General features: G+C 48.8%; 138 protein-coding genes and 1 tRNA gene. 62 read left to right on the top strand and 77 right to left on the bottom strand.

Features of this window, described 5'->3' with window-relative positions; all coding sequences use genetic code 11:
- Window positions 1–541: 541 nt before the first annotated feature.
- Window positions 542–3,739 carry a WD40/YVTN/BNR-like repeat-containing protein gene (locus tag DXT99_RS13735; protein ID WP_115566133.1) on the top strand — a complete coding sequence of 1,066 codons (3,198 nt, stop codon included), beginning with the start codon at window positions 542–544 and terminating at the stop codon, window positions 3,737–3,739.
- Between the two features lie 114 nt (window positions 3,740–3,853).
- On the opposite strand, the gene DXT99_RS13730 is transcribed toward DXT99_RS13735, so the two are convergent.
- The gene (locus DXT99_RS13730; protein ID WP_115566132.1) at window positions 3,854–4,348 is read right to left on the bottom strand and encodes a hypothetical protein; all 495 of its coding nucleotides are present in this window, start codon (window positions 4,346–4,348) and stop codon (window positions 3,854–3,856) included.
- 199 nt (window positions 4,349–4,547) lie between these two features.
- Between DXT99_RS13730 and DXT99_RS13725 the strand changes: the two genes are divergently transcribed.
- The 4 genes from DXT99_RS13725 to DXT99_RS13710 all read left to right on the top strand — a co-directional run bounded on the left by DXT99_RS13725 (window position 4,548) and on the right by DXT99_RS13710 (window position 10,336).
- Complete coding sequence (locus DXT99_RS13725) at window positions 4,548–5,105, top strand: PepSY domain-containing protein (RefSeq protein WP_115566131.1); 558 nt, start codon at window positions 4,548–4,550, stop codon at window positions 5,103–5,105.
- Between the two features lie 158 nt (window positions 5,106–5,263).
- Window positions 5,264–8,194, top strand: a complete 2,931-nt coding sequence (locus DXT99_RS13720; protein ID WP_115566130.1) for a WD40/YVTN/BNR-like repeat-containing protein — start codon at window positions 5,264–5,266, stop codon at window positions 8,192–8,194.
- A gap of 243 nt (window positions 8,195–8,437) precedes the next feature.
- The gene (locus tag DXT99_RS13715) at window positions 8,438–9,742 is read left to right on the top strand and encodes an LVIVD repeat-containing protein (RefSeq protein WP_115566129.1); all 1,305 of its coding nucleotides are present in this window, start codon (window positions 8,438–8,440) and stop codon (window positions 9,740–9,742) included.
- Window positions 9,743–10,336 carry a hypothetical protein gene (locus DXT99_RS13710; protein WP_115566128.1) on the top strand — a complete coding sequence of 198 codons (594 nt, stop codon included), beginning with the start codon at window positions 9,743–9,745 and terminating at the stop codon, window positions 10,334–10,336.
- Window positions 10,337–10,456: 120 nt separating this feature from the next.
- Here the strand turns inward: DXT99_RS13710 and DXT99_RS13705 are convergent, their stop codons facing one another.
- From DXT99_RS13705 to DXT99_RS13690, 4 genes are all read right to left on the bottom strand, one after another.
- A complete protein-coding gene (locus DXT99_RS13705) occupies window positions 10,457–11,230 on the bottom strand; it encodes a ThuA domain-containing protein (RefSeq protein ID WP_115566127.1) in 774 nt (257 codons plus the stop codon).
- A gap of 219 nt (window positions 11,231–11,449) precedes the next feature.
- Window positions 11,450–12,892: a D-xylose transporter XylE gene (xylE, locus tag DXT99_RS13700; protein WP_115566126.1), complete on the bottom strand. Its 1,443-nt coding sequence runs from the start codon at window positions 12,890–12,892 to the stop codon at window positions 11,450–11,452.
- Between the two features lie 38 nt (window positions 12,893–12,930).
- Window positions 12,931–14,262 (bottom strand): xylose isomerase, encoded by a 1,332-nt coding sequence (xylA, locus tag DXT99_RS13695; protein ID WP_115566125.1) that lies wholly within the window; start codon window positions 14,260–14,262, stop codon window positions 12,931–12,933.
- Window positions 14,263–14,306: 44 nt separating this feature from the next.
- The gene (locus DXT99_RS13690; RefSeq protein ID WP_115566124.1) at window positions 14,307–15,791 is read right to left on the bottom strand and encodes a xylulokinase; all 1,485 of its coding nucleotides are present in this window, start codon (window positions 15,789–15,791) and stop codon (window positions 14,307–14,309) included.
- Window positions 15,792–16,019: 228 nt separating this feature from the next.
- On the opposite strand from DXT99_RS13690, the gene DXT99_RS13685 reads away from it, so the two are divergent.
- Window positions 16,020–17,048 (top strand): LacI family DNA-binding transcriptional regulator, encoded by a 1,029-nt coding sequence (locus DXT99_RS13685; RefSeq protein ID WP_115566123.1) that lies wholly within the window; start codon window positions 16,020–16,022, stop codon window positions 17,046–17,048.
- 107 nt (window positions 17,049–17,155) lie between these two features.
- Here DXT99_RS13685 and DXT99_RS13680 read toward each other — a convergent pair whose 3' ends face one another.
- The 4 genes from DXT99_RS13680 to DXT99_RS13665 form a co-directional block, all read right to left on the bottom strand.
- A complete protein-coding gene (locus DXT99_RS13680; RefSeq protein WP_115566122.1) occupies window positions 17,156–18,334 on the bottom strand; it encodes an endo-1,4-beta-xylanase in 1,179 nt (392 codons plus the stop codon).
- Window positions 18,335–18,383: 49 nt separating this feature from the next.
- On the bottom strand, window positions 18,384–19,142 hold the full coding sequence (locus tag DXT99_RS13675; protein WP_115566121.1) for an SDR family NAD(P)-dependent oxidoreductase: 759 nt from the start codon (window positions 19,140–19,142) through the stop codon (window positions 18,384–18,386).
- Window positions 19,143–19,162: 20 nt separating this feature from the next.
- Complete coding sequence (locus DXT99_RS13670; RefSeq protein WP_115566120.1) at window positions 19,163–21,325, bottom strand: alpha-glucuronidase family glycosyl hydrolase; 2,163 nt, start codon at window positions 21,323–21,325, stop codon at window positions 19,163–19,165.
- Window positions 21,326–21,398: 73 nt separating this feature from the next.
- Window positions 21,399–22,430 (bottom strand): LacI family DNA-binding transcriptional regulator, encoded by a 1,032-nt coding sequence (locus DXT99_RS13665; RefSeq protein WP_115566119.1) that lies wholly within the window; start codon window positions 22,428–22,430, stop codon window positions 21,399–21,401.
- 788 nt (window positions 22,431–23,218) lie between these two features.
- On the opposite strand from DXT99_RS13665, the gene DXT99_RS13655 reads away from it, so the two are divergent.
- From DXT99_RS13655 to dnaK, 15 genes are all read left to right on the top strand, one after another.
- Entirely contained in the window at window positions 23,219–24,616 is a 1,398-nt protein-coding gene (locus tag DXT99_RS13655) for a Gfo/Idh/MocA family protein (RefSeq protein WP_115566117.1), read from the top strand.
- 36 nt (window positions 24,617–24,652) lie between these two features.
- Window positions 24,653–25,492 carry a ThuA domain-containing protein gene (locus DXT99_RS13650; protein WP_115566116.1) on the top strand — a complete coding sequence of 280 codons (840 nt, stop codon included), beginning with the start codon at window positions 24,653–24,655 and terminating at the stop codon, window positions 25,490–25,492.
- Window positions 25,493–25,564: 72 nt separating this feature from the next.
- Window positions 25,565–26,962: a putative oxidoreductase C-terminal domain-containing protein gene (locus DXT99_RS13645; protein ID WP_220273391.1), complete on the top strand. Its 1,398-nt coding sequence runs from the start codon at window positions 25,565–25,567 to the stop codon at window positions 26,960–26,962.
- A gap of 53 nt (window positions 26,963–27,015) precedes the next feature.
- The gene (locus tag DXT99_RS13640) at window positions 27,016–28,200 is read left to right on the top strand and encodes a Gfo/Idh/MocA family protein (protein WP_115566114.1); all 1,185 of its coding nucleotides are present in this window, start codon (window positions 27,016–27,018) and stop codon (window positions 28,198–28,200) included.
- A gap of 807 nt (window positions 28,201–29,007) precedes the next feature.
- Window positions 29,008–32,067, top strand: coding sequence for a SusC/RagA family TonB-linked outer membrane protein (locus DXT99_RS13635; RefSeq protein WP_115566113.1), 3,060 nt, complete (start codon window positions 29,008–29,010; stop codon window positions 32,065–32,067).
- Window positions 32,068–32,089: 22 nt separating this feature from the next.
- Entirely contained in the window at window positions 32,090–33,754 is a 1,665-nt protein-coding gene (locus DXT99_RS13630) for a RagB/SusD family nutrient uptake outer membrane protein (RefSeq protein WP_115566112.1), read from the top strand.
- Window positions 33,755–35,208: 1,454 nt separating this feature from the next.
- Window positions 35,209–38,340 (top strand): SusC/RagA family TonB-linked outer membrane protein, encoded by a 3,132-nt coding sequence (locus DXT99_RS13625; RefSeq protein WP_115566111.1) that lies wholly within the window; start codon window positions 35,209–35,211, stop codon window positions 38,338–38,340.
- A gap of 11 nt (window positions 38,341–38,351) precedes the next feature.
- Window positions 38,352–40,298: a RagB/SusD family nutrient uptake outer membrane protein gene (locus tag DXT99_RS13620; protein ID WP_115566110.1), complete on the top strand. Its 1,947-nt coding sequence runs from the start codon at window positions 38,352–38,354 to the stop codon at window positions 40,296–40,298.
- Between the two features lie 227 nt (window positions 40,299–40,525).
- Window positions 40,526–43,558 (top strand): endo-1,4-beta-xylanase, encoded by a 3,033-nt coding sequence (locus tag DXT99_RS13615; RefSeq protein WP_115566109.1) that lies wholly within the window; start codon window positions 40,526–40,528, stop codon window positions 43,556–43,558.
- Window positions 43,559–43,704: 146 nt separating this feature from the next.
- On the top strand, window positions 43,705–44,874 hold the full coding sequence (gene uxuA, locus DXT99_RS13610) for a mannonate dehydratase (protein ID WP_115566108.1): 1,170 nt from the start codon (window positions 43,705–43,707) through the stop codon (window positions 44,872–44,874).
- A gap of 7 nt (window positions 44,875–44,881) precedes the next feature.
- Window positions 44,882–46,342, top strand: a complete 1,461-nt coding sequence (uxaC, locus tag DXT99_RS13605) for a glucuronate isomerase (RefSeq protein WP_115566107.1) — start codon at window positions 44,882–44,884, stop codon at window positions 46,340–46,342.
- A gap of 16 nt (window positions 46,343–46,358) precedes the next feature.
- Window positions 46,359–47,678: an MFS transporter gene (locus DXT99_RS13600; RefSeq protein ID WP_115566106.1), complete on the top strand. Its 1,320-nt coding sequence runs from the start codon at window positions 46,359–46,361 to the stop codon at window positions 47,676–47,678.
- Window positions 47,679–47,723: 45 nt separating this feature from the next.
- Complete coding sequence (locus tag DXT99_RS13595) at window positions 47,724–50,687, top strand: glycosyl hydrolase 115 family protein (RefSeq protein WP_115566105.1); 2,964 nt, start codon at window positions 47,724–47,726, stop codon at window positions 50,685–50,687.
- A 69-nt stretch (window positions 50,688–50,756) separates the two neighbouring features.
- Window positions 50,757–52,508, top strand: coding sequence for a glycoside hydrolase family 43 protein (locus tag DXT99_RS13590; RefSeq protein WP_246000724.1), 1,752 nt, complete (start codon window positions 50,757–50,759; stop codon window positions 52,506–52,508).
- Window positions 52,509–52,789: 281 nt separating this feature from the next.
- Entirely contained in the window at window positions 52,790–54,730 is a 1,941-nt protein-coding gene (gene dnaK, locus DXT99_RS13585) for a molecular chaperone DnaK (RefSeq protein ID WP_115566103.1), read from the top strand.
- A gap of 78 nt (window positions 54,731–54,808) precedes the next feature.
- Here dnaK and DXT99_RS13580 read toward each other — a convergent pair whose 3' ends face one another.
- The 3 genes from DXT99_RS13580 to DXT99_RS13570 all read right to left on the bottom strand — a co-directional run bounded on the left by DXT99_RS13580 (window position 54,809) and on the right by DXT99_RS13570 (window position 61,178).
- On the bottom strand, window positions 54,809–55,582 hold the full coding sequence (locus DXT99_RS13580) for a hypothetical protein (protein WP_220273390.1): 774 nt from the start codon (window positions 55,580–55,582) through the stop codon (window positions 54,809–54,811).
- A 660-nt stretch (window positions 55,583–56,242) separates the two neighbouring features.
- Complete coding sequence (locus DXT99_RS13575) at window positions 56,243–57,661, bottom strand: vanadium-dependent haloperoxidase (RefSeq protein ID WP_181885126.1); 1,419 nt, start codon at window positions 57,659–57,661, stop codon at window positions 56,243–56,245.
- 79 nt (window positions 57,662–57,740) lie between these two features.
- Window positions 57,741–61,178, bottom strand: a complete 3,438-nt coding sequence (locus tag DXT99_RS13570) for a VCBS repeat-containing protein (protein WP_115566102.1) — start codon at window positions 61,176–61,178, stop codon at window positions 57,741–57,743.
- A 434-nt stretch (window positions 61,179–61,612) separates the two neighbouring features.
- Between DXT99_RS13570 and DXT99_RS13565 the strand changes: the two genes are divergently transcribed.
- Window positions 61,613–63,550, top strand: coding sequence for a DUF5060 domain-containing protein (locus DXT99_RS13565; RefSeq protein ID WP_115566101.1), 1,938 nt, complete (start codon window positions 61,613–61,615; stop codon window positions 63,548–63,550).
- A gap of 224 nt (window positions 63,551–63,774) precedes the next feature.
- Here DXT99_RS13565 and DXT99_RS13560 read toward each other — a convergent pair whose 3' ends face one another.
- The 3 genes from DXT99_RS13560 to DXT99_RS13550 form a co-directional block, all read right to left on the bottom strand.
- Window positions 63,775–64,254, bottom strand: coding sequence for a VOC family protein (locus DXT99_RS13560; protein ID WP_394851329.1), 480 nt, complete (start codon window positions 64,252–64,254; stop codon window positions 63,775–63,777).
- Window positions 64,255–64,650: 396 nt separating this feature from the next.
- Window positions 64,651–65,178 (bottom strand): 5-(carboxyamino)imidazole ribonucleotide mutase, encoded by a 528-nt coding sequence (purE, locus tag DXT99_RS13555; RefSeq protein WP_115566099.1) that lies wholly within the window; start codon window positions 65,176–65,178, stop codon window positions 64,651–64,653.
- Window positions 65,179–65,180: 2 nt separating this feature from the next.
- The gene (locus DXT99_RS13550; protein WP_115566098.1) at window positions 65,181–66,311 is read right to left on the bottom strand and encodes a 5-(carboxyamino)imidazole ribonucleotide synthase; all 1,131 of its coding nucleotides are present in this window, start codon (window positions 66,309–66,311) and stop codon (window positions 65,181–65,183) included.
- Window positions 66,312–66,462: 151 nt separating this feature from the next.
- Between DXT99_RS13550 and DXT99_RS13545 the strand changes: the two genes are divergently transcribed.
- Both DXT99_RS13545 and DXT99_RS13540 read left to right on the top strand, forming a co-directional pair.
- Window positions 66,463–66,711 carry a hypothetical protein gene (locus DXT99_RS13545; protein WP_115566097.1) on the top strand — a complete coding sequence of 83 codons (249 nt, stop codon included), beginning with the start codon at window positions 66,463–66,465 and terminating at the stop codon, window positions 66,709–66,711.
- Window positions 66,712–66,750: 39 nt separating this feature from the next.
- Window positions 66,751–67,374, top strand: coding sequence for a MarC family protein (locus DXT99_RS13540; protein WP_115566096.1), 624 nt, complete (start codon window positions 66,751–66,753; stop codon window positions 67,372–67,374).
- Window positions 67,375–67,461: 87 nt separating this feature from the next.
- Here the strand turns inward: DXT99_RS13540 and DXT99_RS13535 are convergent, their stop codons facing one another.
- Entirely contained in the window at window positions 67,462–68,778 is a 1,317-nt protein-coding gene (locus DXT99_RS13535; RefSeq protein ID WP_115566143.1) for a cation:proton antiporter, read from the bottom strand.
- A gap of 332 nt (window positions 68,779–69,110) precedes the next feature.
- On the opposite strand from DXT99_RS13535, the gene hemE reads away from it, so the two are divergent.
- On the top strand, window positions 69,111–70,160 hold the full coding sequence (gene hemE / locus DXT99_RS13530; protein WP_115566095.1) for a uroporphyrinogen decarboxylase: 1,050 nt from the start codon (window positions 69,111–69,113) through the stop codon (window positions 70,158–70,160).
- Window positions 70,161–70,466: 306 nt separating this feature from the next.
- On the opposite strand, the gene DXT99_RS13525 is transcribed toward hemE, so the two are convergent.
- The 7 genes from DXT99_RS13525 to DXT99_RS13495 form a co-directional block, all read right to left on the bottom strand.
- Window positions 70,467–72,266, bottom strand: a complete 1,800-nt coding sequence (locus DXT99_RS13525) for a TrkH family potassium uptake protein (RefSeq protein ID WP_115566094.1) — start codon at window positions 72,264–72,266, stop codon at window positions 70,467–70,469.
- Window positions 72,244–73,266: a bifunctional heptose 7-phosphate kinase/heptose 1-phosphate adenyltransferase gene (locus tag DXT99_RS13520; protein ID WP_115566093.1), complete on the bottom strand. Its 1,023-nt coding sequence runs from the start codon at window positions 73,264–73,266 to the stop codon at window positions 72,244–72,246. Before DXT99_RS13520 ends, DXT99_RS13525 begins: the two co-directional genes overlap by 23 nt.
- Window positions 73,266–74,480 carry a pyridoxal phosphate-dependent aminotransferase gene (locus tag DXT99_RS13515; RefSeq protein WP_115566092.1) on the bottom strand — a complete coding sequence of 405 codons (1,215 nt, stop codon included), beginning with the start codon at window positions 74,478–74,480 and terminating at the stop codon, window positions 73,266–73,268. Before DXT99_RS13515 ends, DXT99_RS13520 begins: the two co-directional genes overlap by 1 nt.
- Window positions 74,481–74,672: 192 nt before the next feature.
- Window positions 74,673–75,665: a PorP/SprF family type IX secretion system membrane protein gene (locus DXT99_RS13510; RefSeq protein WP_115566091.1), complete on the bottom strand. Its 993-nt coding sequence runs from the start codon at window positions 75,663–75,665 to the stop codon at window positions 74,673–74,675.
- Window positions 75,666–75,674: 9 nt separating this feature from the next.
- The gene (locus DXT99_RS13505) at window positions 75,675–77,678 is read right to left on the bottom strand and encodes a lectin-like domain-containing protein (protein WP_181885125.1); all 2,004 of its coding nucleotides are present in this window, start codon (window positions 77,676–77,678) and stop codon (window positions 75,675–75,677) included.
- 491 nt (window positions 77,679–78,169) lie between these two features.
- Window positions 78,170–78,778, bottom strand: coding sequence for a recombination mediator RecR (gene recR, locus DXT99_RS13500; RefSeq protein WP_115566089.1), 609 nt, complete (start codon window positions 78,776–78,778; stop codon window positions 78,170–78,172).
- A gap of 13 nt (window positions 78,779–78,791) precedes the next feature.
- Window positions 78,792–79,079 (bottom strand): ATP-dependent Clp protease adaptor ClpS, encoded by a 288-nt coding sequence (locus DXT99_RS13495; RefSeq protein ID WP_115566088.1) that lies wholly within the window; start codon window positions 79,077–79,079, stop codon window positions 78,792–78,794.
- Window positions 79,080–79,492: 413 nt separating this feature from the next.
- Between DXT99_RS13495 and DXT99_RS13485 the strand changes: the two genes are divergently transcribed.
- Both DXT99_RS13485 and DXT99_RS13480 read left to right on the top strand, forming a co-directional pair.
- Entirely contained in the window at window positions 79,493–80,041 is a 549-nt protein-coding gene (locus tag DXT99_RS13485; RefSeq protein WP_220273389.1) for a nucleotidyltransferase family protein, read from the top strand.
- 163 nt (window positions 80,042–80,204) lie between these two features.
- Window positions 80,205–80,756, top strand: coding sequence for a hypothetical protein (locus DXT99_RS13480; RefSeq protein ID WP_115566086.1), 552 nt, complete (start codon window positions 80,205–80,207; stop codon window positions 80,754–80,756).
- Window positions 80,757–80,827: 71 nt separating this feature from the next.
- Here the strand turns inward: DXT99_RS13480 and DXT99_RS13475 are convergent, their stop codons facing one another.
- The 4 genes from DXT99_RS13475 to DXT99_RS13460 all read right to left on the bottom strand — a co-directional run bounded on the left by DXT99_RS13475 (window position 80,828) and on the right by DXT99_RS13460 (window position 84,502).
- The gene (locus tag DXT99_RS13475) at window positions 80,828–81,592 is read right to left on the bottom strand and encodes a DUF6503 family protein (RefSeq protein WP_115566085.1); all 765 of its coding nucleotides are present in this window, start codon (window positions 81,590–81,592) and stop codon (window positions 80,828–80,830) included.
- A gap of 128 nt (window positions 81,593–81,720) precedes the next feature.
- Entirely contained in the window at window positions 81,721–82,419 is a 699-nt protein-coding gene (locus DXT99_RS13470; protein WP_115566084.1) for a YceI family protein, read from the bottom strand.
- A 466-nt stretch (window positions 82,420–82,885) separates the two neighbouring features.
- Complete coding sequence (locus DXT99_RS13465) at window positions 82,886–83,335, bottom strand: MarR family winged helix-turn-helix transcriptional regulator (RefSeq protein ID WP_115566083.1); 450 nt, start codon at window positions 83,333–83,335, stop codon at window positions 82,886–82,888.
- A gap of 177 nt (window positions 83,336–83,512) precedes the next feature.
- Window positions 83,513–84,502: a dipeptide epimerase gene (locus tag DXT99_RS13460; RefSeq protein ID WP_115566082.1), complete on the bottom strand. Its 990-nt coding sequence runs from the start codon at window positions 84,500–84,502 to the stop codon at window positions 83,513–83,515.
- A 313-nt stretch (window positions 84,503–84,815) separates the two neighbouring features.
- Between DXT99_RS13460 and DXT99_RS13455 the strand changes: the two genes are divergently transcribed.
- The 5 genes from DXT99_RS13455 to DXT99_RS13435 all read left to right on the top strand — a co-directional run bounded on the left by DXT99_RS13455 (window position 84,816) and on the right by DXT99_RS13435 (window position 88,702).
- Window positions 84,816–86,255 (top strand): dicarboxylate/amino acid:cation symporter, encoded by a 1,440-nt coding sequence (locus DXT99_RS13455; protein WP_115566141.1) that lies wholly within the window; start codon window positions 84,816–84,818, stop codon window positions 86,253–86,255.
- Between the two features lie 268 nt (window positions 86,256–86,523).
- Window positions 86,524–87,249 (top strand): hypothetical protein, encoded by a 726-nt coding sequence (locus DXT99_RS13450; RefSeq protein WP_115566081.1) that lies wholly within the window; start codon window positions 86,524–86,526, stop codon window positions 87,247–87,249.
- A 90-nt stretch (window positions 87,250–87,339) separates the two neighbouring features.
- Window positions 87,340–87,915 (top strand): hypothetical protein, encoded by a 576-nt coding sequence (locus DXT99_RS13445; protein ID WP_147294222.1) that lies wholly within the window; start codon window positions 87,340–87,342, stop codon window positions 87,913–87,915.
- 137 nt (window positions 87,916–88,052) lie between these two features.
- Window positions 88,053–88,388, top strand: a complete 336-nt coding sequence (locus DXT99_RS13440; protein WP_115566079.1) for a type II toxin-antitoxin system RelE/ParE family toxin — start codon at window positions 88,053–88,055, stop codon at window positions 88,386–88,388.
- 2 nt (window positions 88,389–88,390) lie between these two features.
- Window positions 88,391–88,702, top strand: coding sequence for a helix-turn-helix domain-containing protein (locus DXT99_RS13435; RefSeq protein ID WP_115566078.1), 312 nt, complete (start codon window positions 88,391–88,393; stop codon window positions 88,700–88,702).
- Between the two features lie 252 nt (window positions 88,703–88,954).
- Here DXT99_RS13435 and DXT99_RS13430 read toward each other — a convergent pair whose 3' ends face one another.
- Window positions 88,955–89,188 carry a hypothetical protein gene (locus DXT99_RS13430; RefSeq protein ID WP_147294221.1) on the bottom strand — a complete coding sequence of 78 codons (234 nt, stop codon included), beginning with the start codon at window positions 89,186–89,188 and terminating at the stop codon, window positions 88,955–88,957.
- A gap of 475 nt (window positions 89,189–89,663) precedes the next feature.
- Here DXT99_RS13430 and DXT99_RS13425 point away from each other — a divergent pair, with 475 nt between their 5' ends.
- The 7 genes from DXT99_RS13425 (at window position 89,664) to DXT99_RS13395 (ending at window position 97,057) form a co-directional block, all read left to right on the top strand.
- Entirely contained in the window at window positions 89,664–91,019 is a 1,356-nt protein-coding gene (locus DXT99_RS13425; protein ID WP_115566076.1) for a M16 family metallopeptidase, read from the top strand.
- Window positions 91,020–91,062: 43 nt separating this feature from the next.
- A complete protein-coding gene (locus DXT99_RS13420) occupies window positions 91,063–92,709 on the top strand; it encodes a M16 family metallopeptidase (protein WP_181885124.1) in 1,647 nt (548 codons plus the stop codon).
- Window positions 92,710–92,922: 213 nt separating this feature from the next.
- Window positions 92,923–93,900 (top strand): c-type cytochrome, encoded by a 978-nt coding sequence (locus DXT99_RS13415; RefSeq protein ID WP_115566074.1) that lies wholly within the window; start codon window positions 92,923–92,925, stop codon window positions 93,898–93,900.
- A gap of 113 nt (window positions 93,901–94,013) precedes the next feature.
- On the top strand, window positions 94,014–94,487 hold the full coding sequence (locus DXT99_RS13410; RefSeq protein ID WP_115566073.1) for an RDD family protein: 474 nt from the start codon (window positions 94,014–94,016) through the stop codon (window positions 94,485–94,487).
- A gap of 302 nt (window positions 94,488–94,789) precedes the next feature.
- A complete protein-coding gene (locus DXT99_RS13405) occupies window positions 94,790–95,221 on the top strand; it encodes an RDD family protein (RefSeq protein ID WP_115566072.1) in 432 nt (143 codons plus the stop codon).
- A gap of 290 nt (window positions 95,222–95,511) precedes the next feature.
- Window positions 95,512–96,525, top strand: a complete 1,014-nt coding sequence (locus DXT99_RS13400) for a potassium channel family protein (protein WP_115566071.1) — start codon at window positions 95,512–95,514, stop codon at window positions 96,523–96,525.
- Window positions 96,518–97,057: a DUF421 domain-containing protein gene (locus tag DXT99_RS13395; protein WP_115566070.1), complete on the top strand. Its 540-nt coding sequence runs from the start codon at window positions 96,518–96,520 to the stop codon at window positions 97,055–97,057. Before DXT99_RS13400 ends, DXT99_RS13395 begins: the two co-directional genes overlap by 8 nt.
- A gap of 142 nt (window positions 97,058–97,199) precedes the next feature.
- On the opposite strand, the gene DXT99_RS13390 is transcribed toward DXT99_RS13395, so the two are convergent.
- The 5 genes from DXT99_RS13390 to DXT99_RS13370 all read right to left on the bottom strand — a co-directional run bounded on the left by DXT99_RS13390 (window position 97,200) and on the right by DXT99_RS13370 (window position 102,525).
- Window positions 97,200–97,754, bottom strand: a complete 555-nt coding sequence (locus DXT99_RS13390) for a SixA phosphatase family protein (RefSeq protein WP_115566069.1) — start codon at window positions 97,752–97,754, stop codon at window positions 97,200–97,202.
- Between the two features lie 42 nt (window positions 97,755–97,796).
- Window positions 97,797–100,661, bottom strand: a complete 2,865-nt coding sequence (locus DXT99_RS13385) for a tetratricopeptide repeat protein (RefSeq protein ID WP_115566068.1) — start codon at window positions 100,659–100,661, stop codon at window positions 97,797–97,799.
- 144 nt (window positions 100,662–100,805) lie between these two features.
- The gene (locus DXT99_RS13380) at window positions 100,806–101,501 is read right to left on the bottom strand and encodes a phosphatase PAP2 family protein (protein ID WP_115566067.1); all 696 of its coding nucleotides are present in this window, start codon (window positions 101,499–101,501) and stop codon (window positions 100,806–100,808) included.
- A gap of 113 nt (window positions 101,502–101,614) precedes the next feature.
- A tRNA-Leu gene (locus tag DXT99_RS13375) sits at window positions 101,615–101,696 on the bottom strand.
- Window positions 101,697–101,811: 115 nt separating this feature from the next.
- Complete coding sequence (locus DXT99_RS13370; RefSeq protein ID WP_115566066.1) at window positions 101,812–102,525, bottom strand: phosphatase PAP2 family protein; 714 nt, start codon at window positions 102,523–102,525, stop codon at window positions 101,812–101,814.
- Window positions 102,526–102,632: 107 nt separating this feature from the next.
- Between DXT99_RS13370 and thpR the strand changes: the two genes are divergently transcribed.
- The 7 genes from thpR to DXT99_RS13335 all read left to right on the top strand — a co-directional run bounded on the left by thpR (window position 102,633) and on the right by DXT99_RS13335 (window position 110,042).
- A complete protein-coding gene (thpR, locus tag DXT99_RS13365) occupies window positions 102,633–103,178 on the top strand; it encodes an RNA 2',3'-cyclic phosphodiesterase (protein ID WP_115566065.1) in 546 nt (181 codons plus the stop codon).
- 56 nt (window positions 103,179–103,234) lie between these two features.
- The gene (locus tag DXT99_RS13360) at window positions 103,235–103,726 is read left to right on the top strand and encodes a CinA family protein (RefSeq protein ID WP_115566064.1); all 492 of its coding nucleotides are present in this window, start codon (window positions 103,235–103,237) and stop codon (window positions 103,724–103,726) included.
- 36 nt (window positions 103,727–103,762) lie between these two features.
- On the top strand, window positions 103,763–104,470 hold the full coding sequence (locus DXT99_RS13355; RefSeq protein WP_115566063.1) for a class I SAM-dependent methyltransferase: 708 nt from the start codon (window positions 103,763–103,765) through the stop codon (window positions 104,468–104,470).
- The gene (locus DXT99_RS13350; RefSeq protein ID WP_115566062.1) at window positions 104,467–106,317 is read left to right on the top strand and encodes a M61 family metallopeptidase; all 1,851 of its coding nucleotides are present in this window, start codon (window positions 104,467–104,469) and stop codon (window positions 106,315–106,317) included. The genes DXT99_RS13355 and DXT99_RS13350 overlap by 4 nt, the downstream gene beginning before the upstream one ends.
- A 93-nt stretch (window positions 106,318–106,410) precedes the next feature.
- The gene (locus DXT99_RS13345) at window positions 106,411–107,088 is read left to right on the top strand and encodes a hypothetical protein (protein ID WP_246000719.1); all 678 of its coding nucleotides are present in this window, start codon (window positions 106,411–106,413) and stop codon (window positions 107,086–107,088) included.
- A gap of 147 nt (window positions 107,089–107,235) precedes the next feature.
- On the top strand, window positions 107,236–108,255 hold the full coding sequence (locus DXT99_RS13340; RefSeq protein ID WP_115566061.1) for an MBL fold metallo-hydrolase: 1,020 nt from the start codon (window positions 107,236–107,238) through the stop codon (window positions 108,253–108,255).
- A gap of 179 nt (window positions 108,256–108,434) precedes the next feature.
- Window positions 108,435–110,042 (top strand): S8 family serine peptidase, encoded by a 1,608-nt coding sequence (locus tag DXT99_RS13335; protein ID WP_115566060.1) that lies wholly within the window; start codon window positions 108,435–108,437, stop codon window positions 110,040–110,042.
- 149 nt (window positions 110,043–110,191) lie between these two features.
- Here the strand turns inward: DXT99_RS13335 and DXT99_RS13330 are convergent, their stop codons facing one another.
- On the bottom strand, window positions 110,192–110,854 hold the full coding sequence (locus DXT99_RS13330) for a fasciclin domain-containing protein (protein ID WP_115566059.1): 663 nt from the start codon (window positions 110,852–110,854) through the stop codon (window positions 110,192–110,194).
- Between the two features lie 153 nt (window positions 110,855–111,007).
- Between DXT99_RS13330 and DXT99_RS13325 the strand changes: the two genes are divergently transcribed.
- Window positions 111,008–111,466: a peptidylprolyl isomerase gene (locus DXT99_RS13325; protein WP_115566058.1), complete on the top strand. Its 459-nt coding sequence runs from the start codon at window positions 111,008–111,010 to the stop codon at window positions 111,464–111,466.
- A gap of 286 nt (window positions 111,467–111,752) precedes the next feature.
- Window positions 111,753–113,057: a dicarboxylate/amino acid:cation symporter gene (locus DXT99_RS13320; protein WP_115566057.1), complete on the top strand. Its 1,305-nt coding sequence runs from the start codon at window positions 111,753–111,755 to the stop codon at window positions 113,055–113,057.
- Here DXT99_RS13320 and DXT99_RS13315 read toward each other — a convergent pair.
- Window positions 113,035–113,769: a hypothetical protein gene (locus tag DXT99_RS13315; RefSeq protein WP_115566056.1), complete on the bottom strand. Its 735-nt coding sequence runs from the start codon at window positions 113,767–113,769 to the stop codon at window positions 113,035–113,037. The two genes, DXT99_RS13320 and DXT99_RS13315, sit on opposite strands and share 23 nt — an antisense overlap.
- Before the next feature lie 268 nt (window positions 113,770–114,037).
- Here DXT99_RS13315 and DXT99_RS13310 point away from each other — a divergent pair, with 268 nt between their 5' ends.
- Together DXT99_RS13310 and DXT99_RS13305 are read left to right on the top strand one after the other, a co-directional pair.
- Window positions 114,038–114,811, top strand: coding sequence for a hypothetical protein (locus DXT99_RS13310; RefSeq protein ID WP_115566055.1), 774 nt, complete (start codon window positions 114,038–114,040; stop codon window positions 114,809–114,811).
- 115 nt (window positions 114,812–114,926) lie between these two features.
- Window positions 114,927–115,217: a hypothetical protein gene (locus DXT99_RS13305; protein ID WP_115566054.1), complete on the top strand. Its 291-nt coding sequence runs from the start codon at window positions 114,927–114,929 to the stop codon at window positions 115,215–115,217.
- A gap of 66 nt (window positions 115,218–115,283) precedes the next feature.
- Here the strand turns inward: DXT99_RS13305 and DXT99_RS13300 are convergent, their stop codons facing one another.
- From DXT99_RS13300 to DXT99_RS13290, 3 genes are all read right to left on the bottom strand, one after another.
- Window positions 115,284–116,810 carry a sigma 54-interacting transcriptional regulator gene (locus DXT99_RS13300; protein WP_115566139.1) on the bottom strand — a complete coding sequence of 509 codons (1,527 nt, stop codon included), beginning with the start codon at window positions 116,808–116,810 and terminating at the stop codon, window positions 115,284–115,286.
- 81 nt (window positions 116,811–116,891) lie between these two features.
- Entirely contained in the window at window positions 116,892–117,407 is a 516-nt protein-coding gene (locus DXT99_RS13295) for a hypothetical protein (protein WP_115566053.1), read from the bottom strand.
- Window positions 117,408–117,413: 6 nt separating this feature from the next.
- Entirely contained in the window at window positions 117,414–118,514 is a 1,101-nt protein-coding gene (locus tag DXT99_RS13290) for a vWA domain-containing protein (protein ID WP_115566138.1), read from the bottom strand.
- Between the two features lie 181 nt (window positions 118,515–118,695).
- Here DXT99_RS13290 and DXT99_RS13285 point away from each other — a divergent pair, with 181 nt between their 5' ends.
- The gene (locus DXT99_RS13285; RefSeq protein ID WP_115566052.1) at window positions 118,696–118,977 is read left to right on the top strand and encodes a DUF427 domain-containing protein; all 282 of its coding nucleotides are present in this window, start codon (window positions 118,696–118,698) and stop codon (window positions 118,975–118,977) included.
- A gap of 120 nt (window positions 118,978–119,097) precedes the next feature.
- Here the strand turns inward: DXT99_RS13285 and DXT99_RS13280 are convergent, their stop codons facing one another.
- From DXT99_RS13280 to DXT99_RS13265, 4 genes are all read right to left on the bottom strand, one after another.
- The gene (locus DXT99_RS13280; protein ID WP_115566051.1) at window positions 119,098–120,075 is read right to left on the bottom strand and encodes an acyl-ACP desaturase; all 978 of its coding nucleotides are present in this window, start codon (window positions 120,073–120,075) and stop codon (window positions 119,098–119,100) included.
- 189 nt (window positions 120,076–120,264) lie between these two features.
- Complete coding sequence (locus DXT99_RS13275) at window positions 120,265–121,227, bottom strand: glycosyltransferase family 2 protein (protein ID WP_115566050.1); 963 nt, start codon at window positions 121,225–121,227, stop codon at window positions 120,265–120,267.
- A gap of 37 nt (window positions 121,228–121,264) precedes the next feature.
- Window positions 121,265–122,371: a DegT/DnrJ/EryC1/StrS family aminotransferase gene (locus tag DXT99_RS13270; RefSeq protein ID WP_115566049.1), complete on the bottom strand. Its 1,107-nt coding sequence runs from the start codon at window positions 122,369–122,371 to the stop codon at window positions 121,265–121,267.
- 18 nt (window positions 122,372–122,389) lie between these two features.
- The gene (locus DXT99_RS13265; protein WP_115566048.1) at window positions 122,390–122,803 is read right to left on the bottom strand and encodes a sugar 3,4-ketoisomerase; all 414 of its coding nucleotides are present in this window, start codon (window positions 122,801–122,803) and stop codon (window positions 122,390–122,392) included.
- 231 nt (window positions 122,804–123,034) lie between these two features.
- On the opposite strand from DXT99_RS13265, the gene DXT99_RS13260 reads away from it, so the two are divergent.
- Both DXT99_RS13260 and corA read left to right on the top strand, forming a co-directional pair.
- Window positions 123,035–123,652 carry an IMPACT family protein gene (locus DXT99_RS13260; protein WP_115566047.1) on the top strand — a complete coding sequence of 206 codons (618 nt, stop codon included), beginning with the start codon at window positions 123,035–123,037 and terminating at the stop codon, window positions 123,650–123,652.
- Between the two features lie 48 nt (window positions 123,653–123,700).
- Window positions 123,701–124,831, top strand: coding sequence for a magnesium/cobalt transporter CorA (gene corA, locus DXT99_RS13255; protein ID WP_115566046.1), 1,131 nt, complete (start codon window positions 123,701–123,703; stop codon window positions 124,829–124,831).
- Window positions 124,832–125,057: 226 nt separating this feature from the next.
- Here corA and DXT99_RS13250 read toward each other — a convergent pair whose 3' ends face one another.
- On the bottom strand, window positions 125,058–127,784 hold the full coding sequence (locus DXT99_RS13250) for a hypothetical protein (RefSeq protein WP_115566045.1): 2,727 nt from the start codon (window positions 127,782–127,784) through the stop codon (window positions 125,058–125,060).
- A 96-nt stretch (window positions 127,785–127,880) separates the two neighbouring features.
- Between DXT99_RS13250 and DXT99_RS13245 the strand changes: the two genes are divergently transcribed.
- Complete coding sequence (locus DXT99_RS13245) at window positions 127,881–128,834, top strand: universal stress protein (protein WP_115566044.1); 954 nt, start codon at window positions 127,881–127,883, stop codon at window positions 128,832–128,834.
- A 12-nt stretch (window positions 128,835–128,846) separates the two neighbouring features.
- Here the strand turns inward: DXT99_RS13245 and DXT99_RS13240 are convergent, their stop codons facing one another.
- The gene (locus DXT99_RS13240) at window positions 128,847–129,749 is read right to left on the bottom strand and encodes an ATP-grasp domain-containing protein (protein ID WP_115566043.1); all 903 of its coding nucleotides are present in this window, start codon (window positions 129,747–129,749) and stop codon (window positions 128,847–128,849) included.
- Window positions 129,750–129,891: 142 nt separating this feature from the next.
- Between DXT99_RS13240 and DXT99_RS13235 the strand changes: the two genes are divergently transcribed.
- The 4 genes from DXT99_RS13235 to DXT99_RS13220 all read left to right on the top strand — a co-directional run bounded on the left by DXT99_RS13235 (window position 129,892) and on the right by DXT99_RS13220 (window position 132,495).
- A complete protein-coding gene (locus DXT99_RS13235; RefSeq protein WP_115566042.1) occupies window positions 129,892–130,542 on the top strand; it encodes a hypothetical protein in 651 nt (216 codons plus the stop codon).
- Window positions 130,543–130,686: 144 nt separating this feature from the next.
- Window positions 130,687–131,139: a D-aminoacyl-tRNA deacylase gene (gene dtd / locus DXT99_RS13230; protein WP_115566041.1), complete on the top strand. Its 453-nt coding sequence runs from the start codon at window positions 130,687–130,689 to the stop codon at window positions 131,137–131,139.
- Window positions 131,140–131,234: 95 nt separating this feature from the next.
- Window positions 131,235–132,149, top strand: coding sequence for a hypothetical protein (locus DXT99_RS13225; protein WP_147294220.1), 915 nt, complete (start codon window positions 131,235–131,237; stop codon window positions 132,147–132,149).
- Between the two features lie 16 nt (window positions 132,150–132,165).
- Window positions 132,166–132,495 (top strand): nucleotide pyrophosphohydrolase, encoded by a 330-nt coding sequence (locus DXT99_RS13220; RefSeq protein ID WP_115566039.1) that lies wholly within the window; start codon window positions 132,166–132,168, stop codon window positions 132,493–132,495.
- 182 nt (window positions 132,496–132,677) lie between these two features.
- Here DXT99_RS13220 and DXT99_RS13215 read toward each other — a convergent pair whose 3' ends face one another.
- Together DXT99_RS13215 and gcvT are read right to left on the bottom strand one after the other, a co-directional pair.
- On the bottom strand, window positions 132,678–133,397 hold the full coding sequence (locus DXT99_RS13215) for a 2-phosphosulfolactate phosphatase (RefSeq protein ID WP_115566038.1): 720 nt from the start codon (window positions 133,395–133,397) through the stop codon (window positions 132,678–132,680).
- Between the two features lie 79 nt (window positions 133,398–133,476).
- Window positions 133,477–134,565 (bottom strand): glycine cleavage system aminomethyltransferase GcvT, encoded by a 1,089-nt coding sequence (gene gcvT, locus DXT99_RS13210; RefSeq protein ID WP_115566037.1) that lies wholly within the window; start codon window positions 134,563–134,565, stop codon window positions 133,477–133,479.
- A gap of 354 nt (window positions 134,566–134,919) precedes the next feature.
- Between gcvT and DXT99_RS13205 the strand changes: the two genes are divergently transcribed.
- On the top strand, window positions 134,920–136,383 hold the full coding sequence (locus tag DXT99_RS13205) for a sensor histidine kinase (RefSeq protein ID WP_115566036.1): 1,464 nt from the start codon (window positions 134,920–134,922) through the stop codon (window positions 136,381–136,383).
- Between the two features lie 47 nt (window positions 136,384–136,430).
- Window positions 136,431–136,871, top strand: a complete 441-nt coding sequence (locus tag DXT99_RS13200) for a response regulator (RefSeq protein WP_115566035.1) — start codon at window positions 136,431–136,433, stop codon at window positions 136,869–136,871.
- A 49-nt stretch (window positions 136,872–136,920) separates the two neighbouring features.
- Here the strand turns inward: DXT99_RS13200 and DXT99_RS13195 are convergent, their stop codons facing one another.
- The 13 genes from DXT99_RS13195 to DXT99_RS13130 all read right to left on the bottom strand — a co-directional run bounded on the left by DXT99_RS13195 (window position 136,921) and on the right by DXT99_RS13130 (window position 155,487).
- Window positions 136,921–137,517 (bottom strand): ribonuclease HII, encoded by a 597-nt coding sequence (locus tag DXT99_RS13195; RefSeq protein ID WP_115566034.1) that lies wholly within the window; start codon window positions 137,515–137,517, stop codon window positions 136,921–136,923.
- 155 nt (window positions 137,518–137,672) lie between these two features.
- Complete coding sequence (locus DXT99_RS13190) at window positions 137,673–139,253, bottom strand: RagB/SusD family nutrient uptake outer membrane protein (RefSeq protein ID WP_246000717.1); 1,581 nt, start codon at window positions 139,251–139,253, stop codon at window positions 137,673–137,675.
- Window positions 139,254–139,271: 18 nt separating this feature from the next.
- On the bottom strand, window positions 139,272–142,430 hold the full coding sequence (locus tag DXT99_RS13185; RefSeq protein ID WP_246000714.1) for a SusC/RagA family TonB-linked outer membrane protein: 3,159 nt from the start codon (window positions 142,428–142,430) through the stop codon (window positions 139,272–139,274).
- 750 nt (window positions 142,431–143,180) lie between these two features.
- A protein-coding gene (gene prfB, locus DXT99_RS13180; protein WP_115566032.1) for a peptide chain release factor 2 occupies window positions 143,181–144,258 on the bottom strand; the annotation gives its coding sequence in 2 pieces (ribosomal slippage) (window positions 143,181–144,197 and window positions 144,199–144,258; 1,077 coding nt in all).
- A 102-nt stretch (window positions 144,259–144,360) separates the two neighbouring features.
- Entirely contained in the window at window positions 144,361–145,434 is a 1,074-nt protein-coding gene (locus DXT99_RS13175) for a branched-chain amino acid aminotransferase (protein WP_115566031.1), read from the bottom strand.
- 40 nt (window positions 145,435–145,474) lie between these two features.
- Window positions 145,475–146,023: a cob(I)yrinic acid a,c-diamide adenosyltransferase gene (locus DXT99_RS13170; protein WP_115566030.1), complete on the bottom strand. Its 549-nt coding sequence runs from the start codon at window positions 146,021–146,023 to the stop codon at window positions 145,475–145,477.
- A 92-nt stretch (window positions 146,024–146,115) separates the two neighbouring features.
- Entirely contained in the window at window positions 146,116–146,841 is a 726-nt protein-coding gene (locus DXT99_RS13165; protein WP_115566136.1) for an ABC transporter ATP-binding protein, read from the bottom strand.
- A 10-nt stretch (window positions 146,842–146,851) separates the two neighbouring features.
- Complete coding sequence (locus tag DXT99_RS13160) at window positions 146,852–149,890, bottom strand: tetratricopeptide repeat protein (RefSeq protein WP_115566029.1); 3,039 nt, start codon at window positions 149,888–149,890, stop codon at window positions 146,852–146,854.
- Between the two features lie 15 nt (window positions 149,891–149,905).
- A complete protein-coding gene (gatC, locus tag DXT99_RS13155) occupies window positions 149,906–150,193 on the bottom strand; it encodes an Asp-tRNA(Asn)/Glu-tRNA(Gln) amidotransferase subunit GatC (protein WP_115566028.1) in 288 nt (95 codons plus the stop codon).
- A complete protein-coding gene (locus DXT99_RS13150; protein ID WP_246000713.1) occupies window positions 150,141–150,941 on the bottom strand; it encodes a lysophospholipid acyltransferase family protein in 801 nt (266 codons plus the stop codon). The genes gatC and DXT99_RS13150 overlap by 53 nt, the downstream gene beginning before the upstream one ends.
- Window positions 150,942–151,042: 101 nt before the next feature.
- Window positions 151,043–151,600 carry an NUDIX domain-containing protein gene (locus DXT99_RS13145; RefSeq protein ID WP_115566027.1) on the bottom strand — a complete coding sequence of 186 codons (558 nt, stop codon included), beginning with the start codon at window positions 151,598–151,600 and terminating at the stop codon, window positions 151,043–151,045.
- A gap of 642 nt (window positions 151,601–152,242) precedes the next feature.
- Window positions 152,243–154,174, bottom strand: coding sequence for a M13 family metallopeptidase (locus DXT99_RS13135; RefSeq protein ID WP_246000726.1), 1,932 nt, complete (start codon window positions 154,172–154,174; stop codon window positions 152,243–152,245).
- A gap of 590 nt (window positions 154,175–154,764) precedes the next feature.
- A complete protein-coding gene (locus tag DXT99_RS13130; protein ID WP_115566025.1) occupies window positions 154,765–155,487 on the bottom strand; it encodes a class I SAM-dependent methyltransferase in 723 nt (240 codons plus the stop codon).
- Between the two features lie 479 nt (window positions 155,488–155,966).
- Between DXT99_RS13130 and DXT99_RS13125 the strand changes: the two genes are divergently transcribed.
- Entirely contained in the window at window positions 155,967–156,362 is a 396-nt protein-coding gene (locus DXT99_RS13125; protein WP_115566024.1) for a hypothetical protein, read from the top strand.
- On the opposite strand, the gene DXT99_RS13120 is transcribed toward DXT99_RS13125, so the two are convergent.
- The 18 genes from DXT99_RS13120 to lon form a co-directional block, all read right to left on the bottom strand.
- Window positions 156,340–156,603 carry a hypothetical protein gene (locus DXT99_RS13120; protein ID WP_115566023.1) on the bottom strand — a complete coding sequence of 88 codons (264 nt, stop codon included), beginning with the start codon at window positions 156,601–156,603 and terminating at the stop codon, window positions 156,340–156,342. The genes DXT99_RS13125 and DXT99_RS13120 overlap by 23 nt on opposite strands.
- Window positions 156,604–156,748: 145 nt before the next feature.
- Window positions 156,749–157,120 carry a nuclear transport factor 2 family protein gene (locus tag DXT99_RS13115; protein ID WP_115566022.1) on the bottom strand — a complete coding sequence of 124 codons (372 nt, stop codon included), beginning with the start codon at window positions 157,118–157,120 and terminating at the stop codon, window positions 156,749–156,751.
- A gap of 174 nt (window positions 157,121–157,294) precedes the next feature.
- Window positions 157,295–157,600 (bottom strand): type II toxin-antitoxin system RelE/ParE family toxin, encoded by a 306-nt coding sequence (locus DXT99_RS13110; RefSeq protein ID WP_115566021.1) that lies wholly within the window; start codon window positions 157,598–157,600, stop codon window positions 157,295–157,297.
- Complete coding sequence (locus tag DXT99_RS13105; RefSeq protein ID WP_115566020.1) at window positions 157,582–157,818, bottom strand: hypothetical protein; 237 nt, start codon at window positions 157,816–157,818, stop codon at window positions 157,582–157,584. Before DXT99_RS13105 ends, DXT99_RS13110 begins: the two co-directional genes overlap by 19 nt.
- 127 nt (window positions 157,819–157,945) lie before the next feature.
- Window positions 157,946–158,533, bottom strand: coding sequence for a hypothetical protein (locus DXT99_RS13100; protein WP_115566019.1), 588 nt, complete (start codon window positions 158,531–158,533; stop codon window positions 157,946–157,948).
- 305 nt (window positions 158,534–158,838) lie between these two features.
- Window positions 158,839–160,737, bottom strand: coding sequence for an acetate--CoA ligase (acs, locus tag DXT99_RS13095; RefSeq protein ID WP_115566018.1), 1,899 nt, complete (start codon window positions 160,735–160,737; stop codon window positions 158,839–158,841).
- Window positions 160,738–160,848: 111 nt separating this feature from the next.
- A complete protein-coding gene (locus DXT99_RS13090; protein ID WP_115566017.1) occupies window positions 160,849–162,777 on the bottom strand; it encodes a propionyl-CoA synthetase in 1,929 nt (642 codons plus the stop codon).
- Between the two features lie 11 nt (window positions 162,778–162,788).
- Complete coding sequence (locus DXT99_RS13085; protein WP_115566016.1) at window positions 162,789–163,181, bottom strand: response regulator transcription factor; 393 nt, start codon at window positions 163,179–163,181, stop codon at window positions 162,789–162,791.
- A gap of 4 nt (window positions 163,182–163,185) precedes the next feature.
- Window positions 163,186–165,909, bottom strand: a complete 2,724-nt coding sequence (locus tag DXT99_RS13080; protein ID WP_115566015.1) for a sensor histidine kinase — start codon at window positions 165,907–165,909, stop codon at window positions 163,186–163,188.
- Window positions 165,910–165,912: 3 nt separating this feature from the next.
- Complete coding sequence (locus tag DXT99_RS13075) at window positions 165,913–166,128, bottom strand: hypothetical protein (RefSeq protein ID WP_115566014.1); 216 nt, start codon at window positions 166,126–166,128, stop codon at window positions 165,913–165,915.
- 170 nt (window positions 166,129–166,298) lie between these two features.
- The gene (locus DXT99_RS13070; RefSeq protein WP_115566013.1) at window positions 166,299–167,987 is read right to left on the bottom strand and encodes a sodium:solute symporter family protein; all 1,689 of its coding nucleotides are present in this window, start codon (window positions 167,985–167,987) and stop codon (window positions 166,299–166,301) included.
- A 45-nt stretch (window positions 167,988–168,032) separates the two neighbouring features.
- Window positions 168,033–168,296 (bottom strand): DUF4212 domain-containing protein, encoded by a 264-nt coding sequence (locus DXT99_RS13065; RefSeq protein WP_115566012.1) that lies wholly within the window; start codon window positions 168,294–168,296, stop codon window positions 168,033–168,035.
- Between the two features lie 45 nt (window positions 168,297–168,341).
- Window positions 168,342–169,679 carry a hypothetical protein gene (locus tag DXT99_RS13060; protein WP_115566011.1) on the bottom strand — a complete coding sequence of 446 codons (1,338 nt, stop codon included), beginning with the start codon at window positions 169,677–169,679 and terminating at the stop codon, window positions 168,342–168,344.
- 239 nt (window positions 169,680–169,918) lie between these two features.
- Complete coding sequence (locus DXT99_RS13055) at window positions 169,919–170,338, bottom strand: IS1/IS1595 family N-terminal zinc-binding domain-containing protein (RefSeq protein ID WP_115566010.1); 420 nt, start codon at window positions 170,336–170,338, stop codon at window positions 169,919–169,921.
- A gap of 427 nt (window positions 170,339–170,765) precedes the next feature.
- The gene (locus DXT99_RS13050) at window positions 170,766–171,494 is read right to left on the bottom strand and encodes an SDR family NAD(P)-dependent oxidoreductase (protein WP_115566009.1); all 729 of its coding nucleotides are present in this window, start codon (window positions 171,492–171,494) and stop codon (window positions 170,766–170,768) included.
- A gap of 292 nt (window positions 171,495–171,786) precedes the next feature.
- On the bottom strand, window positions 171,787–173,187 hold the full coding sequence (gene hslU, locus DXT99_RS13045) for an ATP-dependent protease ATPase subunit HslU (protein ID WP_115566008.1): 1,401 nt from the start codon (window positions 173,185–173,187) through the stop codon (window positions 171,787–171,789).
- Window positions 173,188–173,254: 67 nt separating this feature from the next.
- Window positions 173,255–174,301 (bottom strand): type IX secretion system protein PorQ, encoded by a 1,047-nt coding sequence (gene porQ, locus DXT99_RS13040; protein ID WP_115566007.1) that lies wholly within the window; start codon window positions 174,299–174,301, stop codon window positions 173,255–173,257.
- A 100-nt stretch (window positions 174,302–174,401) separates the two neighbouring features.
- Complete coding sequence (lon, locus tag DXT99_RS13035; RefSeq protein WP_115566006.1) at window positions 174,402–176,891, bottom strand: endopeptidase La; 2,490 nt, start codon at window positions 176,889–176,891, stop codon at window positions 174,402–174,404.
- A 223-nt stretch (window positions 176,892–177,114) separates the two neighbouring features.
- Between lon and DXT99_RS13030 the strand changes: the two genes are divergently transcribed.
- On the top strand, window positions 177,115–179,100 hold the full coding sequence (locus tag DXT99_RS13030; RefSeq protein ID WP_246000711.1) for an OmpA family protein: 1,986 nt from the start codon (window positions 177,115–177,117) through the stop codon (window positions 179,098–179,100).
- Window positions 179,101–179,400 lie beyond the last annotated feature (300 nt).

Raw genomic sequence — 179,400 nt, 5'->3', positions numbered from 1 at the left:
TGCTCTCCCGGGCAAGCTTCTCCAGCTCCTCTTCCTTGAAAAAGGATTGCAGCTGCTCGAGCAGACCTTCCTTGCCTTCTAATAATCCTTCTACACTTACCTCCATCCTGCAAAGCTACAGCTACTTATAGTTTCGCACAACTCCTTAGCCTGACGGCTATGGTGTTTTCACCAACAACTTGCTTGCTGGTCAAAAGACCATAGCAAGGGCGTAGGGAAATGTTAGCAGCAAATATTCTCTTAAGTTATTAGTTCCTGATTAACCGTATCAGCTCATACACTTTTACAATCCTGCTAATCTTTCTTAATCCTAAAAAATCCTGATTCTGACAAATACGACTTAGGAACGATAAAGCTAACCTCGCTTTGTGATTACGAAAGTTATAAAGCTTAAATCATAACTCCTGTTCGCACAGCGAACCATCCAACTCCTATTCCTGTTCTTGCATTTCATGCTAAAAATTCCTAAATCTGAAGATTGAAACAAAATCAGCAGAGACTAAACAACAAACACTAACCTCTTTTACCTTAAAATCTCATCATGCGAACAGCAATACGCGCTGCCCTTTCACCAAGGCTGCTGCTGGCAGGCTCGTTAGCCTTGCTTCTGGCAGGCCAGCCGGCAGAGGCCCAGCGGCAAAAGTCCAAATCAAAAAAAACAACCACTGCTACTGTTGAACCGGAGCTTTATAATGGCCTTACCTGGCGCTCCATTGGTCCTTACAAAGGCGGCCGCTCGGCTACGGCAACGGGCGTGCCGGGCAAACCAAATCTTTACTACTTCGGCTCAGTAGGCGGCGGCGTATGGCGCACAACAGACGGCGGCGCTACCTGGGATAATATCTCTGATGGCTTCTTCGGAGGCTCTATTGGTGCCGTGGCCGTGAGTGAGGCCGACCCGAATGTAATCTATGTCGGCGAAGGCGAGAAAACAGTGCGCGGTAACGTGTCGTCAGGCTTTGGCGTGTGGAAATCGGTGGATGCCGGTAAAACATGGCAGCACACAGGGCTAAGAGATACTAAACACATCGGCCGCATCCGCATTCATCCGGACAACCCGGATATAGTATATGTGGCTGCCATGGGCAATTTGTATAAATCGAATGAGGAGCGTGGCGTGTTTAAGAGCACCAATGGCGGAAAGACATGGAAAAAGACACTCTTTGCTAACAAAGATGCCGGTGCCGTTGACCTGATCATCGACCCGTCGAACCCGCGTAACCTTTATGCCACCACCTGGAATATCCGTCGCACGCCGCACAGCCTCCTGTCGGGCGGCCCCGGTTCAGGTATCTGGAAAAGCACGGACGAAGGAGAAACCTGGAAGGAAATTTCCGGTAACGAAGGTCTTCCAAAGGGAACTCTCGGCATCATAGGGGTAGCGGTGTCGCCGGCAAACCCGGAGCGCGTGTATGCCATGGTAGAAGCAGAAGAGGGTGGCCTTTTCCGCTCCGACGACAGTGGCCTGACCTGGAAAAAAGTAAACGACGACCGCAACCTGCGCCAGCGGGCCTGGTACTACACCCGCGTATATGCCGACCCAAAGGATGAGGACGTGGTATATGTGCTGAATGTAGCCTACCACAGAAGCAAAGACGGCGGCAAATCGTTTGAAAGCGCCTACGCCCAGCACAGCGACAACCACGACCTGTGGATAGACCCGGCAAACCCGTCACGGATGATCATCGCCAACGACGGCGGTGCGCAGGTGTCTGCGGACGGCGGCATGAACTGGAGCACCATGGATAACCAGCCGACCGGCCAGTTCTATCGTGTGGTAACAGACAATCATTTCCCATACCGCATTTATGGAGCGCAGCAGGATAACTCTGCCATCCGCATCGATCACCGTTCTTCCGGGTACGCTATCACGGAAGACAACTGGGAGACAACAGCAGGATCTGAGAGCGCGCATATTGCCGTGAATCCTGCAAATCCGGAAGTAGTGTATGGCGGTAACTATGGTGGCTTTTTAGAGCGCCTGGATCACAGCAACGGCCAGAGCCGCGTGGTAAACGTATGGCCCGACAACCCGATGGGCCACGGTGCAGAGGGCATGAAGTACAGGTTCCAGTGGAACTTCCCGATCCTGTTCTCTCCGAACGATGCCAACAAATTATACACCGCCTCCAACCACGTGCACGTCACTTATAACGAGGGGCAAACCTGGGAGACCATCAGCCCGGACCTGACACGCAACGACTCTACAAAGCTTGGTCCTTCTGGTGGTCCGATAACAAAAGATAATACTAGTGTGGAGTACTATGGTACCATCTTCGCCATTAATGAATCTACACTGGAGCCGGGTGTCATCTGGACAGGGTCGGATGACGGACTAATTTACATCACCCGCGACGAGGGCAAGAACTGGACAAATGTAACGCCGAAGAGTATGCCGGAGTGGATCATGGTGAACAGCATTGATCCGCACCCGACGCAGAAAGGAGCTGCCTACATCGCCGCTACCATGTACAAGTCCGGAGACTTTAGACCTTACCTGTACAAGGTAACCGACTACGGCAAAAATTGGACAAAGATCACGAACGGCATCCCGGAAAACCACTTTACCCGCGTGGTACGCGCCGACCAGAAACGCCCGGGACTGCTGTATGCAGGCACGGAATACGGCATGTATGTTTCCTTTGACGATGGACAGAACTGGCAACCGTTCCAGCAAAACCTGCCGCTTGTGTCTATCACCGACCTCACCATTAAGAACGACAACCTGATTGCCGCCACACAAGGCCGCGGTTTCTGGCTAATCGATGATATAACGCCGCTGCATCAGTTAGAGGCCAGCGCTGCGAATGCAAGGTTCCAGCTTTATAAGCCACTCGATACCTATAAGGTAGACGGCGGCAGCAGAGGTTCCTCTAAAACAGCCGGCCAAAATCACCCAGGCGGTGTAATGGTGCATTACTACCTGCCGCATACACCTGATACCGCCTCTGTGGTGACGGTGGAGATTATGGACCAGGATGGCAAGCTTATCCGCAGCTACGCCAGCAATGCCAAAGAGAAAGATGACAAGCTTGAAGTGAAAGAGGGCCTGAATCGCTTTGTGTGGGACATGCGCTACCCGGAAGCCAGCAAGTTTGATAACCTGATTCTCTGGGGCGGCGGTACACAAGGTCCAAAGGCTACACCCGGAAATTACAAGGCTAAGCTAACGGTGAACAAAGAGAGCCAGGAAAAGGACTTCACAATACTGCAGGACCCACGCACAAAAGCAACACCAGAAGACCTGCAGGCACAGTTTGCCTTCCTGATGGACGTGCGCAACAAACTGACAGAAACGCATGATGCTATCAAAGATATCCGCACCATGCGCGGCCAGATCAAAACGCTCACCGGCAACCTGAAAGGCAATGATGCTTACAAAGGCATCATAGAATCAGCGGATGCCGTGGAGAAGAAGATGACAAAGATTGAGGAGGCCCTGTACCAGACAAAGAACCGCAGCGGGCAGGATCCACTCAACTTCCCCATCCGGCTAAACAATAAACTGGCGAACCTCGTTGGCCAGGTGAGTTCCGGCGACTTCCGGCCAACAGATCAGGCCTATGCTTTCAAGAAAGAGATAACTGCCCAGATAGACGAGCAGCTAAACCAGCTGAAGCAGGTAAAAGAGCAGGAAATACCGGCACTGAACAGGATGATTCAGGAGAAAGGCGTAGAATACATTAGTGTACAGAAGAAAGAGGAAAAGACGACAGCCCCTACTTCTTCTGTAAATTAACCCTGACAGTTTAATAAAAGAGCCCCCGCAACAGTTGTTGCGGGGGCTTTATGCTTTCTAGGACGTTATAAAATGGTTCTGTTTATCGTATCGAAGGTGACGGTAATGAATTATCTATTTAGCGGCAGGTTTTACTTTCTCCACAACTAATCTGGCCTTCTGCACCTCTCCTTCTTTTTCTAAACCCGGGAAAGGCTGTACCTCCCTCAATGTAAAGCTGTAGATTGATTCACCAACGGTAGCTTGTACGATATGAGCGCTTCGGTTAGCACCTTCACCACAATCTCCAAGGCAGAGCTCAATACTGTCATTCTCTCCCTGGCTATTCGAGGCTGATAACACCACCGTAGCTTTGCCGTACTGCACGCACATTACATCAGCAGGGCAACGGGAATCTGCTAATTGCCGGGCACTGACATGCAGGCGGCGGGGTGTCTCTCCTCCGTAGACAATTACATGCTCCAGCCGCTCTACAGTAAATTCCTGCCCAAATTGCACACCATCACTTACAGCGTATGCCGCTGTGTGTTGGTTTGGTTGGTTACCTGGTTCCTTCTGGCACTGTAACACCAGAAACGTCAGCAGTGCCGGATAAATGTAGTTCATCATCGTTTATTCGATAAGTTTATTACCTACAAGATCACAAAGCCGACCGGAAGATTGCAAGCAGTGCACCTAAACGTTCATAGTTAGAGTTCCAACTACAATCATCTGCACAGCACCGCTTACAATTGGAATTGTGAGGCTATTGTGGGATATTGAATGCCAGAATCACAAAAGGGCATCATAGCATCAGGAAAGGAACTGCGTGAGTATCACTAAATCAGCAAAAGACAAAATCAGCCACCTAACAGGATCACTGCGCAATTACCGCGTATATCACCGCTATCTCGGGCTGGTGCTGGCAGTGCTTGTCCTGATCAGCAGCGTAACCGGCATCCTGCTTGGCTGGAAAAAAGATGTGGACCTGCTGCAGCCGCCTACGCAAAAAGGCGCTATACCCAACCTCGAACAGTGGATTCCTTTATCAAACATGGCCACCATTGCCACCGCTGCCCTCGATTCTGCCCAGAGCATCAGCACCAACCCCATCGATCGGATAGAGGCGCGGCCGGAGAAGGGCATGGTAAAAGTGCTTTTTCTGGAAGGCTCCTGGGAGGTACAGCTGGATGGCAGTAACGGCAAGGTGCTGTCAGTGGCGCGGCGGCATTCCGACTGGATAGAGAAAATCCACGATGGCTCCATTATCAGCGACCTTTTTAAGCTGATAAGTATGAACGTGCTGGGCCTCGGTTTGCTGGTGCTTACCTTTACCGGCTTCACACTATGGTTTTACCCTAAAAAGATTCGAAAGTTGAAGAGGTAGAAGTAAAATAACTTAGCTGCAGCAGAAAGATGTGATTGCCCTCCTCAGCACTTGTTTAGAAAATACTTGCTAACTGCCCTCCCCTTCCATTATCCCCTGCAAATCCTTAGCTTTAGAAACTAAAACAATTCTTACTTTACCTACTCTAATTTTATACAATGCAAAAGCGTATACTCTCGGTGGCGCTGCTGATAGCCCTTGGTGGTACTGTGCAGGCCCAGAAGAAAACGAAGCAGCCAACAGCCACACCCGCGAAGGAAAGGCTGCAGGCTTATGAGAAAAGACAGCAACTGGAGCAGGCCTCGCCTGTAAGCAACCTTGAGCTCCGAAACGCAGGCCCCTCCATTATGAGCGGCCGCATTACAGATATCGAAGTATCACCCGCCGACCCGACTACCTTTTATGCTGCGTTTGCCTCGGGAGGCCTCTGGAAAACCACTAACAACGGCCTCTCTTTTGAACCGCTTTTTGATGAGCAGGCGGTGATGACTATCGGAGACATTGCCATCGACTGGGACAACAACGAGACCATCTGGATAGGTACTGGCGAGAGTAACTCCAGCCGCTCCTCTTACTCCGGTGTGGGCGTATATAAGAGCACCGACGGCGGAAAGTCCTGGCAGCACATGGGCCTCGACGACACGCACCACATCGGTAAAGTCATCGTGCACCCGAACGACCCGAACACAGTCTGGGTAGCGGCCGTCGGGCACCTCTATTCTCCAAACAAAGAGCGCGGCATCTTCAAAACCACCGATGGCGGCAAAACCTGGACGAAGACCCTGTACCTCGACGATAACACCGGCGCCATAGACCTGCAGGTAGACCCGCAGAACCCCAACAACGTGTACGCTGCCATGTGGCACCGCGAGCGCCGCGCCTGGAACTTTGTGGAAGGCGGCAAAACATCCGGCGTTTTCAAATCTACGGACGGAGGCAATACCTGGGCGGACATCAGCACGGCGCAAAGCGGCTTTCCGGACTCTGACAACGTGGGCCGTATAGGCTTGAGTTTGTTTCCTGGCAATCCCAACATCATGTATGCACTGGTGGATAATTACGACCGCCGCCCGCTAGCGCAAGATGCTGATGAGCCCGAGATGCTGGACAATAATCTGTTTGAGGGCATGTCTGCGGAAGCGTTTCTGAAGCTGGACGACAAAAGCCTGAATGAGTTTCTGGACAATAACCGCTTCCCGCGTGAATACACTGCCAAAAGTTTGAAGGCACAGGTAGCGCGTGGTGAGTTGAAACCTGCCGATCTTTCACAATACCTCACTGATCCGACAGCAGAAACTTATGCTTCTGAAGTGAAGGGTGCCGAAGTATACCGCACCGACGATGGCGGCAAAACCTGGAGGAAGACCCACGACGACTACATCAACGACATGTACTCCAGTTACGGCTACTATTTTGGCGTTGTGCGCGTGGCTCCAACCGACCCGAACAAGATTTACATTCTGGGGGTACCACTGCTTTTGTCTGAAGATGGCGGCAAAACCTTCCGTAACATAGAAGGCGACAATGTGCACTCAGATCATCAGGCGCTGTGGGTGAGCCCTGATAAGTCCGGTTACCTTATAAACGGAAACGACGGAGGTATCAACATCACGTATGACGACGGCAAAACCTGGTACTACGCCAATGCGCCAGCTGTTGGTCAATTTTACTCCGTGGCCGTGGACATGGCCAAGCCTTACAACGTGTATGGCGGCTTGCAGGACAACGGCACCTGGTACGGCCCAAGCAACTACGAATACAGCACTGGCTGGACGAGCAGGGGCCGCTATCCATATGAGCGTATTGGCGGCGGCGATGGCATGATGGTGCAGGTGGATTGGCGCGATAACAATACCGTATACCTGGGCTCCCAGTATGGCAACTACACCCGCCTGAACAAACAAACAGGAGAGCGGGTCTTTATCAAGCCAAGCCACAAACTGGGCGAAACACCGCTACGCTTTAATTGGGAGGCACCTATTCACCTGAGCCGCCACAACCAGGACATCCTGTACTTTGGCTCCAATAAATTCCACCGCTCGTTAAAGCGTGGCGAAGAGATGGAAACACTCTCCGGCGACCTGACCAACGGCGGCAAAAGAGGAGATGTTGGCTACGGCACTTTAACAACCATAGATGAATCTCCGAAACGCTTCGGCCTGCTTTACACCGGCTCTGATGATGGCGTAGTTCAGGTTTCGAAAGATGGTGGTTATACCTGGGCCCGCATTTCTGATAAGCTGCCCCAGAACCTGTGGGTCTCTACGGTTGTGGCATCCAACCACGAGCAGGACCGTGTATACACATCCCTCAATGGCTACCGTTGGGATGATTTCACTCCTTATCTATATGTGTCTGAAGACAATGGAAGGAAGTGGGAGCGCATTGGCACCAACCTGCCGCAGGAGGCAATTAATGTGGTGAAAGAAGACCCAAAGAATCCGAACCTGCTGTACGTAGGCACCGACCACGGGCTGTATATATCTCTGGACAGAGGCAAAACTTTTACCGCCATGAGCAACGGCATGCCTGCAGTAGCAGTGCACGACGTGGTCGTACACCCGCGGGAGAATGACCTCGTAGTCGGCACCCACGGGCGTTCTGTTTACCTGACAAACGTGGAACATGTGCAACAGCTTACCCCAGAGCTCATGAACCAGCCACTCCACCTTTTCTCCCTGAAAACAATGCTTTATAGCGACCGCTGGGGCCAGAAGTGGGGCGCCTGGAGTGAACCGACAGAGCCGGAACTCACGATTCCGTTCTACACCAATACTACTGGCAACACTACTATCCGCATTAAGACAGACAAGGGGCAGGTAGTGCAGGAAATGCAGGACCAGAGCGAACGCGGCCTGAACTATGTGACCTATGATTTATCTGTAGCAGAAGCCAACGCCCAGGCGTATGAAACTGCTTTGAACAACGCTAAGAAGGAGAATGAGGATGCTGTAAAGATAGAACCCTCAGAAAACAAGGTAATTTACCTGCAGCCAGGCACTTATACGGTGGAGGTAGTCACATCCAATGGCACCACCAAAACACAGGAGTTCACCATTAAAGCACCAGAAAGACGAAGCAGAAGCTAAGGCTATAATACATCCATTCTTTTTTTCAAGGGCAGCTCTTAACGGCTGCCCTTGTTTTTTGCCCGCTGTATTTTTTTATCATAAGCCTTTTATACAAATCCAGCATGCATTCTCTACATTTTTATAACACCTTACAACCTTTTGCCCATAACCTGGGTCCCCAAAATAGAAGGGCAACAAAAGACAAGTATACCTTTGCCAGCCTTGCTCCAATATATGGTTTCATAACAAAAGCTAATCTGTATGAAAAAGAATGCTCTACCCATTTTACAGCAAGTGTTCGCTTTGCTCCTTTTCTTCCCGGCCCTGCTGCTGAGTTCCTGCTCCGACGATTGCGAAACCACCATTACCTATACTGTACAGGAGCCTGTATACATGATGCGGGCAGAATTACGAAGTGCCTTCAAAATCAATGGTCCGCGTGTGCTGGAGGCACCCGGCAAAATTTACGTGAAAGGAAATTACCTGTTCATCAACGAAATGAACGAAGGCATCCACATCATAGACAATTCAGATCCGGCCGCGCCACAAACCATCAATTTTGTGGAGATACCAGGCAATATCGATATGGCCGTAAAGGGCAACACCCTCTATGCCGACAGTTACATAGACCTGGTAGCAATGGATATCAGCAATCCCCTGGATGTAAAGCTGGTGAACCGCGTCGAAAATATTTTTCCGACGCATGGCATGCTGGTAAATGATACCGCCAGCGTATTTATCTCAGAATTTGTGGAGAAAAAGGTGACACAAGCCTACGACTCAGACTGCAACGGCAACAGCGCTATCTGGCGGGGCGGGTGGTTAGAGTTTAATGACGGCAGCGGCTCTTTTTCTTCAGGAAATGCTTCCCCCACAGCCATGCCGGGGAGTACTGCCGGTAAAGGTGGTTCTATGGCAAGGTTCACCATATCAGGCAACCATCTATACACGGTGAGCCTAACCGACATGCAGTTGTTTGACATCAGTGATGAAACTGATCCACAGGCAGGCCAGAAAATTAATATGGGTTGGGGTATTGAAACTATCTTCCCCTACGACGATAAGCTTTTTATAGGGTCTACCAATGGTATGCACATTTATGATAACAGCAACCCAACCAGCCCGGTACACCTTTCCACCTACGCCCACGTCAACAGCTGTGACCCGGTAGTGGTAGACGGCGACCTGGCCTGGGTGACCTTGCGCTCGGGCAATGCCTGCGCCGGCTTCACTAACCAATTGGAGGTAATCGACATCAGCAATGCCCGCAGCCCAAAACATTTAAAAACATACCCGATGCAGAACCCGCATGGGCTGGGGATTGACCAGTCTACCCTTTTCCTCTGTGAAGGGGAGTACGGCTTAAAAGTATTCGATATAAAAGACCACCTGAAAGTAGACCAGAACCTGAGGGAGCATTTTAAAGGGCAGGATGCTTTTGATGTAATCCCACTGGGCACTTCGCTGCTGATGATTGGCAAAGATGGTTTATACCAGTACGACTATAGCGACATCAGCCAGATAAAGCTGCTCAGCAAAATACCAGTTATGCGCAAAGACATTTAAATGAAAAACCAGTTACCACTACTCACCCTCCTATTTTACCTGGCGATAGCAGGCCTTTCTACAGCACAGGCACAGGATAAAGGTCTTGCTATGGCTACGTCACCCGATGCCCCCAAACGCTATATGGGCATGGTGGAGTTTGGCTTTCTCTACGGAAAAACAGGCGACACGAACTTCAGTTCTTCCGTTGCCTCTCCCACCGTGCAGCTATTTAACGGCTACCGCTTTCACAGATTACTGGTAGTAGGCGGCACTGTAGGCTTTGACTTCTATAATAATGTACTGGTCACACCCATAGCCCTGGGTATTCGCGGAGAGCTTTTAAAAGGCAGAGTAAGTCCTGTGTACGGGGTAGATGCAGGCTACGGGACCACTTTCCTGAGTGATGAGAGTAACGAGCAGAAAATTGAGGGCGGCTGGATGTTCAGCCCTTCCGCAGGTATACGGGTGAACACCGGTAACAGCACAGCCTACACCTTTGGCGTTGGCTATAAAACACAAAGAGTCAAAACAGATACCAACTGGTGGGGCAACAGAACAGAGCAAAAGATAAATTATAAACGCCTGTCACTGCGCATGGGCTTCATATTTTAACCTCCGGGCTACAGAAGCAAAACAGCTTATACAAACAAAAAAGGAGCACTGCGAAAGCGGCGCTCCTTTTTTGTTTGTATAAGCTGTTTTGTGATGATGTACAGGGGATTAATTTCTGTCTTATTCCTGCCCCATGGCATAGTTTATTCCGCCCCATATGTGCTGCAGGAAAACAGGATTGCTGTAGCTTTCCTTTGTGTGGCCCAGGCCGGTATAGAAAGCACGGCCGCCATCAAACTCGTGGTACCATACAATTGGATGGTTGTCAGCATTCTCGCCGCCTTCATAGGTACTTTCATCTAAGGTTGCTAAAACAGTTATATCCGGGTTGATGTCCTTATAGTTGTAGAGTTCATCAAAAATCTCCCACTCATCAGGCAGATGGCTTGTAGATGGATGGTTTTTATTGCTTACCCTGACTGTAGCGTTCTGCTGCTTCGGGTGGCTCAGAAAATAAGCACCTACCAGCCTGTTATACCACGGCCAGTCATACTCTGTGTCGGCTGCTGCATGTATGCCTGCATAGCCGCCGCCACCCTGAATGTATTTTGTGAAAGCCTCCTGCTGCTGGTCATTTAACACATCCTGCGTGGTACTTAGAAACACCACGGCATCATAATTACTGAGCGAATCGGGATTAAAGTAGGCTGCATTCTTTGTTGTGTCTACTTGTACGTTGTGCTCATTTCCTAGCTTCTGGATAGCACTAATACCATCCGGTATTGATTCGTGGTAGAAGCCACTAGTTTTAGAAAACACAAGAATTCGGGAGGAGTCGGCATTTTCTGTTTCTGCTGCCACGGGTGTTTGCGGATTGGTGGCAGATGAAGAACAGGACTGGATACCGCAGGCAAGCAACAGCGTGCATCCGTAAAGAAGCAGTTCTTTTTTCATGTTGAGGGAGTATAGCGTTTATAAACAGAATCTGTATAAACTTACCTTTTTACTTTCTTAAATGAAAGCCCCCGGCTATATAGTTTACAGCACGTAATTTCCTGCTCAGATAACCTGCTGTCCCCTCTTTTCAGAACCCTTCATATATAAACAGGAAAGGCCCTCCATTACAGAGAGCCTTTCCTGTTTGACTTTAAATGTAGCTTAAAGCTGTTACTTTTATCTACCTGCTGCTACATTCGATTCAGGCACACTCCCCGACTTCTTTCTCCACAGTTCTTCCATCTCCTCAAGGGATTTCCCTTTCGTTTCAGGAATCATTTTCCACACGAACAGGAAGGACAAGAGACTCATCAGACCATAGAAGCCGTACGTAAAAGCGCCGCTGAATTCCATCATCGACGGATAAGTTGCGGAGATGAAGAAATTGGCTGCCCACTGTGCTGCAACGGCAACAGCCACCGCTTTCCCCCTGATTTTATTAGGAAAAATCTCCGAAATCAGAACCCAGGTAATCGGACCCCACGACATCATAAATGACGCGGTGTAAATGATAATGAATACCAATGTGCTGATGCCGATGACCTCATAATAGGCAAGACCGGCAATCGCAAACATACCCACTGCCATACCAATGGAACCTACCATCAACAGCGGTTTTCTACCCCATCTGTCTACAGTAAGAATAGCTACAACAGTAAAGATTACGTTTATCACACCCATTACCACAGTTTGTAGCATAGAGGCATCTTTACCGGCACCCATACTCTCGAAAATCCGCGGCGCGTAGTACAGGGCAACGTTGATACCCACAAACTGCTGGAAGATAGAAAGCAAAACTCCAATCACAATGACTGTCTTTCCGTAAGAAAGCAGCTTACCGGAGTGATGCTCCACGGTATTCTTTATTTCAGCAAAGATCTCCTTCGCACGTTGCCCCCCGTTTACTTTTGTCAGGATTTTCAGCGCTTCGTCATCTCTGCCCGCCATGCTTAGGTATCGCGGCGTTTCAGGAACAAAAAACAACAGTACCCCAAACAGACCTGCCGGAATAGCTTCCGACAGGAACATCCGTCTCCAGCCCACTTCATTGATCCATTCCACAGACTGCCCGCTGGCAATACCCCAGTTAACGAAATAAACAACCAGCATTCCGAAAATGATAGCAAACTGGTTCAGTGAAACCAATCGGCCACGGATGTTGGCTGGCGCTATCTCGCCAATGTATACCGGTACTACGGCGGAGGCCAGACCTACCCCTATTCCTCCTATTATCCTGTAAAAATTGAACATATAGAGCAAGCCCATGGTAGGCTCGCCATCCTCAAAGAACAAAAATTCAGGGTAGCCTGAGCCCAGGGCAGACATAAAAAACAGAACTGCCGCCAGAATCAAGGTTTTTTTCCGGCCTATCCCGGATGCAAAAACGCCTGAAATGGCACCGCCTATGATACATCCAATCAGAGCACTGGAAATAGTAGCGCCATGCACCCAGGTGCTAAGGCCCAGTCTGTCTACCAGAAAGATCTGTACCGATCGCTCCGCGCCTGAAATAACAGCGGTATCGTACCCAAAGAGTAAACCACCTAGCGTGGCAATTAAAGTGATTCCAGCGATGTAGGGAATATTCTGCCCCGCCGTTTCTTTTTCGTTCCTTGACATATTGAACTGGAAAAGGGTTGTTTAATGATATTAGCCTCTTAGATGTAGCGGTTAATTACGTTCTCCAGGTACTCCTGTCTTCCGCTCTTCACCTCAGGCTCACCGTTCTCAACTGCGTACTGGCGCAGATCTTCCAGCGTCAGTACGCCTTCTTCAAAATCTTTACCTTTACCGCTATCGAAAGAAGCATAACGGTCCTGACGCACCTTCTTGTAATCAGACTTCTGAAGGATATTGTCTGCCGAGATGAGTGCTCTGGCGAATGTGTCGGCACCGCCTATGTGTGCGTAGAACAGGTCAGCCTGGTCAGTAGAGTTTCTTCTGATTTTAGCGTCGAAGTTAATACCGCCACCCTGTACGCCACCGGCTTCCAAGAACACCAGCATTGCCTCTGTCAATTCGTTCAGGTTGTTCGGGAACTGGTCAGTATCCCAGCCGTTCTGGTAGTCACCGCGGTTCGCATCGATAGAACCTAACAAGCCAGCATCAGCCGCAACCTGCAGTTCGTGCTGGAAGGTGTGGCCAGCCAGCGTTGCGTGGTTTACCTCAACGTTGATTTTGAAATCGTTCAGCAGGTCGTACTTGCGCAGGAATCCAATAACGGTAGCAGAGTCATAGTCATACTGGTGCTTGGTTGGCTCCATTGGCTTCGGCTCTATGAAGAAGGTGCCTTTAAAGCCTTGCTTGCGGGCGTAGTCTTTTGCCGTATGCAGGAAACGGGCCAGGTGGTCCTGCTCACGCTTCATGTCGGTGTTCAGCAGGCTCATATAGCCTTCACGACCACCCCAGAACACATAATTCTCGCCATCTAGCGCAATAGTAGCATCCAGCGCAGCTTTTACCTGTGCAGCGGCATGAGACAATACATGGAAATCAGGATTGGTAGAAGCACCGTTCATATAACGCTGGTGCGAGAACACGTTGGCTGTTCCCCAAAGCAGTTTCACGCCGCTTTCCTGCTGCTTCTGCTTCGCATATTCTACCAGCGTCTGCAGGCGTCTTTCGTTTTCAGCGATGTCGTTGCCATAGTCTACCACGTCCACATCATGGAAGCAATAGTAGGGCATGTTCATCTTCGTGATGAATTCGAAAGCGGCATCCATTTTATCTTTCGCTCTTTCAACAGGATCAGACTTCTCATCCCAGGGGAATTGTAAAGTCGGGCCGCCAAATGGGTCTGCACCGTTGGCATTGAACGAGTGCCAGTAAGCCACTGCAAAGCGCAGGTGGTCTTTCAGTGTTTTCCCTGCTACTACTCTGTTTTCATCGTACCAGCGGTATGCGAATGGGTTATCAGATTCCGGACCTTCAAATTTTATCTGTCCTATTCCTTTAAAATATTCTTTTTCTCCTATTAATGGATTTGCCATGGTTAATGTATTAAAGTTTGTGTATTGAATATTATATATTTAATTTATTTCCTGTCAAGCTGAGCGTTCAGAAGCGCTTTCCACTCCTGGTAAATTGGCTCATATTCTGCGGTAGCCTGCGGCTCTATCAGTCTAACCGGTTTAAAGTTGCTGAATGCTTCTTCCGGCGAGCTGAACACTGTGGAGCCTATACCGGCACCTAAAGCAGCACCTACACTACCATCGTTCTGATAAAGCTCTACCGGCACGTTGGTGGCATCTACAAAAGCCTGCGCAAACAGCGGGCTCAGGAACAGATTCGCCTGCCCCGCCCGGATTACCTGCGGATTCATACCGTTCTCCCGCATAATGTCCAGGCCATAGCGGAAAGCGAAGACGATGCCCTCCTGCACTGCCCTGAAAATGTGGGCCTGTGTGTGCAGGTTCAGGTCGATGTTGTGGAAGTGCACCCCCACCATCTTGTTGTTGAGCATACGCTCTGCACCATTGCCAAAAGGCAGGATGCGCAGCCCGTTGCTACCGACAGCAATCTTCTGCGCTGCCTCATTCATGGCGACATAGCCCTGGCCAGCACTGATGTTGTTCTTCACCCAACTGTTCAGAATGCCCGTGCCGTTGATGCAAAGCAGCACGCCCACCCGCTTCTCGTTGGTGGCATGGTTCACGTGCGCAAAGGTGTTCACTCTTGACTGCTGGTCGTACACCAGCTGGTCGCTTACGCCATAGATCACTCCGGAGGTACCCGCCGTGGCAGCTACCTCGCCCGGCTTCAGCACGTTCAACGACAACGCATTGTTCGGCTGGTCACCGGATTTATAGGTAACCGGAATGCCGGCTTTTAAGCCTAACTCGCTGGCAACATCCTGCTTTACCTGGCCGTGTTCTGAGAACACAGGCTTTATTTCCGGAATGAGCGACTTCTCGAATTTAAAGTGCTGGATGACATCCTCCGACAGTGCGTCTTTCTTAAAATCCCAGAACACGCCTTCTGACAGGGCAGATGGGCTTGTGGTAATGTCACCGGTCAGCTTCATCGCAATGAAGTCGCCTGGCAGCATCACTTTGTGAATCTTACTATAAGTCTCCGGCTCATTCTCCTTTACCCACGCCAGCTTGGAGGCGGTGAAGTTGCCCGGAGAGTTAAGCAGGTGCGACAAACTTTTCTCGTGCCCAATGGCATCAAATGCTTTGTTACCAATTTCAACCGCACGGCTATCACACCAGATAATGGAATCGCGCAGTACGTTCTGCTCCTTGTCTACCACCACCAGGCCGTGCATCTGGTAGGCTATGCCAATGGCGCTGATGTCCTCTGGATTGTAATTACCAGTGGCGTTTGCTTTGCGGATGGCCTGCCGGGCATGCTCCCACCACATCTCCGGCGATTGCTCCGCCCAGCCTGGCTGTATGGAGGTGATGGCAGATTCTGTGTCAGGATATTGCGCCGCAGCAAGCGTTTTCTGCGATTGCGCATCTACTACCGATACTTTAATAGAGGAGGTACCTATGTCTATTCCTAGTAACAACATATTAGCTTTGTTTTTTAGCAGCTTATGGGTTTGTTTTCGCTTCTTTTCAAGAAGATGCCAGCTTTTATGCCAACGTTGGCATAAATTTGTAAACTTTTATTTATATTCACAAGTGTTTACTTACTTAATCTTAAAATAAGTGTAGTAGATACACCTTTTTTTGGCTATGAAAGATAAAAGAAGTTTTACATTTGTTAACTCCCAGTTTCTAATTTTTAGTACAAGCCGTTGAAGAAAGTTACCATACAGGACATTGCAAAAGAGCTAAATATTTCTTTTTCAACTGTAGCCCGTGCATTGAATGATCATCCGGCCATTAGTGAGGCTACTAAAAAGCTTGTGCGGGAAGCAGCTCAAAAGCTTAATTACCGCCAAAACAAACTCGCCTCCTCTCTCCGCTCCGGCCACAGCTACACTATCGGCATTATGGTTCCCAGCCTGGGTGTCAGCTTCTTTAGCTCTGTAGTGCATGGTATCGAAAAAATTATGAATGAAAACGGCTACAGCATCCTGCTTTACCAGTCGAATGAGTCCTATGAAAGCGAGAAGAAAGGAATAGAGACATTCCTGAACTCCAGGGTGGCGGGCATCATTGCCTCTGTTGCAAAGGAGACGACACAGTATGAGCACTTTTTTGAAATTCAGAAGCGAAATATTCCGCTTCTGTTTTTTGACCGGGTGGCAGAAGGGCTTCAGGTACCTGCTGTAACGATAGATGATTACAAAGGCGGTTTTCTGGCGACAGAGCATTTAATAAGACAAGGCTACAAACGCATTGTGCATATTACAGCCGGGCAAACCATTGGTATTTTCAAAGAACGATTGAGAGGTTATGTAGATGCCCTCCAGTTATATGGCTTGCCTGTAGACAAAAGCCTCATCCTGTACGGGGACTTCTCGCTTGACTTTGGCCGCCAGTGCGTGCAGGAGCTATACCAGAAGAAAGTAGCCTTTGATGCTGTTTTCGCCCTCGAGGATTTTACAGCAATGGGTGTGCTGCAGCAATTACTTGATTATAAGGTGCGGGTGCCAGAGGAAGTGGGAGTAATCGGCTTTGCCAATGAATCGTTTGGTGCACTGGTTACTCCCGGTTTATCCTCTATTGATCAGCAAACGGTTCCTATGGGAGAAGCCGCCGCTGAGCTTTTTTTAAAGATGCTGCGATCAGAGGATTTGTACAACAATCTGCCAAAACACATTGTGCTTGACCCTCACCTGATTGTCAGAGGTTCTACAGAACGCCTGGCTTCTTCTTAATGGCGCTTCGGCAATAGCAGGAAAGCGGCACAAGCTATCTCTTAAAAAAAACCTCTGGAGCCTTTTCTCTTAATGATATAAAACCCCAGAGGCTTCTCTTATATATCTTATCTCGCTGCAGCTTCCAGCACAGCATTATAAGCTGGCTTCGGCTGGTACTGGCGGTCGAACAGCATCGGGTAGCTTGTGCGGCCACGAATCGGCCAGTTGTTCAGCCAGGAGTCGTTGTCTGTTACGCCCCAGAAGGTAACGCGGCTGATTTTATCGTTGTGCTTTCTGAACAGGTTAAATATATCCGTATAACGTTTTGTCAGTTGCTGCTCCACAGAGTCAGGCAAGCCAGTGGTATACACGTTATACTTTTCATCAAACTCAAACGTCGCGTCTATATCTGCCCCCTGCCTGTTGCTCGGGTTTGGCAACACATCAATGTCCAGCTCCGTGATCATCACCTTCACACCCAATTCTGAGTATGCGACAATAGCTTCCTCTATCTGCTCAAGGGTAGGGCTGTTATCCTGTACTCCCCAGTGCCCCTGCATGCCAATGCCATCTACTTTAATGCCCTTCGCCTGCAGGTTGCGCACCAACAGGATCGCTCCGTCGCGCTTTGCGGGCTTCCACATGTTGTAATCGTTGTAGTACAGCTCGGCATTAGGAGCGGCCTTGCGGGCAAACTCATAGGCTTTCTCCAGGTACTCTTCCCCTATTATCTCGTGCCATTTGCTCTTGCGCAGTGTACCATCGTCGTTCAGGGCCTCATTCACCACATCCCAACCGTCTATTTTGCCACTGTAGCGCCCGGCCACCGCATTAATGTGGTCCTCCATACGCTTCAGCAGCACTTCTTTGCTCACTGGGTTTCCCTGCTCATCCTCGAAGACCCAATCTGGCGTCTGGTTATGCCACACCAGTGTGTGCCCCACCACAAACATATCGTGCTGCTCGCCTAAGGCCACAAAGTTGTCTGCAGGCTCGAAGTTATAAGTATCAGGTTTAGGATGTACTGATTCCCACTTCAGCAGATTCTCCGGGCTGATGGTATTAAACTGCTCCTGTATCAGAGAGATCGCCTGCGCATCGTTGTTACTTACCTGCCTGTGGTTTAAAGCAGCCCCAATGTAAAAGTCGTCTTTAAAAGCCTCTTTTAAAGACGTAGGAGTCGTTTCAGCTGTTTGTACCGCAGTTTCCCGGTCCTCTGTAATAACCTGATTAGAGTCTGCGCAGGAAGTTGCCAGACAGGCAGCTAAAAGGGAGGGAGCAATAAGGACTTTATATAATTTCATTGTTCAAGATTTGTATGATGCTCTGATTGGAAGAGTTATGTCCTGTTCATTAAAAGCCAATGGAGTTACCGCCATCCACAGGTAGCACGGTTCCGGTTACATAGTTCGCTCCTTCGGTAGCGTAGAAGTACACGGCATCCGCCACGTCTGCCGGCACGCCAAGTTTGCCCATTGGTGTTCTGGACAGCACCTTGTTCTTACGTTCCGGGTCGTTGTTAAGGGCTTTGGCCGACATGTCGGTGGCAATAAAGCCCGGCGCTACGCAGTTCACCCGGATGCCTTCCGGAGAGAGTTCTACCGCCATGGCTCTTGTCATACCTTCGATAGCAGATTTAGAGGCGGTATAGGCGATTACTTTCGGAATACCATACTGTGAGGCCATGGAACTGATGTTGACAATTGTCCCTTGTTTCTGCGGCAGCATCACCTTTACCACTTCCCTACTCAGCGAAAATATAGCGGTCACGTTTGTGAGGATGATCTTCTGGAAATCTTCATCGGTTACCTCCGTGAAAGGCTTCTTCATGTTAATGCCGGCGTTGTTCACCAGGATGTCGATCCTGCCGTACTCCTTTGCAATATTTTCCACCAGTTCAGGGATACCCTGCAGGTTACTTAAGTCAAAGGAAATGGTGGAGCACAGTTCACCGAAGGCCTCTTTCGCAGCGTCCAGTTTCTCCTGATTCCGGCCAATCACAATGGTGCGGATGCCGCTTTGTACAAATTTCTCAGCAATAGCATAACCTAACCCGGATGCTCCTCCGGTTACAATGGCTATCTTTTGTTCTGATGTGGGATTTTCGTTCATGTCTGATGTTAATGTCTTGATTAAATACCGGGAACAAACTTAGGGTCCAGTTGCATGTAGTACTCCAGTGTATGCTCCGGTTCTTCCAGGCCTTGTGGTATAGGTCTCTTTGAGAAAGTCTGGAAATAAAGCAGGCAGGCGTCGCGCCACCACTTGGCTTCCTGTTCCTGAACGGCAAGGAGCATTTTCACATGATTGAATCTTTCTTCGTCTATCATTCCCTCCACCGTATTCCAGGTTTGCTGCATCTGCCGCACCGTGTCTACGCCAGCAGTATAGCGGTACGCCAGCTCATCCCAGAGTATTCTGCCTGAATTCGTTTTATAATCCCAGGGCACGTGATGGAACCACAGCAGGTATTTCTCCGGGCACTTCTTAATATTGCCGAACTGCTTTTGTACCGGGGGGAAATACTGGGCAACAGCGTTACTGCCTGTTTTGGTGCGGTCGAATCCTATCCCGTTTTCATCTGCCTGGTGGTAGTACACGGAGGTCCAGTCGGCGCGCGGCTTATCCTTTATCCATGGCCCCGGCCCGTAGTGGTGTGACCAGCCCATGAGGTGGTGCAGGCCAAGCGGCGTCATGTAATTTACAATGGCTTCATGCGAGTTCAGCATCATCGTTTTTACAGGATCCACAAACTTATCTTTATTCGTGAAGGTCATCTTGATCCACTCATCGGCTATTTCTTCGGAGGAAATGGAGTGGTCCCAGGCGAGGCGGCCGAAGGTATACCAGTTAGACTGCGCAAACTGGTGCCCTGTCCAGTTGCGGTCGGTGCCAATGTTGCTGACACCTGCTATGGCTGACAGTTTGTTGTTGTCCAGCGTTCCGTCTACTACCTTGGCTACGGTTGAGCCCTTGCCTTTGGCATAGGTATCTGACTCCAGCACTTCTTTGTATAGAGGCGCCAGGTAAGCCAGGTTTGTTCCCTGCCCCAGGTATTCCTGCGTAATCTGGAACTCCATCATCAACTTCGTATTGGGCATAGCGCCAAACAGTGGGTGGAAAGGCTCACGCGGCTGAAAGTCGATGGCACCGTTCTTTACCTGCACCAGTACATTGTCGCGGAACTTGCCATCTAATGGCTTGAATTCATTGAAAGCCTGCTTGTGGCGGTCATCAGGCGTATGCTCACTGTACACAAATGCCCGCCACATCACAATACCGTTATGGGGTGCCACCGCATCGGCCAGCATGTTCGCGCCGTCTGCCTGCGTTCTCTTATAGTTGTGGGGGCCTGGCTGTCCTTCCGAATCAGCTTTCACCAGGAAACCGCCGAAATCAGGAATGTAGCTGTATATTTCATTTGTCTTCTCTTTCCACCAGGCCTGTACCTGCGGGTCCAGCGGGTCAGCGGTTTTCATCCCGCCAATTTCCATTGGGGCACTGAACCGGGCCGTGAGGTATACTTTAATGCCATAGGGCCGGAAAGCATCCGCAAGGGCTTTTACTTTTACCAGGTACTCTTTTGTAAGGACAAGTGCGTTTGCATTTACATTCGTCAGCACAGTGCCGTTGATACCGATAGACGCATTCGCACGGGCATAATCCAGGTAGCGCTGGTCGATATAGCCCGGTAGCCTGTGCCAGTCCCAGAGCGAGAAGCCGGCATAGCCCCTTTCCACGGTTCTGTCCAAGTTGTCCCAGTGGTTCAGCACGCGGTGCTTTATTTTGGGGGCACTTGCAACAGAAAGACTGTTGATGTCCTGGTGGGTCTGGAGGAGCCTTAAAAAATGGAATGTGCCGTACAACACGCCTACATCTGTATTGGCGGCAATGACGGTGCTTTTTCTACCGTTGATGTCTGTCGTGAGCAGCAGGTATCCTTCGTCCCCCACTGGCTTCAGCCTGTTTTCTAACCCAAGTGATTTTATAAGTGCTGAACTAGCTGGGGTACCCGCTACAACAGCTCCAGCCTGCGTTATCCTTTGGGACACAGGAACGGCTTTACCCAATAGGCCACTAAGCCCGTCTTTAAGTTCTTTTTGAGCTACCAGCAGCGTGGGCGAGTTACCTTCAAAAACCACTTCCGCCAGCGCCTGCTGATAGCCGTTTAGTTTAGCGGCATCCTCTATCTTATCATACCGCTGCCACAGCCTGTATCCGTCATCAGCATGTAAGTAATCAGTTACAAAAAAAAGCAGCAGGAGCGGAAGAATAAAAAAAAGTCTATGTCTCATAAGGTAAAGGGGTGATGCTAGTATGTAAAGCTTTTGCTATTTGTATTTGATGAAAGAAGAAAGTGCAAAGGCGCTATTTCTTCAACTTCTTTTTTAAGGATGATTCCCTGACAATCAAATCTGACCTTAGAGTGACTGTGTTTGTTATGTTAACATCTGATAAAGCGTCCAGGTAGTTAGTCAGATTTCTGGCAGCCACCTCCCCCATTTCATAGCCGGGGTAATCTATGGTTGTCAGGTTCGGCTCCACTACTCTCGTAATAGGGTCGTTGTTGAAACCGACAACGGCAATATCATCCGGTATGGCAATGCCTGCCTGCTTCAGGGCTTTCATGCAGTTTACAGCGCAAAAATCATTTGCTACAAAAATGCCATCAGGCCGCGGGTCCATCTTCAGAATTTGCTCTGCCGCTTTAATACCCGCTTCCTCCGTCAGGTCCGTTGCAATAACGGAAGCTTTCTTGTAAGGAAGGTCATTATCTACCAGCGCGTACTTAAAGCCTTTTAGCCTGTCGGTGTACACATTGATTTTCAGGTTACCTGTTATGTGCACAATGTTGCGGCAACCCTGCTCTATCAGGTGGGTGGTCGCCTTGTAAGCCGCCTGCACATTGTCTATCACGATGCTGGTGCTTTGCTTATGCTCCGCTACGCGATCATAGAATATAACAGGAATGCCTTTTTTGAAAAAAGGCTCAAAGTGCTCTATACTTTCAGAATCATGCGACAAAGACACCAGTAAACCATCGACCCTGCTGTTATACATGGTCTTGGCGTTTGCAATCTCTTTCTCCATCGTTCCCAGCGACTGGCTTATAATAAGGTTATAACCGGCCTCATTCGCCACTTTCTCCATTCCTGCCATCACAGACGACTGAAAGTTACTGTTCAGAATCGGCACGATAACGCCGATGGTGTTGGTGTGTTGCCTGCGAAGATTGCTGGCAAACAGGTTAGAGCGGTAGCCCATCTGGGCGGCTATATCATAAATCCGCTGCTTTGTCTTTTTGTTCACGGCCGGGTGGTCGTTCAGCGCACGGCTGACAGTGGTAGGTGAAAACCCGACCCCTTTCGCTATATCGTAAATGGTTATTTCCTTATCCATTATTAATTCATTATCAATCCAAGGCTAGAAATTGATTGCGTCCCTAACTTATCAGGAATTAAAAGCAGAGCTAAACATCCTTCTCACTTAGTACTCTTCCTTGGGCAACAAGTAAGGGATATTTTCTTCACCCTTGAATTTACACTCTTCAGCTTAAACATCATATCATACAGCAACTATCAACCAGTAGCTATCAACGAAGCATTCATCCCTCCTACTGCAGGATTTCCTACCTACCAACCTTATCGAAACAAATTTATGAAATCGGTTGCAATTACCAAAGAATATATTCACATTTACATTAGTGAGTAGTTACTTACATTATGCTCCCGTATATTGCGCTTGCTAGAACAATTATGTATATATTGTAAAAAGTACAAGTTGTGAATGAGCACTAACAGAACTTCTGACAAAAAACTGCTGCTGCTATGGTTCTAAAAGCTGCCGAAGCGCCAATTAACTTTACATTGGCTAAACGTAGCCGGGGATTACCTGTAGAAGCTATAGGGAAGCCTGACATAGCTGTTGCTGGAAAAAAACAGCATTATCATTTACAAATTCAGAGCAAGAGACACTACCTTATCATACTAAGGCCAATCACATTTATACAATAAGATCTGGCAACTGATATTTTATCCAAAAGCCTGATTGCCAGCATCTGCCAGCACTAAGCTTTTCTATAAATTACTCCTCTTTACCCTCTTTTGGTACCAGTAACAGCATGGCATTATAGATAATAGCAATTTTTTCCCAGCAATCATAAGTCTAACCTCTTAAACTAGAAGGCAATGCAGCACATTGAAAACGCCATTAACAGGAGAAATTTCATCAAAGCTACAGCAACAGGAGCTTTAACCACTTCCCTGGGGATAAGTGGCTTTCCGACCATTTTGCCGGCATCTGTATTTGGCAAGAATGCACCCAGCAATCGCATCAACGTTGGCGCCATTGGCACGGGGCGTATTTCCCTTGGCCATGATATGCCGGGAGTGATGCAGTATGACACGGCAAGAATAATGGCAGTTTGCGATGTGGACAGCAAGCGGGCTGAGATCGGCAAAAAGTTCGTGAACGACTATTATGCTAAGAATAACGGGAAGGCTTATGATGGCGTGACCTTATATACAGACTTCCGGGAACTGATACAAAACAAAGACATTGATGCCGTTATTATTAGCACGCCCGACCACTGGCACGCCCCCATTGCTATTCTGGCAGCCGAGGCAGGAAAAGATATTTACATGCAAAAACCGGCCTCTCTCACCATCAGTGAAGGCAGAGCGATGAGTAACGCTGTTCACCGGACAGGCCGTATTCTGCAAATAGGAAGCCAGCAACGTTCTTCGCCGCAGTTCCGCTACGCTGCCGAGCTGGTGCGGAACGGACGGATTGGAGAGTTAAAAACAGTATCGATTGGTTTACCAGGCGATCCGGGCGGAGACGAAGAGCCGCCGATGCCCATCCCGGAAAACCTGAATTACGACATGTGGCTGGGCACTACCCCCTATGTGTACTACACAGAGAACCGGGTACATCCTCAAAACAGCATTGAGGCCAGACCGGGCTGGTTACGTTGTGAGCAGTTTGGTGCCGGCATGATCACGGGTTGGGGCTCCCACCATATTGATAGTGCGCATTGGGCAATGGATACTGAATATACCGGCCCAATAGAGGTTTCAGGATGGGCCGAATACCCTGCATCCGGACTGTGGGATGTGCATGGCAAGTTTCAGACAGAGTCCTTGTATGCGAATGGCGTGAAAATGATTGTGAATAATGAGTTCGATAACGGGATTAAGTTTGAAGGCACTGAGGGATGGATCTTTGTAACCCGTGGTGATTATGCCGCTACTGCCAGCGACCCGGTGTCCAAGAAAAAAGGCAGCAAAGCACTCACAGCCAGCAATTCCAAGATCATCACTTCTGTTATAGAACCGAACGAAATCCATTTAACAGATAGCAAAGAGCACCATGGAAACTGGCTGGAGTCAATCAAAACACGGCAGCCCCCTATTGCCCCTGTTGAGGTGGGGCACCGCTCCTGCTCTGCCTGCCTTGTTCAGCAAATTGCCATGAAGTTGAAGCGAAAAGTATACTGGGATCCGATCAAAGAACGCTTCAGGAATGACGATGAAGCAAACAGCATGCTATCACGGCCGCAGCGTTCGCCATGGGCGATTAGTTAAAAAACTTTCAATCTTTAATTTCCTCCAGTTAGTTTTATGAAGCCACTCTCTTACTTTATTCTCTTTTGTTTCCTGTTAGGAACCCTGACTTCCTACAGTTATGCACAACCTGCCAACACAGTTGATTGGAAGAAAGTAAATGTGCTGGTGTATACTAAGAACGGGAAAGGCTATGTGCATGACAACATTCCGCATGCGGTAAAGGCTATTCAAAAGCTCAGCCAGGAAAAGGGGTTCAAGGTAGATGTCACGGATGACCCGGCAGCTTTCACAGAACAGAATTTAAAGAAGTATACCTTTCTTATGTTCCCCAGCACCAACAACGATGTGTTTGACACGGATGAGCAGCGCGTGGCTTTCCGCCGGTACATCGAAGCAGGAGGAGGCTTTGTAGGCCTGCATTCTGTTACCGGCACCGAACGGAACTGGAAATGGTTTAAACAGATGGTAGGAGGCACTTTTTTATGGCATCCCACTTTCCAGCCAATCAAGGTGAAGGTAATGGATAAGGCACATCCAACAGTACAGGGTTTGCCGGAAGTATGGGAAAGAGCCGACGAATGTTATTTTTTGAAAGAACTATACCCGGGCATAAAAGTAGTGATGGCGCACGACTTAAGTTCTTTAGATAAAAAAGAAGAAGAGAAGATAAAAAGCGCCTCCGCCCCATTTGCAGATTATTACCCGGCCGCCTGGTACCAGAATTTCGACGGCGGCACCATTTGGATAACGACCCTGGGGCATGACAAGCTTTCGTATGAAGACCCAATTTTCATGAAGCATGTCCTGCAGGGTATGCACTTTGTAGCGAGCCAAAGCAAAAGCCTGAATTACACGAAAGCATACGCTACCACTAAAGACAACCCTCTTCCGTAATTCAGACCTTATCCTTCCGTTATGCTACATAGAATTTCCACTTTAACATTCACGGCAACAGCTTTATCCGTCATGCTTTCCTGCTCAACCAAGACACAGGAAACCAACACAGAAGCTATTGCTGCCAATAACGAGGCAACGGTGACTTCTTCGGAAAGAATAAAATTAATTACCCTGAATCCGGGTCATTTTCATGCTGCGCTGGTGCAGAAGAGCATGTATGACAACGTAGATCCGGTGGTGCATGTATATGCGCCCGCAGGAGACGACGTACAGGAGCATCTCAAAAAGATTGAGGCATATAATACCCGACCGGAAGCACCTACGCAATGGAAGGAAGAGGTGTATACCGGAGATGATTACCTGCAGAAAATGCTAGCTGATAAAGCGGGCAATGTGGTCGTCATCGCTGGAAATAACCAGAAAAAGACGGAGTACATTAAAACGTCCGTAGATGCTGGTTTGCATGTGCTGGCTGACAAACCCATGGCCATCGACACAGAAAGCTTTGGTTTACTGAAAGAGGCTTTTGCATCGGCCGAAAAAAACAATGTACTGCTCTACGACATCATGACAGAGCGCTACGAAATTACCACCATGCTGCAACGGGAGTTCTCTATGCTGCCCGAGGTTTTCGGAACTTTGCAGAAAGGCACGCCTGCTGATCCGGCTATTACGAAGGAAAGCGTCCACCATTTCTTTAAGTATGTTTCGGGTATGCCACTAAAGCGACCGGCCTGGTTTTTTGACGTTACACAGGAGGGCGAGGGCATAGTAGATGTCACCACACACCTGGTAGACCTGGTACAATGGGAATGCTTTCCGGAGCAGGCCATCGATTATGAGCAGGATATTATCCTTACAGGCGCCCGCCGCTGGGCAACAAACCTAAGCCCAGCCCAATTCAATCAAGCAACCGGACTGGCTGCCTACCCGGCCTACCTATCAAAAGATATAGGGAAAGACAGTTCATTGGCAGTGTACTCCAACGGCGAAATCAATTACCAGGTAAAAGGCATCCACGTGAAAGTATCTGTTATCTGGAACTACAAAGCACCTGAAGGGGCCGGCGACACCCATTTCTCTTTGATGCGGGGCACGAAAGCCAACCTAGTGATTCGCCAGGGGCAGGAACAAGGCTATAAGCCTCAACTCTCTATTGAGCCAGCCAAAGGAACTGATTTAGATGCCTTTGAAAAAACGCTGCGAGCAAACATGGCTACCGTACAGCAAAAGTATCCCGGGGTAGAAATAAGCAAATCCGGGAACGGCTGGGTTGTTACGGCACCAGAAAAATATCATGATGGCCATGAAGCGCACTTCGGACAGGTTACAGAGAAGTTCCTCCTGTATTTAGCTGAAGGAAAAATGCCGGATTGGGAAGTGCCTAACATGATTGCAAAATACTACACCACAACAAAGGCACTGGAGATGGCGAAACAAAAAGGCAACCCTACTTCCAGGAGATAGCAAGCGCCTGCACACATATTTCTTCTAATCACTCACCATACCTCATACAGAACATGAAAAGCTTTCCATTTGAACGCCGTAAGTTTATCAGAGACACCGTTACAACTGCAGCCGGCCTGGCCATGTTTTCAGCCTTTCCTCAGGAAGCAATGGCCTCACCGGAAAGCCTGTCCGCTAAGTCGTTGAAGAGTGGCCAGGAGGAGAATAAAGGAGCTGTGGTTGCCCCGCGTATCCGCTTCTCCGTCATCGGGATAAATCACGGCCACATATACGGCCAGGTGAACGCTATTAAGCGAGGCGGCGGTGAGTTTGTTTCTTACTATGCGAAAGAGCCTGAACTTCTAGAAGCCTTTGCCAAACGCTTTCCGGAGGCAAAGCTTGTTCGCAGTGAAAAAGAGATACTGGAAGACAATTCTATTCACCTTGTTCTTAGCTCCATCACCCCTAACGAACGTGCTCCGCTTGGTATCCGGGTGATGCGCCACGGCAAAGATTATATGGCAGACAAACCCGGTATTACGACACTGGAGCAATTGGCTGAAGTACGTCGTGTGCAGAAAGAAACAAAGCGCATCTACTCCATCATGTACAGCGAACGTTTCGAGAACCGGGCAACTGTTAAGGCTGGAGAACTGGTGAAAGCGGGGGCTATTGGCAAAGTGGTGCAGACGATTGGCCTGGGGCCGCACCGCATGAACTCAAAAACACGGCCTGACTGGTTCTTTGACCGCAAGCATTTTGGCGGCATTATCACAGATATAGGCTCCCACCAGTTCGATCAGTTCCTATACTTCACGGGTACTACTAAGGCTGACATTATGGCGTCGCAGGTAGGTAATGTAAACCACCCGCAATACCCTGCATTTGAAGATTTTGGCGACGTAATGGTGCGCGGCGACGGAGGAACGGGGTATATACGAGTTGATTGGTTTACGCCTGATGGGTTGAAATCGTGGGGAGACGGACGCCTGACGATACTCGGCACAGACGGCTTCATAGAAATTCGCAAAAACATAGACATTGCCGGACGAGACGGCGGCAATCACCTTTTCCTGACAGACCACAAAGAGACCCGGTATATTGATTGCAGCCAGGTACCCCTGCCTTATGGCGAACAATTAGTGGATGACATATTAAACCGCACCGAAACAGCCATGACACAGGAGCATTGCTTTCTGGCTACAGAACTAGCGCTAAAAGCCCAGCAACAGGCTCAAAAGATGATTCTTAAAGCGTAAGTAGAAACGCCTGCCTCAGGTTGTTTACAGTTGATATGCGCTTCCTTTTTTTCTATTTATTGCCCGCTGGATTTGATTTTCCACGACACTACCCAAGCTTCTTTACGCAGACTTGTTTTGTTGGGAGTGTCAACAGGAGCTTTGCGCCTTTAAACTTTTTCCGCTTTACTTCTTTTTGCTTAAAAACATTTGGAGATGCAAAATAATTAGCTATCTTTCAACGCTATAAGCTGTAACTGATTACTCACTTATCAATATAAACAGGAAGCCTTATTTCATTCAAAGACATTTAGAATAATAAGAGCGGTAAGAGATTATTATACCTCCCACGCCCAGCACAATCGATTCCAAAGTAAATCTTCCATAAGAAAAGACGAAGATTTCGCTCAATTGCAAGAATTACGATTTTAAGCAGTCAGTTTTACTCCTTTGGTATAGTAGACAGGAAATTCTAAAACCAGAGAAGCTAAAACAATCCGACTAAACCTAAAGAATCAGCAGTAATAATCAAAACAAAAATAAGAATAGTATAACATCGAAAATATCCTGCATTACAAGAGCAAGAGATTAGCCAAGAGTTAATGCTCCAAACCTCGGTATGTAAATTTTTAAGCTCAAGCAGTGGTAGACAAAAAAAACATGTAATAACTGCAATCGATTCCAAATTTAATTCAATAAAAAAATAAACTACATGAATTCTTAAGTCCATAATCACCCTTAAAAGCAGCCTTAGATCATCTATAATGCTTTATAGTTCCAATAAAATCATAAATAATTAATGTTTTACTTACCTTAAACAAACCGTGCATGAAAAACTCTATACACTTATGGCAAGGCCGGCTTTGCCTCTTGCTGATCGGCATCGTGACGGGAAGCATGTTCTCGCCGGCAGCCTTCGCCACCGCGGCTAATCCTTTTGCGTGGCAGATTACCGGTAAAGTAACGCTTGAGGGAGAGGCGCTTCCTGGTGTCGCAGTCGTCCTTAAAGGAACCACAGTAGGAACTTCTACGGATGGTAACGGAAACTACACCCTTTCTGTGCCTGAATCTCCCGGCACCCTGGTTTATTCCTTTATCGGCACCACTGCCAAAGAAATGCCTTTTACCGGTCCGGCTACTATCAACGTATCCATGACCGAAGATTCCAAAGCCCTGCAGGAAGTACAGGTGGTGGGCTATGGAACCCAGAAGAAAAGCCAGGTAACCGGGGCTATTTCCTCTTTATCCTCCAGAGAGATAAGCGAAATGCCGATTACGAACGCCCGCCAGGCTATTCAGGGCCGGGCAGCCGGGGTAGACGTGGTGCAGGCAGGTAGCAAGCCGGGAGCCGGACCGCAAATCCGAATCAGGGGTCGCCGTTCCTTCAACGCTTCCAACGACCCGCTTTATGTAGTGGATGGCATTCCGCTCTCCGGTGGAATCGATGATATCAACCCGCAGGATATTGCCTCTATGGAGGTGCTGAAAGATGCTTCCGCCACAGCTATTTATGGTTCCCGTGGCTCCAACGGCGTTGTACTCATCACCACCAAAAGAGGTGTAGCAGGCAAAACATCTGTAACCTATGATACTTTTGTGGGTATAAACAGCCCCCTCGGAAGAATTGAGGTACTTGACGGCCCAGGGTTTGCAGAGTATAAGCGGGAGTCAAGAAGAGCTATCGGTCAGTACCCCCTGGGACCTGCCACCGACGATGCTGATGAGAAGATATTTGAACCTGTAGAACTGGAGAGCATCCGGTCAGGCCGCAGCACCGACTATGTAGATGCCATGCTGCGTACCGGCATGATTCAGAGCCACCAGCTGGGCGTATCGGGGGGTAGCGAAAAAACGACTTTCAATATCTCCGGTAACTACTTCGAGGACAAAGGGGTAGTGAAAAAGCAGGATTTTTCCCGCTATACCTTCCGCGTAAACCTGGATCATAAAATCAATGACAGGCTAAGGGTAGGTACTTCTTCCCTGTTTGTGTACAGCATCCGGAATGGTGAGAACTTTAACCCACTAGGAGGCGCTTTTGCTGAAAACCCGCTGGGCAAGCCTTATAACGACGACGGATCCTTGAACTTTTTACCAACTAACGATGGCTTGCGTACTAACCCGCTGGCTGAGATTGTGGACGGTGCCCAGGTAGACGAAACCAAGCGCTACCGGATCTTCAACAGTATCTATGGCGAATGGGACATTGCAGATGGACTGAAATACAGACTGAATTTTGGGCCTGACGTGACAGTAAGAAGAAGCGGTCGTTTTACAGGCTCGCAAACCAATGCGCGCCGGGGCGGAGCACCCACAGGAAGTGTGTATGAGGAGTTCGTCCTCAACTATACGCTTGAAAACATCCTTACTTATAGCAAGCAATTCAACGAGGCGCACAACCTGAACTTCACCGGACTTCAGTCTATTCAGAGAGACCGTTTCGAGAACTCGTCTATCAACGTGCTGGGAATACCGGACGAAAACCAGGAATATTACCGCTTAGGAGATGCAAGCCAGATTACCGGGGCCAATACCGACCTCCGCACCTGGACGTTGCTATCGTTCATGGGCCGGGTTAATTATGACTTCAAAAACAGGTACCTGCTCACCGCCACAATGCGGGCAGACGGTTCTTCCCGTTTCGGGGAAAACACTAAATTCGGCTATTTCCCCTCTGTAGCATTAGGCTGGAACCTTTCGGAAGAATCCTTCATGTCTGGTGTTAACTGGTTGGACATGGCCAAACTACGCGTGAGTTACGGAGTAATTGGAAACACCGCGATTGACCCATACCAGACACAGGCGCTGTTAGGCCGCACGTCTTACGCCTGGGATAATGCCGCTGCTTTTGGCTACCGTCCCAATACTATCGGAAACCCTGACCTGAGGTGGGAAACATCCAGAACGGCCAATGCCGGTATGGATTTCAGCCTCTTCAGCGGTAGAGTGTCTGGTAGCCTCGAGTACTATGTGACCAATACAACTGACTTGCTGGCTCCACAGCCATTACCGACATCCATTGGTTTTGGCGGGTTCACAACAAATATCGGACACACACGAAACCAAGGAGTTGAAGTGACGCTTACAACAGTGAACGTTGACAAAGGAGACTTCACCTGGTCTACTGACTTTGTCTTCACCCGTAACCGCGAAGCCATCATTGAACTAGCCGACGGCAAAGTAGATGACGTAGCCGCCGGGCGCTTCATAGGGCAACCCCTTTCGGTATTTTATGATCACAGAAAGTTAGGTATCTGGCAGGCAGATCAAGCCGATGAGGCTTTGATATACCAGGATAAAGTAGGGCAGGTTAGAGTGGAAGACATAAACAATGACGGAAAGATAAATGCAGATGATCGCCAGATACTGGGCTCCGCCGTTCCGGACTTTGCCGGGGGTATCACCAACCGCATAACGTTCAAAAACTTTGACTTCTCCTTCTTTGTGTTTGGCCGGTACGGACAATTGATCAGAAGCCGCTTCCACGATAACGCCAACCTCCTGGCAGGACGCTACAACAACCTGGATGTAGACTACTGGACACCGAACAACCCTACCAATAATTTCCCGCAGCCGGTTGTTACCCAGGAATTTCCAAAATACGCCAGCTCCCTGACGTACTTCGACGGTTCCTTCCTAAAGGTGCGGAACATCAATTTAGGGTATAATGTACCGGCTTCTTTTGCCTCCAAGTTAAAGATGGAGAGCCTGCGGGTGTATACCAGCATTCAGCAGCCCTTTATCTTCGCTTCATACCGGTCTAAGTACCAGGGCATCGATCCGGAGACTTATGTGGATGGAGACCAGGGTGTAGGCGGAGGAGAAATAAATGCTAACGTGGCCCCTGCTACCAAAGTGTTCACCTTCGGTATCAATGCAAGATTCTAATTAAGACTAAACCAGAATAACCATGAATCAGATATATAAAAACAAAGCTTTGGGTTTGGCCAGGCTCGGCCTGTTGGGTGTTCTCCTGATGGGTGCCCCTGCCTGCGAAGACACCCTGGACGAAGAAGTAATTTCCAGGATAGGCAACGACTACATGAATACGGCCAAAGGCATGAATGATGCCGTGAACGCCGCTTATTCTTCTATGCGCACCTGGTATGGCACGGAGCGGGGAAATAACTTCACCATATTCGGCACAGATACCTATACCAATGGAGCAGATGGAGGGTGGAAGTTCATGAATACGTACACGACCCAGTTTGATACACAAAATGGCCACGTAAGGGAGCTCTGGGATGAGTTGTACCGCGGCATCAACACCACGAACGCTATCATTGAGCGTGCTCCCGCTGTGACTGGGATGGACGAAGAGGTTAAGAAGCAGCGGATAGCGGAAGCTAAATTCATCCGGGCCCACCATTACTTCATCCTGACGCAGCTGTTTGGCGGAGTTGACCTGCGCCTGACAGAAACCATGGTACCCACCAAGGACGTTTCCAGATCTACGGTAGAAGCACAGTACGAGGCGATCATCAGAGATTTGACAGAGGCCATTCCTGATCTGGAGGCAGCAGCCAGATCATCACAATACGGTCGTGCCACACGCCCTGCCGCTGAGCACCTGCTAGGGAAAGTATACCTGACCAAGGCCACTTCGGAGGCCGCGGCGGCTGATGATTATGCCAATGCCATCCCGCTGTTTCAAAACGTGATCAACAACTATGGCTTAAGACTTCTTCCTGACTTTGCGGATGTTCACCGACAGGGCAATGAGATGAACGACGAAGTTATCTGGTCTGTGCAGTACACCCGCGACCCACTGACGAACGGAGGGGGCAACAATACGCACGTGTTTTTCCTGATGGAGTACGACGTGTTGCCTGGAATGCAGCGTGACACAGAAAATGGCCGGCCGTTCAAACGCTACATGCCTACCGAGTACACGCTCAACGAGATCTTCACAGACCGGGAAATCGACAGCCGCTATAAGAAGTCTTTTAAGGACACGTACTACAGCAACAAACCGGGCACCTATAACACGTCCTTCGACACGACCAAGCCTTCTGTGACCTTTGCCGAGGGCGATACAGCCATCTATATGCCAGGGTATGAGATGTCAGCTGCGGAAATGGCGAAGCGGCCGTACCAGGTACTGGTGCCCAGCCGGTATGATGAGCGCTTGTTCCCCGCACTTACCAAACACATGGATGCCGGCCGCGTAGACCGTACACAATTTGAAGGCGGCCGTGATTACATCGCATTTCGTTTGGCGGACACTTACCTGATGCTGGCTGAAGCGCAGCTCCAGGCAGGTCAAACTGCTGAAGCTGTTGAAAACATCAACATGGTACGCCGCAGAGCAGCGTGGCCTGGCCAGGAAAGTGCCATGGAAATTACAGCTGATCAGCTGGACATGGAGTTTATCATCGAAGAGCGGGAAAGAGAATTGATAGGTGAGCAGATGCGATGGCTGGATCTAAAGCGTTGGGGAATACTGATTGAGAGGGTGAAGGCACACAACGAGGCAGCTGCACCTAATATACAGGCCCACCACGTGCTGAGACCGATTCCTCAAACTCAGGTTGACCGTAGTGCCACCGCTTTTGCCCAAAACCCTGGCTATTAACTACAACAGTTGTAATGCTTTATAAATACACCTCCCGCTCTTTGGAGCGGGAGGTGTATTTATGCTATATAAAACAAGCAGTGGCCTACTCGAATTTTTTCTGTAAAACACCCTATTATCCCCCAAACAGGCAACACCAGCTTTGTTGCTACGCATAATGACACTCATTAACAAGGGACCGGTTGCCAAGGCAAGCAGGTTTAGCAGGTAAACGGCTCGCGCCAGCCCCCTACCCTCCTGTTCTATATGATTTCAACCTTTGCCCGTCTCTGTATAGTTGTCAGCGGACAGCTTAGAATCAGCTCTATCCGCCACTCTTCTCATAATGCTTGCCCCTTATTGGTTCAGCCCCGGCACACATCACTGGTGCTACTGGTAAGCTGCTATCGTAGATTACTGGCTAATATATTAAAGTAACATGACAGCCTGCCCGCAAGCTAAAGAGCAACTACCTGGCTTTCTTAATTCACTATAAAACTCTCTATTAACAGTAGCTGACTCCTACTCCTTTCACTTTAGCATAGGAGTTCTATTCCTTATTTAACTCATGTTGCCATATATCAAGGGCTTTTCAAATTTCATCCAAACTTAACCTGGATTAGACTGGGAGGAGCTAATCTGGGCAGGTAATTTTTAACACTCTTAGCTGATCTCAACCTGGGTTGATTTTGTCTTTTTGATGTCTTCGAACTGGTTGATATAAATTTTGAAATCGGTTTCAAATATACCAGCCTCCCGATACCCCATCGAAGACTTCTACAGGCACACCTAATCTAAGGTGCAATTGAATTTTACTGGTTTTAAGAAACTAATCCAATTCTCTAAAGATTTAAAAGCATCTGAATTCATTTCCACAAGCCCCTACTCAGATACTTTTTGCTGTACTATTGACCCAAAGCAGAGCAAGCTTGAAAACTATTTATGAAATCGGTTGCATGTTTTAAAAAAAATACTCAAGTTTACACATATTAGTGAGCAGTTACTTACTGCCTAGTGAAATCACTGCGTTTATTTGTTGCAATTTTCAAAGGTCTGAGATATACACTTAAAACACTCATTATAAGCTATGTACCTACATTCCAAGTCATCTTTCAACTGCAGACAACTAAATTACTTGTGCAATAACTAAGCATAATTTAAACACCAGAAGCAATGATATACCGATAAAACGCAGAAGACAGCATTGAAACCGATACCATGAAAGCAGTCCAGCATACTCTTTCGCGAACTCTTTTCCACTGCCATCTATTAAATCAACTTAAATATGGAAATAGCCAAACACATCAAACTCAAAGCTACAATTGACCTGAAATGGTCCACAATGGCTGCATCTCCCTTCACACGTCACGCCTCCTTATGCAGGTGCGTGTCCGGCCAAAGGTACTTTGGTTCTGCCTTCTCCAAGGAAATTACACCTGAACAGCAATACTTACTCAACTCCTAAACCACCAATTATGAAATTCGATTTTACACAATGCCCCCGATCAGTGACTTCGCTGGTACGTGTACCAAAAGTCATCAGAGTCGCCACGATGCTTGTTGCCTACCTGCTGGTAAGTGTGCAGGCAATGGCGCAGACCACAACGGTAACCGGCCAGGTTACAGATGCTGAGACTGGAACAGGCTTGCCAGGTGTAACAGTGCTTTTAAAAGGCACTACTACGGCAGCCCCAACAGGTGCGGACGGCAGCTACACGATTAACGTGCCGGACGGCACCGGCACCCTGGTATTCTCCTTCATTGGCTATGAAAACCAGGAGGTGCCTATAAACAACCGTTCTACTATTGATGTGGAACTCGGCACAGATGCCCAGGCACTGGAAGAGGTAGTAGTAATAGGGTATGGTACGCAGCGGGCAGAAGCTGTAACAGGTTCCGTTGCTTCCATTAGTGCAGAAGAAATCACCCAGGTGCCAGCAGGTAATATCACGCAGGCCTTGCAAGGCCGTTTGCCAGGGGTGGAGTTTGCGCAATCATCCTCCCAGCCAGGTGCCTCCATGCAAATCCGGATTCGCGGTGCGCGCTCCATCTCTGGCGGAAATGACCCGCTGGTGGTGCTGGATGGTATTCCCTTTCCTGGGTCTATCTCCGATATCAACCCGAATGACATCGAGAGTGTTGATATCCTGAAGGATGCCTCGGCGACCGCCATTTACGGCTCGCGCGGCGCCAACGGCGTTGTATTAGTTACTACCAAATCAGGGAAAGCAGGGCAAAAGCCACAGATAAGCTACAATGGTTTTCATGGCGTGAAGAATGTGTTTGCCAGATATGACATGATGAGCGGACCGGAGCTTTTTGCACTGCGCCAGGCAGCCGGCCCCGGACAGTTTGCAGGACAGTTAGGGGAGGATGAAGCGGAGGATGTAGACACGGATTGGCAAGACCTGCTTTACCGAACCGGTATCACATCGAGCCACGACGTAGGCGTTACGGGTGGTACTGAACAAGGCCGTTACAACTTCAGTGTAGGCTACTTCCAGGATCAGGGTGTGATTCCTACGCAGCAGTACACCCGTTACTCCATGCGCGGTAGCCTTGACCAGGGAATAGGTGAACGTTTCCGCGTCGGCTTCACGACAAACAATAACTATAACATGACGGAAGGCAACAACGTGGGCTTGTACAACATCCTGAGCTTGTCGCCTCTTGCCAACCCGTATAACGAAGATGGCACTTTGAAAAGAACAGTCCGCATGCCATTGGATGAGACGTGGCTCTATACAAGAGACATGTTAGAAGACGGTGGTTTAGATGATCTATGGCTAAGCGAAACCAGGGCCTTTGCCACCTACAACACCATCTACGGCGAAGTGGAAATCCCGGGAGTGGAGGGCTTAAAATACCGTGCCAACCTTGGCCTGAATTACCGCCAGAGTCACGGTGGCGGCTATACAGCAGCGGGTATAAACAATGTGGAGGAAACCACCCCTTCCACTGCTTCTGTCAGTAACCAGGTTACAACCGACTGGACCCTTGAAAACCTGCTGACCTACGACCGTACCTTTGCAGGAAAGCACAATGTGAATTTAGTAGGCTTGTACTCTGCCTCTGAGAGGCAAATGAACCGCTCACGCATAGCGGCAAGAGACATTCCCTCCGACGCCTTCCAATTTTACAACCTCGGGCAGGCTGCCGGAGAAATTACGGTAAACCCGAATGACCAATGGTATGAAAACTGGGGATTGTTGTCGTGGATGGGACGCGCCATGTATTCTTATGACGACCGCTACCTGCTGAGCGTTACTGTACGCTCCGATGGCTCCTCCAGGCTGGCCCCAGGCTATCAGTGGAACACCTATCCTGCCGTGTCTGCCGGCTGGAACATCGCCAGAGAAACGTTTATGCAGGATGTAAACCTTATAAACATGATGAAGCTGCGTGTGGGCTACGGACAAACCTCCAACCAGGGCATTCCTCCCTACTCTACTCTTGGACGTTTAAGCACCAGACCTTATAACTTTGGCCCCGATGTTTACGAAACCGGATACTATGTAACGGAACTACCTAACCCTAATCTGGGATGGGAATACTCTAATACATGGAATTATGGATTAGACTTCGCCATCCTGAATAACCGCCTGTCAGGTACAGTAGAGTACTATGTAACAAATACCGAAAATGTGCTACTAAGCCTTGGCCTGCCTGCTACATCGGGCGTGAGCAGCTATACGGCAAATATAGGATCCATACAAAATAAAGGCCTGGAGTTCTCGCTCAACGGTCTGATACTGGATAACCTCAACGGCTGGACATGGGAAGCCGGTGTCAACATATATGGCAACCGCAACGAAATCACATCGCTTGCTTCAGGAGCAGAGGAAGATAGAACCAACTGGTTGTTTGTAGGCCACCCTATCAATGTCATCTACGACTATGAGAGATTAGGCCTTTGGCAGGAGGAAGATCCATACCTGGATATCCTGGAGCCGGGCGGCAATGTAGGTATGGTCAAAGTAAGATATACAGGCGAGTACAACGCCGATGGTACGCCAGTAAGGCAAATTGGGCCTGATGACAGACAAATCATGAACGCGAATCCTGATTTCCAGGGAGGCTTCAACACCCGCGTAGGGTTTAAAGGATTTGATCTGACTGCTGTGGCAGCCTTTCAGCGCGGCGGAATTCTCAACAGCACGCTCTACGGCTCGGCAGGCTACCTTAACTTGCTAAGCGGACGCCGGAATAATGTTGATGTGGATTACTGGACACCGGAGAACACCAACGCCAGGTATCCAAATCCGGCAGGCATCAGAAGCGGCGACAACCCTGAATATGGCAGTACCCTCGGTTACTTCGACGCCTCCTACCTAAAGATACGCACCATCACACTTGGTTATAACTTCACAAACAGCAATTGGATGGAAAAAATTGGCATGAATAGTCTACGGCTTTACGCTACAACACAAAACCCATTTGTGCTGTTCTCGCCCTACAACAGAGCATCAGGCATGGACCCTGAAACCAACTCATACGCCGACCAGAATGTGGCTGTAGCTGGTGGCGTGCCAAACCGTTTGCTGACGATTGGCACGAACACACCCTCCACGCGCAACTACCTGGTTGGTCTCAATGTCACATTCTAAATAAGATGAAGATGAAATTTATAAAAAATAAAGCTTTTATAGGAACAGCGTTAATGGTGGCGCTTTCCCTGGCGTCCTGCGAGGACATTCTGGAAGAACAGCCACGCGCTGGTTATACACCTGAATTTTTCCAGACCGAGCGAGGTGTCCAAGGTGGCATAACATCCATGTATGCCCACCTGCGCTACATATACGGACAGGCCTACTACTATAACACCACCGAAACCGGTACCGATGAAGTGACCTATGCGCAGAGTGCAGACCAGAACTTCCTGGTAATGGACCTTTCTGGCCGGGGTGAAATCACGCCCCAGGACAGTCGTGCCGATGTACTATGGGGAGCCGCGTTCTCTAACATTAACACCGCCAACGGTGTTATTGAAAATGCAGCCGCAGTAGGGACTATATCGGATGCGCTGGTTGCCGAAGCCAGGTTCTTCCGCGCGTTCGATTACTTTGAACTGGTAAAAACGTTCGGCGGGGTGCCTTTGGATTTGGGCGCAGGAGAACTTGCGTTCAACACAAACCCCGCCAGAACCTCTGCCCGCAACACGGTGCCGGAGGTCTACACCAGAGCCATCTTCCCAGATTTGGTGAGAGCGGTAGAAGATCTGCCGGTAAATCCTCGTGTTACCGGAGGTGCAACCCAAACGCTTGCACGCCTTTATCTGGCAAAGGCCTACCTGACCTACGGATGGTGGCTTGAAAACCCGGATAACATTCCTACTTACCCGGAGACTCCCCGAACTGATCCTGACGGACATGACGCCCAGTGGTATTTTCAGCAGGCATACGACGTGGCCATAAACGGCATTCAAAACCCGGGACCTTTCAGTTTGCAGGAAACATTCTATGATGTGAATGTGGCGACAAACGACCGCAACAGTGAAATACTACTGTACGCTGACCGCACAGAGACAAGCGAATTTTATAACGCATCCAGCCTTACATGGAGTAATGGCGCTGCCCCAGAAAACTTTGCCGGCTGGATGATGACGTGGAACTATACCAACATCAGAAGCGCTACTGATCCAGATTGGACAAATCCTATAAGTTCTGTTCAGCGTGAAGCATCACAAGACCTGGGACGTCCGTGGACACGTATGGCACCTACGATCGGTGTAATCACTAACACCTTTGCCGACAAAACAAATGACTCCCGCTACGATGGCACCTTTACAACCACCTACCGTGGCAACTGGCCTAAAGCAGGCATTGACGCACCCGTAGTATACAACGCAAACAGTTTGCCGGTTGAACCAGGTGGAGCCATCCTGACTTTCCTGGACGAACAACCGGCAACGCCAATCAGCTACCCTAGTGGAGCAGGCAAAAGCAATATAGGAGCAGGAGAATTACCTGGAAGATCTGATTTTGTAATAGGTCCACGTGACATTAGCAGGATTGTATACCCGGGGCTTTGGAAACTTGGTCCTTACCGCACTGACAGTGGCGATGGATTAGGACAGCCGAATGCTGCCAGTACCCGTCCTTTCAATATTGCAAAATTCTCGGAGTTCTATTTTGTAGCGGCCGAAGCAGCAGTGAAGGGTGCCAATACACAAGCCGGTTATACCGCCAGAGAATTGATCAACGTGCTTCGTGCACGCGCAGGCAACTGGCGCTGGGACAACAACGGAGACCAGCTTAAAGTAGAAGACCGTAGTGCAGAGATGGTTGCTGCCACGCCAGAAGTAATAGACATTGATTATATTCTGGCAGAGCGTTCGCGTGAATATTACGGCGAAGGTTACCGCTGGTTCGACTTAACCCGTACGCAAAGATGGGAAGATCTCGCTTCCACGTACGAAATTGCCGGAAACGCCTACGGAGACCATACGGCTGAAACAATAACGCGCAACATTCAACCCTATCATTACCTGCGCCCTATTCCGCAAGGTCAGTTAGACGCTATGGAAGGCGTTACAAGTGATTATCAAAACCCAGGATACAATTAATTTGGTGGATTATAATTATAAAGATTGGGTGCTCCTATAGGGCACCCAATCTTTATTTACCCTCCGACAACATCGAATCCAAAACGACAGGCGCTGCCTGTTCTACCGCCCTTATTTCAAACTATATTGTTTCTGTTACCGCTCCCACTTAACCCTATTTCACACAATAAAACACCCACAAGTCAAACATGTAACTCAATTATTTATCACCTCTAACTTATTATTATATGAAGAAGGTTGTACTCTTAATTTTATTGTTTGCCTCTTTAGGAAGTTTCACTTCCCGGGCGCAGAACCTTATCCCCAACGGCGGATTTGAGAATGACCTGGCAAATTGGTGGACGCAGGCCGCCAGTGGTACTAACGCCAGTTTTACGGTTGTGACAGAAGACAAGGCAGAAGGCAGTAAAGCCCTGAAAGTTGATGTCATCACTCCCGGGGCAAATGCCTGGGATGTGCAGGCAGTGAATGACGCCTGGGCTTCTGTTACAGGCAAAGAGTATACCTTAACCTTCTGGGCAAAAGCGGCAACAAGCGGAAGCTCTTTTAAAATGATCCAACAGGTCGGAGATGCATATGAGGAAAAAACATTTACCTTAACCAACACCTGGCAAAAGTATGAGTGGAGTTTTATGGCCCAGGCGGCGGAGCTACAACTAAAATTCCACTTTCCGAATGCAGGCACCTTTTATATAGATGGCATCACTATCCCCCAACAGGAACAGGTAAAAAACCTGATCTCCAACGGGAGCTTTGAGAACGGCAGCGGGAACAGCTTCACCAATTGGTGGACCAGTGCAGGAAACGGTTCAGCTGCCTTCACTGCTGCAACGGGCAGCGCACAAGATGGCGCCAGAGCCCTCAAAGTAGACGTTGCAGCGCTTGGTTCTAACCCATGGGAGATACAGGCGGTAAATGATGCCTGGCCATCCGTAACAGGCAAGGAGTATACCTTAACCTTCTGGGCAAAGGCCGCTACCGCCGGCAGCAGCTTTAAGACAGTACTGCAGCTTGGTGGCGCTTATGATGAGCAAACTTTTACACTTACAGACACCTGGCAAGAGTACAAGTGGACATTCACCGCAAAGGCAGACAACATGGAACTGAAGCTCCAGTTCCTCAGCACAGGCACTTTCTACATCGACAATATCTTTATTCCTTCTGCAGTACAGGCCAAAGAGCTCCTGACAAATGGCGGCTTTGAGAACGGCACAGGTGATAGCTTCACCAATTGGTGGACACAGGTAAGCGGCGGCGGCGTAGGTGCTTTCACCGCCGAGACTTCAGATGTGCAGAGTGGCAGCAGGGCCATGAAAGTGAGCATTACCCAGGCAGGAGGTGCTGCCTATAATATCCAGGCGGTAAACGATGCCTGGCCTTCTGTAACAGGAACAGAATATACCTTAACCTTCTATGCGAAGGCAGCAACGGCAGGCAAGAATATTACAGTAGTGCAACAGACAGACACCTATGCGTCAAAGAACTTTGAACTCACTGATACCTGGAAACAGTATGAATGGACCTTTACGGCCCAGGAGGAAGGGCTGCAGCTGCGGCTGAACTTCCCGGAGGCAGGCACCTTCTATATCGACAATGTGTCAATTTTGGGTAGTGTGGACGATACACCTGCTCCGCAGCCTTACACCCCAACCGGTCCTCCTATTGCCACAGGTCAGCCAAAGTTCCTGGGAAGTGTGTATAGCGCCTCGCAGCTGCCAAACTTTACAGCTTATTTTAACCAGGTAGTAGCCGAAAACGCCGGTAAGTGGGGTTCAGTAGAAGCAACCCGTGATGTAATGAATTGGACGGAACTGGACGCCGCCTACGAACTGGCCAAAGACAATGGTTTCCCTTTCCGCATGCACGTTCTGATCTGGGGCAACCAGCAGCCTACCTGGATCAAGAGCTTATCACCTGCAGAGCAACTGGAAGAGATAGAAGAATGGTTTGCAGCAGTGGCCGAGCGCTACCCTGACATAGACTTCCTGGAGGTAGTGAACGAGCCGACAAACGACCCTCCTGTACAAGATCCGAATGACCCAGGAAGCGGAGGCTATATGGAAGCCCTTGGCGGCAGCGGTACTACCGGCTGGGACTGGGTGATCAACTCCTTTAAACTGGCACGTAAGTATTTCCCGGACACTCCCCTGATGCTGAATGATTACAGCGTTGAAAATTCACTTCAAAATGCGCAGCGCTACCTGAACATCATCAACCTGCTTCAGGCAGAAAACCTGATCGACGCCATTGGCATACAGGGCCACGCCTTCTCAACCAGGTCAGTTAGCGTAGAACTGTTAACACAAATCCTGGATAATTATGCTGCAACCGGCTTACCTATCTATATCACAGAACTTGATATTGACGGTAGAACAGACGCCGTACAGTTAGCAGAATATCAGCGGATATTCCCTGTGTTCTGGGAGCACCCGGCCGTGAAAGGCATCACGTTGTGGGGCTACCGCCCGGGACATTGGAGAACAGAGCAAGGTGCTTACCTAGCCTATACCAACGGAGCTGAACGCGAGGCGTTTGTTTGGCTTCAGGAGTATATTCAGAGCAACACCAACCTTCACATACCGGTCGTAACAGTTGGGCAGAACTTTAGCTTAAGCGAAATAGCCACCTGCAATGTAGTAGGCACAGTAGCAGCAACAGATGCGGATGCGAATACTACCCTGCAGGGCTGGCAGATTACGGGCGGAACAGGAGCTTCTGTCTTCGCGATAGAGGCAGCCACAGGAGCAATTTCTATAGCCAGACCTGATTTACTGGATTTCACCCAAACGTCATATACCCTGATAGTAAAAGTGAATGATGGCTTTAGCACAAGCGCTGGAGAGACAGTGACCATCACTATTCCGAAGAAGATTTACGTCGCCCATAAAGGCAAGACTATTCATATAGCAAAGGAGGCTGTACCTGCTCACCTGGGCCACGGCGATTGCATTGGCAAGGAAGAAGCAACTGTTACATTGGCGGGTAAAAGCAGTGTAAGCAACCTGAAAGGCATAGAGGCAGAAGCGCTGCATGTATATCCTAACCCAGCTGCTGAAGGCAGGTTCACGGTAGCGGTAGCTGATTTTGATATCACTAAAAAGCCTGTTTACCAGATTGTAGATGCGGGAGGCAGAAAGCTGGTGGAGCAGCAAATGAACAGCAGCACCATCAGCAATAACCTGACGTTGAAGCCGGGCATTTACTTTATCAGGCTCATCAGCAACAACGAAGTAACGGTTAGAAAAGTGATTGTACAGTAAAAACAGACAGGTTTAGTTTAGGCAATTCATTTGGAGGTTATTTTCCACGTGGATTGCTTAAACTATTTTAAACCTGTTATCTATTATCAATGGCTTCAGTTAAATTGTAGGCCTATTCAAAACACACTAAAACTATCAAGCAAAGCATGTCATTAACACAAAGTTGGAGATGGTACGGGCCTAACGACCCCGTTACGCTACAGGATGTAAAACAGGCGGGTGCCACAGGTATTGTCTCTGCATTGCATCATATACCGCATGGCGCTGTCTGGCCACTGGAAGAAATACAGGAGCGCAAGCGCATCATAGAGGCAGCTGGCCTGGAGTGGGTGGTGGTGGAGAGCGTGCCGGTGCACGAGGCTATCAAAACCCGAAATGCCGACTGCGAAATGTACCTGGAAAACTACCGCCAATCGCTACGCAACCTGGCGGCGGCTGGCATCAGCACTGTGTGCTACAACTTTATGCCGGTGCTCGACTGGACCCGCACCAACCTGGCATTAGAAATGTGGAATGGCGCCAAAGCGCTGTATTTTGACTGGGCAGATTTGGCGGTATTCGACCTGTTCATTTTAAAGAGAAAGGGAGCTGAGCTGGATTACGCAGAAGAGGTAGTGCAACAGGCAAAAGAGAGATTCGCCTCTTCTTCACAGCAGCAGTTAGATGATCTAAGCGAAATCATTCGAATGGGTGTTCCTATGGAAGGATTTATTACGCTGGAACACTTAACTGAGAGCATCGAAATATATAAGAACATAGGCCATGCTGGTTTACGTGAGAACCTGGCTTACTTCCTGGAATCTATCATGGATGTTTGTGAAGAGACTGGTATTAAAATGACGATTCACCCAGATGATCCGCCTTACCCTATCTTAGGATTACCGCGCATTGCCTCCAACAAAGAAGACCTTTTATACATTATGGAAAGGGTGGACCGTGCTCCTAACGGCATCTGCTTCTGTACCGGTTCTTTGGGTGCAGGTTCGCATAACAACCCAGTGGATATCCTGAAGGCAGTAGGCCACCGCGTTTACTTTGCCCACCTGCGGAATGTAAAAAAAGATCCTACCGGAAACTTCTATGAGTCCGATCACCTGACAGGGGATGTGGACATGTATGGCGTAATGAAAGAACTTGTCGCTATCAACAAAGATCGTGAGCAGCCTATTCCGTTCCGCCCCGACCACGGGCACCAGATGCTCGACGACCTGCACAAAGTAACGAACCCCGGCTACTCCGCCATCGGGCGCTTACGCGGGCTGGCAGAGCTGCGCGGATTAGAAATGGGAATTGAGAAGTCAATGAGCAGTAGATAGAGAACTTATGAGTGAAGATATTTTATTAAAGAAAGATGGTGTAAAGAAGTCAGCTAAAGAGAAGACAGGCAGTTTCCTGAACGATGACTTCCTGCTGCAGTCAAATGCGGCAAAGGAACTATACCATGATTATGCCAAAGACTTACCCATCATCGATTACCATTGCCATTTATCACCGGAGGCAATCGCCGAAAACAAGCCCTACGCCAACATGACGGACATCTGGCTGGCCGGCGACCATTATAAGTGGCGTGCCTTGCGGACACTCGGGATAGACGAAAAGTATATTACCGGCGACGCTACCGACGAAGAGAAGTTCAGGACCTGGGCCAAGGCAGTGCCTTATACCATGCGCAACCCGCTGTACCACTGGACGCACATGGAACTGAAGAACCCGTTTGGCGTAACAGAGCTTCTATCAGAGGCCAATGCTTCTGAGATCTATGCGCATTGTAACAAATTGCTGCAGAAGCCGGAGTTCTCACCCCAGGGTTTACTAGAGCATTTCAAGGTAGAGATGGTGGGCACTACCGACGACCCAGTAGACAGCCTGAACTATCATCAACAGGTTGCAGCTTCCTCCTTCGGGGTGAAAGTGCTGCCTTCTTTCCGTCCGGATAAAGCTTTAAACCTGAGTGGTGGAGAGGCTTTCAGAACCTACCTCCAGCAACTCGCTGACGCAAGCCAAACCTCTATTACAAGTATAGACACTTTATTAGAGGCCCTTCAAAGCAGGGTAGATTATTTCCATCAGCACGGCTGCCGCATTTCAGACCATGGTTTGAGCAGCCTTCCTTACGTGGGCAAAAGCAGCGGCAACCTGGAGAAAGCTTTTGCGGCAGTATTAAGTGGCGATGACCGTGAGGCGGCCCTTCACCAGGAGGAATTCACTGCTTTTGTATTATTGGAACTTAGCAAAATGTACCACCAGAAAGGCTGGGTGCAGCAGTTCCACGTGGGGGCGCTGCGCAACACCAACAGCCGTATGCTGCAGGTAAATGGCCCTGATACCGGCTACGATTCCATTGGCGATTTTTCACAGGCTGCGGCCATGGCTGCATTTTTCAATGCCCTGGAGAAAGAAGGCAAGCTTACCAAAACCGTTATTTACAACCTGAATCCTGCTGATAATGCCGCTTTTGCTACTATGGTAGGTAACTTCCAAAGTGCCGGCACTAAGGGCAAGATGCAGTTTGGCTCCGCGTGGTGGTTCCTCGATAATTTAGAGGGCATGCAGGACCAGATGAATGCTTTGTCTAACATGGGGCTTATCAGCTGCTTTGTCGGTATGCTGACCGACTCCCGCTCCTTCCTGTCTTACTCCCGCCACGAGTACTTCAGGAGACTGCTGTGCAACATGTTCGGCAACGACATTGCGCAGGGCCTGCTGCCGGCCGACATCCCCTGGATTGGTAAAATGGTGCAGGACATCTGCTACTACAACGCAAAAAACTACTTCCCCATTTAAAGCATAACCACCTGCCATGCAAGCACCTTTAACAACAGAGCCAATCACCAAAAGAGCAAAGATTGGGTCATATCGCTGGACGATATGTGCCCTGCTTTTCTTTGCCACCACCATCAACTACCTCGACAGGCAAATCATTGGTTTGCTGAAGCCTGCACTCGAGCAGCAGTTCAACTGGACAGAAAGCGACTATGGTAGCATTGTAATGGCTTTCACCGCCTCCTATGCCCTGGGCATGTTGATCTTCGGAAGGATTATCGACAAAATAGGTACCAAGATGGGCTATAGCATTTCTATTGTAGTATGGAGTGTGGCGGCTATGTTTCATGCCGCAGCGCGGTCTACCTTTGGATTTGGCGTGGCCAGGGCTGCATTAGGTATTGGAGAGGCAGGTAACTTTCCGGCGGCCATTAAAACGGTGGCAGAGTGGTTCCCGAAGAAAGAGCGGGCACTGGCAACAGGATTGTTTAACTCCGGGGCAAATGTAGGGGCTGTGGTGGCGCCGATTTTTGTACCCTGGATGCTGGGGGCTTATGGTTGGCAGGAAGCTTTTATAGTAACAGGAGCGGTTGGTTTTGTATGGCTGGTTTTCTGGCTCATATTCTATGAAATCCCCTCCAGGCAAAAGCGCCTGGGCCAGCCAGAGTATGAATACATTCACAGTGACAATGAAGATGCCGGGGCTGAAGCGGACAAGACGCCTGTAAAGTGGGGAAAGTTGCTGTTTATAAGACAAACGTGGGTGTTCATCGCCGGGAAGTTCTTCACAGACCCTATCTGGTATTTCTTTCTCTTCTGGCTACCGTCATACTTCAGCACCACCTTTGACCTTGACCTGAGCAAGCCAAGCCTGCCCCTCGTGATTGTGTACTCTGCCACTACCATTGGCAGCATAGGCGGCGGTTACCTCTCCTCCTACTTTATCCGGAAAGGGTGGGCAGTATACAGGGCGCGTAAAACGGCCATGTTCATCATCGCGCTGCTGGTGGTGCCTATTATGGCAGCACGCTACACAACCGAGATCTGGATTGCAGTTGGCCTCATCAGCTTAGCAGCAGCGGCACACCAAGCCTGGAGCGCCAACATCTTCACCACCGTTTCCGACATGTTCCCGAAAAAGGCTGTGAGTTCGGTGGTAGGTATCGGGGGCATGGCAGGCTCTGTGGGAGGTGCACTTTTCCCGCTGTTCATCGGATTTATACTAGACTATTATAAAAACGCTGGCAACATTCTTGCCGGTTATAATATTATCTTCACCATCTGCGGCAGCGCCTATGTAGTGGCCTGGCTGATCATGCACTTCCTGTCGCCTAAAATGAAGCAGGCAGCAATCTAAAAACAGGAGCCGCTTTGAATAGCAGCTCCCTAAAACAGTATCATCATGAAAATATCTTTCTCAATTTACTCTTCTTGGAGGCTGCGTTCTCTGCGCCGCATCGCACAGCCAGCGCAGTGGCCAAAGTCGCTCTGCCTGGTGTTGTTATTTGTGTTTGCTTTGGCAGGCCCACTTGCCGCCGCAGCTACTGACGACGTTCCCTCCTACATCGCTACAGAAAAAGGATTAAACCGCTTCGCACTTTCTGCCAATGGCAAATCTGCTCCTATTTATGTGAGTGCCGATGATTACCCGGGTGTTGCCCGGGTGGCGAAGCACCTGCAGGCAGACATTAAGCAGGTAACTAATGCGGAGCCTCAGCTGACGGTGGGCAAGAAAGCACCGAAGGCAAAGGAAATTGTGCTGGTGGGAACACTGGGCAAAAGCCCCCTCATCGACAAACTAGTGCGGGATAAAAAACTGGACGTAGCAGGTATAGCCGGGCGCTGGGAAACCTCCCTGATTCAGGTGGTGGAAAAGCCAATGCGCGGTGTAGACCGGGCATTGGTAATTGTAGGCAGCGACAAGCGCGGCACGATCTACGGCATGTATGATTTGTCAGAAGAAATCGGGGTGTCGCCCTGGTACTGGTGGGCCGATGTGCCGGTAAAGCAAAAGCAGAATGTTTATGTATTGCCGGGGCGCCACACAGAAGGAGAGCCTGCCATCAAGTACAGAGGCTTTTTTATCAACGATGAGGCTCCGGCGCTTTCCGGCTGGTCCCAAGAGAAGTTCGGTGGCTTTAACCACAAATTCTACGACAAAGTATTTGAGCTCCTGCTACGCATGAAGGGCAATTACCTCTGGCCAGCCATGTGGGGAAATGCCATCTATGACGACGACTCGCTGAGCGCACCCCTGGCAGATGAGTATGGCGTGGTGCTTGGTACTTCGCACCACGAGCCTTTAACGCGCGCCCACGACGAGTGGAGACGCTATGGCAAAGGCGCCTGGAACTACAACACGAACAAAGAAAACCTGCAGGAGTTCTGGCGAAAAGGTATGGAGCGCATGGGCACCAACGAAAGCATTGTGACCATAGGCATGCGCGGCGACGGAGATGAACCAATGTCTGAAGGCAGCAACATTGCGCTGCTGGAGCAGATTGTGGCCGACCAGCGCCAAATCATTGCCGACGTAACCGGCAAGCCAGCCTCTGAAACGCCGCAAATCTGGGCGCTCTACAAAGAAGTGCAGGACTACTACGACAGAGGCATGCGTGTGCCGGATGATGTGACCCTGCTGCTGGCAGACGATAACTGGGGCAACATCCGTAAGCTACCGAAGCCGGGCGAAAAGCAGCATTCCGGTGGCTATGGTATTTACTACCACTACGATTATGTAGGTGGCCCGAGAAACTACAAATGGCTGAACACAAACCCTATTCCGAGGGTGTGGGAGCAGATGCACATGGCGCACAAGTACGGTGCCGACCGCATCTGGATAGTGAACGTAGGTGACATTAAGCCAATGGAGTTCCCGCTGGAGTTCTTCATGGACTATGCCTGGAACCCGGATAAGTGGCCGGCGGAACGTCTGCAGGAATATACTGTAACCTGGGCAGAAGAGCAGTTCGGAAGCCAGTATGCCCAACCTATTGCGGAAATCCTGGCGACTTACTCCAAGTACAACGGCCGCCGTAAGCCGGAATTGATATCACCAGAAACGTATAGCCTGACGAACTACAGGGAAGCGGAACGCGTGGTGGAAGAGTACAACCAACTGGTGGAGAAAGCAGAGAAGATTTACCAGGAGATGCCTGCCGGGTACAAGGATGCTTTCTATCAACTGGTGCTGTTCCCGGCAAAGGCTTCTGCTAACCTCAACGAACTGCATATTACCACAGGCAAAAACCATCTCTATGCAAAGCAGAACCGTGCCGCTGCCAACGACATGGCTGCTAAGGTGCGTGAGTTGTTCGAGAAAGACCAGGCGCTGATGAAATACTATAATGAGGAATTAGCTGACGGCAAGTGGAGCCACATGATGGACCAGACACACATCAGCTATACCTATTGGCAGCAACCGGAGAAAGATGTAATGCCAACTGTGAAACTGGTGAATGTGGCATCCGGAGCAAAAATGGGTGTAGCTGTGGAAGGCTCTGATACCTGGTGGCCAAGGGAGAAAGGACAGGCAGAACTACCTGAATTTACACCTTTCGGTCAGCAAACGCATTACATCGAGCTGTTCAACCAGGGCAAGGATCCTTTCACTTATAAAGTGCAGTCCGGGGCTCCATGGCTAAATGTTTCGTCTATGCAAGGCACTGTGGAAAAGGAGCAGCGGCTGCTGATAAGCGTAGACTGGCAAAAGGCACCAACTGGCGTGCAGCAGGTTCCGATTACGATTACCGGGCCAAACAACACGACTGTAAAAGTACAGGCGGTTATAAACAACCCTGTTGATTTAAAGCCCGGCGTGGTGAAAGGATTTGTAGAAAGCAACGGATACGTATCTATGGAAGCGGCGCATTACACCCGTGCCGTAGATAGAGGCACCATCGAATGGCAGCTTATCCCGGACCTGGGCAAGACCATGTCAGCGATGTCACCTTTCCCGGTAACAGCCGAAACGCAGCAGCCAGGGGGCGACAGCCCACGCTTAGAATACCGCATGCACCTGCTGAACGCAGGTGAGGTGAAGGTACACGCCTACCTGTCTCCTACCCTCAACTTCAACGCTTCTGAAGGCCTGAAATTCGCTGTATCCATTGATGACGCGGAGCCGCAAATCATCAACATGCACAAAGAAGATTCGGAAGGTGCCTGGAATAAGTGGGTAGCTGACAATATCAACATCCAGACATCCACCCACAAGATAGACAAGCCAGGAGAGCATGTACTCAGGTTCTGGATGGTAGACCCGGGTGTGGTGCTGCAAAAGATTGTGGTAGACACAGGCGGACTCGAGCCATCCTACTTAGGGCCACCGGAAAGCTATTACCAGCCTGAAAAGGCAAATCAGTAAACAAAAGTCTCCGTTGGCAGAAATGCCACGGAGACTTTTTCTAATCAGCCTATAAAACATTGTATACTTATGAACCGACGAAACAACATGCTGCAGAAAGCCTTTTTATGCCTGTGCTGCCTTTTCTACCTAGCCAGCTCGCCTTCTTTTGCGCAGAATGAGGATACGTTCCAAAACCCTATCCTGCCAGGCTTTTACCCTGACCCAAGTATCACCCGTGTGGGAGATGATTATTACATGATTCACTCCTCCTTCTCCTTCTTTCCGGGTGTGCCTATTTTCCATAGCAAGGATTTAGTAAACTGGACCCAGATAGGCAACATTCTGGATCGGCCTGAGCAGCTAGATTTGGATGGCTTGGGTGCATCCAGGGGAATATTTGCTCCTGCTATCTCCCATCATGAGGACACCTTTTACATGGTGACCACCCTCATAGATAACGGCGGAAATTTTGTTGTGACGGCCACCGACCCGGCCGGTCCATGGTCTAACCCAAACTGGCTTCGGGAGGTCAGCGGCATAGATCCTTCCATTTTCTTTGATGAGGACGGAAAAGCATACATCACCTACAACAGCGAGGCGCCTGATAACAAGCCGCTCTACGATGGCCACCGCACTATCCGTATCATCGAATTCGACTACAAGAATATGAAAACCGTAGGCGCTCCGAAGATACTGGTGAATGGAGGTGTGGATATTTCTACAAAACCAGTCTGGATTGAAGGGCCGCACATTTATAAAAAAGACGGTTACTATTACCTGATGGCGGCAGAAGGCGGCACCAGCGTGAATCATTCAGAAGTAATCCTGAGGAGCAGAGACGTGATGGGAGAATACGTACCGTACGAAAACAACCCCATCCTGACGCAGCGCCATTTACCGAACGACAGAAAGAACCCCATATCCGCCACAGGCCATGCCGATCTGGTGGAAACGCAAAACGGCGAGTGGTGGGCTATCTTTTTAGCCACCCGCCCCTATGACACAGAAGACAGCTACAACATAGGCCGCGAAACCTTTCTGGCACCTGTTACCTGGAAAGACGGCTGGCCAATCATCAATGCTGACTTCGAGGAGGTACAATATTCCTACAAGCGCCCGAACCTGCCAGCAGGGGAAAAACCAACGTTTCCGTTGAGCGGAAACTTTGTGCAACAGGAAGATTTTAAGGAAAACAAGCTACCCTCCTACTGGTTGTTCCTGCGTACGCCCCTCACCCCATGGTATAGCCTGCGTGAGCCAGCCGGGAGCCTGACCCTGAACCTGCAGCCTGCCACCCTATCCGGTTCAGAGAACCTCTCCTTTGTTGCCAGAAGGCAGCAGCATGTTACGGGCAGCGCCAGTACAAAAATGAGCTTTAAGCCGACATCCGCCAACGAGTTTGCGGGTATAGCAGCTTTCCAGAGCGAGAACAACTACTATGCTTTAGGTAAAACCATCTCTAACGGAAAGGAAGTGGTGCAGCTGTTAAAATCAGAGAAAGCAGGAGATAGCACTACTAGTGCAAATACCACCGTACTGGCAGAGAAGGCGCTAAGCAGAAGTGAAAGAGGCAAGCCACTTTACCTGAAAACGGAATTTGACAAAGGCAGTATCAGCTTCTACTATAGCACGAAAGAAGGCGACTGGAAACTGCTGCAGGACAACGTGGACGGCACTTTCTTAAGTACGCGCGTATCCGGAGGCTTTGTAGGCACCACGCTGGGTATGTATGCCACCTCACAGGGCAAACCGTCGAACAACAAAGCTACCTTCGACTGGTTCAGGTATGAAGGCAATGATGCAGTATATGATTCTGCATCAGCTAACAAAGCCAATTAAATCTTCTAAAACAGAAAGCTCCTGGAATTCACCTTGACAAGAAGAGGTCCGGCATACAGCCGGGCCTCTTCTGATTGTTCATTAAGCCTATAGCCACGCAGGAAATTCTGTCGGTCTATAAAGAGCCGTGCAGGTATGAGTCGGACAAAAGCGAAGACCGCAGAACAGAAAGTGACATATTGACAGAAACAAAATGCTATTTCCCCCTTGGCACAAGGGTTGTTATAAGAAAGACAACAGGAAAAATTTGAAATCAGAAATTTATATAATAAAACTATAGAATGGGAAAGATAATTGGTATTGACTTAGGTACAACCAACTCATGCGTTGCCGTAATGGAAGGTAATGAGCCGGTTGTTATTCCTAACAGCGAAGGCCGCAGAACAACTCCGTCTATCGTTGCTTTCTTAGACAACGGAAACGGCGAGCGTAAAGTAGGTGACCCTGCAAAGCGTCAGGCGATCACAAACCCGCAAAACACAATTGCTTCTATCAAGCGCTTCATGGGCCACAGCTACAATGAAGTAAGCGAAGAGGCAAAACAGGTATCCTATAAAGTGGTACAGGGCGGTAACAACACCGTGCGTGTTGAGATCGGCGACAGACAGTATACACCACAGGAAATTTCTGCCATGGTGCTTCAGAAAATGAAGGCTACTGCAGAAGATTACCTAGGTACAACTGTAACAGAAGCCGTTATTACGGTACCAGCTTACTTCAACGACGCACAGCGCCAGGCTACAAAAGAAGCTGGTCAGATTGCAGGTCTTGAGGTGAAGCGTATCATCAACGAGCCGACAGCAGCAGCGCTTGCTTACGGACTTGATAAGAAAAGCATCGACCAGAAAATTGCCGTGTTTGACCTTGGTGGTGGTACATTTGATATCTCCATCCTCGAGCTGGGTGATGGTGTGTTCGAAGTACTTTCCACGAACGGTGACACGCACCTTGGTGGTGACGACTTTGACCAGGTCATCATCAACTGGCTGGCTGACGAGTTTAAGAAAGACGAAGGCCTTGACCTACGTAAAGACCCAATGGCACTGCAGCGCTTAAAAGAAGCTGCTGAGAAAGCGAAAATTGAGCTTTCATCATCTAACGAGACAGAAATCAACCTGCCATACATTATGCCGGTTGACGGTGTGCCAAAGCACCTTGTTCGCAAGCTGACGCGCGCCAAGTTCGAGCAGCTGTCTGATGACCTGATTCGTCGCTCAATGGAGCCATGCAAAAAAGCCCTTCAGGACGCTAATCTGTCAACTTCTGATATTGATGAAGTGATTCTGGTGGGTGGTTCTACCCGTATTCCAAGAGTGCAGGAAGAAGTAGAGAAGTTCTTCGGTAAGAAGCCTTCTAAAGGTGTAAACCCGGATGAGGTAGTTGCCATCGGTGCTGCTATCCAGGGTGGTGTATTAACTGGTGAAGTAAAAGACGTGCTCCTGCTGGACGTAACGCCACTTTCACTGGGTATCGAGACAATGGGTGGTGTGATGACCAAATTGATTGAGTCTAACACAACGATTCCAACGAAGAAGTCAGAGACATTCTCTACCGCTTCCGATAACCAGCCTTCTGTGGAAATCCACGTACTGCAGGGTGAGCGCCCTATGGCCCGCGACAACCGTACGATCGGCCGCTTCCACCTGTCAGACATTCCACCTGCGCCACGTGGTGTTCCTCAAATTGAAGTAACGTTTGATATCGACGCCAACGGTATCCTGCACGTAACTGCGAAGGATAAAGCGACGGGCAAAGAGCAGAAAATCCGCATCGAGGCTTCTTCTGGTCTGAGCGAGCAGGAAATCGAGAAAATGCGCCAGGAAGCAGAAGCAAACGCCGAAGCCGATAAGCGCGCGAAGGAAGAGATTGAGAAGCTGAACTCAGCTGACTCTATGATTTTCCAGACAGAGAAGCAGCTGAAAGAGTATGGCGATAAGCTGTCTGCTGGCAACAAGTCAAACATCGAGAACGCGCTGAACGAGCTGAAAACAGCACACGGTGCCAAAGATGTAGCCGGTATCGACAAAGCTTTAGAGAACCTGAACAATGCGTGGAGTGCAGCCTCTCAGGAGATGTACGCTGCTACGCAGGGTCAGGGCCAGCCAGGTGGTGCCCCAGGCGCTGATGGCGGCAACGGCCAGGCGGGTGGTCCGCAGGGCGCAGGTGCCGGCGATGGCGGTGTAACCGATGTAGACTACGAAGAAGTAGACGGTAACAAGTAAGAAATAACCTGATTTACATAGAAAAGCCCCGCTGATTTCAGCGGGGCTTTTCTATGTATAACGTCACTGCTAACTCTACTACACAGAAGCTCTGAACTTTGTCAGACACACCTTCGCAAAATAACCGAACCAACCTACTATACCAAAAAACTTGAATCCATCTTCCAGTAAAATTCTTATGTCCTCTCCAAGAAAAGGTTGTAACTGATGCTGAAGTGAGTCCACCACAATGGACAACCCAAGAAAAACAAAGGCTGTAAAAAACACAAAGAAATCTGTCTGCATCAGAATATAGTCCCTGAAAATAATTAAACCAGACAGCATCAGGATACCATACGATAAGAAAATGAGTTTCTCAGATATTGGCAGGTAAAAGAGAAATATATAGTCATGGAGTTGAAAAAAGTCATCGAAGAGCAAGGCAAGGGTGAGCAGCCCAAAGTAAAGCAGAAAGCTTGACAGTGTTTTTTCACTTTCGTTCTGACGAAATACAAGCCAGCTAAAAATACATAATACTGCTGCAGCACACCAAAACAACATTCCCATATTAGAGATGAAGCCTACATAGAATGGTAATCCGGCAACGGCAACAGGCTCCCTGGTGAAATTACCTACAGGAATGGAGGCGAATATATTAGTACCTAAAACCAATAATAAACAAACCAAGGGCACCAGGTACAGCAACACCAAAAATAAAGTATTTACTTTTGCCTGATTTATAAGGAGAGAAATGAGGGGTATAACTGTTAAAGCTTTGGGAGTAGTAACCTGATTATCTTTTGCAACAGGTTTGTTCGCAGGTTTAACTTTAGGCGCGTTAGCCTTATTACGTTTTGTAATAGTTTCAATCATAAATTAAATTTGAAGAAGTTAGCAGTTGAGCCGTTAAGGGCTACGTTTCCTGTGAATCATACTATATATAAATAATAAAGTTATAGTATTAAATAAAATTTATGAATTTAGTCTAAAACAGGCTCCTTATTGTATTATTATGTAAGCAATTAGCACGTACAGCAACCTTAGCAAATAATTATACATTCATTTATAGCCAACATTCCGGCTATAAAAAAGAAGTGACATTGGCCTGCTGTTGGTAGCTGGCCTCCGACACCTATTTATATTGGGTAGCTATCGAAAGAGATATTGCCCAAAGCAGCATATGCTGCTTTGGGCTGCTTTGGCAGTCAACTTACATTGGATGGGGTATACAGGCTATCACCTGTTCTTTTAAAACAGAAACCGATAAGTGCTTCACTACCTGTGGCTGCAAGTTCAGGTTATTCCTATTACACAACTCACAACATCATCGAAACAAAAACAGAAGAATAAGATTTGCTCCTCTGGCATGATACTACACCACTTTAGGCACCAGCGTACTAAACTATCCAAAACGAAGTAGCCATCTCCACCAGGCACCTGTAGGAATGCTTAAAATAAGGCTTTATTAGGGCTCCAAATCAGGAAGGTGCCGTGGAAATATAGGATTAGCAGTTCCAGCTTACAGCTACTCTTTTATTCTGTAGAAGCTTTCAGCACTGGTACTTTATTAGACTCTACCGCCAGCAGTTCCTGTTTATTTCCTTTTGCAAGAGCCCAAACCCAATCACCTATACGCTCACCCAGATAGGTGCCTTGTTCCGCTCCGTCGCGGTAATGAATTCCCCCATACACACGGCTCATAGAAGCTTCCCAGTAGGCCTCTTCAAAAGAAGCGAAAGACCTTACTCCATGGCCATAGACATACTCTGTAGAATCGGTGAAAGCAACATTTTCGCCAAAGGTGTGGGTTAAAACACGCCCGGCCGCAGCCGAGATACTGCTATGCCCGCTCACATACTCCGGAAAACCGGGAGTTTCCAGGAAAGGCATCCAGCCTTTATCAATATGTTGGGTGATGACTGTAACAGGGCGAATTCTGTCGGTTTTGTACTTGGCATCCCAACAGGCAATGAAGGCATCGTTTAGGGCAAGAGCAGTTAATGTATAGGTTTCGGCAGCCTCCAGCATTCCCTGTTTTTTCTGTTGAGACACCGTTCTGGCAATGTCTATCCAGTGGCCGGGGGGCGTCATCTTCTTTTCGGCAAAGGCAGCATGCCCCCTCACGCTGGTTACAAAAGGATTATCATCCCAGAAATACGCAATTGTTTTTTGTTCCTCCTGGAGGTTAATGCCAGTATCGTACACTTCTTTTGTAAGCCTGTAGAACGCACTGTTCGTATCGAGGCTGTAGGTAGTGGGCGCAGGAGGAGCAAAATGGGCGACAGAGTCGAGGGTAAAGCTTCTGATGGAATTCCACTGCGGCTCGCAGGCTTCGGCAAATACAGGCGGAGTGGGTTCCCAACCGCCCGGCTGGTAGCTGATGGTGTGGCGGAAAGCTCTTGTTTCTTTGTAATTATCCTGCCCTGCATAAGAAAGCACGTGTGCAGCAACCTCCTGCCCGTAGGCAATGGATTTGTCGTACACTTCAGCGGGCATACCCATTTGCTGGTAAGACCTATAGAACTCCTCCTCAAACTCTTCCCACAAAGCCTGGTTAAAGGTAAGGCCTTTGCCCACGCTTATAAAAGCTGTAACACCGGCCAGGGGAAAGCAATAAGCACTTGCCGGGTCCGGGGCTGGTACCGTCGTAAACTGGTTTAATTTTCCGGCTAGCGAAGCGTGTTCTTCTGATTGATAGCGCAGTGCTTCGTAAGCAGCCAGGTAAGAATAGGCGTAGATGCGGCTGGCCACAGGTGGCTTAAACACATCATGTACAATAACGGCAGTCAGTTGTTGTGTGCAGGCATGCAGCAGTGCCGGATCGGCAGCAGCCTTATTGTATGCTTCTGCTGATGCATACTTTGCTACGCTCCCCTCTTTGCAGGCAGGCATGGCAAGAATAAGAAGCAGCAAAGCAGAAATAAGAAAAGCCTTGAGACTGAATTTTTTCATAGATTCAACTTCTTGTTTCTGTTTCAAACCCGACAAGCTCCTCATACACAAACTTATAAACATCTTATACCATTATCAACTATTTAGCGGCACTACGACCACGCTGGTTTGCCATCAAACCCTCGGGGGAAGCCACTGCACGGGGATTGAATAGTTGCATCGGCAGGTTGTTTCTGGCTACCAACACCAGGGGGCCGGCCGGCGTATTTACTGATTTGATATCCCGCACTTCACCCTCCAGCAGGAAACCGCATTCAGTGGGGGAAAGTGCTTTGAAGTTGCCTTTACCATCTCCTTTCAACACCAAACCCCAGCTTGCATCATAGCGCCCCTGATAGGCACTCACTCCCCAGAAATTACCACCTAGCAGCACATCCTGATGACCATCGCTGTCTACATCCATCACATGGAAAGCCCAGACCTTGGATACCTGTGCCTCAACTGGCAAGAGGTGCTGCTTGAATTTACCGCCTCCTAAGTTCTCCAGGTACACCGACTCAAAGCGATTTACCTCCAGCTCAAGCGCTCCCTCCATCTCGCCTTTATCAAAGATCTCGGTTACAGCTTTTCCGGCATAGTCTTTAAAGTAATTGAACTTCTTATTCATTAGCGGCAACTGTTTTCCTAACTCTTCCTTGTTAGCCACCGGGTACCACTTCTCCTGGCGCTGGTACATTAAAATGTGCTCCAGTTTTTTATTTTCATCTACATCTTTTACAAGCATTTTCAAGGGAGCCCCGTTGTTCTTCCGCAACTTGCTGTTGATGCCCAGGTTGCCTAGCAAGAAATCAGGGTCACCATCGCCATCAAAATCGGCAACCTGCACCGTTTGCCAGAAACCGTTCGATTGCTCCAGGCCAGGCACCTCTTTCACTTCCTGCAGCTGCTTTCCGTTGTTGCTGAAAAATTTAACAGGCATCCAGTCTCCCACTACCACCAGGTCCGTCAGGCCATTGCCATCGTAATCTACCCATTGTGCGTCAGTGAGCATGCCTGCTTTTCTAAGTCCGGGTGCCAGCTGCTCGGTTTGGTCGGAAAAGTGACCTGTGCCATCGTTAACCAGCAAATAAGAATCGGGAATATGGCCGTATGCTTTGCTTTGTACTCTCCCGCCTACAAACAGGTCAAGGTCACCATCGCCATCGAAGTCATGGGCGCGCACGCAACTCGTATTGCTGTACAGCAAGGGCAAATGCTCCGGCATACGGGTAAAATTTCCTTTGCCATCGTTCAGATACAACCTGTCGAGGAGCTGTTCTTTTTTAGCTGTATGTTCATTGCCGGCGCTTACTACGTAGAGGTCCAGGTCGTTGTCTCCGTCTGCATCAAAGAACAAGGCATCTACGTCTTCGCTGCCGGCATCGGCCAGAAAGGCGGCGGAATTGCCTGCCACAAACCGGCGGTCAGCCTTTTGCAGAAACAGGCTTCCTGCCTGCCTGCTGGCTCCGCCAACATAAAAATCTTCCAGGCCATCCCCGTTCACATCGCCCACTGCCATTCTAGGACCTTCGGTAGAGAGCTGAAAAGGAATGAGCGATTCTATGGCGAAATCGTTATAGTCGTTTTCCTGGTGCGTGTAATCCAGGGCATAGCCGGTGCTGACCTCCTCTAAAAGCGGTTCCGGTTTGGAAAAAAGCTTTGCATAATAAGGTTCGGCACTGACGGTAGCATTTGCCTGGGCCAGTTCCAGTGTTTGATTGGGGGAAACCTCCCTGATAACCTGAGCTTTCTGATTGCCCCAGAGCACCAATACACTATCGATTTTGGTTTGCTTGCCCAGGCCAAAAGTAAGCGTAGGATCTACCGAAGAAAGGAAACCCCGTGTGGGCATCTGGTGCTGAAACTGCAGTGTTCCGCCATGCATCACAAACACCTTGGCGCCGACACCATAAGTATTGCCCCCCTGGCCCTGCAGTTTTACCTTCAGATAGTGATGGCCATGAAGCTCCTGGCTCCGGTTTTCATAGATACCCGCGGGTTCGTTGATATTGTTGGTCACCAGTTCCAGGTCTCCGTCTCCATCCAAATCAGTATAAACTGATCCGCTGCTGAGTGTTGGGTTGCCAAAACCCCATTCCTGGGACTTGTCTTCGAACTGCATGCTTTTGGTGCCCCTGAAAATAAAATTAGGCACCTTGCCACTCGGCATGGCTTCAATGAGTTCCTGGTCAATTTTCTCGCTTTTCTGGAGGTGGAGCGCAGTATTGGAAAAATAGCGGATAAAATCTAAATCGTTCTGGCGGCGTGCAATGCCATTGCCTATGAAAATATCTTTTTGTCCGTCATTATCAAAGTCGGCCAGTAGCGTGCTCCAGCTCCAATCCGTTGCAGCCACGCCCGCCATATAACCAATCTCAGAGAACTTCTCTCCCGATAGATTTAGCTGCAGGCAGTTGCGGCTGTACTGGGGCATGTAACCGTAAGCCATTTTGTGCTTCATGATCAGGAAAGCTTCCTCTCCCATCGATGTTTTTTCCACCACCTCGTTTTCCGGGAACATGTCAAGCGTCATCAGGTCGGGGTAGCCGTCGTTGTTCAGGTCGGCAGCATCGCAACCCATGGAGAAACGGCTCAGATAGCGAAAACGCTCCCGAATGCTTTCTTTAAAGGTGCCGTCACCCTGGTTGATGTAGCAAAAGTCGTCTTCGTGAAAATCATTGGCTACGTATATATCGTCCCAACCATCCTGATTAAAGTCGGCCACCACTACCCCCAGGCCAATGCCCATCGGAGACTGGTAAATACCAGTCTGCTCGCTTACATCTTTAAACTTTGCAACTGCTGCATTTCCCGCCTGTCCTGCTATGCCATTGAGTTGATTTTCGTAGAGCACATCGCCTACTTTTTCATCTTTCTGTTCCCTATCCATGTCGGCGATCCCATAATTTAGATTTACCTCTGCCGCATGGTTTAACAGATACATGTCGAGGTCACCATCCTGGTCATAGTCAAAAAAGGTAGCCTGTGTAGAATACCCTTTGAAATCGAGCCCCCATTCCGCAGCCTGTTCTGTAAAGCTGACATTGCCGCTGGCATCTACCCCATTGTTCATGTACAACCTGTTATGGCCCTTCAAGCCCTTGAAATCTACCAGGGCACAAACATAAATATCCAGCCAGCCATCGCCGTTCACATCGGCCATGGTCACTCCGGTCTCCCAGTCGGAGAACTCGCTCAGGCCGCTTTCTGCTGTAATGTCCTGGAAAGAGAAAGAGCTGCTTTCGCTTTTACCTTTATTCAGGTAAAGCTTGTTTTCTCCCTGGTTCTGCACAAAAAACAAATCCGGAAGCCCATCGTTGTTCACATCGCCTGCCGCCACCCCTGCCCCATTGTAGAAATAAGGGTACGTCATTAAGTTAAGAGGCCCGGTGTCAGGCAACTGATTGATGAAATCGATGTTGGTTTCTGCAGCATCCTTTTGCCAGAACAGGGCTGATTGATTTGCCTCCTGCCCCTGGTTACAGCTAAAGAACAGAGGAAGCAACAGCACATTTAAAAGGAACAGGCGGTATTTCATTTACGTGGAAATTCTTGATACTTAATCTACTGCAGCAGCAGGCTTACCAGCAACTTATCATAAAACACAAATATAAAGATGCTGTTTTCTCATCTGATAAACATGCTGTGGTTGGCAGAAAATAAAATCATATAAAGGCTATAGCCAAATAACAGGCTTCTTTTTCTGATAACTTCAGCTAAAGCCGAAATCCCCTGAAAAGGTGGAAGGCTAGAAAACAGTATACTACCTTCCCCTAACCAATAAACCTATGGCTAGAAGGAAGGATTATTCCAAATAGTTCAAAGAAGAATCTATCAGACTGTCGCAGCAAAGCAGCGATGCCAGTGGGGCAGTCTCGTTGAAACTTTCCTATAGCCGATGTTAGGCCGATTTACACCGACAAATTTTATATATTTAAAGGTGCTTCCAGAATTGACAACACCTTCATACTAATGAATATCCAACGCTTCACCTTTTCCTCCTTTTGCCTGCTAATCTTATGGCTATCCCATTTTCAGGCAGTTGCTTTTCAAACTTCTCCGGTTGCTAACCCGCATGTGTGGGAAATGCAGGAAATAACCTTAAAGGCTGAAAAGGCCTATGACAATTATTATACAGATGTTACTGTATGGGTGGATTTGACTGGCCCGGATTTTTCCAGGCGCGTGTATGGATTCTGGGATGGTGACAATGTCTTTAAGGTACGCCTAGTGGCAACCAAGCCTGGCCAATGGGAATGGACCAGTGGGTCAAACCAGCAGCAGGATGACGGACTAAACCAAAAGAGCGGCCAGTTCACCGCTGTAGCATGGACGGAAAAGGAGCTGCTGGAAAACCCCAACCGCCGCGGCTTTGTAGGTGCCACGCCAAATGGACATGCGCTGCAATACGCCGACGGGAGCCCGTACTTTATGGTTGGTGACACCTGGCTGGCCGGCACCACCTGGCGGCTGCCGTTTCGCAACGCTCCCACTTCTGATGATTATCGCCCGGGCCCTGGCATTGGCTTTGAGGATGCTGTCAACTACCGCAAAAATCAAGGGTTTAACTCCGTCAGCATGATTGCCGCCTTCCCTAACTGGGACACGGACCTAAACCCCAGCACCTATGCTGACGAAAACGGCGTTTTTGTGCGCAATGCCTGGGAAAAATTCAGCTACGACGTTGCCCCGGGCAAGGGAACCGACGCCTCCGGCGGCCTGAGCTACTGGGGCACTTTCACCGCTAAGAACATGCGGGACGAATATGGGAACCTGCCCTTTTCCATGTCTGAGGAACATCAAGGCGTTTCCGATTTCAACCAGATAAACCCAGCCTATTTTCAAAGCCTGGACAAAAAAATGCAGTATATGTCGGAGCAGGGCTTTGTGCCCTTGCTGGAGACCATCCGCCGTGATGCCGGCCCATCCTGGAACGCCTACTTCAACTTTAATGAGACCTTTGCCCGCTACGTACAATACCTGATTTCCCGCTACGGCGCACAAAACTTCCTGTTCAGTGGCATTCACCTGGACTGGATTCCCGAGGAATTCAGCCTGACCGCAGAGCAGTTTAACGAAGCCCTGACCTACCACCTGAACAAGTACGGACCGCCGCCCTTTGGCCAGCTGCACACCTCCCTGATCGATCACTCGACCTACACCACCTTTGGTCATGGAAAAGAAGTGCCCTGGCTCGATATGCACAGCGTAGGCAATAAGCCCCGGGACCATGGCTTTTACGGAGCAATGGATACCCTTTTTCATCTAAAACCTCCTTATCCGGCTATCAACTTTGAGCCTTATTATACCGGCTGGAACCATGAAATCAACAAGCCGGGAGGCGAAACCCCGCCGGCCAATTCTGATAGGGACAACTATTTTGCACGGGCGCAGATGTACGGCTCTGTTCTTTCCGGAGGCTTGGCAGGTCATGTGCATGGCACCGCTGCTTATGATATAACCAGTACCGGAGAGCCTGCCGGAGCCCGCCCCCACATCTGGGATGCCTTGAGATATGAATCCGGAAACCAAATGCAGCACCTGAAGACCTTTGTCCTTTCAGAAGGAGAACGATACCAGAAACTGCAGCCTTATCACCAGCACCTCCATCCTCAAAAAGCAAAAAACAGCTCGGTGCGGGGTCTGGATGGCTGGTCCTTTATGATGATGCATCCGGAAAAAGATTTTGCGTTGCTCTATTTTGAAAACAAGGCAGAACTGCCCAGGATAACTGGTTTGAAGAAGAATACCAACTATGCCTTCCAATGGTTTAACCCCAGGAACGGAGAGTGGAAAGCCCCTGAAACAATTAAATCAGATCGAAAAGGCAATCTGGCCGTACCCAACTTCCCTGATGGTTCCAACCCAGCCTCAACGGACTGGGCTGTCAAGATTTTGCTAAAGCCTTGATTTAAGCTTGTATTAAGGTTGTTAGTTCATGCACATTGCTTTATGCTATATGAAAAGCAATGTGCATGAATGAACTGAATTGGGATACAGCATTAGCAATGGAAAGAGCCCCTGGCAAATGAAGAAGCAAGCTCCCCTTGGACTCTAAAGGGGGCCCCTTCACCTCAGGAGGGGCAGGGGTGACTTGACTTGGTATGTCAGAAAAAAAGAGGGGCTATGAAAGACTATTCCATCGGTCCTATCAATTCAATAAAAATTCCATCAGGGTCCTGCACCAGCACAAAGTGTGCATTCTCATTCAAAGGTGTAGGCGTACTTCCCAGGAACGGCACATTTCTTTCTTTCAGTCTTTCTATGACAGGCTTTAGCGCTTTTACATTGATGGTAATGTACTGCATGCCTACATCGTCCTGAATAAAGTTCGCTTTAGGATGAGTAGCCTTTTTCCCAAAGCTCATGAGCTTCCATTCGTTGGCTTCCGGGCTGTTCTCCAGTTTCAAAACGGTTACAGAAGTAGGTACACCGTCCGCCAGACCAGAACGCTTTGAAAATTCTTCATTGATTTCAAAACTGTAGGCTTTCACCATTCCGATTCCGTTTGTATAAAAATCTAACGAGCGTTCTAAATCTGATACCACGACGCCGACGCCAATTAACTTACTACTGAAGTTGGATTGCGCATACGATGAAAAAGCCACCAACATGGCAGCAATCAGGAAAGAGAATTTAATAAGCGATTTTCTCATGTGTTTTGGTTTGTTAAAAATTCAAGAACTATATAATGCTCAACAGGCAATCTGAACACCCACTGCTGTGGCACTTTCTTTACCGCCATGGATGAGCCAAGAGCCTGGGAGTTAAGAAAAGGATAAATTTTTGCTTGACTCCCAAACATGCCAGATAGTTGAATCAGGCAACTGCCTTCTCAAACCACATCGCAAGGATTCCTACTGAAGTTGGTGCTATTCGCTTTGCCTATATGCTTGACAAGTGCATATAATCGCAACCTGAGTTAATTAAGCTGTCAGATTAGATATTGACTAACTTCTTGTAACGGATTCATAGAACCACTACAGCCTATACCTGCTTCTTGCTCTTCACTAATCCAGATCCCGGTCTCCGCGCTTCAATTCCTCTACTGAGCGCATCACCTTATCTTTTAAGCTGCTCTTATACTTCTCCAGCCTGTCAGCCACGGCGGCATTGGTGGTGCCCAGAATCTGAGCAGCAAGTATACCTGCATTCAGTGCGCCATCCAACGCTACAGTAGCCACTGGTATACCACCCGGCATCTGCAGGATAGACAGCACAGAATCCCAGCCATCAATGGAGTTACTTGATTTTACAGGCACTCCGATAACAGGTAAAGTAGTAAGCGAAGCCACCATACCAGGCAAATGCGCTGCTCCGCCGGCTCCGGCAATAATAACTTTGAGGCCGCGCTTGCGGGCATTCTCCGCATACTCTATCATGCGGTGCGGCGTGCGGTGTGCCGACACAATGGTCAGTTCATACCGCACCCCAAGGGTTTCTAAAATTTCGGCGGCGGCATCCATCACCTTCAGGTCAGATTGGCTGCCCATGATAATGCCTACCAGAGGTTGATTGTTTGTGGTTTCGTCGGCCATTTTTATGCTTTAACTTTAATTACGTTTTTGATGGATGCTGCGCGCTGCTGCGCTTCTTCAATGTTTTGCCCCAGCACCGTAATATGTCCCATTTTGCGGGCAGGGCGGGTGTACTTCTTCCCGTACAGGTGAATATAAACACCCGGCACTGCCAATGCCTCCTGCAGTCCCTCGTAAGCTGCTTCGCCGTCATATCCCGGCTCACCCAGCAGGTTCAGCATTACAGCGGCACTTTGTATTTCTGTGGAGCCCAGCGGCAGGTTCAGGATAGCACGCAGGTGCTGCTCATACTGTGAAGTAAAGTTTGCCTTGATGGTATGGTGCCCGCTGTTGTGCGGACGCGGTGCCACCTCATTTACCAGAATCTGCCCGTCTTTTGTCAGGAACATCTCCACGGCCATTATACCCACCATATCAAAAGCCTCTATAACGCGTGTGGCAATTTCTATGGCAAGGCGCTGCAACTTATAAGGCACATTGGCTGGTGCAAACAGCGAGTCTACTAAGTTATGCTCCGGATGAAAACTCAGCTCCACCACCGGAAAGGCAGTCACCTCACCGTTCGCATTTCGGGCCACAATCACGGATATCTCTTTCTCAAAATCCACCAGCTTTTCCAGCACCGACGGTTCTTCAAAGGCTTTTCCAAAATCAGCATCACTTGCCATACGCATAACGCCACGGCCATCGTAGCCCTCCCGGCGCAACTTCTGGAAGGCAGGCAGAAACCCAACATTCTCCTGTAGTTCTCCTTTGTCTTTCAGCAGTACAAAGTCAGAGGTGGGGATGCTGTGCTTCTGGTAAAACTCCTTCTGCAAACCTTTGTCCTGAATGGTGCGCACGGTACGGGCATCCGGGTATACCTTTACCCCCTCCTGCTCCAGCTTCTCCAGCGCATCGGCGTTCACGTGCTCAATTTCTATGGTCAGAATATCGCAGTTCTTGCCGAATTCATACACAGTGTCAAAATCACGGAAGCTTCCTACATAGAACTCGTTGCAGATGTCTTTGCAGGGTGCATTCTCATCGGGATCTAATACTAAAGTATAAATATTAAAATCGAGCCCGGCCTGCATCAGCATGCGGCCCAGCTGTCCGCCGCCCAGTATACCAAGCTTTACTTCTCCTTTCATGCAATATTTTGTTTTTGTTAATCTTTTCTCAAAATTAAGGATTATGTCGGAACCTCTCCCCCTGTAGCGATTTTTTAATGCAGCTTTGACGGCCATAGCTTTGCTTTTTATTTTCCTATAGCTATATTGAAGGAAACAAATACAGCTATATATGTCGGAGAAGTTGGTGCGCAGCATGATGGTATTATTCCATGTTCCTTTGTTTTTAATTATACTCCGGATGTTCTGGCATGCGGGCGGCCTGGCAGGCATGGATTTACAGCTGGTGCCGTTCCAGTTATTAAGTCTTCTGCTCGCGGGATACCTTGTACTTGGCGACAGTTCCCGCGACGAATACTACCCTACGCTACTGCTATTGCTGGTATATGATCTAATATTGTACTGGTACATTTTAAATTAATTCTGAGTAGCTTGCGGCGTTTTACGCCTAAATTCACCTATGGAAATCATACTGGCTACTTTTTCTGCCTTGTTCTCTGTTGTAAACCCATTCGGGGCGATGCCTGTTTTCCTGACCTTAACACAGGACGACACTCCTGCACAACGAAACCAGCAGGCGCTAAAGGCATGCTTGTACATGGTAGGTATACTGGCTGTTTTCTTCCTGACAGGGCAGTACATACTTAATTTCTTCGGCATCCGGATTCACGATCTTCGTATTGCCGGTGGGCTCATGATCATGCGGGCAGGGTTTGACTTAATGACACCTGGCGCAAACAAGAAAAAGATATCACCGGAAGTTGTGGAAGAAGGGCAGCAGAAAGACGATATTTCCTTTACCCCGCTGGCAATGCCCATGCTTTCCGGACCGGGGGCCATCGCGATTAGCATCGGTCTTTTCACTACTTCACTGTCTGTGCTGGACATGCTCTTTATTTTGGTGGGCATTATTTTGCTGGCAGGCGTTTCTTACTTTATACTACGCTCTTCATCCCAGCTTACGCGCGTAATGGGTAAGTCTGGCCTGGCGGCGCTTTCCCGCATTATGGGTTTTATTGTACTATCCATTGGCGTTAACTTCATTGTGTCTGCCCTTACAGCGTTGTTTTTCACAGCAGGATAGGCGCTGATTTGTAAATTTGAAGATGAGAAAATGTGGAGATGTGACAAGTTAATAACCTTCAAATTCTTGATTCTTCTCATCCCTGAGTCACCCTGAGGCCTTGTTCTCCTGTTCCCGCATTTCGTCCAGTTTCTCTGTTATGGGCGTAGCTGAAATACCATGCACAAAAATGGAGATAAGGACCACTAAGCCTACGAGCGCCCATAGTTCTTCTGCTCCTTCAAAGTTCTCCTCATTCAAGCCGTAGGACAGGTAATAGAAGGAGCCTATCCCCCGCATACCCAGAAAGCTGATGGCAAAGCGGTCGCGCCAGGGAGCCTTGCTGAAACCAATCAGGCCGAGCACCCCTGCAAGAGGGCGTATGATAAAAACTATGATGACAGCGCAAATAACCAATGGCCAGGTAAGAGACGACAGTAAGCCGCCCGCAACAGCAGCCCCGAAGGCAATCAGCACTGCTGCCATTAAAAGGCGTTCTGCTTTCTCTGTAAAAGCATGCAGTGATTTCTGGTATTCGTGGCTCTGATCATAGTTTTTAATGACAACGGCGCCAATAAAAGTGGCGATGAAGCCATAGCCCCCTGCATACTCTGTAGCTCCGTAAATAAGAAGTGTGGCAGCCAGGGCTCCTAAACCTACCATAGACTTTGCCAACTCTGTTTTGGCAGGCATAGCCATAATAAAGCGAGCCAGCACATATCCTAAGGCCAACCCGAAAATAGCGGCAACTCCTAATTCATAAAGTACATCAATCAGAAACCAGGTTCCTATCCAGTTGCCGGGATGTGCACCTGCCACCGCCATGGCAATGGCCATGTTCGTGAACGGGAAAGCAAGTCCGTCATTCAGGCCGGCTTCTGAGGAAAGGCCGAAGCGCACCTCATCTTCCTCTCCATGCCCTGTCTCATCTGTATCCTCCGTTTCTTCGTCTTCAGAACCTTCCTGCGGTGCACCTACCTGTACTTCGGAAGCTAACACTGGGTCAGTAGGGGCAAGACAGGCACCTAAGAGCATAGCAGAGGCCGGCGCGAAGGCAGCAAGCCACCAGCCTGTGAGGGCAACAAGTGCGATGGTCACAATCATGGTTATACTCAGGAGGCGCCATGTAACACTCCAGCTTTTTAAGCTGGGCGGTCTGTCGACTTTTAATCCTGCCCCCATCAGGGAGACGATGACCGCTAACTCGGTGAGATGCTCCGTATAGTCTCCCTGCTCTAAGGGATCCGGCGCTTCTAAACCCAGGGGCAAAGCAATTGCCCCCAAACCTAACATCACCACAGGCATAGAAAAAGGATATTTGGCCAGAAGGCGGGGCATTACAGCTGTTGCCAACACAGCAAGGCCAATTATAAATAGCCACAAATTATAATTCTCCAGTACCTCGAGGGCCTCTTCAATTTCCATAACACGTAGATCTAAGAGAAGCGGAACAGAGGCATAGGTTTCATACCTTTCCTCTGCTCCTTGTTTGTTTTTGCAGGGTGCTGGTTGGTATGTTAGCATCTTACGCAGTCTGGATTGCTATAGATATAGCACTAACTCTTCATGGATGAGGACTCTATATAAAAGAGGGCCTTACACAGCGCAGTACCTGAACCTACAGCACACCTGCCAATACCACATGTTCTTTAAACAGAGGCAGCCTGTGAATTGAATAGTAAGAGACAGGAAGCCATAACATTTTACAAATCTGCTCATCTTCAAATTTTCAAATCTTATTTCCTTATCTTTGCCGCATGCAACTGAAGAACGATCTGCTTATAAGAGCTGCCAGAGGCGAAACTGTAGAGCGCACACCTGTGTGGCTCATGCGCCAGGCAGGACGTATATTACCAGAATACCGGGCCGTACGCAATAGCCTGAGCGGCTTTAAAGAGTTGGTGGAAACACCGGAACTGGCCGCTGAAGTTACCATACAGCCTGTTGACATACTGGATGTAGACGCTGCCATTATTTTCTCAGACATCCTGGTAGTGCCCGAGGCAATGGGCTGCACCTATGAGATGGTGGAGAAACGGGGACCGCTGTTCCCGAATACCATCCGTACAGAGGAAGATATGAAAAAGCTGCGTGTGGCGGATCCGCACGAGCATCTGCATTATGTGCTGGAGGCAATCAGAGTCACGAAAAGAGCGCTGAACGGACGCGTGCCGTTGATAGGTTTTGCCGGTGCCCCCTGGACCATTCTGGCTTATATGGTAGAGGGTAGTGGGTCCAAGACATTCTCGCATGCACGTGGCCTGCTGTATACCAACCCGAAGCTAGCCCACCAGCTGCTCCGCATGATTACAGAAACAACCACGGCATACCTGCAGGCGCAGGTAGAGGCGGGCGCGAACCTGATACAGGTATTTGATTCCTGGGCAGGTATTCTTTCGCCGGCGCAGTACCGTGAATTTGCCCTGCCGTACATCAGCGAAATCTGCAATTCTATCCGCAATGTACCGGTAACGGTGTTTGCCAAAGGCGCCTTCTTTGCACTCGAGGATTTCAGCAAACTCAACTGCGACACCATCGGCCTGGACTGGAACATGGATATTAAAACGGCCCGCCAGCAGGTAGGCCCCAACAAAACCCTGCAAGGCAACATGGACCCTTGCCTGCTCTACAGTTCCTTTGATACTATACAGCATGAGACCATTAAAATGCTGAAGGAGTTCGGCCCGCAACGCCACATCGCCAACCTCGGCCACGGCGTATACCCTGACACTGACCCGGAGAAAGTGAAATGCTTTGTGCAGACGGTAAAGGAGTACGGGAATGTAGTTAGAGAGGTAGAGGGGTAGAGAGTCTCTGGAGTTAGAGAGTTAGAAAGTTAAAAGGTTAGAAAGTTAGTGGGTTAAGAAGTTAAATCCTTACTAAACTATATACCAAAGGAAGGCCCGCTGTTTAGGCGGGCCTTCCTCTTTTATGGTTAAACCGTTCTTTTGAAATCCTAACCTCTAAAGCTGATTGCAGAACCAAACCCACCCCTAGCCCCTCCGAGGAGGGGAATTAACCAAAATAGAGAAAATCCACCCTCACTTTCAACTTTTTAAACCTCTAACTTTCTAACTTTTTAACCCTCTAACTTTCTAACTTTCTAACTCCCTTTAACCGACTGCCAGCTGTGTTTCCGGGTACTTATAGGCTGTGGAGTATGCACGGGTGCTGAGCGCCAGCGCCAGCGTGAGCGTGCCTACCCTGCCCAGGTACATCGACAGGATGATGACGCATTTTCCCATATCAGATAGACCTGCAGTAATTCCTGTACTCAAACCTACCGTCGCAAAGGCAGAAACCTGCTCAAAGGCCAGCTTGATGATATCAAACTGTGCATCGGTGATAGACAGAATGAAAATAAACGTGATATTGATAATGGCCGCGAACGTAAAAACAGAGAAAGCTTTATAAGCCACTGAGTGCGGTATGGTGCGATGGCCGATTTCCATATTGCGCTTGTTTCGGATGGTAGTGAGAACCGCAAACAGCACCACGGTAAAAGTAGTCGTTTTAATACCTCCCGCTGTTGATCCGGGAGAGCCGCCTATAAACATCAAGGCAATAATCATCAACAAAGTAGGCACATTCAGCGCAGAGATGTCCACTGTGTTAAAACCGGCAGTACGTGTGGTCACCGACTGAAAGAAGGAAGCGATCAGCGCTTCGGCAAAGCCAAGGCTGGAGAGGGTATTGTAATACTCCAGGAAAAAGAAACCCACCATACCGATTGCCAATAAAGCAGCAGAAGTGTAAATGGTGACACGCGATGACATCTTCCAGTTTTTCCAGGGCTTCTCCATACGGAGGCGCATATTTTGGGGGGAGAGAACGTCCAGAATTGTTGGGAAACCAATGCCTCCAAAAATAATAATCATGGCAACCACCAGGTGCATGATATAGGAGAAACGGATTGGCTGCGTGTATAAACCCTCTGGATAAAGCGAGAAGCCCGCATTGCAGAAAGCAGAAACGGCATGAAAAACAGAAAAGAATATTTTACTGCCAAGAGTTAAAAACTGTGCGTCTGCTCCCCACGTCAGGAAGATACCCAAAGCCCCTATACCTTCTATTGTCAGCGTCAGGAAGATGAGCCTGCGCATCAGGTTCTTTGTGGAAAAAAGCGACTCGCTGTCCAGTAGCTCGTGCATGGCAACATGCTGCTTAATGCCCACTCCCTGCCGCATGAGTGAGGCAAAGAACGTGGCAAAGGTCAGTATTCCCAATCCCCCCATCTGGAAGAGCAGCAAAATCACCACCTGCCCGGCAAAAGTAAAGTAGGTGCCCGTATCTACTACCGCCAGTCCAGTTACGCAGGAGGCACTGGTGGCCGTAAACAATGCGTCCAGGAAGCTGATGCCATCTGGTGAGTTAGACATTTTGGGGAGCATTAACAAGCCAGTTCCTATTAGAATCAGCGAGATAAAGCTGAGGAGGAACGTGATAGACGGCTTTATCTGAATTGCTTTCAGGTGCACCTGCGTCTCGAGCAATTCCACAACCAGCAGCACCAACATGTACAGCGACACCAGCACCCGGTAAAACTCCACCGAGAGCGGTATACCAATCCCCTCAAAAACGTTATAAATGAGCGGATAACCCAGAACATACGTAGAGAATTCGTTGAGAAAAATGATGATCATCAGAATCCCTTCAAACCAGGTGCGCTTCAGGAACTTGACTCGCTCAAAGGCATAGAGAATGCGCAGGATGTAAATAAGCACGAAGGTGACGAGTATAGCATCGATAGCGTAAAACAACACCTGTAGCTGCTCTGGGCTTTCGACGACCCCATGCGCGTAAACCAGTAATCCTATTGCCAATAGTGTCAGCACATAAGTGGTGCGGCGCATAATGGTATACGCCGTCAACTTACTGCCGTATAAAAATCTATTTAACGACTCTGTGTTCATTCTTTTCAAACAACCTTATGTGCGCGGCCTCTTCAAACAACCGCGACTTGTTTATAGGCACTACCCCCACCTGCTCACACACCAGCCCTCCGCCTAAGTTACTGAGGCCAGCCATAAACTCTTTTGATGTGCGCAGGGCTATACACAGCGCCGCAATACTAATCACCGTGTCGCCGGCTCCCGACACATCGGAGATGGAACGGCGGTGCGCCCCGATATATGTCTTTTCTTCCCCTTCAGCCACGAACACGCCCCGCTCTGAAAGCGTAACCAGCACCTGCTGCACCCGCAGGCGCTCCTGCAGCTCAGCCACGGCTTCCTCAAAGGCAGGCCGGTTCTCATCGGCGAACTCTACCTTCAGGCCCTCTTTCAGCTCTTTCAGGTTCGGTTTAAACAAGGTACAGCCTACATAGCTGAGGAAGTTCTTTTTTTTAGGATCGATAACGCTTGGAATGTTGCGCTCGTTGGCCAGCTGCAGAAAGCGCCGGATGTTCTGCTCCGAGAAAACGCCTTTGTCGTAGTCTTCAAAAATAATGACATCGGCTTTGTCGAGCAGTTGCAGGTAGCGTTCCTCGAGGTGGCGCTCTTCGTAATCCGTCAGGTTGTGCTCTATCTCTGAATCTACGCGCAGCAGCTGCTGTGCGCCGGCAATAATGCGGTGCTTGATGGTGGTTACCCGCTCCAGGCTCTGCACAATGCCTTCCGTCAACAGACCCTTATCTTCCATCAGGCGAAGGTAATCCGCCCCGTCCTGGTCGTCGCCAATCACAGAGCAAAGCAACGGAGTGGCACCCATGGCCTGTATATTGAGCGCTACGTTGGCCGCCCCGCCCAGGCGCTTTTCCCGTTTTACTACATTAACAATGGGTACAGGTGCTTCTGGTGAGATGCGTGTTGACTTTCCCCATAAATAGGAATCTATCATCACATCTCCCACCACCAGCACCTGAAGCCCATTAAAGGCTTCAAACAAAGCCTTTAAGCTTGAAAATTGAGTCATTACTGCAGTTTTGCGAGGCTGCTCTTAATGCGTCGGAAAGCCTCGGTCAGTTTTTCGTCGGATGCGGCAAAAGAGAAACGGATACATTGCGATGCTCCGAAAGCCTCTCCACCTACAGCGGCCACGTGGGCATCAGCCAGCAGGAACATGCTCAGGTCTTCTGAGTTCTCGATGGTTTTGCCTTCGTGGCTCTTGCCAAAATAAGCGCTTACATCCGGGAAGATATAAAATGCGCCAGTCGGCAGGTATGTTTTAAAGCCTTCTATGTCGTTCATCATGTCGAGTACCAGGTTACGGCGGCGGCGGTAAGCCTCTGTCATCTCCAGCGAAGATGCCTTTCCTCCCTGCAAGGCGGCAACAGCGGCTTTCTGAGAGATGGAGCTGGTGCCGGATGTAATCTGGCTTTGCAGCTTATCGCAGGCAGAGGCAATCTCCTTGTGTGCGGCCATATAACCTACACGCCAGCCTGTCATGGCATACCCCTTAGAGAAGCCGTTCACCGTTACCACGCGGTCTTTGATGGAATCCACGCAGGCGAGGCTGAAGTGCTTGCCCTCGAAGTTGATGTACTCGTAAATCTCATCTGCTATCACATACACCTGCGGGTGTTTCTCCAGTACTTTCGCAATGGCACGCAGCTCTTCTTCGTCCCACACAGCACCGGTAGGGTTGCTTGGCGAAGAGTACATCACCAGTTTCGTATTAGAGGTAATGGCTTGCTCCAGTTGCGCAGCTGTCACTTTGAAGTCGTTCTCAAGGCTGCCCATGAGCGGCACCGAAATTCCCTCGGCCAGCTTTACAATTTCTTCATACGATACCCAATATGGAGAGAAAATGATTACTTCATCACCCGGGTTAACAAGGCACATTACTGCATTGGCTATACTTTGCTTTGCACCGGTTGAAACCACGATGTTTTCCGGCTTATAGTCCAGGTTATTGTCGCGCTTAAACTTATTTACAATCTCCTGGCGCAGTTCCGGGTAGCCGGGTACTGGCGTATAAAAGGTAAAGCCATCGTCGATAGCTTTCTTGGCGGCATCTTTAATATATTGCGGCGTCTGGAAATCAGGTTCTCCAAAGCTTAGGTTGATCACATCAAACCCTTGAGCAGCCAATTCACGCGCTTTTTTAGCCATGGCTATTGTCTGAGATTCAGACAGGGCCTGGATTCTGTCTGACAGTGCTGATCTTACTTCCTCTGTGTTTTGCATTTCTTTTAACATTAAGCTGGCAATTTAGTCATAAAGCCACAGAATTCCACCTTTGCAATTTTTAGCTGTTGCTGGTGTGGCTTTAGCAGGTAAATTGGCAAGAAGGCTTGAGAATCAAAAAGAAAACAGGAGAAAAAAGATAGCAAACTGCTTCTGAAGCCGCTAAGGTCTGTTACAGCTAAAGGTTTTCTGCTACCACAGGTTCTGGGGGCACACTATTTTGTGTTTGTTAGGGATACGCATTCCTAACACTACCTCGTGGCTAACGCCACCTAAAGAACTTACACCTGCATCATAGGAGTATCCTAAATCAAAAACCTGGTTCCAGGTAATGCCAGCCAGAAAAGCAAAGCTGTCGTTTTGCCGGTAAGACACCCCGGCCCATAACTTATTATCGTAAATGGCACGCAGGTTATAATCAGCGGATACAGGTAGGGGCCGCAACAGCTTCAGCATAACGGAGGGTATCACATCGAGCTTTTCAGCAACTGGAACTTTATAGGCAGCTGTAAGGAAGTAGTGGTTATCATAATTGATATCTATCCCCCTATCATCTCCTGCAGAAACTGTGTTACTAATGAGCTCACTGGCGGAAACGCCAGCATAGAAATTGGCGGAATACAGCCACATGCCCAGCCTGAGGTTTGGGCGGTGTACCGTCCAGCCTGCACTTGCTGCATCAGCCGGGTTGGCAAATATCAACTTATTGCCATTCAGTGCATGCTGTGTAACACCCGCAGAGGCGCCTGCCGCCAGTTTTATCTCGTCCGTCAGCGGCACATGGTAGGCATAGGACACGTTGGCCTCTATTCGGGTGAAGGGACCTATTTTGTCATGCAACAGGAGCAAACCTATTCCGTGGTGCGGTTCTGTACTATACTTCCGGTAAATATTCCGCGGCTCTCTGGCCCCTACAAAGGAGGGTGAATTGCTGCCGGAGGTGCTTTTGTCTTTGGATAACTTGGTGTGTACGCTGAGATAGAAGTTGCTGGGTGAGCCGTCTATGCCTGTCCACTGGTTTCGGAAGCCTGATTTTATATCCACATAATCTTCAATGCCAGTAATAGCAGGATTAAGCAGGTAATTGTTGATCATGTACTGGCTATACTGCGGCTTCTGCTGCGAAAGCACCAGCAAAGGCAATAACATCAAAATAAGTAAAAAAGTAAAAGTCTTGACGTTCATAGCTGCCTTTTAGTGAACAATACTAACGGATCCTACTATTTTTTTCCCGTGTTTTGGAATGTCTTCACTTAGCGTAATCACATAGAAATAAGTACTCACAGGCAATGGCTGGCCTTTATAGGTGCCGTTCCATTCGTTTATATAGCGTACCTTTTCATAGATCCTGGTTCCCCAGCGGTCAAACACCTCTACCCGGGCATCGGGGTAATCTTCCAGGGTTTCTACTTCCCATGTTTCGTTCACACCGTCGCCATTCGGAGAAAAAGCGTTCGGGACTACAATATCCCGGCGCACAAAAACGTGCACCTGCCCTGTTATCTGGCATCCTGCAGGCGTAGTGGCTACCACTGTATAGGTAATGGTTTCAGTAGGGTTTGCACGCGGGGTGGCGCTGTAAGGGTCATCCAGCCCCGTGGCAGGAGACCACTCGTAGCGGATACCGGGTGTAGTGTTCCCCTTCCCCAGTCTGATGGTTTGGCCCCTGCTTATAGCGACCTCCGTGTAAGGGTCTATATCAGGCAAAACTACTATGACAGCCTGCACAGGAGAGCGTTTGCTTTCGCAACCGTTTCCGCCTATAAAAGAAACATAATAGGTGGTGGTGGCATCAAGGTGAGGTGTGGTGAACGTGCTACTGCTGGCATCTGGAAAAGGAACACCTCCCTCTGCTACGTTATACCATCTGTAGTTACCTTCTTCCCCTCCCGTTGCTGTTAAAGTCATAGTGCCGGGCTCACACCTGGCACTTCCTGTCACTGCTTGGACCATAGGCAAAGGTATGGTTGTAACTGTTATTGTGTTGGAAGTCACTGTGCCGCATATTGTTTCCACATTAACGGCATACTCACCAGCTACTGTAGCTGCCAACTCAGGCTTATTGCCTTCAATAAGAAGCCCATTTCGCTTCCAGGTAAATTTAGCATCCGCTGCCTGTCCCAAAGCACTTAGTATCACACTGCCTCCTTCGCAGAAGGCAGTATTACCAGTGGCAATCAGTTCTACCGGCGGTAAAGAAGATGGACAAGCCACATCTATTATGACCTGCGCCGTTGCAATTTTGTTATAGCATTGGGTAGAACCAGCGTCACTGGTTTCATAATAGGTTAAGACATCATTACCCTGAAACCATACACTTGGTGTATAGACAATTTTATCTCCGGAGATAACGGCCGTTCCATTTTTGGGCTCCTTTACAATGCGGGTTAAAGTAAGCGGGCTGCCAGTTGTATGTGTATCATTCTCTAAGACCGCTACTGTAACTGGTTTTCCGGGCACTGCCTGAGCAGCGTCATCATTGGCAGCGGGTTTGCTGTTCAGGTCTTGCAGGCAAATGGTCTGTTCATTATATAGCCCCCCCGTAGCGCCTGCAAATCCATAGTACACCATTGAGTTTCCATTGAAAACATTCTTTACAATATCATCTTTATGCGTGAATCGTTCTGCACCGTCAAAAAACAGTTTTAACTCTTTCGTATCAGGATTCCACTTAATAGTATAAGTGTGGCACTGGTTATTTTCTACATCTTCGTTGTTAGGGTCTATAGGCACAGGAGGAAGTTCTGGGGCAGCCGTATTTCCATTGTAGAAAACAGTAGTATGGTCTGCAGTTATGTCGGTATTGTTGTCAATATAACTGCCATTGGTGTTGTTATGCGTATCAAATTCTATTGCAACAGAGGGGCTGACAGGGTCCGGTGCTCCAATACCAAAGGCTTCACCCAACCTACCTCTCGCCTCCAAACCCCGTGGGTCGTTGTGAAACAGAAAGACAATACCATCCGCCCCAGGCAAATCTTTAGTACCCAGATAAATTGTGAACTCAAGTTCTAAAGGCTCGGACAGGTCTATTTTTTCTTTCCACCAGATGTAACCGTAACGCCATTCTTTGTCTTCCGTAATTTTAAAGCACTGGTCAGACAGCTTAACGGCGTCGCCGCGGGTAATAAATTGTGCTGAAGACGTAAGTGGGGCGAGTAAGAGTATTATTAGAAGACTGTAAGCTCCAAGGAGCACCCTATTTCTAAGATGTTTATAAGTTCTTTCATACCGCGGCAGAAATATCATAGAGCTGTGGAAACAATAAAGGTAACTTAAACCACCGTAAAGTCTTTCGTGCAGGAACGTTCATCATCAGCAATAAAAGCCTTTGATAATCAACATGTACTTTTCCTTCTTTAGGTATATTCCATATTAGGTATATATAGAATATAATGACTTAACGAAACCTTGAAAAAGTTGTTTCTTAATATGTATACTAATTTTAATATATTATTCACTAAAGTATATAAAGCGTTTACCCCTGATCAAACATCTTACAATGTCCAACCAAGGGTAGTATTACCTTATTAGTATATATAGCAATGATTCCTATGTGCTTACCAGCGGCATGAATACACTTATCTTGGTAAAGGAGGAAGCAGTAGAGTTTTCTTTTGCGACTTTTTTATTTCGGCAAGTTATCTGTTACAGTGTCCTGTACATTTCCTTAGCTGCCGGAAAGCCTGCTATACTTTGCCGTAGGCAGTTCGCTCCACAATGCTCCGGCCAAGCGTAATCTCATCGGTATACTCCAGTTCGCCGCCTACAGGCACACCGCGTGCAATGGTGGTAATGCGCAGGTTCTGGTCGCGGAGTTTGCGGGTAAGGTAAAAGGCAGTGGTGTCGCCTTCCATTGTAGGGCTGATAGCCAGCAGAATTTCCTTTACCTCAGATTTCGGTAAGCGCTCCAGCAGTGATTCTATCTCCAGATCAGACGGGCCCACTCCTTCCAGTGGTGATATAACACCGCCCAACACGTGATAAAGTCCCTTGTACTGCGAGGTATTCTCAATGGCAATTACATCCCGGATATCGCTCACCACGCACAGCACGCTTTTATCGCGCAGGGGATTAGAGCAGATGCTGCAGATTTCTGTATCCGAAATATTATAGCACTGCTTACAATGCTTCACATCAGTGCGCATCTTCACCAGCGACTCTGCCAGCAAAAAGGTTTCTTCCGACTCTTCTTTCAGCATGTGCAGCGCCAAACGCAACGCAGTTTTCCTCCCTATACCCGGGAGCTTTGCCAGCTCCTCCACGGCATTCTCAATCAACTTCGACGGAAAATTCATTCAGTCTCCTCTTCTACTCAATGTCAGCTGACAGATCCTTTTGATGCAGGCTGGTACACATGCCCATCAGCTCTTCGTAAGAGCCTACTTTTACGGTACACTTGCCTTTGTAATGGATCAGCATGGTGCACTGTTCCGCTTGCTCCTGTGTATGACGGCACACTTTAATAAGCGTCTCTATCACATGGTCGAAGGTGTTTACGTCGTCGTTATAGACAACGAGGTTGCGCAGGTCAGTACTCTCCTCCAGCAACTCTACCTCAACCTCTTCTTTGTGTAAAATTTCTCTCTCCCAATTCATAATGCAAAAATACGAATAATTAAGCACTTAACGAAGCTGCGGGCTTTGTCCAGTGCCTTTTCTTTCAGCTTCCGGCTTTCAGTTTAGCTGTTTATTTTAACAATTCCGGCGCCTCTTTGATTCCGGTTTCTATTTAATTACCTGCTGCTTTTCTGCCTTAAGACAGTAGTCATTGCGCAATGCAAAATGGCATTTTCCGCTGTAACTGCTGTGCCTGGCGCTGTAACATGTTGCCCTAAACAGATAAAGTTTATACTTTTGTATATGGCTACTGCTATTGCTGCAGTCATATACCCTAACCGCTGCTTTTCCGTAGGCTTTGTAGCAGCCATCAGTAACGGATTTCTATTTTGGATAACAAAGCAAGCGCCCCTCTGCCCCAACCGGCAAGCAGAGTGGTTAGCAAAAAAAGATTGTCGGACAGCAACAATGATTTATCATACTGGCTTTCGCAGCCCCCGGTTACGCGCATTGCGGCAGTGGAGCACCTGCGGAAACAGTATAGCTTACTAGTACAAATGGAGCTGACACACAATTTTCATGAGTTTGTAAAAGAGTTTAATGCCAGTGGTGTAGCATATATGGTAGCAGGCGGCTTTGCCGTTGCCCTCTACGGCTATCCCCGTTACACCGGCGACATTGACATCTGGATTGACACCACGGTAGAGAATGCCAGGAAAGCGCTAGAGGTACTGCATGCGCTCGGGTATACAGAAAAAGAGGTAAACCTGGAGGATTTGACCACCCCGGATATAATTGTGCAACTGGGTTACCCGCCAAACCGCATCGACCTCACCACCGGAATGGCAGGCATTGATTTTGCCGCTTGCTGGGAAAACAGAGTGACAATGCCCTTTGGCGATACCATGGCAAACTATATCAGCCTAAACGACCTGAAGAAAAACAAGAAAGCCACTGCCCGCCAACAGGACCTGCTCGACCTGCAAAACCTTCCGGAGTAAGTCAGCGCATGTGAGTGTTTTAACCTTCATGGCTGTAAATGCACGCTTTTAAAATCTGAAGCTGCTATCTTTGCGTACCATACTGGTGCTTTCACTGTCAAAGTGAACCGTATCAGAACTGAGGCTCAACCATTTTCGCTTTCAAGAAATTAAACACGCTCTTATGCCAGCCATTTCTCCGGCCTTTCGCCAGGCAGTAAAACAATTGAGCGACAAAGAAAAAGAAGCCATTATTCTGAAAGCTGCCCGCCGTGATGCCGAACTGTACGAATTGCTCTCGTTTGAGCTGATAGAAGAGGTAACGCTGGAAGAGGTGTATGAGCAGAGTACAGACAAAATTCATGAGTTGCTGCTAAATGCCAGTGGCCGGAGCTTGGCCAAGGCGCTGACAAAGGCCCTGCGCAAAGCGGTAAAGGAAATAGCCCGGTTCAAGCGTATCACAAAAGACAAGAAGGCTGAGATAGATTTGCACCTGTACACGCTGCGCCTCATTTTCGATAACTTCACCGGACAGTTCGACAGCTACTACAAAGGCTTTTACACCGCCACCGCCCGATTGCTGCTCCGCACTATACAGCTCATCCGCAAGAACCTGCACGAGGATTATCACCTGGAGTATAAATCGGCTGTAGACGACTTTCTACAGCAAATACACAGCCGAAGTAAGCCAGTGCCTGCTGCTTTGCCACAGGAGTTTGAGGTGGAGGGAGTTTAATTTTGAATAACTGATTTTTGAATGACTGAATAGAGAAACATTCAATTATTCAGTCATTCAAAAATCAAAATTTACTCTAGCTCTCTCACCTCCACGTTCTCCAGGTTGATTTCTGATACTTTCTCCAGATTGCCTGCCTCAAAAGCTTTCTCGTAGTTTTCGAGGGGGACATCTTCTTTAGAGGTATAGTTGATGTAATCCTGGAAACGGACACCGCCTACCTCCCGGGGATTGGTGGCCTCCCGGAAGCGGGTGCCTATGCTTCCATCCTCTTCCCTGAAGTTGTAAGCGAGGTAGTCCATGGTGTGGCGCTGCTGATGAAACCAATACACATATACATCCTCGTGGTCTTCTCCCCCACCCTCTGCCGCGAACGTGACCCGCACTTCATGGTAAGGCTCCCCTTCTATCGTAGTCTCGCCCAAATACTCCTTCTGCACAGCGGCATCGTTTAAAAAGTAAGGCAGCAGGGCAAAGTATATTACAGAATTAACAGAAGCACTGAACGCCTCCTGCCGCTCCTGTGGCACATCTACCGGCGTATCGTCTGCTGTCCGTTTAAAGCCACTGTTGCTGAGCACATCGTGCATGCGCTGCCCTGTAGAATCGTCGGTGAACGTGCGGCTGTAAACAAAGGCGCCGTTATCGCGCAGGGCGCGGTACTGCCTGTCGCGGAACTCAAAGGTCACTACAGCCTGGTCTAACCGCTCGCCGCCGTGTGCGGCAATGGCGGCATCCACAATAGCTTGTGCATCAGTACTTTCATCTTCTGTACAGCCTATGGAGAACAAGGCAAGTAGCAACAGCGCAAAATAAGAATGTCGTATCCGGTTCATTTTCAAATCAGGAGTTTGCCCGGGCAAAGGTAGGTATTGCCGCGCAATAGAACGGCATGGGCTAAAACGAAAACCGCTCCGACCCTTCGAAAAGAGTGGAGCGGAAATCGAAATAAAAACAGGTTTATTTAGTTCTGTGCAGTTGCATTGGAGGTATTCTGTGCAGTTACATCAAACGTGATAGTGAAGTTGTCATCGATAGCTTTGTCGCCAAGGTCATCGAAGAAGCTGTTAGAGCCGTAACGCACATCAAACTTAGAACGGTCTACGGTTACATCTGCTTTGGCAGTGGCCGTTCCGTTGTTTACATTGATAACAGCCGGGAAGCTAACCTGCTCTGTCTTTTCTTTGATAGTCAGGTTGCCTGTTACATTGTGAGTTGCCTCACCAGCGGCGGCATTCTCAACTGGCGTAACATTTGTGATTTCGAACGTAGCCGTTGGGTACTTCTCAACACCAAAGAAATCGTCAGACTTCAGGTGACCTACAAGCTTCTGGTTGTCTTCTTCAGCTGTGATGTCGGTGTTTGATATCGTGTTCATATCGATTACCAGGTTACCACCAACCAATTGGTCGTTGGCTACTACCAACTCACCATTCTGTAGCTCAATATTTCCAGAATGCTCGCCACCAATTTTCTTACCGTTCCAGTTAACTTCGCTTTGCTCAGTTACAACGTTGTATGTTTCTCCTTCAACAGCGGCAGTTGCTTCTGTTGTTGCCTCGGTTGTTACTTCTGAAGTGGTTTCAGTTTCAGTGGAGCCCTCGCTGCAAGCTGTGAACAAAAGTGCTGCTGCAAATGAAGCGTAAATAGCTGTTCTTTTCATTGGTTTGATTTGTTTAAGTATTTCTAATTTTAAGTCCCGGGCCTTTGCTCTGGAATACGACGCAAATATATGTATCTACATTTAATGTACAAACACTTTAGATGAAATTTAGTTCAGATAGCTCTAAAATATTTTGACACCATGCATTAAAAAGCTTCTCTTCCCTTTCAAGGTATATTTTGCCCCTTTGAAACCTGTTGCTGAAAGTTGAAAAGCATGCCTGCAGCAAATCATACCACTGCTAACACCGCTGTTGGCTTAATGTTTTAGCGGATTGTACTCAGGGAGTAAGTTAAAAAGAAGAAGCCGCCCTCCAGCTACATTGCGTGGCTTCGTGAGCTATCGATAACAGTTGCTTTCTGGCAGTTACAGTAGACTGTCTTGCAGGCAGGCCCAGTGATAGCATAAGCTTGTCGTATTTTCTTGCTGATGAATTATGCAGTCTATGGTTTGGGTATGATAAGGCTTACTTTCTGATTTTATCGAGTAAATCGCTCAACTGCTCTGCCTCCTGTTCTGTCAGGTTAGTGATGCCAGTACCTTCCCCGCTTTCCAATTCATCCATTTCCTTGAGCAAAGCCAGTCCTTTCTCTGTAATCAGCACATCAACAGTCCGGCGGTCAGCAGGGCACTGCTTCCTTGTTACAAGCTCTTTTGCCTCCAGTTTGTCTACAATGCGGGAAGCGTTGGATGTTTTGTCCAGCATGCGCTCAATCAGCAGGCTAATGGTAGCTGGCTTGGGGTACTGCCCACGCAGAATCCGCAATACATTATACTGCGGCAGCGTTACTCCGAATGGCTTAAAAAGAGCCGCCTGTGCCTGCTGCACCCAACCGGATGTATAAATCAGGTTAATGTGGGCTTTCTGATACTCACTTTTAAAGGTGCTTTGCTTTATTTCTTCTTCTATCTTCATTCTAAGACTAAAATCCTAAAAGTGCTACAAATCTATGTACATACACTTAATATACAAACAATATACCATTTATTTTAGTAATGTTTTAAAAATCAGTCAATAACAACAAAAACTCCCAAAAGTTAAGAATCATTGTTCAAACAACTAACATAACAACAGCGGCAGTGCCAATATGGTTTACTTTAAATATAAAACACCATCCTGCTCCCGCACAAGTTTAAACGGGTCTTCCTCCAGAATCAGGAAGCCGTCGAGGTCTACGAAGTCAAAGGCACTGCTCAGTTGCATGGCCGACCAGATTCCCAGGGATGTTTCCACCATACAGCCGAGCATTGCCATCATGCCGTGCTTCCGCGTCTCCTGCAGCAGCCGGACGGCATTGAGGTATCCACCGGCCTTCATGAGCTTGATATTAATGCCATGGAATTGCGTTTGTAGCAGTTGGAAGTCTGCCATATCCGTTACAGACTCATCTGCCACAAGGGGGACGGGGCTGATCTCTTTGATATGCGCATAAGCGGCGGCATGCGAGGCAGGCATAGGCTGCTCCACAAAAAGCACCTGGTTCGGGTCCAGCGCATTAAGGAAATTCATCAGCTCGTCGGGGTTCTGCCAGCTCTCGTTCCCGTCTATCACCACCTTTCGTGACGTGGCTTTCAGAACCTCCTGCACCATGTCGAGCCCCTGCTGGTGGTTCACCTTTACCTTCAGGCTATTGAATCGGTTCAGGTTGTTGGCACGAATAAACTCCTGCACCAGTCCGGGCTCCATAATTGGCAGCGAGTAGCAGGTGGCCTGCTGTTCCGGTGCCTTCTGGCCCAGCATGTGGTGCACAGCAATGCTTTTATGCTGGCAGAAATAATGAAGATAGGCAGACTCAATGGCAAAGCGCAGCGAATTTACCGGCGGATGCTCCTGCAGCAACTGAATCAGGGCCTCCATACTGTTAATGTTAGCCAGCCCCGCCATTAGCAGCACCTGGTACTGCTGCAACAACAGTTCAGGGGTTTCGCCATAGCGTATGTTTGGCGCCGCCTCACCAAAGCCACTGAAGGTACCGTCTGTTACCTGCACCAGAAAATTCAGCTTCTCGTCGCTGGCATTCCGGGCAATCTTCCAGGTGTACTTCAGTTTGAGGTGCAGCACCTCTATGCGCCATGTCAGCATATTTATAGGGTAATTTAGATAATCTCAGAAAGCATAAATTGCATCTTTTTAGCCTAAAAAGCTATTCTTACTACCTCCAACTTAAAAGGATGTAGAAAGTTTCCCTGTGCCGCTGTTTATTGCCTCAAAAAATAGTTTTCAAATCATATTCCACCTGTTTGCAGATGTGCTTTTTGCCCCTATATTTGCTAAGCTAATGTAGCTGTGCCCTGTCGGCAATTGCTCTTACTAAAGGCTTTACAGACGCATTTCCTACAAAGGCTTTTTCCGGCGACTGCCATGATTGGCAGGCGTTTTTTACCTTATATCCTTTATGAAAAAGTCTTTTTTACCCATGGCCACGCTGTTGTGCATTACCATAGCGGCCATACTTACTGTGCTGCAGCAGTACAGCTTTATTTCTTTGCCGGCTGAAGCCTTGATGGCAGTACGCTGGGCAGGTATCAGTGTGCTCCTGCTCTACGGCCTGCAGAAACGCACACTTACCACCTGGATTCTCATCAGCATGGTAGTGGGCGCTGAAATCGGCTACGATTTTCCGACTTTCGCCACCAACCTGAATGTGCTGAGCAAAGTCTTTCTTAAACTCATTAAGACCATTATCGCCCCGCTTATTTTTGCTACGCTGGTAGTAGGCATAGCGGGCCACTCCAACCTGAAGCAGGTGGGCAGCATGGGCTGGAAAGCCATTGTCTACTTTGAAATTGTCACCACCCTGGCGCTTTTCATCGGTCTGGCAGCTATCAACTTGAGCAAAGCCGGCGAGGGCATCGACTCCAGTGTTATTGCACAAGGCCAGGAAGAGATCACAGCTCCTGTGAAGCAATCTGCCGCTGACATTATCCTGCACGTGTTCCCGGAAAACATAGCCAAATCAATTGTAGAGGGCCAGGTACTGCAGATTGTGGTATTTAGTGTGCTGTTTGCGATTGGCCTGGCCATGGTGAACGAGAAAAAGCGCAAACCAATGCTGGACTTCTGCGAGAGCCTCTCCGAAACCATGTTCAAATTCACGAACATCATCATGTATTTCGCCCCTATAGGAGTGGGCGCAGCCATAGCCTATACGGTAGGCCACATGGGTTTTGGAATTCTCCTGAACCTGTTCCAGTTGCTGGCCACCTTGTATGTGGCGCTCCTGGCGTTCGTACTGCTGGTGCTACTACCGGTGGCGCTGATTGCCCGTATCCCCATCAGGCGCTTCCTGAAGGCTGTGTCCGGGCCGGTTTCCATTGCCTTTGCCACTACCAGTTCTGAAGCGGCGTTGCCCCGTGCCATGGAAGAGATGGAGAAGTTAGGTGTGCCACGCAGAATCGTTGCCTTTGTGATGCCAACTGGCTACAGCTTTAACCTAGATGGCACTACCTTGTACCTGGCACTGGCCTCCGTATTTGTGGCGCAGGCGGCCGGAATCCCGCTGAGCTGGGAGCAACAGTTGGTGATGGTGTTTACGCTGATGCTGACAAGTAAAGGTGTGGCGGGTGTGCCGCGTGCCTCTTTGGTGATACTATTAGGTACCGTTGCTTCTTTCAACCTGCCGGTGTGGCCGGTGTTTGCCATTCTTGGTATTGATGAGCTGATGGACATGGCCCGCACCTCTATCAACGTAACCGGCAACTGCCTTGCCACCGCCGTAGTAGCGCGCTGGGAAGGTGAGTTTGACCTGCAGCCGGAAACCGGCCTGGTAGAGACAACTGTACCGGAACTTGTACAGGATCAGCCGGAGGAAGACAGAACACCGGAGCTGGTGTAAAGTCATATGGAAGAGACTGCCTTCAGCAAGTGGCAACCTCTGTCCTATTTCGGCACATCTGACTCTAACATCATAAAAGAATAACAGCAAAACCCGCCTCTATATGCAAAGGGGCGGGTTTTGTTTTTGAGAAGTAACGCTTTTTTTATTTCTTTATTTTGCCTGGCATATATAGTATATTCATTAGTCCGGTTCCGTTTATACGACACCCGCTGGGCGGCTAAACGGAATAATTTCGTTTATATACAAGTTACCTGCAATAGAAATTATGAACAATCTATACTTACTTCTTTTCCTACTTATAACTGGTTGTGCTCCTAAACAGCAGCAGGAAGTAGTGCAAGTAGCTGAAACAGAAGAAGTAGGCAGTACAGTTGCCTCTGAAGGTGGCTGTGATAAATGTGCAGCTTCTAAGTTTGTAGAATCAGAACCTGACACATCTTTTATTTTTTCAAACGGTAGCAAACTTCTTATTTGTGGCTATCCAGAATTACGAGAAGGAAGAAAAATATACTCTGAGTTTGTGCTGTCAGAGTGTGGAAAGGACAGCATCATTGACTTTTGGAGCGCAGTCGAAGAATATGAAATCAGGTATAAGCAGGATACACTACAGCTACAAAAATTAGAGTTATTGGCTTTAGGTAATAATCGAGAGTTTGTAAAGAAGAAGTGGCTTACCGAGTACTTCTATTATGAAAATGGGAAGCTCGAAAGGGAAAAGAAACTGAATTCTGAAGTTAAGTATAGCCAAAGCCAAGTCGAGCAGTCGCTACAAGAATATGAATCTACTCAATGGCAAAAGCAGAGTGGAGCTACCGAAGAGTATACGGAGAATAAAATGCGATTAGCTAACAGCCTGATGATTGCAGCAGCTTCGGGAAGTGAAAAAGCAGATGTTTATTTCAAAGAGTTTAAGAGCAAGTTTCAGCCAGACGGAGCATACCTTGAATGGTATGAGCAGATGGTGGGTTTACTGGAATCTGCGAAGAAATAGAAAAACAAAAGCAGGTAACACGGTGTAGCAGTAAGGCTTGCTGACGCTGCGCCTCTGCTACACGAGTACCGTTGTACTTAATGAAAATCAATGGAATTAACACCTAATCAGAGGTTTACTTTATCTGCCTCTCCAACAGAATGGCACAGTTATGCAGATGAGCTAATGGACTCTGCGAGAATTCTATTGAAAGAAGTAGGCAATTCCTTTGTGGCTTCAACCGATTATAATGGAGGAATGCGACCAAATAGACCAACGGTGTCTAGATCATATATTCTGCTTTCTGGATTTGCTTTAGAAAATGCTCTTAAGGGCTTGTTAGTAGCTCAAGAGCCTACTCATATAATTAATGGGGCTCTGAGTAATAAAATTAAGAATCACTCATTGCTGAATTTAGTAAGTATAGCTAAAGACCTAACATTAACAGAAGCAGAAAAGACTATTTGCAATATAGCTCAAGAGGCAATTCCCTATTGGGGGCGCTACCCTGTCCCATTACGGTCTGAATCCTTGAAAGAGGAGCAGATATTGAATGATGAGTTTGTAAGTGTTATTGAAAGACTTTTTCAAAGGGTTCAAAAGATGTCATACGAGACCTTTAAGAATGGCTGGCAAAGTTCTGAAGGGCTAAGACTTCAAGAATATAGAAATTCTCAATACGAATAAATCACAAAGTGCAACAACACCTATAAGTTAGCTGCGCCACCTTATAGCCAAGTTCGTTGCCCACAATAGGAGCCATTAAAAGTTTACATAAAAGGAAACTTTTCTTTATCTTTGGCAGTATCTAAAGATACGAACTAATGCAACAAAAATTTGAAGTTGACTTGCTAGAGGAGGCTTTCAAGTATTTGGAATCGCTTGAACTGAAGCACCGAGAGAAAATACTTCAGAATATCCGGAGAGCGCAGTTCCACACCGACCCTAAGCTATTCAAAAAGCTAACGAACGAAATTTGGGAATTCAGGACTCTGTATGCAGGACTTCAGTACAGACTTCTTGCCTTCTGGGATAAAACAGACAAGAAAGAAACACTTGTACTCGCCACGCATGGTTTCGTCAAGAAAACCAGCAAAGTTGATAAAAAAGAGATTGACAGGGCCGAACGTATTCGGGAAATCTATTTTAAAGAAAAGTAATCATGAAAAGATATTCATTGAGCGAAGCCGAAGACAGGCTTATAGGATTGAAAGGAACGCCGGAGCGTGACAATTACGAGTTCGAGCTCAAGTTGGAGTTGATTGGGGACATGATTAAAGCAGCAAGAAAAGAAAGAAACCTGACGCAGGAGCAACTTGGGCAGCTTGTAGGAGTGAAGAAAGCCCAAATATCCCGACTTGAGAATAACGCCACTAATGTAACAATTGATACCATTCTAAAAGTATTTAATGCACTTGAGGCAAAGGTTAACTTCAAAGTTGAACTTCTCAACAGACAAGTGAAAGTTGCTTAACAGAACTACAGTGGGTAACCCAGTGCAGCCTTAACCCTTGCAAAGCTTCAGGCTTCGGCTGCACCAGCCAGTTAGCGTTTACTTTAAAAATAAAACCTCTCATCTTATCTTTACTTGTAGAAATGAGGGATCAGACAAGGCGCAGAAATGTAAACCAGACCAGCTAACAGAGCATAAACTCACATTATCTTGGTTCAAAACAAAAAAAGCCGATCTGATTGACCGGCTTTTTTTGTTTTGAACCAAGATAATCTAATGTTCTATTTCCACATCCACACCCTTAGTTTTAACAGAACCACCATCGGGCCCTATTTTGATTGATGTTCCTTTGTCTTCTTTAACAACGACTTTTTCGGCTGGCGCTTCCACCTCTACCACTCTAACTGTTTCTTTCTCTACAACCTCTGCTTGTGCCTTTTCCGGCTGATTGTTACAACCAACTGTGACTGTTAGCGCAAGAGCACTCAATACATAAATTAACTTCATACTATTACAGTAGAATAAGTGATGGGCAAACAAAAATAGGTAAAGCTTAAAATCCCGAAACGGATTTGTTTGGATTGTACTTTCTTGCCTGTTACAAGGTAACTACTTATAATGGAATCAGCTAATTAATATCTATATATAATTATCTATAAATACAAAGTGCCGGTTCATTGTGCTGGAGACTCAGTTGAAGAATCTAGATGGGTTTTCGGTGTATAAGTTTATTCAAAGGATATTGATTATCAAAAAGTTGAGGATTGCCAGAAAAAACTAACCGTAAACTGAATAAACGTCTGCTCCGACACAAACACGGTATTAAGGTTCCACATTTTCGTCTGTATCACCGAGAAAAGGCATGTTTTGTCGGAACTATGTTCCTATATAGCCAGCGTTTTGTTCATGCGAGGCAATTTTATTAATTTTAAGAGAACAAAATGCCTTTTGGCAATCATAAAATAGCATAAACAGAAAACATATGAGAAACAGATTAGTAGCACTGCTGCTCCTGCTAACCTTTGCCTTTCCCGCGGCGATGGCGCAGGACAGTCGGAAAGAGAAGATTCTACCCTACCCTATTCACCAGGAACAACTTGACAATGGCCTGAACGTGGTGACAGTACCTTATAACAGCCCGGGACTGGCAGCCTTTTACATTGTAGTGCGCGCAGGCTCCCGTGAGGAAGTAGAGAAAGGTAAAACGGGTTTCGCCCACTTCTTTGAGCACATGATGTTCCGGGGAACAGACAATTATTCCAAAGAGGCTTACGGCGATATCCTGAAAGCCATCGGGGCATCTGCCAACGCCAACACCTCCATCGACCGCACCGTGTACCACATGACCGGCAATGCCGAAATGCTGGACAAAATGTTTGAGATTGAGGCAGACCGTTTTCAGAACCTGAACTACAGCGTACACGACTTTAAAACAGAGGCAGGTGCTGTGAAGGGGGAATACACCAAGAACTCTGCAAGCCCCTACCAGCAGCTGTATGAGAAAACCGTGAGCACCGCCTTTGAAGACCACACCTACGCCCACACCACCATGGGCTTTTTTGAGGATGTGGTAGACATGCCGAACCAATACGACTACTCGCTTACCTTCTTCGACCGCTTTTACCGCCCGGAGTATGCTACTATTGTGGTGGTGGGCGATGTGCAGCCAGAGCGCGTGAATACCCTGGCAAAGCAATATTTCGGCAACTGGAAGCGCGGCACCTATGAGCCGGAGATTCCGGCAGAGCCAAAGCAGACAGAAACCCGCTATGCACACGTGAAACAGGAAGGTTTCCCGCCATACCTGAGCATGAATTTCAAAGGGCCCGCTTTCTCTGACACAGACAAAGACCTGCCTGCGTTGAGCATCCTGTCTACCATCCTGTTTTCTGAAAATTCTGACCTGTACCGCAAGCTGGTAGTAGACGAGCAGAAGGCCCGCTTTATTGGTGGTGGCCCGCAGTTCTCCCGCGATCCGAACCTGATCCAGGTTTCAGCCTCCCTGCTCAACGCAGACGACATGCAGTACGTGAAGGATGAACTGATGAAGGCGCTGAATGAAGCGAAAACAAAGCCGATAGATGCGAAGAAGATTGAGGACACCAAATCGCGCATCAAGTATTCCTTTGCCATGAGCATGGACAGCCCCGATGCCATTGCCAACTCATTGGCGCGTTTTATCTGGCTATCCGGTGACCCGGAGTCGCTGAACAACCTTTACAGCGTATTCGATACCATCACGGCACAGGACCTGATGAGCGTAGCGAAGAAATACTTTACCCCAGCGACGATGACGGTAGGCACCATTGCCCCAACAGATGCTTCGCCAGTTAAGTAAAGCTGCGTCTTAACCCATTTACAAAGACATGAAGAACATGAGCATGAAAAAAATAGCTGCCTATATACTGCCTGTTGCCCTTGCGGCTGCCTCGTGTGCCCAGCAGCCACAGGCATCACAGCAAACAGATACACAAACTACCACCACTACGGCCAATACAGCGAACACTGCCGCTCCCTATGATGCCAGCCAGGCATTTGGCCCGGGCAAAGTAGTGGAGTTGAAGCAGCCGGAGTCGAACAAAGTCATCATCAAACTGATGTTCAAGAACGGTTCTATGACGGACCCCGAAGGCAAAGAAGGCCTGACCTTTACCACTGCAGAGATGATAACAGAGTCCGGCACGCAGGACATGACGGTGTCGCAAATCAAAGACAAAATCTTTCCGTGGGCAGCCGAATATGGCGTGAACGTAGACAAAGAGGTGACCACCTTCACCTTTGCCGTGCACCAGGACTTCCTGAACGAGTTCTACCCGATTGTGCGCGGCCTGCTGCTGAACCCGGCTTTTGCGGAAGAGGATTTTAAACGGGTTAAATCAAATCAGCAGAATTTTGTGGACGAGGTTATCCGGGCCTCTTCAGACGAAGAGTATAGCAAGAAAGCGCTGGAAGACCTGCTGTTCCGGGGCACCAATTACCAGCATGTGGTGGAAGGCACCTCGGCGAGCGTTCCGAATATTACACTGGAAGACGTGAAGAATCACTGGCGCAACTACTTTACGCAAAACAATGTGCTGATTGGCATTGCCGGCAACTACAGCGATGCCTTCCTGAACCAGCTGAAGAGCGATGTAGCGCAACTGCCTGATGTGAGGCCAAACATACCGGTAGCAGGTGAGCCCAACACACCGAATGGGGTGCAGGTAGAAATTATAAGAAAAGATGATGCGCTCGGCTCTGCCATTTTCACGGGCAGGCCGATGCCTGTAACACGCTCCGCTGACGACTTTGCTGCCCTAATGGTCGCCAACTCCTATTTGGGGGAGCACCGCAAGAGCTACGGCAAACTATATGATAAAATCCGTACGACCCGCTCCATGAACTACGGCGACTACTCCTACATAGAGTGGTATGACCAGGGCGGGAGCTATCAGTTGCCAAACCCGGGTGTGCCGCGCACTGCTAACTACCACGCCCTCTGGATTCGGCCGGTGCAGATTGCGGAAGGCCTGCAGCAGCAGTATGCGGAGCTAAGCGACATTAACGTAGGGCACGCGCACTTTGCCCTGCGCCTGGCAATGCGTGAAGTAGACAATCTGATGCAGAACGGGATGACGCAGGAGGATTTTGAACTGACGCGCAAATTCCTTCGCTCTTACATGAAGCTTTACATACAGACCACTGAAAAGCAACTGGGCTTCCTGATGGACTCCCGCTTCTATGGTCGCCAGGACTATATTGAGGAAATGGACAGGCTGCTGGCCAACCTGACAGTGGAAGACGTGAATAATGCCGTGAAGAAATACTGGGGCACTGACAACCTCTACATTACCATTGTAACAGACGACAGCGAGGCAGAGCCACTGCAGCAAGCCCTGCTGAACAACACACCATCCCCGATGAGCTATTCGAATTTAGTTAGAGAAGGCCTGCCACAGGAGGTGCTGGCAGAGGATGAGGCGATTGCCAACTACAATTTAAATATAACGGATGTTAGAATTGTAGACAGCAAAGACACCTTTAAATAACTAAGGGACAGCCCTTAACCTTCAGAAAAGCCGCAGACAAATTTGTCTGCGGCTTTTTTTATGCTGTCTGCCAATTCAAAAATGTTACCTACTAAAATTATATAGATAATACAAAATACATCTTTGATATAATCATATTTAAAATTGATATTTACCTAATTTTTATATCTCAGTAATAACGCGCTTCAGAACTTAATATTATCTGAAAAAATTATGAAAAAGGCATTAAAAATTACCGGATACGTAGTAGTTGCACTGGTGGCAGTTGCTATCGCCGGCATCATTTATCTGCAGTACGCCTTCCCGAACGTGGATGCCGCCCCTGTCATGACAATTGAAAAGACACCTGCATTGGTTGAACGCGGAGAATATATTGCCAATCACGTAGCCATTTGCATCGATTGCCACTCTACCCGCGACTTCTCTCGCTTCTCTGGCCCTATGCTAAAAGGCACCGAAGGCAAAGGTGGAGACAAGTTTGACCACTCCCTGGGGTTTCCCGGTACGTTTTACGCCCGGAACATCACTTCAGATAAAGAAACCGGGATAGGCAACTGGACAGACGGCGAGATTTACCGCGCGATGACAAGAGGGGTGAACAAAGACGGTGATCCGCTATTTCCGGTGATGCCATACAAAGCCTACAGCCAGATGACGACAGAAGACGCCTACGCTGTGATTGCGTACATCCGCACCTTAGCGCCAATCAAACACAAAGTGCCAAAGTCAGACCCAGACTTCCCTGTAAATCTTGTACTGCGCACCATGCCGTCTAACGACACCCCATCCCTGCTACAAAAGGCAGCCCTGAACGATGAGGTGTCAAAAGGCGAATATCTCCTCACCATTGCCTCCTGCAACGACTGCCACACACCACGGGATAAAGAAGGAATGCTTTTAGCTGGTGGCACGGAGTTCCCTACGCCGGATGGCGGCACCCTGCGCTCTGCCAACATCACTCCGGACAAGGAGACCGGTATTGGCAACTGGACAGAGGACGCTTTTGTGCAACGCTTTAAAATGCATGAAAACCCTGCCACAGTAGCTCCTGGCGGGTCAAACACCATCATGCCCTGGAGCATGTATGCCGGCATGAAAGAAGAAGATCTCCGCGCCATATACAAATACCTGAAGACCGTAGAACCTGTCAAGAATAAGATGGAGCGCTTTACACCTCCCGCTAAATCATAAATCAACGAGAATGTAAGACAGTCTGAGAAGCTACCTGGCGCATGTGCCGGGTAGCTTTTTTTTGTACAAGTGCCCGGTATGTCGTATTATAGCTGTAAAGCCTATTTTAACAGATGGAATTTTACACGCAGGAAGAAGACAGAAACCCTATTCACCTGGCTTATGCTAAATTCAGTATACGCCTGGTAGCTTTTTTGATTGACTGGATTCTGCTATCGATTCTTTCTGCGCTGGTGCTTACGGCGATCGGGCTGCCACTTGTCCCGGATATCCATGACTATGAAGCCCGCCTGAAGATGAACTTCATCAGCATCGTGATGGGCTGGTTATACTATGCTGGTTTTGAAAGCTCCTCCTACCAGGCCACACCAGGTAAACAGGCGATGGGCATTTTTGTGACGGATACAGAAGGATATGCTATCTCTTTTTCCCGTGCCACCGGCCGCTTTTTTGGGAGGCTGCTATCGGGGCTTATCCTGCTCTTCGGGTATATAATGGCCGCCTTTACAGAACGCCGCCAGGCCCTGCACGACATATTAGCAAAAACTCTTGTGCTGAAGCACCCTGCGCAACAAGAGCATGTCTGAATTTAATCTTTGATCTCGATAAGACTTCTGGCGCCTTGCGAAGGAAGCACAGCCAAGGCTACGGAATAAATGATAGCAGCTGCCAGATACTTTTCTGCAACTCTATTTGTAGCCTTTAGGATTATTTTAGAAGCATGCATACGCGCTACTCTAAGAATAGTATGTTGACCTATTATTAAACCAGATATACCTATATACTCAAAACAAGAAAATATTTAATTAAATTAAGCGCATTACTGTAACTTTGTTTAGTCAGCTAAGTATAATGTCGGTCAGAGCTCATTTATCCGACATTGTATGTGATGCAGTTTACTTATACCCAACAAGATAAAAAGACGGAGTCAGCAAGTCTGTGGACAAGGTTAGCGGCCTTTTCACTTGATGTTTTGCTTATCCTGACGCTGATAGGTATAGCCGATTTCATGACGTTTAGCAGCAATGACGAAGCGTTCTTGCTGAAACCCGAACGCCTGCTGCACCTGCTGCTGGGCTGGCTGTATTTTGCCGGTACCGAGACCTGCCCCTGTCAGGCCACCTTAGGCAAATACCTCCTGCACCTGCGGGTAACCACTACTACAAATGAGCGCATTAACTTTAAAGCAGCCACTCTTCGTTATTTCCTCAAACCCATTACACCTGTTTTGCTATTAAAGCAATATTTAACAGCATCCCCTTCTACTATCCGCCGCACTTTCCACGACAGACTGGCACACACGCAGGTGGTGGCCCGGTAAAATCTTTCTCCTGGTTAACCCAAACCTGCTATCCAATCAACACGGCATACGTCACCAGCCTCGCGCAAGGCAGGCAACCCTGAGATGCAGGAAATAGTAAATGCTTAAGGAAGTTCACCACCCACACCTTCTGCTGGAGGCACAGGGCTGGTAAGCGAAGGGCTTAGGGCCAGTTAACGGCTTGAGTAAACAGCGGGAACGCCAGGGGGGTATGCAAGCGCAGCAAGTAAAACCGTAGAGGCATCAAGCCTTACCAAGGCTACTCCCTTTGCCCATTATCGACACATTACATGAACTACTTTTACTTAATCAGCGGCATCCTCCTCACAACGTGGGCCTTTATTGAAGGCCTATGGACAACTATATGGATAGATGGCCAGTCTGCTCCTTTAACCGGCCGCCTCACCACCGTTATCTGGAAGGTGATGCGCGGCATTGTTGGCACCAAAAAGCACCACAAGCTGAGCCTTTCTGGTCCGATCATTCTGATAACAACCGTGTCAGTCTGGATCCTGATGATACTGCTGGGATGGGCGCTGATTTTTTACGCCGACTCTTCCTCCATCAAAAACCCAAATACCCAAGCTATACCGAGTTTTCTCGGCCATATCTGGTATGTTGCCTATATAATGTTTACAGTTGGCAACGGGGATTATGTTCCTACTTCTGATGCCTGGCGGCTTCTCAGTGCCCTCGTTGCGTTTGGAGGCATGGGCATGGTCACGCTTTCTGTTACATACATCCTGCAGGTGCTCTCAGCAGTAGTGGCTAAACGGGCTTTTTCGAGTTCGGTAACCAGTATAGGAAAAAGCCCTGAGGAATTCGTAACCGCCCAATGGACAGGAGATGACTTTGGAGATATCGAGCTACAGCTGTCTTCTCTTTCAAACACGCTCTCCACCCTGTCCGAAAAGCACATGGCATACCCTATTTTGCACTATTACCATGCGGCCAATCCACAAAAAGCGAATGCTATCGCCCTGACTATTCTGGATGAGGCGCTTACGATCATACAGTACGGCGTTCCAGAGAAACACCATCCGGCAGGAACGATACTGAAGGCCACGAGACACTCAACAAAAACTTTTCTTGACACGCTGCATGGGGCATTCATCGAACCATCTGATGATGTGCCTCCGTTACCAGACTTGTCGAAACTCAGAGAAAAAGGAGTACCTACAGTAGACGATGCGGCATTTTATAAAAAGCTCGAAGAGATACAAGACAGAAGAAAGATTCTCAATGGCGTGATACAAAACGGCGCCTGGTACTGGCCCCCAATAAAAGAAGATCAGAATGGATGACGTAGTAATTTTATGGAACGGGTATGAACCGCTTCTGCGCATACTGGTAGTTGGCACCCTCACTTACATAGGCATTGTTCTCGTGCTGCGGATATCCGGCAAGCGGACACTGCTGAGCATGAACGCCTTCGACTTTATTATCACCATAGCAATGGGCTCGGCATTTGGCCGCATTCTTACGGCAAAGCAGGTTTCGCTGGCAGAGTCGCTGGTCACGTTTGTGCTGCTCGTGAGCCTGCAGTACGTTGTAACCTGGCTGGAGACGAGGTCAGAGAAATTTGCCAACTTTGTGACAGGCAGCCCCACTTTGCTGTACTACCAGGGCAGGTTTCTGGAGCGGGCAATGAAAAAGCAACGGATACGGAAAACTGAAATGCTCGCAGCTGCAAGAGACAAGAAACTGGAGAATATGGACCAGGTAGAGGCCATTATTCTGGAAACGAGCGGGAGCCTGTCTGTCATTAAAAAGTCATCTAAAACCGGTGAAAGCACTATACAGCAAAGATACCTGGAGCAGGTTGAGGACGCGTGACATTTTATAACCAATGCGTGCAGAGCACCTGAGCTGGGGCTACCGGCGTAACATCTGCTTATAATCCGCTACAAATGATACTGGCTGCTATTTACCCCCAAATCCAAAGCCCCTGCAACAACCATTGCAGGGGCTTTGGATTTTAGCGGCTTGGGTTCCCAAACTGGCTGACTTCTACAAAAGCTGTGCCGCTGGGGGCCACAGTCAATTTAAAGAGATAGTCATAGGTATTGTCTGGTATGTCAGCCACGGGGCGTTCTACTCCAAAGGCCTCCAGAATGGGTAAAACAGTGTTAGAATGCCCGGCAATTACCACGGTCTCCCCCCGATGGTTTTGCAGGATCTGCTGCTTCAGGGTATTAAAGTCATGCGCCTCATACTGCCGTATGTTCAGCTGGCGTGTATCTGCCAAAGGCTTCAGTGTGTTTATAGTCCGGAGGTATTTGGTGGCGTAAAGCGCATCTACCTGCTCTTCCTCCAACAGCGCACGCAGGGCTTCTGCCCGCGTCACTCCGGCTGGGGTCAGGTCCGGGTCTTCGTTTGCAGGGTCAGCGGTAGCCTTCTCGGCATGGCGCACCAGGTACACTACAGTTGGCGCTGTTGCAGCTGCCTCAGTGGTAGTGGTGTTGCTACGGCAGGCCCCCAGGCTGAACACCAGGAGCAGCAGGCACAATGGTAAGAGGGTGGTTAACTTCATGAGTGGTTTATGGTTTAAAACGTTGTGGTGCTGTATTTGTCGCTATACCAGCTTCTCCCCTGCCATCCGGACCTGCCTGGCCTGCCTTTCCTTCCCCTGCTTTTCCAGCAGCTGTACCAGTCGCCGGCGCACCTGCGCATTGTACGGATTTGCCTGCAGGGATGCTTCAAAAGACTTGATGGCTTTTCGGTTCTTTTGCTTGGCCTCCAGCAGGCGCCCTGTGGCGTAATGATGCCAGGCTGTTTCCAACACTGTCTCCGGGGCAGGCTTTTGTCCCAAAACTGCCTCTGCCTGCGCTATCATGCCTAAATCCGAGAGTGTACCAGCTAACAGATGCTGCTCCCCATTCAGTTTAACTTTGTGGCTCAGTATCGGCTGCATCAATGCTTCTGCCGCCGCTTTATTTCCGAGCTGTAGCTGATAGTCCGCCATCCGGACCATGTAATCGGGGCGTGCGGCACCAGAGGCCTCTAAGATGCGCTGTGCCTCTTCCAATGTGTTGTAAGCCGCTGTATAGTCACCCTGCGCGGCCAGTACATCGGCATATTGTCTGCGCAGGCTATAATGCTGCGGTTTCAGCGCCACCAGGCGCGCCAGTGCCTGCACTGCGTCGGGGGCCGGCTGGCTAGTACCTTTAAGCCAACTGGCATAGGCAAGCGCCTCGTCTCTGCGGTCGCGGAGGTACGTGGAGATGGTGGGCGCCTGTTGCACATAGGCTTCAGCGGTGACGATGGCCTCAGGCACCATAGCGTAACTTTCGTACAGCTCCCGGAATTGTTGATTCGTGTAGGCGCGCTGCAGCAAGTCATTTTCCAGTTCCAGTGCTTTCTGATAGAGGGCAACCTGGTCAGCAAGTACCTCCTGCGGGTTTAGCTTCCCCGCCCGCTTTTGTGCCTCTAGTAAGGCGGCTTCCGCCACATAGACAGGAGCATAATCTGGATTGATGTCTTTCGCTTTGTGCAGCCAGTCTGCTGCTGCGGCATACTCCTTTTGCTGCTGTTTCACGCTGGCATAGGCTATCAGAGCGGACTGGTACTGCGCGTCATACGTAAGGGCAGTATCGAGCAGCGCAAGGGCCTTCGGCAACTCTTTCTCCTGCTCAGCCAGGTTCAGATAAACCTGAGCCCAATTGCTGGCCATGGCATTTTTATCACCTGCCAAATAAGCCCGCTGCCGCTGTACCAGGTCATCCAGAAAAGTATAAAGCGCCGGGTCTTTCGCTTTTAGGTCGGCAGTGGTATTGATGGATTTATGGTTAAGCGGATGCACTTTTACCGGCTCAAAGTAAGCCGGGTACGTCTGTGCCAGGTACTCGTGCTCGTTGTTGGCAGAATAGTAGTCTATGGTGCGGCCTTCCTCCATGGCCTGATGGTAGAGGCGGCGCACGGCACGTGTCTCCGCGTCGGTGAATACGCTCTGGTGAAACAGGTGCACATACTCGTGCAGCACCACGTTCCGCTCCAGGTAGGAGCCGCGCACCACGTACTCAATAGCTGCCGCACCGCTGCCCACTCCCCTGATGTCCATCCATTGGCGGTTATCGAAGGTAGTTGCCTGCCTAAAGTAGGGAGAACTCATGGCGATAGCCAGGTCTATGTGCAGGGGCGGTATCACAAACTTCTCGCGCTGCCTCGACAGAAACGGAAAATACACAATGCTCTCATACAGCTGCGACCACACCATTTGCTGCACTTCTTTACCGGGATAATAAGCCACATCCGGAAACACCCTGGCAAAGTTTACCGGGTCCTCAATTACTGTCTGCACCACAACCTGCTGCAGCGAGTCGTAGTTGTGCAGGTACGTCAGCTGCTTTTGTTTGATAACAGCGGCTAAAGCATTGTGTGCTGGTCCGTAATGGCTTTTCTTTTGGAGGATGCGCTGAAAAATAGTTTGTGCGGAGTCGAGCCGGGTCTGCCGGTTCATATCGAAGGCCATGTAATAGGTGGAACCCCGCAACATGGCTGGCAATACGGAAGCCGGATACTGTTGCTGCACTGCCTGTGCCGCTTTCAGCGCCTCCTGCAACCTGTTTTCGGAGATAAGCCTGTCTGCTTCATTCAGGGCCTCCCGTACCTCCTCATCCTCCGGCCGGGCATAATCGGCATAGGTCAAGTTGGTATGGCCATTGCCCCAATGCCAGTGTGTGACGTAATGCAGCGGGTTCAGTTCCAGCGCCAGTTCCCACTGGGCCGCCATGTCGTTTAGCTGCGTGGCATCCACCCGGCGCCAGATGGCATAGCCATAATTAAAGCGGGCATCGGCATTAAAAGGGTCTAAAGTGAGGCTGGTGATGAGCGGCTTTTCGGCCAGCTCCGGTTTCTGGTTCCAGAAATGCACATCCGACTCCAGCAGGTAAGCGCCAGCATTGTTGCGGTTCCAGGCCTGCACTTTCTGTGCCCAGGCCAGCGCCTCGCCATACTTTTTCTGCAGCATCAGGATGCGCCCTACGGTTAAAGCAGCTGCCTCGTCTCTTGGGTTTGCCTGCAGCAACTGCCGGGCGGTAGCCGTAGCTTTGCTTAGCTCCCAGGCCTGTATCTGCAAATGGCTCTGCAGCAAAAGCGCCTGCCTTTGCTTCGGATTTTTTTTCAGCACTTCCTGCACGAGGACCTCAGCCTGCTCAAATTCGTTCTGCAGCATCGCCAGCCTGGCTTTTGCCAGCTTTACGGCTGCATCAGGTGTGGCACTTTCCAGCAGTTGCTGCGCAGCCTGCCATTCACCCAGTTCCAGCAGCCTGTTTGCTCTGGTGGCGGCATCTATGTTTTGCTTCTGTTTTATCTCCTGCCGCTCCTGCAGCAACTTCTCCCGAACCGCAGCCACATCATCAGGATGCTGGGCAAGCGCAGGCACAGCCATGAACAGGAGGAGGGTATAGAGCAGATGTTTTGTAACAGAGATTAGGCGCATGAGTTGATAAAGTGAGTTTAGGCGCTGCAGTTATTTTTCAACTGAGCACTTTGGCAAACCTAAAAATAAGCACATTGTCGCTCCTATACCAACTGATGCCTGATTATGTGATATAATCTGAAGTAAAAAACGCAGTTCTATAATTTAAGCTTGTTCCTGCTCCACCTTTTTCACAAAGACTTTCTCCAGCCTGCGCATGAGGTATAGGGAAAGGAGGAGCCACAGGATTCCCATGGCATAGCCTGCCAGCACGTCGGTGGCATAATGTACTTTCAGGTAGATGCGGCTGTAGCCAATCAGGAGTATCAGCAGCGTGAGGAGCAGGGTAAGCAGCCAGCGCCAAAGCGTATTACGCACTGTTCGCCAGACAACGTATATCAACACACCATAGAAAGCACCGCCAATCATGGCGTGGCCACTGGGAAAACTGAGTCCCGATTGCTCCAGCATAGCTAACTCCGGGCGCGGCCGCTCAAAGTACCGTTTCATTGCCTGGTTCAGGATGGCGCTGGACATTGATATGAGCAGTACTTTAAGTGCAAGCCAGCGCAGGCCTTTAAAGAAGGAAAACACCAGCACCACGATCGGCGGCACTACCATCAGGTACTCTGCAGAAGCAAAGAAAGAGATGCCTATCATCAGTCGTGTGTTCCGTGGAGAAGTGTGGCGATCGGCGAAGCGAAACAGCGCTTCATCCAAACCGGCATCGCGTTCCACAAATACCTCGTTCGCCATAAAAAGGAAAAGCAGCAGGCACCCGAAGAATGTTACCCACAGCACGATTATCTCCACCGAAAGAAGGGCTAAAAGGCTGAGTAGTTTTTGTGTCAGGCGCTTCATAATCTGAACAGCTATACGCTGAACTGCTTCCCTTGTTAGTCAGGAACGATGCCTGAACGGGAAAGGCTGAAAACAAAAAAGCCAGTCCGAAGACTGGCTTTTTAAACTTAGTGTGCGCACGGGGAGATTCGAACTCCCACACCCGAAGGCACAGGCTTCTGAGACCTGCACGTCTACCAGTTTCGCCACGTGCGCGAAACTCACTAAAAATTTAACGTCCCAAAACCCTTAACCCTTAATGATTGGGATTGCAAAGGTAACAGGTAGATTTTAAATTGCAATAAGGGCCCAAAAAAAATTGCATAAAAAATTACGCTGGTGTTTCCTCCTCCACCACCGGGTCCAGTTCTTTTTTAGAGAGCCGTTCCAGGCGGCGCAAAGCCCACAGCCCGACTACAACCCATATAAAGCCGGCAGAGAATCCCGCCAGCACGTCGGTAGCGTAATGCACCCGCAGATAGATCCGGCTAAACCCGATCAGTATCACAAAAATCACCAGCAGAACCACCAGCACATTGCGCCATATGACCGGCCGCACATGCTTCCAGACAAGGTAAATAATCAAACCATAGAACGAGGCCGCCACCATGGAGTGCCCGCTCGGGAAACTCAGTCCCGATGCTTCTACCAGGGGCATCACCGGCCTTGGCCGGTCGAAAAAGAACTTGAGCACGATGTTAAGGGTAATGCTGCCCAGTGCCACCACCGGCACCTTCAGCGAATACCACCGGTGCCTGCGCACAAACAGGAAATAAGCAACAAGCAGCAGGGCAGCAGGCGTCAGGAACTGCCTGGAAGCGAAAAAAGTAATGATTTTTATAAAACGGTCCAGCGCAGGATTCGCGATGTCTCCGGCAAAACCGAAAGCGGCCTCGTCGACACCCAGCGTTTCCCCCTGCATTATTTCAGCCCCGATATACAGAAAGCAGATGATGCAGGCCAGGAACAGCAGCCATACAAGTACCAGCTCCACTGTAAACAGGGCAGCGCCAGCCACTATTTTTTTAAAAATTCGTTGGATCATAAAGTTCGCAATTCATTTACAAATTGTGTACGTGTTTATGCCAGAGCACTCCCTCACGTACGTACTTCATTTGGTAAAGGCAGACATAACCCTTATATCCTAAAACTATGAAAGACAGCATCAGGTTGTTTGTAGCAGCTACTTTACCCGAAACACTGAAGCAGGAACTCCATGACCAGCTGCAGGTTTACGATCATCCGTCCATCCGCCCCGTGCCCCTGCAGAACCTGCACCTGACACTCTTCTTCCTTGGCAATGTGCCCGTACAGCAGCTTGCTGCCATCCAACAGTCCATACAGGAGGTAGCGCAGCGGCGGCAGCCTTTTACGCTTGATTTTGAGTTTACAGAACCCGGCCCGAAGCCCAGGCATCCCCGCCTGATATGGGCCCGCTTTGCCGCACACCCTGCTTTTGAGGCGTTGAGCTACGAGTTGACAGAGGCCCTGGCAGACGAACCGCCTAAAAAGCAGAAAGCCATTCCACATGTTACCCTGGCCCGCTTTCGCAAAGACAAACCTGTACCGGAAAACCTTTTCACCATCACGGCAAAGGAGCCACTGCAACTGCACGTTTCAGATATTGCTTTGTGGCAATCGGAGCTGGCATCGCCTCATCCTGTCTATTCTGTATTGGAGACTTACCCGCTGGGGTAAAACCTGCTGCTGCTATTTGCAGTATGATAAGCCTGTGCTAGAATAAAAAAAATTGTATGAAGCAAGATGACCTGACAAAGTTGGTGTTGGATTTAAAAGACAGAGGCCTGACAGTAGCCTTTGCAGAGAGTTGTACCGCAGGCCTGCTTGCCTCTGAGTTTGTAAAAGCCACAGGCAGCAGCGATGTACTGCTCGGGAGCCTTGTCGTGTATCAGCCGAAGGTAAAGCAGAAGCTTTTAGGCGTAAGCAAAAGCACACTGAAACTGTACAGCGCTGAATCGCAGCAGGTGACAAATGAGATGGTGATGGGGCTAAAAAAGCATTTAGATGCTGACATCAGCATTGCCACCACCGGCCTGGCGGGTGAAGGCGGCTCCGAAACTACCGAGAAGCCCGTAGGTACCATGTTTGTTTCTATCCTGTTTGACGGCAAGGCGGAGGAGTTCCGCGAGGTGTTTGAAGGGGATACCGACAGCATCCGAAAGCAGCTCGTTGATTATATTTTTGATAAACTGCGCGGTATAGTGGACGAGCATTACAACCGCTGATGCTTATCTTAGCAGCCAGACTTTCTGCTAGCAACATTGCCAAACCTCCCCGACAGCGGCTTTCACCGTATAGCCTCCTTTTATGATCGCCTGGCCCGCCTCGTGTATAGCGATGCGCTGGAACAGGCTCAGCTAAGCTTGCTTCCGCATCTGCCACAAAAGGGACGCGTGCTGGTGATTGGTGGTGGCAGCGGCTGGATATTAGATCAGCTTTTACTCACTGGCAAACAACTGGATATTCTATACTTAGATGCTGCTCCTGCCATGCTGCAGCGGGCCCAATATAGATTTGAACGTTTCCAACTGCCACATCAATGCATGGTTTCTTTCAGACTGGGTAACGAACAGGCACTGCAGCCCCATGAGCAGTTCGGGGTGGTCATTACTCCTTTCCTGCTCGACCTCTTTCCCCCTTCCCGCCTGACGCAACTCATGCAAACCCTGTCAGCTGCGCTTACACCCACTGGCCGCTGGCTCTTCGCCGATTTCTGGCCCATGCAGCAGCCCCCTCCCCTCAGGCAGCAGCTTCTGGTTTGGGGCATGTACACTTTCTTCGGATTAGTGAGTGGCGTGAAGGCAAAGCAACTACCGGATTATGCAACTCATTTCAGTAGCTTAGGCTTTGAGGAAAAGTACAGCAGTAACTTTTATGGAGGAATGGTACAGGCGAAGGTGTTTTACCTCTCCCCGGCACAACCACTATATTTATATCTTGAAAAATATTTTTTGAATCAGTATAAATGAAACATAAGCTATATTCCTTGCTGGGCCTTGCCCTGGGGCTGATGGTACAGCCGGTGCTGGCGCAGCAAAAAGTAGACTACAGACTTTCTTTCCCCAACGCAGTACACCACGAGGCAGAGATTCAGGTTACCTTCTCTGACATAAAAGCAGACACGCTGAAAGTGCTGATGCCGCGCACTTCGCCGGGGCGCTATGCCATTCATGAGTTTGCCAAGAACGTGTACAACGTGCGTGCAACCGATGCACAGGGCAAGCCACTGCAGATTTTCCGTCCCGGCACAAATGAATGGGACGTACTGGGGCATGATGGCACTGTCACGGTAAATTACACGCTGTTTGCAGATCACGCCGATGGCACGTATGCCGGCGTGGACGAAACGCACGCGCACCTGAACATGCCCGCTACTTTAATGTATGCCGAAACATTCAAGACATCACCTGCCTATGTCACTTTTGATATGCCGCAGGGGAAAAACTGGAAAGTAGCGACGCAGCTGAAACAGCAGCAGGGAAACACTTACTTCGCCCCTGATTTCCAGTACCTGATGGACAGCCCGACGGAGCTTAGTGATTTTAGCCTGGAAGAGTGGACGGTGCAGGAGAACGGTAAAACCAAAACAATACAGGTAGCCCTGCACCACCAGGGCACACCAGCGCAGTTCCAGGAGTATGTAGCGAAGACGAAGAAAATTGTGGCAGAGCAGCGCGCGGTGTTCGGGCAGCTACCGGATTACGATTTCGACCGCTATACCTTTATAGGCTGTTATATGCCACAGGCTGTCGGCGATGGTATGGAACACCGCAACTCCACTATCCTGACCAGCTCCCGCCCTTTAGGCACTGCTATGAACGCTCTACTGAACACAGTATCGCATGAGAAATTCCACGCCTGGAACGTGGAGCGCATTCGCCCGAAAAGCCTGGAGCCGTTTAACTTTCAGGAGGCAAACATGTCAGAGGCACTCTGGCTCGCAGAAGGCTTCACGAGCTACTACGGTGATATGATTATGGCCCGCAGCGGCATTTTCGATATCAAGAAGTATGCTTCTGACCTGGCCGGAGACCTGAATTATGTGCTGCTGTCCCCGGGCCGCGAGTTTCATAGTTTAGTAGAAATGAGCATGCAGGCTTCCTTTGTAGATGCCGCCCGCTCTGTAGACCCTGTGAACCGCCATAACACCTTCGTTTCCTACTATACCTATGGCAGCATGACGGGGCTGGCCCTGGACATGATGCTGCGCCAGAACTACAACAAGACCCTGGACGATTACATGCAGGCGCTCTGGCGCAAGTACGGGCAACCGGAGAAACCCTATACTTTAGCTGATCTGGAAGAGACGCTGGCAGAGGTATCCGGCGACAAGGCATGGGCAGGGCAGTTTTTCCGCAACAGCGTGCAGGGTAGCCACCTACCGGATTTCACGCCGCTTCTGGCTAAAGCTGGCTTTGAGCTGCGCAAAGCAAAACCCGGCGAGGCAATGATAGCCATGGTGCCTTTGAAATACAGTGAGGAAGGCGCAGAACTTATGTCGGGCACTTTTGTAAACTCTGGTGCTTACAAAGCCGGCTTGGATCGCACAGATGTCATCCTGACATTGGATGGCCAGAAAATCAAGCGGGAAAAAGATCTCCAGAAAGTATTAAGCAAGTACAAGCCCGGCGATACTATTCCGGTAACGTTCAGCCGCCTGGGGCAAACCCGCAGCACCAAACTGGTACTCGACGAAGTACCCACGCTGGAGGTAGTTCCCTATGAGGCCATAGGCAAGCAGTTAACGCCGGAGATGCAGCAATTCCGCCAGGCATGGTTGGGCTCTAAGGCAAATGGCAGCGCCACAACAAACTAAATTTAAAGTCGTTGTGTGCTTAGGAAGGTATGTTTTGATTTGAACTACTTTCCCCGTAACTTAGTATATAAAGATACACCACAGCCATTTTACGTGAAAAACATATTTAGAACTATATTGGCAGCAGGCTTGCTCTTGACCGGCCAGGCGGCGATGGCACAGGACGTGAAGCCTAGCTTAGATGCGGCACCAACACCTGATACTTCAGCCGCCCCTGCTCTTAGAGAGGCAGCCACTGCTCCGATGGCAGATGCAGCCGCTGATGAGAAGCCAGCCTGGACAGGCCCACGATTGAGCTATAGCCTCTCGACAGGCGCCAGCTTTAGCAGCGGCCTCGGCAATGCCCAGTTTGTTACGCCTTCTGTACGCTACCACCTAAACAACCGCTTCAGGGTAAATGCCAGCATGACGTACATGAACGTATCGTCTTACAATACTCCCGCCTTTACACCGGAAGGAACTACCGTGATGTACCGCAACAACGGCGGCAGCCATTACATCGCCAGTGTAGGCGTAGATTACCTTGCCAGCGACAGGCTTATTTTGAGCGGCAATATCTGGAAAGACTTTTCTAACCTGCCGGCACAGAACCTGAACTATGGCCTGTATAGCCCCGGACGTATGGGCGCTGACTTCCAGGCAACGTATAAAATCACGGAGAATTTCTCCGTATCAGGAGGCCTTCGCTACAGAGAAGGCGGCTCTCCGTTTGGAAGCCCGTTCTATGACCCAGGTTTCGGCCCTTACAACCGGACCGGCTTTGGATATTAACTAAAATCAGTCATCATAAGAAAAGCGCTTCTTCGTTAAACGGAGAGGCGCTTTTTATTTTTGATGTACTCCTATTTTCTAACTCCTTGCATCGCTGCCCCAACCTTAGCGGGCGTTCTGATGTTATAATAACAGGACAAAAAAAGAATGACTTTGCAGCACAACAATCACATACGCCACATCAGAAACGAGCGCCTTGAAACGATAAAGAAGGATTACCGGGGCAACAAAACAATCAAGGGCCGCTTTGCCAATGGGGATGAGATTTATTATCCTGCATCCAGTGATGTACTGCGCTGGCAGCTGAGTAAAAATCCGCAGCGAAACGAGAAGAAGCGCGATAATTATGTGCCTCCGGTACATGAGGGGTCTGAATTCATAAACTCCGATAAAGACATGATTGTGTGGCTGGGGCACTGTAGTTTCTTCATCAGGTTAGGGGGAATCACCTTCCTCACAGACCCGGTCTTATATGATGTGCCGCTGCTGCCACGCAGAGCAGGGCTACCTTGCCCGCCGGAGCACCTGCGCAACATCGACTTCTTACTGCTCTCCCATGGCCACCGCGATCACCTCGACAAGAAAACAATTAAAACCGTTTTCGAGAGCAACCCACAGCTAAAGGCGCTGGCACCGCTGCGGGCCGGAGACATCCTGCGCAACATAAACCCGCACCTGCCCTACCAGGAGGCAGGCTGGTATCAGAAATTTGACCTGGTGCCAGGGGAGGTGGAAGTGTACTTTATGCCTGCTTCCCATTGGTACCGGCGCGGTTTGCTGGACATGAACAAGGTGCTGTGGGGCAGCTTTGTCATCAAAACACCTGCGCTCAGTCTGTACTTTGCCGGGGACTCAGCCATGGGGCAGCATTTTGAGGAGATTGAAGACCTGCTTGGACCGATGGACGTATGCCTGATGCCGGTGGGAGCTTATAAGCCAGCCTTTCTTATGGCCAAAAGCCACATGAACCCCCACGAAGCAGTAAAGGGCTACAACCTTTTGCGCGGCGGCACTTTCATTCCGATGCACTATGGCACCTTCGACCTTTCGGATGAGCCACCGGGGGAACCCGTGCGCCTGCTGCAGCAGATTGCTGCAGGGGGAATGCTGCAGGGGCTGAAGATACCCGCCATCGGGGAACCAGTGCTGCTACAGGAACTGTCATAAAGCCATAGTCCAGCAGCATGTACTTTTACTATCTTTGCACGCTTTATCTGAGAGCAAGGGCGATATCTCCGCCCCTTACTACCGGCCTGATGGCTATTTCGAGTTAAGCGGCAAAATTAGAATTGGCACAGTAATCGCTTTAGAAGGATTAAAATTTGACATCACACATAAACTATAGCATGAAGAAAATAATTGCAGCCTTTGCATTTGTCCTTTCTACAGGAGTTGCTTTTGGCCAGACTGTACAGACGGTACCGCAAAACTGGCACCTGCTGGACCAACAGACTGATGGCGTATACGGCATCAGCATAGAGAAGGCGTACCAGGAGCTCCTGCAAAACAAACAACCGGAACCTGTTTTAGTCGCTGTAATAGACAGTGGCATTGATACCCTGCACGAAGACCTGCGATCAGTTTTATGGCGGAACCGCCTTGAAACTGCAGGCGGCTCGTTAGACCCTGACAAAAACGGCTATGCCGGAGACATCTACGGGTGGAATTTTTTAGGTGCAGACACTCCTGACAAAAACGTAACGAAAGATTCTTACGAAAGTGAGCGGATTTACTTTAAGTACAAAGACAAGTTTGAAGGAGTAACCTCCGAAAAGCAGGTGAAAAGGAAGGACCGAAACCTGTACCAGGTCTGGCTTAATAGCAAGGCACACGCAACAGAGGTGTCAGAAGCCGGTAAAGAGGTGGAGATGATGTATAGCCTGCTCGATGTTTTGCCTCGCGTAGATGCCTTTTTTACGACACTTATTCAGAAAGACACCTATACAGTACAGGATCTGGACTCGCTTAAAGCTGACGATCCAAGGGTGGAGCAGGGGAAAATGATTTATGGACTTGTCTTTGACAGAGTGAAACCGGGCGCCACCAACAAAGAGCTCCCTATGCTGCTGCAGCACTATACTGATAGCCTGAAAACGAATTTGCAGGCTCCTTTGACACCTCCGGCAGATTACCGTGGCATGGTGGTAGAAGACAACTACAGCAGTCTGAAGGACCGCTACTACGGTAACAATAACGTTATGGCCGGTGACCCATCGCACGGTACGCACGTGGCAGGCATTATAGGTGCTGCCAGAGGCAATGGTTTGGGTGTAGACGGTGTAGCCAGCGCAGTAAAAATAATGATGATCAGAGCGGTGCCCGATGGCGATGAGCATGACAAGGATATAGCCCTGGCTATTCGCTATGCGGTTGATAACGGTGCTAAAATCATTAACATGAGCTTCGGAAAGTCTTTTTCTCCTGAAAGGGAATGGGTGGAAGACGCCATTAAGTATGCAGAGAAAAATGACGTGCTTATAGTTCGGGCTGCAGGAAACGAGAGCAAAGACATCGATGTAGAACCTTATTTCCCGAACCCGCTGTCCATCAAAGGCAACAAGAAAGCTCCTAACATGATTACGGTTGGCGCCAATGGCCCTACGGAGCGTACTTTGGTTGCTCCTTTTTCTAATTATGGTAAAGACATAGTAGATGTTTTTGCACCAGGTGACAACATCTACTCTACTGTTCCGGGTGGTAATCAATATGCCCCATTCAGCGGAACAAGTATGGCTTCGCCGGTAGTTGCAGGCCTGGCGGCAGTGATTAAATCGTATTATCCTCATCTGTCAGCCACACAGATAAAGGATATCATTGAAAGTTCTGTAACGAAGATAACTGAACCTGTTATAAACCCTGGCACCGGCGAAAGAGTGGCCATGTCAGAGCTTAGCCGCACAGGAGGCATTGTAAATGCCTACGAAGCAATAAAGCTGGCAGGTACGCTACAATAACCTAAATCTTATAAGCTTGGCTAAAACATGATAACCCACAGCAATGGGTTGTTGCATAAAAAAGCTGTTGCCAAGCCTGAAATCTAAAAGAGAAAGGCAGGTGAGTTAACTCACCTGCCTTTCTCTTTTAGATTTTTCTGTTAATGCTGTTATTCAGAAGCCAGCACTTTACCTACGATGTGTATCACACCATTCTCGCTCATGATATTAGCTTCTTCCACCTCTGCACCATTTATAGCTACCGTGTTATTACGCTTTGTTACCTGCAACTGAGCGCCTCCCACTGTTTTCAGCATGGCTCCATCCTGCAGGTCGTTGGCAGTTAAGGCGCCAGCTACTACATGATTGTTCACAACCTCTCTCAGGCGTGCCCTGTTTTCAGGCTTCATCAGGTTTTCCAGTTCATTTTCAGGAAGCGCCTCAAAAGCATCATTCGAAGGTGCGAAAACAGTATAAGGACCTTCCCCGGCAAGTTGCTCCACCACACCAGCGTGACGTATAATGGAAGCAAATGTGGCGAGATTAATGCCGGAGGTAATATTCTCAGTAATCAACTGCGTCGGCATCATTTCATGGCCGCCAATATTCGGGTCAGTATGGCTCAGGTTTGCCCCATCATCAGGCGAGACCGGTTCAAGACCTGTACCTGGCGTTACTCCTCTGCTGTCAGCCTCCTGACGGCCGGTAGGGGTCAGCGCCTCCTCCTGCAATTCATTCTGTTGATGGTCATCTCCTCCACCTGAATTACAGCTCATAAGGTTAAAGCTTAAGAACAAGGTGAAGCCATATGCTGCAATTGTCGTTTTTTTCATAGTGTTTGTGTACAGTTAGTGCTTTAAATTCAACTGAGCCTCTGTCGGGTATCAGCAAAGTCTAACGCCTCAAAGCGGCAGGCTTTAGCCTTATTAAACTATAAAATCAGTACTTTTGTTATCAACATTGTTTTACAAGAAAAATATCAAACCATGAAAACTGCAGAAATACATACTGGCAAAGGTGTGATGAAAGTTGAGTTCTTTGAGAAAGATGCTCCCAAAACAGTACAAAACTTTGTAGATCTGGCCAAGAAAGGCTTCTACGATGGGCTTACATTCCACCGTGTTATTCCTGATTTCGTGATACAGGGTGGCTGCCCTAACTCACGCGAAGGCGCGAAAGGTGTACCTGGCACAGGCGGCCCGGGCTATAAAATTGACTGCGAACTGACAGGCGAAAATCAGTACCACGACCGTGGTGTGCTGAGTATGGCACATGCCGGCCGCAACACAGGTGGCTCACAGTTCTTTATCGTGCACAGCCGCAAAAACACGGCGCATTTAGACCGCAACCATACCGTGTTTGGCAAAGTAGTGGAGGGCGATGAGGTGATTGACCAAATCAAAGCCAACGACAGAATTGAGAAGATTGTTGTAAACGAGGAATAGTCCTCTTCCTGATTTCTGACAAAACAAAAGAAGCCGCTCCGAGAGCGGCTTCTTTTGTTTTGTCAGAAATCTAAACGATGTACTTTAAACAGTTGTAGCAGTATCTTTCCAACTTTAAACCCGCTACCTGAGTAATTTTACGTAGCTTTACCTAAGAGCCGTTCTGTGCCCAAAGGGATGTTTCTGCATTGCCTGTCCCGGCTTATTGGTACTAAGCTCTTTAAAACAAAATCATACTTTATTAAGAAGAGCGTGCTGCCCTGCGCAGTTCCGAACAAAACTACGTATGAAGAAACTTGCTTTACACTGGCAAATCCTGATTGGCATGGCCCTGGGCATTATTTGGGGAATGCTTGCCAGCTCCCTTGGCCTTGTAGACTTCACCACCGCCTGGATTCAGCCCTTTGGCACTATCTTTATCAACCTGCTGAAACTTATTGCCGTGCCACTGGTACTGGTGTCGCTGATTACAGGTGTCTCCAGCCTCAGCGATGTGAGCAGGCTCTCCCGTATCGGCTCCAAAACAATTGGTATTTACCTGATGACTACCGTGGTGGCAGTGGTACTGGGCCTGGTGCTGGTAAACATTACGGAGCCTGGCAAGGCTTTTTCAGCAGAAAAGCGGGAAGAGTTCAACCAACAGTTTGCCGCCACCACTACCCAGAAGTCCACTGATGCCGCCGCCGTGGAGCAGCAGGGGCCACTGCAGCCGCTTGTAGACATTGTGCCTGATAATATCTTCGGTGCCCTCACCAACAACGGCGCCATGCTACAGGTTATCTTCTTTGCGCTCCTGTTTGGCATCGCCCTCATCATGATTCCACCGGATAAAGCCGCGCCGGTCAATGATTTTTTCGAAGGCGTGAATCTCGTTATCCTGAAGATCGTCGACATCATTATGAAAACGGCCCCTTATGGTGTGTTTGCCCTCCTTGCCGGTTTGGTGGTAGAGTTTGCCGGCGATGACCCCGGAGCTGCTGTAGAGCTGCTGCTGGTGCTGGGCTACTACTGCCTGGTGGTAATAGCGGGTCTGGCCACCATGGTATTTGCAGTTTATCCGCTGCTGGCCGTGTTTGTTGGCAAAACAAAGTATAAAGACTTTTTTAAAGGTATATTCCCGGCACAGATGCTGGCATTTTCCACTTCCTCCAGCGCTGCCACGCTGCCTGTTACCATGGAGTGTGCTGAAAAGAACTTAGGAATAAACAGGGAAATAACAAGTTTTGTGCTGCCCTTAGGAGCTACCATCAACATGGATGGCACCAGCCTCTACCAGTCTGTGGCAGCCGTTTTTATTGCCCAGGCTTACGGTATTGAACTGGATATTATGGCGCAGCTGGGAATTGTGATGACCGCGACACTGGCTTCTATCGGCGCTGCCGCCGTGCCGGGTGCCGGTACCGTGATGCTGGTGATTGTACTGCAGCAGGCTGGCATACCCGTAGAAGGCATTGCCCTGATACTTGCCCCTGACCGAATACTCGACATGTGCCGCACCACCGTGAATGTAACCGGCGATGCCACGGTATCAATGATGGTGGCCCGCACAGAGGGCCAGTTGCACCCACCTACAGAGACAGCAAAAGTATAGCATAAGCCCCGGCTCCGAGCAGGAAAGCCCAATAACGGCTTTCCCGCTCTTCGGGCAGCTCTTCCTTCAGCACGTTCAGGATAACACCCCCACCTATAAAGGCAGTCAGGATAAAAACCGTGGTTTTATTCACTTCTTGTATATACCCCACCGACCACCCGAGCAACAGCGCCAGCACCAGTACCCATTGGCCGTACTTTCTGTATGTTTCCTTATGGTGCTCTTGTAAGGCATAATCATTCACAAGAAAGTGAAGGGCCATCGCGATAGTGAACAACAGGATGGATTGTGAGGGAGTCTCCTCCCGCTGAAACAGAACATATCCGATGATAGCGTTGTAAAGCGCAAAGGAGCCAATGTGCACCCAGAACACACCCTTGGGTGCCTCCACTTTGCGGCTGTCTTTTTTTACCAGTTCCCGTTTTGCCGATACAACAGAGCGCTCCAAACCATAAAAAGTAGCCAACCCGATAAGCGCCACCAGGTAAACATGGTGCTTCAGGAATTCCTCCGCCCAGAATACATTTTCCTCCATGTGTTCCTGCCCTTCATGCAGTTCCGGAAAAAGGTGCATGAAAACATACGCCACAGATACGCCACCGGCACCGGATAACCAGACACTCCTGGGAAAACCATGCAAAAAGCGGAGCCTGCTCCCCAAAAGGTGAATGAGCACCAACACCAGAACCGGCCATAACGAAACATGTCCCATATCCACAGGCTACTTTATTTTCAGGATCAGAGTTGCTGAATTGAGTGAAGAATACAGCAGGGGTGGATCTGTAGCTGTATGAATTTAAGGCTGCTGCACGATGCCCTCACTGTGAATTGCTACCATGGCTGGATTAAACAGAAAGATCAGAGTAGTGTTTTAACATCAATTGCTTATCTTTCTGTAAGATGTCATGTTCCAGCCAGTGTGCCGTGGTGTTCCATCCGCTGCCGGACTATAGGCAGTAACAAAACACAAAACCTACCCTATGAAAACAAATTTTACAGTATGTGCCCTTTGCTTTATTCTTTTCATCGCCCATTCTCCCCTGCGGGCACAAACGCAGGAGGCGTTGTCAGAAGATCAGCCTTCCAAAACTGGTTTAAGTAAGATAGGGGCTACTTTTGGGCTTGGCGCTGCCAATATGAACTTGAAAGCGATAAACAGCCGCCTGCAGGCACTGGAAATAGGAAAACTGGAGGAGTCATCAACGACCTTTAACCTCAGCCTTTACTCTGAAATTTATGGTGGCCTTGGAGCATCATTCGATGTAAGCAGTGGATATTCGTTTGATAGCTTTGCAGCTGATCCGCATGCTTTTCTTAGGCTAACCATGCTGTCTTTTGGTGCCAATATACATTTGTCGCTACTCAACACGAACCGTTTCCAGTTGCAGGCTTTTGGTGGGCCACGTTTCAACGACATGCGCCTTACCTATAACACAGACACGCGTGCTTCTCCTGATTTCGATGACCTGCTGACAACCCCCTCCGCTAACAGTAGCTCCGTCGCATTAGAAAGTGTATCTCTTGATGAAATAGCTAATGTGGGTGTACGGTTTCAGTACCGGCTCGGAAGAAAAGAGAACCTTAAAACAAGAGGATATACGTTAGCTCTAGGAATCGATTCTGGTTACAATTTCAGTTTTAGCGATACACCGTGGCGGGAGGTACATAGCCAAAGAACTGTTCAGAACATGCCAGCCATTGAGCCGGACAACTTTTACCTGAACTTTACTTTCTCAGCTTATCTGCTTCGCTAAAGCTCTGTAACAACGTATAATTGTAATCTAAACAGCAACAAAACCCGTTCAACTAATTTTCTATCTTAGAGAAAATAATTACCTGAAAGTGTCTCCTGCAAAATCAAACTATACAATGAATCTACAGACTTTCCAACAGAGCTTAGACAATAACACACCACCAGCAGAGGCTTCTGTATACCTGCAGGCGCTGTGGTATGATGGGAAAGGCGATTGGGATAAGTCACATGAACTGATACAGGACCTGCCTGACAAAGACGCCGCCTGGATACACGCCTACCTGCACCGCAAAGAAGGTGATACCTGGAATGCAGACTACTGGTACAGAAAGGCAGGCAGAAAACGACCGTCTGTCTCTTTAGACGAGGAGTGGGAGCAGATTGCAGCAGAACTTATTGAACAATAATAAAGAAAGGCAGGAGCGTTAAACTCCTGCCTTTCTTATCGTATTTACCTGTAACTCTGAACCGGGTTAGAAGTTATCGTCCTCATCCTCCTCCTCATTACCAAAGCTTGGCATGGAGAACATGCCGCTGAGCAGGTCTTTAAACTGAAGGCCGGTGCTGAGGCGGTTCTTGCTGAGCTGGCTATGCTCGGCGAGGCCGTGCAAGGCAAACTCCATCAGGAAAAGTTTTTCATCGCCTTTGGCATCCGGCTGGTACTTCTCCACCAGTCCTTTCAGCCCCGGTACGTTTTGTACAGCTTTCTTATAATCGGCTTCAGAGGCATCATTTAGTATATCTACAGTGTTGCCATCGCCAAACCACTCTGTAATGCTCTTGTACGGGCTGCCCTGCTTTGATTTCTTGCCTTTATCAGGGTCCGGGAAGTACTTCAGGAACTGTGTGCGGATGGCTTTGCCCATGAGCACCTGTGCCACGTGCCCGGCTCCCTCCTGCTCGCCTTCGTACACCAGTTCCACTTTACCCGTTACCGCCGGAATTGTATTCAGAAAATCTGCCACACGCACATACGTAGAGGTTTCGCCATTCATTAAAGCACGACGCTCCGCAGCACTCAGCAGGTTTTCGTAAGCCGAGATAGTTAAACGAGCGGACACACCGCTTTTAGCGTCTACGTACTCACTCTCACGAGCCTCAAAAGCCACCTGCTCTATCAGGTCTCCAATAATGTCGTTGGTCTTCACCAGTTGCCCCTGCCCCTCTTTTACGCGTGCTTCCTGCTTTGTAATCTTCTTACCTGTCTCAATGGTCTTCGGATAGTGTGTGATGATTTGCGAGTCGATACGGTCTTTCAGCGGTGTTACAATGGAACCACGGTTGGTATAGTCTTCCGGGTTGGCCGTGAACACAAACTGGATATCCAATGGCATGCGTACCTTAAAGCCACGTATCTGTATATCGCCTTCCTGCAGAATGTTAAAGAGCGACACCTGGATGCGCGCCTGTAAATCCGGCAACTCGTTGATAACGAATATGCCCCGATGCGAACGCGGAATCAAGCCAAAGTGAATCACCCGCTCATCAGAGTATGGCAGCTTCATGGTCGCGGCTTTTATTGGGTCCGCATCACCAATAAGGTCAGCCACGGAAACATCCGGTGTGGCCAGCTTTTCGGTATAGCGATCCGAGCGGTGCATCCAGCTGATAGGGGTATCGTCGCCATGCTCCTGCACGGTATCCTTAGCGAAGCGCGAGAGTGGTTGCAGCGGATCGTCGTTCAGTTCGGAGCCTTTTACTACCGGGATATACTCATCCAGCAAATCCACCATCTGCCGCGCAATACGTGTTTTGGCCTGCCCCCGCAAACCCAGCAGGTTGATGTGGTGCATCGACAGAATGGCGCGCTGCATGTCCGGAATAACGGTTTCTTCATAACCCCAGATGCCGGGAAAAACTTCTTCTTTGTTCTGCAGCTTCGTAATCAGGTTAGTGCGAAGCTCCTGCTTTACCGACTGCGGCTCATAGCCGGCAGCCTTCAGCTGGCCCAGTGTTTTTATCTGTAAAAGCTTCTCGGCTGGTATGTTTTTGTAGTTCATGTATCTTTTGTATTTATCTTTAGCATCATCACGCTGATGCAGTTGAATCAATTTTGCAGCTTAAAGTTTATGTACGTAAGCTTAATCTGATGTGGTGAAATACTTTGTCAAAGCCACTTTCTTAAGGAGTGGGAAGAGCTGTCGTAACCCCTCTCCCACTAATCCCATCCAAAGCAGTTCCGGCACGAGCGACAGCACGACACCATGTAAGTCAAAATAAAAGTCACTTCCACTACTCCCGTTCTCCAAATGGAATAAGCACCACTCAAATAGCCACCAGAACAGTATAGAAAGGGCCACAATGCCCATCACCACAAAGGCTGACTGCACCACCTGCGTTCCAACCTGTAGCGATTTTACCGGAACAGACTGCACATAAGTGTTGGTGGACTTAATGAAAAAATGAAGGCTCACCTGAAAGAGCAGAAACAGCAAAGCGAATACTATGCCGGGCCACTGCGAAAGGGCCAGCAGTATAAGCCCGCCCGAGGCAGCCAGAAGGGCAACAAGCTGCACCAGCAGGTGCGGCATAAAAGTAGCCATCGCACCGCCTGTCAGGTCCTCCTGTTGGTTTGCTTTCGCTCCCTGGCTGCTCATGTGGTCTTAGAAATTCTTTCTGCGGTTCTGCTTGTAATCCTGGAACACAAGGTGACCTAAGCCTTTAAGGCTGCTGTAGTAGGCCTGCCCGTTGTTCACTTTGGTGAACTCATCTACAAAAGCCTGCAGGTATGGGTCTGAGGCAATCATAAAAGTGGTAATAGGGATTTTGATGCGGCGGCACTGCGCCGCCAGGTTCAGTGTTTTGTTTACCACTTTCCGGTCTAAGCCAAAACTGTTCTTATAATAATGGATTCCTTCTTTCAGGCAGGTGGGTTTTCCGTCCGTTATCATAAAAATCTGCTTGTTCGGCGTTTTGCGCTTGCGCAGGATGTCCATGGCCAGTTCAAGGCCCGCCACGGTATTGGTGTGGTAAGGGCCTACCTCCAGGTAAGGCAGGTCTTTAATCTCTATCTGCCAGGCATCGTTGCCAAACACCAGCACATCGAGCGTGTCTTTCGGGTATTTCTGCTTGATGAGCTCCGCTAAAGCCATGGCTACCTTTTTGGCTGGTGTAATGCGGTCTTCGCCGTAGAGAATCATGGAATGCGAGATGTCAATCATCAGTACAGTTGCAGACTGCGTTTTGTGCTCTGTCTCCGTCACTTCCAGGTCCTGCTCTGTCAGCCGCAGATCGCCGATGCCATGGTTGATCTGTGCATTGCGCAGCGACTCCGTCATAGAAATCTGGTCCAGCGAATCACCGAAACGGTACTCGCGGCGGTCGGAACTAGCCTCGTCGCCTGTACCTGTGTGCGGGGTAGCATGGCTGCCCTTGCCGCCTTTCTTCAGCTTCCCGAAGATTTCCTCTAAAGCACTTTTGCGTATGCCCTGCTCACTCTTGGCCGTGAGTTTAAAGCTTCCCTGCTGTTGCTTGTCTTCGTCGAGGTATCCTTTCTTCCGGAGGTCATCAATAAAATCACCAATGCCATAATCGTCGCCAGTCAGGTTATACTGTTTGTCAAGGGAACTGAGCCAACTCAGGGCCTCTCCTACGTCGCCGGATGTGATGGTAACCAGTTGCATGAAAATTTTCAGCAACGATTCGAACCCGGGCTTGTCGTCCTGGGGCGGTACATATTCTGTAAATCGGTATCCTATAGCCATAATAAAGGGTTTGCAGGTTATAACATTAAGAGCAGGTGCATTGTTCTGGCGAAAGGGCTTAAATTTCGCTGCTGCACCACCTTTGCACATAAAAAATCAAAACCTATACTGTTAAACTTTGCAGCAGGTATTGTAGTAGATTAGATAAATATACTTCATCTAACCTAAAACGAGAAAAACTATGAAAGCGATATGGAATGATATAGTGATTGCAGACAGCGACCAGACAATAGAGATAGAAGGCAACCAGTACTTCCCTCCAAACACGATAAAAAACCAGTATTTCGAGGAAAGCCGCACGCACTCTACGTGCCCCTGGAAAGGCGAGGCTTCCTATTATCATGTAAAGGTAAACGGGGAGGTAAACCCGGACGCCGCCTGGTATTACCCTGACCCAAAAGACGCTGCCAGTGAAATCAAGAACTATGTCGCCTTCTGGAAAGGTGTGGAGGTAAAGGAATAGGTTATTTCATAATAGTGTTCAGCAGGCAATAAAGGATACGTTATAAAAGGGGAAGGCCGAAACTTTGATAGTTTCGGCCTTCTCCTTTTATAACGTATGGAAATTCCTTGAACTCCCGGCTTAAGCAATCCAACGGAATTTGTACTCTAATGAAGGTGCTTTCATGCGCTCTGCCACACGCTTGAAACGGGCAGGCAAACCCAACACATAATCACGGGCACGTTCACCTTGTTCGTTCAGGTCAGTTAGCGTCTCAATTTTCCATTCGTCAATCAGATCCTGCAGAATGTCAGTGTAGTCAGCGGAGGTGTATACACCGATACGCTGCGCTGCATCCGTAAAATGGCCAAATGTTTTGCCAATATCTACGCCTAACTCACGCATATAATGTGCCGGCATTACGATTTTCTTGCGCATCATATCTTCAAAGGCCAGCATCATTTCACTAGGGTCGGCTTCAAATATCTTGCTCACAAAGGCTTTGTAGGCTTTGGCATGGCGGGCCTCATCGGCAGCCACATGGCCACAAAGCTTTGCCAGCACAGTGTCGCCCTGCTTCTTGGCGATTTGCGCTACACGCCGGTGCGAAATGTTAGTCGCTGTTTCCTGGAAGCTGGTGTATACAAAAGAGCGATAAGGATCCATATCTGTCTGCAGGTCAAAGCCGTCGGCCAGCAGGTACTGTGTAGAAGCCTCCATTTCGCGCATATTAATGCGGCCGCTCAGGTAAAGGTAACGGTTCAGGGCATCACCATGGCGATTCTCTTCGGCTGTCCATCCACGGTTCCACTTCATCCACGGGCTATCCGGGTCCTGCGGGAGTCCTTTTATAGTCATCAGCCAGCTCTCGTAAGATGGCAATGCTTCTTCCGTGATTGTATCACCCACTAACACGGCCAGCAGGTCATAGCTTAAGTCGCGGGCGCGTTCCCGTAAGTCCTTTACCTCATCAAAGAAAGTTTCCATGGTAGCATCTGGCAGGAGATCGGCAGGTTGCCAGCTCTCTTCTACTGTTTTCAGTAATTCAGAGAACTTTTCGCCCACAAAGCCTTCCATCCATTTTATTACTTCTGTCCGAGAGGTTGCTGCTGTAATCATTTGCGTTGGTTGATTTAAATTCAAATATACTTATTTATACTAAATAGTAGCTTCGTTGTCTAATATTTTAGTTCAGCTTAAATACGACATTCCCACTAATTAGCTCAGGAACTAATACTTACGTAAAAAAAGGAAAGGGTTATGCCTGAATATTAAACTTTAAACAGAACTACCAGAGAAAGAGTGCAATTAATTTCTGTACTTCAGGTAATAGTATACCCTGCGCAGGAAACCGAGGTTAACCTTTTGCCTGTTCAGCAAATTAAGAAACTGGTACAAAACCGGCAAATCAGTTTGCTGTCGGAGTAAATGAAGCAGCTGTGCTGCCTCCGTATAATTCGCGGTCAGGTAGGCGTGCCGGGCTTCATATTTCAACCGGTATATGAAAGCTTCACGCTCTTTTTCTGTTCGCACCAGGGCAGCGGCCTTCCGGCATACTTTTACGGTGGAGGCAAGTAGCTTATTTCCCGCTTTATACCATCCTTTGGAGAGGGAGCGGGTATGTATCCGCCGCTGTGTGGTTATTTTATCGAGGTAATAATATTTATAGGTTCTCGCCGACCGCACCCAGAAATCAAAATCCTCATAGGCTAACGTTTCATCGTAACCATTCAGGTCCTCGAATACCTGGCGGCGCACTATCATAGTGGGGGGGCAGATAATATACTTGCCCAGTAGGTCTGCAAACACGTCACCGGAAGGCGCATAAGCATTCAAGCTACCGTTCGGCCTGCGCTTATAGTGGTACCCAATGTGCGTGGCATCGTCAGCAATGTACTCGGCGTCGGTATACAGCACGCCATAAATGCTGTCCAGCTTCTCAAAGGCCTCTACCTGCTGCGCTACCCGCTGCGGAAGCAGCACGTCGTCTGTGGCAAAATCAATGATATAATTGCCCTGGCTGGCGCGCCACCCGATGTTAAAAGCGGTCGTGTTGCCTCTGTTATGGCCTGTGCTGATAAACTTTATATGCGGGTGTTTCTGCAGATACTCCTGAATAATACCCACACTTCCGTCGGTACTGCAGTCATCCACTATAATCACCTCTATATAGGGGTATGTCTGGGCCAGCACAGAATCAAGTGCCTCCCGCAGAAAACGCGCGTGGTTATAACACAGGCAGATAACAGAAACAAGTGGCAACTGGCTCATGGGCGGGTGTATGTGGCGCAGAACAAAAGCATCGGCATTACCTGAAAAAACGTTTGACGGCTTTCACCACCCGCTCCTGTTCTTCGGGTTCTAAACCTGGGAACAGCGGCAAACTAAGGCTCGTTTTAGCTAACTCTTCCGTTACCGGAAAGTCGCCGGCACCATATCCTAAAAACCTATAGGCAGGCTGCAGGTGCATGGATACCGGGTAATGTATGGCCGTCTGTATACCCTGCTCCTGCAGCTGTTGCTGCAAAGCGTCCCGATGCTTTGTCCGGACATTGAAAATATGGTATACGTGGTTGCAATCCGGAGCTGTAACCGGAAGGATAAGTTTATCGAAACCCTGTAGTTCCTGCAGGTAGACTGCTGCCAGCCTTTGGCGCTCTGTATTCAGACTATCTAAATAAGAAAGCTTTACCCGAAGCACCGCCGCCTGCAGCTCGTCCAGGCGGGAATTTATTCCGATTACTTCGCTTTGGTATTTTCTCACTTCTCCGTAATTGCGGTACATCCGCACAAAATCAGCTATAGCGACATCGTTTGTTACCACAGCACCGGCATCACCCAAAGCACCGAGGTTTTTAGTGGGGTAAAAGCTGAAAGCACTGGCATGACCGAACACGCCGGCTTTCTGCTCCTTGTAGGTAGCACCATGCGCCTGCGCGGCATCTTCCACTACTTTCAGATGATGATCTTTTGCCAGTTGTAACAATGGCTCCATTTCACATACCTGCCCGTACAGATGCACCGGCAGTATGGCTTTGGTTTTAGCGGTAATGGCTTTGGCTGCGGTAGCAGCGGTAATGTTGCAGGTGCCTTTATCCGGCTCTACCAGTACGGGCGTCGCCCCCACCTGCAGCACCGCATTGATGGTGGCAATAAAAGTATGCGCCGGCAGCACCACCTCGTCTCCTGCCCCTATGCCCACTCCTTTCAAGGCCAGCACCAGGGCATCATAGCCGTTTCCTACACCTACCGCTGCGGCAGCACCCAGGTAAGCGGCATATGCCTCCTCAAAAATTAACAGTTGCTTCCCCAGAATATAATGTCTGCCAACTACAACCTCCATCAAAGCAGTCTGCACGGCTGCCTCACTGCCTGCCGGAAAGTCTCTGAACTCAAAGTATGGGATTGGCTTCATCAGGGGAAGAAGGACGAATTACAGCGCCTGGTGCGTCGCCAGCTTTTTAAAGTGTTCGTAATCATGGATATAATCGGCGGCATTGTAGTCTGTGGACGTAAGGCAAAGAGCAACGGCACCCTCAGAGAAATGTATTTCCGTCCAGCACATGGCCGGGATATAAAGCCCTGTCAGGGAATCAGACAATTCAAACTCCAGCACCTCTTGCCCGGTATCAGCTTTCACCTTTATGTGCCCGGCCAGGGCAATTAGGACCTCCTCTGTGGCTTTGTTGGCATGGCGTCCCCGCACTATTTCCGGTGGGGTTCCATGGGTCCAGAAGACGCGACGAATGGCAAAAGGCACTTTATCAGCGTATTGCATGGTAGTGATGTAACCTGTTTCAGGGCTACCAATGCGTTCAAACTGCAGGAGGAATGGATTTGCCGGCAAGGTATATCTTGTTTGGTACAGGTAAGTCTTACGGAGAGCAGCCCTGGTTGTGTTTTAAAAGGCGCTGGCCGTTTGCGTACGCACTAAATTAAAACTTTTGAGCGAATAAACTGCTTTGGCAGGTACGGTTTTGCCCTTGGCGGCAGATCGGTTAGCTTTGTAGCATAAACCGCTGCTAAAACCAGATGATATTTGTTTAGCCCCTACCAGCATCTTGCTGGCTGTTTACCCATGGAAGAAGACACCTACAGAACGATAGAAGCTCCCGCCGAAGGCCTTTATAAGGAGAAAGGCAGCAAGTTTATCGCCCTCGCGTACCCCGTGTACTCCGAGGAGGAGGTAAAGGAGACGATGGCAGAACTGAAGAAGCAATATTATGATGCCCGTCACCACTGCTATGCCTATAGCCTGGGAGCCGATAAAGGCCGCTTCCGCGCCAACGATGACGGGGAGCCAAACCATTCTGCAGGAGATCCCATACTGGGCCAGATTCGCTCTGCCGATCTCAGTAATGTTCTTATCGCGGTAATCCGTTACTTTGGGGGCACAAAATTAGGTGTGGGTGGTTTGATAAACGCTTACAAAACAGCCGCCGCTGATGCGCTGGAGCATGCCACTATCATAGAAAAGCATGAAACAGTGCTGCTGCAGGCACAATATGCGTACCCGCAGATGAATGATGTGATGAGCCTTGTGAAAGAATACGACCTGAACGTGCGGGACCAGCAATTTGAACTGGATTGTTGCCTGACGCTGGAAGTGCGCAAAAAGCTACAGGAGGAAATTACAACAAAACTCGAAGGTATAGAAGGCGTTAAAGTGTCTGTGCTAAATGAACTGCCCGTTTAACTCTCTAACTTTCTAACTCTTTCAACTCTCTACCTCTTTAACTCATACATGGCTAAACGCAAGCATCGCCGCCCCCGGAACAAGATATTAGAGCGCAAGGTTGGTTTAAAACCAGGAACATTCAGTGCTCCCACCGAATCTTTTCCCCCGCGCTTTTTCCTGATTTCATTCAATCAAGACTTCTTTGAGGAACTGGAGCTGAAAACGTATCCAGAGCTTCTGCAGCGCGTAACGGAAATGCCTGATGCCCGCCACTGGATCGACATCCGGGGCTATGGCGATCAGGCAGTGCTGGAGCAGTTGTCGCAGGATTTCGGGCTGCACCCGCTGCAGATGGAGGATGTGATCAACGACTATCAGCGGCCAAAGGTAGAGGAGTTTGATGAAAAAAGGCTGTTTATCATTTCCCGTATGCTGCGGTGGTCACCGGAGAACAAAACACTGGATGATGTGCAGCTGTCGCTGTTTACGGGGCCAAACTATGTGCTCAGCCTGCAAAGCGACTACGCCGATTGCCTTGATCCGCTTCGGGAACGTATCCGGGTGGGCAAAGGCGTTATCCGGCAGCGGCCTACCATGTATATGGCCTATGCGATGATGGACGTGGTACTGGATTATTACTTTCCGGTAATGGCAGAAATGGGCGAGTACATAGAAGACCTTGAGCAGCAGGTGCTTTTATCCCCCTCCAAGAATAACCTGACACTGATACTGGATCTTAAAAGTGAGCTGGTAAAGCTACGCCGAATTACGTGGCCGGAACGTGATAAAATGACGGAGATGCTCCGAATGGATGAGGATGTTATACCTGAAAGCCTGAAAGCCTACTTCCGGGATGCCTACGACCACAGCATTCAGCTGATAGACCTGATAGATAACCATAAGGAGATGACGTCCAGTTTAGTGGATCTCCATATGTCTACAGTGAGCAACCGCATGAATGACATTATGAAGGTGCTCACCATCATCTCCACTATCTTTATCCCACTGAGTTTTATAGTAGGTGTGTATGGGATGAACTTTGCCCGCGAAGACCCTGAGACAGGCCGGGTGTATCCTATGAGTATGCCAGAGCTCTATCAGCCTTACTCTTACCCGATCCTGCTGCTGCTAATGTCATTCCTGATCCTGTCTCAACTCTACTTCTTCTACCGAAAAGGTTGGTTCAGAAGCTTTTAAGATTTGATAAAAGACGGTTGGAAAACTCAATAAAGGACAAAAGACAATGTTATTCAGATAATTAGATAATGGATGGAAGACTTTGCATAGCATAAGAACTTTATAGAGGCGTAACACTTTAAGCCTCCATAATGAACTGAAACAGCAGAGACAGCTATTCTATAGCTGCCTCTGCTGCTTTATAAAAAATCCTTTATCTTTTGTCCAGAGGTCGTTTGTCCTAAAATTAATCCGGTAGGCTGAAATCAACCTGCTTTAACTCGCGGCGGAAGACTTTGTAAAGGGTGTAGTTATTCGATGCCTCGTTAAAATAGATGGTTACCGGCTGGGTGCTCTCAAAGGTGCGGTTCCCGACAAGGCTCCCGCGGCTGTCGTAGAGATAGGTTTTCTGAGGCCCGGATTCGGTTACGGCGAATATGCTGTTATCGCCCCCGAAGTGGAAGTACTGCACAATTTTAGATGCCGAGGTGACGTAGCGCTTCGCAAACAACTCGTTCAAATCCTGGTCAAACACCGTTACCTGCCCCTGCTCCTGCCGCGCAATAACAAAAGACTTGCCACTGTTGCTCTCCTGCACCAGGCTAAACAGGGCACGTTTACTTGGCCGTGGCAGCTGCTCCCGCTGCAACACCCTGCCCTGCAGGTTAAATGTCACCACGCTGCCATACCTGGTGACTGCCTTTATCTCTGTGCGTCTTAAATCGGCACCGATGTTTGCCACCGCTCCGGCAGTAACAGGAGCATTCAGGTTAATAGGGAAGCCAGGGTAGGTATCGCCCTGGCGATTGAGGGCGTAGATATAGCCATTCTCCAGCACCACCAGAATTACGTCGCGGCCACCTACACGCAGGTGCTGCGGCTCAGCAGCCAGCCTGTAGTCCATGCGGCGGGGTTGCCAGCCTGGCAAAGGCGCTCCACGCATATCATACATATACAGGTTGCCCATGTCGTCGTCCACTAGCAAGCGGTAATTTTTGTCGTTTTCATAATCGAAAACAGCCAGGTGCTGTATGTTCAGTGTATCGCCTAAGTTGAAGGGGAAATTTTCAAGCTCCTGCCCCTGGTTATCAATGGCATGAATGCGGTTGGCGGTGGCAAAAAGGTGCCGCAGCTTATTTTCCTGTCCATAAGTAATCTGCTGAATGCCTCCTCTTATAGAAGTTCCCAGTGAGTCTGCCCAACCGCGCCTGCCATCGGCGGTGATGTTGATGAGCACATTTGCAGAATCCTGCACGGCCACCTCCCGGCTGCGGTCCACAGGGTTCTGAATAGGGTAAGGGCGGCTTGCCAGTCGGGTATCAAACTCCAGTACCTGCTCCGCTGCAAAAACATCCTGCCCAGCACTGCTGTTACTGCGGTCTGGCCTGCGTATGACCAGGCTGGTATAATACTGCCCCTCCTCCACTTTAGAGAACTGCAGGCTCACCTGACTGAAGCGCCTGATCAGAGCAGCGTTCTGCAGCAGGTTGTCCCGCTCCTCGTCCTCGGCATACCGGTTCAGGATATACCAGGCGTTAACGGTGTTCAGGTATAAGCTAAAGTTAGCTTCCTGCAGGGTCTCCTCCAGAAATGTTTTCTGCACCGCTGATTTGCTCCACACATTCTCCTCCGAAATATCGTCCAGCAAGGCCCGAAGCGTAGCCACACTCTCTGAAAAGACCAGATAATCATCTACCAGCACCACATAACTCTGCTCAAAGCCCTCAAACGCACGCCCTAAAACCCGGGCAGGCAGTTCCGGAACAGGCAGCAGCCGGATGATATAGTTGCCATACTGCTCCGTAGAAGCTTTTTGCTTTGTAGCAGCTGTTACCTGGCGGCTCAAATTTGTCAGGAGGCTTTCTGTTACATCAGGGTCTGCCAGATGCACGAAGGCAACTTTCTCCGGTTCGGCATTGATGCTGTTCGTTTCAAGGTATGCCATTGCTGCCTCCAGGCTGAACGACCCGGCAAGGCTATCTACGGTGGCGGCATAAGCGGCTCCGTTTTGCTGCTGGGGCAACCGCATGCGCTCCACTTCTTCTAAGCCAAAATGCAATAACATGGCGGTGCGGCCTGGCAGGTATGCTTTTACGCCGAAAGGCTGCGGCTTCTGTGGCTGCATTACCTGGTGCAGCGAACCCTTTAGTGTTTCAGGAACCGAAAAGCCGTTGAGAAAAACCTTATCGCGCTCCAGCTTCAGCTGTAGCATGGCGTTTTCGCAAAGGGAAGAAAGGTAACGCACTTCCGGCATCACTTCATCATCCAGGAAGAGCCCCAGGAATTCGGGCATAACCCTGTAATTCACAAAAACATTGGCGTATACCTCCGGTTGGTTAAGGTAATTGGTGTTCCTGTAGTTTTCTATAATGGAGGCTGACTGCGTGCGGTTGATGCGGCGCACAATCTCCTCCACCAGTACAGGCGAAGGACTCAGCACAATGTTGTTACGGTAAGTAAAGAATGTAAAGCCGGAGCCAAGACGGGTATTCGTAACATCGGTGAGGAGCATGCCTCCGTAGTCGCGGGTACTTTCCTCAAAGAGCTCACTTTTAGTTATATTCTCGGTGAGGGTTCGAAGAAAGCGATGCTCTCCTACAGAAGTCACCGGCACATAGTATACAAACCCGACTTCAGCCTGCTCCACCACATGGATGGAGGTGAGGATGTTCTTTTCGTTCAGGAAACGGGAGAGGCGCTCGCTACCCGGTGACACACTGTCGATAGAGGCAAAGTTTTCTTCGAAGCGCTGCGCAAAGGGCAGCACCGAAAAATTCTCCCAAAGCTCTGTTTCACGCAGGTGTTCAACAAGGGCTTCATGGTTGTTTGTTTCTATCACCAGCGCAGCACTCTCCGGCACCAGTGTCCACAGGTCCACCTTCTCCCTGGATTCAGTCCACCGGTTAAAACCATAGTAGAGCAGCGAGGCAAGTATAACAAAACCAACAAAGAAGAATACGATGTATTTTGACATGACAGGCGTTCTCGAAAACAAAACTAGCTTTTTTTTCTCACTTATCAGGTCGGTGGCTGCCAGTCCGGAACAACAAATACTGTTTACGTGAAAGGTATGCTTACAGAAACAGCAACTTACCGCGACCGCTGCCACGTATATAAAATCCTAACCCTTAACACAGCTACCATGTTCAGAATACTTATACCTGTCGATTTTCAGGACAGTACTTACAAAGCCTGTCAGTACGCCCTGGATCTTGCATCGGCAGCACCAGAATCAGAAATCCTGCTCCTGCACTGCTTTAAAGATTACCTGGCCTCTCCCTGGAAAGTACCGGAGGAGGAAGACCAGGAAAAGCTTACTTCTACAGAAAAAGTGACCGAGCGTGTCATTAACCGGAATGAGCGGGAGGAGCAACGCAGATTGGAGGGACTGCGCCAAGAGTTGCAAAGCAAAACGGGCAGCCGGCAGGTACACCTGAAAACCTCCTTTATAGAGGGCTCACCGGACGACGTGATTCCGGAAGAGAGCAGGCGCTTTAAGCCGAACCTGATCATTATGGGTACTAAGGGAGAAGGCGGGCTTTCCGACGCCATCTTCGGCACGATTACCACTAAAATGGTAGACGATGTAAAAGTGCCGGTGCTGGCGGTGCCACAACACTCCCAAAGCCATGACTTAAAACGTGTGTTGTATGCCACTGATTTTGATAAAGCAGACCCGGAAGCGATCAGAACGTTGCAGCAGTTGTTACAGCCATTTAACCCACACATTCTTTGCCTCCATTTTACCCCGGGAGCTGCCATGCAGGAAGACAGGGAAAAACTAACCCAGTTGCAGGCGAAGCTGGAGCGCGAGATACAGACTGACAACATCCGCTTCCTGCTGCTGGAGGGACAGGACATAGCTGATAACCTCCAACGCTTCGTAGAAAAGGAGCAGGTGGACCTGCTTGCCGTCACAAACCGCAAGCGCTCTCTATTGGAAGGCGTCTTTGACACCAGCCTGACAAAAAAACTGGTGCTAAAAGTGGAGATACCGCTGCTGGTATTCCACAGCAAAGAATAAGCTGCTTTCTTCTTAAGACACCATGTTTGCAGCTTCCTGCAACTGCACCAGCAGGGCCTCATAGTAGCGCTCAAAAGCGCCTGCGCTCGTAGCCATAAACAGGAACGGTTCGATCAACTCCAGCTCCATCAGGGCCAGTTCCCCGTTGTGTTCCACTCCATCAACACGCGCATAAAGGCAACCGGGTGCGTGTTTATCCACGATGCGCTGTGCCGCCTCCAGTAGGGCAGCCGGTGGCTCGGGGGTATGCACAGTGCCTCCGTAAAAGTGCTGCACCCGGAAATCGCCGGGCTTAGCGGTTTTCAGTACGGTGTGGCTGTACTCCCCGTTAAAGAACAGGAACGACCACTCTCCTTTTGTTTTGACTTCCTCTATAAACGGCTGCGCCAGAAAGCTTTCCTGCTGCAGCAACTCGTTTATTAATTCTGTTTTAGCCTCTGCCTCTGTTAAAGTCAGTGCGAATGTATTTTTGGCACCGCCACTAACAGCAGGCTTCACGATTACTTTTTCTGCGCCGAAGTCCTGGAACAGCCGGGCCGGTTCAAAGATATCTCCCTGCTCCAGCCACACGGTGGGTACCACCTTCACGCCCTGCTCCTGCAGGTCCAGCAGGTAGCGTTTGTCGGCATTCCAGCGCACAATCTCCACCGGGTTCAGCACACGTACCTGCAGCCTCTCCAGCTCATCCAGCCAGGCATAGAATGCATCGATCTTATCAAAATAATCCCAGGGCGATTTCAGGACGATGAGGTCAAACTGGCTCCAGTCTACGGCAGGATCATCCCAAATCTGAAAAGAAATATTTAACCCTTTTCCTTTTAACAAATCATAGAGTTTGCTGTTCTCCTCATCAGAAATGCCACTGTAATTACCGGTATCTGTATATGTTATAAGCGCTATTTGCTGTGTATTCATTTTTGTATCATATTTGCCACAAAATTATACTTTATCCCAGGGCCAAACAACCAGCGGAGGCGTTTTAGCTATAACTTTTGAGCGGCTACATCTCGTATGTAAGTATAGTTCTTACCTGCACCATTTTTACCATTTTGTTCACATGCTAATTCGCCGCTACAGCAGCCTCCGCTACACGTACAGCCTTTCTGTGCGCCTGATGTTGCTGTTGCTTTTTGTAAACACATTCGCCGTTGCCTGCAGCTCCGACACAGCTTCTGAAGAGGAGAACTTTGTGCCCGAAGAGCGCAGCAATGCCATTACTGACACGGCCTCTGTCCGCCGGCGCGCTCCTGCTGCGCCAGCCACGGTTAGCCTGCTCAGCAACCCTTTTGTAGCCAGCCGCAGCCAGGGCAACAGCCTGAGCACCTACATTGAGCAAATTGACGCTGATTTAACATTGGATGCGGATGCCATCGAAAACCGCCACAAGTCTGATGTAACCGATACCATTTTCACTCTCCGGTTCGGCAACTCCATGATGGAATTTTATGCTCCGAGCCAGTCTGGTGAATTACTCCTGCAGGTGGCAGACATACAGAGCCCCGACATTACCCTGCGCGACAACCTGCGTGTAGGCATGAGCCAGTCAGAACTCCTGAACAAGCTGAAAGCACAAGGCCAGGAACTGGACATTACCCAAAGCAACAACGAGATTATAGCCTCGAACCATGAAGGCGCTCCAATGTCACTGCACTTCCACCTCAAAAACGGGAAGGTAAACCGCATCCGCTACGAGGGGTATGTGGATTAATTGCTGAATGGCTTCATTGCTAAATTGTTGATTTTTGTGCTCACAGGAAATATGGTTCCTGCTGCTGCTTACTCCTTCCCAAGTTTTCATATCTCAAAATTTATAAATTGATACCTTTGCCCCTCAACGAATCTATAGTTAAGTATGCGCATTGTTATACAGCGGGTAACGCAGGCTTCGGTCGTAATTGAGAATAAGGTGAAAGGTGAAATAGGGCTTGGCCTGCTGCTGCTAGCAGGCTTTTGCGGTGACGATACGGAGGAAGACCTGAAGTGGATGGCAGGAAAAGTGGCGCAGCTACGCATTTTTGGGGATGCAGAAGGTAAAATGAACCTTAGTGTGCAGGACGTGCAGGGAGACCTACTTGTTATCAGCCAGTTTACGTTGTATGCCAGCACAAAAAAAGGTAATCGCCCCTCCTATATCAATGCTGCCCCTCCTACCCTGGCTGTTCCGCTGTACGAGCGCTTTGTAACGCTATTGGAGGCTACCCTGGGGAAAAAGGTACAGACCGGCGAGTTTGGTGCCGACATGAAAGTGTCGCTTTTAAACGATGGCCCTGTGACCATTGTGATAGACACCAAAAACAAGGAATAGTCAAAAATATCTAGTTAAAGGTCAAACATATAGCGTAATTCTATATATTTAGGGGTTTTTGCGAAATCAGTTTCATATTGCTTTACCTCCAGATTATGGTTAGCAGATTGCACGCTTGCTCATTTGCTGTATTTGCTTTGCTGTGTATTACCTTATGGCTCAGCTCTGCCACTGCTGTGCTGGCACAGCAGACAGACAGTATACAGGCACAAACTTCCCCTCCGCAGCGCTGGATTGTAGAGACCAACGATGGCTCCGTATTTCAGGGAACATATTTAGGCCAGAGTGAAGCAGGCATTCGCTTGCTAACTGAAAGCGCCGGTGAGATAACAATCCCGATGAGTGCCGTGAAGAACTTCCGGATTCTGGACGAGCGGAACTTCAGGAATGGCGTGTACTGGTTTGAAAACCCGAATGCCACCCGCTACCTTTTCTCCCCATCTGCTTATAGCCTGCGCAAAGGCGAAGCATATTACCAAAACACATATCTGGTCCTGAACTCTTTTAATTATGGAGTGACAGACAGGTTTACTATCGGGGCTGGCTTTGAACTGATATCCACATTTTCCGGGGAGCCTATCTTCTTCATCACACCTAAATATACTTTCCCTATCAGTGAGAACTGGAATGCCGGGGCTGGTGTACTTTATGCGAACGCAGCCATCGAAGATTTTTCTGGATTGGGCATTGGCTACGGCATCGTAACGTATGGCAACAGGGATAATAACGTTACCCTTGGGGTTGGCTTTGGGTATGTAGACGATGAAGTTTCCGGGGAACCTGTGATTAACCTCAGTGGCATGAAGCGGGTTGGGCGTAAAGTGGCGCTGGTAACAGAAAACTGGTTTGTACCGGCAGGTGGCTACTATGGTGTTTATTCGTACGGCTTACGCTTTATGGGTGAGAGAATCACGGTTGACTTCGCTTTCCTCAACAATCCTGATATTGCTAGCGAAGTTGTCTTTATAGGTGTGCCTTATCTTGATTTTGTGGTTAAATTTGGCAAATAGATAAGCAGATAAAAGCATGACCTTAGCCGAAGCACAAGCCATTGTAGATAAATGGATACAGGAAAACGGAGTCCGTTATTTTAACGAGCTCACCAACATGGCCATCCTTACAGAAGAAGTGGGAGAAGTAGCCCGCATTATTTCGCGGCAGTATGGCGAGCAATCCTTTAAGAAGAGCGACGAAGGCAAAAACTTAGGCGATGAACTGGCCGATGTATTGTTTGTCCTGATCTGCCTGGCAAACCAGACCGGCACTGATTTAACGGAGGCGCTGCGTAAAAACCTCGAAAAGAAAACCGCCCGCGACAGCGAGCGGCACAAAAACAATAAGAAGCTAGGGAGTTAGAAGGTTAGAAAGTTAGAGAGTTAGAGAGTTGTTTAAAACTGGGGTATTTATAAGTTCTGGCTCTTTTTACTTTAGTTTCACAAGCGAGTATGGAGACTCGCACCCACTGCACGTCACCGATTGGATACCGGCGCCAGATTCAGTGCTGTTGTAACTTTCTAACTTTTTAACCTTCTAACTTTCTAACTCTGTACGACTGCTAGGTCTATCAGTCTATCCTGGCGCCATACTGGTAGCACCTCATACAGGTTGTGCTGCAGGCAGAACTGAACATCTTCATGAATGCCTAAATTCTCGAGGCGGCGCACATGCGAGGACTGTCTCAGGAAATTGAACACATCTGTCTTGGCGGCCTGGTACAGGTGTAGCGAAGCCAAGGTGGCATCATTCTCAGAAGTAAAGTCCTGTTGCAGGCAATCCACCAGGGCGCCAGCAAAAAGGGTATCTTCAAGATTAAATTGCCCTTTCCAGCCAGCACACACCACCACCACATCTAGCTGCAGTTCTGATAGATGACGAGCTACCGTTTTCAGGTTCAGAAAAGCACCCACTATCACCTCTTCAGCAGCTTCGGACAGGCGAATGGCACGGGTACCATTGGTCGTTGTAATGGCAATAGATCGGCCATCCACGGCACCGTTCATGTAACTGAAAGGGGAATTGCCAAGGTCAAAGCCTTCTGCTTTTATGCCATTGCGTTCGGCAGCTGTCAGACAGCCCCCTCCGGAAAAAGCACGGCATTCCTCCAGCTCCATCACCGGAAAAATATCCCTGGCACCATGTGCAAAAGCGGTCACCATGGTAGAAGTAGCCCGCAGTATATCTACCGCCACTACTGCCTTTCCTTTTAAATCATATAAGTGCAGCAGCTCCGGGCTGTAACACACGTCTATACTTGCCATCTTATCTCGTTATTCATTTAACGTTACTCGTTGTTCGTTCCTCTTTTTACACAGATAACAAGCAACGAGTAACTCACAACTATTTCTTATAGAAAGGCAGCTTTACCACCTGTGCCTTCATGTCTTTATTGCGCACCCGGATGTATATCTCAGTACCTGCTTTGCTTAAGTCTTTGGTTACATAACCAAGTCCGACACCTTTACCCAACGATGGCGCCATGGTGCCCGACGTCACTTCACCCACCTTTTCTCCTGCTGCATTCACAATATCGTAGTGCGCGCGCGGGATGGCTTTTTCCAGCATCTCAAAGGCGATTAGCTTCCGTGTTACACCAGCTTCCTTCTGAGCCTTCAGGTTATCCGCGTTTGTAAAGTCTTTGTCGAACTTCGTGATCCAGCCTAAACCGGCCTCTAACGGGGAGGTCGTGTCGTTTATGTCGTTTCCGTAAAGGCAAAATCCCATTTCAAGGCGCAGCGTGTCGCGTGCGCCGAGTCCGATAGGCTTGATACCGAAATCCTTACCGGCTTCCATAATGGCATCGAATACGGCTTTGGCGTTCTCGTTCTTCACGTAAATCTCGAAACCACCTGAGCCGGTATAACCCGTTGCTGAAACGATGACATCCTGCACGCCGGCAAATTCACCTTTTTCAAAAGTATAGTATACCATGGCTGGCAGGTCAATAGACGTGAGTGACTGCAGTGCCTCGGCTGCATTTGGCCCCTGCACGGCAAACAGTGATATTTCGTCAGAGATATTCTCCAGCTCCACACCATCCGTGTTATACTTATTTACCCAAGCCCAGTCTTTCTCAATATTGGAGGCGTTTACGACCAGCATATACTCTTCCTCGCTGAAACGGTACACCAGCAAATCGTCAACAATACCGCCTTCTTCGTTCGGGAAGCAGGAATACTGCACTTTACCATCTGTTAGTTTAGAGGCATCGTTCGATGTGATACGCTGGATCAGGTCCAGGGCCTGCGGACCGCGCAGTATAAACTCACCCATGTGCGACACATCAAAGATACCAACAGCATTACGAACAGCATTATGTTCTTCTATATCAGACGAATAGCGCACAGGCATGTTGTAGCCGGCAAAAGGCACCATTTTAGCACCCAGGGCTTCGTGCACATCATTCAAAGCAATCTTCTTAAGTTCCATGCAGTGTTGTATAAGGTTCAGCGTATTTGTGTGGCAAAAATAAGTAAATTATATCCCCTTCCGAAATAAAATACCTGCCCCTACAGCAGCAGCAAGTTAGCTTTAGCCAGGGTACATTACCTAAAATTGCTGCTGCTCAGGCGTGTTCCTGTTGCATCGAATCAGCTTCTCCCATTATGCTTGTTCCTTTTCATGCCTCCCCACACCTTAGCCATATCCAGCTTATCAAGCTAATTTCGCTCTTTTTGCTGTTGCTTTGCCGCTCGCAGACTTAAAAACTTCAGAAAACAATTGTACCTTTAAATTTCAGGCATGCCATTGCATGTATTCAAGGCAAAGGAAAAGCATCCTTAGATGAAACTTTCTTATAAACTTTTCGCAGGCTTCCTACTCATCTCACTCCTTTTTACAGCGGTAGCCATTGTCAATATCAGGCTTTCAGACGCTGTAATTGAGAACACCGTGTGGGTGTCGCGGTCCCAGGTTGTAGTTCGGAACTCAGCTTCCCTGCAGCGCGACATTATTGACATGGAAACAGGCCTGCGCGGGTTTTTGTTAAATGGAAATGAAACGTTCCTCCAGCCCTACGTACAGGCAAAAAACAAGCTGCCCAGCCTTTTCCAGGAAACGAAGAAATTTATATCTGGTTTACCCGGGCAGGAAGAAAAAATGAATGAGATTATTCACCTGCAAAACCGATGGCGGAGGGTGTATGCTGAACCACTCATTGCCATGGTACGCACAGATGTGGACAAAGTAGACGATACTTTTCACCTGAGGCTGGACAGCCTTGTATTGGGAGAAAAAGCCCTGATGGACTCCATCCGTACCTCCTTCAGTGAGTTTAATGCTTACGAGTACCAGGTACGTACAGAGCGGCGTGAACGCCTGAACAATAGTATAATAAACACCAAGCAGCTCTCTACCATACTCACCATTCTATCCGTTATTCTGGGGTTAAGTTGGGCCTACTACATTACGCGTCTCATCTCGGGGCGCATCATCAAAATGGTGACGCTGGCTGAACAAGTATCGCAGGGCGATTACAAAACCCAGATAATCGACAACTCCCGCGATGAACTCAGCCAACTCTCGCACTCCCTTAACCGTATGTCGGCTACCATAGGTGAGACCTTTACCGAGCTGGACCGCAAGAACAAAGAACTCGACCAGTTTGCTTATGTGGTATCGCATGATCTGAAAGCGCCGCTACGTGGCATAGAGGTGGTTTCGCGTTGGGTAGAGGAAGACATGGGCACGCAGCTGCCTCCCAAGGTGCAGGAGTACCTTATGATGATGCGCATTCGGGTGCACCGCATGGAAAACCTGATAAACGGTATACTTGCGCTTGCCCGCATCGGCCGCACGAAACAGATAGAGGAGGAAGTGGATGTGAACATACTACTGAGTGAGGTAGTAGATATGCTCACCCCTCCTCCAGGCTTCAGGATTGAGGTACAGGATAACATGCCAATACTGTATACCATCCGTATACAGCTGCAGCAGGTGTTCAGCAACCTGATCAATAATGCTATTAAGTACCATGATAAAAGCGAGGGCCTGATAAAGGTAACCTGCCAGGAATTAGATGACTTCTACGAATTTTCTGTAGCAGACAACGGCCCGGGCATTGATCCGGATTACCATGAGCGGATTTTTGTAATTTTCCAGACGCTGCAGGAACGGGATGCGGTGGAAAGCACTGGTGTTGGTTTAACCATCGTAAAGAAGATTGTAGAATGGCAGGGAGGCACCATAGGTGTTAGGTCTCAACCCGGGCAGGGCGCTACTTTTACCTTTACATGGCCTAAAAAGTGAGATAATATTTTATTTGTTTAGATTTTTACCGGAGGCACAATTAGATAATGAGTGATAAAGCAGTTAATATCCTTTTAGTTGAAGATGACTACCTGGATATTATGAATGTAGAGCGGGAGCTAAGTAAGATAAATGTTTCCCTTCCGCTACTGGTGGCACGTAATGGCCGCGAGGCTCTGAACATGCTACGCGGAACCGAAGGTGCTGAAAAAATATCGCCTGCACCCAGCGTTATTCTCTTAGACATCAACATGCCTAAAATGAATGGACTGGAGTTTCTGGCAGAAATACGCCGCGAGCCGGAATTCAGTCACATCCCTGTCTTCATCATGACGACCTCTAACGAAGAAGTAGACCGGATGGCCGCCCAGCGCCTGAATGTAACAGGTTATATTGTAAAGCCACTTACCTTCGACAGCTTTGAGAAAAGCCATTCCTCCCTCGACAGCTTCAGCCTTTTTCTTGACCTTATAAAACTGAAGCAGTAGCCGCACCAGGACTGCCCAATCACAAGGGCCTTATGGCGGTACAACAGCTTTAGAACAGGTCTGGTTGTTTGGGCAGCAGCGTAAACGACTGCCGGTGGTGCACCGTTGCGCCATGGCGACCAATTCCATTCCGATGCAGTTTTGTAGGATAACCGGCATTCTGCTCCCAACCATAATGCGGATGATTTTCTGCCAATGCGCACATCAAATTGTCCCGGTAGGTTTTGGCTAACACCGAGGCCGCCGCAATGGAGAGGTACCTTCCATCACCTTTCACCATACAGCTGTAAGGCAACTCTTTGTAAGGCTTAAAGCGGTTTCCATCCACGAGCAGGTACTCCGGCGCTGTCTCCAACTTTTCCAGTGCCCTGTGCATCGCCAGGTACGTTGCGTTCAGAATGTTTACTTTATCTATCTCTGCCGGAGAGGCCTCTCCTATTGCCCAGGCCACGGCGTCTGCTAAAATATCTTCCCGCAGCAACTCCCGCTGTTTCTTGCTGAGCTTTTTGGAGTCGTTCAGGAGTGGGTGCCGATAATCGATAGGCAGGATAACGGCTGCTGCCACTACCGGGCCAGCCAGGCAGCCTCTTCCCACTTCATCTACTCCCGCTTCTAAAGTATAGCCACTGTGGTTTGATAAAAGCATACGTGTGAAAATCTGTGCCACAAGTATAAAAAGAAAAACCCGCCACTCAAAAGACGGCGGGTTATAAGCAACAAACGAGAGGCTTTACCACTGCCTTTCAACAAAAAGGCCTTCCGATTAAGTCGGAAGGCCTTTAAAGTTAAATTTAATTAAGACTAATATCCAGGGTTCTGCTGCGCTGCTAACGTAGGGTTCGCGTTTGTCTCAGTCACAGGAATTGGCCAGATGAAACGGTAGTCATCATAAGGAATAGCACCAACAGATACTGCACCTGCTCTCACTTCTCCACTGGCAGCCACGTAATCCGTAAACTTCAAGTTTGCAGAAGCAACTTTAGCAGGAATACCTTGCGGACCAAAAGTTCCTTCTACAGCCAGGCGGTGGATATCTTTCCAGCGTATACCTTCTGCCAAGAACTCAACACGTCTTTCATTGATGATGGCTTGCACTAGAGCATCTCCGGATAAATCAGTATACAACTGATCTGTAGATCTTCCGCGCACTGCATTCAGGAGTTCCAGCGCCTGACCATTTCCTTCTGTTCTGGCGATAGCCTCTGCCACGTTCAGCATTACCTCTGCATAACGCACAATCGGAGACCAGTCTGATTGAGTTGCTGCATCACGGTATTTGCTGGTATAGATGGCTCTGGCGGTGCTCACTGTTATATCACGGCGTGCATCGTCTTCAGGCCAGAAAGCGGCATTCCAGATAATCGGGCTGATTGCCACCAGTGCACGGCCACCAGTGCCGGCATTGTACATCTGCCCCAGCGAACCATTCACACTGGCGTTATCGTTTGCTGTATTCTCAAAAGAGAAAATAGACTCCGAGTTGCTGCTGTTATTTTCAAAAGGACCCTCAGGAGACGCTGTTAAGCTGTACCCGCCAATTGGGCTCACAAAGGGAGCTGATTCAGGCACTAGTTTACGGCCTTCTGTTATTACGCCAGCCCAGTCGCGTTTGTGCAGCAGCACACGTGTTTTAAGCGCGATGGCGGCACCCTGTGTAGCTCTTGAAATTTTGTTAGAGCGTGTGTCAGGCAGGTTCTCTTCTGCGAAATCCAAATCCTGCAGCAGCAGATCGTAGCTTTCTTTCACTGTATTACGCCCCGCTTGAGATGCTTCTTCAACACGTGCAGGCGAGTTAACAGCCATTGTTCTGTAAGGCACACCCAGGTGTGATGCATCTGGTGTATGGTTGTAAGGGCGTGCAAAGTGTACCAGAAGCTCATGATGCGACAAAGCACGTAAGAAGCGGGCCTCAGCCTCGTACTGTTGCGCTACTTCTGCTGTGATTACGTTAGAGGCAACTGCGTTCTGCAGTCCCTCTATCACCACGTTTGCCTGGTTAATTACGCCGTACAAGGTCTCGAAGTGGTACAGGTTGTTGGCAGAGGCCGCATTATAGGTAGACTCATACGTGATGGCATAGAAGGCCTCCAGGTTCAGCATGTCCTCTCCACGGTTGTCTCCCTGCTCCACATGCGCAGCACCAAAAGGATAGCCACGCACAGCACCACCAGCAAAGAAGCCACTTTGTGCCGCATCGTAAATGCCCACCACCGCAAGGTTAATACGCTCTGGTGTAGTAAAAGCAGTTTCTTCTGAAAGCGCGTTGAAGGGAGTTAGCTCCAACACGTCATCTTCGCATGAAGTAAGCAGCATCGACATGCACATTGCCGGTGCTATGAGCGCTAACTTCAGTTTATGTTTTAAGAAATATCTATTTTTCATTGTCAGATAATTTAATAATTAAAATCCAAGATTTACACCCACAGTAGCTATACGCTGCTGCGGCTGGCCGTTCCAATCAACACCAAGGTTGCTGTTAGTACCAGAAATGTTGGTATAGGTCTCAGGATCCAGGCCAGAGTATTTCGTAAATACAAGGGCATTCTGTAACTGAGCATACACTCTGAGGCGGTTAATTTTGGCACGCTGCGTAAGCGCTGTAGGCAGGGTGTAACCTAAAGTTAAGTTGCTTAGCTTTAAGAAGTCGCCACTCTCTACGAAACGGGTAGAGGATTCACTTACACGGTTGATAAAGTTACTGTAAGCGGCACCGGCTGCTAGTTTCGGAGTCTCGCCATCACCTGGGTTCTCCGGGCTCTGCCATCTGTTCAGTATCTCTGCGCCGTTGTTCTCGAAAGCCATCGTTAACAGGTCCTGGCGCGTACGGTTCATAATCTTGTTGCCACCAGAGAAGCGGAAGAACACGTTCAGGTCAAAGTTGCCATACTTGAAGTTGTTATCGAAACCACCAAACCACTTCGGAAGCGTTGTACCAAGAATTTGCTTATCAGCAGTAGTTAAAGTAGATCTGTCACCAAACACTTCCGGATTAGCCGGGTCGTATCCGTAGTATACACCGGCTACTATTGCTGGTGCTCCGGTTGCAGGGTTTGCAGGCACACCCGTAATATTGCCCTGCACTAAGGAACCATCTGCCTTACGATAAATAGGGTTACCGTTTGCCATGTTCACACCCTCATAGTTGTAACCATAAATGGCATTGATAGACTCGCCTTCGCGGTGGATGGTGTATTCAAACACAATGTCCTGTCCCTCCACAAGTTCCTTAATCTCGTTGCGCTGCGTAGAGAAGTTCAGGTTGGAGTTCCAGCTGAAGTTAGAAGTGCTTAAAACAGTACCGGAGATAGCAAACTCAAGACCATCGTTTACAATACGGCCAATGTTTCTGCTGATGCTGTTTCCTGGCACTCCCAGAGAAGGAGGCGTTGGCGCATTCAGTACAATATCAGAGTTGTCTTTTTTCCAGTAGGCCATTTCCAGGTTAAGGCGGCCGTTAAACAAGCCAAAATCTAAACCTATATCAGAGATTTTCTGAGCTTCCCATCTCAGATCAGGGTTAGCCGTGTTGCTGTAAGAGATACCGTTCTGAGAACCGTATTGTGCTGAGCCGAATGTGCCTAAATAAGGGTAGTTACCAGAGATATCCACGTTACCTACTTCAGCGTAGCTACCTCTCAGTCTCAGGTCGCTAAGTATGGTGGAGAAAGCAGAGTTTTTGTAGAATTCTTCTTCAGAGATTCTCCATGCAGCAGACACGCCCGGGAAATATCCCCAACGGTTATCAGCAGGAAGCTTAGACAAACCATCCGCACGGATTGAACCACCGATATAATACTTACCCGCATAGTTGTAGTTAAAGCGAGCCAGGTAAGAAGCAAGGCCGTTTTCACCGATACCACCAAAAGCAAACTGGTTAGCAAAGGCACCGCTCACAAGGTTTTCGCGGAAGAAACGGTCGGCAAGGCCAGTTCCCTGTGCCTGGAAGAAACGGTTTCTTGTTTTAGTGTATTCCTGCACTAAAGTTGCATCAATGCTGTGCACCTCGCCCAGTTGCTTGTTATAGCTCAGGATGTTCTGCAGGTTCCAACGGTTGATTGGCGTGTAAGCCTGAGAAAGCGTACCGTTAGATCCCTGGCCATCACCGTGACGTGGATCGTTGTACAGGAAGTCTTCGGTCATGCTTAAGTCAGCGCCGAGCAAAGTTTTGAAGCGCAGGTTATCAATTATTTTAAAGTCCAGGTAAGCATTTCCGAGACCACGGTAGCTGGTAGATCTGCGCAGGTTGTTATCCAGTACAAAACGAATGTTCGGGATACCGTTGGCGATAGTGGCGGTGTTTGGTCCGCGGCCCAGCGAGCGTGGGTTTACCTCATCAATGTTATATCCGGTCGGGTGCTCCGGATCATATACCGGCACGTTAGGGTGCATACGGATAACACTGAACATATTACCAGACAAGCTGTTAGAGCCAGTTAAAGGGCCTTCGTTGATCTGGTTGGACAAGCCTGCCTGAATACCGAAATCCAGCCAGTCCGTAACCTTTGTTGTCATGTTCGTACGCACCGTGTAACGCTTCAGGTTGTTGGCGCGTCCGATACCTTCCTGATCAGTGTAACCCAGAGAGAAGTAATAAGTGTTTCTGTCAGTACCGCCGCTCGCTGAGAAGGCGTGGCTTTGCTGCAGGGCAGTACGGAATACTTCTTTGTTCCAGTCTGTGTCAGACTCTCCTAAATTTGCCGGCTCAGTCTGTCCGATGTTTCTGTATTTCTCATTGGTAATTTCAACAAACTCTGCTGCATTCAGCAGGTCGTGCAGTTCAATTGCCTTGGCAGTACCAGCCCATCCATCGTAAGAGAATTTAGCCTGACCTGCTTTACCGCGCTTTGTAGTAACCAGTATAACACCGTTTGATGCACGGGAACCGTACACAGCCGTAGCAGCACCATCCTTCAAAATTTCAAAAGACTCGATGTCGTTCGGGTTGATGTCGGCAAGAGCGTTCGCAGGCGTAAAACCACCCAGGTTTCCAGTAATAGCAGGCACACCATCAATTACAATAAGTGGCTGTGTGCTGGAAGAAATGGAGTTTACACCACGGATGTTGATTTTCGGAGGGGCTCCCAGAATACCTGATGGCTGCGTGATCTGCACACCAGAGGCACGACCGGCTAACTGCTGGTCAAAGCTCGGAGTAGCTAAATTGGCTATCTCCTCTCCTGTTACCTGGGCAATAGAGCTGGTTACATCTCTTTTCAGCTGCGTACCGTATCCAACTACCACAACCTCCTCCAGTTGCTTGTTGTCTATTGCCAGCGATACATCAATTGTACTGTTGTTGTCAACAGACCGCTCCACTGTCTGGTATCCAATGTACCTGAACACGAGTGTGTTTGAGCCTTCAGGAACGTTTACTGTAAAACCGCCATTTGGGCCTGTGGCCGTTCCTACACTTGTACCTTTTACGATTACCGCTACACCGGGTAGCCCTTGTGATGTGGCCTGGTCGGTTACCGTTCCAGACACCGTTCTGCTCTGTGCATACGCTTGTTGTAGAAGCGTGAGCACAAAAACAAAACTCATGAGTAACAATTTTCTCATTTGTTGTTAGTAGTTAGATTAAGTTAATTGAGTTTGGTTTATTGTAATATTTAAGCAATACATTTCCAGTAGCACTTTGCAGGTGCTTTATTCATGATAGTCAGGAAGTATAAAACACCTGGCAGTACTAAGTCTTTCTCAAATTTTATTGAAGCTTTTTCAGCTACGGGCCTTACAACAGATACAGTAAACTAACACAGGGATTGGAGTTGGATTAGGGTACAATGAATCATCTGCTATTTTTTTCTCGCCGTACGCTAATGTTTATTATCGTTTCCCAATATTATGTATTAACAAATACAAAAACAATAGCGGCAAAAAAAAATAAATTTGTCATTAAACGCACTAGTTTATTGATGTCACAACAAAAACAACCTACATCCCTTGTTATATTCACTGATAAATATATCTCTTTTCTGAGCAATCACTTACCAATCCCAGTAAATTGTATTTATTCGTTAATAACTAGGTCATATTTTTATCAAAATGAAATATATCATGATGAGTTTTTCATAAAAATAGACCTATCAGTGGATGATTTATAAGCGTTTGTATATAATAAAAAAAACACCCCTTCTTCCTGTTATACTTTCTCCGGGAATAAGACCTTGGCAACACTGTTACCTTAAAATATTACCTACAATTGCAGCTGGGTGGGGGCTAATGATTCTCCTAAATACATAGCAGACATAAACAGAAAAAGGCACCATATCCGGTGCCTTTTTCTGTTTATGCTATACTACGAATGGCTTACGCCTGCATTAAATATGCTTTAATATACTCATCCAGGTCTCCGTCCAGCACGTTCTGCACATCACTACGCTCTACACCCGTCCGAATGTCTTTGATGAGCTTGTAAGGGTGCAGCACATAATTCCGGATTTGCGAGCCGAAATCGATGCGCTTTTTGGTGCTCTCGATGCGGTCACGCTCCTCGTTTCGCTTTTCTATCTCTATCTGGTACAGCCGGGACTTCAGCATGCGCAGCGCGTGCTCTTTGTTCATAAGTTGGGAGCGTTCAATCTGGCACTCAATCACAATGCCCGATGGCTTGTGCTTCAGGCGCACGGCTGTCTCTACCTTGTTCACGTTCTGGCCACCGGCACCGCCCGATCGGAAAGTATCCCATTCAATATCACTCGGGTTGATCTCGATATTGATGGTGTCGTCTACTACCGGGTAAGAAAATACCGAGGCGAACGAAGTATGGCGGCGGCCACCGGAGTCAAACGGTGAGATGCGCACCAAACGGTGTACCCCTATTTCAGATTTCAGGTAACCGTAGGCAAAGTCGCCGGTTATTTCTAAGGTAGCGGACTTTATACCGGCACCGTCGCCCGGATTATAGTTGATTTGCTTCACACCGAATTTATGAGACTCCGCCCACATGATGTACATGCGCATCAACATCTCGGCCCAGTCCTGGCTTTCTGTACCGCCGGCACCCGGGTTAATTTCGATGATGGCATTCAACTGGTCTTCCTCGCTGCTCAGCATGCGCTTGAACTCAAGACCCTCTACTGCTTCAGTCGCTTTTTTAAACTCCTGCTTAATATCCTCTTCCGAAACGTCTCCCTCTTTGTAAAAATCAAACAGCACCTCAAAGTCGGAGATCGCTTTCTCTACCTCCTCATAATGGTCTGTCCATACTTTTATCGATTTGATTTCTTTAAGGACTTTCTCCGCAGCTTTTGGATCGTCCCAGAAATCAGGCGCAGTGGTTTGCTTTTCTGTTTCTTCTATTTGTTGTCTCTTGGTATCGTAGTCAAAGATACCTCCTCAAGGCCTCAACTCTGGCCTTTAATTCCTTAACCTGTTCAGTTGTCATGGATTATAGTTTATAAAAATGTATGAAATCGTTTAAAAGGCAAAATGCTGCAGTATAAACCATAGCAGCCTATACTCCAGCATTTTGTGCATATGTTATGCTTTACAGGCTGATTTTATGCACCCAATTGTGTGTATCCGGTGCCTGGCCTGTTCTTACTTTATCTAACTCTGCAGCTACCCTGTTAGAGATTTCACGTCCCTCCACAGGAGGCAGCTCATAATCCTGCCCGTTATGATGGATCAGGGAAATCTGCGAAATTATAGCTGCTGTTCCCGTTCCGAAGGCTTCTGAAAGTTTGCCGTTTTTCTGCGCCTCAATGACTTCGTCAACAGCAATACGACGCTCTTCTACCGTATAGCCGAGATCTTTTGCCACCTGCAGCACACTGTCGCGGGTAACACCGTGCAGAATACTGGTGCTCAGGCTCGGGGTTACCAGCACACCATCTATCACAAACATCACGTTCATGGTACCTGATTCCTCTATGTATTTGTGCTCCTTGGCATCAGTCCAGATAAGCTGGTCGTAGCCTTTCTCCTGCATTTTACGGGATGGCAGCAGTGCCGCCGCATAGTTACCTGCCGCTTTGGCATAACCCGCCCCACCTTCTGCTGAACGCACATAATGAGGCTCCACCGCTACCTTCACCGGCTTATCGTAGTACTTGCCTACCGGGCACGTGATGATCAGGAAACGGTACGTTAGCGACGGCCGCACTCCAATATAATCGTCTGTGGCAAACATCAGCGGACGAATATACAGAGAACTTCCCTCCTTTGAAGGCACCCATTCTGCATCTGTGCGCAACAACTGGCTAAGGCCCTGCATGAAAAGCTCCTCCGGCAACTCCGGCATGCACAAACGCTCTGCTGAAGTGTTCAGGCGCTTATGATTGGCCAGGGGTCTGAAAAGAAGAAGGTCACCATTTTGGTCACGGTACGCTTTCATCCCCTCAAAAAGAGCCTGGCCATAGTGCAGGGAAGAAGTAGCAGGGCTCAGCGACATGTTACCGTAGGGCAGCACCTGTGGGTTTTGCCATGCGCCGTCTTTATAATCCACCACAAACATGTGGTCGGAGAAAGTCTTCCCGAACTGAAGATTGTCAAAATCCACCTGCGAAATGCGTGATTGCTGCACACGCTCTGTAGGTATAGTTAGAGTATCAACTGACATATAGTTAGATTTATGCTTAAATTTATTCAGATATGTTTTATCAGACGCGCGGCTTCCAGGTAATTTCCTCCGCCCCGAGTTCCTGCGTCATTTTACGGCAAAGTGCGAACAAGTAGTCGGATAATCTGTTCAGATATTTTATCACCAGGTCCTCTACCGGCGAAAGCTCCTGCAAATGAATGGCTAAACGCTCGGCACGGCGGCACACGCAACGGGCCACATGGCAAAACGAAACCGACTGATGCCCGCCCGGCAGCACAAAAGCGCGCAGCGGCGGCACTTCGGCTGTCATGGTATCAATCTCCTGCTCCAACAAAGTAACATCCTCTTCGTGCAGGTCAGGGGTTTTCATTTTTGATTTCTCAGGATCAGTAGCCAGGAGGGCACCAATGGTGAAAAGCCTGTCTTGTATCTCTTTCAGGATAGTGGCTCGTTCCCTGTTCACCTCCTGGTCACGCACCAGCCCAATATAAGAGTTCAGTTCGTCTACGGTGCCGTAGGCCTCTATGCGCAGATTGGATTTGGCCACACGGGTACCGCCAATAAGGGAGGTGGTGCCTTTGTCGCCTGTTTTTGTGTATATTTTCATTAAGAGCTTAGTTTATTTTTGAAAGCAAAAAAGAGTGATTCCAGATTCTGAAGCACGTATTTGCAACTCAAAGGTTAAATTTAAAACAAACTCTAATGTTGTTCCTCCTGTAGCCTGGTGGCGGTAGCGATATCCTCATTTATCGTATCAGACTCTATCAGGCCGTCGCGCATTCTTATGATGCGGTGTGCGTATTTGGCAATGTCTTCTTCGTGCGTCACCATAATAATGGTGTTACCCTTGGCGTGCAGGTCTTCAAACAGTTCCATAATCTCGTAAGAGGTTTTAGAGTCGAGGTTACCTGTCGGTTCATCTGCCAGTATAATGCTTGGGTTGTTGATGAGGGCACGGGCAATGGCCACACGCTGCCGCTGGCCTCCTGAAAGTTCATTTGGCTTGTGCTTGCCCCGGGTGCCGAGGCCCACGCTTTCCAGCGCACGCTGTGCCTTCTCCTCCCGATCGCTTTTACCGTAGCCTGCATATATCAGTGGCAAGGCCACGTTCTCCAGCGACGTTTGCCGCGGCAGCAGGTTAAAGGTCTGGAACACGAAGCCTATTTCTTTGTTGCGCACCTCTGCCAGCTCATTGTCCGTCATGTTGCTCACATCGTTGCCGTTCAGGATATAGGTGCCGCCGGTGGGTGTGTCGAGGCAGCCGATGATATTCATGAACGTGGACTTGCCGGAGCCGGAAGGCCCCATAAAAGCCACATACTCGCCTTTGGAGATTTTAATAGACACCGATTTAAGCGCGTGGATGGTCTCTGTCCCCATGCGGTATATCTTTGAGATGTCATGCGTTACAATAAGCGTGTCCATACGGTTTTTTTCATAGTTGCCAGTTGTCAGCACGGGTCTCAACTTCCTGGCGTTTTTGGTTTAACTTCTTTATAAATGTACTGTATTCTGAAGAAGGAAGCAAATTCTGCAACGTTTCCTGTGCCTGTTCCGCATAGGTATATAAACCCTGGTCCAGGCTCTCCAGCGCATACGCTTTATAGAGCTCTGCCGCATAAGGATTATAGGTGATACCGCTCAGTAGAATATTATAAGCTGTCTCTCCTTCCGGCTTATACTTGTCAAAAAAGTTTGCTGCTGCCAACACCACCTCCTCATCATACAGAAGCATTTTCAGGGCCTGCTCATACCGCGTGGCGGCTTCTTCTGTGCGTCCTTTCACTTCGGCGATGCGTGCCCTGAAGTACAGCCGCTGGCGCTTATCGCGGTCCGTCAGGTACAGTTTGTCCATCCTGTTAAGCACGGCATCGTAGTTTCCGGCGTACAGCCACACCTTGAGCTGCTGCAGGTTCAGAGCCGACCGGAGTTCCCCTTCCGGCTGCAGCTTGGGCGCTGTTTCTTTTATCGCTTCGTAAGCTGCCCTCCAGTCTTTCCGGCCAATCAGGTAATCTATGCGTGCTATCATGGCCCGGCGCTTCAGGTCTTTCTCTTCTACCGCCTGTACCAGGGTATTTACCTCCTCCAGGCTCAGCCGTGGCAAGTGGGTTAACAGGTACTGCACTTTATCTTTATCCGGCACCTCTGTCACAATTGTCTTCACATCTTGTTGCAGCACCTCTGCCAGATCCTGCGCCACGGCAACAGCTGCTTCATTCTCGGTGAAGGCCACCTCCTCCAGCGCCTCTGTCGCGGCCTCCGGCTGGTTTGCCAGCGCCAGCGCATACCCCTGGCTCAGGTAGGCCTGTATATAACCCATGTCTTTGGCCTGCTTAAAATAAGCGGCCGCAGCCCGGTAGTTCTCTTCCTCCAGCATCCACTGGCCAAGGGCATTATAGTAATAGCCACTGCGCCGCTCTGACTGTAGCGCAAGGTTCTCGACCACTCTCCTGCCCTCTCTTGGCAGGCCATTATAGTGGTGCACCAGCCCCTTCAGGTACAGCAGGTCTTCGTGAAACAGCTGGTTAGCAGGCGACGCAAGGTAACTGTTGATTGCCTCCAGTCGTGTGGTATCGCCTTTGTTAAGCCTGCTGATGGTCTGGTTATAGAAAAGCGTAAAGTCCTCCACTGCCTGTATGGAATCCGGCATAAAGGTGTCCTCATTTTGCGGGTCTCTGCCCAGCAGTTGCCGCAAAGCGGCCATGTTGCTGCGCAGCGACTTGGCTTTGCCTTTCCGGCTTTCCTCCAGCACCACTTTGGCAGGGTCCAGCATGGCCTGCCGCGTGTAATAAGCTAAGCGGTTGCTAAGCACAAAATCATTATCTGAGTTATAGGCATACGCCATGTCAAAATAATACTCGGTGCTGTCCTGCACGCTTGTCTGGGAGTAAAGCAGGGCCAGGTTGTTATAGATCTCGCCGCTTTCCGGGAACCGTTCCGCGCCCTGCTGCAGCACATACAGCTTCTCAAAAAAGAACTGCTTTTCGTCGTAGAGGTTTGCGAGGCGCACGTATATTTTCGGGTTCGGGCGCTTTTCCAGCGCGTCCTTGAGCCGCAGAATCTCGTTGTTTACCTGCGCATCCTGACGGTGCATGGCGGCCAGGCTATAGTTGGCTTTCACATTGTTGGCGTCATACAGATCGCTTTCCTCATAAAACCGCTGCGCCAGAATATCATTTCCGGAAGCTGAATACAGATCGCCGAGGTAGTTATAGTACCCTGCCTGCACATGAAAATAAGAACGGTACTGCGTGCGCATCACCAGTATAACACAGGCAATCAGGCTCATCAGGAAAAAAGAGAAAAGGGAGAAACTCTTCGGCTGATAGACTACCTTATATACCGGCAAACGCTGCTCTATAAGCCGCCCAAAGTTGATCATAATGTACAGGAAGAAGCCCACGCCAAAGGCAAGGTGCGTGTACACGATCATGTCGTGATAAAATACAGTGAGCGGATCGTTAGCTGTGGCGAAGGCATACCCAATGCTCAAAAAGGCAATGGTGGCGAACACCAGGTACAGCACAGCACCTGTTGGCCGGAACAGGAAGAGGGATTTATAATACTGCTCCCGTTGTCGCATTCCCCAAAAGCCTGCCACTGCAGAGAGCAGCAGAATGAAATAGCCGTTAATGTAAAACAGGTCTAGCTGCAGGTAACCGATATGGCGAAGGTAAAGCAACACCAGGTTGAGCAGGTACAGCACACTAACCAGTATAAACTGCCACATACTAAAACGGCGCTCCGGCGTCTTTGCCTGCGTATTAATCCAGAGCAGTGCATTTACGTTTTCGTAGGCTACCCACAGGATAAACAGCACGGTAGCTACCAGCGTGCCAATCGTGCTATAGTTTACCAGGTGCAGCGTTACCAGTTCCGCCGGGAATCCTCCCCCTCTGTAAGTCAGCATACCAATCAGCAGCACAACAAGTAGCATCGCCAGCAGGCGCAGCGAAAAGTTAACCCCCTTCCAAAAAGCCTGAAATGCATAACTACTGATGGCCAGCAAGGCGATAGCAATCAGCAGCAGTTGACTGGAGGCATTGCCAAACGCACCGAGTACATCAAAGTTAAAGGTGGCCAGGAACAGCATGAGCAGCAGTATGCTGCCAAAGTATGGCAACTGCTTCATGGTGCTGATGGCGGCAGTATAAAAGGCAACACACAGGGCCAGGATAATCAGCATGAGGGTTGCTGCCGCTGTATTTATTGTTGGCAGCCCTACATCATACTGTTCAAAAATAAGATAGCCGTCTGCAGAAAGCGTAAAAGGCTCGAGGAGGCGTGTGATCTCATGCACCGGCAGGGGTACTACCTGCAGATCTGTGATTTTATCCCAGCCAAAGGCAAGGCTTTCTCCGCTAAAATAATGGTAAATGCCCAACAACAGGGCCAGCACACCCAACAGGAGTAAAAAAAGATAGGGATACCTTATGTCAGTATCCCAACCTTCCCAAAACTTAATTTTATTCATATATAGGTCAGCAGACTACTCCAAAACTTTCGGAACCCGGAAGTAATCAGAGTCTTTTTTAGGGGCGTTCAATAACGCCTCTTCATGTGTAACAGTATTCCTGGCAACATCCTCGCGCAGCACGTTCACCTCTTCCGACATGTGCGTTAAAGGCTCCACATGCTCTGTGTCCAGTTCGCGCAGCTTGTCCATCCAGTTCAGGATCTTGTTCAGGTCCTGCAGCATTTCCTGCTCTTTCTCTTCGTTGAACTCAAGCCTCGCTAAGTGTGCTAATTTTTTTATAGTCTGAATATCCGTTGACATATATCTTCTTGTGTTTCGTTATCTCTGTCTGAATGATGTTAAATACCCGTGCCTTTAGCTCCGGCAGGTCCTGTAAGGTCATACCCTTGGTTTGAATCGGCTCGTGCACCACTATTTTGAGCGGGTGCCAGCGCACTTTAAGCTTACCCTCCAGGTCTGGCAGAAAGTGCTGGTTGTAGGGCATCGTTACAGGCACCACCGGCAGTTGCCTCTCGATAGCCAGTTTAAAAGGACCGTCCTTGAACTCCATCAGCTTTTCGCCAGCGGTCTTCGGTATGGTTCCTTCCGGAAAAATGGCTAGGCTGCGCCCCTGTTCCAGCGTTCTTACTGACTTGATGTAACTGCGGGCACTGCTTACCGGGTTTCTCCGGTCTACCGTAATATAGAGCGTCCCATATACCTTTCCCCAAAGCGGCACCTTTGCAAGTGAACTCTTCCCCACAAAGTTAAGAAATCCGGGGATGGTATGCAGCATCATCGGGATATCGAGGTAAGAGCTGTGGTTGGGCGTGAAAATATACTGCTGGTTCGGGTCAAGCTTGGCCCGGCGATCCACTATAAGCGGGGCCAGGAACATGCGCAGGAAAACAGTAGACCAACCGCGGTTGATGTTGTGCACATGGCGCCACCACTTCTCCTTCCGGATTAGAAAAGCCTGGAGAGGATAGGATACCACAAACGGCAGCACAAACCAGGTGACGCACCAGGTAGTGTAGATTCGATGTGATACGTATTTAATGGCTTTCATACATCCAAATGTAAGCATTATCCCTAATTGTACAAATCTGGCAGACAGCCCGCCACACAGGGCATAGTCCTAACGACAAACCTGCTTCCGTGGTATGCTTGCTACCTTTGTTGCTGCAGGAGCAAGGCTGCCTTCAGAATGCCTGCCACGCTGATGGCATCTGTTATCTCGTTATTCATAGCCATACGCACCGCCTCCTGAAAAGGCACCCGCTTTATGTGCAGTTCCTCTGTCTCTTCAAATGCTGTTTCGCCTGCTGTTAGTTCCTGCGCCAAAAAAACAAATCCTTCTTCGTTGGTAACAGAATTAGACGTATGCAGCCTCATCATATTTGTCCATTTAGCAGCCGTATAGCCTGTTTCTTCCTGCAGTTCCCGCTTCGCCGACTCCAGGATGTCGTTTTCAATCAGGCCGCCGCCCATCGGTATCTCCCAAGAATATTCGTTTAAAGCATAGCGGTACTGCCCCACCAGGTAAGTGTATCCTTCATCATCTATCGGAATAATGCCGATGGCTTTGTTTTTCATGCTCACCACTCCATAGATGCCTTGTCCGCCTTTCGGGTTCAGTACCTGGTCTTCACGCACTTTTATCCAGGGGTTTTCATAGACTTCTTTTGAGGACAGGGTTGTCCAGGGGTTATGTTGTTCGTCGATCATAGCGGTTGTTATGTATGCTTTTCTGCTGCAAATATAGCTGAATTGTTCTTTAAGCTGGCCAAGTTCGTATGTCTAAGCTGCCGTAGTGGCGGTTCATCCAGCGACTCATGAATAGCCTTTTGCATGGATGCAACTTTGCGCTCCACTCCCGCGAGGGCGCGTTTTCCCGTTCGGCGCCTTGTAAATTCCCTGCCTATCGGCTGCCACTATCGTGGCACCGGAAATCTACAAGGCGCCTCTCAGAAAAACTGGAAACTCATTCACTTCGTGCTAAAGTCTTCTTTTATGGAATAGTTGCTGGTAAAAGTCGATGTTAAGTTTGAACTAAACCACAGAAACAACGAAGCAGACAAGACTGCCAAGTGCACCATTTGACAATTCGATGTTTGAGCGTTCAGCGAGTTTCGAATTGTCTTGATTCTTTTGCTTACTTTTCTCTAAGAGGGCCCCTACCCCCATCAAGGAGAAAAGTAAGGCCCCGCCGGCGAGGCGAAAAGCCAGCATAATGATGTTACTTTGGTGGTTGCTGTGAAGCTGACAGAAAGAGAAAAACATAAAGTTTTTTCACCTATGTAATCTAAGAATACTAAAAAGCCGCTCCATCAGAAGACAGAGCGGCTTTTCAATATTATGCAAAAGATATTACCAAAGTCTGATTCTATCTTCCGGCGCTTTGTAAAGCTTATCACCCGGCTGCACATTAAACGCTTCGTACCAGGCATCCATGTTTACCGGAGCACCAATGGTTCTGTATTCCCCTGGTGAGTGCGGATCCGTGATAATTTGCTGTGCCGCTGCTTCAGGAAGGATATTACCTCTCCAAACCTGTGCCCACGACAGGAAGAAACGCTGATCAGGGGTAAAACCGTCAATCTTCTCGTTAGACTTTCCTTGCTCTGTCATCTTAAAGGCTTCGTAAGCAGCACTTAATCCACCTAAGTCACCAATGTTCTCACCCAGCGTCAGTTTACCGTTTACGTGAATAGTGTCCAGTACCGTGTAAGCGTCATACTGCTCCTGCAGCGCTTTAGCCTTCTCCTCGAATCTGGCGCGGTCTTCCTCTGTCCACCAGTTGCGCAGCGTGCCATCTTTGTCGTACTGGCTACCGGAGTCGTCGAAGCCATGAGAAATCTCGTGTCCGATTACAGCACCAATACCGCCGTAGTTCACTGCATCATCCGCATTCGGATCGAAGAACGGGAACTGCAGGATACCTGCCGGGAACACGATCTCGTTCATCACCGGGCTATAGTAAGCGTTCACGGTTGGTGCGGTCATACCCCACTTGGTTCTGTCTACAGGCTTGCCTAACTGGCTTACCATGTCATTGTATCCCCAAACACCGGCATTGCGCACGTTCTGGAAGAAGGTTTTACGGTTTATCTCCAGGCCATCATACGCTTTCCAGTTATCCGGGTAACCCACTTTTGGAGTGAAGGCGTGTAACTTGGCCAGAGCTTTCTCTTTTGTGGTGGCTGTCATCCAATCCAGGTTGTTGATGCGGATCTCGTAAGCCTTGATCAGGTTACTGATCAGTTCTTCCATTCTCTCTTTTGCCTCTGGCTTGAAGTGCTTCTTCACATACAGCTGTCCCAGCAGGTCACCAATGGTACCGTCTGTTAGGGATGACATGCGCTGCCAACGTGGCGTCTGCACCTTCTGTCCGCTCAGTGCCTGTGAATAAGCAAAGTTAGCATCCACAAACGGCGTGCTCAGGTATGGAGCAGCTGACTTCAGCACGTTCCACTGCAGGTACGTCTGCCAGTCTGTAACAGGTGTCGCTTTTACTAAACCGTCGAGTTCTTTAAAGAAAGCAGGGTTGTTTACCAGGATGGTATCTTCGCCTGTTACTTTCATCTTTGCCATCATCGACTTCCAGTCAATGTTCGGTGTGGTTTTGCTGAAATCAGAAACAGAGAATTTATTGTAGGTCTTGTACGGGTCGCGCATCTCTACACGAGCCATTTGTGCTTCGGCCATTTTCTTCTCTAGGTTGAAGATGGTCTCTGCATTTTGCTGTGATTTTGCCTGCGGAACGCCTGTTAAAGTAAACAGGGTGGTGATATAAGTCTTGTATGCGTCCTGAATTTTCTTGCTGCGTGCATCATCTTTCAGGTAGTAGTCACGGTCTGGCAGCGTTGTACCGCCCTGGCTCAACTGCGGAACCATGTTATTAACATCCTTGCGGTCCTGGCCTACATAAAAGCCAAACATAGGAGAGCCTGCGCCCGATGTTCTCAGGTAAGCCACCTCGTTTAGTATGGCTTTTGTATCTTTCACTGCCCCTACTCTTTTCAGGTCCTTTTTGATAGGCGTGTAACCCAGCTTATCGATGGTCACGCTATCCATGGCAGCGGCATAAAAATCGCCTACGCGCTTTTCAACCGAGCCTGGCGCAGCACTTTTATTCGCAGCAGATTCGTTAAGGATATCCTTCACAGCGCTGATATTAAAATCGCGCAGCAGGTTAAAGCTTCCCCAGCGGGTTTCTTTTGCCGGCACCGGGTTATTTCTAAGCCATGTACCACTGGCGTAGCTATAAAAGTCATCGCCCGGCTTTACCGACACGTCCATGTTCGACTTATCGATGAATTGTTTTTGTGTAGCTGTAGCGCTGCTTTGCTGGGCAGTTGCTTCTACGCCGTAAAGGGTAGCAGCACCGAATAGTAGTAGTGTGAGATTTTTTTTCCAGTTCGACATATTTGTCAATGAAGGTTGTTTGTGTTAGATTAGATAATTATTTAGTAGGTGGGTTTACCTGTTCGTGTGGTTCACCCAAATGATATTTTGCCACTAAAGTAATGCTTTACGCTTAATTTTTCGTTGCAAATCTTACTGACGGTGCAATTATACATCGTGAGGATTGGGCTCCAGATGCTGTATGTTTCAAATATTGATCCAAAAAAAGATTATATAATGTGATAACATGCAGGTGATGCCATTAAATCAGGTGAAGTAGCATATTAGAACGACTCCTAAACAGCCAATATGCGCTAACAGTTCTATACAGGTGCTTTTTTTACTTAAGAAGCTACTGTTCGCGCCCAATGTACAACCAGGCAGCCTAAGGAAACCACCTCATTTTGCAAAGCCGATTCCAGGCAATAAATACTTAACCTTAACCAGACATGGCAACTGGGTTAAGAACGTTGAATATGAGGCACTTACCTGATACCGCCAAATGCTGCAAAGCAACTGTTTTTGTGCAGTATTTCCACATGCCTGAACCCAACCTCTTTCAACAGGTCAAGCTGGAAAGTTAAAGGCCTGGGACTGTCTTCTTTTTCTATGTAACTGAGAACCCTATCCCTGTAACCGGTCCCTCCTATACTTGCCAGATAGGCGCTATATTTATCCTGAAACAGCGCATTTACTTCTTCTGAACTATGGGTAATCAGGTCGGATATCCAGAAGCTACCGCCTTCTCTCAATGCACTGTATATCTTCTTGAAGGCAAGCCTCCAGTCATCATCATCTCTCAGGTGGTGTAAGACTGCACCAGCAAGTATAATATCATAATGGCCTGGTGCCAGTGCAACCGTTCTTATGTCTCCTTGTATAGCATCTATATGCCCGCTTGTCGTTTCCCGGACTCTGCGACAGGCTTTGTCAAGCATTGGTTTTGACAAATCAACCAATGTACAGTGAAGGCCGGGAAGCTTCGTTAGCATCTTTATAGTGTAGTTACCCGCCCCGCATCCAATATCCAGAAGATTGACAGCCATAGGATTCACTGCTTTAGCAGCATCCGTTATAAGCTCAAGGGAAATGGGCGCATCAATGGTTGACTGCTGACCGGTTTCCAGGTTAGAAAATCGCTCCACATCGTTATCAAACCGCTGCCTTATCTCCTCATTCGTCGATTTGTTCTTGAAATTTGCACCCATAGTAACTGCTGCTTATTCGTTGATTTTTTAATTAGCAAACCTGGTAAGGAAATCTCCCTTAAAACGGCATTCCTGCCCTGTTAACAGGCTATATTAGTTTAACTAAACCTCTAATAACCAAGACTTATTCACTAAAAACACAGGTTAAAATTAGGTTTTTACGTATATTTTCCGTAAATTAAAAAATACCGAGGAAATCATCAGTATTTCATACATCAGGAAGCACGAGCCAGTTTATATGCTGGTCTTGCAAAGCTTCTGTCGCTATACAGGAATTTGGAACAGCCAAGGTGCTGTTACCTTCAAACATGCTTCATTTATGAAGCTCAATTTAAGGAAAGCCAATTACACTCCCTTAAGTCAATAGCACCATCTGGTTAGATGTGCTTGTTTGTGATCAGTCTGCTCCGTTTAATCCTGTGTCTGATAATCCTCTTCGGCTGCTTTTAAATATTATTCATCAAAATTAAATATTACCTATGCTATACACACGAAAGAACACAGAGGAGTACAATTCACTTGCTGAACAGGTTATAAATTATGCAGTGAAGTCCGGTTACAAAGATATCAAAGCAGATTTCACGGGGTATGATAGCCCGGCATCTTTAACTATGGTGAACCAGGAACTTGTATTAACACCTGATTTCACAGCCAAGCGCGGCGATAACAAATACTACTTTGAGCTTGTGGTTAAAAACGGAAACGAAGATGAAAAGCGTAAACTGGTGAGCAAGTGGAAGGCTCTGGAATCTATTGCTAAAATGAAAGGCGGCGATTTACGATTGTTCGTGCCCCATGGCAGCTTTAAGTATGCAACCGAGCTGATGCAGGACCATGGCATTGAGGCGAAACTCACAAAGATGAACAAACTGTAGCATTATATATCCTCCTGCGTGAAGTAAGAGGAACATTCAAAAACAGGAAGTGCGCGGGCGCACTTCCTGTTTTTTTTTGCTGTGCAGCTTCCTGCTTTGCAATAACTGGAATCTTTACATATCCCTCCTTTTTAGGGCTGAATAGTGCTGCTTTTCCTGTAACAACTCCGAGAAGTGCAGCATTTACAAGGATCAGCATTTTATTGATAATACCCCATGTGTTTCTTAATATGAATACCATGGTTTGTATTTACTAAATTTAATATTACTTGCTATACTCCCGCCATAAAAAATCATTACAAAATATATCAGAATCTCTTCTTCAAATTACTATTCCAGTCAACCTTTTGCACAGCACAGCCTGTGCCGTATTACGTGCTGGCTTTTTATTCTTCGAAATTGTCGTAATAGGTAAAGTCCTTCATGATTTTCCCGTTTTCAATTGTGAAAATCGTGCAGATAGGGAGTTCAAATTCTGAACCATCTGGTGCTGTTCCGCTCGATACAAATTCTACAATAACATGCTTCTCTCCTGAAGGATACACCTGGAGAACCTTGTCGTTCAAGTTGGGGAAAACTTCGCTTAGTTCGCTGTACTTTTGGACAATCTGTTCACGCGTCTGTGTTACGATCCCTTGTCCGAGTGATGGGTCTTTGAATTCTGCTGTTTCTGTATACATCTCTGCCATCTTCTCCCAATCGTGGTTGTTAAAATGTTCAAAATACTGATTTACTATATCCGCGTTTTTTGTGTCCATTGTTAGTTTTGGTTGTTACAAGAAATCATTGCTAAGAAAATGGCCAAGAAGAGAAGGTTTGTTTTCACTGGTCTTTTAGCTTAGATTGTTTTATGGGAGTTTTTGTCTTTCATTATTCCAGTGATCACTTAACGTTCTCGGCTATCTGCTGGCGCAGCTAACTGATAGGTCTGGTTAAGGCAGATACTTTTTCAATTCATCAGGATTTCTTCTCGAATCCCAGATTATTAAAACCAGAATTATTTCTCCCTTTAGTTCGTAGAAGATAGAGAAAGTATCTTTAATTAGGACCCGTACATCTGGGTCAGAGGTGCTTATGCCGAGGTGATTGTTAGTCTGAAGATTTTCAGTTGCTTTGAAAACCTGATTTGCTAATTTTCTGCTATAGGTGCTACTTCCGTTTCTTTCGTTGTAGAATTCCAAGGTGGCTTTGAAGTCTGCTCGAGCTTCTTTTGACCAGACTATGCGCTTTTTAGCCATGAATCTACATCTCGCTGAACTTCTTCTTGTGAGAAAGTCTCACCGTTGGCATGTTGTTCTCTTGCCTTTTTTATTTTCTCCTGCTCAAACGGGCTAAGTTTATACTTGTCATTCTCAACTTTAGCGTCCGTTAATACTTTAAGCGCATTCAAAAAAGCTTCATCGTTTATGGCTTGGATGCGCTGGATGAGTATATTTTTTATCTTGTTAGCTTCCATGGGTATGTAAGGTTATCGGTTAAATTTACTGAACATAAGTTAAAGATTTTTTTAATTCATTTGTGCATACCCTAATGTGCTGGGCTATGGTACGTTTATGCACTATAGGTGGTGTTGTAAGTGTATTTTATTTAATAGTATAAGAAAGCTTAGGCCCAGCATACAAAGCTAAAATCGGAAAGTCAGGATGAATTATGAAGCCTCCTTTTAGTCCTGCTTGCCAGTGCTCAGATATCATGAAGTTTAAGTCCAGACTTACTGGAAAAACAAGGGTTGACCATGAAGTGGTTGTTCTATATGTTGTATTTCCATTACTAGAAGGATACTCTAGAGATTGAGTCACTATTCCAGCACCGACACCCGTTACGATGCTTATAGCGTTATTGTGTAATATTTTATATTTATACATCACCGAAAAAGTAGTATACTCTGCTGTAGCATTATTTCCATCGGAGTAGGTAACCCTAACCGGAATATTTGGCGGTTCATCTTCATAATATGTATGATAGCCTCCAATGAAATTTGCTGCTAATACATGTCGTCCACTAAGGTGATAATCGAAATCAACTCCTCCAAAAAGATAAGGGGCAGCCTCATTGTAGTAAGGACCAGTTAAAAGTCCACCCGAAACGGAAATAGTTAAGTCTTTTTTGTCTTGACCAGATGCGCTAAATAATATGAGTAATAGGATAGTGAAAATTATTAAATATTTCATAAGAAAACTTTTCCGTGATTAAAATGACTTACAACTACCAGATATGCGTGAACATATAGTTGTCTGCATTATATGCGTAGTAACTTCGCCTGCCTTTAGAGCAGGCTTCATAGCTTTTTCGACTTACTTCCTGCGCTTTTACTAAAGCATATATATAAAACAATACAAGAAACTTTATAGCACTTACAGCCTCTTTGATTTCATTTTATACATAACCGTCATGATTTTTGAGAAGCAAAGTAGCACAAGCACAAAAAAGCCCTGCAGCATGCACTGCAGGGCTTTTAAGCAAATCAGAATGCCGCTTATAAAGCGCCTTCTTTTATTTCATCTACTACAGTAGGGTCTAACAGTGTAGAGGTGTCACCCAGGTTGGAAGTGTCGCCTTCGGCTACCTTGCGTAGAATGCGACGCATGATTTTACCGGAGCGTGTTTTGGGCAGGCCACTTACCACCTGTATCTTGTCCGGACGAGCAATCTTGCCAATCTTTTCTACCACTGTCTCGATTATCTCTGCACGAAGCCAATCCATGTGCTCCGGCTTATCCTTTAGCGTAACAAAGGCATAGATACCCTGCCCCTTCACATCGTGCGGGTAGCCCACCACTGCCGACTCCACCACATGCTTGTTATGGTTAATGGCTTCCTCAATCTCTGCTGTTCCGAAGCGATGGCCGGACACATTTATCACATCATCCACGCGACCAATAATGCGGTACAATCCATTTTCGTCGCGCTTGGCACCATCGCCTGTAAAGTATAAACCTTTGTAGGTGGAGAAGTAGCTGAGGCGGGCACGCTCATGGTCTCCGTAGGTGGTGCGGATAATGCCCGGCCACGGAAACTTCATGCACAGGTAGCCTTCCACGCCATTTTCTTTTATCTCGTTGCCGTCACTATCCACCAGTATAGGTTGTATACCTGGCAGCGGCAAGCCCGCGTGGCTCGGCTTCATGGGCGTTACACCAGCTAAGGTAGAAATCATGATGCCGCCCGTTTCTGTCTGCCACCAAGTATCCACCACCGGGCTTCGGTCTTTTCCAACGTGGGTGTGGTACCAATGCCAGGCCTCCTCATTGATAGGCTCACCCACCGAGCCCAGCACCCGCAGCGAGTTCAGGCTATAAGACAGTACATCTTCAATATCACCGCCCATAAGCGCACGGATGGCGGTTGGTGCGGTGTAGAAAATAGTTACTCCGAACTTATCCACCACCTGCCAGAAACGGCCGTTGTCCGGATAGGTCGGCACTCCCTCAAACATGACAGAGGTAGCGCCGGCCAAAAGCGGACCGTACAGCAAGTAGGTATGCCCCGTTATCCAGCCGATATCGGCCGTGCACCAGTAAATATCACTCTCCTCTAACTGAAACACATTGCAGAAGCTATACTGCGCATACACCATATAGCCGCCACAGGTATGCACCACCCCTTTCGGCTTGCCCGTTGACCCGGAAGTATACAGGATAAACAGCATATCTTCAGCATCCATCTCCTCGGCAGGGCATTCTTTACTTACGCCCTCTACTTCCTCATGGTACCACACATCGCGGCCTTCCTTCATGTTCACAGCCCAGCCCAGGCGCTCCACCACAATTACTTTCTGCACCGATTCGCAACTCTCCAGCGCCTCATCCACCACGCGCTTTACGGGTATCTGCTTGGCGCCGCGGTTCAGGCCATCCGACGTCAGCACCATGCTGCACTGGGCGTCGTTTATCCTGTCGGCCATGGCCGAGGCAGAGAAACCGGCAAACACCACCGAGTGAATGGCACCAATGCGGGCACAGGCCAGCACGGCTATCGCCAGCTCCGGAATCATGGGCATATAGATACAGATGCGGTCGCCTTTCTTTGCCCCGTTCTTCTTCAGCACATTCGCATACTGGCACACCCTCTCGTACAGCTCGCGGTAGGTATAGCGTATAAAGCGCTCTTTCGGGTCGTTTGGCTCCCAGATAAGGGCCAGCTTGTTGCCGCGCGACTTCAGGTGGCGGTCCAGGACGTTCTCAGTTATGTTGAGTTTGCCGCCCTGAAACCACTTGATGTTCGGTTCTTCAAAGTTCCACTCCAGCACCTTGTCCCACTTCTTCCGCCAGGTAAAGGTATCGGCTATATCGGTCCAGAAGCCTTCCGGATCCTCTACACTGCGCTTGTAAGCTTCCTGATATTCTTCATTGGTTTTAACTTGATAGTTGATCATGGCTAAGGTTCGGTTTTGTGTTATGGTTTATCTTATGAAAAGAGGTCATCACTATGGAATGTGTGCCTCGCTCAAACTTATATTATTCTGTAAGGTCAGTGTTCTCTTAAATCAGCTGGCAAAGGCATTTCCTGTTTTTCTTTCTTTCAGGCGGTCATGTATCTCTGTCAGAATGGCCGGGTCATCTATTGTAGATGGTACGGTATAAGGAGTGCCGTCGGCTATGTGGCGCATGATTTTACGGAGTATCTTACCGGAGCGGGTCTTAGGCAAGCGGTTCACGATCAGCACGTTTTTAAAACAAGCCACGGCTCCTATTTTTTCCCTGATGTGCGCCACTAGTTCCTCCTCTAACTGCGCCTCAGAAATGGTCTGCCCGTCTTTCAGCACTACCAGCCCGATAGGGCGCTGCCCTCGCAGCTCATCGGCTATGCCAACTACGGCACATTCGGCCACGGCTTTATGCGAGGCTACCATTTCTTCCATCTCCCCGGTGGAAAGGCGGTGACCGGATACATTAATGACATCATCTATACGTCCCATAATATAGACATAGTTGTCTTCATCTATATAGCCGCCGTCACCGGTCAGGTAATAACCGGGGTAGCGTTCGAGGTAAGCCTTTTTAAAGCGCTCATCATCCTGCCACAGGGTGGGCAGGCAGCCGGGAGGCAAGGGCAGCTTCACCGCTACGTAGCCCTCCTGGTTTGGGATGAGCTGTTTACCTTTTTCATTCAGAATCTGCACATCGTAGCCGCACACCGGCTTTCCGGCAGAACCCGGTTTGGGAGCATGTTCCTCCAGCCCCACCATGTTTGCTACCATCGGCCAGCCCGACTCTGTCTGCCACCAGTGGTCTATTACCGGCACTTTCAGCATGTCTTTTGCCCAGTAATACGTGGCCACATCGCAGCGCTCACCAGCCAGAAACAGGTATTTGAGGGAAGGTAAATCGTACTTCTTTTTAAACTCCCCCTCCGGGTCTTCTTTTTTTATGGCCCGGAAAGCGGTTGGCGCCGTGAACAGCACCTTTACATGATGCTCCTGTATAACACGCCAGAATGTACCGGCATCCGGCGTGCGCACCGGCTTGCCTTCAAACAGTATAGTGGTGCAGCCATGGATTAATGGGCCATACACGAGGTAAGAGTGCCCTACGGCCCAGCCCACATCCGAGGCCGCCCAGAAGGTTTCACCCGGGTCCACACCGTACACGGCTTTCATGCTGTACTTCAGCGCCACGGCGTGCCCCCCATTATCGCGGACAATGCCTTTGGGTTTGCCGGTGGTGCCGGAAGTATACAGAATATAAAGCGGATCGGTGGCATCTACGGGCACGCAATCTGCTGGCTCGGCTTGCTGCAGCAGGTCTGCAAAATCCAGGTCGCGGCCGGGTTGCATGGCTGCTGCTACCTGTGGCCGCTGGAAAATAACAGTGTGGCCGGGCTTGTGCATGCTATCCTGCAGGGCTTTGTCGAGTAGCGGCTTGTACGACGGTATCACACGGTCGAACTCAATACCGCAGGAGGCGGAGACCACCACTTTTGGCCTCGCATCATCAATCCGCACGCTCAGTTCGTGTGGGGCAAAGCCCCCGAACACCACGGAGTGTATGGCCCCTAAACGGGCACAGGCCAGCATCGCTACCACCGCCTCCGGAATCACGGGCATGTAAATCACTACCGTGTCTCCTTTCTCCACCCCCAGCCCTTGCAGGGCACCGGCAAAGTGAGCCACCAAATCGCGCAGCTCCCGGTAGCTGTATTTCTTTATAGTATCTGTAACCGGGGAGTCGTAGATAAGGGCAGTCTGGTCGGCGCGACCGTTTTCCACGTGAAAATCCAGGGCCAGGTAGGCTGTATTCAGCTTACCACCTTTAAACCAGCGGTAAAAACCGTTCTCATCGGTGCTGAGCACCTGCTGTGGCTGCTCATACCAGGCAAGCCGCGCGGCCTGATCTCCCCAGAAAGCTTCCGGATTTTCTATGCTCTGCTTGTAGGCCTTTAGGTAGTCTTTAGTTGATGAATTGTGTGTTTCCATAGCTTCAGCATTTACTTTGAAACAGTTCCCGTTAACTCCTTTATCTTCTCCATCAGAAAGCGGGTCGAGAAAGGCTTCGGAATATAGAGATCTGCCCCTGCCGCATAGCCTTTTTTGATATCTGCCTCCTTTGTCTTGGCGCTAAGGAAAATAACCTTTGCCCCGCTCATTTCTTTTTTCTCCCTGATCCGGCGGCATACTTCGTAGCCGTCCACATCGGGCATCATAATATCCAGTACCACCACCTGCGGCAGTTCGCTGTTCACACTCTCCATAGCCTCGGTGCCGTTGCGCGCAATAAAAACCTGAAAGCCATTCTTGCGCATCAGGAACTCCAGCGGCATCAGGATGCTGGGCTCGTCATCTACCACCAGTATTTTCAGCTTCTCTTTTTCCTGCTTCATACTATTATGCTTTAGCTGCCGGAACCGGCACATTTACAGGCAACGTAAAGGAGAACTTAGCGCCTTTGCCCGGTTCACTATCCACCCACAGCCGCCCCTTGTGCGACACAATGATTTTTTTGCAGATAGCCAGTCCCAGCCCACTGCCCTCCGGCTTGCGGATGTTCTGGTTCCGGGCCTGGTAAAACTTATCGAATATCTGCTCCTGGCTCTCCTGGTCTATGCCTTTGCCGTTGTCCATCACATTCACTTTCACTTGTCCATCAATCCAGTAGCCCGACACCGTAATTTCCCCCTGTTCCGGGTTACAGAACTTGATGGCGTTGGAAATGAGGTTTACCAGCACCTGTATCAGGCGGTCGCGGTCGGCCAGTAGCGGGGGCAGATTCTGCTGTACATCCACCACCAGCGTAATCCCCTTCTCCTCTATCAACCGCTCCAGTGCTTCCACCGATTCCTTTACCACCTCCCGCAATTGCACTGGCGCTATGTTCAGCTCCTGTTTTCCGCTCTCAAAGCGCTCCAGATCCAGCACCTGCGTTATCAAGCGGCTCAGGCGCTCCGACTCCTTCACGATAGTCTGCAGAAAGTGCTCCTGGTCCTCCCGCTCCAGCTCGGGGTTATCATACAATATTTCAGACAATGCCCTGATAGAAGTTAGCGGCGTGCGCAGTTCATGTGTAACTGTAGAAAGGAACTCATCTTTCAGCTCATCCAGCTGCTTCAGGCGCTCGTTGGCGCTGCGCAGTTGCCCCGTAGCCAGGCGCAGCTCCTTTGACTTGCGCCGCAGCTCATTATTCATGGAAATGAGTTGCTGCGATTCGCGCAGGATGTCCAGCACCTCGTCTATGCTTATCTCCTCCTCCTTCACGACTGAGCCCACCATGATATGGGCCGAAGAGGAGCCGATGACGCCTGACAAAAGCTTCTCGGCATAAGTCACCAGTTTTGGGTCCGCCAGACCAGTTTCGCTCTCAGGGGCAGGATACTTCCGGTGAAATGTCTGCAAGGCACTTTCTGTACGCTGTTCCCCCAGAAAGCTAATTAACAGTGATCTGATGTCAGGCAGGTAAGCGGTACCTTTCCAGATGATAGATGATTCGTACACAGTAGAGTACCGGAAGATATCCACAAACACCTCTGCCTGGTTCCGTTCCTGCGAGGTCTGCCGGCTCAGCAGCGATACCCCAATGTACAGTGCTGTGTTAAGGGACATGGTCCAGAACATAGCATGGGAGATATAATCCAGGCCCTGCAGCCCAAAAAGCTCGAAAGGCTTCAGCAGGGCTATCCCAAAAGCACCTTCGCTCATCACGCTCGTTGGCAGCATGCTCACACCTACCATAGACGGCACCACTAACGTATAAAACCACAGCACAGAGCCCATTATAATGCCTGCCAATGCGCCGCCTTTGGTGCCCTCCTTCCAGAAGATGCCGCCTATAACAGCCGGTGCAAACTGTGCCACTGCCGCAAAGCTCACCAGCCCCACCTCTACCAGCGAGTAGTACTCTGCCACCCCTTTGTAGTAGAGGTAGGCCAGTACCAGCACCAGCAGAATACAAAGGCGGCGGCTGTAGATCAGGAAGCGCGTCAGCCGGTCCTGGTTGCCTGTTTTAAAGTAGGGCGTACCTACCATCAGCGGCATCACCAGGTTGTTGCTCATCATCACACTCAGGGCAATGGTCGCCACAATCACCATACTGGTAGCCGCCGAAAAACCGCCCAGGTACACCAGCAGCGCCAGCACCCCCTGGCCCTGGCTCAGCGGAATAGCCAGCACAAACATATCGGCATCGATGCTGCCGGGGGCAAAGAGCAGGCGACCACCCAAGGCAATGGGCAGCACGAAAATATTGATCACGAACAGGTACAGCGGGAACAGCCACATGGCCTTGTTCAGGTGCTGTTCGTTTACGTTCTCCACCACGGCTACTTGGAACTGGCGGGGCAGGAAAAGGATTGCCAGCATCGAGAGGAATATCATCCAGAACCACTCACCGTAGCCACCTTCACTTCTGAACGTCATCAACTCCTCAAAGTCTGGCAGCTGTACCGCCTGCGCCATAATATCATCGAACCCATTGAAGACAAAGTAGGTCACGAATACACCCGCCACTATAAACACCACCAGCTTCAGCACCGACTCAAAAGCAATGGCCGTCACCATTCCTTCGTGCCGTTCAGTGGCTTCTATATGGCGCGTGCCATACACAATGGTGAACAGTGCCAGCCCAATAGCAATGAAGAAAGAAGTGTCCGGGAAAGCCTCTGCCTCCATGGTCGTGCTTGTTAACACACTCAGGCTGCTGGCAATGGCTTTCAATTGGATAGAGATGTACGGAATCACGCCCAGCACACACACCACCGTCACGATGCTACCCAAGGTTATATTCTTACCGTAGCGCGAGGAAATGAAGTCGGCAATGGTGGTGATACGCTGCACTTTGCAGATGCGAATGATCTTGCGCAGCACCACCCACCACAGCGGGGCCATCAGTGTGGGGCCTATGTAGATGGCAAGGTATTCCAGCCCTGAAGTGGCGGCACGCCCTACGCTGCCGTAATAGGTCCAGGCGGTGCAGTACACCGCCATAGAGAGGGCATAGATATACGGGTTGCTCACAAAGCTCTTGCCCGCCGCTGAACGCGTTTCTGCCCATGAAGCCAGCCCGAAGAGCAAAGCCAGGTAGCAAAATGACACCCCGATGACGAGCCAATAGTTCATTCCTTATTGTTTTGTCTCTCTTTTAGTTCTGCTCCTTTCCACAAATAATCCAACGGCCACAATACACCCCAGCCATACCAACATGATGTACAGGTACAGCACCGGCACCCCTGCCACCATGCCCCCTTTGTTGAAGATAGAAAGCACAGGGAAGCTTAGCAGTGCCAGAAAGAGGACACTGATGAAAAAGAGTCGCCTGCCTTTTACCTTGTCTTGCATGGGGGAGAGTTAGGGAGTTTGGGAGTTAGAAAGTTAGAGAGTTAAAAAGTTGTTCTGGATTAGTGAACCCACCCCTAGCCCCTCCAAGGAGGGGAATTACTACCATGAGTATGACTCCCTTTCTTGGAGGGAAGGGTTAGGTCTTTTCTTTTTTATTAACTCACAATCTGTTAATGATGTGATGCTGTACCTGCACCGCGTGGTATGCGGATATCCTCTACCAGCTCCTGGATATGAACCGGAGGGGCTGGTGTGAAGCGAGACACGATACTCGATACAATGAAGTTAAGAATCATACCTAAGGTGCCAATACCTTCCGGTGAGATACCAAACCACCAGTTTTCAGGCACATTGGCCGCAGGGTTAACAAACTTAAAGTACGATATATAAGCTATGGTAAACAAAAGCCCGGAAGCCATGCCCCAGATGGCACCCTGCTTGTTCATACGGGTAGAAAAAATGCCCATGATGATAACAGGGAAGAAGGAAGCGGCAGCCAACCCGAATGCAAAAGCAACTACTTCTGCCACAAAACCCGGAGGATTGATACCGAAGTAACCTGCAATCACAACCGCCACCGTAGCGGCGGCACGCGCCGCTATCAACTCCTGCTTCTCAGAAATATCAGGCGTAAGCGACTTTTTTAATAAGTCGTGGGCAATAGAGGTGGAAATAACCAGCAACAGGCCAGCCGCTGTAGAAAGCGCCGCTGCCAGGCCACCGGCTGCCACTAAGGCGACTACCCAGTTAGGCAGTTGTGCAATCTCCGGATTGGCCAGCACCATGATGTCCTTATCTATTATCAGCTCATTCTCTTCCGTGTTTTTCACATATTGTATCAGCCCGTCTTTGTTTTTGTCATACACCTCAATCAAGCCTGTCCGTTGCCAGTTATTCATCCATTGCGGCATAGAGGCAATTTCGCGCCCGCTTGTGGTTTGCAGCATGTTGTACATACCATAGGCTCCTACAGCAGGGGCAGTGGTATAGAGTATGGAGATAAAGAGTAACGCATACCCTGCTGACTTACGGGCATCCTTCACTTTAGGCACTGTAAAGAAGCGCACAATTACGTGTGGCAAACCAGCAGTACCCACCATAAGAGCTGCAGTGATGAAGAACACATCAATTGTTGACTTGCTGCCTTCCGTATAGGCAGCAAAACCGAGTTCGGTCAGTACGCCATCCAGCCTGTCCAGCAGATAGCCTCCTTCTTTCAACTCGCCACCAAAACCCAGCTGCGGGATGGGATTTCCTGTGAGGAGGATGGATATAAATATGGCGGGAACCATATAGGCGAAAATCAACACGCAGAATTGCGCCACCTGCGTGTACGTGATTCCTTTCATACCTCCTAACACGGCATAGAAAAGCACGATGATCATACCAATGATAACCCCTGTGTTGATATCTACTTCAAGGAAACGGGAAAATACGATACCCACTCCGCGCATCTGGCCGGCCACATAAGTAAAGGAAATAAAGATAGCACATACCAGCGCCACCATACGGGCAGTTTTAGAGTAGTACCGGTCCCCGACAAAATCAGGCACCGTAAATTTGCCAAACTTGCGCAGGTACGGTGCCAGGAGCAGGGCCAGCAATACGTAGCCACCCGTCCAGCCCATGAGGTAAACAGAACCGTCGTACCCCATAAACGAGATAAGGCCGGCCATGGAGATAAAAGAGGCTGCCGACATCCAGTCCGCCGCAGTGGCCAATCCGTTTGCCAACGGAGACACGCCTCCGCCCGCCACGTAAAAGTCCTTTGTGGAACCCGCTCTGGACCAGATAGCAATGCCAATGTAAATGGTAAACGTGATTCCTACGATAATATATGTCCAGGTTAAAATACCCATTGTCTTATAAGTTATAGTTGAACTTCTTTATGATAGAAAAGGTGATTAATCTTCGTGCACATCAAACTCCCGGTCCAGCCTGTTCATCAGCCACACATAAACGAAGATGATGATAACGAAGCAGTAGATGGAGCCCTGCTGGGCAAACCAGAAGCCGAGCTTAAATCCTCCCATCCTAATCTGGTTGAGTTCATCTTTTAAAAGTATCCCGAAGACAAACGAGACCAGAAACCATATGCCAAGCAGAATAAAGAGAATCCGGACGTTGCGCTTCCAGTACTCCTGCATTTTTTGTCTGTTATTTTCCATGTTACATTTTTAAGATTTAGGTGTCTGTTATAAACTACTATATTTTTATAAGTAAATCATTGCCTGTAGCGTAATCTCCGGTCTGTACTTCAGGTCACTGGGGTTGGTGAAGTCCGGGCGATGGCGGTAGTTGAGTGTCAGCTTGGAGTGGTGCCCTTCCAGCAGCAGGTTAGCGCCAACGTCCAGCACCTTCACAGGCACTTTATCTCCCCCGTCGTTACGCACACCATCAAAACGCCCATAGCTGTAGGCGGTATAGGGCTGCAGGCGGGCTTCTTCTCCGAACAAACCCCGTGGCAGCAGGAAACCGGCCTGTCCATACACTATATCGCCTGTACCTATAGCGGGGTATGCATTGCCCCGCAGCGCGCCGCCGCCAGTGGCGGGGTTTAGAAGGCCGATGCTGCGCACGTGGTTTCTGCCGAAGTTATAATCGTAATAGGCAGCATAGGCCGTAACCGCAGTACCTGATTCTATATTAAGTGGCAGATCGAGGAAAGCATCTGCACCAAAAAGAGTAATGTTTTCTTTAAAAGTCTGCATACCCACAAATGCCGGCTGCTCCCGCCACATACCATCTTCGTTGTGCATAAAGCCGGCACCGAGGTTAAAGACTCTTTTAGTGCCCAGGTAGGTGCCTACCATAAAAGGCAGGAGGTTCGACTCCTGCTCCATGAACTGGTAATTGAAATAACCCTGGTATACTTTTTTGTTGTTTCTGGGATTAAAGTCTGCTACATCGGAAATACCCTCCGCGGTGTTTGTCTGGAAAGGGTTGTTCACAGCTACACGGTAATCTAGTTGACCGATTTCACCTTTAGCATACACACCCAGCATGCGGGCAAACTGGTCGATAGTTTCTATAGTTGGCCAGTTGAAGACTGGCGCATCCAAAGTCAGGATGTTCAGGGTGCTGGCATTGGACATGCGTGAAATACCGTTCCAGTAGTGGAGGCCTGTACCCATCGACAAATAATCACCAAACACCTTGTACTCTACCCAGGCATCGTGCATAAATAGCTGCGGCTTTTTGCCGTCGTTGTCCAGGTAGCCGCCACTCACCGCGTTCTGGTTGTTTATTCCGAAATGGGTTAATATCAGAAAGCGTGGTGATATCTGGGAGTAAAGCAGAAAGCGGGAACGCCGGAGGCCAACATCAAATGTACTGTTCTGCAATTCTCCGTTTCTGAGGGAACCGGAGTTGTTCTCGTTATAGCGTGTCCACACCTGGTGCCATGTGATAATGCGAAAATACTTGGAACCATCCTCGTTAACCGGCACTTTCATACCCGCACCATAAAGAACGGACCCCTGCGCCATCGCACTTTCTCCGAAACAGCAGAGACCAAGCCCCACTACTATCCTTAACAATACTTTTCTCATTGATTTTCAGGATTAAATAAAGAAGAAAAACAATGGGCAGCTGCTCCCTGATATCGATAAGCTATTTTAAGCAAATGCCGGAATAAAGGATAAACGGAAGTACTTATATGGTAATTTTCTATACATACGCACTTCTTATTAAGATTAAATCATTATGTATCAAACAATTATATAAAACAAGAGCTGCCATCTTATGTGATGGCAGCTCTTGTTTTATATTTCTTAGAACGGCGTTCTGCTTATTCCCTAAACCTTTTCCATTTTATCATCATGTACTTATCGCCTAGTTCTGTTATCATCATGCCAGCCCCTTTTAAATTATCACCCAGTTTCATGTATTCTACCAGTTCGGTATGATTCAATATTTTGTAGGTAGGATGGTATTCTGTTTGCTCCGGCGCCTTAATTTTGTATTTCCGAACCCAGTTCATCACCGACACATGGCTTACGCCCAAAATACGCTCTATTTCTCGGTAACTGATTCCCTCGATGTATAGCTGCAGCGCTTTAGTGACATAATAGCTATCAATGTTCTTACCTAGTTTGTTCACTGAGAAATAATAGGCACAAGGCTTACAGCGGTAGCGCTGTCTATCATTTACGATGCCACTTTTCACTACTTGCGAGGCACTGCAACGCGGGCAAACAGGGTTTTTCATCTATCAGGGATATAAAATTGAGTAATCAATCACTATGTATATCAAGTTAGCGTATCTATAGTAATTTAGCAAAATAGTATATAATTTTATGTTAGTTGTCGGTATAGTCGTGACTAATTGACATTAGGGTACATAGCAGTCCCAGCGGGACGACCTGGTGATAGCCTGTATATTAGCAGGATCTTAGGTCCCAGAGGAGCGACCTGTAAATATTATCTAACAGGTCGCTCCTCTGGGACTCAAAGCAAAGCAGACAGGGCTTTGCTTTAATCAATTTGCAGTTTCCTCTGGTACTATACTTAAAAAGCCCTACCTATAAACGGTAGGGCTTTTTAAGTATTTTTTATTTTCTGCTTTTGGCAGTGTATACGCAAGTATGGGAGCAGAAAACAGCGAATTAAGACTGAGTAGCACCATTCAGGCTACACTACATATCCCGCACTGATACAATTACCTCTCTATACTTGTCTGTATTGTGAAGGAAGTTCACGATTTTACTTCCAACTTCCTCTGGTGAGGCCAGTTCTCCTTTGGCTTTATAGTCACGGAACTTCTCTACGGTGCTGAACCTGCTGGCGTCTGACTCCCGGATTTGCCCCTGCATACCTGTATCCACCACACCCGGTGAGAGCGCGTATATTTTAACGCCGGAGCCGCGCTTGTCCTGCTCCAACTGTACTGTTTGCGACAGCATATCTATAGCCGCTTTGGAAGCACAGTAGCTGGCCCAACCATCAATAGGATGTTTGCCTGCACCGGAGCTCACGTTTACCACCACCTTCTGCGCCTGATGCTGCTGGTATACCTGCAGAAACGTGTTCATGAGCATAGCCGGCACTACCACGTTTACATCAAACACAAACTGGAACATCTCGTTCTGCATGTTCTCCCCCACATAACCAATGTCTCCCAGCACACCCGCATTATTAATCAGCACCAGCTTCTGCGCCTCCGGGTAAGAAATGAATACCTTCTGCAGGTTATGTTCTACCGCTTCAATATCAGAGAAATCAAGGGGCTGGTGACGGTAATTCTCATGCTTGATACTATTGGTGCGGGACACGCCCACCACACGGTTATTTTCGTCTTCTAACAACTCTTCTGCGATGGCTTTGCCTATGCCTTTGCTGGCTCCTGTTATAATGTAGATGTTCACTTTTCTGAATGATGAATGATGAATTATAATTTACGAATGAGGGGGAGGTATAGGTTAGTTATTTGAACATGCCTTGCATGTGTTGGCAAAAAATCTCTAACCACTCTCCTGCTTTCACAGACTTAAAAACAAAAAAGCTGGTGCCCCTGCCATAGCAGAAGCACCAGCTTTTGATATATAATTCAGCTAGAGGAAGCGAGTCTGGAGACTCTTACCCACCCTAAGTCACGGGATAGATTCCCGCGCCAGAAGATATTTTAACTTTCTAACTCTTTAACCCTCTAACTTTTAACTATAGAATATACTGACTCAGGTCGCGGTTCTTTACCATGCCTGCCAGCTTTTCCTGCACCGTTTCACGGGTGATAACGATATGCGCGTTCGGTCCGATTTTGTCCGGCACATCAAACAGGATATCATTGAGCAGGCGGCTCATAACCGTGTGCAGACGGCGGGCACCGATGTTCTCCACCTCTGAGTTTACCTCAAAGGCAATGGAAGCGATTTCGTCCAGTGCTTCGTCGTTAAAGCTCAGATCAACATCCTCAGCAGACAGCAAGGCCTCATACTGCTTGGTAAGGGCGTTTTTCGGGAACTTCAGGATTTGGTAGAAGTCATCCTTGGTCAGGCTATCCAGCTCCACACGAATCGGGAAACGACCCTGCAATTCCGGGATCAGGTCAGATGGCTTGGCCACGTGGAACGCTCCGGCTGCTATAAACAGGATATGGTCGGTGTTGATGATGCCGTACTTGGTATTCACCGATGAACCTTCCACAATAGGCAGCAGATCGCGCTGCACCCCTTCGCGGCTTACGTCCGGGCCACCGCCGCCTTTTTTACTGGAACTGGCCACTTTATCAATCTCATCGATAAATATAACGCCAGAATTCTCTGCTTTAAAAATGGCCTCTTCTTTTACTTCATCCATGTCGATGAGCTTGGAAGCTTCCTCTTCCAGCAAAATCTTGCGTGCTTCGGCAATGGTTACTTTGCGCTTCTTCGTTTTCTTCGGCATCATGCCGCTGATCATCTCCTGGATGTTCATCATCGAAGCTTCATCCATGCCAGGACCTAAAGCCCCTACACCAGGCATAGCGCTCTGCTGTATCCGGATTTCAATCTTGCGGTCTTCCAGTTCTCCGTTGCGGATTTTTTCACGGAATTTCTCGCGGGTACGCTCGTTCAGCTCATAATCACTGTCAGGCATCACACCAGGGTCGGAGGAGTAACCAACAGCTGAATTGGTATTACCCCTGCCCTGGATAGGCGGAATAAGGGCATCCAGGATAATATCTTCCACTACTTCGGCGGCACGCTGCTTTACTTCTTCTTTTTTCTTATGCTTCACCATGTTCACCGACTGCTCTACCAGGTCGCGCACCATGCTTTCCACATCGCGGCCTACGTAACCTACTTCGGTAAACTTAGAAGCCTCCACTTTAGTAAAAGGCGCATCTGCAATCTTGGCCAGGCGGCGGGCGATTTCTGTTTTACCCACACCTGTTGCGCCAATCATGAGAATGTTGTTCGGCACAATCTCGCCTTTGATGCTCTCATTGGCATTCATGCGGCGCCAGCGGTTACGAAGCGCAATGGCTACATTGCGCTTGGCATCGTTCTGCCCGATAATATATTTATCCAGCTCCGCTACAATCTGGGCCGGGGTTAAATGTTCTATGCTATCTAACATGTCGTTTCGTTTTTGAAAATGTCTTACGCACTACAGCTGATACACTGCCATAGCTTATACACTTATTTTAACTACTCTTCTTTTTAAGGAATGTACGGGTGTTGGTGCTCACGGTAACATAATGTGTGGCGCCGGACGGGTGGAAAAAGGCACTGCCATAATTCAACTCAAACGTCCGCACCCGCAGCATGGCTCCCAGTGAAAAACCTGCCCCCCCGGAACGGGTATCAAGCCGCAGTTCTTTCCGGCGCAGGTGGTTATACCCCGCCCGCACCTGAAAATTCTTACTGAACACAAACTCCGCTCCGGCTACAAAATGCCGGGCTATCTTATCACCTAAAGCCTTCTCTTCCTTCACCTCGTTCCCATGCTCATCCAGCTGCCCCGGTGCATTTGGGTCTAGGTACACAATATCGAACTGGTAGAGGCGGTGCGCCGTGAGCGAAAGCCGTACGGGCATATGCTCCGGCTTATAGCTTAGACCCAACTGGGCATCAAAAGGCATTGGCTGCCGCTCTCCTCCCTCATACGGTTTTACCTGGTAACCGACGTTCTTAAAAGCCAGCCCCACCGTAAAATCCTTCTCAGGGTGTTTGAACGCCACTCCTGCATCTGCCAGCAAACCCACTGCCTGATTCCCCGCTATACTCGACACCGCTACTTTTGCAGTGGCGCCCACTGTAAAGGCCTCCACCTGCCGGGCATGTGTCAGGTTGATGTTATACTCATTTACGCTAAAGCTGCCTTCTGCAGCCCCGGTGGCGTCGCGCTGTACAAAATCACCGTAGTTCAGGTAATTTACGCCTGCTGCCCACCGGCCATACTTCTCAGCGTTGAAAGCATAAGCCACGTTACTCTGCCTGATATCGGCCAGGTAGCCTACATAGCTCAACGACAGCTGGTTGTCCATCTCCTCGTTCAGCAGCGCCGGGTTAGCCGCCACCATGTTCACATCATGTGCGCCCGCCGTTACGTTCACTCCACCCAAAGCCGCTTGCTTCGCACTGCCCGGAAGCTCCAGGAAAGGGAAGCTCCGTTGCCCGCCTACCTGCGCCTGCGCCGTTAGCGATAAGCTTAGTAGCAGGAGGATTAGCGTTGGCTTGTGTACTTTCATGCTTCTTACAGCTTTTTAGAGCGTAATGTTGAATATTGAATAACTGAATTTTGAATTAAATAAATCCCATATTCAAAACTCAGTTATTCAATATTCAACATTAACTTTCAGCCTTCTCTTTCTCTTCCGTCAAAGTCAGCTTAAGCGGGTGTTTTACCTTCTCCTTCAGCAGGGCTATTTTCACTACTTCATCCACGCGGTCTACATAATGTATACTTAATCCTTTGATGTAGTGCGCCGGAATTTCGTTGATGTCTTTCTTATTTTTCTGGCAAAGGATGATATCAGAGATACCAGCACGCTTGGCCGCTAAAATCTTCTCTTTGATGCCGCCTACTGGCAACACTTTGCCGCGCAGGGTTATTTCACCGGTCATGGCCAGGCGCGACTTCACCTTACGCTGCGTAAACACAGAGGCGATACTCGTGAAAATGGCAATACCCGCCGACGGTCCATCTTTTGGCACAGCCCCTTCCGGGAAGTGAATGTGCAGGTCGTATTGGTCGAACAAACGGTAGTCAATCTCCAGCAGTTCTGCGTGTGCTTTCAGATAAGAGATTGCCGTCATAGCCGACTCCTTCATCACATCACCTAATTGCCCTGACAGCGTCAGTTTGCCTTTTCCTTTGCTCAGGATAGACTCTATAAACAGAATATCACCACCTACAGAGGTCCAGGCCAGGCCTGTTACCACACCTGCCGTGTCGATGTCCTGGTATATCTCTTTATCAAAAATTTCGGAGCCTAAGATCTTCACCACCTCTTCCGGCTTGATGGTAGAGGGATATTCCTCCTCCATTGCCTTTAGCTTGGCTGTATTACGCATCAACTGCCCTATCTTCCGCTCCAGGTTTCTTACACCCGACTCGCGTGTATAGTCATCTATCACTTTATGGATGGTCGCTCTCGGCACCTTCACGTCATCCGGTTCCAGGCCGTGCTCCTTCAGCTGCTTTGGCACGAGGTGGCGCTTGGCTATTTCTGCCTTCTCCTCCAGGGTATAGCCTGTAATCTCTATGATTTCCATACGGTCGCGCAGGGCGGGCTGTATGGTATCCAGTGAGTTGGCCGTGGCGATGAACAGCACCTTCGACAGGTCATATTCCACATCCAGGTAGTTGTCCATAAACGTATGGTTCTGCTCCGGGTCCAGCACCTCTAGCAAAGCGGAAGCCGGGTCGCCACGGAAATCAGATGCCAATTTGTCAATCTCATCCAGGATAATGACCGGGTTAGAAGAGCCTGTCTTTTTGATTTGGCTGATGATTTTGCCCGGCATCGCCCCCACATACGTGCGGCGGTGCCCACGAATCTCTGCCTCATCCCGTACACCACCCAACGACATACGCACATAGTTGCGGCCTAAGGCCTTGGCCACAGAACGGCCCAAGGATGTTTTACCAACTCCCGGAGGGCCATAGAGGCAAAGAATCGGCGCTTTCATGTCGTTCTTCAGCTTCAGCACGGCCAGGTATTCCAGAATGCGCTCCTTTACCTTCTCCAGGCCATAATGGTCAGCGTCCAGTATCTTTTTGGTGCGCTTCAGGTTAAAATTGTCTTTGGTGAAGTCATTCCAGGGCAGGTCGAGCAGGAACTCGAGGTAGTTAACGGCTACCGGGTATTCTGCCGCCTGCGAGTTCAGGCGGGCCAGCTTCTCGATCTCCTTCTGAAAGTGCTTCGCCACAGGCTCCGACCATTTCTTCTTCTTCGCCCGCTCTCTGAATCGTTCTATCTCCTGGTCTGGTCCCTCCTGCCCCAGCTCATCCTGCAGCACTTTTATCTGCTGACGCAGGAAATAATCACGTTGCTGCTGGTCAATATCGGTATGTACTTTTGTATGGATCTCCTGCTTTAGCTCCAGCATCTGAATCTCGAGGAGCATGAGCTCCAGCAGTTGGGTACCACGCTCTTTGCTGTCGTTCACCTCCAGCAATGCCTGTTTCTGCGCCACTTCCACATTCAGGTTGCTCGACAGAAAATGCGTCAGAAAGCTTGGGCTGTCGATGTTATCCAGCGCCACCTGCGCCTCCTGCGGTATCTCCGGGTTCAGCTTCAGCATTTTGCCGGCCGCATCTTTCAATGACTGCACCAGCGCCTTCACTTCTTTGCTCTTCTTATCCAGTGGCGTCTCCTCGCAGAGGCTCACCTTAGCCGTCAGGAAAGGGTCTTCCTGCTTTATCTCGTCTATCTGAAAGCGGCTCTGGCCCTGAATAATAATAGTGGTATTGCCGTCTGGCAGCACCAGCATCTTCAGGATTTTGGCGACGGTACCTATATTGTACAGATCTTCCCCTGTGGGATCGTCGCTGTTGGTGTTCTTTTGCGCCACCACGCCCACCACTTTACTACCGGCATGAGCCTTTCGCACCAGCTTCACAGACTTTTTGCGGGTTACCGTAATCGGCAGCACCACTCCTGGGAAAAGTACCGTATTGCGCACTGCCAGAATCGGCAATTCATCCGGCAGATCTTCGGTCTTTACGTCATCCTCAATTTCTGCCGTTATTACCGGGATGAGCTCGATATCATCGTCATCAGAAATTCTGCTTAATAATAGATTTTGTAAAAATTGATTGAATGTATAGTTCATATGTAGAATAATGCCATTTTGACAGAAAAACACTGTTGTCCCCCGTTTTTCTGAACTCCCGTAGTAATGTCAAGTCTTGTGCCAAGGCTATTATGGCAGAAGTATTGTCTATTAAACTTTATAAAATTGTAAAGCCCTCCTCAAAAATTATAGCAAGTTATAATGCTTTCATAAAATATAGCTAAGATTTGATATCTTTGGAACTCAGGCAACACATTTAAAAATGATGAAACGATCTCTCTTGTTGGCGCTTTACTTGCTGCTGTTCCATCTTGCCTTCACAAGCCAGGGACAACAGTACAAGCACATTCCACTCGACTCAGACGCAGGCCTGAATGTTCATAAAAAAGCTCCTGCTCCCGAGCTTCACCTTAATTTCCCCAATTTAAATAAAATCCCTTACTATCACGAGCCCAGAAAGCTTGCTGCCATACAAAAATTAGAGAAACGCAAGCGCTATGACCAGGTGCTGCCGCTGCTAATGCAGTACGTAAAAAACTTTGGGGTTCAGAACTTTTACAAAGACACACACCTGCTCTGGCGCCTGGGCCAGCTATACGAGAAGCGAGGGGACCAGGAAAGGGCAATAGCATTATACCGCCTTGTACTGAAGCACCACCGTACCGATGTACGCAAAATTCTCTCCCATTACGATTCCCTGGAGCAGAACACCAAGGACTATTATGTACCGCTCGATTACTACTATGAGCTGGTAGAATACCGGAAGTCCATTGCTACTTTCCAGCCGCCGAGAGGGGTGTACATCAACATGGGCAACGCCATTAACTCTGACCACGCTGACTACGGCCCTACCCTCGGCGATGAAAACGAGATGTTTATATACACGTCGAAGCGTAACGTGAACTACCTGGGGATGGAGACCAAAGTAAATGAGGATCTGTTTTACAGCAAACAGAACAACGGCTACTGGGAAGATGCCCAGTCCTTCGGCAAACCCATCAACAGCCAGTTCAACGAAGGCTCCGCCTGCCTGAGCCGCGACGGCAAAACCCTTTACTTTGCCCGCTGTGAGTCACCGGACGGCATGGGCAACTGCGACCTGTATGTGGCCTCTATGCAAGCGGATGGCAGCTGGGGGCAGATCAGGAACCTGGGCGCCAACGTAAACTCTGAAGCCTGGGATTCCCAGCCGACGCTCTCTACTAATGAGGACACGCTTTACTTCGCCTCTGACCGCTTGGGAGGCTTCGGTCTGTCAGACATTTACTATACCTATAAAACAAAAGGAGGCAACTGGGCGAAAGCTAAAAACCTTGGCCCGGTGGTAAATACCCGCGAGAGCGAGGTGAGCCCGTTCTACCACCCGCTGTACCAGGTGCTGTACTTTTCCTCCAGGGGCCAGCTCTACAACTTCGGTGATTTCGACATCTATAAAACCTATAAGGTGCAGGGGCACTGGCAGGAACCGCGTAACATAGGACCGCTTGTAAACGGGCGGGGCAGCGAGTACTATTTTACGATTGATGCCGCCTCTAAAAACCTTTACTACGCCCGCTCCGAAGCGGACGATATAGAGAACCTGGACCTGTTCTCGTTTCCGCTACCGATGGAGGCCCACCCACTGGCCGTTACCAAAGTAGAAGGTACCCTAACGGATTCAGTTACCCGCAAGCCCCTGTCTGGCATTGTCTCTGTTATTGACCTGGAAAACGGCATAGAGATTTCCTCGAAGTATATCCGCCCCGATGGCACTTTTGAGTTTGACCTGATCGATAAGTCGCGCTATATGATACTGATTCAAAGCCCCGACTTTTTCACTATTGAAAAGGAGTTGTCGTTGGAGCAGGATACCGCTTTCCAGGTAATGACCAACGTGATAGACTATAGTGTGCCGATGGTATTCAAGAACATTGAGTTTGAGCAGAACCAATCGAACATAATTGAGGAAATGAAGCCGATACTGGACGAGGTGGCGATGTTTATGATTGACCATCCCAGCTACAGGCTGGAAATAGCTGGCCACACAGACAGTTTCGGCGATCCTGACTTTAACCTCTCCCTCTCTCAGGACAGAGCGGATGCCATCAAAAGTTACATAGAACGGCAGGTAAACATTGGCAATGATCGCATTGACGCCATTGGCTATGGCAGCCAAAAGCCCTTACGTGAAGAAAAAACAGAGGAAGACCGCCGTTTGAACCGCCGGGTAGAGTTTACGATTATTAAACCGAAGAAGAGGGGTTTATAAAATGTTGCTTCAGAAGTAGTTTCGAATTCAAATATTGTTCGAAATATTCTGTCTAAGCTGCCGTAGTGGTAGTTCATCCAGCGGCTCATGAATAGCCTTTTTCATAGCTTGCTACTTGCGCTCCACTCCCGCGGGGGCGCGTTTTCCTGTTCAGCGCTGTGTAAATTTCCTGCCTAACCTTTAGATTAGCAGTATATCATTTTTCCAATAGCTATACTTTCATATTACCAGGCATAGATGTAACTTTTACCTATACCTGAAGAGCAGTCAGGGCACTACCTGCCTAACGAGGCGAATAGG

This window comes from Pontibacter diazotrophicus (genome assembly GCF_003367245.1).
Taxonomy (GTDB): Bacteria; Bacteroidota; Bacteroidia; order Cytophagales; family Hymenobacteraceae; genus Pontibacter; species Pontibacter diazotrophicus.
The sequence above is the reverse complement of the archived record's forward strand: the minus strand, read 5'-3'. Positions and strand labels throughout refer to the sequence as shown.

Coding starts and splice junctions, on each gene's coding strand:
- DXT99_RS13735 (WP_115566133.1), top strand. CDS start 542: ATGCGAACAGCAATACGCGCTGCCCTTTCACCAAGGCTGCTGCTGGCA.
- DXT99_RS13730 (WP_115566132.1), bottom strand. CDS start 4,348: ATGATGAACTACATTTATCCGGCACTGCTGACGTTTCTGGTGTTACAG.
- DXT99_RS13720 (WP_115566130.1), top strand. CDS start 5,264: ATGCAAAAGCGTATACTCTCGGTGGCGCTGCTGATAGCCCTTGGTGGT.
- DXT99_RS13715 (WP_115566129.1), top strand. CDS start 8,438: ATGAAAAAGAATGCTCTACCCATTTTACAGCAAGTGTTCGCTTTGCTC.
- DXT99_RS13710 (WP_115566128.1), top strand. CDS start 9,743: ATGAAAAACCAGTTACCACTACTCACCCTCCTATTTTACCTGGCGATA.
- DXT99_RS13705 (WP_115566127.1), bottom strand. CDS start 11,230: ATGAAAAAAGAACTGCTTCTTTACGGATGCACGCTGTTGCTTGCCTGC.
- xylE (WP_115566126.1), bottom strand. CDS start 12,892: ATGTCAAGGAACGAAAAAGAAACGGCGGGGCAGAATATTCCCTACATC.
- xylA (WP_115566125.1), bottom strand. CDS start 14,262: ATGGCAAATCCATTAATAGGAGAAAAAGAATATTTTAAAGGAATAGGA.
- DXT99_RS13690 (WP_115566124.1), bottom strand. CDS start 15,791: ATGTTGTTACTAGGAATAGACATAGGTACCTCCTCTATTAAAGTATCG.
- DXT99_RS13680 (WP_115566122.1), bottom strand. CDS start 18,334: ATGAAATTATATAAAGTCCTTATTGCTCCCTCCCTTTTAGCTGCCTGT.
- DXT99_RS13675 (WP_115566121.1), bottom strand. CDS start 19,142: ATGAACGAAAATCCCACATCAGAACAAAAGATAGCCATTGTAACCGGA.
- DXT99_RS13670 (WP_115566120.1), bottom strand. CDS start 21,325: ATGAGACATAGACTTTTTTTTATTCTTCCGCTCCTGCTGCTTTTTTTT.
- DXT99_RS13665 (WP_115566119.1), bottom strand. CDS start 22,430: ATGGATAAGGAAATAACCATTTACGATATAGCGAAAGGGGTCGGGTTT.
- DXT99_RS13655 (WP_115566117.1), top strand. CDS start 23,219: ATGCAGCACATTGAAAACGCCATTAACAGGAGAAATTTCATCAAAGCT.
- DXT99_RS13650 (WP_115566116.1), top strand. CDS start 24,653: ATGAAGCCACTCTCTTACTTTATTCTCTTTTGTTTCCTGTTAGGAACC.
- DXT99_RS13645 (WP_220273391.1), top strand. CDS start 25,565: ATGCTTTCCTGCTCAACCAAGACACAGGAAACCAACACAGAAGCTATT.
- DXT99_RS13640 (WP_115566114.1), top strand. CDS start 27,016: ATGAAAAGCTTTCCATTTGAACGCCGTAAGTTTATCAGAGACACCGTT.
- DXT99_RS13635 (WP_115566113.1), top strand. CDS start 29,008: ATGAAAAACTCTATACACTTATGGCAAGGCCGGCTTTGCCTCTTGCTG.
- DXT99_RS13630 (WP_115566112.1), top strand. CDS start 32,090: ATGAATCAGATATATAAAAACAAAGCTTTGGGTTTGGCCAGGCTCGGC.
- DXT99_RS13625 (WP_115566111.1), top strand. CDS start 35,209: ATGAAATTCGATTTTACACAATGCCCCCGATCAGTGACTTCGCTGGTA.
- DXT99_RS13620 (WP_115566110.1), top strand. CDS start 38,352: ATGAAATTTATAAAAAATAAAGCTTTTATAGGAACAGCGTTAATGGTG.
- DXT99_RS13615 (WP_115566109.1), top strand. CDS start 40,526: ATGAAGAAGGTTGTACTCTTAATTTTATTGTTTGCCTCTTTAGGAAGT.
- uxuA (WP_115566108.1), top strand. CDS start 43,705: ATGTCATTAACACAAAGTTGGAGATGGTACGGGCCTAACGACCCCGTT.
- uxaC (WP_115566107.1), top strand. CDS start 44,882: ATGAGTGAAGATATTTTATTAAAGAAAGATGGTGTAAAGAAGTCAGCT.
- DXT99_RS13600 (WP_115566106.1), top strand. CDS start 46,359: ATGCAAGCACCTTTAACAACAGAGCCAATCACCAAAAGAGCAAAGATT.
- DXT99_RS13595 (WP_115566105.1), top strand. CDS start 47,724: ATGAAAATATCTTTCTCAATTTACTCTTCTTGGAGGCTGCGTTCTCTG.
- DXT99_RS13590 (WP_246000724.1), top strand. CDS start 50,757: ATGAACCGACGAAACAACATGCTGCAGAAAGCCTTTTTATGCCTGTGC.
- dnaK (WP_115566103.1), top strand. CDS start 52,790: ATGGGAAAGATAATTGGTATTGACTTAGGTACAACCAACTCATGCGTT.
- DXT99_RS13580 (WP_220273390.1), bottom strand. CDS start 55,582: ATGATTGAAACTATTACAAAACGTAATAAGGCTAACGCGCCTAAAGTT.
- DXT99_RS13575 (WP_181885126.1), bottom strand. CDS start 57,661: ATGAAAAAATTCAGTCTCAAGGCTTTTCTTATTTCTGCTTTGCTGCTT.
- DXT99_RS13570 (WP_115566102.1), bottom strand. CDS start 61,178: ATGAAATACCGCCTGTTCCTTTTAAATGTGCTGTTGCTTCCTCTGTTC.
- DXT99_RS13565 (WP_115566101.1), top strand. CDS start 61,613: ATGAATATCCAACGCTTCACCTTTTCCTCCTTTTGCCTGCTAATCTTA.
- DXT99_RS13560 (WP_394851329.1), bottom strand. CDS start 64,254: ATGTTGGTGGCTTTTTCATCGTATGCGCAATCCAACTTCAGTAGTAAG.
- purE (WP_115566099.1), bottom strand. CDS start 65,178: ATGGCCGACGAAACCACAAACAATCAACCTCTGGTAGGCATTATCATG.
- DXT99_RS13550 (WP_115566098.1), bottom strand. CDS start 66,311: ATGAAAGGAGAAGTAAAGCTTGGTATACTGGGCGGCGGACAGCTGGGC.
- DXT99_RS13545 (WP_115566097.1), top strand. CDS start 66,463: ATGTCGGAGAAGTTGGTGCGCAGCATGATGGTATTATTCCATGTTCCT.
- DXT99_RS13540 (WP_115566096.1), top strand. CDS start 66,751: ATGGAAATCATACTGGCTACTTTTTCTGCCTTGTTCTCTGTTGTAAAC.
- DXT99_RS13535 (WP_115566143.1), bottom strand. CDS start 68,778: ATGGAAATTGAAGAGGCCCTCGAGGTACTGGAGAATTATAATTTGTGG.
- hemE (WP_115566095.1), top strand. CDS start 69,111: ATGCAACTGAAGAACGATCTGCTTATAAGAGCTGCCAGAGGCGAAACT.
- DXT99_RS13525 (WP_115566094.1), bottom strand. CDS start 72,266: ATGAACACAGAGTCGTTAAATAGATTTTTATACGGCAGTAAGTTGACG.
- DXT99_RS13520 (WP_115566093.1), bottom strand. CDS start 73,266: ATGACTCAATTTTCAAGCTTAAAGGCTTTGTTTGAAGCCTTTAATGGG.
- DXT99_RS13515 (WP_115566092.1), bottom strand. CDS start 74,480: ATGCAAAACACAGAGGAAGTAAGATCAGCACTGTCAGACAGAATCCAG.
- DXT99_RS13510 (WP_115566091.1), bottom strand. CDS start 75,665: ATGAACGTCAAGACTTTTACTTTTTTACTTATTTTGATGTTATTGCCT.
- recR (WP_115566089.1), bottom strand. CDS start 78,778: ATGAATTTTCCGTCGAAGTTGATTGAGAATGCCGTGGAGGAGCTGGCA.
- DXT99_RS13495 (WP_115566088.1), bottom strand. CDS start 79,079: ATGAATTGGGAGAGAGAAATTTTACACAAAGAAGAGGTTGAGGTAGAG.
- DXT99_RS13480 (WP_115566086.1), top strand. CDS start 80,205: ATGCCAGCCATTTCTCCGGCCTTTCGCCAGGCAGTAAAACAATTGAGC.
- DXT99_RS13475 (WP_115566085.1), bottom strand. CDS start 81,592: ATGAACCGGATACGACATTCTTATTTTGCGCTGTTGCTACTTGCCTTG.
- DXT99_RS13470 (WP_115566084.1), bottom strand. CDS start 82,419: ATGAAAAGAACAGCTATTTACGCTTCATTTGCAGCAGCACTTTTGTTC.
- DXT99_RS13465 (WP_115566083.1), bottom strand. CDS start 83,335: ATGAAGATAGAAGAAGAAATAAAGCAAAGCACCTTTAAAAGTGAGTAT.
- DXT99_RS13460 (WP_115566082.1), bottom strand. CDS start 84,502: ATGCTGACATGGCGCATAGAGGTGCTGCACCTCAAACTGAAGTACACC.
- DXT99_RS13455 (WP_115566141.1), top strand. CDS start 84,816: ATGAAAAAGTCTTTTTTACCCATGGCCACGCTGTTGTGCATTACCATA.
- DXT99_RS13450 (WP_115566081.1), top strand. CDS start 86,524: ATGAACAATCTATACTTACTTCTTTTCCTACTTATAACTGGTTGTGCT.
- DXT99_RS13445 (WP_147294222.1), top strand. CDS start 87,340: ATGGAATTAACACCTAATCAGAGGTTTACTTTATCTGCCTCTCCAACA.
- DXT99_RS13440 (WP_115566079.1), top strand. CDS start 88,053: ATGCAACAAAAATTTGAAGTTGACTTGCTAGAGGAGGCTTTCAAGTAT.
- DXT99_RS13435 (WP_115566078.1), top strand. CDS start 88,391: ATGAAAAGATATTCATTGAGCGAAGCCGAAGACAGGCTTATAGGATTG.
- DXT99_RS13430 (WP_147294221.1), bottom strand. CDS start 89,188: ATGAAGTTAATTTATGTATTGAGTGCTCTTGCGCTAACAGTCACAGTT.
- DXT99_RS13425 (WP_115566076.1), top strand. CDS start 89,664: ATGAGAAACAGATTAGTAGCACTGCTGCTCCTGCTAACCTTTGCCTTT.
- DXT99_RS13420 (WP_181885124.1), top strand. CDS start 91,063: ATGAAAAAAATAGCTGCCTATATACTGCCTGTTGCCCTTGCGGCTGCC.
- DXT99_RS13415 (WP_115566074.1), top strand. CDS start 92,923: ATGAAAAAGGCATTAAAAATTACCGGATACGTAGTAGTTGCACTGGTG.
- DXT99_RS13410 (WP_115566073.1), top strand. CDS start 94,014: ATGGAATTTTACACGCAGGAAGAAGACAGAAACCCTATTCACCTGGCT.
- DXT99_RS13405 (WP_115566072.1), top strand. CDS start 94,790: ATGCAGTTTACTTATACCCAACAAGATAAAAAGACGGAGTCAGCAAGT.
- DXT99_RS13400 (WP_115566071.1), top strand. CDS start 95,512: ATGAACTACTTTTACTTAATCAGCGGCATCCTCCTCACAACGTGGGCC.
- DXT99_RS13395 (WP_115566070.1), top strand. CDS start 96,518: ATGGATGACGTAGTAATTTTATGGAACGGGTATGAACCGCTTCTGCGC.
- DXT99_RS13390 (WP_115566069.1), bottom strand. CDS start 97,754: ATGAAGTTAACCACCCTCTTACCATTGTGCCTGCTGCTCCTGGTGTTC.
- DXT99_RS13385 (WP_115566068.1), bottom strand. CDS start 100,661: ATGCGCCTAATCTCTGTTACAAAACATCTGCTCTATACCCTCCTCCTG.
- DXT99_RS13380 (WP_115566067.1), bottom strand. CDS start 101,501: ATGAAGCGCCTGACACAAAAACTACTCAGCCTTTTAGCCCTTCTTTCG.
- DXT99_RS13370 (WP_115566066.1), bottom strand. CDS start 102,525: ATGATCCAACGAATTTTTAAAAAAATAGTGGCTGGCGCTGCCCTGTTT.
- thpR (WP_115566065.1), top strand. CDS start 102,633: ATGAAAGACAGCATCAGGTTGTTTGTAGCAGCTACTTTACCCGAAACA.
- DXT99_RS13360 (WP_115566064.1), top strand. CDS start 103,235: ATGAAGCAAGATGACCTGACAAAGTTGGTGTTGGATTTAAAAGACAGA.
- DXT99_RS13350 (WP_115566062.1), top strand. CDS start 104,467: ATGAAACATAAGCTATATTCCTTGCTGGGCCTTGCCCTGGGGCTGATG.
- DXT99_RS13340 (WP_115566061.1), top strand. CDS start 107,236: ATGACTTTGCAGCACAACAATCACATACGCCACATCAGAAACGAGCGC.
- DXT99_RS13335 (WP_115566060.1), top strand. CDS start 108,435: ATGAAGAAAATAATTGCAGCCTTTGCATTTGTCCTTTCTACAGGAGTT.
- DXT99_RS13330 (WP_115566059.1), bottom strand. CDS start 110,854: ATGAAAAAAACGACAATTGCAGCATATGGCTTCACCTTGTTCTTAAGC.
- DXT99_RS13325 (WP_115566058.1), top strand. CDS start 111,008: ATGAAAACTGCAGAAATACATACTGGCAAAGGTGTGATGAAAGTTGAG.
- DXT99_RS13320 (WP_115566057.1), top strand. CDS start 111,753: ATGAAGAAACTTGCTTTACACTGGCAAATCCTGATTGGCATGGCCCTG.
- DXT99_RS13315 (WP_115566056.1), bottom strand. CDS start 113,769: ATGGGACATGTTTCGTTATGGCCGGTTCTGGTGTTGGTGCTCATTCAC.
- DXT99_RS13310 (WP_115566055.1), top strand. CDS start 114,038: ATGAAAACAAATTTTACAGTATGTGCCCTTTGCTTTATTCTTTTCATC.
- DXT99_RS13305 (WP_115566054.1), top strand. CDS start 114,927: ATGAATCTACAGACTTTCCAACAGAGCTTAGACAATAACACACCACCA.
- DXT99_RS13300 (WP_115566139.1), bottom strand. CDS start 116,810: ATGAACTACAAAAACATACCAGCCGAGAAGCTTTTACAGATAAAAACA.
- DXT99_RS13295 (WP_115566053.1), bottom strand. CDS start 117,407: ATGAGCAGCCAGGGAGCGAAAGCAAACCAACAGGAGGACCTGACAGGC.
- DXT99_RS13290 (WP_115566138.1), bottom strand. CDS start 118,514: ATGGCTATAGGATACCGATTTACAGAATATGTACCGCCCCAGGACGAC.
- DXT99_RS13285 (WP_115566052.1), top strand. CDS start 118,696: ATGAAAGCGATATGGAATGATATAGTGATTGCAGACAGCGACCAGACA.
- DXT99_RS13280 (WP_115566051.1), bottom strand. CDS start 120,075: ATGATTACAGCAGCAACCTCTCGGACAGAAGTAATAAAATGGATGGAA.
- DXT99_RS13275 (WP_115566050.1), bottom strand. CDS start 121,227: ATGAGCCAGTTGCCACTTGTTTCTGTTATCTGCCTGTGTTATAACCAC.
- DXT99_RS13270 (WP_115566049.1), bottom strand. CDS start 122,371: ATGAAGCCAATCCCATACTTTGAGTTCAGAGACTTTCCGGCAGGCAGT.
- DXT99_RS13260 (WP_115566047.1), top strand. CDS start 123,035: ATGGAAGAAGACACCTACAGAACGATAGAAGCTCCCGCCGAAGGCCTT.
- corA (WP_115566046.1), top strand. CDS start 123,701: ATGGCTAAACGCAAGCATCGCCGCCCCCGGAACAAGATATTAGAGCGC.
- DXT99_RS13250 (WP_115566045.1), bottom strand. CDS start 127,784: ATGTCAAAATACATCGTATTCTTCTTTGTTGGTTTTGTTATACTTGCC.
- DXT99_RS13245 (WP_115566044.1), top strand. CDS start 127,881: ATGCTTACAGAAACAGCAACTTACCGCGACCGCTGCCACGTATATAAA.
- DXT99_RS13240 (WP_115566043.1), bottom strand. CDS start 129,749: ATGAATACACAGCAAATAGCGCTTATAACATATACAGATACCGGTAAT.
- DXT99_RS13235 (WP_115566042.1), top strand. CDS start 129,892: ATGCTAATTCGCCGCTACAGCAGCCTCCGCTACACGTACAGCCTTTCT.
- dtd (WP_115566041.1), top strand. CDS start 130,687: ATGCGCATTGTTATACAGCGGGTAACGCAGGCTTCGGTCGTAATTGAG.
- DXT99_RS13225 (WP_147294220.1), top strand. CDS start 131,235: ATGGTTAGCAGATTGCACGCTTGCTCATTTGCTGTATTTGCTTTGCTG.
- DXT99_RS13220 (WP_115566039.1), top strand. CDS start 132,166: ATGACCTTAGCCGAAGCACAAGCCATTGTAGATAAATGGATACAGGAA.
- DXT99_RS13215 (WP_115566038.1), bottom strand. CDS start 133,397: ATGGCAAGTATAGACGTGTGTTACAGCCCGGAGCTGCTGCACTTATAT.
- gcvT (WP_115566037.1), bottom strand. CDS start 134,565: ATGGAACTTAAGAAGATTGCTTTGAATGATGTGCACGAAGCCCTGGGT.
- DXT99_RS13205 (WP_115566036.1), top strand. CDS start 134,920: ATGAAACTTTCTTATAAACTTTTCGCAGGCTTCCTACTCATCTCACTC.
- DXT99_RS13200 (WP_115566035.1), top strand. CDS start 136,431: ATGAGTGATAAAGCAGTTAATATCCTTTTAGTTGAAGATGACTACCTG.
- DXT99_RS13195 (WP_115566034.1), bottom strand. CDS start 137,517: ATGCTTTTATCAAACCACAGTGGCTATACTTTAGAAGCGGGAGTAGAT.
- DXT99_RS13190 (WP_246000717.1), bottom strand. CDS start 139,253: ATGAAAAATAGATATTTCTTAAAACATAAACTGAAGTTAGCGCTCATA.
- DXT99_RS13185 (WP_246000714.1), bottom strand. CDS start 142,430: ATGAGAAAATTGTTACTCATGAGTTTTGTTTTTGTGCTCACGCTTCTA.
- DXT99_RS13175 (WP_115566031.1), bottom strand. CDS start 145,434: ATGTCAGTTGATACTCTAACTATACCTACAGAGCGTGTGCAGCAATCA.
- DXT99_RS13170 (WP_115566030.1), bottom strand. CDS start 146,023: ATGAAAATATACACAAAAACAGGCGACAAAGGCACCACCTCCCTTATT.
- DXT99_RS13165 (WP_115566136.1), bottom strand. CDS start 146,841: ATGGACACGCTTATTGTAACGCATGACATCTCAAAGATATACCGCATG.
- DXT99_RS13160 (WP_115566029.1), bottom strand. CDS start 149,890: ATGAATAAAATTAAGTTTTGGGAAGGTTGGGATACTGACATAAGGTAT.
- gatC (WP_115566028.1), bottom strand. CDS start 150,193: ATGTCAACGGATATTCAGACTATAAAAAAATTAGCACACTTAGCGAGG.
- DXT99_RS13150 (WP_246000713.1), bottom strand. CDS start 150,941: ATGAAAGCCATTAAATACGTATCACATCGAATCTACACTACCTGGTGC.
- DXT99_RS13145 (WP_115566027.1), bottom strand. CDS start 151,600: ATGATCGACGAACAACATAACCCCTGGACAACCCTGTCCTCAAAAGAA.
- DXT99_RS13135 (WP_246000726.1), bottom strand. CDS start 154,174: ATGGACGTGTCGGTAAAGCCGGGCGATGACTTTTATAGCTACGCCAGT.
- DXT99_RS13130 (WP_115566025.1), bottom strand. CDS start 155,487: ATGGGTGCAAATTTCAAGAACAAATCGACGAATGAGGAGATAAGGCAG.
- DXT99_RS13125 (WP_115566024.1), top strand. CDS start 155,967: ATGCTATACACACGAAAGAACACAGAGGAGTACAATTCACTTGCTGAA.
- DXT99_RS13120 (WP_115566023.1), bottom strand. CDS start 156,603: ATGGTATTCATATTAAGAAACACATGGGGTATTATCAATAAAATGCTG.
- DXT99_RS13115 (WP_115566022.1), bottom strand. CDS start 157,120: ATGGACACAAAAAACGCGGATATAGTAAATCAGTATTTTGAACATTTT.
- DXT99_RS13110 (WP_115566021.1), bottom strand. CDS start 157,600: ATGGCTAAAAAGCGCATAGTCTGGTCAAAAGAAGCTCGAGCAGACTTC.
- DXT99_RS13105 (WP_115566020.1), bottom strand. CDS start 157,818: ATGGAAGCTAACAAGATAAAAAATATACTCATCCAGCGCATCCAAGCC.
- DXT99_RS13100 (WP_115566019.1), bottom strand. CDS start 158,533: ATGAAATATTTAATAATTTTCACTATCCTATTACTCATATTATTTAGC.
- acs (WP_115566018.1), bottom strand. CDS start 160,737: ATGATCAACTATCAAGTTAAAACCAATGAAGAATATCAGGAAGCTTAC.
- DXT99_RS13090 (WP_115566017.1), bottom strand. CDS start 162,777: ATGGAAACACACAATTCATCAACTAAAGACTACCTAAAGGCCTACAAG.
- DXT99_RS13085 (WP_115566016.1), bottom strand. CDS start 163,181: ATGAAGCAGGAAAAAGAGAAGCTGAAAATACTGGTGGTAGATGACGAG.
- DXT99_RS13080 (WP_115566015.1), bottom strand. CDS start 165,909: ATGAACTATTGGCTCGTCATCGGGGTGTCATTTTGCTACCTGGCTTTG.
- DXT99_RS13075 (WP_115566014.1), bottom strand. CDS start 166,128: ATGCAAGACAAGGTAAAAGGCAGGCGACTCTTTTTCATCAGTGTCCTC.
- DXT99_RS13070 (WP_115566013.1), bottom strand. CDS start 167,987: ATGGGTATTTTAACCTGGACATATATTATCGTAGGAATCACGTTTACC.
- DXT99_RS13065 (WP_115566012.1), bottom strand. CDS start 168,296: ATGGAAAATAACAGACAAAAAATGCAGGAGTACTGGAAGCGCAACGTC.
- DXT99_RS13060 (WP_115566011.1), bottom strand. CDS start 169,679: ATGAGAAAAGTATTGTTAAGGATAGTAGTGGGGCTTGGTCTCTGCTGT.
- DXT99_RS13055 (WP_115566010.1), bottom strand. CDS start 170,338: ATGAAAAACCCTGTTTGCCCGCGTTGCAGTGCCTCGCAAGTAGTGAAA.
- hslU (WP_115566008.1), bottom strand. CDS start 173,187: ATGTTAGATAGCATAGAACATTTAACCCCGGCCCAGATTGTAGCGGAG.
- porQ (WP_115566007.1), bottom strand. CDS start 174,301: ATGAAAGTACACAAGCCAACGCTAATCCTCCTGCTACTAAGCTTATCG.
- lon (WP_115566006.1), bottom strand. CDS start 176,891: ATGAACTATACATTCAATCAATTTTTACAAAATCTATTATTAAGCAGA.
- DXT99_RS13030 (WP_246000711.1), top strand. CDS start 177,115: ATGATGAAACGATCTCTCTTGTTGGCGCTTTACTTGCTGCTGTTCCAT.